The sequence below is a fragment of the Candidatus Arthromitus sp. SFB-mouse-NL genome, from assembly GCF_000709435.1.
Classification (GTDB): domain Bacteria; phylum Bacillota; class Clostridia; order Clostridiales; family Clostridiaceae; genus Dwaynesavagella.
On the sequence record NZ_CP008713.1, the window covers coordinates 1038086 to 1268771 of the forward strand.

214 protein-coding genes, 1 tRNA gene and 2 pseudogenes (2 of these 217 cut by a window edge) are annotated in these 230686 nt (G+C 28.5%); 38 read left to right on the forward strand and 179 right to left on the reverse strand.

All coding sequences use genetic code 11. The features are described from left to right. From fliG to SFBMNL_RS05055, 5 genes are all read right to left on the reverse strand, one after another. Nucleotides 1-771 carry the 5' portion of a flagellar motor switch protein FliG gene (gene fliG / locus SFBMNL_RS05035; RefSeq protein WP_042294724.1) on the reverse strand. It extends 243 nt beyond the left edge of the window, so the window shows 771 of its 1014 coding nt (coding positions 1-771); the start codon lies at nt 769-771; the stop codon falls past the left edge of the window. Between the two features lie 101 nt (nt 772-872). Beyond that, entirely contained in the window at nt 873-1295 is a 423-nt protein-coding gene (gene flgC / locus SFBMNL_RS05040) for a flagellar basal body rod protein FlgC (protein ID WP_005805921.1), read from the reverse strand. A gap of 20 nt (nt 1296-1315) precedes the next feature. Continuing rightward, on the reverse strand, nt 1316-1678 hold the full coding sequence (gene flgB, locus SFBMNL_RS05045; protein ID WP_005805919.1) for a flagellar basal body rod protein FlgB: 363 nt from the start codon (nt 1676-1678) through the stop codon (nt 1316-1318). Nucleotides 1679-1699: 21 nt separating this feature from the next. After that, nucleotides 1700-2539 (reverse strand): flagellin, encoded by an 840-nt coding sequence (locus SFBMNL_RS05050; RefSeq protein ID WP_042294725.1) that lies wholly within the window; start codon nt 2537-2539, stop codon nt 1700-1702. 25 nt (nt 2540-2564) lie between these two features. Beyond that, entirely contained in the window at nt 2565-2912 is a 348-nt protein-coding gene (locus tag SFBMNL_RS05055; RefSeq protein WP_042294726.1) for a hypothetical protein, read from the reverse strand. 318 nt (nt 2913-3230) lie between these two features. On the opposite strand from SFBMNL_RS05055, the gene SFBMNL_RS05060 reads away from it, so the two are divergent. Beyond that, nucleotides 3231-4499: a cation:dicarboxylate symporter family transporter gene (locus SFBMNL_RS05060; protein WP_242838799.1), complete on the forward strand. Its 1269-nt coding sequence runs from the start codon at nt 3231-3233 to the stop codon at nt 4497-4499. Nucleotides 4500-4528: 29 nt separating this feature from the next. Here the strand turns inward: SFBMNL_RS05060 and SFBMNL_RS05065 are convergent, their stop codons facing one another. The 21 genes from SFBMNL_RS05065 to SFBMNL_RS05165 all read right to left on the reverse strand — a co-directional run bounded on the left by SFBMNL_RS05065 (nt 4529) and on the right by SFBMNL_RS05165 (nt 17591). Continuing rightward, nucleotides 4529-5095, reverse strand: a complete 567-nt coding sequence (locus SFBMNL_RS05065; protein ID WP_042294728.1) for a DapH/DapD/GlmU-related protein — start codon at nt 5093-5095, stop codon at nt 4529-4531. 13 nt (nt 5096-5108) lie between these two features. Continuing rightward, complete coding sequence (locus tag SFBMNL_RS05070; protein WP_042294729.1) at nt 5109-5432, reverse strand: PTS lactose/cellobiose transporter subunit IIA; 324 nt, start codon at nt 5430-5432, stop codon at nt 5109-5111. A gap of 56 nt (nt 5433-5488) precedes the next feature. Further along, entirely contained in the window at nt 5489-5830 is a 342-nt protein-coding gene (locus tag SFBMNL_RS05075; RefSeq protein WP_042294730.1) for an Asp23/Gls24 family envelope stress response protein, read from the reverse strand. Between the two features lie 107 nt (nt 5831-5937). Next, nucleotides 5938-6453, reverse strand: a complete 516-nt coding sequence (locus SFBMNL_RS05080; RefSeq protein WP_005805903.1) for a SpoIIIAH-like family protein — start codon at nt 6451-6453, stop codon at nt 5938-5940. Between the two features lie 52 nt (nt 6454-6505). After that, a complete protein-coding gene (gene spoIIIAG, locus SFBMNL_RS05085; RefSeq protein WP_042294731.1) occupies nt 6506-7090 on the reverse strand; it encodes a stage III sporulation protein AG in 585 nt (194 codons plus the stop codon). A gap of 15 nt (nt 7091-7105) precedes the next feature. Beyond that, a complete protein-coding gene (spoIIIAF, locus tag SFBMNL_RS05090) occupies nt 7106-7693 on the reverse strand; it encodes a stage III sporulation protein AF (protein ID WP_042294732.1) in 588 nt (195 codons plus the stop codon). A 12-nt stretch (nt 7694-7705) separates the two neighbouring features. Next, nucleotides 7706-8902 carry a stage III sporulation protein AE gene (spoIIIAE, locus tag SFBMNL_RS05095; protein WP_005805898.1) on the reverse strand — a complete coding sequence of 399 codons (1197 nt, stop codon included), beginning with the start codon at nt 8900-8902 and terminating at the stop codon, nt 7706-7708. A gap of 10 nt (nt 8903-8912) precedes the next feature. Beyond that, entirely contained in the window at nt 8913-9296 is a 384-nt protein-coding gene (gene spoIIIAD / locus SFBMNL_RS05100) for a stage III sporulation protein AD (RefSeq protein ID WP_005805896.1), read from the reverse strand. Between the two features lie 8 nt (nt 9297-9304). Continuing rightward, a complete protein-coding gene (spoIIIAC, locus tag SFBMNL_RS05105; RefSeq protein WP_005805894.1) occupies nt 9305-9502 on the reverse strand; it encodes a stage III sporulation protein AC in 198 nt (65 codons plus the stop codon). Nucleotides 9503-9516: 14 nt separating this feature from the next. Then, nucleotides 9517-10029 (reverse strand): stage III sporulation protein AB, encoded by a 513-nt coding sequence (locus SFBMNL_RS05110; RefSeq protein WP_005805892.1) that lies wholly within the window; start codon nt 10027-10029, stop codon nt 9517-9519. 11 nt (nt 10030-10040) lie between these two features. Continuing rightward, nucleotides 10041-10901, reverse strand: a complete 861-nt coding sequence (gene spoIIIAA, locus SFBMNL_RS05115; protein WP_242821366.1) for a stage III sporulation protein AA — start codon at nt 10899-10901, stop codon at nt 10041-10043. Between the two features lie 140 nt (nt 10902-11041). After that, nucleotides 11042-11599: an elongation factor P gene (efp, locus tag SFBMNL_RS05120; RefSeq protein WP_042294733.1), complete on the reverse strand. Its 558-nt coding sequence runs from the start codon at nt 11597-11599 to the stop codon at nt 11042-11044. A gap of 79 nt (nt 11600-11678) precedes the next feature. Next, the gene (locus SFBMNL_RS05125) at nt 11679-12074 is read right to left on the reverse strand and encodes a hypothetical protein (RefSeq protein ID WP_005805887.1); all 396 of its coding nucleotides are present in this window, start codon (nt 12072-12074) and stop codon (nt 11679-11681) included. Nucleotides 12075-12081: 7 nt separating this feature from the next. Then, nucleotides 12082-12387 (reverse strand): hypothetical protein, encoded by a 306-nt coding sequence (locus SFBMNL_RS05130; protein WP_007439852.1) that lies wholly within the window; start codon nt 12385-12387, stop codon nt 12082-12084. A 61-nt stretch (nt 12388-12448) separates the two neighbouring features. Continuing rightward, nucleotides 12449-13228, reverse strand: coding sequence for a hypothetical protein (locus SFBMNL_RS05135; protein WP_042294734.1), 780 nt, complete (start codon nt 13226-13228; stop codon nt 12449-12451). Nucleotides 13229-13243: 15 nt separating this feature from the next. Then, nucleotides 13244-13648 carry a hypothetical protein gene (locus SFBMNL_RS05140; RefSeq protein ID WP_042294735.1) on the reverse strand — a complete coding sequence of 135 codons (405 nt, stop codon included), beginning with the start codon at nt 13646-13648 and terminating at the stop codon, nt 13244-13246. Between the two features lie 41 nt (nt 13649-13689). Further along, nucleotides 13690-14130: a hypothetical protein gene (locus SFBMNL_RS05145; RefSeq protein WP_005805878.1), complete on the reverse strand. Its 441-nt coding sequence runs from the start codon at nt 14128-14130 to the stop codon at nt 13690-13692. A gap of 46 nt (nt 14131-14176) precedes the next feature. Beyond that, entirely contained in the window at nt 14177-14572 is a 396-nt protein-coding gene (locus SFBMNL_RS05150) for a hypothetical protein (protein ID WP_005805877.1), read from the reverse strand. After that, nucleotides 14565-14999, reverse strand: coding sequence for a hypothetical protein (locus SFBMNL_RS05155; RefSeq protein WP_007439850.1), 435 nt, complete (start codon nt 14997-14999; stop codon nt 14565-14567). The genes SFBMNL_RS05150 and SFBMNL_RS05155 overlap by 8 nt, the downstream gene beginning before the upstream one ends. Before the next feature lies 1 nt (nt 15000). Continuing rightward, a complete protein-coding gene (locus SFBMNL_RS05160) occupies nt 15001-16191 on the reverse strand; it encodes a type II secretion system F family protein (protein ID WP_005805873.1) in 1191 nt (396 codons plus the stop codon). Beyond that, on the reverse strand, nt 16188-17591 hold the full coding sequence (locus SFBMNL_RS05165) for a GspE/PulE family protein (protein WP_005805871.1): 1404 nt from the start codon (nt 17589-17591) through the stop codon (nt 16188-16190). The genes SFBMNL_RS05160 and SFBMNL_RS05165 overlap by 4 nt, the downstream gene beginning before the upstream one ends. A 115-nt stretch (nt 17592-17706) precedes the next feature. Between SFBMNL_RS05165 and SFBMNL_RS05170 the strand changes: the two genes are divergently transcribed. Then, nucleotides 17707-19413: an Rqc2 family fibronectin-binding protein gene (locus SFBMNL_RS05170; protein ID WP_042294736.1), complete on the forward strand. Its 1707-nt coding sequence runs from the start codon at nt 17707-17709 to the stop codon at nt 19411-19413. A gap of 73 nt (nt 19414-19486) precedes the next feature. Further along, the gene (locus tag SFBMNL_RS08375; RefSeq protein WP_007439848.1) at nt 19487-19663 is read left to right on the forward strand and encodes a hypothetical protein; all 177 of its coding nucleotides are present in this window, start codon (nt 19487-19489) and stop codon (nt 19661-19663) included. A 37-nt stretch (nt 19664-19700) separates the two neighbouring features. Here the strand turns inward: SFBMNL_RS08375 and SFBMNL_RS05175 are convergent, their stop codons facing one another. From SFBMNL_RS05175 to SFBMNL_RS05225, 11 genes are all read right to left on the reverse strand, one after another. Beyond that, nucleotides 19701-20177 carry a HugZ family pyridoxamine 5'-phosphate oxidase gene (locus SFBMNL_RS05175; RefSeq protein ID WP_005805865.1) on the reverse strand — a complete coding sequence of 159 codons (477 nt, stop codon included), beginning with the start codon at nt 20175-20177 and terminating at the stop codon, nt 19701-19703. 19 nt (nt 20178-20196) lie between these two features. After that, entirely contained in the window at nt 20197-20973 is a 777-nt protein-coding gene (locus SFBMNL_RS05180; protein WP_042294737.1) for an ABC transporter ATP-binding protein, read from the reverse strand. Between the two features lie 6 nt (nt 20974-20979). After that, nucleotides 20980-21969, reverse strand: coding sequence for a FecCD family ABC transporter permease (locus SFBMNL_RS05185; RefSeq protein ID WP_042294738.1), 990 nt, complete (start codon nt 21967-21969; stop codon nt 20980-20982). Continuing rightward, nucleotides 21962-22879, reverse strand: coding sequence for an ABC transporter substrate-binding protein (locus SFBMNL_RS05190; RefSeq protein ID WP_042294739.1), 918 nt, complete (start codon nt 22877-22879; stop codon nt 21962-21964). Before SFBMNL_RS05190 ends, SFBMNL_RS05185 begins: the two co-directional genes overlap by 8 nt. A gap of 109 nt (nt 22880-22988) precedes the next feature. Continuing rightward, nucleotides 22989-23552, reverse strand: a complete 564-nt coding sequence (gene ahpC, locus SFBMNL_RS05195; protein WP_005805855.1) for an alkyl hydroperoxide reductase subunit C — start codon at nt 23550-23552, stop codon at nt 22989-22991. A gap of 107 nt (nt 23553-23659) precedes the next feature. Beyond that, complete coding sequence (locus tag SFBMNL_RS05200; RefSeq protein WP_042294740.1) at nt 23660-24520, reverse strand: EamA family transporter; 861 nt, start codon at nt 24518-24520, stop codon at nt 23660-23662. A gap of 65 nt (nt 24521-24585) precedes the next feature. Next, on the reverse strand, nt 24586-25032 hold the full coding sequence (locus tag SFBMNL_RS05205; RefSeq protein ID WP_014017981.1) for a DUF3284 domain-containing protein: 447 nt from the start codon (nt 25030-25032) through the stop codon (nt 24586-24588). Nucleotides 25033-25037: 5 nt separating this feature from the next. Then, nucleotides 25038-26414, reverse strand: coding sequence for a glycoside hydrolase family 1 protein (locus tag SFBMNL_RS05210; RefSeq protein WP_005805843.1), 1377 nt, complete (start codon nt 26412-26414; stop codon nt 25038-25040). After that, complete coding sequence (locus SFBMNL_RS05215) at nt 26411-26584, reverse strand: LPXTG cell wall anchor domain-containing protein (protein WP_005805841.1); 174 nt, start codon at nt 26582-26584, stop codon at nt 26411-26413. Before SFBMNL_RS05215 ends, SFBMNL_RS05210 begins: the two co-directional genes overlap by 4 nt. Nucleotides 26585-26641: 57 nt before the next feature. Next, nucleotides 26642-28036 carry a PTS sugar transporter subunit IIC gene (locus tag SFBMNL_RS05220; protein ID WP_005805839.1) on the reverse strand — a complete coding sequence of 465 codons (1395 nt, stop codon included), beginning with the start codon at nt 28034-28036 and terminating at the stop codon, nt 26642-26644. A gap of 46 nt (nt 28037-28082) precedes the next feature. Beyond that, on the reverse strand, nt 28083-28385 hold the full coding sequence (locus SFBMNL_RS05225; RefSeq protein ID WP_005805837.1) for a PTS sugar transporter subunit IIB: 303 nt from the start codon (nt 28383-28385) through the stop codon (nt 28083-28085). A 310-nt stretch (nt 28386-28695) separates the two neighbouring features. Between SFBMNL_RS05225 and SFBMNL_RS05230 the strand changes: the two genes are divergently transcribed. Then, nucleotides 28696-30027, forward strand: coding sequence for a 6-phospho-beta-glucosidase (locus tag SFBMNL_RS05230; RefSeq protein ID WP_042294741.1), 1332 nt, complete (start codon nt 28696-28698; stop codon nt 30025-30027). Between the two features lie 7 nt (nt 30028-30034). On the opposite strand, the gene SFBMNL_RS05235 is transcribed toward SFBMNL_RS05230, so the two are convergent. The 7 genes from SFBMNL_RS05235 to ulaG form a co-directional block, all read right to left on the reverse strand. Further along, entirely contained in the window at nt 30035-30883 is an 849-nt protein-coding gene (locus SFBMNL_RS05235) for an L-ribulose-5-phosphate 3-epimerase (RefSeq protein WP_007439843.1), read from the reverse strand. 7 nt (nt 30884-30890) lie between these two features. Then, nucleotides 30891-31589 carry an L-ribulose-5-phosphate 4-epimerase gene (locus SFBMNL_RS05240; RefSeq protein WP_042294742.1) on the reverse strand — a complete coding sequence of 233 codons (699 nt, stop codon included), beginning with the start codon at nt 31587-31589 and terminating at the stop codon, nt 30891-30893. 12 nt (nt 31590-31601) lie between these two features. Further along, entirely contained in the window at nt 31602-32636 is a 1035-nt protein-coding gene (locus SFBMNL_RS05245; RefSeq protein WP_042294743.1) for a hypothetical protein, read from the reverse strand. A 61-nt stretch (nt 32637-32697) separates the two neighbouring features. Then, entirely contained in the window at nt 32698-32997 is a 300-nt protein-coding gene (locus tag SFBMNL_RS05250) for a PTS sugar transporter subunit IIB (RefSeq protein WP_042294744.1), read from the reverse strand. A 14-nt stretch (nt 32998-33011) separates the two neighbouring features. Continuing rightward, complete coding sequence (locus tag SFBMNL_RS05255; RefSeq protein WP_042294745.1) at nt 33012-34469, reverse strand: PTS ascorbate transporter subunit IIC; 1458 nt, start codon at nt 34467-34469, stop codon at nt 33012-33014. Between the two features lie 14 nt (nt 34470-34483). Beyond that, a complete protein-coding gene (locus SFBMNL_RS05260; RefSeq protein ID WP_042294746.1) occupies nt 34484-34936 on the reverse strand; it encodes a PTS sugar transporter subunit IIA in 453 nt (150 codons plus the stop codon). A gap of 11 nt (nt 34937-34947) precedes the next feature. Next, complete coding sequence (gene ulaG / locus SFBMNL_RS05265; RefSeq protein WP_042294747.1) at nt 34948-36006, reverse strand: L-ascorbate 6-phosphate lactonase; 1059 nt, start codon at nt 36004-36006, stop codon at nt 34948-34950. A 222-nt stretch (nt 36007-36228) separates the two neighbouring features. Between ulaG and SFBMNL_RS05270 the strand changes: the two genes are divergently transcribed. Continuing rightward, on the forward strand, nt 36229-36975 hold the full coding sequence (locus SFBMNL_RS05270; protein WP_242838741.1) for a DeoR/GlpR family DNA-binding transcription regulator: 747 nt from the start codon (nt 36229-36231) through the stop codon (nt 36973-36975). A gap of 51 nt (nt 36976-37026) precedes the next feature. Here the strand turns inward: SFBMNL_RS05270 and SFBMNL_RS05275 are convergent, their stop codons facing one another. After that, the gene (locus tag SFBMNL_RS05275; RefSeq protein WP_042294748.1) at nt 37027-37287 is read right to left on the reverse strand and encodes a hypothetical protein; all 261 of its coding nucleotides are present in this window, start codon (nt 37285-37287) and stop codon (nt 37027-37029) included. Nucleotides 37288-37311: 24 nt separating this feature from the next. Continuing rightward, complete coding sequence (locus tag SFBMNL_RS05280; RefSeq protein ID WP_042294749.1) at nt 37312-38061, reverse strand: copper homeostasis protein CutC; 750 nt, start codon at nt 38059-38061, stop codon at nt 37312-37314. A gap of 171 nt (nt 38062-38232) precedes the next feature. Here SFBMNL_RS05280 and SFBMNL_RS05285 point away from each other — a divergent pair, with 171 nt between their 5' ends. From SFBMNL_RS05285 to SFBMNL_RS05300, 4 genes are all read left to right on the forward strand, one after another. Continuing rightward, nucleotides 38233-38529, forward strand: coding sequence for a YbaN family protein (locus tag SFBMNL_RS05285; RefSeq protein WP_242821486.1), 297 nt, complete (start codon nt 38233-38235; stop codon nt 38527-38529). 61 nt (nt 38530-38590) lie between these two features. Further along, complete coding sequence (locus SFBMNL_RS05290; RefSeq protein ID WP_007439838.1) at nt 38591-39025, forward strand: globin domain-containing protein; 435 nt, start codon at nt 38591-38593, stop codon at nt 39023-39025. Between the two features lie 150 nt (nt 39026-39175). Beyond that, entirely contained in the window at nt 39176-40225 is a 1050-nt protein-coding gene (locus SFBMNL_RS05295; RefSeq protein ID WP_005805807.1) for a globin domain-containing protein, read from the forward strand. A 21-nt stretch (nt 40226-40246) separates the two neighbouring features. Continuing rightward, on the forward strand, nt 40247-41542 hold the full coding sequence (locus SFBMNL_RS05300; RefSeq protein WP_005805805.1) for a PTS sugar transporter subunit IIC: 1296 nt from the start codon (nt 40247-40249) through the stop codon (nt 41540-41542). A gap of 42 nt (nt 41543-41584) precedes the next feature. Here the strand turns inward: SFBMNL_RS05300 and SFBMNL_RS05305 are convergent, their stop codons facing one another. Continuing rightward, entirely contained in the window at nt 41585-42580 is a 996-nt protein-coding gene (locus tag SFBMNL_RS05305) for a linear amide C-N hydrolase (RefSeq protein WP_042294750.1), read from the reverse strand. 161 nt (nt 42581-42741) lie between these two features. On the opposite strand from SFBMNL_RS05305, the gene SFBMNL_RS05310 reads away from it, so the two are divergent. Both SFBMNL_RS05310 and SFBMNL_RS05315 read left to right on the forward strand, forming a co-directional pair. Further along, nucleotides 42742-44352: an alkyl sulfatase C-terminal domain-containing protein gene (locus tag SFBMNL_RS05310; protein WP_007445197.1), complete on the forward strand. Its 1611-nt coding sequence runs from the start codon at nt 42742-42744 to the stop codon at nt 44350-44352. 190 nt (nt 44353-44542) lie between these two features. Next, the gene (locus SFBMNL_RS05315) at nt 44543-45934 is read left to right on the forward strand and encodes a cation:dicarboxylate symporter family transporter (protein ID WP_005805801.1); all 1392 of its coding nucleotides are present in this window, start codon (nt 44543-44545) and stop codon (nt 45932-45934) included. A 101-nt stretch (nt 45935-46035) separates the two neighbouring features. Here SFBMNL_RS05315 and sigF read toward each other — a convergent pair whose 3' ends face one another. The 13 genes from sigF to SFBMNL_RS05380 form a co-directional block, all read right to left on the reverse strand. Beyond that, nucleotides 46036-46797: an RNA polymerase sporulation sigma factor SigF gene (gene sigF / locus SFBMNL_RS05320; RefSeq protein ID WP_005805799.1), complete on the reverse strand. Its 762-nt coding sequence runs from the start codon at nt 46795-46797 to the stop codon at nt 46036-46038. 12 nt (nt 46798-46809) lie between these two features. Continuing rightward, entirely contained in the window at nt 46810-47256 is a 447-nt protein-coding gene (gene spoIIAB, locus SFBMNL_RS05325; protein ID WP_014017986.1) for an anti-sigma F factor, read from the reverse strand. Between the two features lie 10 nt (nt 47257-47266). Next, the gene (gene spoIIAA / locus SFBMNL_RS05330; protein ID WP_005805795.1) at nt 47267-47611 is read right to left on the reverse strand and encodes an anti-sigma F factor antagonist; all 345 of its coding nucleotides are present in this window, start codon (nt 47609-47611) and stop codon (nt 47267-47269) included. Nucleotides 47612-47758: 147 nt separating this feature from the next. After that, complete coding sequence (locus SFBMNL_RS05335; RefSeq protein WP_005805794.1) at nt 47759-48421, reverse strand: hypothetical protein; 663 nt, start codon at nt 48419-48421, stop codon at nt 47759-47761. Between the two features lie 122 nt (nt 48422-48543). Next, entirely contained in the window at nt 48544-49485 is a 942-nt protein-coding gene (locus SFBMNL_RS05340) for a M28 family metallopeptidase (RefSeq protein ID WP_005805792.1), read from the reverse strand. Nucleotides 49486-49507: 22 nt separating this feature from the next. After that, complete coding sequence (locus SFBMNL_RS05345) at nt 49508-51250, reverse strand: ABC transporter substrate-binding protein (protein ID WP_005805790.1); 1743 nt, start codon at nt 51248-51250, stop codon at nt 49508-49510. A 103-nt stretch (nt 51251-51353) separates the two neighbouring features. Then, the gene (locus SFBMNL_RS05350) at nt 51354-54872 is read right to left on the reverse strand and encodes a DUF4214 domain-containing protein (protein ID WP_042294751.1); all 3519 of its coding nucleotides are present in this window, start codon (nt 54870-54872) and stop codon (nt 51354-51356) included. A 121-nt stretch (nt 54873-54993) separates the two neighbouring features. Beyond that, a complete protein-coding gene (locus SFBMNL_RS05355) occupies nt 54994-55251 on the reverse strand; it encodes a hypothetical protein (RefSeq protein WP_042294752.1) in 258 nt (85 codons plus the stop codon). Between the two features lie 140 nt (nt 55252-55391). Beyond that, entirely contained in the window at nt 55392-58733 is a 3342-nt protein-coding gene (locus SFBMNL_RS05360) for a DUF4214 domain-containing protein (protein ID WP_042294753.1), read from the reverse strand. A 65-nt stretch (nt 58734-58798) separates the two neighbouring features. Further along, a complete protein-coding gene (locus SFBMNL_RS05365) occupies nt 58799-62086 on the reverse strand; it encodes a DUF4214 domain-containing protein (protein ID WP_042294754.1) in 3288 nt (1095 codons plus the stop codon). Nucleotides 62087-62139: 53 nt separating this feature from the next. Further along, complete coding sequence (locus SFBMNL_RS05370; protein WP_042294755.1) at nt 62140-65394, reverse strand: DUF4214 domain-containing protein; 3255 nt, start codon at nt 65392-65394, stop codon at nt 62140-62142. A 192-nt stretch (nt 65395-65586) separates the two neighbouring features. Next, entirely contained in the window at nt 65587-66420 is an 834-nt protein-coding gene (locus SFBMNL_RS05375) for a polysaccharide deacetylase family protein (protein ID WP_042294756.1), read from the reverse strand. A gap of 12 nt (nt 66421-66432) precedes the next feature. Then, nucleotides 66433-67401 carry a sodium:calcium antiporter gene (locus SFBMNL_RS05380; protein WP_042294757.1) on the reverse strand — a complete coding sequence of 323 codons (969 nt, stop codon included), beginning with the start codon at nt 67399-67401 and terminating at the stop codon, nt 66433-66435. Nucleotides 67402-67574: 173 nt separating this feature from the next. Between SFBMNL_RS05380 and SFBMNL_RS05385 the strand changes: the two genes are divergently transcribed. Beyond that, nucleotides 67575-68321, forward strand: coding sequence for a hypothetical protein (locus SFBMNL_RS05385; protein WP_005805779.1), 747 nt, complete (start codon nt 67575-67577; stop codon nt 68319-68321). A gap of 98 nt (nt 68322-68419) precedes the next feature. Here SFBMNL_RS05385 and SFBMNL_RS05390 read toward each other — a convergent pair whose 3' ends face one another. The 5 genes from SFBMNL_RS05390 to SFBMNL_RS05410 form a co-directional block, all read right to left on the reverse strand. Next, complete coding sequence (locus SFBMNL_RS05390) at nt 68420-69559, reverse strand: aminotransferase class I/II-fold pyridoxal phosphate-dependent enzyme (RefSeq protein ID WP_042294758.1); 1140 nt, start codon at nt 69557-69559, stop codon at nt 68420-68422. A gap of 25 nt (nt 69560-69584) precedes the next feature. Then, the gene (locus SFBMNL_RS05395; RefSeq protein WP_042294759.1) at nt 69585-71711 is read right to left on the reverse strand and encodes a methyl-accepting chemotaxis protein; all 2127 of its coding nucleotides are present in this window, start codon (nt 71709-71711) and stop codon (nt 69585-69587) included. Between the two features lie 144 nt (nt 71712-71855). Continuing rightward, the gene (gene radA, locus SFBMNL_RS05400) at nt 71856-73241 is read right to left on the reverse strand and encodes a DNA repair protein RadA (protein WP_042294760.1); all 1386 of its coding nucleotides are present in this window, start codon (nt 73239-73241) and stop codon (nt 71856-71858) included. A 46-nt stretch (nt 73242-73287) separates the two neighbouring features. Beyond that, on the reverse strand, nt 73288-73776 hold the full coding sequence (locus tag SFBMNL_RS05405; RefSeq protein ID WP_005805771.1) for a hypothetical protein: 489 nt from the start codon (nt 73774-73776) through the stop codon (nt 73288-73290). Nucleotides 73777-73880: 104 nt separating this feature from the next. After that, complete coding sequence (locus SFBMNL_RS05410; RefSeq protein WP_042294761.1) at nt 73881-77456, reverse strand: S8 family peptidase; 3576 nt, start codon at nt 77454-77456, stop codon at nt 73881-73883. A 119-nt stretch (nt 77457-77575) separates the two neighbouring features. Here SFBMNL_RS05410 and glmS point away from each other — a divergent pair, with 119 nt between their 5' ends. Beyond that, nucleotides 77576-79402, forward strand: coding sequence for a glutamine--fructose-6-phosphate transaminase (isomerizing) (glmS, locus tag SFBMNL_RS05415; RefSeq protein ID WP_014017994.1), 1827 nt, complete (start codon nt 77576-77578; stop codon nt 79400-79402). 17 nt (nt 79403-79419) lie between these two features. On the opposite strand, the gene SFBMNL_RS05420 is transcribed toward glmS, so the two are convergent. The 4 genes from SFBMNL_RS05420 to SFBMNL_RS05435 form a co-directional block, all read right to left on the reverse strand. After that, nucleotides 79420-81027 (reverse strand): DUF4214 domain-containing protein, encoded by a 1608-nt coding sequence (locus SFBMNL_RS05420; protein ID WP_042294762.1) that lies wholly within the window; start codon nt 81025-81027, stop codon nt 79420-79422. Between the two features lie 101 nt (nt 81028-81128). Continuing rightward, nucleotides 81129-82478, reverse strand: a complete 1350-nt coding sequence (locus SFBMNL_RS05425; protein WP_042294763.1) for a DUF4214 domain-containing protein — start codon at nt 82476-82478, stop codon at nt 81129-81131. Between the two features lie 40 nt (nt 82479-82518). Further along, entirely contained in the window at nt 82519-83103 is a 585-nt protein-coding gene (locus SFBMNL_RS05430; RefSeq protein ID WP_042294764.1) for a hypothetical protein, read from the reverse strand. Between the two features lie 194 nt (nt 83104-83297). Then, the gene (locus tag SFBMNL_RS05435; protein ID WP_007440166.1) at nt 83298-84254 is read right to left on the reverse strand and encodes a D-2-hydroxyacid dehydrogenase; all 957 of its coding nucleotides are present in this window, start codon (nt 84252-84254) and stop codon (nt 83298-83300) included. Between the two features lie 376 nt (nt 84255-84630). Between SFBMNL_RS05435 and SFBMNL_RS05440 the strand changes: the two genes are divergently transcribed. The 3 genes from SFBMNL_RS05440 (at nt 84631) to SFBMNL_RS05450 (ending at nt 86982) form a co-directional block, all read left to right on the forward strand. After that, a complete protein-coding gene (locus tag SFBMNL_RS05440) occupies nt 84631-85455 on the forward strand; it encodes a hypothetical protein (protein WP_042294765.1) in 825 nt (274 codons plus the stop codon). 126 nt (nt 85456-85581) lie between these two features. Further along, nucleotides 85582-86160, forward strand: a complete 579-nt coding sequence (locus tag SFBMNL_RS05445) for a hypothetical protein (RefSeq protein WP_042294766.1) — start codon at nt 85582-85584, stop codon at nt 86158-86160. 27 nt (nt 86161-86187) lie between these two features. Then, entirely contained in the window at nt 86188-86982 is a 795-nt protein-coding gene (locus SFBMNL_RS05450) for a hypothetical protein (protein WP_042294767.1), read from the forward strand. Between the two features lie 29 nt (nt 86983-87011). Here SFBMNL_RS05450 and SFBMNL_RS05455 read toward each other — a convergent pair whose 3' ends face one another. Then, complete coding sequence (locus SFBMNL_RS05455; RefSeq protein ID WP_007440167.1) at nt 87012-87668, reverse strand: DsbA family oxidoreductase; 657 nt, start codon at nt 87666-87668, stop codon at nt 87012-87014. Between the two features lie 76 nt (nt 87669-87744). Next, a complete protein-coding gene (locus tag SFBMNL_RS05460; RefSeq protein WP_042294768.1) occupies nt 87745-88293 on the reverse strand; it encodes a YdcF family protein in 549 nt (182 codons plus the stop codon). A 116-nt stretch (nt 88294-88409) separates the two neighbouring features. On the opposite strand from SFBMNL_RS05460, the gene SFBMNL_RS05465 reads away from it, so the two are divergent. Further along, complete coding sequence (locus tag SFBMNL_RS05465; protein WP_014017999.1) at nt 88410-88820, forward strand: hypothetical protein; 411 nt, start codon at nt 88410-88412, stop codon at nt 88818-88820. A gap of 93 nt (nt 88821-88913) precedes the next feature. On the opposite strand, the gene SFBMNL_RS05470 is transcribed toward SFBMNL_RS05465, so the two are convergent. The 8 genes from SFBMNL_RS05470 to SFBMNL_RS05495 all read right to left on the reverse strand — a co-directional run bounded on the left by SFBMNL_RS05470 (nt 88914) and on the right by SFBMNL_RS05495 (nt 97672). After that, the gene (locus SFBMNL_RS05470) at nt 88914-91544 is read right to left on the reverse strand and encodes a hypothetical protein (RefSeq protein WP_242838743.1); all 2631 of its coding nucleotides are present in this window, start codon (nt 91542-91544) and stop codon (nt 88914-88916) included. 423 nt (nt 91545-91967) lie between these two features. After that, nucleotides 91968-93488, reverse strand: a complete 1521-nt coding sequence (locus SFBMNL_RS05475) for a hypothetical protein (RefSeq protein WP_042294770.1) — start codon at nt 93486-93488, stop codon at nt 91968-91970. Nucleotides 93489-93680: 192 nt separating this feature from the next. Then, nucleotides 93681-94535: a hypothetical protein gene (locus SFBMNL_RS05480; RefSeq protein ID WP_042294771.1), complete on the reverse strand. Its 855-nt coding sequence runs from the start codon at nt 94533-94535 to the stop codon at nt 93681-93683. Between the two features lie 175 nt (nt 94536-94710). After that, complete coding sequence (locus SFBMNL_RS05485; RefSeq protein WP_042294772.1) at nt 94711-94926, reverse strand: hypothetical protein; 216 nt, start codon at nt 94924-94926, stop codon at nt 94711-94713. 358 nt (nt 94927-95284) lie between these two features. Beyond that, on the reverse strand, nt 95285-95455 hold the full coding sequence (locus SFBMNL_RS08320) for a hypothetical protein (protein ID WP_158336024.1): 171 nt from the start codon (nt 95453-95455) through the stop codon (nt 95285-95287). Between the two features lie 138 nt (nt 95456-95593). Then, a complete protein-coding gene (locus tag SFBMNL_RS08325; RefSeq protein ID WP_158336025.1) occupies nt 95594-95761 on the reverse strand; it encodes a hypothetical protein in 168 nt (55 codons plus the stop codon). Nucleotides 95762-95974: 213 nt separating this feature from the next. After that, nucleotides 95975-97114 carry a pyridoxal phosphate-dependent aminotransferase gene (locus SFBMNL_RS05490; protein ID WP_014018003.1) on the reverse strand — a complete coding sequence of 380 codons (1140 nt, stop codon included), beginning with the start codon at nt 97112-97114 and terminating at the stop codon, nt 95975-95977. A 24-nt stretch (nt 97115-97138) separates the two neighbouring features. Continuing rightward, nucleotides 97139-97672 carry a cob(I)yrinic acid a,c-diamide adenosyltransferase gene (locus tag SFBMNL_RS05495; protein ID WP_042294773.1) on the reverse strand — a complete coding sequence of 178 codons (534 nt, stop codon included), beginning with the start codon at nt 97670-97672 and terminating at the stop codon, nt 97139-97141. Nucleotides 97673-97817: 145 nt separating this feature from the next. Between SFBMNL_RS05495 and dapD the strand changes: the two genes are divergently transcribed. Then, a complete protein-coding gene (gene dapD / locus SFBMNL_RS05500) occupies nt 97818-98531 on the forward strand; it encodes a 2,3,4,5-tetrahydropyridine-2,6-dicarboxylate N-acetyltransferase (RefSeq protein WP_042294774.1) in 714 nt (237 codons plus the stop codon). A gap of 35 nt (nt 98532-98566) precedes the next feature. Here the strand turns inward: dapD and SFBMNL_RS05505 are convergent, their stop codons facing one another. Both SFBMNL_RS05505 and SFBMNL_RS05510 read right to left on the reverse strand, forming a co-directional pair. Beyond that, nucleotides 98567-99223: a single-stranded DNA-binding protein gene (locus SFBMNL_RS05505; protein ID WP_042294775.1), complete on the reverse strand. Its 657-nt coding sequence runs from the start codon at nt 99221-99223 to the stop codon at nt 98567-98569. Between the two features lie 132 nt (nt 99224-99355). Beyond that, a complete protein-coding gene (locus tag SFBMNL_RS05510) occupies nt 99356-100147 on the reverse strand; it encodes a polysaccharide deacetylase family protein (protein ID WP_005805722.1) in 792 nt (263 codons plus the stop codon). Nucleotides 100148-100297: 150 nt separating this feature from the next. On the opposite strand from SFBMNL_RS05510, the gene SFBMNL_RS05515 reads away from it, so the two are divergent. Next, nucleotides 100298-100813 (forward strand): DUF4364 family protein, encoded by a 516-nt coding sequence (locus SFBMNL_RS05515; RefSeq protein WP_005805720.1) that lies wholly within the window; start codon nt 100298-100300, stop codon nt 100811-100813. Nucleotides 100814-100859: 46 nt separating this feature from the next. On the opposite strand, the gene SFBMNL_RS05520 is transcribed toward SFBMNL_RS05515, so the two are convergent. From SFBMNL_RS05520 to SFBMNL_RS05530, 3 genes are all read right to left on the reverse strand, one after another. Then, nucleotides 100860-101738 carry a YncE family protein gene (locus tag SFBMNL_RS05520; RefSeq protein WP_042294776.1) on the reverse strand — a complete coding sequence of 293 codons (879 nt, stop codon included), beginning with the start codon at nt 101736-101738 and terminating at the stop codon, nt 100860-100862. 108 nt (nt 101739-101846) lie between these two features. Then, nucleotides 101847-103292, reverse strand: coding sequence for a serine hydrolase (locus SFBMNL_RS05525; RefSeq protein WP_042294777.1), 1446 nt, complete (start codon nt 103290-103292; stop codon nt 101847-101849). 142 nt (nt 103293-103434) lie between these two features. Next, complete coding sequence (locus SFBMNL_RS05530) at nt 103435-106092, reverse strand: valine--tRNA ligase (RefSeq protein WP_042294778.1); 2658 nt, start codon at nt 106090-106092, stop codon at nt 103435-103437. Nucleotides 106093-106254: 162 nt separating this feature from the next. Between SFBMNL_RS05530 and SFBMNL_RS05535 the strand changes: the two genes are divergently transcribed. Beyond that, nucleotides 106255-106617 (forward strand): tetratricopeptide repeat protein, encoded by a 363-nt coding sequence (locus SFBMNL_RS05535; RefSeq protein WP_005805712.1) that lies wholly within the window; start codon nt 106255-106257, stop codon nt 106615-106617. Nucleotides 106618-106669: 52 nt separating this feature from the next. On the opposite strand, the gene SFBMNL_RS05540 is transcribed toward SFBMNL_RS05535, so the two are convergent. From SFBMNL_RS05540 to SFBMNL_RS05555, 4 genes are all read right to left on the reverse strand, one after another. Next, on the reverse strand, nt 106670-107800 hold the full coding sequence (locus SFBMNL_RS05540; RefSeq protein ID WP_007439689.1) for a transglutaminase-like domain-containing protein: 1131 nt from the start codon (nt 107798-107800) through the stop codon (nt 106670-106672). Nucleotides 107801-107844: 44 nt separating this feature from the next. Then, nucleotides 107845-108309, reverse strand: coding sequence for a regulatory protein RecX (locus SFBMNL_RS05545; protein ID WP_042294779.1), 465 nt, complete (start codon nt 108307-108309; stop codon nt 107845-107847). Nucleotides 108310-108311: 2 nt separating this feature from the next. Further along, nucleotides 108312-109553 carry a M16 family metallopeptidase gene (locus SFBMNL_RS05550; RefSeq protein WP_042294780.1) on the reverse strand — a complete coding sequence of 414 codons (1242 nt, stop codon included), beginning with the start codon at nt 109551-109553 and terminating at the stop codon, nt 108312-108314. 153 nt (nt 109554-109706) lie between these two features. Further along, nucleotides 109707-110789: a DUF4214 domain-containing protein gene (locus tag SFBMNL_RS05555; RefSeq protein WP_042294781.1), complete on the reverse strand. Its 1083-nt coding sequence runs from the start codon at nt 110787-110789 to the stop codon at nt 109707-109709. Between the two features lie 237 nt (nt 110790-111026). Between SFBMNL_RS05555 and SFBMNL_RS05560 the strand changes: the two genes are divergently transcribed. The 5 genes from SFBMNL_RS05560 (at nt 111027) to SFBMNL_RS05580 (ending at nt 114484) form a co-directional block, all read left to right on the forward strand. Continuing rightward, nucleotides 111027-111569: an NADH peroxidase gene (locus tag SFBMNL_RS05560; protein ID WP_005805703.1), complete on the forward strand. Its 543-nt coding sequence runs from the start codon at nt 111027-111029 to the stop codon at nt 111567-111569. A 186-nt stretch (nt 111570-111755) separates the two neighbouring features. Next, nucleotides 111756-112685, forward strand: a complete 930-nt coding sequence (locus tag SFBMNL_RS05565) for a hypothetical protein (protein ID WP_042294782.1) — start codon at nt 111756-111758, stop codon at nt 112683-112685. 51 nt (nt 112686-112736) lie between these two features. Further along, nucleotides 112737-113117, forward strand: coding sequence for a hypothetical protein (locus tag SFBMNL_RS05570; protein ID WP_042294783.1), 381 nt, complete (start codon nt 112737-112739; stop codon nt 113115-113117). A 179-nt stretch (nt 113118-113296) separates the two neighbouring features. Further along, the gene (locus SFBMNL_RS05575) at nt 113297-113821 is read left to right on the forward strand and encodes a hypothetical protein (RefSeq protein WP_005805696.1); all 525 of its coding nucleotides are present in this window, start codon (nt 113297-113299) and stop codon (nt 113819-113821) included. Between the two features lie 81 nt (nt 113822-113902). After that, entirely contained in the window at nt 113903-114484 is a 582-nt protein-coding gene (locus SFBMNL_RS05580) for a hypothetical protein (protein ID WP_042294784.1), read from the forward strand. 89 nt (nt 114485-114573) lie between these two features. Here the strand turns inward: SFBMNL_RS05580 and SFBMNL_RS05585 are convergent, their stop codons facing one another. The 16 genes from SFBMNL_RS05585 to SFBMNL_RS05660 all read right to left on the reverse strand — a co-directional run bounded on the left by SFBMNL_RS05585 (nt 114574) and on the right by SFBMNL_RS05660 (nt 140644). Next, nucleotides 114574-118869: a DUF4214 domain-containing protein gene (locus tag SFBMNL_RS05585; RefSeq protein ID WP_042294785.1), complete on the reverse strand. Its 4296-nt coding sequence runs from the start codon at nt 118867-118869 to the stop codon at nt 114574-114576. Nucleotides 118870-118999: 130 nt separating this feature from the next. After that, a complete protein-coding gene (locus tag SFBMNL_RS05590; RefSeq protein ID WP_042294786.1) occupies nt 119000-120457 on the reverse strand; it encodes an ABC transporter substrate-binding protein in 1458 nt (485 codons plus the stop codon). Between the two features lie 53 nt (nt 120458-120510). Next, on the reverse strand, nt 120511-122490 hold the full coding sequence (gene ligA, locus SFBMNL_RS05595; RefSeq protein WP_042294787.1) for an NAD-dependent DNA ligase LigA: 1980 nt from the start codon (nt 122488-122490) through the stop codon (nt 120511-120513). Between the two features lie 17 nt (nt 122491-122507). Continuing rightward, on the reverse strand, nt 122508-124703 hold the full coding sequence (locus tag SFBMNL_RS05600; protein ID WP_042294788.1) for an ATP-dependent helicase: 2196 nt from the start codon (nt 124701-124703) through the stop codon (nt 122508-122510). 12 nt (nt 124704-124715) lie between these two features. Next, entirely contained in the window at nt 124716-125432 is a 717-nt protein-coding gene (locus SFBMNL_RS05605; RefSeq protein WP_005805684.1) for a pseudouridine synthase, read from the reverse strand. A 94-nt stretch (nt 125433-125526) separates the two neighbouring features. Continuing rightward, entirely contained in the window at nt 125527-126171 is a 645-nt protein-coding gene (locus tag SFBMNL_RS05610; protein ID WP_042294789.1) for a lytic transglycosylase domain-containing protein, read from the reverse strand. 68 nt (nt 126172-126239) lie between these two features. Further along, complete coding sequence (locus SFBMNL_RS05615; protein WP_042294790.1) at nt 126240-128270, reverse strand: triple tyrosine motif-containing protein; 2031 nt, start codon at nt 128268-128270, stop codon at nt 126240-126242. Between the two features lie 175 nt (nt 128271-128445). Further along, nucleotides 128446-131913: a BREX-1 system adenine-specific DNA-methyltransferase PglX gene (gene pglX / locus SFBMNL_RS05620; RefSeq protein WP_014018010.1), complete on the reverse strand. Its 3468-nt coding sequence runs from the start codon at nt 131911-131913 to the stop codon at nt 128446-128448. Further along, nucleotides 131906-135085, reverse strand: coding sequence for a BREX system P-loop protein BrxC (gene brxC, locus SFBMNL_RS05625; RefSeq protein WP_042294791.1), 3180 nt, complete (start codon nt 135083-135085; stop codon nt 131906-131908). Before brxC ends, pglX begins: the two co-directional genes overlap by 8 nt. A gap of 71 nt (nt 135086-135156) precedes the next feature. Further along, nucleotides 135157-136509 (reverse strand): glucose-6-phosphate isomerase, encoded by a 1353-nt coding sequence (locus SFBMNL_RS05630; protein WP_042294792.1) that lies wholly within the window; start codon nt 136507-136509, stop codon nt 135157-135159. A 54-nt stretch (nt 136510-136563) separates the two neighbouring features. Beyond that, nucleotides 136564-136752, reverse strand: coding sequence for a hypothetical protein (locus tag SFBMNL_RS05635; RefSeq protein ID WP_005805673.1), 189 nt, complete (start codon nt 136750-136752; stop codon nt 136564-136566). Nucleotides 136753-136861: 109 nt separating this feature from the next. Beyond that, on the reverse strand, nt 136862-137503 hold the full coding sequence (locus tag SFBMNL_RS05640) for a hypothetical protein (RefSeq protein WP_042294793.1): 642 nt from the start codon (nt 137501-137503) through the stop codon (nt 136862-136864). A gap of 29 nt (nt 137504-137532) precedes the next feature. Further along, complete coding sequence (locus SFBMNL_RS05645; protein ID WP_042294794.1) at nt 137533-138714, reverse strand: ABC transporter permease; 1182 nt, start codon at nt 138712-138714, stop codon at nt 137533-137535. Further along, nucleotides 138715-139605, reverse strand: coding sequence for an ABC transporter ATP-binding protein (locus tag SFBMNL_RS05650; RefSeq protein WP_042294795.1), 891 nt, complete (start codon nt 139603-139605; stop codon nt 138715-138717). 3 nt (nt 139606-139608) lie between these two features. Then, complete coding sequence (locus SFBMNL_RS05655; protein WP_042294796.1) at nt 139609-140163, reverse strand: hypothetical protein; 555 nt, start codon at nt 140161-140163, stop codon at nt 139609-139611. A 4-nt stretch (nt 140164-140167) separates the two neighbouring features. After that, entirely contained in the window at nt 140168-140644 is a 477-nt protein-coding gene (locus SFBMNL_RS05660) for a hypothetical protein (RefSeq protein WP_042294797.1), read from the reverse strand. 161 nt (nt 140645-140805) lie between these two features. On the opposite strand from SFBMNL_RS05660, the gene SFBMNL_RS05665 reads away from it, so the two are divergent. Next, nucleotides 140806-141606, forward strand: coding sequence for a hypothetical protein (locus SFBMNL_RS05665; RefSeq protein WP_005805665.1), 801 nt, complete (start codon nt 140806-140808; stop codon nt 141604-141606). 63 nt (nt 141607-141669) lie between these two features. On the opposite strand, the gene SFBMNL_RS05670 is transcribed toward SFBMNL_RS05665, so the two are convergent. The 30 genes and pseudogenes from SFBMNL_RS05670 to SFBMNL_RS05815 form a co-directional block, all read right to left on the reverse strand. Further along, on the reverse strand, nt 141670-141906 hold the full coding sequence (locus SFBMNL_RS05670) for a hypothetical protein (protein WP_042294798.1): 237 nt from the start codon (nt 141904-141906) through the stop codon (nt 141670-141672). A gap of 115 nt (nt 141907-142021) precedes the next feature. Next, nucleotides 142022-142567 (reverse strand): DJ-1 family glyoxalase III, encoded by a 546-nt coding sequence (locus SFBMNL_RS05675; RefSeq protein WP_005805661.1) that lies wholly within the window; start codon nt 142565-142567, stop codon nt 142022-142024. Between the two features lie 157 nt (nt 142568-142724). Then, nucleotides 142725-143162, reverse strand: a complete 438-nt coding sequence (gene dut / locus SFBMNL_RS05680) for a dUTP diphosphatase (protein WP_005805659.1) — start codon at nt 143160-143162, stop codon at nt 142725-142727. A gap of 78 nt (nt 143163-143240) precedes the next feature. After that, complete coding sequence (locus SFBMNL_RS05685; protein WP_005805658.1) at nt 143241-144143, reverse strand: hypothetical protein; 903 nt, start codon at nt 144141-144143, stop codon at nt 143241-143243. Between the two features lie 91 nt (nt 144144-144234). Further along, the gene (locus SFBMNL_RS05690; protein ID WP_042294799.1) at nt 144235-147117 is read right to left on the reverse strand and encodes a hypothetical protein; all 2883 of its coding nucleotides are present in this window, start codon (nt 147115-147117) and stop codon (nt 144235-144237) included. A gap of 139 nt (nt 147118-147256) precedes the next feature. Next, a complete protein-coding gene (locus SFBMNL_RS05695) occupies nt 147257-147934 on the reverse strand; it encodes a peptidoglycan recognition protein family protein (protein WP_005805655.1) in 678 nt (225 codons plus the stop codon). Nucleotides 147935-148007: 73 nt separating this feature from the next. After that, on the reverse strand, nt 148008-149312 hold the full coding sequence (locus tag SFBMNL_RS05700; RefSeq protein ID WP_005805653.1) for an MATE family efflux transporter: 1305 nt from the start codon (nt 149310-149312) through the stop codon (nt 148008-148010). Nucleotides 149313-149417: 105 nt separating this feature from the next. Then, entirely contained in the window at nt 149418-151454 is a 2037-nt protein-coding gene (locus tag SFBMNL_RS05705; RefSeq protein WP_042294800.1) for an ABC transporter permease, read from the reverse strand. Continuing rightward, complete coding sequence (locus tag SFBMNL_RS05710; RefSeq protein WP_005805649.1) at nt 151451-152215, reverse strand: ABC transporter ATP-binding protein; 765 nt, start codon at nt 152213-152215, stop codon at nt 151451-151453. Before SFBMNL_RS05710 ends, SFBMNL_RS05705 begins: the two co-directional genes overlap by 4 nt. A 112-nt stretch (nt 152216-152327) precedes the next feature. Continuing rightward, nucleotides 152328-153314, reverse strand: coding sequence for a sensor histidine kinase (locus tag SFBMNL_RS05715; RefSeq protein WP_042294801.1), 987 nt, complete (start codon nt 153312-153314; stop codon nt 152328-152330). A gap of 55 nt (nt 153315-153369) precedes the next feature. Continuing rightward, nucleotides 153370-154040 (reverse strand): annotated as a pseudogene (locus tag SFBMNL_RS05720) (response regulator transcription factor). Nucleotides 154041-154146: 106 nt separating this feature from the next. Beyond that, nucleotides 154147-154223 (reverse strand) — tRNA-Arg (locus SFBMNL_RS05725). Nucleotides 154224-154291: 68 nt separating this feature from the next. Continuing rightward, a complete protein-coding gene (locus tag SFBMNL_RS05730; RefSeq protein ID WP_042294802.1) occupies nt 154292-154624 on the reverse strand; it encodes a cytochrome c biogenesis protein in 333 nt (110 codons plus the stop codon). A gap of 66 nt (nt 154625-154690) precedes the next feature. Further along, entirely contained in the window at nt 154691-155449 is a 759-nt protein-coding gene (locus SFBMNL_RS05735; RefSeq protein WP_007440219.1) for a flagellar hook-basal body complex protein, read from the reverse strand. Nucleotides 155450-155481: 32 nt separating this feature from the next. Further along, entirely contained in the window at nt 155482-156243 is a 762-nt protein-coding gene (locus SFBMNL_RS05740; protein ID WP_007441066.1) for a flagellar hook-basal body complex protein, read from the reverse strand. 12 nt (nt 156244-156255) lie between these two features. Next, nucleotides 156256-156501 (reverse strand): hypothetical protein, encoded by a 246-nt coding sequence (locus SFBMNL_RS05745; RefSeq protein ID WP_014018014.1) that lies wholly within the window; start codon nt 156499-156501, stop codon nt 156256-156258. Nucleotides 156502-156550: 49 nt separating this feature from the next. Further along, nucleotides 156551-157339, reverse strand: coding sequence for a FliA/WhiG family RNA polymerase sigma factor (locus SFBMNL_RS05750; protein ID WP_005805639.1), 789 nt, complete (start codon nt 157337-157339; stop codon nt 156551-156553). Nucleotides 157340-157387: 48 nt separating this feature from the next. Further along, a complete protein-coding gene (locus tag SFBMNL_RS05755; RefSeq protein WP_042294803.1) occupies nt 157388-158122 on the reverse strand; it encodes a hypothetical protein in 735 nt (244 codons plus the stop codon). Between the two features lie 7 nt (nt 158123-158129). Beyond that, nucleotides 158130-159668: a flagellar biosynthesis protein FlhF gene (gene flhF / locus SFBMNL_RS05760; protein ID WP_042294804.1), complete on the reverse strand. Its 1539-nt coding sequence runs from the start codon at nt 159666-159668 to the stop codon at nt 158130-158132. Beyond that, entirely contained in the window at nt 159658-161748 is a 2091-nt protein-coding gene (gene flhA, locus SFBMNL_RS05765; RefSeq protein ID WP_042294805.1) for a flagellar biosynthesis protein FlhA, read from the reverse strand. The genes flhF and flhA overlap by 11 nt, the downstream gene beginning before the upstream one ends. A 21-nt stretch (nt 161749-161769) precedes the next feature. Further along, nucleotides 161770-163614: an EscU/YscU/HrcU family type III secretion system export apparatus switch protein gene (locus SFBMNL_RS05770; protein WP_242838744.1), complete on the reverse strand. Its 1845-nt coding sequence runs from the start codon at nt 163612-163614 to the stop codon at nt 161770-161772. After that, nucleotides 163615-163887 carry a flagellar biosynthetic protein FliQ gene (locus SFBMNL_RS05775; RefSeq protein WP_005805629.1) on the reverse strand — a complete coding sequence of 91 codons (273 nt, stop codon included), beginning with the start codon at nt 163885-163887 and terminating at the stop codon, nt 163615-163617. Next, complete coding sequence (fliP, locus tag SFBMNL_RS05780; RefSeq protein WP_042295299.1) at nt 163887-164624, reverse strand: flagellar type III secretion system pore protein FliP; 738 nt, start codon at nt 164622-164624, stop codon at nt 163887-163889. Before fliP ends, SFBMNL_RS05775 begins: the two co-directional genes overlap by 1 nt. A 6-nt stretch (nt 164625-164630) precedes the next feature. Further along, nucleotides 164631-164918: a flagellar biosynthetic protein FliO gene (locus tag SFBMNL_RS05785; RefSeq protein ID WP_005805625.1), complete on the reverse strand. Its 288-nt coding sequence runs from the start codon at nt 164916-164918 to the stop codon at nt 164631-164633. An 8-nt stretch (nt 164919-164926) separates the two neighbouring features. Further along, a complete protein-coding gene (locus SFBMNL_RS05790) occupies nt 164927-165376 on the reverse strand; it encodes a flagellar basal body-associated FliL family protein (RefSeq protein WP_005805624.1) in 450 nt (149 codons plus the stop codon). A gap of 4 nt (nt 165377-165380) precedes the next feature. Continuing rightward, nucleotides 165381-166091, reverse strand: coding sequence for an OmpA/MotB family protein (locus tag SFBMNL_RS05795; protein WP_005805622.1), 711 nt, complete (start codon nt 166089-166091; stop codon nt 165381-165383). 25 nt (nt 166092-166116) lie between these two features. Further along, nucleotides 166117-166908 (reverse strand): motility protein A, encoded by a 792-nt coding sequence (locus tag SFBMNL_RS05800; protein ID WP_042294807.1) that lies wholly within the window; start codon nt 166906-166908, stop codon nt 166117-166119. 166 nt (nt 166909-167074) lie between these two features. After that, on the reverse strand, nt 167075-167491 hold the full coding sequence (locus SFBMNL_RS05805; RefSeq protein ID WP_005805618.1) for an acyl-CoA thioesterase: 417 nt from the start codon (nt 167489-167491) through the stop codon (nt 167075-167077). Nucleotides 167492-167510: 19 nt separating this feature from the next. Beyond that, nucleotides 167511-168809: an adenylosuccinate lyase gene (gene purB, locus SFBMNL_RS05810; protein WP_042294808.1), complete on the reverse strand. Its 1299-nt coding sequence runs from the start codon at nt 168807-168809 to the stop codon at nt 167511-167513. Next, on the reverse strand, nt 168806-169864 hold the full coding sequence (locus SFBMNL_RS05815) for a Gfo/Idh/MocA family oxidoreductase (RefSeq protein ID WP_042294809.1): 1059 nt from the start codon (nt 169862-169864) through the stop codon (nt 168806-168808). Before SFBMNL_RS05815 ends, purB begins: the two co-directional genes overlap by 4 nt. Nucleotides 169865-169999: 135 nt before the next feature. Between SFBMNL_RS05815 and SFBMNL_RS05820 the strand changes: the two genes are divergently transcribed. Together SFBMNL_RS05820 and SFBMNL_RS05825 are read left to right on the forward strand one after the other, a co-directional pair. Next, nucleotides 170000-171268, forward strand: coding sequence for an adenylosuccinate synthase (locus SFBMNL_RS05820; protein WP_042294810.1), 1269 nt, complete (start codon nt 170000-170002; stop codon nt 171266-171268). A gap of 31 nt (nt 171269-171299) precedes the next feature. Continuing rightward, nucleotides 171300-171578: a glutaredoxin domain-containing protein gene (locus tag SFBMNL_RS05825; protein WP_005805610.1), complete on the forward strand. Its 279-nt coding sequence runs from the start codon at nt 171300-171302 to the stop codon at nt 171576-171578. A 315-nt stretch (nt 171579-171893) separates the two neighbouring features. Here the strand turns inward: SFBMNL_RS05825 and scpB are convergent, their stop codons facing one another. The 9 genes from scpB to SFBMNL_RS05870 all read right to left on the reverse strand — a co-directional run bounded on the left by scpB (nt 171894) and on the right by SFBMNL_RS05870 (nt 180512). After that, nucleotides 171894-172445: an SMC-Scp complex subunit ScpB gene (scpB, locus tag SFBMNL_RS05830; RefSeq protein WP_042294811.1), complete on the reverse strand. Its 552-nt coding sequence runs from the start codon at nt 172443-172445 to the stop codon at nt 171894-171896. After that, the gene (locus tag SFBMNL_RS05835; RefSeq protein WP_042294812.1) at nt 172438-173199 is read right to left on the reverse strand and encodes a segregation and condensation protein A; all 762 of its coding nucleotides are present in this window, start codon (nt 173197-173199) and stop codon (nt 172438-172440) included. Before SFBMNL_RS05835 ends, scpB begins: the two co-directional genes overlap by 8 nt. 153 nt (nt 173200-173352) lie before the next feature. Continuing rightward, nucleotides 173353-174102, reverse strand: coding sequence for a hypothetical protein (locus tag SFBMNL_RS05840; protein ID WP_042294813.1), 750 nt, complete (start codon nt 174100-174102; stop codon nt 173353-173355). 18 nt (nt 174103-174120) lie between these two features. Next, the gene (locus SFBMNL_RS05845; protein ID WP_042294814.1) at nt 174121-175332 is read right to left on the reverse strand and encodes a restriction endonuclease subunit S; all 1212 of its coding nucleotides are present in this window, start codon (nt 175330-175332) and stop codon (nt 174121-174123) included. 136 nt (nt 175333-175468) lie between these two features. Beyond that, a complete protein-coding gene (locus SFBMNL_RS05850) occupies nt 175469-176680 on the reverse strand; it encodes a D-alanyl-D-alanine carboxypeptidase family protein (protein WP_042294815.1) in 1212 nt (403 codons plus the stop codon). 90 nt (nt 176681-176770) lie between these two features. Then, nucleotides 176771-178075, reverse strand: coding sequence for a pyrimidine-nucleoside phosphorylase (locus tag SFBMNL_RS05855; protein WP_042294816.1), 1305 nt, complete (start codon nt 178073-178075; stop codon nt 176771-176773). 8 nt (nt 178076-178083) lie between these two features. Further along, nucleotides 178084-179256 carry a phosphopentomutase gene (locus SFBMNL_RS05860; RefSeq protein WP_042294817.1) on the reverse strand — a complete coding sequence of 391 codons (1173 nt, stop codon included), beginning with the start codon at nt 179254-179256 and terminating at the stop codon, nt 178084-178086. Between the two features lie 21 nt (nt 179257-179277). Further along, nucleotides 179278-179895 carry a stage II sporulation protein M gene (locus SFBMNL_RS05865; RefSeq protein ID WP_042294818.1) on the reverse strand — a complete coding sequence of 206 codons (618 nt, stop codon included), beginning with the start codon at nt 179893-179895 and terminating at the stop codon, nt 179278-179280. An 83-nt stretch (nt 179896-179978) separates the two neighbouring features. Next, the gene (locus SFBMNL_RS05870; RefSeq protein ID WP_005805594.1) at nt 179979-180512 is read right to left on the reverse strand and encodes an NUDIX hydrolase; all 534 of its coding nucleotides are present in this window, start codon (nt 180510-180512) and stop codon (nt 179979-179981) included. 302 nt (nt 180513-180814) lie between these two features. On the opposite strand from SFBMNL_RS05870, the gene SFBMNL_RS05875 reads away from it, so the two are divergent. Together SFBMNL_RS05875 and SFBMNL_RS05880 are read left to right on the forward strand one after the other, a co-directional pair. Further along, nucleotides 180815-181114 (forward strand): hypothetical protein, encoded by a 300-nt coding sequence (locus tag SFBMNL_RS05875; protein ID WP_005805592.1) that lies wholly within the window; start codon nt 180815-180817, stop codon nt 181112-181114. Between the two features lie 166 nt (nt 181115-181280). After that, the gene (locus SFBMNL_RS05880; protein WP_042294819.1) at nt 181281-182084 is read left to right on the forward strand and encodes a hypothetical protein; all 804 of its coding nucleotides are present in this window, start codon (nt 181281-181283) and stop codon (nt 182082-182084) included. Nucleotides 182085-182425: 341 nt separating this feature from the next. Here the strand turns inward: SFBMNL_RS05880 and SFBMNL_RS05885 are convergent, their stop codons facing one another. The 13 genes from SFBMNL_RS05885 to SFBMNL_RS05945 form a co-directional block, all read right to left on the reverse strand. After that, on the reverse strand, nt 182426-185506 hold the full coding sequence (locus SFBMNL_RS05885; protein ID WP_042294820.1) for an AAA family ATPase: 3081 nt from the start codon (nt 185504-185506) through the stop codon (nt 182426-182428). A gap of 16 nt (nt 185507-185522) precedes the next feature. Next, nucleotides 185523-186683 (reverse strand): exonuclease SbcCD subunit D, encoded by a 1161-nt coding sequence (locus tag SFBMNL_RS05890; protein WP_005805585.1) that lies wholly within the window; start codon nt 186681-186683, stop codon nt 185523-185525. Nucleotides 186684-186693: 10 nt separating this feature from the next. Beyond that, a complete protein-coding gene (locus SFBMNL_RS05895) occupies nt 186694-187938 on the reverse strand; it encodes a competence/damage-inducible protein A (RefSeq protein ID WP_052341898.1) in 1245 nt (414 codons plus the stop codon). An 83-nt stretch (nt 187939-188021) separates the two neighbouring features. Beyond that, the gene (locus tag SFBMNL_RS05900; RefSeq protein ID WP_005805581.1) at nt 188022-189380 is read right to left on the reverse strand and encodes a sensor histidine kinase; all 1359 of its coding nucleotides are present in this window, start codon (nt 189378-189380) and stop codon (nt 188022-188024) included. A gap of 1 nt (nt 189381) precedes the next feature. Beyond that, complete coding sequence (locus SFBMNL_RS05905) at nt 189382-190044, reverse strand: response regulator transcription factor (protein WP_042294821.1); 663 nt, start codon at nt 190042-190044, stop codon at nt 189382-189384. A 152-nt stretch (nt 190045-190196) separates the two neighbouring features. Further along, nucleotides 190197-191081: a PepSY domain-containing protein gene (locus SFBMNL_RS05910; protein ID WP_007439718.1), complete on the reverse strand. Its 885-nt coding sequence runs from the start codon at nt 191079-191081 to the stop codon at nt 190197-190199. 148 nt (nt 191082-191229) lie between these two features. Beyond that, nucleotides 191230-192429, reverse strand: coding sequence for a glucoamylase family protein (locus SFBMNL_RS05915; protein WP_005805576.1), 1200 nt, complete (start codon nt 192427-192429; stop codon nt 191230-191232). 103 nt (nt 192430-192532) lie between these two features. Further along, a complete protein-coding gene (locus SFBMNL_RS05920) occupies nt 192533-195859 on the reverse strand; it encodes a GH36-type glycosyl hydrolase domain-containing protein (RefSeq protein WP_042294822.1) in 3327 nt (1108 codons plus the stop codon). Nucleotides 195860-195969: 110 nt separating this feature from the next. Then, nucleotides 195970-197676, reverse strand: a complete 1707-nt coding sequence (locus SFBMNL_RS05925; RefSeq protein WP_042294823.1) for an ABC transporter ATP-binding protein — start codon at nt 197674-197676, stop codon at nt 195970-195972. A gap of 121 nt (nt 197677-197797) precedes the next feature. Then, nucleotides 197798-198766, reverse strand: a complete 969-nt coding sequence (locus SFBMNL_RS05930; protein ID WP_081832589.1) for a siderophore ABC transporter substrate-binding protein — start codon at nt 198764-198766, stop codon at nt 197798-197800. 22 nt (nt 198767-198788) lie between these two features. Then, the gene (locus SFBMNL_RS05935) at nt 198789-199544 is read right to left on the reverse strand and encodes an iron ABC transporter ATP-binding protein (RefSeq protein ID WP_005805569.1); all 756 of its coding nucleotides are present in this window, start codon (nt 199542-199544) and stop codon (nt 198789-198791) included. Next, entirely contained in the window at nt 199538-200518 is a 981-nt protein-coding gene (locus tag SFBMNL_RS05940) for an iron chelate uptake ABC transporter family permease subunit (protein WP_042294825.1), read from the reverse strand. Before SFBMNL_RS05940 ends, SFBMNL_RS05935 begins: the two co-directional genes overlap by 7 nt. Beyond that, nucleotides 200508-201467, reverse strand: coding sequence for an ABC transporter permease (locus SFBMNL_RS05945; protein ID WP_005805565.1), 960 nt, complete (start codon nt 201465-201467; stop codon nt 200508-200510). Before SFBMNL_RS05945 ends, SFBMNL_RS05940 begins: the two co-directional genes overlap by 11 nt. 163 nt (nt 201468-201630) lie before the next feature. Between SFBMNL_RS05945 and SFBMNL_RS05950 the strand changes: the two genes are divergently transcribed. The 5 genes from SFBMNL_RS05950 to SFBMNL_RS05970 are packed head-to-tail and all read left to right on the forward strand — an operon-like array spanning nt 201631 to nt 206597. Then, a complete protein-coding gene (locus SFBMNL_RS05950; RefSeq protein ID WP_042294826.1) occupies nt 201631-202590 on the forward strand; it encodes an ABC transporter substrate-binding protein in 960 nt (319 codons plus the stop codon). Between the two features lie 2 nt (nt 202591-202592). Beyond that, on the forward strand, nt 202593-203576 hold the full coding sequence (locus SFBMNL_RS05955; protein WP_005805561.1) for a FecCD family ABC transporter permease: 984 nt from the start codon (nt 202593-202595) through the stop codon (nt 203574-203576). Further along, nucleotides 203577-204587, forward strand: a complete 1011-nt coding sequence (locus tag SFBMNL_RS05960) for a FecCD family ABC transporter permease (RefSeq protein WP_042294827.1) — start codon at nt 203577-203579, stop codon at nt 204585-204587. It abuts the gene before it with no gap. Further along, nucleotides 204587-205375 (forward strand): ABC transporter ATP-binding protein, encoded by a 789-nt coding sequence (locus tag SFBMNL_RS05965; protein ID WP_005805558.1) that lies wholly within the window; start codon nt 204587-204589, stop codon nt 205373-205375. The genes SFBMNL_RS05960 and SFBMNL_RS05965 overlap by 1 nt, the downstream gene beginning before the upstream one ends. After that, on the forward strand, nt 205365-206597 hold the full coding sequence (locus SFBMNL_RS05970) for an MFS transporter (RefSeq protein WP_042294828.1): 1233 nt from the start codon (nt 205365-205367) through the stop codon (nt 206595-206597). The genes SFBMNL_RS05965 and SFBMNL_RS05970 overlap by 11 nt, the downstream gene beginning before the upstream one ends. A gap of 14 nt (nt 206598-206611) precedes the next feature. Here SFBMNL_RS05970 and SFBMNL_RS05975 read toward each other — a convergent pair whose 3' ends face one another. The 6 genes from SFBMNL_RS05975 to SFBMNL_RS08340 all read right to left on the reverse strand — a co-directional run bounded on the left by SFBMNL_RS05975 (nt 206612) and on the right by SFBMNL_RS08340 (nt 211609). Next, nucleotides 206612-207313: a queuosine precursor transporter gene (locus SFBMNL_RS05975; protein WP_005805555.1), complete on the reverse strand. Its 702-nt coding sequence runs from the start codon at nt 207311-207313 to the stop codon at nt 206612-206614. Nucleotide 207314: 1 nt separating this feature from the next. Continuing rightward, entirely contained in the window at nt 207315-208010 is a 696-nt protein-coding gene (locus SFBMNL_RS05980) for a hypothetical protein (protein WP_005805552.1), read from the reverse strand. Between the two features lie 115 nt (nt 208011-208125). Further along, nucleotides 208126-210201, reverse strand: a complete 2076-nt coding sequence (locus SFBMNL_RS05985; protein ID WP_042294830.1) for a DUF262 domain-containing protein — start codon at nt 210199-210201, stop codon at nt 208126-208128. Nucleotides 210202-210316: 115 nt separating this feature from the next. Beyond that, nucleotides 210317-210706 (reverse strand): cupin domain-containing protein, encoded by a 390-nt coding sequence (locus tag SFBMNL_RS05990; protein ID WP_005805548.1) that lies wholly within the window; start codon nt 210704-210706, stop codon nt 210317-210319. Between the two features lie 173 nt (nt 210707-210879). After that, on the reverse strand, nt 210880-211329 hold the full coding sequence (locus SFBMNL_RS05995) for an ADP-ribosyltransferase (protein ID WP_242838746.1): 450 nt from the start codon (nt 211327-211329) through the stop codon (nt 210880-210882). 127 nt (nt 211330-211456) lie between these two features. After that, complete coding sequence (locus SFBMNL_RS08340; protein ID WP_005805544.1) at nt 211457-211609, reverse strand: hypothetical protein; 153 nt, start codon at nt 211607-211609, stop codon at nt 211457-211459. 154 nt (nt 211610-211763) lie between these two features. Here SFBMNL_RS08340 and SFBMNL_RS06000 point away from each other — a divergent pair, with 154 nt between their 5' ends. After that, on the forward strand, nt 211764-212432 hold the full coding sequence (locus SFBMNL_RS06000) for a manganese catalase family protein (RefSeq protein ID WP_005805543.1): 669 nt from the start codon (nt 211764-211766) through the stop codon (nt 212430-212432). A gap of 59 nt (nt 212433-212491) precedes the next feature. Here SFBMNL_RS06000 and rbr read toward each other — a convergent pair whose 3' ends face one another. The 16 genes and pseudogenes from rbr to ppaX form a co-directional block, all read right to left on the reverse strand. Continuing rightward, nucleotides 212492-213148, reverse strand: coding sequence for a rubrerythrin (rbr, locus tag SFBMNL_RS08560; RefSeq protein WP_438825413.1), 657 nt, complete (start codon nt 213146-213148; stop codon nt 212492-212494). 120 nt (nt 213149-213268) lie between these two features. Further along, a pseudogene (locus tag SFBMNL_RS08565) lies at nt 213269-213670 on the reverse strand (flavin reductase family protein); the annotation flags it as partial. 290 nt (nt 213671-213960) lie between these two features. Next, nucleotides 213961-215295: an MATE family efflux transporter gene (locus tag SFBMNL_RS06010; RefSeq protein ID WP_042294833.1), complete on the reverse strand. Its 1335-nt coding sequence runs from the start codon at nt 215293-215295 to the stop codon at nt 213961-213963. A gap of 1 nt (nt 215296) precedes the next feature. Continuing rightward, entirely contained in the window at nt 215297-215728 is a 432-nt protein-coding gene (locus SFBMNL_RS06015) for a MarR family winged helix-turn-helix transcriptional regulator (protein ID WP_007440908.1), read from the reverse strand. A gap of 314 nt (nt 215729-216042) precedes the next feature. Beyond that, nucleotides 216043-217509, reverse strand: a complete 1467-nt coding sequence (locus tag SFBMNL_RS06020) for a catalase (protein ID WP_005805537.1) — start codon at nt 217507-217509, stop codon at nt 216043-216045. Nucleotides 217510-217586: 77 nt separating this feature from the next. Then, nucleotides 217587-218015, reverse strand: coding sequence for a Fur family transcriptional regulator (locus SFBMNL_RS06025; RefSeq protein ID WP_005805536.1), 429 nt, complete (start codon nt 218013-218015; stop codon nt 217587-217589). Nucleotides 218016-218511: 496 nt separating this feature from the next. Further along, nucleotides 218512-219045, reverse strand: a complete 534-nt coding sequence (locus tag SFBMNL_RS06030; RefSeq protein ID WP_005805534.1) for a biotin transporter BioY — start codon at nt 219043-219045, stop codon at nt 218512-218514. Nucleotides 219046-219553: 508 nt separating this feature from the next. Further along, nucleotides 219554-219766, reverse strand: coding sequence for a hypothetical protein (locus SFBMNL_RS06035; RefSeq protein WP_042294836.1), 213 nt, complete (start codon nt 219764-219766; stop codon nt 219554-219556). 288 nt (nt 219767-220054) lie between these two features. Then, a complete protein-coding gene (locus SFBMNL_RS06040; protein ID WP_042294838.1) occupies nt 220055-220363 on the reverse strand; it encodes an alpha/beta hydrolase in 309 nt (102 codons plus the stop codon). A gap of 165 nt (nt 220364-220528) precedes the next feature. Further along, complete coding sequence (locus tag SFBMNL_RS08495) at nt 220529-220720, reverse strand: hypothetical protein (protein ID WP_242838747.1); 192 nt, start codon at nt 220718-220720, stop codon at nt 220529-220531. A 119-nt stretch (nt 220721-220839) separates the two neighbouring features. Further along, on the reverse strand, nt 220840-220980 hold the full coding sequence (locus SFBMNL_RS08500) for a hypothetical protein (RefSeq protein ID WP_242838748.1): 141 nt from the start codon (nt 220978-220980) through the stop codon (nt 220840-220842). Nucleotides 220981-221253: 273 nt separating this feature from the next. Then, complete coding sequence (locus SFBMNL_RS06050) at nt 221254-221820, reverse strand: DNA-3-methyladenine glycosylase I (protein WP_005805527.1); 567 nt, start codon at nt 221818-221820, stop codon at nt 221254-221256. A gap of 213 nt (nt 221821-222033) precedes the next feature. Continuing rightward, nucleotides 222034-222927: an NAD(P)/FAD-dependent oxidoreductase gene (locus SFBMNL_RS06055; RefSeq protein WP_042294840.1), complete on the reverse strand. Its 894-nt coding sequence runs from the start codon at nt 222925-222927 to the stop codon at nt 222034-222036. Between the two features lie 301 nt (nt 222928-223228). Continuing rightward, entirely contained in the window at nt 223229-224569 is a 1341-nt protein-coding gene (rlmD, locus tag SFBMNL_RS06060) for a 23S rRNA (uracil(1939)-C(5))-methyltransferase RlmD (protein ID WP_042294842.1), read from the reverse strand. Between the two features lie 48 nt (nt 224570-224617). Continuing rightward, nucleotides 224618-225769: an iron-containing alcohol dehydrogenase gene (locus SFBMNL_RS06065; protein WP_042294843.1), complete on the reverse strand. Its 1152-nt coding sequence runs from the start codon at nt 225767-225769 to the stop codon at nt 224618-224620. An 86-nt stretch (nt 225770-225855) separates the two neighbouring features. Then, on the reverse strand, nt 225856-226479 hold the full coding sequence (ppaX, locus tag SFBMNL_RS06070) for a pyrophosphatase PpaX (RefSeq protein ID WP_007441912.1): 624 nt from the start codon (nt 226477-226479) through the stop codon (nt 225856-225858). A gap of 263 nt (nt 226480-226742) precedes the next feature. Here ppaX and SFBMNL_RS06075 point away from each other — a divergent pair, with 263 nt between their 5' ends. Beyond that, nucleotides 226743-228401 (forward strand): methyl-accepting chemotaxis protein, encoded by a 1659-nt coding sequence (locus SFBMNL_RS06075; protein ID WP_242838749.1) that lies wholly within the window; start codon nt 226743-226745, stop codon nt 228399-228401. Between the two features lie 23 nt (nt 228402-228424). Continuing rightward, nucleotides 228425-230209 (forward strand): methyl-accepting chemotaxis protein, encoded by a 1785-nt coding sequence (locus SFBMNL_RS06080; RefSeq protein WP_042294847.1) that lies wholly within the window; start codon nt 228425-228427, stop codon nt 230207-230209. Between the two features lie 24 nt (nt 230210-230233). On the opposite strand, the gene SFBMNL_RS06085 is transcribed toward SFBMNL_RS06080, so the two are convergent. Then, on the reverse strand, nt 230234-230686 hold the 3' end of the coding sequence (locus tag SFBMNL_RS06085; RefSeq protein ID WP_005805516.1) for a sodium ion-translocating decarboxylase subunit beta. The gene runs 687 nt beyond the window's last position; 453 of the gene's 1140 nt are visible here — the last part of the coding sequence; its start codon lies off the right edge, out of view; it ends in the stop codon at nt 230234-230236.

Here is a 230686-nt window from a genome sequence, read left to right on the forward strand (position 1 = left end):
ACTCCTTAAAACTTTTTGTATATCTTCAGATCCCAAAGTCACAATATCTTCAAACACAAACATAGATGCTCTTAATTTTTCAGCAAGCTCTTTATCATGATTTTCAAGTCCAGATGTAATATTTCTTTCTGTGTTTCTATCAACTCTGTTGAGCATATCAACAAGCGACTCAATTCCACCAATAACTGTCGCTTCAGGTTTCACAAAATTTGATAACTTATATTCCAAAACCCTCTCAACTTCCTTAACAGCATATGGAGAAGTATTTCTAATTGTAGCAACTCTGTATGCCACATCATTTTGCAGATTATCAGGCAAACAACTCAAAATTTGTGCTGCTTTTTCAGGTTGAATATAACATAAGACTAAAGCAATCGTCTGTGGATGTTCATCAATTATAATATTTAATAATTGATTTGGATCAGCTTTCCGTGCAATAGTAAAAGGTCTATATATATCTGTTGCTTCCTTTATCTTATCTAAAATTTCAATAGCCTTATCTGACCCAAGAGCCTTACTCAAAATATTCTTAGCATAATGAAATCCACCTTCAAGTAAAAACTCTTTTGCCTTATTCATTTCTATAAATTCATGTAAGATATCTTTTCTTTCTTCAATTGTTACCGAATTTATAGTTGCTATTTCAAAAGAAATCTTATTTATTTCATCCTCATTTAAAAACTTCATTATTTCTGAGGCTACTTCTGAACCCAAGGTTATCAGTAAAATTGCTGTTTTTTGAACTCCCGAAATTTTCTTTTTCAAAAGCATCCCCTCCCATTATATTATCTTGTGTAAAATTTATATTTTTAAGCATAGTTTAAACAAATAAAAAACTTCTATCACATTATTTCGTGATAGAAGCTATAGATTTACTTCCCTATTTCCAGTGCTTTCATAAATATTTGTTTATTGGCATTAAAGTTATCAGCATTAGATTCATAAGACCTTGTTGCCAAAATCATTTCAGCCATCTCATTTAATATATTAACATTACTTCCTTCAACAAATCCTTCTTCATTTGCATAGGGATGTGTAGGATCCAAAATCATCTTAGATGGTGCATTGTCCTCCATTATTTTTGAAACTTTAACACCTCTAAATTTATCCAAACCAAACATTGAGCTTTCTAAATGCTCTTGAAACACTGCAATTTTACGTTTATATGCCTCCGTTTTATCTGTTTTGATGGAATTATAATTTGCAATATTTGACGAAATTAAATCCATTCTCATTCTTTCAGCAGCAAGTCCACTTGCACTAATCCTCATAGCTCTAAAAGCATTATTAAGCATAAGTCATCTCCTTTCATACTTTATCTTCCACCTATAATTGTTGAAAGACTTTGATATTTACCGTTTATAGCTGAAACTAAAGTATTATACATCAATGTATTTGCAGCTTGATTAGCCTTTTCTATGTCCAAATCAACATTATTACCATCATTTCTCATAATTGTTGAAGTATCTTGTACAATATCATAATGTTCATTCCCAATCTTCATATGTTTATCATTAGTTGTCTTAAATCCAACTCTCGGTATTTCAAAATTCAAATATTTTTCAAACACAACATCAGAACGTTTAAAATCTTTAGTATTAACATTAACTAAATTATTAGATATAACATCCTTCCTTACAGAAGAAACATCTAAAGCAGTTCTTAACAACTGATACATATTAGACTCCCCCAAGCTATTTTATTTATATAATTTACCCAAAACACCTATTAAATCATTAGGTAAATAAATTGTCTTACTCATATTTTTAATATTAGCTTCAGTCAACATTAACGTCCTAGAAAATTCAAGCATCTCTAAAGCAACATCAGCATCTTCTATTTTACTTTTAGCTCCCGTAACAACTTCTTCTATTGATTCTGATTGCTCAATTTTATCTTCAAAAGTTGCACTTATAGCTCCGAGTTTAGTTCTTGCATTAATAATTTGAGATGTAGCATTGTCTATTTTCTCCAAATTTAAACCAATATCATCTTGAACATTCATACCATTGAGCCCCAAATTTTCAATAGATAAATTAAATGATGGTATTTCAGCAAACTCCCCAGAATTTCCAGTTGTTAATACACTTATTAATTCTGGATTACTGTTATCAGTAACATCCTTATTACCTAAAATATTTATTTCATTAAATGAAAAATGTTCAATATCATAACTCATACCCTCAAGAATACTATTAACCTCATTCTGAATAATATCCTTTTCATCACCCTGTATGCTCCCATTTCCTAAACTAATAGTTATCTCCTTGAGTCTTGTAACTCTATCATTAAGAGAACCCATAACACTATCTGCAGACTGAATCATACTTACAGTATCTTGTATATTTCTTCTTGAACTTTGATAACCTCTAATTTCCTTTTCAAAATTTGCAAGCTTAGAAATTCTACTGGGATTATCTTTTGCAGAATTAATTTGTTTCCCAGTTGATATATTTTTTATACTTTTTGAATGATCCGAAATAGTTTTTTTATAAGTCATAAATGTTTTCATAGCATTAGAATTAAAAGTCAACTTCATATTAAAACTCCTCATCTACCAAAAATTAAACACTTCTTAATTTTGATTGCCATTTAAACAAAATATATTTCAGTTCATACTTAAGTATTTGGCTACAAAGCTCGTAATCATCATTACTAAAAGCATCCCCAAAACTCTCAAGTGCAAACCTCAAATCAGTTTCTTCTGAAAATATTCTTAAATTCAATTGTTCATTTTCTTTTATAAATTTAACCAACAATTCTAATTGCTCTCCAAATTCAGCAACATAAGTCTTTGTAATTTCAATATTTTCATTCTTAACAAGAATATCATATACCTGATCCAAAAAATAAGACAATTGAAGTAAATAATTATTACATTCTTCAATAATATCATTATTTAAATTTACCATAATAATTGTTCTCCCATTAATAATATGTTCATTTTTTCGTTAATTATTTCGTGTATCTACGAAAAAAAATAATATATATACTTTTTTAATAACATAGATAACAAATATTTAATATTTGTTATATCAATTTAAACAAAATTATATTAATAGTAATATTGATTAATTTTAATAAGGAGTTTTTTATAAATGGAAAATGGTTTTTTAAAAGAGTTTATAATGATATCCTCTTTTAACACACTTGCATGGTTAATAGTACTAATATTACTTTTTACACTCATGCTTTTTCTTAAAAAGAAACCTATAAACTTCTCAAACAGAATGTTTATAGGTACAGGTTTAGGAATAATTTTAGGATTCGCAATTCAATTTGCAGCTAAATTCCCTAAAAACCCACTTGAAATAACATGGATAAATGAATCCACTAAATGGTTTTCTTTATTTGGGAATGGTTTTATAGATCTAATTAGAATGATTGTAATCCCACTGATTATAATCTCAATCATTCATATAATAATCAGCATGAAAAAAGATGCAAAAATAAAACAACTGACAATTTATACATTAGTAACTCTACTTTCAACTGTTGCTATCTCTGCAGTTGTAGGATTCATAATTTCATACGTATTTAAAATAGGATTAAACTCAACTATAGCTTCTGGATCATCTGATATAAAAGAAGTGCAATCATTAATTGACATATTTAGAAACTTGATTCCAAAAAATCCAATAGAATCCATGGCTAGCTCGAATGTTATTGCTGTTGTTATATTTTCAATTTTTATAGGCACAGCTGCAAAAAAAATGGGAAAAATATATGCAAAAACAATGGAAACATTTAACAAACTGATCGAGGCTTCTCACAAAATAATAGTTAGCATAACAATGAGCATAATAAATTTAATGCCTTATGCTATAATTCCATTATTAGCTAATACAATTGCCCAACGTGGAATTAAATCAATTTTAGATGTTATACTATTTATAGTTGCTTTATATATAGCAGTAATTATAATGTTCTTAGTTCATATGATTCTATTGTCTGTATTTGGATTCAATCCCATTACTTATATCAAAAAAGCCATTCCTGTACTTATACTAGCATTCACATCTAGATCAAGTCTTGGATGCTTACCTGTAACTATTGAAACACTTGAATCTATGGGATGCAATTCATCAACTTCAACTTTTGTTTCTAGTCTAGGTTCAACAACAGGAATGAATGGATGTGCTGGTATTTTCCCTGCAATGCTTATAATAATGATATCAAATATCACTGATTATCCAATAAACTTAGGATTTATGATAATGGCTTTACTCGTTGTAACAATTAGTTCCATTGGTATAGCTGGCGTTCCTGGTACAGCAACAACAAGTGCATCAATAAATCTTTCAGCTGTTGGACTAGGCCAATATTTTGACTTAACAAGTCCTATACTTGCTGTTGATCCAATCTTAGACATGGCTAGGACGATGCTAAACATAAATGGTGTTTTAACAACTTCTCTAATTGTAGATAAAAATTTAAAACAAATAGATATGAATAAATTCAAAGATATGAATGCTAAAATAGATGGTTCATTTATGTAAAATAAAAAGACAGGAATATATTCCTGTCTTTATTTATCTATGTATTTAATAACTTTAGCTGGAATTCCAGCAACAATAGAATTACTTGGCACATCTTTATTAACAACAGATCCTGCTGCTACAATAGATCCATCATTAACTTTAACGCCAGGTAATATTGTTGACCTAGAACCAATCCAAACGTTCTTACCTATCTTAATCGGAGCTGAATGAAGTATTTCCCTCCTATTTGGATCAAAATCGTGATTCAATGTAGCTAAAATTACATTATGACCAACTAAAACACCATCATCTATATAAATTCCACCCTGATCCTGAAAACAACAACACGAGTTTATAAAAACATTTCTACCAATATTTATATTCTTACCAAAATCAGTATAAAATGGTGGAAATAACATAAAAGTATCATCAACTTTTTTTCCAATTAATCTCGAAAACAATTCAATAATTTCTTCTTTAGTATGATAAGTATAATTAAGATCACTCATTATCTTCCTAGAATGATCATTTACTTCCATCATTAAATTATACATTTCCATCCCACGTATATTATCACCATTTTTGACTTTTTTAAAAAACTCATCTAACTCCATTTTATAAATTCTTCTATTTTAAATCGTTTTCTTTCATCCTTTTATAAACATCTATAAACTCATTAGCAATAATTTTAAATCCTTCAGCACTCATCAATTGATCCTCAGCATGCATCAAAATCAAACTAAAAGGAAATTCTTCATGATTAGCTTCCATTTGTATTAATCCAGCATGTGCCTTATGTCCTGAATTAAATGCCTCTATACCATCATTTATTAAATTTTCGGCCATTTTAAAATCGAACTTTTTTGCATAAGAAATAGCCTCAATATAGCACGATCTAGCAGTTCCCACATTAGATATTATTTCAAAACTCTTCAATTCTAAATCTTTCATTGTGGTTAATCCTCCATTTTTTATAAACAAAACTTACAACAAATATCAAATCAATCCTATTCAGATTTATTTAAAACTCTCTGAACAAATACATTTATTTCTTCCATTTTAACACCTGTAAATGTTTCTACTTGCGTTTTAACATTTTCTTGAAGTTCTCTAATAACACTTGGAATCTTTATACCATATTCAACAGCAACACTTATATCTATACTTGTTTTATTGTCACTCAAATTCACTTTAATTCCTTTGGAAATATTCTTCTTATTAAAAGAATTATTACCATTACTGTTATTATTAAATAGCGGATATACTCCCTTAATTTCGCTCGCGGCTATACCTGCTATAACAGTTATAACATCATCAGATATTTTAACAACTCCAATACTATTATTCACTTACCCAACCCCTCTACTTAATTACAAAATAATTATATCAAATGACAATTTTAAATACCATATATAAAACAAAAAAACTACTGATAACATATCAGTAGTTTTTTATCTTACTTCTTTAATTCTATCTCTACATTTTTAATTTTAGCTACACTCATAACCACTTCTTGAATTTGCTTTCTTTGACTTTCTGTAAGTTCAGAAGCATTCTTAACAAATATTCTAGCTTTATCATTCTCAATTAAACATAATATTTCTTCAAATCCTTTACCTTTAAGAGCAAGTTCAATTTTAGTTTCATTTTCTTGATCCATAACTAAAGCCATCTTCTGTTTAGCCGCCGTATCTCTATCCATTTGTGATACATTTTCACTATCTATTATTTCTGCTAAATACTCAAGAGTTTCAGCTGATTTCTTATCCCTAACAGATTTTGCTTCGTAGAAGAAGTCATACCCTATTTCATCTTGTTTGGAATTATTTATATTTGCAGCATCATCACCACTATCAGTTATAGATACTGTTCCTAAATCCTGCATTGAACTGTTAACCTTTGCTGCTAATACGCCAGCACATACAATTAATGCTAATAACGCAAGTATAACTCCAGCTTGTTTTTTATTCATAATCAAAATCCCCCTAAATTTTTCAAATTAGTTTTCCATTTTTTAATAATAGTCACTCTTTCATAGGTATGACATTAACCTTACTTTCACTTATATCATAAAGAGAAGACACCATTTTAGTTAATTTATATGAAAGTTTGTTATCATCTGCCCCTTCAGCAACTATAAGTATCCCAACTATCTTAGGATTATATGTTTTCAAAATTAATGGTTCAGTACTATTCCCCTGATTTGACATTACAACCTTAGTGCCATCTTTATTGTTATTATTAACTCTATTTCCTCCATTACTATCGCGTTCTTCTATTACTGTATTCGATTTCTCACTATCAAGTGCTGGAATTCTTTCTTCTCCGCCTTCAAAATGTATAACAACATCAACTTCCCCTACTCCTCTTACTTTAGATAAAATATTTTTTAATTCTAATTTAACTTTATCCTCATAGGAAAATTGAGTATAATCAACCCCATATTTATTTTGCTGCGATACTTCTCCACTTGAAACATCTAGCAATGCTGGTATTGAATTATTAAAATAACTAACTGCAAAAATCATAATTCCAGCTATAATAATTAATATAATCATATAAGTAAATTTATTACTTTTTTTTATAATTTTTTGTTTTATCTTTTCCATCTGCTACTGGACCCCTTAATTTAAATATACCTTTATAATATTTTCTGAAATATTTAACTCATTAGATAAAAATTTTCTTATTTCTTTAGCTTTTGCTCCCTCTTTACTTATAAATTTATTATCTTGTTTATCATCTATAATAACTTCTTCAATCGTTTCTATCTTCTTAACACCATGCTCATCTACTCTTACAATAACTTCCAATATTTTAAAATCTCCATCCTGATAAACACAAGATGCTTCAACATCAAATTTATTTTTTTTAAACTTATTTTCCAATATTATTTTACAATTTCTAGAAATATTTTCTTCAAAACTTTCTAAAGTTGTTTTCTTAGCTCTCTCACTATACTCCTCAAAATTATTTTTTAGATAATCATCAAATTTATCAATATAATTTTCATTTACAGCTATGTCCTTATACAAATTATTATCTTGGTTAACAAAATTAATAATTGGATTTATAACAACAACTATAAAAATAAGTCCTAAGACAAATTTTGCATATCTTTTAATACTATTCTCAGGTAAAACAAGTTCTATCGCTGTCATAAACAAGATAGTTACACAAATATCACTTACCCAATCTTTTAAAATTTCCATTTATAATAACTCCTAAACACCTATTATTAATTTCCCTGCAGATGCAATTATAGAAATCATTACAAAAAACAATATAGATACTACTATCACACACGACATTATAAGAATTAATGAATCACCTACAGAACTGATAGCAGAAACTATTCTATTATCAGAAATAGGTTCAATAATGGCTGCAGTTAATCTATATAATGTAGCCATTATAAAAATCTTAATTATTGGAACTAATACAATAGCTATAACAATTATAAGCCCTAAGGAACTAACGGCATTTTTCAAAAGTATAGAGTAACCTGCAACAGTAGCAATTGCATCAGAAATTGCCTTTCCTACTATTGGAACAAAATTATCTACAGCAAATTTAGCTGTTTTAGCTGTTACAATATCTAAAGATTCTGCTGTAAATCCTCTTATTGTAAGCATACTTATAAAAAACGTTATAAAAATTCCCTGAGCCCAAAGTACAATCTGATTGGTATGCTTTATTAAATTTGATATTTTAAAATTATTTGATATATTATTAGCAAACTGTAACATAAATCCTAAAAGTATAATTGGAATCAAAATATTCAAATAAAACGTAGGACCTATGTTCGTAAGCAAAATTATTATTGGATCAAGTGTTGCAACCTGACTAATTCCACCAGCAGATAAAAGTAATGTGCTAAGTACAGGTATCAATACTAATAAAAAATTATTTAACTCTTTTATAGTTTCCTTAGCTATATCAATTCCTATAAGAAAAGTTTTGGAAAGTATTATTATAAGCAGAGCATAGCACGCATAAAAAGCAACATTTGACAATGTTTGATTAGAAAAAGCATTTTGAAGATTCTGTATAAGTGAACAAATAACAGCTATTATTATTACGGTAGAAACTCCCTTTAAGACTAGAATAACTTCCTTTATAATGAATGATGTTATGTTTTTAAATATAGTTTTACCAATACTCATTTTCTCATTTCCATGACTCATAAGTGACTTTACATATTCCTTAGGATCCAAATCTTTCAATATTTCTATATCATCTTTCATGTTAATTATGTAATCATAAAGATTTGATATTTCCTTTTCATTTTCCTTAATTATTTCCTGCATATTATCGTTATTAAATACATTCTCATTATTGCTAATAGTTGCACTAACACTTAAATTCGGTAAAAAAAACAAAGTTAATAAAAAAATTAATAAAAATATTTTCTTTATCATAAATACCTTCCTACATAATGTTTAAAATTGATTGCAAAACAGCCATTAATATGGGAACTGCTAAAAACAATATTAAAATTTTCCCACCGAATTCAACTTTTGAGGCAATATTATTAGATCCTGCATCCTTACATATTTCACTACAAAAAGACGCTATGTAACTTATGGCCAATATTTTTAAAACAATATTTAAATAAACTGTATTTATATTTGCCTTTAATGCCATATCTTGAAGAAATAATATAATCGCATTAAATTTACCAAATATAAACACAAAAATAGAAACACCTACAAATAAGGAAATTATCACGGCCAGATCTTTTCTACTCTGTTGCACAATTATTATAAAAAATAATGCTATTAGTGCAAAAAACGCTATTTTTATAATCTCCATTTAATCACCTACAATTGAAACATTGTCTTAATAGTATTAAATAGATCACCTATAAGTTGTATAACCATAAATAAGATTAAAACTATACCTAAAATATTAGATAATGTTGCGTACTCTTCTCTACCAATACTTTTTAAAACCTTATCAAGAATTGCAATAAGGATTCCAACTCCACCAATTTTAAATATCATAGAAAAATCTAACATTTTACACACTCTCCCTATATGAGAAAAATAACAATCATAGCTCCTACTCCGATTCCTAAAGTACTATAAACTTTTTTATTTTTATTTCTAAATTCTATTGCTTCTATCAATTGATCTTCTATACGTTTTGTAAAAATACAAAATACATTTTCAAATGAATTAAGATTACTGTTTTCAATGTTATTAAAAAAATCATATATCATATCTAAATCAGATTGATTAAGATATAATTTAAGCTTATTCTTTTCAAAAACTCTTCTAACACAATCAACCAAATTATAAAAATCTCCATTTTCAATTTCATCTGCAATCTTATGTAAATTTATACTAAGTTCAGATTTTTGGGGACAGGACTCTCTCAATGCATAAGCTATCGGAGTTCGCATGAATGTTATGTTATTTTTTAACGAATAAAATACTGCTTCAAATTCTTGAAGTTCTTTTACCCTAAATTTGTAACCATTTCCTAATATTATTCCTATAAGAGAAATACACACAAAAATAATTAATAAAGCTATAAATTTCATAGTGATCCTCTCTAAACTATTTTTACTCTTTCTAAAGTTCCAATTCCATTCTTATTACTAAGTATCAAAATACATTTAAATATTTTCTCCATACTAGTATTTAAATTGCTCATACGTAACTTATTATAAAAATCTTCTTCACTGCTACCATGTATTGTTGAAATTATAGATACTCCCGAATTGTAAGCGATCAGCACACTTTCAAAATCCTCTCTTGTTCCAATTTCATCACAAATTATAACTTCAGGAGCCATAGATCTTATAGCAAGAATTATTCCTTTACTTTTTAGGCAATTATCATATACATCAGTTCTGATTCCCACATCTAACTGAGGAATTCCTCTAAAACTAGCTGCTATTTCACTTCTTTCATCTATAACAGATACTTTAAATCCTCTATTAAGAGGACTATCACCATTTGAAATAATCTTAGACAAATCTCTCAATAGAGTTGTTTTTCCACATTTAGGTGGAGAAATTATAAGAGTGTTCAAAATCTCACCACCCTTATATATATAATTAATAAATTTTCTTCCAAATCCCATAACTTCTTTGCATATCCTAATATTTAATGATGAGATATTTTTTAAATATTTTACTTGTCCATTCTCAAAAATCCATTCACCAGTTATTCCAACCCTATGTCCACCTTGTATCGTTATAAACCCCTGTTTTACATCTTCCTCAAAAGCAAAAATAGAATACTTACTAATCTTATTTATGGTAGCTCTAATATCTTCAGCAGAGGTCCTTACAGTTAATACGATTTCTTTATCTGAAAAAATTAATATAACAGGCTTATTAACCTTCAACCTAATCTCTTGCAAATTATTTAGAGATCCACTTTTTTCTAATTGGTACCTTAAATTTATAGAAAATAAATTTATTAACTCATATAAATTACTAATAATACTTAACCTCCTTCCAATAAATTATATTTTTTTATTCTTTTTTTAGTACAAAAACATAAAAAAGTTATTAGTGATATCACTAATAACTTTTTAAATTTATACTATGCCCTTTCCATATATTCTCCGGTTCTAGTATCTATTCTTATTTTATCACCCTCATTTATAAATAAAGGAACTTGGATTACAGTGCCTGTCTCAATTTTAGCTGGTTTTAAAGTATTTGTTGCTGTATTACCTTTAAATCCCGGATCTGTTTCAATAACCTCTAATTCAACAAAATTAGGTGCCTCAACAGAAAAAGCTTCTCCTCTATAAAATTTTATAACAGCATTCATATTTTCTTTTAAATATTTTATTGCATCCTCTACTTTTTCATAATTAAGTGGAATTTGTTCATATGTTTCCAAATCCATAAAATAATATAATGATTCATCATTGTATAGATACTCCATCTCTTTTCTCTCAATAACAGCCTCTTGAAATTTTTCTGATGGATTAAATGTTCTCTCAATAACCCCTCCAGCTATTACATTTCTTAATTTAGTCCTAACAAATGCAGCACCCTTACCTGGTTTTACATGTAAAAAATCTATAACTATGTACACTTGACCATCATATTCAAAAGTAATCCCTTTTCTTAAATCTCCCGCCGTTAACATAACGATAATTAAACCTCCACATCTATTTATTTCGCACATTCATTCTAACAAATTAAATTAATGTATTCAATATATCCAATTACATTTCAGCCGATATGTTCAAGTTGTAATCCAACTTATTTTTTATAATATTTATCCTATTTATTCTTAAATGTGGTATATTGCTCAAAAATTCTAAAAAATTATATGCATCGTTAATATACATATTTTGATTTATATCAAATCTAACCATATCACTATCTAAATACTCAATATTATCTAATATAACATTATTATTTAATAAATCATTCTTAAATTTTAAAAATTCATTTTCTTTAGCCTGTTTAAATTCAATTTCAGATGAAACAATATTGTCTTGTATTAATCTAAATTTATCTACTTTAATTTTAGTCACCATATTTATACATATCATAATAAATAGGAAAAAAATTAAAATTCCCAATACAAATTTATATCTCCTAATTACCTTATTCATCTTTTCTTTATACCCCTATATCTATTTTATATAAGTATAAACCGTCATTTTCTGACATATATTCATAAGACTTAATATATAAATTAGCTTGTATTAAATTATCCACTATGCTATATATATATTTTTTATCTGCAATTCTAACATTAATACTTATATTATCTAAAGTATATTCTATATTTTCTATAAACAATTTCATACTATCAAGTAATAATAAAATAATATCAACACTGTTTTTATGTTCAACCTGTAGATCACTTATAATTTTAGATTGTTTTGAATTCAATAAATTACTATATGTTTTTCTATTTATCAAAATATTTCCGGATACTCCTCCTATTAATATTAAAACTATACAAATATAGGATAAATATTTTTTATGCGTTCTTTTTAAAATTCTCTCTCTTTTTCCAAAACTTAAAAAATTTACTCCTGATATAGTCATGTTCCCTTAATATTTCCTCCACAGTATGATTTGAAAATATACATTTAAATTTGTAATTACATGATATATTTTCTTGATCACAATTCAAAAAATATATATCATTATTAATTGAAACATTAAATTCTTTCTTAACATATTGCATGCTATCGATTATATAAATATCCAAATTATCAAAAGTATCTGCATTTATATAATCATTTAATAATATTAACGAATTTCTAAACATAATAATATTATAATTTGAACTATCTATCTTATTTATTAAAATTCCATTTTTTGTATTAAACTTATTCGATATATATTCAACTATTATAAATTGTAAAGGTCTAACCACCAAATAAGACTTATCTATATATTTTAAAATTTCTTGTACATCCTTTTTTATCTTCATAGCATACAATAATATGCGTACTTGCCCATTATTAATGTCCGAATCCAAAAGAAAATAATCATATAATACGTCATCATTAAAACTATTAAAATAAAATTTTAATGAATTCAGAATTCTATCACCTATATAATTATCTAAAGGCATAAACAAAGACTTAATTAAAAAATCTCTAACTTCGAATATAATAATAGAATTTTTTATATTAAATTTGTTTATATCTTTAATATAAACATCCGAGATATTAGATTTTTCATATTTATTTGTTATTTTTTTAAAATATATATCAAATTTATCCTTATTATAATATATTAAATTCTTCATAATCCCTCCAAAATACTAAATTCTAAAAATACGAGCAAGATCTAAATTAATATCTCTCCCATTTTCTTTGGCATAAAAATAGTATCCTTTTTTATCCTCATTACTATAATACAGTAGAATTTTATCTCCATTTGGATTAATGATATTTCCTAAACTAAAGCTCAATATATATAAATTTCCCTTAAACAATTTAATATTATTATTCTTGATGTAATCTAAAAACGTAACCCCTTCAACTATTAAAGATTCATCAACAGCCCTATAATAATCATCCTTATAAATTTTAAGTTTAGATATAAAATTATTAATTGGATCTATCATGCCTACTTCAGAAATATTTTCATAATCCAAATAAGTAGAAATATTTTTGCTCATATAATTTGAATTCATTATTAAACTGAAAATTAATGTTAATACCATCAAAAATGGTATATAAACTACCCCTCTTTTTTTCAATTCAATCAGATATTATAAGACATAAGTGAAATTGGTTTTATTAACTCTATATCCCCCAATAAGATCTTAATAAAAACTAAATTTCCATTCTTATAAATTCTAAAATCATCTACATTCTTAAGTAAATTAGTTACATTTCTATCATCATATTTTAAAGTTATCGTTCCATTTCCAAAAGTTATATCCCGTTTTTTTACTTCACATTGTGAAGTACTTATAGGAATAATTTTTTTATAGGATATCTTCTTATCACTATTAACTTTAAAATCAAATGCATATTCATTAAGTTCACTATTTAAAAATACTTCTAACTCTCTAATTTTTAAAACATTCGTAGATATATTAATATTGGAAATAAGATATTTAACACTACTTATAATATAATTATTCATAGATACAGCAATAACAACGAATATCGATAGACTTATAATCGATTCTAAAAGCATATGCCCTCTCTTTTTATGCCTTATAATATTAAATACACCTCCAATACTAAATTTCTAATTTATCCTTAAATATCATTTGGTCGTCTTTAATGTACTCTATAGTAATATCATTCATATATTCATCAAAATACAAACGAAAGTATTCAGAATTATCGCATTTGTAATTTTCGAAATATTGATTAAGTTCTTTATATTTATCAAGTTTTATATTATTTGCATTTATGTAAGTATCTCCTTTAATATGAATATATTGGTTATTAAAAAACAATTCATATTTTATGATATCAATCTTGTTTATAATATCTTTCGTCAATAATATAGATCGCATAGCCTTAACATTTATATTTATAACCCTAGAAATTGAAATATAAAGCATCGTTATTAATAATATTGAAAATAAATTTTTGAATAAAATAGATCCTCTCTTTTTATACTTATGCATAATTAACTTTTCCTGTTATAGTTGAAATTGTTATTTTGTTTAACTTATCGCAAAAATAATATGAAAATGTTGCTCCTCTAGTTATTACACCGTTATCTTCTATAATTAATCTCGAATTATAAATTCCATTGAAACTTGCCATCCTTATCTGCTTTGGAAAATCAAATCTATCTACAACTTCATTACGATTATTTGCTAATAACATTCTTTTCTCATAAAATCTCAAAATATAAACACTAGAATCATTAACTGCAGAATATTTACCTCTATTAACAAAATCTATAAATTCCAATTTAAATTTTGTATGCATATAATTATTGTACATTTTCTTAAACATACCTACGTTAAGTGCTAATCCACCCACTATAACCATCAATATCATCAACGAAGTTAAATTTTCTATCAATATCATTCCTCTCTTTTTCATATCATCCACCCCACAAAGAGTTAAAATTTTCATATGATATCAAAGGAATAATAAATATTGAAATAAAAATTAAAACAATAAGGCCACAAATAACTATAAATATTGGTTCTATTAATTTTGTATATCTTTCCATACTCTCATAATGCTTTTTAGAGTAAGTTGTCCAAATATTTTTTAATGCTAAAACTAATTTTGAACTCTTTTCACCAATACTTATTATAGAGATAATTTCTGGATCAAAAATCTTACTATTTGTTAATGACTCACAAAAATCAAATCCTTGATTAATTTCCCCATAAATATAACTTGCATATTTGCTACAATCATCATTATCTAAATTACTAATTATCTTTAGTGCTGTAGCTAAATCTATCCCACTATCTATTATGTAATACAACATTTGAATAAATTTTAATTGACACTTCTTAAAATGAATCTTCCTAATTATAGAAATCTTAAATATTAACTTTGTAAAATATACTTTACTCTTAAATAATGTAATTAATAAAATTACGCCAGATATCACTAATATACAAAATAAAAAATAATTATCTTTAATAAATAAACACACATCTATAAAAATCCGGCTCATATTTGGTAAATTGGAAATTTGTGATTGAAATGAATTAAAATAACTAGGTATAAAAACTAAAATACATAGATTAAACATAATTATTAAAAATGTAGATAATAAAATAGGATATGACATAGAGGATTTAATTTTACTTGATATATTAATCTTATCTTCATAGTATTTACTTAAATTATTAAGCACATCTGCTAACTTACCTGTCTCTTCACTAACTGATATCAAAGATAGAAATATATTATCCAATTTATAATTTGTCTTATTAAGAGCATCATATAATAAGTTTCCATTTAATAACTTATTATATAATGAATCATAAAACTTAGTATAAGATTTCAATTTTGTATTGTTTGAATTATTCCTAAAAATTAAAATCGATTCTGTTAACGATATACCACTTTTTACTAAAAAGTATAGATCTTCACAAAATCTTTTGTACCAAATAGTTTTTAATTTTTTCTTAAGAACAAATATTTTCGGAATCTTAATCTTTAAATAAATTTTTGACTTGCATTCATTCAAAAAATCCCTAAAATTACCCCCATAAATTTTAAATTTAAATTCTCTCCCTTCCTTAACCAAAACAATATAATTATCCATCATCTCAAAATCTCCAAATCTTTTATATAAACTTCTCCACTATTAATAAGAGTTTCAACATTTTGGCTAAAAGAGTATTCAAAATATTTCGTATTGATATATTCCCTTATATATGCCATTGGTTTCTTTTTCAAAAGCATTTCCTTTATTATATCATCTATTATCAAAATCTCACTTAATAAAATTCTTCCACTATAACCTGTAAATTTACATTTTTCACATCCATGTGGTGAATAATATTTTGCTTTTTCGTACTTCTTGTTAAATACAATCATCTCATCAATACTTTTTTTCTTTTTACAATTACATAACTTTTTTACAAGTCTTTGAGATATAACTAAATCCAATGCATCTATAGCTAAAAATTCATTAACTCCTAAATCAATTAATCTTGTTATTACAGACAATGAATCCTTAGCATGTATTGTTGAAAAAACTTTATGTCCAACTACAGAAGACGACACAGCAACTTTCGCGGTTTCTTCATCGCGAATTTCTCCAATCATCAATACATCTGGATCATGCCTTAATATGTTTCTTGATATTTCATTAAATGTTAAACCTGCTTTCTCATTAATAGAACTTTGATTTATTCCCTCAATTTCATATTCAACTGGGTCTTCTATGGTATAAATACTTATCCTCTCACTATTTATACTTTCTATAAATTTATATAAGGTCGTTGACTTACCACTACCAGTAGGACCCGATAATATAATCATTCCATTCTTTTTCGAAAGATATCTTTCTATAATTTTAATTTGCTCTTCACCAAATCCAAGATCACTTATATCCTCATATTCATTCTTGTTATTATGAATCCTAATAGAAATCTTCTCTCCTTTAGATGTAAGAAGTGTTGCAACCCTCAAATTATATTTAAAATCATTGTATTTATATGTAATTTTACCATCTTGAGATATCCTCTTTTCCGTTATATCTAAATTGCTCATAACTTTTATCTTCGTTGATATGAATTTATATACCCGAGGTGAAACGCATTTAAATAATTCAAGCTCACCATTACGTCTAAAACGAATATTAGCTCCAGATTTATTTGGCTCAATATGTATATCACTTACTTTCATGTCTATTGCCAATCTAAGAGTATCGTCATACACATCCTCTAAGTTGTCCTCTGATAAGTTTTGTCGTGATTTAAAAATTTCATAATAATGACATATATTTTCTGCCACAGTCTCCTTAGTGTGAATGTACGGAACAATGTTATCATTAAACATAATTTTTAAATCATTAATAACTTTATCTATAATTTCCGAACAAATTATTATAACTCCATTATTGTATCTCCTAATTGGAAGAACATTAAATTTTGTCGCAAAATCATAATTAACATAATTTAATAAATCTAATTCAATATCTTCTAAAACCAAAATAATCACCTCGACAATTAAATGTATTTTGATTATTTCATTAATTTTTAAAAATATACAAGCTTGTCTGAAAGAATAAAATTTTTCATATGTTTGTGTTATAATCTAGAATGAGGTGATATTTATGCCATTAGACGGAATTTTCTTACATTCATTAATTGATGAAATAAGACCTAAGATAATAAATGGTAAGATTAGAAAGATTAATCAATTTGATAAATATAGTTTTATTTTAAATATTAGGTGTAATGGTGAAAATCAAAATTTATTAATAAGTTCGAATTCTAAATATAATTCAATAAACCTAACTAATCAAAAATATGAAACACCTAAATCTAACCTTATGTTTTCAATAATTTTAAAAAAGTACATATTAAATGGAACAATCAATAATATTTCTCAAGTGGAAAATGATCGAATTTTAAAATTAGATATAGAAAATAGGAATGAACTTGGGGATGTAAATAAATTTGAATTAATAATTGAACTTATGGGAAAACATAGCAATGTTTCACTCATAGAAAAAGATACCCAAAAAGTATTAGATTCTATAAAACATCTTTCTTTAAATAATAATTCTTATAGGACTCTTATGCCAAATTCAATTTATAAGTACCCTCCAAAAGACAACTTGAAATTAAATCCAATGGATTTTACAATACAAAACTTTAAAAAGATATCAAACATCATAGAAAACAATCCATTAATGTATTCAAAAATATTTCAGGGTGTTTCTCCTCAACTATCAAAGTTTATATTTGAGTTAATCTCCAATGAATCATTTGATAAAAAATTTGAAGTTCTCAGTGAAATATTCAAAAATATTAAGATTCAGCCCACCCTATATAAAATTAATAATACTTATAAAGATTTTTATAGTTTTGACATTAATATAAGTGATGATAAAACTATAAAACAAGACTTAAACAGTTTGATAGATGATTTTATTATAAATAAAAATTCATCTGATGATATGAATGGAAAAGTCACAAATATACGAAAAATTATAAACTCTGTCATACAAAAATCTTCTAAAAAAATCTCAATTTTTAAGTCTGCAATTAAAGATAGTGAAAATAAAGATAAATTTAAACTCTATGGTGATTTAATCTCCTCAAATATATACATGCTAAAGGGTGGAGAAGATCATATAATAGCTCAAAATTATTTTAGTAAAGAATTAGAAGAAATCAAAATCCCATTAAATCCTAAAATTAACGCTTCTCAAAATATAGAATATTATTATAAGAAATTCAAAAAACTTAAAAAATCCGAAGAAATAAATCTAAATAATATTTTAGCATGTGAAAAAGAAATTGATTATTTAAATTCTGTTTTACTCAATCTAGACAATATACAAAATAACAATGATATTGATGATATAAGAATGGAACTTGGTCAAAGCGGATACTTGAAAGTTATAAAAACAAAGAACAAAGATAATATAATAAAATCATCACCACATCATTATATAACATCAAATGGCATTTCAATTTTTGTTGGAAAAAATAATATACAAAACGAGTCATTAACTTTCAAATTTTCAAAAAAAGACTATATTTGGTTTCACGTTAAAAATATCGCTGGTAGCCATGTTATCCTTGCACATAATAATCCAAATGATAAATTAATAGAAATAGCGTCAATGTTAGCAGCATTTTATAGCAAGGCATCATCATCTTCAAATGTTCCTATTGATTATACTAAAGTAAAAAACGTCAAAAAAATGCCACATGCAAAACCAGGAATGGTTATTTACACATCATATAATACGGCTTATGTTACTCCTCCTAAGGACATAAATGAACTCAATCTGACAATAAAATCCTGATTATTTTGATACATAAATCATAATTAAAGGTTAAATAATATAAGTGTATTCTAAAATAAAAGGTGGTTATATTATGGGAAGAAATGTTCAAGATCATGTTGATTCAAGTATAAGTTCAATGCAAAATGTAATAAGTGCTTTGCAAAAAGCTGAATGTAACTGTGAAAAAGAATCTAATAAGAAAGTTATAAGATCAGCAATAGAATCTATAAATTGTGCTTGTGATCATCTTTGTGAATACTGCGATTAAAACAAAAAATCCTATGAAAATTATCATAGGATTTTTATTATTTATTGTGTGCTGGAACATTCTTATCTACAACTACTTGTTTCTCTACCCAAGTATTATTTTCATATGTTAAATCAAAAGCCTTACCAAAACCTTTAACTAATCTTCCACTCAAGATATCTATTTCGAAAAAATCGAAATCCATTCCATATAATACTTCCATCATTCTCTTTCCATGTATTTCTTCAAACTTTTCCTTAATACAGTCTGAAATTTCATCAAGTTTCTTTGCATTACCCTTGAAGCTTACTCTTTCCCTTGCAAATAAGTTTTGAGATTTAGACTCATCACTTATAACCATTAAACTTACGTTACCATTTTTCTGTATATTGCTATGATGATCTGCAATTCTACTTATATAAATATAAATTTTATTATCTACCATTACATATGGCGAATAACTTATTTGTGGAAATCCATCACCATTAATAGATGAAATCATTATAGTTTTTTGTGAATTTAAAATTTCTTTCATTTAATTTCCCTCCAATATTTTAAGATTTATAATTACTAATTGGTATTATTATTGATTTATTTTTGTACTCACATATATGACAATTTATATCATATACCTCTCTTAAATTTTCGCAATTTATAACTTCTTTAGGTTTACCATAATCAAAAACTCTGCCACCCTTCATTAATATAATCTTATCACTATATTGAATAGCTTGATTCAAATCATGTAAAACCATAACTATAGTTATACTTTTGCTACTATTTATATCTTTAATAAGTTCCATAAGTTCCAATTGATGTGATATATCCAAATATGTTGTCGGTTCATCTAATAGCAGTAAATTCGGAGTTTGCGCAAGAGCCATAGATATCCAAACCCTCTGTCTTTCCCCACCAGATAAACTATTAATATTCGTATTCCTATATTTAAAAACTTTTGTGTATTTCATAGCTTGCTCTACTATTTCACAATCTATATTACTTTTCTTCTCATACCATCTCTTATGTGGAGATCTACCATAGTAAACTAATTGTTCTACTGTTATATCTCCTATCAACTCATTATGTTGCGATAAAATAGCCACTTGTTTTGAAAAATCTTTTAAAGATTTAGAATAAATATTTTTATCTTCAAAATAAATATCTCCAGATAAAGGTTTAAGATATCGAGTTAAACAATTAAGAAGAGTAGATTTACCTGAACCATTAGGTCCTAAAATTGTTACAATTTCTCCTCTTTGTATCTCAATAGATAATTTTTCTATTATAACCTTATCCTCATATCCAACTTTTAAATCTTTTACACTTAACAAAGATTCCTACTCTCCTTTCTTTTTTCTTAACAAATATAGGAAAAACGGTGCTCCTAACAATGACATTATTATACCAACAGGTAATTCTACACTTCCACCTATCACTCTAGATAATGTATCAGCTAAAAGTACAATTATCCCTCCAAAAGAGATAGCCAGCGGTAAAGAATATTTATAATCATATCCAACTATCATTCTACAAATATGTGGTATTACAAGTCCAACAAATCCTATAATACCAACAATTGATGTACATACCGCTGCCAAAAATACCCCAACTATTGATACAAACAATCTCAAATGTGTAATATTAAAACCTAAATTCAAAATTGTTTTCTCTCCAAGAGCCAATATATTAGCTGGCCTTATACAAAATAAAGCTAGCAACAATCCAATAATAACATAAACACTTAAAACTTTAAAATCAGCCCATGTTTTCTGTGACAAACTCCCATTCAACCAAAGCAAAGTACTTTGTATCCTATCACTATAAAAAATCGTAAATATTGATATCACACTTCCAAATACAGAATTAATAGCAACACCAGATAGTATTATTCTACTTGGAGAAATTCCGCCATCTTTCCATGCTAATAAAAACACTAATGCACATGCTATAAGTCCACCTAAAAAAGATGCTATAGGTAATCCATAAGAAAATGATGGCAACGCTAAAAGTATTATAATCGCTACAACACTAGCTCCTGAAGACACTCCAGTTATACCTGGATCTGCTAATGGGTTTTTCATAACAGACTGTAAAAGCATACCCGATACAGATAAACTAGCACCAACTAAAACAGCAATGAGATTCCTTGGCAATCTAATCTCATAAATTATCACATTTAATAAGTCATTTCCATTTCCAAAAAGCGATAATAAAATCTCTTTTAATCCGAACTTTACACTACCAAAAGCACACAATACAAATGTCAAAATTAATAACACTATATATGAAATTATTATAATCGTTATAGATTTTTTTCTATTAACCATTAAATATTTCTCCAAGTTTAGTCAATGCTTGATCAATGTAAATATTTGCTGATGTTCCAAATAAGTTAGAGTCTAAATTATAAATCTTATTATTCTTTATAGCATCTAAATTTCTCCATGCTGGATTCTCTTCAAATAATTTTTCAAGCGACTTATTGGCTTCTTCTATATTTCCATGTCCAAAAGTCAGTATTACATCTGGCTGATTTACAAGTAATTGTTCCAAATTTAAGTTAACATAATTATTCACTGCCTGTATGTCTGAATTACTTTCCATTATCTCATTCGCTATATTTTTTAATCCTAAAGCCTTGACCAAACTTCCCACATAAGAATCTTCAGTTGCAAGCATATTACTCTCAGAAGTACCGAATATTATAGCAACCTTCAAATCTTTACTTACTCCACTTAAATTATTTATCGGCTCTCTAAACTTTTGTACTAACTTATTTGCCTGTTCTTCCTTGTTTATCTTTTTCCCCAATTCTTCTATATCATGTAAAAATTTGTCATAAGTAGAAGTATCAATATAAAACGTATCAATTCCATATTGTTTTGCTGAATCTTCAATTTTATCTTTAAACAAATAATCACCAATCAAAAGTTCTGTTCCAACAGAGAGTACCTTTTCAAAATCTGGAGAAAAAGAACTTCCTATCTCAGGAATATCAACATATTCATTTGGTAATTCTAATTTAGTTGTCGGTCTACCAACTATTTTTTGATTCATTTCAGATAAAACATGAGAAATTGAAACACTAGCTACAGATATTTTAATTTCATTCTGTTCCTCATTAACTCCAACATTACTACTAGTTGTAACATTATCTTTATATGTTTGTTCAGTGGAACTACATCCAACAAGTAAAAAAACAGTTAAAATAATACTCGATACTTTTTTAAAACTCATAAAACATACTCCAATATTTACTAATATTATTAATACTGATAATCAAAATCATTTATTTTATCGTTAATTTTAGGAGCAATATCAACTATTGCTCCTTTCAATTCTTATATTAAAGTTTTCCAACTAAGTCAATTCCTGGTTTTAAAGTTTCACTTCCAGGTTTCCATTTAGCTGGGCAAACTTGATCTCCATATTGAGCTACAAATTGGCTAGCTTGTAACTTACGAAGTAATTCTGATGCATTTCTTCCAACGTTACCCGCGTTAACTTCATAACATACTATCTTACCTTCTGGGTTAACGATGAAAGATCCACGCTCAGCTAATCCATTTTCATCTATGTATACTTCAAAGTCTTTTGAAAGTACATGAGTTGGGTCAGCAAGCATAACATATTTGATCTTTTTAATGCTATCAGATGCATCATGCCAAGCCTTATGAACAAAGTGTGTATCTGTAGAAACTGAATAAACTTCGCAGTTATTATTCTTAAATTCTTCGTAAAGATCTGACAAGTCTTCTAACTCTGTAGGACATACAAATGTAAAATCTGCTGGATAAAAGAAAAATACACTCCATTTTCCTAAAACATCATTCTTAGTTACTGTTTTAAATTCACCATTGCAAAGTGATTGTACGCTAAAATCAGAAATTTCTTTGTTTATTAATGACATAATAGTAACTCCTTTTTATATTTTATTTGATAGTCACATTATAACAAATAAAAAACTAATTGTAAATAATAATAATTAATATCAATTAGTTATTTAATTAACATTAATTAAAATGTCATTATGATTGTCCCAAATACAATAAATATTAAACCTATAAATGATATTTTACTTAATTTCTCATTAAAAAATATATATGAAAATGCTACAACAACAACTATACTCAATTTATCTATTGGAATAACTAAACTTACAATTCCATTTTTTATTGCATAATAGTAGCATAACCATGAAGCTCCAGTAGAAATACCTGAAAGTGAAATAAAAATTAATTCCCGTCTATCAATCTTAAAAATACTTTTATATTCTTTTGTTACAATAATAATTATCCAAGAAATTATAAGTATAACAAACGTTCTTATTAAAGTAGCTAGATTTGAATCAATGTTATCAATTCCAATTTTACCAAGGATTGAAGTTAATGCTGCAAAAATTGCTGAAAGTATTGCATAAACAATGTAAATATTATTCTTTATATCTTTATATCTTTGTTTCCTTTCAAGCATAAAGATTGTTCCAATTAAAATAAGAACAATGCCGATTAATTTAATTAATAGTTTATCTGTTTCTTTGAATAAAACTATAGCAAACAATATGCTAAGTACTACGCTTGACTTATCTATTGCGGCAACTTTGTTTAAGTCGCCAATAGAAACAGCCTTGAAGTAAAATAGCCAAGAAACTCCTGTTACAACTCCAGATAATAAAAGAAATATTAATGATTTTGGTGTAATGTTATGAATCAAATTAAAAGATCCACTTATAAAGACTATCAGCAACGAGAAAATCAAAATTATAATCGTTCTTATTGCCATAGCAACATTTGATCCTATTTTCCTTATACCACACTTTGCAAGTATTGATGTTATTCCTGCAAAAAATGCAGACATTAAAGACATAATGATCCACATTTTAAATCCTCCTAAAAATATTTTTTATAAACAATAAACAAAAAGAGTAATAAACAAACTGTTCATTACTCTTTATTAGATTTTATATATGTTTCGATGGACTTTATAAGTCTTATTGCTCTTTTCTTTGATCTTTTCTTGTAGAAAAAATTCATAATCTTAAAGTTTAAATCCATACTGTTTGTTTTACCTATAAACTCTTCTTTATATATAACATCAATGTTCTCATCATCAACTTCCTCGATATTATAATATATAGTATTAATTCCCATTGCAGATTTAAAATTTGCACCATATAACTTCGGAGAAACAAAATGCGTTATAATAACGTCAACCTCTCCCCTTCTACCGAGTTTATTTTTAAGATTCTTTGTATATTTAAATCCATTGTATATATCCCTTGGAACTAGTTTCTTCCCAGTTGATTTCTCAATATCATATATTACAGATTCTTCTATCTTACTAAAAAAATCCTTCGCACTTACATTAAGTCTCTCTTTTACTTCAATCATTCCTATTAAAACCCATTATTATCATGTAATTCTTTAAACCAATAACCAGACTTTTTAATTATTCTTTCTTGAGTATCAATATTGAGTTCTATTAATCCATATCTATTTTTGTATGCGTTTATCCAACTCCAACAATCTATAAATGTCCAAACCTGATACCCAATACAATTACTTCCTTCACTAATTCCTTTGTGTAACCAACTTAAATGTTCTTTATAAAAATCTATTCTATAATCATCCTCAATGCGTCCATCTTTTTTGAAACGTTCCTCACCTTCAACTCCCATTCCATTTTCAGTTACCATCCATTCAATATTCCCATAATTATCTTTTATATTTATAGCAATATCATACAATCCTTTAGGATAAATTTCCCAACCCCTATGTGGATTAATTTTTCTTCCTGGCATTATATAATCATCAAAATAATACTGTGGAAAGAAAGGAGCATCTGGGTTTGGCATATTTGCTTTTGCACAAACTCTAACCGGATGATAATAATTAACTCCTAAAAAGTCTACCGTGTTTTCTTTTATAGTTTTTAGATCTTCTTCTGTATATGTTGGCATCAAATCGTGTTTTTTGATTATATTAAATAACTCTTTGCTATACTCCCCTTTAACTGCTGGATCTAAAAAACTCTTATTTGCAAATAGCTCAGCAATTCTTGAAGCATCAACATCTTTTGGGTTATCACTTCTTGGATATGCTGGGGTAAGATTAAGTACTATTCCAATTTTCCCACCTTGATTTAGTGTGTGATACTCCTTTATTGCAGATGCACTTGCAAGTGCTGTATGATACGCAACTTGAACCGCAGCTTTTGGATCAACCTTGCATGGATAATGATAACAAAGTAAATACCCACATTCAACATGTACAATTGGTTCATTAAATGTAAACCAATGTTTAACTATATCTCCATAAAGTTCGAAACATTTCTTTGCATAATCTCTGTAATAATCTACAACTTTTCTATTTTCCCATCCTCCAATTTTTTGGAGTTCATATGGCATATCAAAATGAAACAAGCATACAAAAGGTTCTATTCCTTCATTTTTCAGTTCCTCAAATACATTGCGATAAAATTTTACGGCATCTTGATTTAATTTACCATATCCATTTGGAAACAATCTTGACCAACTTATAGATGTTCTAAAGGAATTATGGCCTGTCTGCTTTAGTAATTTTATATCAGATTTATAATTTTTATAAAAAGTTGATGTATCTTTTGGTCCAACACCACCAAAAAATTTATATGGCTCTTCCTCATACCAAATATCCCATATATCTTGTCCCTTTAAACCATCGTCATGAGATCCTTCGCTCTGAGTTGCACTAGTAGCACTACCATAATAAAAATTATTTGGAAACTTAATCATCCCTTTTTACCTCCAGATTTATTTTTTTTAAGCAAAATAATCCCCAATAAAATAATCACCAATCCTCCTACAATCATTATCATAGGATTAGGAGTTCTGGGTGACAACATAATACACAATAATCCAATTGATATTAAAAACAAAATCCAAGCTGATTTTTCATCTTTCATAATTAACTACCCTATTCCTAAAAATTAAGAGTAGGGAGATAACCCTACTCATTAATTTTATTTATCTTTAACTCTGTTTGCCAACAGAATAAAAGGAGTCCATATACAAGTAGATATGACAACGTTCAGTAATGCGACTCCTGCCGCTAAAATGCTACCACCTGTAGAGAAAAATGCGTAAAGCCCAACAGGCATTACCCAAGGTACTTGAATATATACAGGCGGAATGACTCCAATAGCTGTAAAGAAATATGCAACCATTCCACAAATCGGAGGAACAATTAACCAAGGTATCAAGTAAACTGGGTTTAAAACTATCGGCATACCAAATATTACAGGTTCATTTATATTAAATACTCCCATCGGCGCTGAAAGTTTCGCAACCGCCTTAGCATCATCACGTTTTGAGAAAATAAAGATGGCAATTATTAATCCTAGTGTTATACCTGATCCACCCATCTGCGCAAAAGCATCGATTGATCCTCTAGTCCACAAATAAGGCATTCCTTGTGTTGTTCCATTCTGTGTGAAATACTCCAAGTTTTTAAGAAGTGCTGGTGTATAAACTCCTTCAATTATTGGAGCCATAACATTTGATCCGTGCAATCCGAAGAACCACAATAGTTGCACTAGGAACAATACTATTATAACACTAAAGAAACCTTGTGACAAAGATAAAAGTGGCTCTTGTACCCATTTTATTATTAAATCATTTGGATATAGTCCTGTTAATGAGATACAGATCTGTGTTACTATTCCAAACGTATATATCGCAATAACTCCCGGTATAATAGCAGCAAATGCATTACTTACCGCTGGTGGCACTGATTCTGGAAGCTTAATTGTAACTTTTTTTACCATCAATTTTATATAAATCATTGATGATAAGAATCCTACAATTAGACAAGTAAAAAGTCCAGAGGCACTAGTATACCCCTGACTCATATACCCCCAAGAACTAACGCCTTGAAGTACAACATTATTATCATTATTTAGAGCCACATTGAGTCCCAAGTTTTTAAGGGTCTCAAATGCAGACGAATCTACATTTGGTAATATAAAATCAAAAATAGCACTTTGATTCATACAAGTAACAACTGCAGCAAAAGATACAATACCTCCTGCAATTGGGTTTACGTTATAAGCTCTAGCTAGATTATAACCAAACGCAAATGTAAACACAATTCCCAAAATTACAATTGAACCAAAATAAACATTACCATTAATATTAATAATTTGAGTCATTGACTCTACAAATTTATTTCCAACACCAAACCAAGTATTTGGAAGATCTCTTAAGAAAACATTAAGAAGTACAGCAATACTTCCAACCATTGTAATTGGCATTATTGCAACAAATCCATCACGAATAGCAACTAAATGCTTCTGACTTCCGATTTTAGAAGCAACAGGCATGAAGTACTTTTCCATCCATTTTAAAAATGCGTTCATTTATATCTCTCCCTAGATAATGATATAATCAAATACTCCTATGCCCTTAGTTACCAAGTAAATTTAAAGCTTGTTCTAAGACCTTTTCTCCATTCATAGTACCATAAGCTTGCATATCTATAACAGCAACAGGTTTATCTCCTGCAAGACCTTTCATTTTGGACTCTAAAAATCTAACTTGTGGTCCAAGAAGTAAAACATCAGCATTTGGCAAATTATCTATTGCCTCAGACTCAGAAACAGCCCAAATTTCAGCTTCTATTCCTTTTGCTTTTGCTGAATCCTTCATTTTTGTAACCATCAAGCTTGTTGACATACCTGCAGAACATACAAGTAGAACTTTAACCATAATAAAACCTCCTAATGATTTTGAAAAAAATAAATAATATATCAAAACGATATCACGTTTAAAATATTTAAGCAATCGTTTAGTTGAATTTTATCTTAAATTTTGGAAACGTTTAACATTAATTTAATCACATTTATATAGACATGTCAATTTAAACTGTGTTATAAAGTTACTATATTTTATTTGAAAAGTAGGTTAATTCAACATTTTATAAAATTTCAGATTTATGTTTCATTTAACTAGATAATTTTTAAGAAGTTAAAAATTAACAATACGAATCCAAAAAATTCTTAAAATAGGAGGGCGTTTCATGGATATGAAACCAATCAAAATTGTCACAATAGGTGGTGGTAGTAGTTATACACCAGAATTAGTTGAAGGTTTTATAAAAAGATATAACACTCTACCCGTAAAAGAATTATGGCTAGTTGATATTGAAGAAGGTAGAGAAAAATTAGAAATCGTTGGCAATCTAGCAAAGCGTATGGTTAAAAAAGCAGGCGTGCCAATGAAAATAATTCTTAGTTTGAATAGACATGAAGCTTTAAAAGGTGCTGACTTTGTTACAACTCAAATTCGTGTTGGAAGACTACCTGCTCGTATACTGGATGAAAAAATTCCTTTAAGTCACGGAATGATTGGACAAGAAACAAACGGTGTTGGTGGAATGTTCAAAGCATTCAGGACAATCCCAGTTATACTCGAGATCATTAAGGATATAGAAGAAATTTGTCCTAATGCTTGGCTTATAAATTTCACAAACCCAACCGGAATAATAACAGAAGCAATTTTAAAATATACAAACTTCAGGAAAGCAATAGGTCTATGCAACGTTCCTGTAAACATGATTGACGGTTTTGCAAAAATACTCGAAGTTAGTGAAAAAGACGTAACTATGGAAATACAAGGTACAAATCATTTCATATTTGCGACAGACATATTTGTAAATGGTAAATCAAGATTTGAGGAAGTTCTAGATAAATACGCATACTTATCAAAGGAAGATTCAATACAAATGAAAAACTTTATTTCTCTTCCTTACTCTCCATCATTTATAAAAGGTCTAAATGCAATACCTTGTCCATATCACAACTATTACTTCTTCACAAAAGAACAACTTGAAGAGGAACTCGAACAATTTAAAAAAGGAGAAGTTCGTGGTGAAGTTGTATATAAAACTGAAGAAGAATTATTCGCACTATATAATAAGGAAAATTTGCAAGAAAAACCTGAACAACTATCTATGCGTGGTGGTGCTAAATATTCTGATGCTGCCTGTAATTTGATTCAAAGCATTTACAATAACACAGGTGATATACAATATGTAAACGTAAAAAATAACGGTGCTATATCTGATATGCCAAATGATTGTGCTGTAGAAATCGCTTGTAGAATTACTTCAGATGGTCCAAAACCAATTGCAACTGGTAATCTAAAACTTCAAATAAGTGGATATATCCAAATGATAAAAGCATTTGAAAGAATGGTTGCTGATTGTGCTATTAGTGGAAATAGAAATCTTGCTGTAACTGCTCTAAACATGAATCCACTTTGTCCTAGTGATGCAATAGCAAATGTCGTTATTGATGAACTTATTGAAGCACACAAAGAATATTTGCCACAATTCAAAAAAAAGATGTAGCTTAACACTACATCTTAAACACATCATCCAAAATATTTCTCAGAAATTTTACAGCATCAACACAAACTTCTCTCCAATCATCATTTCCAACATACCAAAACTCGCCATTAAACATTCTAACTCCCATTTCTTTAAGAAGAGTAACATTTTCTTTAAATTCAGTATGCCCACGCCCAAATTCTATTTCTCTATAATGATTCGGTATTGTTTCTTTTAGATGTGCTGCAAATATATGACCTTCTCCACTCTTTATATCATCATTAACACTGTGATTATATATAAGGCTGGCATTCTTAAGATTTCCGATATCTGGATAAACTCCAAGATATGGACTATTAATTATATTCACATAATGCATTGCCTTCTTAACTGTGTCCATAAAACTCGTTTCCATAGTTTCAAACCCAAGCATAACACCCTTAGTTGATGCAAGCTCTACACATTTGTATAAATTCTCTTCAAATATCTTCGCAGTTTCATTTGTTGACTCTTCATAGTAAACATCATATCCAGCAAGCTGTATTATTCGGACTCCAAGATCACTTGCAAGATTAATAGCCTTCTCCATTATATCTAGAGATCTATTTTGCATATCCTTATCCAAATGCCCTAAAGGAAATTTTCTATGTGCACTTAAACATATAGAATTTATTTTCTGCTTGCTCTCAAAAATATCATCTCTAAGAGCCTTAACTTCATGTGAAGTCCATTCAAGTCTCTTAAGTTTTTCATCAGTTTCATCAATGCTCATCTCTAAATAATCAAATCCAAACTCACGACTCAAAGTAAGTTTATCAATCCAACTCAAATTTGATGGCATACTCTTCTCATACTGACCTAGTAAATAGGATTTCATTTAAAAATCACCCCTGACCATAATACGAATTTGGACCATGTTTTCTCTTAAAATGCTTATTCAATAATACAGGATCCATATGTTCTAATTTATTTCCAGTTAATTGATTGCTCAAATATGCCATATTAGCACACTCTTCAAGAACAACGGCATTATGCACTGCATCAAAAGCATCTTTACCCCAAGAAAAAGGTCCATGACTTTTAACAAGCACAGAAGGAATATGGTTCGCATCTATATTTCTTGTATTAAAAGTTTCAACTATAACTTTTCCAGTTTCAGCTTCATACTCTCCATTTATCTCTTTTTCATTCATATCTCTTGTGCAAGGAATATTTCCATAAAAATAATCTGCATGAGTAGTTCCCAAAGCTGTTATATCTCTTCCAGATTGTGCCCAAGCTGTAGCGTATCTTGAATGAGTATGAACAACCCCTCCCACATCTTTAAAATTCTTATAAATTTCAATATGCGTCATAAGATCAGAACTAGGTTTTAAATTTCCTTCAATAACTTTCCCATCTAAATCACAAACAACTATATCGCTTTCCTTCATAATTTCATAATCAACACCACTGGGCTTTATCAAAACTAATCCACTTTTCCTATCAATTGCAGAAACATTTCCCCAAGTCATAATTACAAGATTATACTTAGGCAATAGTAAATTTGCCTCAAATACATCTTTCTTCAAATTTTCTAACACAATAACTCCTCCTTAATCCTCAACAATATAAACAACTGCCTCATTAGCGGTATGATTTGCACTCAAAATCAAATCTCTATTTCCCTCATTTATCAAATGTAAATTTGCAGGTCCCACACCTTTATCTATAACCTTTGTTGCAAACTTTCCATCAATATATTGAACATAAAATAACTCAGCATCTAAACGCCTAACTCCAGCAATAAACGTCGGAACACCTCTCAAATTTCCAGACACAAGTGAGTGTGCAAAATCAATTTCATTTTCATAAGTATAAACTTTCCTATACTCTCCATCTATCATCTTATGGATATGAATTTTATTTCCATGAAAAGCCTCTATCGTCATAATTTCTTTAATTCCATCATTATCTATGTCAATAAGAGAAACTTCACCGATCATTCCATTCATTACCTTCTTTATACTCCACTCATCTCCTAAATCTATAGGTGGTTTAACCTTATAAAGCCCATCATCACAACCAAAATATCCACAAACACTACCATCTTCGTCATAATCTCTTGAATATCCATGATTTCTAAACATTCCATCTTTCAAAACTTGAACCTTCAATTCTCCTTCAGGAGTTTCTGGAAGTACCCCTACATAAATTTTCCCTGCACGGCTCCAATCTTCTTTACTATCTTTTAACTCAGCTATAGTTGCAACTATGAAATAATTAACATTCCCAACTCTATAAATATCAAATCTATGAATATATGGAATCTGTAATATATCTTTATACTCCCATTTTCCATTAATGACTTTACCCCAAACAACCTTAGCAAGAGATGGAGAAACCTTCATATAAAATTCTTGAATTGCAAGAAACTCCTTTTCCTTATTTGGTATAGGAATAAGTGACATACATCCTCCAGCCTTCTTCCAAAGTTCACAATCAAATTCAAAATCTTCTCCCTTAAAGCTCTCACAAATAACATCAGGGTCTTCACTCGCAAAAATATAGTGATTAACATCGTCATAATACATGCTACTGACTGCGTAACACCTTTTTATATCATCTAACTTTTTCTTAGTAATTTTCATCTTTTAATACTCCTTTACAAATTCTAAATATGAAAAAAGCTACCTCTTATGGTAGCCTTAATTACTTTATACCAGCACCAAGTAAAGACTCTTCAATTTCCTTTACTGAAATGACATTCTTTAATCCAATAACTTTTGTTCCTTTTTTCTCAGCTTCTTGAAACATTGGAACAAAATTCTTAGAGCATAATACGACGTCATATTGCGATGCTAATGATTTTCCTTCTGATATTGCACAGTGATAAATTGATTGAACATCTAAACCAATTTTTTTAATAACCTTTTCAACATTTAACTTTATCATCATGCTAGTTCCTGCACCATTACCACAACAAACTAACAATTTTAATTTTCCTGCCATAATATACACCTCAATTATTTATTATTAGTCTTTTCTTTGTAAGCATCCCAGTCTTCAACGATTAAAAAGTAAGTATCAGGTCTTTTACGATATTGAAGCTGTGGAATAGCAATTAAAATTAAAATAACTATGGCAATTCCTGCATAACCTGTAAACCTCATAATAACTGTAAATATTGGCCATACAGTAGCCCAGTCAAACATTCCTATATATCCTCCAAATCCTGCAAGTCCTACCCAACCTGCAATAAGAGCTGATCCAAACACTTGTATAAGTCCAGATATAAATGGGAATAACATCGCTGCTCTTATTCCTCCACGATTATCTGCATAAACAGCTATTACTGCATTATCAAAGAACAAAGGAACAAATCCTGCAATAATAAGTGTTGGAGATTTAATAATTAAAAGAATTAATATAGCTAAAAATTGTCCTAATGCTCCCATAATAAATCCAACAGTTACAGCATTAGAAGAACCAAATCCAAATACTGCAGCACAATCTATTCCTGGAACAGATCCTGGTAAGAATGAATTTGAAATTCCTTGAAAGGATTGAGTAAGTTCTGTTACAAATGTCCTAACCCCTAACTGTAATATGGATAAATAAACTGCAAAATTTAATGAAGTCGTTAATATATAAAAGAAAAAGTTATCATTTGCAGTAAGGAATTGTGATTGAATCAAATAATCTTTTCCTAAAACTGCAAGTATAATTCCAAAGAATATGAACATTAAACATGAAGTCGCAACTATATTTTCATTAAATATTGATAAGAATCCCGGGAATTTTATATCATCCAATTTCTTACCATCAGCTCTCTTAAGTTTTTCTGCAAGTTTTGAGAAAAGAGCTATACCAAACATTTGTTGATGAGCAATACAAAATCCTCCGCCATCAGTTAATTCTTGAGTAATCTCAACCGTTAAATTTGAACCAACAGCCCAATAAAGTCCCAATATAATTCCCATTATTACAAGTATCGAAACATCATTTAAAAATGGGAAACAGAATAATATAAGCCAAAAAGCAGTTGATGCCTGTTGTACTTGAACGTGACCAGTTGTAAAAACAGCTCTCATCTTTGTATACTTTTTAAACTTAACTAACAAAAGATTCATTACAAAGGCAATAAGTAATAATATCAAAACATTAGAAAAAGTTTTACCAAAAGCCGAAGACAAAGCCTCATTTACAGCATTTTGTCCAAAATAAGGATCAATAACAGCCGCACTTAAATTAAACCTCTCTTTAAGTCCAACAAGTATCGGCCTAAAGTTATTTACAAGTCCTGATGATCCAACCGATAAAATCATATATCCAACGGTTGCTTTTATGAAACCAGAAAATGCATCATATATAGGTTTTTTCAACAACAAATAACCAATTAACACCACAAAACCTATAAGGTAAGCTGGCTTAGTTAAAATATTGTTTGCAAAAAATTCCCAAATACCAATTAAAAATTCCATAATCATACTCCTATTTATTTGTATTTATCTACAATCTTTCGGAACATATGTTCATTATCAGCCTCCAAAAGCTCAAATATTAATTCCTCATTCTCCAATATCTCCATTAAATCCTGCAAATTCTTGACATGTTCATCATTATCTTGTATGGAGAGTGAAAAGAATAAACGAGCTTGCTTTTCATTATCATTAGGATCAAATATTACTGGTTTTTTTACTTTCATGAAAGCTATAGTTGTTTCTTTGCACCAATCCTCATTCACATTTGAATGTGGCATAGCTACATCCTTCATAAGAACAATATAAGGTCCATATTCCTCTACACTTCTAATCACAGCATCTACATAACAATCGTTTACAATCCCATTTTCAAGAAGCGGAATATAACTACTCTTAATTGCATCTCTCCAATCATCGAAACTTTCATGAAAAGAATAATAAGATTTATCTAATATTTTTTTTAGCACAAAATCATCTCCTATAAAATTGAACGGAACGGAACATTAGGTTCATCTGTGAAACAATCCTCAAAACCTCTTCTATAGTGATATTGACGTTTATCTTTGTCATTTGGATAAATGAATTTTCCTCCAACATCCCATATAAACGGCTTAAACTTATATTGAAGTACATCTTTCTTATACTCATACAACATATTAACTTCTTGAGGATCAGCTTTAAAATTAGTCCAAACATCATAATGGAAAGGAATTACAACTTTACATTGAAGTGCCTCAGCCATACGTAATATATCAATTGATGTCATCTTATCCTGATTTCCAATAGGATTCTCACCAAAAGATCCAAGAGCAACATCTATTTCATGGTCTTTACCATGTTTTGCATAATAAACAGAATAATGAGAATCTCCACTATGGTATATGCTCCCAGCATCAGTCTTTATTAAGTAGTTAACAGCTTTCTCATCCATATCAGTTGGACAAACTCCTCTAATATCTTCATCAGCTGTAACCAAACAAGTTCTATCAAAACTATCCAAAACTACAATTTCAACTTCATTTACCTTTACTACATCACCAGGCTTAACTTCAACGCATCTTTCAGCAGGTACCCCATAAGAAATCCATTTTTCTATACATTTCTTTGGTCCAATAAAAGGTACTTCTTTATCAACATTTTTCATAACTGCAGCTGCATAAAAAGGATCTATATGATCGTTATGGTAATGTGTGGATAAAACTGCATCAACATTTTTAACCGCAAATGGATCAAAAACTATTGGAGCTGCCCTTAAATTTGGTTGAGTTGCTCTTCCCCCTGTCATATTTCTCATTTGATGGTACTTATCCATCTCCTTAACTTTTTTAGTTCTCTTTCCATTTCCAAACCATAAGTCGATTGAAATATTAGTATTTTGGTGCGTTTTAATCCAAACACCAGTACATCCAATCCACCACATTGCAAATGTTCCTTTTTCTACTACCTCATCATCTATCTCTTCATTGAGCCAAGTTCCCCACTCAGGAAATGCTCCAAGTATCCAAGACTCTCTAGTTATTTCATCTATCTTATTCAATTTAAACAACTCCTAAAATTAAATTAAAATATGTTTTTAATTTACTACTGTACAATAAATCGTTTCAATAACTTTTAGGAGCATTTTAATTTTTTATATGATCATTTTAAGTTAATCAATTAATAACAAATGGTGTATAATATTTAATAAACAATAATTATAATCTAGTTATAATAAAATTAATTCTTCAATTTATATTTAATTTTAAAAGTGGTGAGTATTTTGAAAATATCCAAGAAAATAATCAATACTCGTAGATGCAAAATACTAATGGAAATCCAAACTTGCGACAAAGTATTTGTGAATAATCTTTCTGAAAAGCTCAAGGTATCCCCCCTAACAATTAGGAGAGACCTACAAGTGCTTGAAGACAATGGCTTTGTTGAAAGATTTTATGGAGGTGCAAAATTCAAAGAAGAAAAATTATGTCTCAGAGGAAAGGAGGATTATATAGATTCAATTGCAAAAATAGCTTCAAGGTATATTGAAGATAATGATGTTATTTTTGTAAACTCTAGCAAAATAACTTTAAAAATGCTCGAGTATATCCATAGCAAAAACGTAAATGTAATAACTAATAATGCAAATGCAGTACTTATAAACAACCCAAACATATCAGTTATTTTAACTGGCGGTGAATTAAACATAAACAAAAAATCCCTAACAGGTGAATTTGCAATTAAAACATTAAATAATATTGTTGCCACTAAATGCTTTCTTGGATGCAGTGGAATCACTACAAATGGATTTACTTCAATTATTCCACAAGAAGCATATATTAATGAATGTATGCTTAAAAGATGTGTTGGTAATGCATTTATTTTAGCCGAAACTTCAAAGATTGGGCGTGAATATAACTTTTTAAGTGCTCCAATCAATATGATAAACACTTTAATAACTGACGCATCTCCATCTGATGAGCTTATAAATATTCAGAAAAAAGGAATCAAAATAATTTATTCACATTAAAACATTAATAAAGAGTATTTGAAAATCAAATACTCTTTTTGTTTTGAAATTTTATTTACCCCATCTCTTAACTTTAACTTTTCTGGTTTTATAACTTTCAAATTTTTGAGCAAACTTCTTAAATCCACCTAAAAAGTTTTTAGCAAACTTCTTATTCCTATCATCCATAATAAAAGATTTTGTTTTTCTAAAAATCTCTTGAGGGGAAAACTTATTATATCCTATAGTATGAACAACATTTCTCCTTGGTTTCCTCTTACTCCTACTTTCAATCATTTGTCTTAAACTAGCTATATCAAATTTAAAATTCATGAACATATTCTCCCTTTATAAATTCTAGAAATTATTTAAAATATCCTTAACTTTCCTTATCTCTTCTTCGTTAGTTCTCCATATTTCATACTCACTTAAACTCGGTATACCCATATTAACATTCTCATTTCTAAATTCCATTTTACTATTTAAAACTTGTTTAGCTGACATATGAAATGCCTTTATTTTAGTTTTTAATAAGAACTCCTTTATAATATTTGAATTCATACCTGAGCCTGCCATTATAGAAATTTTACTTTGAGATTTTTCATGCAACTTACTTATTAACTCCATTCCCTTTAAACAATTGTTCTGTTGTCCAGAAGTTAATATTGTATGAAGTCCAATCTCTATCGATTGGTTCAACACTTCAAAAGGATCACGACAAACATCAAAAGCTCTATGAAGCACAACATTCATATCTCCAGAAATTTCCTTAATCTCTTTCATAAAATCATAATCAAGTTCCCCATCTTTTTTTAATGCTCCAATAACAATTCCTTCAGCTCCAGCATCACGAAAAAGTTCAACTTCACACTTAATAATATTTTTTTCATAATCTGTGTATAAAAAATCTCCAAATCTTGGTCTCAAAAGAACATGCATAGGTATACTGGATATCTTTCTGATTTCTTTAAATAGAAATATGCTAGGACTAGTTCCTCCAATTGATAAGTTTGCACAAAGCTCTAATCTATTTGCTCCACCATTACTTGCATTTATAGCTGATTCAACACTATCAACACAACACTCTAAAGTAAACTTATTCTCCATAAAGCACCTCTCCTAATTAAAAGATATCATTAATAAGATACTTTAAAATGATGATATTTTAAAGTATAATTTAAATAATAATTAGATTTAGATAATTTTGAGGTTTAATCAATGAAATATATTTTCATACTTTTAGGTGTTTTTTGTTTCATAATTGGAGTTATTGGGATAATTCTTCCCCTAATACCAACAACTCCTCTATTTCTACTCACTCTAATTTGTTTTGCTAAATCCTCTCCCAAACTTGAAAAGAGGTTCATTTCATCTAAATTTTACAAAAAATATTTGGAAGACTTCATGAAAAATAAAAGACTTCCTCTTAAACGTAAAATATTTTTAGTATGCTTAGCTACAACAATGATGTCTTTTCCTCTAATAATACTCGATAATATAATAATAAAAATATTAGTGGTAATGCTACTTGCATATCTTTATTACTACTTCTTCTTTAAAATTAAAAACTATTAGCTTGCATTCCATTTATAATTATTGTATAACTATAAGGTAATAAATTTTAAGGAGGTCTGTGATGTTAGATTACAAAGTTAAATGTATAATAAAGGATTGTGTTCCAGTATTAAGAGACCGTGGAGTTGAATTAACAGAAAATTTCTATAATTTAATGTTTACAAATAATCCAGAGGTTAGATCTCTTTTTGATGATGATAGACAGAAAAGTGGGGAACAAGCCAAAGCTCTAGCATCTTCGCTTCTTGCAGTTGCTCAGAATATAGATAATTTAGAAAAAATTCTCCCAACTGTTAAAAAAATTGGCATGTCTCACGTTAAAGCAAATGTTAAACCTGAACATTATCCAATAGTTGGAAAAAATCTTTTGCTAGCAATTAAAGAAACTTTAGGTGATACGGCTACTGATGAGCTTATTAATGCGTTTTCAGAAGTTTACAAATATATTTCAAAGATATTTATAGATATAGAAAAAGAACTATATAATACTATTTAAACGCTCAAAAGGAACAATAAACTGCTATTTTATTGTTCCTTTTGATATTTTTTAAGATAATCAGAGTTGTATTATAAATCTTTTTGTTATAAAATCCAAAGTAAAAGTAAACAATTTATTTAAATATATTTCTAAAACCTGAGGGGGATAATGATGAATCAAAACGCTAAAAAAATTATCGAAAACCATATTCCAATTTTTAAAAATAAAGGAATGGAATTCTCAAATAATTTCTATAAAATTTTATTTGAATATAATAATAACGCTAAATTACTTTTTAAAGAAAATAGCTTAAAAAATGATGAGCAAATAAAAGATACGTCGTTTCTTTTTGTATCCATCTTTGAAAACGTAAACAACATTGATAAAATTATTCCTATTATAAAAGAATTTGTAAATAAACATATGAACATAAATTCTAATATTAAAATAGACTCTTGTCAGATTATTAAAGAAGCTTTCTTATCATCTTTTAAGAAAACATTTAACGAAATTGCTACAAATGAACTTATAACTGCATATTCCGATATATATGACCTAATTTCTAGAGAATTATGTGATAAGAAAAATAATTCGGGATACAAAAATGAACATGAATTCATTCAAGACCCTTGGGCAAGAATTACTACAAGAAATGGACTTGCTGGAGATGAGGTTATATCTTCACTTCAAAAGTGTATAAGACGTGGTCTTGTTGAAGATGCTTGTAAATTTGCATATGAAATGTACATCACATCCCCACAAATGGAAGATAAACTTTGGAGAAGACTTGTTACTATAACTGTTGAAGATATTGGTATGGGTGATGTTAATGCCCCAATATTAATAAACACATTAAACGAAATGAGAAAAAATTACGCATATGCTGACGGAGACAGACCAATATTTTTCATACATGCAATAAGATATTTATGTGCTTGTCAGAAAGATCGTTCAAGTGATCTACTTAAAAATATAGTTATAAAAAGTTTTGCTATGGGATTTATTCCTGAGATTCCAGACTTTGCTTTAGATAAACACACTATAAGAGGTGCAAAAATGGGACGTGATTCATTCCACTTCTTAAACGAAGCAAGTAAAGTAATTCCCCAACTTCCAATAGACAATGACTATAAACAACGTTATGAAGAAATACTAAAGACCTATAATCCTGATAATGTTTGTAAATCAGCATTTAAATACAATCCTTGGCAAGAATAATAGAACGAGAGGTTATAAAAAATGAAATCAAGTTCAATGTTTGAAAAATTAGATAAAGCACTATCTCCTATAAGTACAAAAATAGCTAATCAACGTCATTTAAGAGCCGTTTCAACGGGTATGATGTTAACATTACCTTTAATTGTAATTGGTTCACTGTTTCTTATAATAGCGAATCCTCCGGTAAACCCTGATATAATTGATCCTAATACTACAAATATATTTTTAAAATTCCTTCTTTTATGGAAATCATTTGCTGTACAAAATTATTCTCTAATCACTACGCCATACGATATGACAATGGGACTTTTAGGACTTGCATCAGCATTCACAATTTCATACGCTTTGGCTAATGAATACAAAATGAAAAGCATAATGTCTGGTCTTATATCAATGTGTGTGTACTTTATGGTATCTGCAACAGTAATTGACGGAAATATATCAACAGCATTTTTAGGATCTGATGGATTATTTGTAGCCATAATTATTAGTCTTTTATCAGTCGAAATAACTAGATTAATAGAAAGAAAAGGATTCCAGATTAAAATGCCAGATAGCGTTCCCCCTGCAGTAACATCATTTATAAATTCAATGTTCCCACTACTCGCAAACATTTTAATAATCTATGGCATAAATGTAATAATAAAAGTAAATTTTGATATGTCAATACCTCAAGCCATAATGTCTATATTAAACCCTGCTCTTTCTGTTGTTGACAATTTATGGGGATTCCTATTAATTATGACATTTGGTAATTTATTATGGATTATTGGCGTTAACGGTACATCAATAATATTCCCAATCGTATTCACTCTTGGGATAACTAATACTGGATTAAATGCCGATTTAATTGCATCTGGTCAAGCTCCAAATTTTTTAATGAACTTACAAATGTTTAGGGTCACAGTACTTGGTGGAGCTGGGAATACATTAGGACTTGTAATTTTAATGTTATGGAGTAAATCTGTTCATTTAAAATCCCTAGGTAAACTCTCTATTATTCCAGGAATATGCGGAATCAATGAACCTATAATTTTTGGTGGACCAATCGTATTTAATGCAATATTAGCAATACCATTTTTATTAACTCCAATAATAACGGTAAGTATGACATATTTTGCACAGAAAATTGGATTAATAGGACTTGGATATTTAGTTGATCCATCATTTACTCCTTTCTTTGCTCAAGCTTATTTATCATCATTAGACTTTAGAAATGTTATATTTTCATTCTTTTTAGTTCTTGTAAGTCTTGTTATATATTATCCTTTTTTCAAAGTTTACGAGAAAAACACACTAATCAAGGAAGCTAAATAAAAACAATTAAAGGTATAGCAGTTTTAGCTATACCTTTAATAATTAATTTATGAAACTAACATCTTGATCTTTTGGAATCTCTATATATTTAATTTTTGTATTATTAAGTTCTTTTTTAAGATCAATACAAGAAATTCTTCTATTAGTTGTTAAAGAGAAATAATATTTCAGGCTTTCAGAGCACATTATATCTATACTTTGTGTGAACTCAAAATCTGATCCCTTATCTGTTTGAAGCCCAACTATTCCTTCTGCCATATAAACTGTTGAAAACATATTAAACATTCTTGTTACTCCATCAAGCTCATCATTCCCCTTAGGAGAAAAATTTTTAGTAAGAGCAACTCTTATAAAACGATCAGTTGAAGCATATCCTCCTGGGAATCTTAACCCCCACACACCAAAAGCCTTAAACTCTTTTCCACATATAGTATCTTGTTTTACTCCAAGTGGTGATTGCCCCAAATAATTCCTAATATTTTGTTCATGCCATTCATAGTTAGGACTATTTGTCATAACACCTATAGTATTTCTATGTACAGTAACTCCTCCTTCATTAGGTTCAACAATTATCGCCTCACCTGTAGAATCAAAAAATATAAAATGAACTCTTATTTCATTCCCAAATACCTTCTCACTACTAAAGTTTATTGCTTTAGCCTCTCTCTCTACCTCATCTAAAGTTTTACAAGTAGACAACATATAGGTAACTATAAATGACGGATTAACACTAACACTATAATTATCATTTGTATCATAACAAGCAAAACCTGGATAATTTAGAAGTGCACCCATAAGTCCATGTTCATTGATTCCATCAACAAGAAATGGTGTATCTAGACCGTTTATATTCATTCCTGTTACTACATATTCTGATTTCACCATACTCTTAGTTTCAATAAGTGTACTAAACTCATAATTCCTTGGAATAACAACGAATGAATTACTATCTAAATTCCCAAAATAATCATAAGTTCTTCCGAGCAAATGTTTCCCGTCAATTGTCTGCCATGAAAAACTACTACAACCAATATTCATATCGATTACCAACCTTCAAATTTTATAATAATTTATTATACTCTTAATTTTAAGAATTAGCCAAAACACTCAAAAATTTTTTAGAGTATTTAATTCAAATATTGCAAACAATAATTATGTTTAATGATTTTTTACATTGCAAATTATCAGGAGTGAAATTAATGAAAAATATAGAAAATAATAATTTATTTCCAATAAGTTTATTAATAGATCGAATCATTTCTAAATTTAACCCCACAAATTGCAACAACTTACATATAGTTTATTCTCTTGTATTTGATAATCAAGATCCTATTTATTTGGAAGTTAAAGATGGATTTTGTAAACTTTTAGATCATATCCCTTCACACATAAATACGACAATCAAAACAACTCACGCAATTTGGCAAAAAATTTGCTTAAATGAAGCATCACTACAACACGCATTAGAAGAAAATCTAGTTAAATGTGATGGAGAAATCAAAAATTATATGTTGCTATGCAACTTACTCAATAAAGATTTACCTGATGATATCAAAAACTCTAATGCATTCTCAATTACTAAAACAACAACTGAAGAAATCAGTACAGAAAATAAAGAATTGCTACCACACCCAAATACCATAACGAAAATTGAAACTCCTTCAAATATCATAACTATAACAGAAACTCAAAATCCTGAAGTCAAAATAAATGGATCTACCCCTATAGATAACACAGCAATAGCAAACTTAGATAATTTAAAAAATAAGAACGTGGAAATACAAGATAAGAAAGTTCACAAACGTCAAAAAAAGAAGAAAGAAGAAAAGAAATGCAAGAAAATTATTGTCAAAGAAAATAAAAAACCTCAAAAAATAAAAGCTCCTAAACCACCAAAAGTTAAAAATAAATATAAAAATTTTATTTCAGCTAATTCCCTATTAAGTGTAATGGTAGCCAACTTCAACCCTACACAATCAAATAATCTAAATCTATCATATAAATTTATATTTGAAAATTCAAAACCAATTTATCTTGAAATTAAAAATAAAACCGCAAAATTACGTCATCGATTTAATGAGGAAGTAAACACTACAATAACATCAACTTATAAAACATGGTATGAAATTATTTTTAAGGATTTAAAAATTGAAACTGCATTATTAGATGGAAAAATTAAATGCGATGGGGAAGTCAAAAATTTAAAAATTTTACGTGAATTATTTAAAACTAATAGTGAAAACAAACAACTAAAAACAACAAATTTAAATCTCAATCCTATTATTTGGTTTGTACTCGCTATAATACCATGGTTATTTTACTGGATAGGTATAGATACTTTTAATTCACTAATTACTTCTACATTTGCAATACTATACACTACAATTTTTGTAACATTTATAAAACCCTCAAAGTTTAGAAAAATTACAAAACTTGAAGCATTAACATTAATTGTCTTTCCATTTTACAATCTATTTAATGTATTAAATCCAGTAGTATTTAATGAAATAGTCTCATCTTTTTTTCTTAACATAATACTAATTTTGATGTTCTTTATGAGTTCAGGATGTGAAATATCAGCTATGTCAGAATATTCTGAAATTTCATACAATTCTACAATTTCTGAAACACTGTTATTTAAGATTATAAATAAAAATTTAACAATATTATGGTCAATTATATTTACAATTAGATTTATTTTATCCTTGATTTTAGAAACACCTCTATATAATGTATCTTATATATTTATTATATTAGGAATAATTATTTCATGGATATATTTAAAATTAAAACTTAATATTAAGGACTAAAATATATTAATATTTTAGTCCTTTTTTATTTACATTTAGTTTTATTTTTTAATATTGACGTAATGTTAATTATTTTTTATACTATTCCTGCAGTCACATTTTTGCATAAAACCAAAAAGTATTACAAAAAAAATATCACATAGTAATAAAAAAATATTAAATTTTTCTAAAAGGTTGGTGATTTATTTCAATGGAAAATTCATTTCTGAGTGGATTTTTAATGGTAAGCAATCCTTTAACGCTTACATTTTTAGTTTCATTAATACTATTGTTTGGCATCATGGTATTCTTGAAGAAAAAACATATAAGCTTTTCAATCAGAACAATAATAGGGACAATTATCGGTATTTTATTGGGTGTGGTAATCCAGTTAGTATCTAGAACTCCTGAGAATCCACTAGATATTACTTGGATTAATGAAACAACAAAATGGTATTCACTATTTGGTAATGGATTTATCGATTTGATAAGAATGATTGTTATTCCTCTAATTGTTATATCAATTATTCATGTTATTATTTCAATTAAAAATTCATCAAATATAAAAAACCTCACATCAAAAACCATTTTCGGATTTATTGTAAATGTTCTTATAGCATCCATTATAGGTATAGTAGTTGCCCAATTGTTCAAATTAGGAATATCAGGAAATGTAGTTTCTTCATCTGTAAAGATAAAAGAAGTTAAAAATTTCGTTGATATACTAAGAAATTTAATTCCAAAAAATCCAATTGAAGCAATGGTTAATACAAATATAATTGCTGTTGTAATTTTTTCTGCATTTGTTGGGATTGCAACCAAAAAGATGGCTTCAATTTATAAAACTCAAATCAGTACTTTTGTTAATTTAATTGATGCTCTTCATAAAATAATAGTTAGTATTGCAATGTCAATAATAAGTCTAATACCTTACGCAGTTATTCCACTAATGGCGAATTCAATTGCACAACGAGGTTTAAAATCAATTTTAGAAGTTTTGACATTTATAGTAGCTATGTATGTTGCAATGGCCATAATGTTTGTGGTTCATTTGATAGCCTTATCGATATTTGGATTAAATCCGATTATCTATTTAAAAAAATCTATCGCTCCTCTGTTCCTTGCATTCACTTCAAGATCTAGCCTAGGAACGCTACCTGTTGCCGTTGAATCTTTAACAGATTCTATGGGTGCTACTGACTCAACTTCCGCCTTTGTTATGGGGCTTGGTTCTACAGCAGGACAGGCTGGTTGTGCCGGAGTGTTTGGTGCAATGGTTATCATTACTATAGCAAATATGAGTTCTACACCAATGACATTTTCATTTTATTTAATGTCGGTTTTAGTTGTAACTATAAGCTCATTTGGTATTGCAGGTATCCCTGGTGGTGGACATACTGTTGCCTCATCAGTTTTATCTGGTACGGGATTAGCTCCATATTTTGAACTTGTTGGACCAATATTAGCTGTTGATCCTATAATAGATATGGGGAGAACACTTTTAAATATAAACGGTGCTATGACCATATCACTAATTGTTGATAAATCATTAAATCAACTAGATATAGAAAAGTTTAACAATGAGAGTCTAAAAATAAATTAAACACTTTGTAAAAATAAAACATAAAACAATCCAAAAATGACAGGTATAGATTTTTATCTATACCCGCTTTGAAAATATAAAAATCTTCTAACATTCAAAAATTAATACTCTTTCAAAATTCCTTTTAGCTTTGCTAATACCCTTTTTTCAATACGAGAAACCTGTACCTGACTAATTCCAAGTACAGATGCTACTTGAATTTGTGTCTTATCTTTAAAATATCTAAGCATTATAATTTGCCTACTTTTTTCATCAAGTTTACTTATCATTTCTTTTAACACGAGCCTATTTAAAATAATTGAATCATCAGAAACTTTTTCTTCAATTTTATCGATCAAAAGAATTGGTGATCCGTCGTCTTGATGTACAGTATCGTATAAATACTGCGTACTTGAACAAGAATCTATAGCCAAAATTATATCATCAACACTTAATTTAGTATATTCAGCCAATTCATAAACCGTTGGTTCTCTATTCAATTCTTTTGTAAGCTCATCACGCTTAAACATTATTTTTCTTGATATCCCTTTTACATTTCTACTAATTTTAACGATTCCATCATCTCTCAAAAACCTTTTTATTTCACCCAAAATCATAGGAACCGCATAAGTAGAGAATTTAACATTATAATCGCTATTAAAATTTTTAATAGCTTTAATAAGTCCAAGTGCTCCAACTTGGTAAATATCATCATAATCATATCCCCTACCTAAAAATTTTTTACTTAGTGATGCAACTAATGGTAAATTAATTTCCAAGAGCAAATCTTCAGCTTTTTTATCTCCATCTTTAACTCTCTTTAAGAGCTCATCATTTTCATAATGACGTAAAGTATTACTGGAGACTGCATTTTCATGTGCCATTATACACTCACCTTACTTTTTTATATACTTTACCATTCTAATATGAGTTCCTTTATCCTTGCCACTCTCCACATATAATTCATCCATAAAGCTTTCCATCACAGAAAATCCCATACCTGAACGCTCAAGATCAGGTCTTGATGTATACAAAGGCTCTCTTGCCTGAACAATATCATCAATTCCACATCCATGGTCTATAACACTTATTATAACTTTGTATTTGTCATTTTCATTTTCTTCTTCATCTTCGATACTAACATTAATAATCACATTAGTACTTTTATCTTCATTATAGCCATGTATTATAGCATTAGTAACAGCTTCTGATACTGCAGTTTTAACATCACTAATCTCTTCGAGCGTTGGGTCCAATTGAGCAATAAACGCAGCAACAGCAACCCTAGCAAAACTTTCATTGCTAGATCTACTGCTTAAAGTTAAACTCATAGTATTTTGCATACAAATCCCCCTAAGCATTATTCATAACCTCTGTCAAATCACTATGTATTTTCACAATCTTACTAATACCCGACAATTCAATAACTTTTTTGATCGTTTTATTCAAATTAATTAAAAACACTTGTCCATTCTTAGCTGTTATTTTCTTATGTCTTCCGATTATTATTCCAATACCTGAACTATCCATAAACGAAACGTTTTTAAAATCAAAAACTAAATTTTTAGAAGTGGACGTATCTATGTAGTAATCTATTTTTATCCTTATGTATTCAGCCGAATGATGATCTAATTCTCCATTAAGATAAGCTACAATGGTATTATTTTGTTCTTCACAAAAAACTTCCAAAAAAAACATCCTTTCTAAAAAACGAATTTGGGATATCTTGAATATGTAAAAATTTTACAATATTATAATAATAAATTCAACATAAAAATATAAATATTTTCTATATTATAATAAAAAAATTTCAGTACACAAAATTTTATGTACTGAAAACTTCTACTACTTTGTTAATTGTATAATCTTAACAATATCATTTATTTTATATATCAAATGATCACTATTTTTCATAACAAGAGATATATTTTCATCTTCATAAAGTTTCTTGAATAGTTTCAATTTGTGTTCAACATCTAGTAAAAATTTTTCATTTACTGCTTGTACCGATACGTCATTCTTATATGTAACTGAATCATTTATTTTTCCTAATATAAAAGATAAAACACTGTCTAAATCTTCATTTAATAAATACAAATAAATTTCAACAATACATAAAAGATCAATTTCTTCCAAAAGGTCAACAAGCTTTACACACAAATTGATATCAAACTTATTTTTTAATGTCATCCCTCTTAATATAGAACTTATATGAAATAAAATATTTTTTACATCATCGTTACTAAAAATCCCATTACAAATATTTTTGATATGTCCAACATTGATAGATCTATTTCTAATGTGAGCATTTAAGTTTAGTTGATTAATATAGCTTCTTACGATTTCAAAAATTCTCCCCGAAAAATCGCTAAATAATTTATAGAAAGTATTTCGAAATTCGTTTAATACTTTTGAATAATCAAAGGAATCCTCTAAGTCATTTAATAATTCTATAGCATTATGACCTTCATTAAATAAGAAAAAATATCTTTCATTGCAGTATTTCATCTGATTTTTACTCCTTATTTATTACCAAATTATTAACTAATTATTATTATTTTAACATATTATTTACTTTTTCTTCAATATATTTTGATCTAAAAAACAAAAAAAACCTCCTTCAGGAGGTTTTAAATACCAGTCAATATAAATTCTTTAATTAAACTTATATATCCTACTAAATGTTCTCTTATTCTTTCATCAAAAAAGTTCTCTAAAAAATTCATGTTATCCATTGGAGTGTGAATTATTCTTCCGAACATTTCAGTTTGTGTACGTCCATCATTCTCCCCAACGTTCCAATTTGTAGATTCAAAATACAGAACAGGTATTCCAACTTCAAAAAACGGATAATAATCACTTTTAGTATTTGTAAAGCTTAACTCTTCCCCATCTCTAGGATTAATCATTATATCTATCTCCATATTTTGAGCTACTTCTATCAGCTTTTGCAAAAATATATTGTCTATTTCATCAATTTTTTCATCTTTATAAACATTATAAACATACATATTATCACCAGATAGTAATGTATCTAAATTAATCATATACTTTATTTTTTCCTTATCAGAATCACTTAATGATTCAACATAATTATATGATCCATGAAGTCCTCGTCCTAATAAATTTATCTCTTCAGCTCCAAAAAATATAAATTTCAAATCATAATGGGTTTGTGTATTTCGGAATATTTCGCAAAGTTCTAAAAGCGTAGCAATTCCAGAAGCATTATCATCGAATGCATTACCTTCAATACGTCCGTCATAGTGTGCACCTAAAATTATAACTTTTGAAGAATCAAGACCTTTTTTATTTACCTCAATGTTTGCAGTTTCATATCCATCAACATCAAATTTATGAATATCTACTTCATATCCTAAATCTTTCAGGGTCTTTTCTATATAATTTCTAGAATTTATTTCACTTTGTGTAACTAATGCTCTACTTCCTATTAATGAAAATTTCAATAAATGTCTATATGCAATATCTCCATTAATTGCCATAACATTAAGTAAATCAAAATTACAAATCAATATTATAAAAACTACAACTATTTGTATATATTTTTTCAATCATACACACCCCTTCCGAGAATCATTTTCTCAAAATTATTTCATCATAATAAAATGTTTTAAATACATTAGTCGAATTTATTCCAAAAATTCTTCCATTATAAGCATCAAACTTTTTACGTTGAAATAATGGAATTACTGGCAAATCTTCTCTAAGAATTTCATAAGCTTCAAGATAAAAATTTCTATTTGCTTCTATATCAAAATTTGTATCTATATTCGTTAATAATTCATCTAAGCTTTGATTGGAGTAAGAAAAATAATTGTTTACTCCCGATGTATAAAAACTCTTGTACCAATTGCTGCCATAAGTAAACTCATCATCAACCAAAAACAAATCATAATTATGTTTTCTTGCACTCACATCTGAAAAATCATTAATATTGACATATTCTTTAATCAATGAAATTCCAATATTTTTAAGATTATTTTCTATTATCGGAAAAATATCTTGACATATGGAACTATTTTCCTGAACCAAAATATTAAATTGCAGAGCCTTACCATCTTTTTCTAAAATTCCAGATTTATTTTTAACCCATCCATGTTCATTTAAAATTCTGACTGCTTCGTTCTTGTTAAAATCATTTTTCATATTATCTTTATCATAAAAAAATTTTTGAAATGCTCCATCAATTGGAGCATCTATAATATTAAAATTTTTATCCGATATATTCTTTACAATTTGGTTTTTATCTATACATACATTAATTGCTTTCCTGATAGAAATATCTTTCAATAATTCATTTGAATGATTTATTCCGATAGAACCATAATCATATGTATCAAACATATATCCATTTAAAAATTGAGCATTTGATGCCTCTTCAATATTTTCATTATTTGGCAAAATATCATATGCTATATCAATATTTCCAGATATCAAATTATTTATATACGATTTTTCATCAACCTTTTTAAAAGTTAATGTTGAAATATCACTTTTATCCTTGTAATAATAATCATTAGTTTTAAGAATCAAATAATCATCTTCATAAGCAAAAAATTTAAATACTCCATTACCAAAAGGTTTTAAATTTTTTTCAACAATATCATTTGCTTTCCCTTGATAATAATATTGACCATAATATATGTAAGAAAGAGGATAAATATTTAAAAGTCCAATTGTTTGAATACTTGGATTTTCCACATTGACTCTAAAATTATAATCATCTATAATTTCAATTCCTTCAATTGTGTTACTTGTTCCACTGTTATAATCTCTCCAATTTTTTAAGTTCAATGTTTCTCGATCAAAACTTCCTCTATAATCTCCATCCATTAAAAATTTATATGTAAAATCAATGTCTTTTGTCGTCAACTTTGTTCCATCTTCCCATAATAAATTCTCTTTCAATGAAAACAAATAAGTTTTCTTATCTTCCGAAACTGTAGGAAGTTGTTTTAAAATATTTGGATAAAACTCACCATCATATCCTACCTTCATTAAAGGTTCCCAGATAGCATCAATCACATAATAATCAGATTTAGACTCAACGAAATATGGATTAAAATTAAACTTGCCTAAAAACTTCACACCAACATTTAATATATCTTGCTTTGCCATAGCGTTATTAACATAAGTATTAAAATTACTAGCACTTATATATAAAGTATCCTTATCAAATTTACCCGATCCTCTATGTATGTTATCAACTTGTATTTTGTTTCCATTTTCCCCTTTCTTTCCTATACAAGATGAAAGTGAATAGAAAATTATCATAATAGATAAAATTAAATTAATTTGTTTTATATATTTTTTCATTTATATAAATGCCTCCACAATTTGTATTAAATATATTATTTACAGTAAAATTGGAATTTATTTAAAAAATAAAAAAAGGAAAGGAAAATCCTCTCCTTTTTTATTAATATCTTAGTCCCATAGAAGTAATATATTGTTTGAATTCTGATTCATTCATCATTTCACTAGCTATTCTTATTCTTAATTCTGCCAATGACTCTACTTGTAATTTATATTCATCATATTTTCCTTCCCAATACTTCTGTCCTTCTTCTTCAGGATCTCTTCCAACAACTATTTTATACATCATTTTTACGAATTCTTCTTTACTAAGATATCTGCTTATAAATTCATCTTGTTTCATCAAACCATAAATAAATTGAGTCACTGGTAATTCCTTAGATTCCAATTTTTGAACCCAAAATTTCCAACCCTCAACTTCTGGATCACGTCCAAGTGAAACAGAATAAATTTTTGATACAAAGTCTGCAACTTTTCCAGTAGGTGGTTGTAATTCTTGTTTTGTCGTAAAAGAATCAATTTTATATCTAGTTATTAAACCATTCTCAAGTTTAAAAGTTATCTCTAAATCTCTGTAAGTCGTCATTGGTTTCAAGTCGCTTAATCTTAAAATTAATGAATTTGTATCCCAAGTAAATTTAATTTTTTCATCATTCAAAGCTACACTAGATATTTTTGATTTTGGAGATGCGAATAATTCAAATACAATTTCCGCACTCTTATCAGTAGTAGTTATTTTCGTTGATTTTACATCAACAGATGGAGATTGAGGTGTGGATATTTTTGCATATTTTGATAATGTTTGTTCTTTATTATCCTTATCTTTCCAAATAAAATCAAGTTTATATACTGATTCAGTCTTTGGCTCTAGATTTGTGAATTTTAAGAGTCCTCCCTCTAACTTAAGCTCAACATTATGATTATTGCTTGGCTTTTGGAAGTCAATTCTTAAAAATCTTTCATTTAAATCATCAATTAATACTGGTATTTCAGCTTTTCTAGCCTCTAAAGTTTTGGCCTCAAATAAAGTTACATTAAATGAATCTGTTACACTCAACTCTGGTCCTGTCTGGTTATCAAGCGTTACATCTGGAACTTGGTGTATACCTGTAGTCGTAAAAACTGCACTTGGAGATGTAGGCGCACTAGGTATACTAACATTAGTTATTTTATTAATATCATTCAATACTTGTCTTGTAATAAGTTCTCTCTTATCGATGTCTATATAGCTAAGTTCAAGAATCAAAAATCCATAATCTCTCTTCTCTGACAAATTATACAAAGTTAAAATAAAATAAATTTTCTCTTTCCCTTCAATTTTTTCAACTTTGTATTTCTCTTCACCTTTAAGTCCATTAACAGTTAAATTCTTAATAGTTACATCACTATTATCAACTTCTATTACATATCTTAGAGATGTTTTATCATTCTTAACAGCAGGTATTATTGTTTTATTTGGAAGTTCAACATTTAATTTTGGAAAAAATACTTCAACTGTATCAGTGGAAGAAGCTGCTGACGAAAAAATTCCTTGTTTTATATCAACATATTTTTTTTCTGGATCAAGTTCTATATAGAGCTTAGGCTCTGTAAAGTTTGAAGTTCTAATTGATAAATTATGCGTACTTACTGTTGTTACAGTTGTTACAGTTGAACTACCACTAGTAGTAGCAGATGTCATTATTTGTGAAAAGTAAAAAGTTTTTGTTATATCTTTGTCTTCTGGCTTCGCTGTCACATATAATTTTCTAAATGTATATGGAGTCGATCTCTGTAATCCTGTTATATTAAGATATCCACCTTTTTCTGGTTTATCTGTATTAATTAAAGAAACAGATGCTGAATATTTGTTAAGTCTATCATCTTCTACTTCCATCTTTGTTATTGTACTATCTTTATCAAATATCTTGAAAGTATTAAATCTTATGCTATTACCATTAGTTCTCAAGGCTATATTTGAAGCTGTAGTTGATATCATTTGTTCATAATCCAAATAAGTTGTATCATCTATAGAATTAAAATCAATATTCATTTTTGAACCTACATTACTATTAGGTAATGTATATATCATATTTGAAACTTCAAGTGATGAATTTGATGATGATACTAAATAAGTTTCAAAAAGTGGTAATTGTTTACCAGTCTTGAAGTTTGTCATGCCGAATCCTTCAAGATAGTTAACAACTGATAGATTATTAAGATCAGGATAAAAAGTAATATTCTTGTTTAACGCAATAAACTGGTAATTTGTGTTAGTCTTCAAAAATTCGTATGGTTGAAAATCAGATCCATTCTTTATATCAAATTTTATAGCCATTCCATCAGCATTCAAATTCAAATTAGATGCTTTAACATTACTAGTCACAGAATTATTGATTAATGAATCTTCTGCTATGATACTTCTTAAATAATCCATGCTTGTTGGAAATATAGTTTCTCCATCATAAATTACTGAAACTTGTTTAGGAGAAATATCATCAATATCTTTAAAACCAAATATTAATGGTAACGTATCATGATCATAATCAACATCATTAGACTGAAATACTTTTCTTAAAGCTAATGCCAAATGAGCTCTGTTTGTTATATTAGGTATTCCTGCAGGAGCACTAGGCGATGTCATCCCAGCTGGAGTTCTAACTCCATTAATATCATCAATCATCTCATTTGCAGCTTTGATCATAAAGTCTCTTAAACTAGCTGTTACAGTTGTCGGTGTACCAGAAATACTAGAATCCATAAATACAACATCGTTTAAATTAAAAGATGAAACTAATGATACTGTTGCAATAACATCCAAAATTTTTCCAGTCAATACGAAATTTGACTTAGCCTTACCTTGGAAAGTATACATTCCACTCTCAACTGTAGTCTCTGTAGTAGATATTATTAAATCTACTCCTCCAATTGTACTCTTAAACTGCGAAATTGTTCCTGTTGGCTTAGTTACATTACTTGGAATTCTTGTATCTTCTACTGCTCTTGTCGCACCATAAACAGACATATTATCTAAATTATCTATTATTTCTTGATTAATTTTGGATTCATCTTGTAAATCACTTATAATTTCTGAACTATCATTCGAAACTACTTGATCAATACTTAAATCTGGAATGATACTATCTTGGACTCCATCCACCTGTTCTACTTCCGTGTTTCCTTGATTATATTCTCCTGATCCGGACACGGTAACTCCATTCTCTTGAGCATCCGTTTGATCTTGTGAATCGTTTGTATTGTCCTCACTGTTATTTTCACTTTGTAGTGCATTTTCTTGACTGTTTGTTTCGTCATTTTCAATAATTTGTTCAGAATCTTCTTTCTTTTCAAATTCCATTTGAACAACATCTCCTTCCTCCACTAATATTGTTTCCTCTTCTTTAGTGGATTCCTGAAAATCTTGTAATGGTTGTTCATTTTCACTCACGACCGTCTCCATATGTTCTAATTTTTCTACCTCATCTACGCTTTCAGCTGTATTTTTACTAATCCCACTATTAGCTTGCTCCATAATTTTATTATAAATTTCATTGAAATTTAATGAGTTATTATCATTTTGGTCTTTCATGAATTTTTTGATTCCTTTAAAATTAATTGATTCAATATCATTATTAGTTACCATTTTAATGTTTTATGACAAATTTAATGAACTTTATTTCATAAAAATAAATTAAAAAAATAAAGAACTCATAATAATGAGTTCTCTTTATACAAAATAACTGCTATTAAATAATCTACCTATATTAATCTGTTACACCATCTTCTATTAAGTTAGTAGTAACAAGCTTAACATCATATCTTGTGTGATCAACTAGTTCTGCTACAGCTCTCGCTGCTGCACTCAAAATATCATTTGTCAATCCTGACTTTATGTCTGCAATTGTTCTTGTAAATTTTCTCACAGTTCCATCAAAATTATCAGCATAAAAAGTTATTACAAGGCTAGTAGCTAGCGTTGTAGATGTTATTACTTGAGTGTTAAATAGATTGCTTACTCCCATGTCTACACATTCTCCACAGCTATTATTATTTCAAAATAGTAGATGAACTCGGTATAAGGGGCTTTTCTGGATAATTGGTGAATTCAAGTTCATCTACTTTAATATAATATTATCTGTTATAACAATTTATTCCAAAAATTTTAATACCTAAGTCCTATTCTAGTTACTAACTCTTTAAATTCTGGTTGATCCATCATTTCTCTTGCAATCTTAATTCTAAGTTGCTCAATAGTTGAAACCTGGTCCCTGTATTCGACATATTTACTTTCCCAGTATTTTTGACCTTCCTCTTCTGACTCCCTATCTACTATTAAAGTATACATCGTTGAAACAAACTTAGATTTAGTTAGCTCTCTATCAACAAATTCTGGTTGAGTCATTAGATTCTCAGCTATAAATTCTGTAGCACTAAGTTCTTTACTTTGTAATTTCTCTATCCAAAAATTCCATCCTTCATTTTCTGGTTCACGTCCAAGTGCAATCTTATAAACTCTCCTCACAAATTCAGCCACATCACCTTTTGGTCTATTCTCATCAATAACTGTCTTAAAAGTTCCAAGTGGATATTCAACACTCTTGCCATTTTCTAAAATTAATCTTATAATAACATTTGTGTAGGTGTAGTCTGGTTTAAGTCCTTCTAATTTTATAGTGCTTATATCTTTATCCCATGTTGCCTTAAGAGCATTGTTTAAATCATCAAGAACTGTAACTGACTTCACCTCCGATTTTGGATTGTTATAAATGTTTAATTTAATATTTACTTTAGTTAGGTCTACAACCTCAATATCCGTGGACTTAATATCATAATCTGGTGTTTCTGTAGTACTCAACTGAACATATTTTTTTATCTGTTTTGTTTCTCTAGAAACACCATTATCTTCGCAATTAAATATTATAGTAAACATCCCACTCGTTTCTGGTTTCAAATCGCTAAATTCCAATATAAAGTTATCATAACTTACTCTAGCATTTGGATTATCTACAGGATTTTTAACATCAATTGAAGTTACTCTATTTTCTAGGTCATCAATTAAAATCGGAACTCTTGCCACTCTTGCATATGATGATGTAAAACTATCACTCAATGAAATCTGCACGGCCTCTTCAATCGGTAAAGACTCGGCCTCAGTCATGTTGTCATATTTTGTATTTTCACCTTTTGTCGAATTTAATGTAGATAAACTCTTCCTAGAAGTTTGAACATTACCACTATCATCTAAATAATTTAATTCCAAAATTACAAATCCATAATCTTTATTCTTCTCTAAATTGTTTAAAGTTACTATATAGTAGTTTTGTTTCTGAACCCTATCTACTATCTTCTCAACTTGATATGATTCCGAACCCGTAAGACTTATAACTTTAAGATCTAAAATATTTCCTTGCTTATTATCAACTTTAAAAACATATCTTAGAGCTGTATCAGAATTTTTAACGGTATTCATTTCAATACCATTTGGAAGTTTAACTGTCGAAGAATTTGTAGCTGCCAATTGAATTTTTGGTTCAGGTTGCTTAATAGTCCTTATAGGTATATAATTCTGTTTCACACTTCCATTATCATAACAACCCAAATCCAATTCTTGGCTTGTCATTCTTCCATCCGTATTTGATGTAATAAATAATTTTGTAAAAATATAAGACGTATCGCTTTCAAGACCATTAACTTCAATCGAAAAAGTATCTGTATATTCTGAAATTAAACTACAACTATATCTATAACCTCGATCATCCTGAATTTCAACCCTTGATATACTCCTATCAGGATCACGGAAAGTTATATTTTTAAATTTAATAGAATTTTCTGCGATAGAAATATCTGATTCACTTGTCCCATATGATCCCATATCCAAATAAACACCATTTTTAAATTGTGTAACATACATATCATTTTTTGATGTACCTTGTAAGTTTTGAGAATTTGTTTCATATAAATTAGGTTTCGCTGCATTTTTAGATATAAACAATGCTGGTGCTTTACCTGTTTTACAATTACTTAATCCAGTTAAAGTCAACTTAACATCATCGCCGACAGTTATATCTCGATTTGTTTGTGACTCCTCTAGAGCACCAAGACTATAAACTGTATTAGTTAGAAGTTTATCACCAACATTTTCATTTCTAACTACAATTCTCAAAGCAATATTACTTGGATCAATTCCATTATCTAATTTCGTATTACCTAGATCAATGATGCTTTTTATATAATCATCAGTATTAGGTACAAAATCTGAACTCATTTTAATCTTCTTCACACCATGTGTACTTTCAAATGATAATTGTGCATTCATATCATCTAATATCTTAGAAAGGGCATCACGAAGTTTCTTTCTCTCTGTTACAGTTTCAGAACTACGGTCACCTTTTGCCTCTTGATATGCTCTCTTAATTAAATCTCCAAGAGTTCCAGTTTCAAAATTTTTAACTCCATAAGTTGAAGGCTCTTCTTCAGTATCTTCTACATCATCTGTAATGTCACTATCCTCAGAGTCTGTTGGAGGTTTTGTTGGTTCACTCGGTGATTCTTGTGATGGTGGTAAGCTTGATGATCCTTCCATATTACCTTCATCATCACTGGGTTGATCTGTACTTCCTCCATCAACTTCTGGTTTTTCTTCTTCACCAACATCTGGAGTCCCATTTACACCATTATCTGGAATTCCTTCTCCCTCATCTGGTTTATTACCACCATCTTCTGTTGGTGGTTTTTGTTCTCCATCTCCATTACTCGGTTTATCACTATCTTCTCCTGATGAATCTCCTGAACCATCATCAGTACCTCCCTCTGAAGGCTTGTTCTCATCTTCTCCATTATCTATATCACCTCCACCAGTTCCATCATCTGGTTGTTCTGGAGTTACTGGTATATCAATCTTTGACTCTAATATTTTTCCTGATAATTTCAAACTCAACTCTATTGTTCCATAAGGTGTATATGATTCTCCCGCTCCAACTAGCTCAGAACTTCCTGTACTTTTTACAATCTGAACTTGACTTTGATTTGTTACTGTTGGCTCTGAAGGTTGTTGATCTCCTCCACTTTCTGGTGGTGTTTGAGAAGTATCTCCATCACTACCAGTTGGTGGTGTTGTATCTCCTTCAATTGTTGGCGGTATTGCAACTTCATCGTTTGATGGAGGTTTACTTGAACCCCCTTCATCCACTGATGGTCCCTCTGAATCTTCACCTTCACCACCTTCAGAACCATCTCCTGAACTATCATCACTTGGTGGTATAGTTCCCTCTACTTGTTCTGTATCGTCAGGATTCTCACTTTCTTCACTAGATTCTCGAGTAATCGTAGTATTTAAATATGCGTACAATGAATCACTATCTTGACTTACCTCAGCTCTTGCGTAATTCAAAGCTGTTGCAACTTCCCTATTATATTGTGTACTATAAGGCACAAAGCATCCTGAAAAAATACTTGATGTAACAAACATCGTAATTAACATAAAACTAACTTTTCTCTTATTCATTTCAAACCCTCCCTGTTTTTAAAAAAAAAGATGGCTAGATAAGCCATCTTTCTTTTTTGAAATGATTAATATATCAATTGAAGTTTAGTCACTAACTCTTTAAACTCTGGTTGATCCATCATTTCTTTTGCAATTTTAATTCTTAACTCAGCTATAGACTTAACTTGATCCTTGTATTCATCATATTTTCTTTCCCAATAGTTTTGGCCATCACTATCTGGCTCCCTATTAACTATTAATGAATACATTGTCGTAACAAACCTCGATTTACTTAACTCCCTATCCACAAATTCTGGTTGAGTCATTAAGTTTTCTGCAATAAATTCTGTAGCTGAAATCTCTTTTGATGTTAATTTTCCAATCCAAAAATTCCATCCTTCAACTTCTGGCTCACGTCCAAGAGCTATTGTATAAACTCTTGCAACAAAATCTGCAACTGCTCCAGTTGGTTTAATAATTTCTTCGCTAGTTGTAAATGGAGTCAACTCATATTTACTTGTCAATTTATTTTCGAGAGTAAATGTTACTACAAGCTCACTATACTCTTTGTTTGATTCAAGATTATACAATGTTATAGTATTAGTTGTTTTATCCCAAGAACTTCTTATTACCTTAGAGTTTTTATCTTTAATTTCTATTGCCTTAATAGGTGATTTTGGATTTTCATAATACTCAAGTTTTATAGTCACTTCATTTCCTTTAACAGTTGCTGTATCGCTCTTAATATCTACTTCTGGCACAGCTGGAGTCATAACTTTTAAATATTTTGTTAATACTTTATCATTACCACTTGCATCTTTGTAATTAAATTCTAAAGTTATTGTTGTAGTTGCATTAGGTTTTAATCCTGTAACATCTAAATAAGAATCCTTATACTCAACTTTAACATCTGAATTATTTGTTACAGGTTTAAAAGTCATACCAGATACTCTTCCATAAATATCATCAACAAAAACTGGAACTCTTGCTTTTCTTGCATATTCACTCTTAAACTCATCATTCATTATTACGTTAACATCATTTAATCCTGTTAAAGCTTCCTTCTCTGTTCTATTATCCATTGTTGGATTTTTATCATCAGTCTTATAAATATTTCCTATAGATTGTCTTGTAGTTTTATCATTACCACTTGCATCCTTATAACCAAGCTCAAAAATCACATGACTATAATCAGTATTAGGTGTAAGACCTGTTAAAGTTACTATATAATAGTTAGTTTTTGTCTTACTATCTTCAATCTTTTTAACATCTGCTTTCTCATTTGAAGTTAAAGAAAGTACTTGTAAATCTCCAATATTTCCTTCATTATTATCAACTTTAACTATATATCTAAGTGCTGTAGAATCATTCTTAACTGGTTTTACTTTTAATCCATTAGGTAAAGTAACATCTTCAGTTACCTTTGCAGAACCTAATTCTATTTTTGGCTCAGAAACTTGAGTTGTTCTAACAGATAATTGGTTAGCTGTAACATTATTACTAGCATCCACGTTAGCTAAATCGATTGTAACCGTTTTATCTTTTACCCCAGTGTTTGAAGTTACAAGCAATTTTGTAAACGTGTATGACATATCCCTCTCAAGGTTATTTACTTGAACATAATATCCATTATCTTTATTTGAAAGATCAACTGGAACTAGACTACACGTATATTTTGTACCTCTAGCATCCTGCATTTCAATTTTCACAATAGTACTATCTGGATCGTTTAAAACTATATTTTTATATTTAATTGATGTTCCACTAGCTACTATTCCTTCTTTAACATTTTCGTGATAATCTGTCATGTTTAAATAAATTCCTGGTTTAATCATCGTTGTTATATATTTATCTTTTAAAGTACCCTTATCAGTACCTGATGAAGTCTGATATATAACACTTGTAGTTTTATCTTCCTTCTGAGCTGTTAAAATTGAAGGTGATTTACCCGTTCTACATTCTGGTACTGTAAAGCCTGATATGAATTGATTATCATTTGCATCTACCTTAATATTATTTCCATCACTGTTAGTTCCACCTATACCAACAAATGTATAGTCAGTGTTGGTTTTTAATATTGAGTTATCATTATTTGATGCAGAACTATTTCTTATCATCATTCTTAATACAACATCTTTAGAATCCGTAGATCTTGCAGTTCTCATAGTTCTTCCTGTAGTCCTCATACTGTTTAAATCTATAATACCTCTTACATAATCCTTGTTACTAGTTTTATCTGGGAATATATCGCTAATTGGAACATTTACAAGGGTACCTTTTGGATCTCTAAACATTAACGTTTTTCCTGTATTATTATCACAAATCACTTTTTTAAGAGCAGCTTGCAAAGCTTCTCTAGCTGTTGTTGTACCTTCTCCTGACCATCCACTGTTAGAATCTTTAATTGCTTCATCAAAGGCACCTGAAATTAATCCACTTAGATTTTCTTTATTTAATACTTCTCCTGATAACTTAAAGCTCAAATAAATAACACCTTGAATATTACCATCATCACCTGTACCTATTACTTCGCTTGATCCAACACTCTTTAATGGTACGAATTCTCCTATCGTTGTTCTTTCTGTGCTAGCTTGTGGAGAAATAGCAGATTGTGAATTAGACTGTGGAAGATTTGGATCATTTTGAGCATTATTATTAATAGTTACTCCACTAGTTGATGGTGTTGTTCCTTCGCTAACTCCATTATTTGGAGATATAATATTCCCTTGTCCTGAATTATCTACTACACCTGTACCTTGTGAAATGCCTGAATTATCTACTATATCTGTACCTTGTGAAGAATTTGAACCTGTTAAATCATTTGTATCAGTCAATGAAGAAATATCATCTTCTACAACAGCTCCCCCAAATCCTGTCATAGTATTACCGTTACTAAATGAATTAATATTATCATTTGATATTATTTCATCAGATGGAGACATTTCATATGGTGTCATTTCATAATCTGTTCCCATTTGATCAAATAAATTTGTATCATTTGACCTTGCACCCATTTTTATATCATTTGTTGTTTCACCATTTTGAATTCCATTGTCATATACATTTGTGTCACCACTAAAAATATTTTGATCATCCATTAATGCTCCATCTGTAATTTCATCACCATAGGCAACATTTGGATAATTTCCAGGATTATAATCTGGCGCTGTATTATCTGTATATGGGTTATTTACTCCATATCCATCTCCTGTATATTCTGTAACAGTTCTATCTGTTGCTCTTCTAAATGCATCCTCTCCTTGTGCTACATTCGCACCATTATCTGCACTCTTATTATTTGATGTGCATCCTGTTAACATACTTGAGGCAACAACTAATCCAGTTAATAGAAGTGTAATTTTTTTTCTATTCATAACCTTCTTAAAACCTCCTAATTTATAAAATAACCTTCGTAATTTTATCTAAATTAATATTTTAATCCTAATGAAGTTACTAACTCCTTGAACTCCTTCTCATTCATCATTTCTCTTGCTATTTTAATTCTCAAGGTTGCAACTGAACTTGTTTGTTCTCTGTATTCGTTATATTTTTTCTCCCAATAACTTTGTCCATCTTCATCTGGAGTTCTATTAACTATCAATGAGTACATAGTTGTAACGAATTGTTGTTTATTTAACTCTCTTTCAATAAACTCTGGTTGAGTCATTAAATTTTCAGCTATAAACTCTGTAGCTGAAAGCTCTTTAGACGTTAATTTATTAACCCAGAAATTCCATCCTTCAGCCTCTGGCTGACGTCCAAGTGCTATTGTATAGACTCTTGATACAAAGTTCGCAACATCACCTGTTGGTTTTGGAGTAACTGTACCAGTTTTAAATGAAGTTAATGGATACTCTATAACTTCTGTATTTTCTAAAGTAAACTTAGCAATCAATCCTTTAAACTCCGTATTTGCATCCAATCCTTGTATAAAAATTGAATTTGTTGATGAATCCCAATTAGAAGTATATTTTTTACCTGTTGAATCCTCAATTGATATAGATTTAATAGGAGATTTTGGTGTTGAATAATACTCAAGTTTAACTATAGCCTCATTTTCCTTAATAATCACTGTATCTGATTTAATATCTAAATCTCCTGTAACTGGTGTCTTTATAGTTACATACTTTCTCATACTTTTCTCTATACCAGCATCAGTTTTATAAACAAATTCTAAAGTAATAGTAGTGCTTGAATTTGGAGTTAAACCTGTTACATTTACATAAGAACCATCATACTCAACTTTAACATCTAAATTTGATTCTAATGGAATGTAATTCATCCTAACAAATCTTCCATTCATATCATCAATGAATAATGGAACTCGCGTACTCCTTGCATAATCAGCTTTATGATTTGTTTCAATATCTACTGTAAAAGTGCCTTGTCCTGTAATAGGAGTATTCTCTGTTACGTTATCAACTGTTTTATCATCTCTCTTAGTATTAATTTGAGCTAATGTTGTTCTAAGAACCCCATCTTTTCCATCATAATCTTTATAATCTAATTCTAAATTAACAAAATTATAATCTGTTCCTGGAGATAGACTACTTAAAGTTACTACATAATAATTAGTTTTACTTTTCTTATCTACAATCTTTTGAATCTTAGACTCTTCTCCAGGTCTTAAACTCGTTACTCTTAACTCCCCAATATTATCTTCGGAATTATCAACTTTTAAAACATATCTAAGAGAAGTTGCATCATTCTTAACAGCTTGTACCTTTAATCCACCAGGAAGTGTAACAGTTTGTTTTGGTCCATCTGCTCCTAACTCTAACTTTGGCTCACTAAAGTTAGTTGTTTTAATTGCTGTAGTATTAACTGTAGCCCCCGCAGTATCTTTTTTCATCAATTGAAGTACGTTTAATTGATCCTTACCTTCAGTATTTGTAGTTATATCAATTTCTGTAAAGATGTAACTACTATCAGTTCTTAATCCACTAATTTGCAAATATTTACCAGCTTTTTTGTTATCAGGATCTACTTGAATTAATGTTCCAGGATAAGTTTTGCCCTCTGAATCTTTCATTTCAATCTTAACTATACTATCATCAGAATCAACAAACTTAATTCCTTTAAATCTTATAGTTGTACCCCTAGCCTCTACTTTATCAGGACTATTTAAATCGAAATCTTCTACGTTTAGATAATTTTTCTTATTAAGTTTTGTTACATATACCGTTCCAGTAGTTACAGTTCCTGCTGAACCATTACTAAGATTTTCATATATAGCACTAGTTGAACTGTCTTTCATTATTTGTATAGTAGAAGGAGCTTTAGCTGTTGTTGCTTGAGGAATTCTTAATCCTGTAAGAACTTTATCATCTTTTATTGGTAACTCATTATTCTTAACTGTGCTACCAGTTAAACCTACAAATGTATAACTTGTATTTGTAGCTAACTCATCATTACCTTGTCCATCTGCACTTTGAAATCTCATAATAAGTGTAATTGGAATATCTTGTGAAGTAGCTCTTACTGATCTTTGTCCACCATCTCTGTACATACCATCAATGTCAATTATTCTTCTTACATACTGTGAATTTTTATTCTTATCAGGACAAATATTAGCAGCTGTATATGGTATGTTAATTATTTGACCCTTACTGTCCTGAAATGTAAAATTATTACCAGTATCTGTTGGATTAAATATCTCAGCTAATCCTTTTTGTAAAGCTTCTCTTGCTGTAGTATTTTGTGCAGCTCCTTCAAAGTTTGTATTCGCATCTTGTAAAGTTTCTTCATAAGCCTTTTGTATTAAATCAGCTAAAGTACTTTGAGTACTGCCATTGGTAACTTGTGTAGAAAGTACATCTCCTGTTAACTTGAAACTAAATCTAATAGTTCCTTGTGGTTTTTTACTTCCTTGAGCACCGGTTAATTCTACACCACCAATACTTCTTACAGGTACTATATTACCAGCTACAGTACTTTGAGTATTTCTACCCTCTTGTATTGTTTGTGGAGTATCCATGACTTGTCCATTAATATCTGAACTCATATTTGTATTTGGAGTCATTCCATTCTGAGTATTATTATTTACATCCATATCATTTTTAGTTGTGTCAGAATTATTAGATATATTTGGATTTTCAGTTGTATTTAGATTGCTATCAACTCCATTTATCCCAGACACATCTTGTCTACTTGAATTTGTTGACCCATCTGATAAATCACTTCCATTTGTTCTATCTGGTAATCTTCCAAAACCATTCAATGGCTCCATGATAGACGCATTGTTTTGGAATTCATTTATATTATCTTTTCCTGACACATCCTCTGATGAAATCAAATTATTTCCCGTTCCATTTTCATTTATTGACTCATCAGATGTTATATCTCTAGAATATCTATTTAAATTCTCATCTACTGAGTTATTAAATCCATTATCAGTTCCATTATCAAACTCATTAACTGTATCCATTCCCGTTATATCATCAGCATAAGCAACATCTGGATATCCTCCAGATTGATATTGATTATTAGAATTGTATGGATATTGCGCTTCTTCTTTAAACTCTGTTACAATTCTCTCTGTTGCTCTCTGCAATCCATTCTCATCATATTGAGAAACTTTATTGTTATCTTGAGTTTTGTTACCTGATGATGCACATCCTGTAAATATACTTGAGGCGATCGCTAATCCAGTTAATAGAAGTGTAATTTTTTTTCTATTCATAACCTTCTTAAACCTCCTAAATTTTTAAAATAGCACTTAATAAAAATAAATAACTCGAACCTTTTAAAAAATAAAAATATTTAATAAATCAGCAATTTCTTAACTACTGATAAAACTATTATGAACAATTTATTTTTTTATATTCATATTTTAAAATAAAAAAAATGACTACTCTAAGAATAGCCATTTTAATTAATAACCATATTCAGCCAATTTTTGTTTAAAAATGTCAATATCACTTCCACCTGGTATACTAACTCTCTCCATAGTCATATAATGATCAAAAAATTCCCCTGGCTCAGTCGACAAAGCCCATTCATATCCTACATCTTGAGCAACTCTTATAACCTCAGAGTTAAATGAAGAATTTGGATAAACTAAAAATAAAACAGGTTTATTTAATGTTTCCTCCAATATCTTCTTACTTATATACATTGACTTATGTACTTGAGCAAGCGATGTATTAATAAAGTCTTCGTTGTTATGTCCTTGACTTTCTATGTCTTGACCAGCTTCGTGCATCTCTACAAGATTATCCTTCGTAACATATCCTCTCTCTCCAAGTTGCCTTGTTGTAACAAAAAAGCTCGCCTTTAAATTCCTTTTTTGAAGTTCAGGGAACACCGTATCATATGAGCTTTTATCTCCATCATCAAAAGTTAAAACTAATGTTTTCTCTGGAATCTCCTCACAAGATTTACGTAATCTATAAAGTTCTTCTAATGTTATAACATTGTATCCATTTCCAACTATATAATCTAATTGTTTTCTAAAATCATCAATATGTACGTATAAATCATCTTCCTGACTAGCTTTCTTACTATTTGTTACATTATGATAAAGCAAAATTAACGCTTCATTCTTTTCTTTCCTACTTAACATTTCTTCATTTGTAAGTGATGGCTTTACTTCATCATATATTTTTTTAGCATCATAATAAGATTTTGCAACCTGACTTCCTATGGATAAAAAACTAACTAAAATTAATAACGGAAACAAAACTTTATAAACTTTTTTTCCTCTCAAGTTAACACATCCTTATAAAGATAATATTAAATACGCAATATATATTAATATAATTGCCAAACTTAAGACTAAATAAACAATCTTCAATTTTTTATTGCTATTTTTAATGATAAGTAAGATTGCAATTAATACTGTTGCTATAAATCCAAATAATAATAATATTTTTGTTTGAGAATGATTTGTAAGATAAAGTGATGCACTGACATATAAAAGATCTATTATCGAAATTATAAATAAGTTAAAAATATTACTCCCAATAATATTTCCCACTACTAAATTAAATTTTGCTTTTTTCGCAAGTGCAACACATGACGTAACTTCTGGAAGTGATGTTGCTATTCCTAAAAATAACGCTCCACTTAAACTTGCAGCTAGATTCAATTTTACAGAAATTATATCAGTTACATACGTTATAAAAACACTCGCAATAACTAATCCTATACTAACTAATATAAATCTCGTAAAAATTTGTTTAAGGGTAAGTTTACATTCCCCTTTGTCTTCCTCATCTGCATCTATGTCATTTGTCGCCATAAATTTAAGAGAAGTAAAATATAATACCAAAATCAAAATTGAAACAATACTCACATTAAAAATGTTAAAATCCTTTGAAAAATAAACTGGTATGAATAAAATTATGTTTATTATTATAACAAATAAAATCGTTTTAGTATGACTCTTGCTTATTTGACTTTGTACAAACCCTTTAATAAATAAAATAACAATAGCAGACAATGTAGCTAAATTAAAAATATTACTTCCTAAAATATTTCCTAAAACAAGCTCAGGATTATTTAAAATAAGTGCCCCAGAAATACTCGTAAATAATTCTGGAAGAGATGTTACTGCCGCAAGCATAACTCCTCCTATAAAAGCTCCAGATACATTTGTCTTTTTATCGATTAAATCAACATAATCAGCAGCTTTTATCGAAAATAATATTACAGTTATTGCCAATATGACATAAAGCAAATATATCAACAACATTTCCTCCTTTAAAAATTTTTTTGAAAATTATATGTAAAAACTATGTTTTATTATAATAGTTAATCTCTTTTTATACAATATGTATTAAATATCTAGTCGTCACTACGATTAATTATATTGAGGCTTGTTTACAAGGACGTATATTTTCGATCAAGGAGGATCTAACTATGAGAATAAATAAAAATTCTAATATCACAAAAGCCTTAAGTGTTTTTAAAATTGGAAAAGTAAATAATAATTTATCAAAAAATAATTCAAATTCAGACAATATTCAAATTAATTATCTTATGGATGAGCTTACAGAATCCCAATATATAACACGCAATTACCAAATAGGTATAACTTATGTACAAATAGCCAAATCCACTTTGAGTGAAGTAAAGAAAACTATTTTAGATATGAAAGAAATTTTTGATAAATGTAAAAATGAAGATAATACTTCTTTTGGTCGTGAATCACTAAATTTTAAATTCGAAGAATTGTGCCAAAAATTCAATAAAGAATCGAACAAATTAACTATAGATATAAGAGAAAATTTATTTTATAATAGCAATAACGAACTTGTATTTAAAGTATTCGATTCAAAGTCTCTAGAAAATTGTATTCTTATTCCTAAACTCGACGCAAACAAATTAAATCTTAGAAATATAAATATAAAAAACGAAATCAACGCTAATGAGGCATATAATAAAATGAATCAAGCTCTTGACTATATCCTTTTGTCAGAGAAAGCAATAAAAGATTCTGAAGAAAAACTTCTGCGAGTTAATCTAACAGATATTATGTCTGCAAATCTCATGGCGTTAAGTAGCAATGAAAACAAAGAATCTATTGAAAAATTATTAGAGCTAACAAGAAGAGGCTTGCTCAAAGAAGGCAACACCTATTTGAAAGAAATAAACAAAGATAAATAATCTAAAAAATAGAAAGTATCTTAGAGTCTAAGATACTTTTTGTATTATATACAAAAAACAAACTAAATGAAATTAGTTTGTTTATAACGAGCGATATCTTATTTCAGTGATTTCCTTATTCTAGTGAAACATTCCTTAAGCATCTCTCTTGGATAAGCCATATTAATTGCAATCTTACCTTGAAGATTTCCTTCAATTTCTTCTCCAAACTTAAGTGTAAGTTTTCCATTTCGTAAAATTCTATACTCAAGTTCTTCGGGCATATATCCATATTTTGATAAGTCGATAAATGCCAATGTTCCGCTCTCAGGTCTCTCAAATTTCATTGTTCCAAATATATCTTTAAGATAAGCATCAAATAAATCAAAATTTTTATTAACATATTCTCTAAGTTTTCTTAACCAAATATCTATTCTACTATAAAAAATATTAAATATTTCAACATCTATTGCGTTAATTGCAAACCTACTATTATCACTCAATTGCATTTTCATAAAATCCCTAAACTTTTTGTTATTTATAACTAAATTCCCCATGGTACTATCCATAAGATTTAATGTCTTACATGGACTTAGATATGTTATAACGTTACTACTATTATTAAGTGCCTTTGACAATGGAATATATTTAATTCCATCTCTTGTTAACTCATATCCCTCTTCAATACTTAAAATCCATAAATTATTTTTTCGTGCAATGTCTCCAAGTTTTTTTAATTCATCTTCACCAAAACACCTTCCAGATGGATAATGTGGATTGCTTATAACCATAACCTTAGCATCTTTAGAATATTTTTCTAAAAGTTCAAAGTCAAGCTCGGGTTTTTCTCCTTCATAAATAAGTGGTATTGATATAAGATTCCTACTTGATGCTAAAATCTTATATCTAAGTATTTTTTCTAAGGGTGAGAGTACAACCACATTATCATTCACTTGAGTTAAAGATTCAAATATCAAAGTATACGCCATTTCATCACTTGGTATATATTGTATATTCTGTATATCAATCTCCCACTCATATTCTTTCATAAAATAGGCACTCATGAGCATCTTATACGATTCTTTATCATAATAACCTTGACTTACTTGTTTCTCAAAAAGATTATAATTTTGTATTACAAACATTACAGGCTTAGGACTTAAAAAATACATTTTCTCAGTTTCATGCATTATTAAATCAAAATCATTCGTATCCAAATTTGAATATTGATAATTATTTTTACTCTTAGTTGCTTCCATACTTCTCCCCCTCAATCTAAAACTTCTACTTTACATCATTAATTTCATTCTTGTTATCATTTCCATTATTATCTCCAAAATTATCTTGATTCATAGAATAATCTTGATTCCTATCTACTATTTGTAAGTGGATATCTTCCGTAATTTTAAATTTATTTACAATATTGTTTAACTGAGATGTTGTAATTTTATTATCTTTAATAAATTGTTTCAAGCTATTTATCTTCTCAACAATTTGAAAATTCTTATCAGAAATATTTGATAATCCAATTGTTCCACTATTAACAGTCGTTGAAATTTCAGTTATTGATCCAACTATTATTTCAACCGCATCGCTTACCTTTTTAGATATATCTAAGAAATTTTTCATAAAATCATTAATTTTAAATGTGTCACTCCTATACTCCTCACTACTATCTATAAAACTATCGTAATCGAGTATAATTTTATTATCTATAAAATCTAGAATCTGTCTTGAACTTATAATCAAACTTTCAATAGACGTATTTACATTTTGAGCTATGCTCTTAATATTATTTGCGGTAACTGAACTTTCTTCTGCAAGAGTTCTAATTTCCTCTGCAACAACAGCAAACCCTTTTCCAGCTTCTCCAGCCCTTGCAGCTTCAATTGCTGCATTCAATGCAAGCAAATTTGTTTGACTTGCAATACTCAAAATAGATTCTGTAAGAGTATTAATTTCATCAACTTCCTTTGATTTAGAAATTGCTGTCTCTAAATCACTCTTAACATTCTCGTAAATCTGTATAGCCTTATCTTTAGACTCTGTAATATTACTCTTTATCAAGTTAGTTCGCTTAGAAATATCTTGGGTGCTATCATAACCTTTTTCAGCATTCATTTTTATATTAAACATCTCATCACTTATAAGTTTTGATGATGCTGTTATTTCTTGAAGAGTCGCATTTGTTTGTTCCATACCAGCATACAAATTATCAGTTTCAGAAGATGTAATCGTAGTAGAATCTTTTAACTCTTTTGTCAATAATTCAATCTCACTATACTTAGAATTTAAATCAACTATCTTAATCTTAATAATTTTTATCACTTTACCAATATTCAATCTCATCCTAATTAAGCCATTATAAGTATTAGTAAGCTCATCTTTAGAATTATTTTGAATCTTATAATTATCTATGAGTTCAAAATTAGCTGTCTTGTCAATTATCTTATCATTATCCTCTAATTTTGATAAAATAAGAATCTTAAGTGTAATCAATGATATACCAAAAAGTAGAATTGCAAATCCTGCTAATAATATAAATGACATAATTTGACTCTTTGTATATGATTCCAACATAGATGACACCGGTAGAAAATAAGAAATTTTCCATCTAAGATCTGAAATATAATAAGTCAACATCTTATAATTCTTTTTAGCAATTGTTATATCCCCTGAATACAAAACATTTCCAGAATCAGCTTTTGATATATTTGTGAGCATATTTTCATCAGTAAGATATTGCCCAACAATATTTTTAAAATCAGAATAAATTACACGCTTATCATGAGCATAAATTTCAACATTATTATTGTACATTATATCTAATTTCATATCAGAAACAATATCTTTAATTAAATTTGATGATAAAGTAGCACATAAATAGCTAAATACAGATCCTCTAGAATTTAAAATTCTCAACACTAAAACAATATTGGCTTCTCCTCCATCAGAATCAAAGTCCAAATAAATCATATAATCATCGTTAAATTTATCATATTTTGCATTATTAGCTAACTCACTTACTATATCCCCTTCTATACTTTTACTTGTAGATAATTCAACCGTACCATCATGACTGATAAATGTAATATCTTTCACAAAATCACTATTTAGATTTTCATACTCTTTAATAATAGAATAAACTCTATCTTTATTTACTTGATTATCCCCAAATATGTACTCAGAATCATCACTTTTCAACAATAAGCCAAGGAATTTAAAATCTAAAATATAATTCTTTAATCGATGTTCAATTTCTAATGATGTGATTTGCGACTTTCCTCTTATAACATCAATCTTTTGCTCTAAAAAATCATTCCTAATTATAGAAAGTCCAAATACAGAAACTAAAATACTAAAAATAGATATAATCAAACAGAATATCATTATCTTAAATTTAAGAGACATATAAAAATTCCCTCTTTCCTAAAAACACAATAAGCAATAATATATAAAGTATTATTTGTTATTTTTCTGTATTTAAAACATAATTTATTAAGATTTTTAGAGGTAAAAAAAACAAGGGATTACATATAAATGAAATCCCTTGCTTTAAAATAAATCATAAATAACCTCATGTATATATTTAAAGGCTCTTATCTCTATATTTTTAAAACTACCTACCTTATAATTTTCACCATAAGGAACATAAACCCTTTTAAATCCTAATCTATCAACTTCCTTAAGCCTAAGTTCCATAGATGGCACTCTCTTTATTTCTCCTGTAAGTCCAACATCACCAATAAATACATATCCATTATTTACTGCCTTATTTTTTAAAGAAGAAACTATACTAATAATAACCGACAAGTTAACACACTGCTCCCTAAGTCTAATTCCGCCAGTAGATTTAATTACGATATTTTTATCAAATAATTTAATTCGACCTCGTTCTTCCAAAATTGAAATAAGAGTATTTAATTGATCCCTTTTTAAACAATCAGAAATTCTTGAAGGATATGGAGTTATCGAATTTGAAACAAGACTTTCAATTTCAACAACAATACATCTATTACCTTCTTTCACGACACTTAGACAACTTCCAAAAACCTCATTACTATCATCTCTCTGTGTCATAAAAAACTGTGATGGATTATCAATAGAAACCATTCCTTGCTCTGTCATGGAAAAAAAACCAACTTCTCCAGTACTGCCAAATCTATTTTTCGTACAAATAAGAGATCTTAATTCTTCAAGATTATCTCCTTCAATCATAAGCACACAATCAACTAAATGCTCTAATGCTCTGACACCAGCTAGCTCATCCTCTTTTGTCATTTGTCCAACTATCATAACAGCTCTAGGTCTATTTGCATTTTTTGCAATTCTCAAAAGTTCATTTGCACATTCCATAGTTTGAGTAGGCGACCCTGGTCTTGATAAATATTCTTCCAATATAAATGTCTGTATACTATCAATTATTATAAAATCTGGATCAATCTCATTTATTACGCTAACTACATTGTTTAACGAGATATCAGAATATATCCATATACTTTCATCTGATAATTCAGAAATTATTCTATCTGTTCTCTTTCTAATTTGACTCTCACTCTCTTCACCAGATGCGTATAAAACCCTAAATCCTTTTTTTGAAATATCATAAGCAACCTGAAGTAATAATGTTGATTTTCCAGCTCCTGGCTTTGCAGCAAGTATATTTATAGAATCTCGTACAATCCCACCACCAACAACCCTATTAAACTCATTAATATCAGTTACTATCCTATCGCTATTAAACACTTTTACTTCTGAAAGTCTTTGAGCCTTTTTTGTTACAGTTCCACTCTTTATGTATGTATTAACCTTAACATTTCCCTTCTTTAATATCTCAGATTCTTCAAAGGAATTCCAAGTATTACAATTTGGACATCTACCAGACCATTTGACTTGTTCAAACTTACAGTTTGAACATATATAGACTATTTTACTTTTCAAATTTACCTCCAACAAATTTAAATAAAGGTAAATCAATTATATCATATCAAATATCAGCAGCTATCTTATTGTTTAATATTTTATGTTTCATATAAAAAGCAGTAGGAACTGAAATATCCAAATTCTTTGCTGCTGTTCTTATAGTATTCTCATTCGTTACCTCTTTTACACACATCTGAATTTTTTCAAATGGTAACTTCGCATTATGAAATATTGTATTAGTCGTATCAGAAAATGTTTTTCTACACTCCTTACATCTAAATCTTTCTTTCGTAACTCCATCTTTATATTTTGTATATTTCTGATGCCTTGATATAGAAATACTATTACAATAAGGACATCTTCTATTGCTTTTATCATTTATAATTTTTAACAAATATATAATTTCTTTTCTGCTTAAAATAATTTTATCATTTGCCTTAAAAATATTTATGAGTGCATTGTAATCAATCCTATCTGTACTTTTCAGATAATTAATTATATCTTCCTTACTTTTAATTTTTATATTTATATCTGTAACTTTAATATTATCCATATTAAATAACCCCCGAAGTCATATTTATTGTCATTATTTCAAGCTGAAAAATTTTTATACAAAAAAAGACTTACCAAAAAAATTTTTTAGTAAGCCTTAAAATATTATCTTAAAATATCAAACACATTTCTTATATTTAAAATTCCATATCCCCAATATCTATTAGGATATTCATACCCTTTTGGAGTAATAGCTGAGCTCACAAATAGCCACATTATAATAGTAGAATTCAAATTTGGCTTATTCTTTTTTACAATTCCCCATTCCAAAATTAGTGCAATTCCTCCAGCAGAAACAGCCGCAGCGACAGAACTACCACTCATTAAAATTTCTCTTCCACCTTTTCCTATAGTCAAAATATCTATGCCACCTGCTGCAAGTAATGGTACAACTCTATTATCCAAAGTAAATCCTTGTCCTGACTTTGTAACAATCGAAGTTAAATTTTGATTGTAATAGGCCATGGCAATAGCAAGATGTGCTGAACTTGGTTGAGTAATTGTACTGATTGAGGTTGAATTCAAAAATCTAGTATCTGGCTTCAAAAGTTCCTTAATAGGCAAATAAGCATCATACTTTACTGGAAAATTATCTTTAGACATAATAATTATTTGCCAAATTCCAGATTTCAAATTATTAAACAAAATCTCAATATCTTGTATAATTGAAACAGATGTTTGCCTAATTTCACAAAATATTTTCATCTCTGTCTGCTCTAATAAAAATTTAAAACTATAATTGTTATAAATAACCCCTTTAACATCAAACTCTCTCGTTCTTTCACCTGAAGGAGAAATTACATAAAACGATACTTTTGAATAATTTTCTATAAATATATCAATTGTTAAACGTGTTTGACCCTTGTCTGCAAAAAATTCTATAACTCCCTCCTGATTTTCCTTATAAATTTGACCTTCAACATGAATTTGTTTATTTGCCTGATCTCCACAAGGAACCGAAATAACAAATCCTGAATTTTGGGAATATTCTGTAATTTGTTTTGATACAAAAGACTCTCCAGAATGATATCCAGCATTAGTCTGGAGTGGCAACACAATAGAAACTGGCTTATTATATTTAAATCTAATCGATCTTAAATATCTAAGTGCTAAGTACAACACAACCTCATTATATATTGGTATATCTTTTGGAAAATCTAATACCTCTCTCAAATTATTAGACAACTCTCTCAATTTCACAACCACTATATTGCTCTCAGGTGCTGCCCCCCTAACTAAACCAACTCCAGAAGAACTCGTAATGCCTGCCATTGATGTTCCATGTCCATTTGTATCCCTAGATGGAACAATTGTATACGGATCTCCTCCATTCCTTTTGAGTCTAATTGCAGAATCTATATCTTCCTTTGTATATATTTTACCAAAAAGAACATTAGGTTGATGTGTATCTTCATCAATTGTTTGATCCCAAATTTCTAAAATCCTAGTTTGATTAAACTCGTCCATAAAATTCTCATTTAAATAATCAATTCCTGTGTCTACTATAGCAACTATAACATTTCTTCCTGTCAAATCTAAATATTCATTACTTTGCGTTTGATAAATACCTGAATCTGACAATGGAGATATACTCTCACTACATAGTGTGTAATAATACGAAGTTTGAATATCTACTGACCCATCCGGAAAATATCTTTCATATAACACATCTAATTTATCTATAGGAACTGATAATATTGATAAATAGACTTCTTCACTCTCTTCTTTTAAAGGATAAATACAATAATCTCCATCAATAAACTTCATATTATTTTGAACAGTCATCAAAAATTCAACCCTGCTATCATCACTAAGACTATTAAGTGGGCACAAATTAATATTCATATCGTCATATTTTAAAACATTTATATTATCTAACGGGTCATAAGTCTGTATAGGATTTATAATTTCTTTATCTTCTTCCCTATTCGCTTGAATTTGAGTCATCCTTATATCATACAAAATATTATTAATACTTTCTTCAACATCTATAAAAGCTTTAGACCCACATACAAATCCATATCCATAAGAATTATTAGGATAAGATATATTTTTAACTCTATTTGCTCCTCTAATTAAAAAATATTTTATAACCTCTCCATATAAATTAGGTTTATTTTTATTAATAATTCCCCACTCCATCAAAAGTGCACATATCCCAGAAACTATTGGAGCAGAAAAACTTGTACCCGAAACCACATATTCCTTCCCTCCAATTCCTATTACTCTAACATCCTCTCCTGGAGCTAATATATCAGGCTTTAAATTATCCTTATTATTAATTGAACCTCTACCGGAAAAAATAGAAACACTTTCACGTCTATAATTATAACTTCCAACAGAAATTACATTATATACAGTTGCAGGCGAACCTAAAGTATCATTATTATCAGGTTTTAAAAATCTCGTACCCTTACCTACAGACTCATTTGTTGGTAGCCACATATTATAAGTACTCTCAAACTCATTACATAACTTAATGTTTATACTCCAGACCCCCTCCTCAATAGTTGAATTTCTATATGATTCAATGGTAATTAAACATTCACCAAAAACATTATACCTTGTAGGACCAGTATATAAAACATTAACGAGATCTCCTCCAACTCTCACACGTTGATTACCTTCAGTTAATCTTATAAGTTGACTTACTCCCGTAGATGGAGAACTTATTGTAATCACTACATCAGACAATATTCCTTTATAAAGCGAGACTATAATGACTTCATGATTACCTGAAATTTCAATTTCTACATTCTCACCTTCTGAAACTATATTCCCACTTTTGTGATGTGCTGCACCTCCTTCATTTCCAGCCGAAACCACCACAGTAGTATTTTCTCTAGCGGCAAAATTACTTACATATTCTGCAAGCAAAGTTGTGCCTGTGTGAGCTCCATAATTAGTACTAAAACTCAAATTTACTACTAGTGGAAATCCTTCCTCATCTTGTTTTTCTGCTAAAAAATCAAGTCCCATCATAATAGTGTGAAAAAGTACAATAGTTGAATCAATATTTGTTGTACTATTTACACTAATTATAGATGCACGAGGTGCTACTCCATACAAATTACTATTTATATTCCCACCTGCACAAGCAATTGAAGCGACCTCTGTCCCATGACCCTTATAGTCACCTTCATTAATAACACTAAAAGGATTCTCATTTCTTAATGCCTCATTTATTTGCTCAGAATTATAAAGAGTTCCAGTAGAAGGATTGTACATATATTTAATTCTTGTTGTTCCATCACTATTTCTAAATGCATTGATCGTATAATCAATTCCCGAATCTATAAATGCAATAACAACACCCGAGCCATATAACTTTTGAGAATTATTAAGATCAAAAACACAAGAATTAAAATTAGAACTCGAATCATCTAGTATAATCGGATATGAAAAATCAAAATAAATTTCCTTATCTAAAGCATTTGAAATATCATTTATCGTGTCCAAATTTCCAATATCTAAATGAATAATCCCAAAATCACCTCTTAATGGACGATGTTCAACATTTAGATCTCCCAAAAAACTTTTAACGCCTTCTACATTTCTAGAGCGGTAAATTATAGGTACTTTGTCATTTAGCGTAAACTTATCATGCACAAATGCCTTATAAAGCTTAGACCTCCTATAAATAGATCTCTCTTCCAAAATCAATTTTAAAATTTCACTCATTTACCACCTATTTTAAAAATTATTCTATAATAAACTATATTTTCAAATACTAATAGTTGATTGTTATTAAAAATATTTTTTGTTAAAATTGAATTAATAATAATTTTATGGAGGTTCTTATGTGCGGTATAGTTGGATATGCAGGATCGAAGAATGCTTTACCTATATTAATTCATGGACTAAAAAAGCTTGAATACAGGGGTTACGATTCATCAGGGATTGCTGTATTATCTCAAGGATCCATATTTATAGAAAAATCAAAAGGTAACATTTCAAATTTAGAAAGTAAATTATCTCATCTAAAAATAACGAGCAATATTGGAATAGGTCATACAAGATGGGCAACTCATGGTGAGCCTTCAGATATAAATTCTCATCCACATACAAATTCAATAAACACAATTGCTATAGTACACAATGGAATAATAGAAAACTATATTGAGCTTAAACACTTGTTACAAAACAATCTTAATATCAAATTAAAATCAGAAACTGATACGGAAGTTATAGCACACTTAATAGATCATCTATGGAATGGAAATTTATTGAGTACACTCTATAAAGTTGTTCAAAAATTAACTGGATCATACGCTATAAGTGTAATCGCAAAAGATGATCCTGACAAAATAATAGCCGTAAGAAAGGATAGTCCCCTTATAATTGGAATTGGTGAAAATGAGAACTTTATAGCATCAGACATACCAGCAATTTTAAAATACACAAGAAAAGTATTATTAATCGAAAATAATGAATTTGTTGAAATTACAAAAGACTCTATCAAGATATACGATGAATTTGAAAATCCTATTGAAAGAAAAGAAATTGAAATTACATGGCAAATTGAAGAGGCTGAGAAAGAAAATTTTGATCATTTCACATTAAAAGAAATTCATGAACAGCCAAGAGCTTTAAAAAACACTTTAAATAACAATATAAATGGAAATAAATTAAATATCCAAGATCTAAATATAACAGAAGAAGAACTAAGAACCTTCAATAAATTTTACATTGTAGGATGTGGGACAGCCTATAATGCAGGATTAATTGGAAAATATATTTTTAGAAAATTTGCACATATAGATATTAACTGCGAAATAGCATCAGAATTTAGATATAACGATCCAATAATTGATGATAAAACCTTAGTCATTTGTATTTCACAGTCTGGTGAAACCCTAGATACTATTCAAAGTTTAAGACTTGCAAAGGAGAAAGGTGCAAAAATATTAAGCATAGTTAATATTGTTGGCTCTTCAATAACTCGTGAATCAGATTATATATTCTACACAATTGGAGGTCCTGAAATAGGAGTTGCATCAACAAAAATTTTCACATGCCAATTACTTGCTCTGAATCTTATTGCTTTAAAATTTGGAAAATTATTAAATATTTTAGATGACAAACAAGTCGAAGAGCTTTTAAAAGAACTTAAAACAATTCCAGAAAAAGCTCAAACGATATTAGACGACAAACAAAAAATTAAAGATATTGCACAAAAGCAATTCAAAAATGAAAACATATTTTATATGGGACGTAATATAGACATGGATATTTCATTTGAGTCTAGCCTTAAACTCAAAGAAATCTCATATATAAATTCTTTTGCAATAGGTGCTGGAGAATTAAAACATGGAACGATTGCACTTGTTGACGATAAAACTTTTGTTGTTGCTCTCTCAACTCAAGAAAAATTAATAGAAAAGATGATAGCTAATATAAAAGAAGTAAAAGCACGTGGTGCAAAAGTACTAACCGTTACAAAAGAAACTACAAAATTTTTAAATGATTGTTGTGACGAAATAATATTAATTCCTGAAACATTAGATATCTTCACTCCTCTATTATCTATAATTCCAATGCAACTTCTTGCTTATTATATTTCTACACTCAGAGGTAACAACGTTGACAAACCTCGTAATCTCGCAAAATCTGTAACAGTTGAATAAAAAAATATAAAAGGCTACTAGTTAACTAGTGGCCTTTTATTTATATTATTTTCCTTTATAAGCTCAATCATTACCTGCTCATTAAATCTACTGTAAAATTCATCACTGTTAGATATATCAATAAATATTTTTTTGATACTCTCCTTAGCACCTAAAATCCCTTTTAGATTATCAAATTCAGAAGACCAAAACTCAATTCCAGAATCATCTGGGTACCTGTCAAAAATAACATCATATATATTATTTATTACCCAAGTAGTTTCAACATTGTCTCCTTGACTTTCAATATAAGATTTAAAATTTGAAAACTTATGTTTATTAGAAACAAATAAAATTTTAAGATCATCGAGCTCATCTTCCAAAACATCTATATTAAATCTTTCTTTATAATAAATCTTAATAAACTCATCCATAGAATAATTTAGGTCATCAAGCATCATATATTTCAAATTCACAACATTATAAGAACCCAAATAATATATAGTCTTCCTAGTCTTAATCTTATCTATAAAAATCGTCTTCGTTTTTCCATTGAGCGTATATTTTATAACTACATCTTCATAAATTGTTGATGGTTCAAGATTTTCAATATAAAATTTTCCATTTTTATAGACCACTTCCGCATTATCAATAGAAATATAAAATTTAGTATAGGAATTCGGATAATTTTTAAATTCATCACTCAAAAATAATTCTACAGAATCAGTACTACCCTTACTTCTATTAAGTTCATAATAATCCATAACATAAAAATCTTCATGTTGGTTCCCATACCTAAAATCCATTTTATTATCAGAAAATTCCATATAAGTTGTAACTTCTGGAATTTCTCTCTCATCCATTTTAAGATCACTTAATATCGTCCTAAAATCTTCTGTATCCATCATATTTTTAACAATACGCATATACGCATCATTATCTTTCAAATAATAATTAGTTTTATATTGATAATGTATACTTTTCCAATGCTCCAATTCTTCCGCTGTTATATATTGAGCAAATACAGCTGAAAATATTCTACCTATAGTCTCATCTATTGAATTCACATTATATAAAACATATGGATCCTGAAGTATATCTAAAATAAATTCTTCTGGAGTAATTTCCCTCATCAAAATTTTATGTTCCCAAATATGATAATCAATATATTTAACTGATGATCTAAGAGTATATTGCAATCTTTTTGATATAAATTGCTTCAACGGATCATTAGACTTAGTTGTCTTAAAATTTTTAATCTCAATCACATATCTATCTTTCCCACGAAAAGCTTCAACAAATACTGAATCATAAAAAAAATCTGGTATGAGATTAGATACTACTATATCCCCGTTATCATATTCAACTTTATAATTTTTATTATTAATTATGCAATCTGCCGCATTCAAAAACTCTTTGTTCAAATGTTCTGAAGTTATTCTTATAGATGAATCTGTAATTTTTGATGAGTTAATTTCATGAGAAGTAAAGGAGTAATCAATGCAACTCTCAACATAATTCCTGAAACTTACAGTTTTTGCATTATAAGAATTAATTGCTAAAACATTTTTTTCAAATAAAACAAAAGTGGATATGAAAATTAAACAAAAAACTACAAATATATATCTAATTTCCCTTAAAAACATTCAACATTGATAACCTCCTTATATATATATACTTAATTTATCGTTAATCTTCTAATACAAATTTACAAATAAATCAATACTTATTTGAAAAAAATACCTAATTAAGCAATTTTCTTTAATGATCTTTTTAAACCATTTACTATATTTCTAAATTCATTTTCATTAATCATAGTTTCAACAACAACACCCAAAGCAAATTCCTTAGAACATCCTTTAGATATAAGCATATCATACTTACCAATCCAATATCTTAACCCCTCATCATCGGATTCTCTATTAACGATAACCTTATAAAGTCCCTCAATCTTCGACTCAGTTGTTGGTCTTAATGTTAAAAATTCTTCTTCAGATAACAAGTTTCTCACAAAGTTTTCAAAACTAACTTGTTCATTAGATAAACTATCAACCCAAAATCTAAATCCTTTTTCATCTGGATTTCTATTGAAAGCATTAAAATAAACACTCTTAACAAAATCATTTATCTCACTTGTTTCTTGAAGAGTTTTAAATGGTGCAATATTTAATACAATTCTATTTCCACGTTTTGAATCAAAATATATTTTTAAGTCAGAATAATGTTTTGACGGAATCAAATTATTAATAGTTAATTTACCATTCACAAATTTTATATCCAATCCTTCTATATTGCTTTTGAACTCTTTAACTCCTATAGCAAAATTTTGAATAATATCATTTAAAAATAAATCAATTTTAGTATCTTCAATATTAGACTTATTTATATCATCATTTGTCAATGTATAATATAAAATTTCTGAATTTATTGATCCTTGATTTTCATTTTTATCAGATTGAAATGTTTTAAACATACCATTATCTACAACCTTCTCAATATTTTCACCTTTAGTTACGATCTCATAAGTATAACTTAAATTTTCTCTTAATCCTGTAAGATTTAAAATTAAATTGTCTTTCTTAGGTAATTCAGCACTCTTAAATACTTGTCCATTAAGTTTTAAAACCAAATAAAGAGGATAATATTCATCTGGTAAATTGTTTTCTACAATTTTAATTTTTACATTATTGGTACCTTCGAACTCAATTTGTGTTTTAATTCTAAGAGTACTCACCTCAATTGATGAAGAAAATATTACATTCTTAGAATCACCTTCACCGTATGAATATGAAACATAAACACGATAATTAGTTGATTGCTCTAAGTTTTTAATTTCTGTATTAAATTGTCCTCTCCTATTTAAAACTAACTTCTCGCTCTCATAAACTTTATTGTTGTTTTCATCCAAAGCCACAACACGTAAATCTCCATTACTGAATTTTGGATCAACGTTTCCTCTAAATGAAATTGAATTTCTATGGCTTACCATATTTACATTTTGAACAACCATTGTTTGTGATGCATTTACAGAAGTTGCAACCGTTCCGCACACGAAGATAGGAAGTGATGAAAGTAACACAGATAATTTTTTACACATAAACTTTCTCCTTAGATTACAATTCACTTAAATCTTTATCTTAATAATATTTTAACAATAATGTAACACTGGATATAGTAGCTTCCTCACCACAATCTATAACTGGTTTAGTATTGGCAGCATCTCTTGTTATTGTAAGTTTACTAGCTCCATCTAACTTAAGTCCAGCTGTTTTCATTAAGAATGAACCATTTTTAAAGTTTATAGTTAATGGTCCAGATTTTAGTCTATTAGATAACTTAGTAATTATATCTGTATCTAAATTTATATCTAAAGTTATATCGATATTAATTGTTGTAACAGTTGTATCATCTAGAGCATTTTTCAATTGATCAATTTCAGACGTAGTATTAGTACCTGTAGGACTAGTTATATCAACTGTTTTTCTGCTTGATCTAAGTCTTTCATCTTCTACAGCTTGTCCTAATTCATCTGCAACAGTTTTTATAGGCATCATTGCTAATTTATCTTCAACAATTTCAAATTCACCTTCCATAGTAGCAGAAACTTGAATTTCTGGAGTAACTTGACTTGCTAAAGCTTGCTGATAACCTAACACTGATCCTGAACTAACTCCAACTATCGCTATACTTAATAAAAATTTAGCTAACTTCTTTCTTAACATTTTAAATTTCTCCTTATTTTTCTTAAACTTAATCGACTATTCTCAAAAATTGTTCATAATATTTTTTAATATTGATGCTAAATCTTTTTTGTCATCTTTTTTACAATTTTATTAAATTTTGTAATATTTTTTTAATTTTATTGTAAATTTATTCAAAAAAAATGAGAGACCACTTAAGTGATCCCTCACAATTTCTAACTAACTCCATTTATTATATTTCCATTCAAAAACTCTTGTAAATTGATCTTCAATTGATTGAACAACCTCTCTCTTGCCTCAAATGGACACCATCCATAATGTGGTGTAATCACACAATTCTGAACTCCTAACAATACATTGCTTTCAAACATTGGCTCAACTTCAACGACATCTAGAAAAGCAATTCCTACTTTACCACTCTGAAGAGAATCCTTTAGATCCTGTTCGCTTATAAGCTGTCCTCTTGCGGTATTAATAATAATTACTCCATCCTTCATTATTGAAAGTGTTTCTTTGTTTATAATATGTCTTGTATCATTTGTCAATGGGCAATGTAAAGATATTATGTCACTATTCTTAAATAACTCTTCTTTTGATACAAATTTTATATTATCTGTATCTTCTCTTTTTGTAGTTGTATGGACTAATACCTTCATTCCAAATACTATTGCTATCTCTGATACTTTTCTTCCAATATTCCCATATCCAAAAATTCCAAGTGTCTTTCCAGCAATCTCAGATACTCTTCTATCATAAAAGCAAAAATCTTTTGACTTTACCCATTCACCGCTATGAACTCGCCTATTGTGTAAAGAAACTTTTCTGAAATATTCAAACATATATGCAAATACTAACTCAGATACTGCATTGGTAGAATAATTTGGAACGTTTGTAACCACTATATTATTTCTAGAACAAAATTCAACGTCTATATGATTAACTCCTGTTGCCATCGATCCAATATATTTAAGATTGCTACACTTCTCAAGAAGCTCACTTCTCAAAGGCACTTTGCAAGTAAAAACATAAGTTGCATCTTTGATTCTCTCAAAAATTTCATCTTCACTTGTTCTGTCATACCTTTCAACTTCATCGACACAATCTAAGAATATATTCCAATCAAATTCTCCAGGATTAACCGAATGTGCATCTAAAACAACAACTTTTTTCATTAGATCTATAACCCCATTCAAATTTAAATTCTTTATGATAGTAACACATAAATCAATACTGTTCAAATTTATTTATGAACTGAAGGTATAGTATCTTGGAAACTCTGTCCACAAACCTATATATCGTCCCAAATAATATAAACTTTACAAAGAAGTGGAAAAAATTTTTTAATTAATTTCCATAAAGTTAAATATTATTCCAGTGCTTACGATAATTTTAAAAAACTACAAATCAAGTGAGTAAGCCTTGATTAATATAGAATTTTGATTTATATTAATATTAACATTAAATTAATTATGTAAACTTTATATTAAAATATTAAACACTAATTTGTTTGATTAATTAAAAATTCAATAATTAAGGAGATTGATTATTATGAAAAAACGTACAAAAATAATTTGTTCTGCAATCATATTATCAACAGCTTGCATAGCATCATCTGCTCAAGCTGCAAAAGCTGCAGGTATATCATCTTTATTTTCTGGAGCTAGAGGTGTTGGAAATAGAATTTCAACTGGAGTAAGAGGTGCTTTGGGTAGATTTGAAGGAGCTGTAAGAGGTCTTTGGGGTGACATGACTAGCTGTGGAAGAAGAGGCAATGCTGTAATTACAAAACCTAAAGGAGAAAGCCAACAAGAAGTAGTATATGCCTCACTTAAAATATCTGGTGGACCTACTAGCAATCTTCCTGAAAATTCCATTCTTCCTACCCCCAAAGATGACACAGTAATATATACTACTGTAAAAAATCCTACAAATAGCACGAGTGGTAGAAGTAGTCTATCAAGTTTTAGTAGTACTTCTAGCGAATCACCATATGCTACTTCAAATTCTATGTCACCAAACAACAATAGTAAAAGCCCAGTTCATACTCAAGAACCACTATATCAAAATTCAGGATATACTGGACATGATTCTGCTAAAAATGGAATTTATTCTGATGTAACTAAATTACCTAGTTCATCTTCCAAAATTAATGTAAAAGCTCAGGTTCATAACCCTGAAAATACTACAAACTTATCATCTTCTAACACTACTACAACTAAAAAGACACCACCACCAGTTGCGAAAAAACCTCAAAAACCAACACCTCCTCCAAGAACTACCTCATTAAATTCTGAAAACATACTAAAAACTACTTCTTCTTCTGAAAATACTAAACCTACACCAGCACCTAGAACTCTAAACACTAAATTTTAATTTTAATAGAAGTGATATCGCTTTAAGGTGTCACTTCTTTTTTTGTAAATTTTTTTAGATTCAAAACGATAATATTCATAAATCTAAAATTCGTTAAATTTTTAAGGATATGCGAGGTTTTAAATTATGAATAAAAAGTTAAAATCTTTATTGGCAGGGAGTGCCCTAATTGTTCCAATTATTACTCTATTTAGCTCACAAAAAGATGCCAATGCATTTAAAATAAATATGCTGAAATTACCTACTAGAACAACAAACCCAACTGTTAAACTTCAAACTCCAAAAATTACTCCAATAAAAGTTGGAAGTACTGTTAAAAAACATATACAAACATCTCCTAAAAAGACTCTTGAAAATATTCACAAAACAGATCCACAACTTGCTAAAAGCTTAGATAAACTTGGAGAAATAATAAAAACTAACAAACTTACAATAGTTAAAAACACTGATACCTCAAATAAACCCCCTACAGTACCTCCACGAAATGATCAAACATATGCAAGTGTAGGTGAATCTCCATATGAAAAACCTACTGATAGCCACATTTATGAAAATGTTCTCACTCTAAGAAATAATACTAATACTAATTCCACTGGATTAAAGAAAAGACCTGCTTATAATCCAAATAAAGGTAAAGCACCTCAACCACCATCTGTGAAATCTTCAAGCTTAGCTAACGATCCTATATACGAAGAAATAGATTAGTATAGTGGTTAAAAAGGGGTGAAGATAATGAAGAGTAACAGAAGTAAAATATTATTAGCTGCATTAATCGTAGGAATACCAGCTGTTACAACGCTAATCAAATCTCAACAATCAAACGCAATATTAAGACCAGCTACAAATTCTGTCAAGAATATGGCATCAATGATTAATAAAACAGCCCTTACTAAACCAACGGTAGCTCCTAAACCATCCGGTGTTAAAATAGCTAACAAAAATTTAATATCAAATAGAGTATCAATATTTAATAACACTAACAACCAAACTAAAACAACATGCACAGTAAAGCGTAACCAGTCAGTTGGAAAATTAGATCTTAACACAAATTTTGCTAGTAACTTAAATAGTCTTTTAGGCATTAACAATAATAATAAAGTTGGATTTAAAAAATCTGAAAGCGTATCTGTCAATAAATTAGATTCTAGCAAACAAAACAAACTTAGTGGACTTCTAGGTAGTTCGTCACAATTTAAGAGTAGCAGTCTAGACCTTAGCAAACTTCCTAAAACTCCTCCACCACCACCTACTCAAGGTCAAGGAACATCTCAGCAAACTTCATCATCACAACTAACAACCACTACAACAACACCATCAGTTGTTCCAGATGCTCCTCCTCTACCACCAATGAGTACTAACACTAGTACTTCATTCACAGGTGGGAGCTTAAAGAATCAACTTTCAAATAAACTAGATAGTGGACTTAAGAAAACTGAAACATCTAAACCTACACTTAAACCTACAACTCCTCAAGATAACATGTTAAGCGAACTAAAATTAAAACTTCAATCAAGACCAAAAAGTTAAAGTGTCTGTAAAAAATTTTACAGACACTTTTATTTTGCACTTACTGCATTAAGATCAAAACGTTTCCTTGATAAATCATTTAATTCATTCACTTCATCTAAACAACTAATAATTTTTTGAACATATATCTTCTCTTCTCTTAATCCATGTATTTTTATATCATTATTAATTATAACAAAAGGAACTCCTGTAAGACCAACATCTATAGCATGAGATGCATCATTTGAATATTCAACATAACACTTTTTCAATTCTTCATCTGTGAGATTTGTTGGTATGCCAAGGTTTTCAAATACTTGCTGTATTTTATCAAGATCACTTATATTATCAAGACTTTCAAACATCATTTTATAAATAATATTTATATACTCAGACTCTTTGTTGTATTTTTTAGCAAACTTTGAAAGTATTAATGCCGTTTTAGTATTGTATTTAATTTTAACATCATTAATTTTAATACCGTATTGTATCCCTATATTGCCCAATATTTTCAAAATAGAAGAATAATTAGGCAATGCTCCTAACAATTCAGAAGTCTCAATACCATTTTCTGAAATATCAACATGTAATTCTTTAGCATAATACTCAACATTTATTGGATATTCTTTCTCTAATTTATCAAACATTGCTTTACAAACATAACTAAATGGGCAAATAAAATCATAAAACAACTTTACATTAATCAATATTAATCCTCCTACAAATCAGTGCGAATTTATAGGCTTATTATTTGTTTAAATAAAATTTATATTCACTTAATAGCTACCAATCTATAAAAAAAGACTTTGCTATTGCAAAAATTTCCCTTAAAATATCTACTTTCCAAAATCTACTTCGATTTTTACTTCCTATTAAATTAACTTTTTTAAATCCAACTCTAAAAGCGAGCATCTTAGCTCTAAATAAATGATATCTACTCGAAATAATCATAATCTCTTCTGTATCTTTTATAAATTTTTTTGAATTATTTAAATTTTCAAAAGTACTCGTAGATTTATCTTCAACTAAAATTCTATCTGAATTAATACCATGCTCAACCAAATATTTTTTCATTACACTCGCTTCAGATACAACTTCATCCAAACCTTGTCCACCTGTAACTATAACCTTTGATTCAGAAAATTTATTCAAATATTCAATAGCAAGCATAAGACGGCATTCTAATGTCTTACATGGAGTGTTTTCATCCAAAATTCTAGCACCAAGAACTATAACGTAATCACAAAACTTATTAGAATTAATCATATTAATTTTCAAAACCAAACACAAAAATACTAACATCAAAATTAAAAATATTATAAGTACAACCATGCTGAACCCACCTCTTAAATTTCAATATCTATTTTTGGAAAATTTAAGAATAATTTTTATCATTTATTTAAAAACTATAGATATAATAAATTTTTTGATATATTAAGGAGAACATTATGTCATTAATACAAATTTATCTAGATAAATCAGATGATTCTTCAAAAAAGTATATAGACTTATTAAAAAGTAAAGATATTGATTTCTTACAAACAAATATTGAAAATGAACCAGATATTTTAAAAAGGTACAAACTAAGCAGTCTCCCTGCTATAAGATTTCAAAATAGTTTAGTTTACGACATAACAGAAAAATCAATAAACAAAATTGTTAAAAAATTCAATCAATACATCTATAATCTAATAGATCTAAATACGAATCACGGCGCAATAAACAAGTTCAAAAAATCTCTAAATCATACAAAATCCCAAAAAACTAAACTTAAAAAAACCAATGCAAATAAAATAAAGATTGAAAATAATCAAAACTTTTTAAAACTAACTAATACCCTCCTAAAATCCAAAAAATAAAATTCCCTTACTCCATATAATAAGTAACTTTTAAAATTAGGTTCTAATTTTCAAAAATAAAAACACCTTAAAAGGTGTTTTTATTCCAACTATTTATTGATAGTTTCTCTGAGCTTCTTGAAACCTTTTCTGATATCCATCAGCCAATTGCTTATTTAATTGATCAGCAAAGTTTTGATCTACTTTAAGTTTTGAAATATCCTCATCAGTTAGATTAGTTTCTACAGTCTTAGATAAAACTTGTAATTTACCATCTTGTTTTCCAACACTATAATGTATATTCCCATTCATATTAGAAGCTTTTGGCTTTTTATCCTCTTCAGATGCTGTTTCAAAATAAGTAGAAAGGGCTTGTACTTTACCTGGTTTTGCTACACTTGATGTAGTATCTGATACAGTCACTGTTCTCTGCAAATGAGTCGTATCTCCTCTTTCTGGACTTTTAGTCTTAACCAAAGCACTTGAAGAAGTTCCAGTAGATGAACTATCTATATTTTTTTTTTGACCGGAACTAATACTTTGAGCAGTTCCAGTTAGTAAAGTTTGATCTGATTTTTTCACGCTGTCTTTATTACTAGATCCTCCCCTTGTAGGAGCAGATGGCGTAATAGTAATCGAAGAAGTAAATCTAGTAGGCGTAACTGTTGTTGATGATGATGTTTGTCCATCCTTACTTCCAGTACTAGTTGAAGTTGGCGTTGATGGTGTCACTTGTCCACCTTGACCCCCTGTAGATGGCGTTGTAGTTGAAGTTGATGATGTTTCAGTTTTCACGCCACTAGCAGTAGATCCCCCTCTTGTAGGAGCAGATGGCGTAATAGTAACCGAAGAAGTAAATCTAGGAGGCGTACTTGTTGTTGATGTTTGTCCAGTTTGAGTAGTTCCTGAAGTTTCATTAGAACTTGAATCCGTTTCTTTCACTTTTAACTTGTTTGCTAAACCCTGAGCTGCACCAATTACACCTGTATTACCAAGCTTTACTACTCCACTACTAGAAGTTGTTGTATTTCCTTGATCAGTAGGTTTTGTTTCAGGACTTGTTTTAAGTCTGCTAGAAATTAATTTAATTTGCTCTTCATAAACTGGATTTTTAAACGAAACTTTACCTGTAGGGGTTTGTTGTGTACTACCTTTATCAGTTTCAGTTACATTGGTTACATCTCCTTGTGTACCTGAAGTCTGTGGAATTTTTAAAGTAACGTTTTTCACTGATTCTGTATATACCGGCTTAGAATCTTTTCCTCCAATTTGTATCCTTAATTCAGTACGATATCTAACTCTAGAAGTTCCTTGAGTTGAATGTTGTCCATCTTCACTTCCAGAACTAGTCGGACTTGTCATTGTTGATGTTACCTGTTTGCTAGAAGAAGTTGAAGTTGATGGAGTCGTCACTTGTCCAGTTTGAGAAGTTCCTGAAGTTCCAGTAGAACTTGAACTTGTATCCTTCACTTTTAACTTGCTTGCTAAATTTCTAGCTGGATCCATAACACTTGGATTATTAACTTTAACTGTACCTACAGCACTACCCGATGTTCCTGATTGTGAACTTTGACTATCAGTTTGTGAAGAAGTATTAGTAACTTGTACTGTAGGTGTTTGAGTAGCTTTATCTGGACTTCCTGTAGATGTATCATTTGTTCCACTACTTACTTTTAATTTCGATGCAATTTGTTTTGCTACATCCATAATACCTGGATTATTAACTTTAACTGTACCTACAGCACTACCCGATGTTCCTGATTGTGAACTTTGACTATCAGTTTGTGAAGAAGTATTATTAACTTGTACTATAGGTGTCTGAGTAGATTTATCTGGATTCCTTAAAACAACATTTTTTCTTTCATTTACTTTTAATCCATCAGCTATTTTTTGAGCTGTAGCAATAAGTTCTGGATTATTAACTTTAACCGTTCCAACACTGCCTTTATCTTCTACAAAACTTACACCACCATCAGGATTTTTAACCATATTTAAATTCAAACTAGAAGTTACCCTATTACTTGCTACATTACTTGCACTACTATTTGCACTTACACTTGATACTGAACTCACAGCAGAGTTAACACTATTAATAGATCCTGTTTCTTCAAGTTTAGCTTGTTGTGCTTGAATTATATCTGAACCAATTATCCATTTTGGTTTAGAACGATATATGTAACTTGTCACTCTTCCAGTAGTAGTATCTACATATTTATCTCTTCCAATTTCTCCTTTTAAGAACAATTCAAATCTAGTTGCCATATTTCTCTCATATGTCCTTAATTCACCACTTGAAGTAACATATTGAACATACCTTTTATTTAGATCAATAGGTCCTACAGGTACAAATTCATCTACATTAACTCCAAACTTATGCGTAACTTTATGTGTTGGAAATTGACCTTGTCCTGACGTTGGAATATTAGTTTCTACTGTTGTCGCTAATCTCAGACCACTATCAGCTGGATTAGTCAAAGCTCTTCCACTCGAACCAGTATTAGAACCCAAACCACTTCCAGTTCTAGTTACTACACTTCCAGTTCTGCCAATCAAACTACTCGTAACTCTGCTAACTACAGAACCTACTCTACTTCCAACTGTGGCATTTGCTTTCTCAGCATCACTAAAATATAAAGACATGGTCGCAACCACTGATAATACATAAAGACTTCCGCTATACAGTCCGATATTTTTTTTATTTTTAACAGCCATGTATTCTCCTCCATCTTTAATAATTAAAATCAAAAAACAACTTAATCCTTCTTGCTTAATTCATTTTTTTGTAATAATTATAACATTATTTTTGACAAAGTTCACTATTTTTTAATTTTTTATATAAATTTAATTCATATTTGCTAAAAAACTTAAAAAAAGAGATCATATGATCTCTTTCAAATTTTTATAAATTTACTTTCTCAAAGAGAGATCCTAAGATCTCTCAATAAATTCAATTTATTATGACGTTATTACAATTGTCCTGAACCAGTTGAAGTTGTTGAACTACTAGTTGTTCCAGTCGATTTGTAGTTCTACTAACAGATTCTAAAAATTGCTAAGTAAATAGATTCTTAAGACCTCTATATGAACCTTTCAAATCCTCCGTCAGAAGAAGTAGTAGTTACTTTTATCTCTGAACTAGTAGCTGGTAATGAAATCGTACTTGTGCCATTAAGTTGACGTTTCTTTTAATTTAATCACACTCCTACTATTTGGAGTTGGTTGTGGTGATGACAATTTAACCCCACTTAATGTACTTGTGCTTGATGTTGCTTTATTCGTGCTTGAAGCACTACTACTAGTTGTAGTAGTGGTTACTGAGGTAGTACTTGTACCTGTGCTACCAGTTGTTCCAGTTAATGAAGAAGGACTAACAGTTGGAGTTGGAATAGTTCCAGTGCTAGTTACTACTGTTGTTTGTGCTCCTGAAGCAGATGTTTGAATATTACTTGTACTGCTACTAGAAACAGGCGTCACAGTTGTAGTTGTGCTTGCACCTACACCAGTACTTGATGTCTTCGTACTTGAACTGCTACTAGTTGCAGTAGTAGTTACTGGAGTAGTGTTTGTACTTGTGCTACTAGTTGAAGATCCTTTTAATTTAATCACATTCCTACCAACTATAGATGGTTGTGGTGATGACAATCTAATCCCACTTAATGTACTTTTAGTAGTAGGTGCTGGAGTCATACTTGTACTTGATGTTGGTGTCTTCGTACTTGAACCGCTACTAGTTGCAGTAGTAGTGCCTGTACTTATACTACTAGTTGTCCCAGTTGATAAAGAAGGACTGACAGTCGAAGTCGGAGTAGTTCCAGTGCTAGTTACTACTATTGTTTGTGCTCTTGAACTAGGTGTTTGTACAGGAGCTGTACCTATCCCAGTAGTTTGCGTAGAAGTTGTAACTGTAGTTGTCGTAGGAGTCTGTGTTGAAGTTGATACACTTGTACCACCACTGGAAACAGGCGTTGTACTTGTACCTGTGTTACCATCTCTAAACCTATTATAAATATTTAGAGATTGTTCTAAAAAGCTAGGATTCCTAACCGTAACTTTATCTTTCTCTACAAACTTAACCTTATCTCCTTCTTTAATCACATATAAATTTAACCTAGATGTAAATTTCCCACTTCCTGTTCCAGTACCTCCTGAAGATGTAGATTGTCCTCCACTTTGAGTTGAAGAACCTGTAGATTGTCCCGCACCAGAAACAGATGAAGAAGAGACGCTACTTGTTGAAGCTACAGGCATAGTTGAAGAAGATACAGTACTAGTTGGAGCTGTAGACGTAGTTGAAGAACTAGTTTTATACATAAATCTACGCTGTCGCCCATCACTCCCCGTATATTTCTGTACACCGTATGTACCTTTTTCCCACAACAATTTTTCTTTAGGTGCTGGACCCTGTCCAGGATATAACTTTGTTGTATTATTTTCATAGTCAAAAAGTGCAACAAGTTTCTTTACTGGTGATGTAGGATCATCGGAAACTCTAAGACCAGTTATTTTACCTGAAGTAGAAAGAATATTCCTAGTTAAACCTGATGCTGAAGAAGTAAGCTTAGCCATCATGTTTCTGACCATAGCACTAGCATCTTCACCTTTAGATAAATATACAGAAACAGCGCTAATCACTGATAATGCCCAAAGACTTCCACCATAAACTCTAATTTTCTTTTTGTTGACATCCATGTATTATTCTCCTTTATCAATCAAATTTTAAATAATGATTAATTTTTATTTAATTTATTGTTTCGAAATAATTATACCACTTTTCTCATAAAATTTAATTTTTTTAAATTTTATTTTAATTTGATTCACACTTATAAAATTTTATTTAAAAAAGAGATCCGAAGATCTCTTAAAATTCTACTTAACTACTTCCTATTCTAAACTTGATTCCTCTATTATAGAAAGATTTGGAATATAACCTCCTAAACCAGGTCTATGTTTTCTACCTCCACCAGATCTTGAATATCCATCTGTCTTATCACCTGATAGAGAAAGTAAACTTTGATCTACACTAGGAGTAAGGCCTCTAGAAGAACTTGTACTACTAGATGTTGTAGAAGTAACTGAGCTAGATGACATAGAAGAAGAACTTGATGTAACACTAGATCTACTACTTGTACTAGATGTACCAGTCGTAGTACTGCTAGTGCTTGTAGAAGCACCTGAACTAGAACTCTTAGTAGAAGGACTACCAGTACTAGTCAACTTAATTTTAGTTACAGTTCTAGTTGTTGGTGTAGGAGTTTGTGGCGTTGACAATTTAAGACCAGATAATTTTCCTGATTCACTTTGTGGGTTAGATCTGTAAATAAATCCATGCTCACTTCCATCGCTTCCCACATATTTTTGTACACCAAATTTTTGAGTTCCTAACCATAACAATTTCTCTTTAGGATTCAAAGGCTGATTAGGATATACCTTTCTTGTACCATCTGGGCTAACTAATGAAACAATCTTATATCCTGAACCAGAAGCAGATGATCTAACAGAAAGACCCCTATTTTTTAAACCACTACTTGTTTTACTACTAATAATTTTCTTTACACCAACAACTCCTGAATTAAGACTATCACCAATGCCTCTAAACATTCTTGTCAATGAAAAAAGAGCACCACCACCAACTGTAGCATTGGCATCTTTAGATCCAACTACACATAAAGAAACAGCAGTAGCCATTGACAATATACAAAGACGCCCACTATATTTCACAACTTTTCTTTTATTCATTCATCAATTCTCCTTTCCAAATAACTTAAAATTAATCAATATCATAAACCAACCATTAAGTTCATTTTTCTGTAACAATTATAATATTTTTTTTACAAAATTGCACTATTTTTTCAATTTTTATCTAAAATTTTTAAAAAAGAGACCTTACGGCCTCTAAATAAAATACAAGAGATTAGTTATTCCTTGTAGTTGAGTTCTTAGGTCTTGCACCTAGCCTAGTAGAATCAATACCATTACCACCATTAATTCCAGATACTACAGTAGGAAACATACCTTGTGGTCCCGATTCTACATTATTTGTTGGAACACTCAAAGATCCAGCTCCACTGCTACCACTAAACCCACTATCAGCTAAAGGCCTTGGGCTATCAGTACCCGAATCATACAAATTAGGATAAGTTACTTTACTACCATAGTTTCTTTAATTCCAGCTGAACACAAGGAAGCAACAGTAACCATTGACAACATACAAAGACGTCCACCATACTTTATAGCTCTTTTCTTATTTTTTACATTCATTTACATATTTCTCCTTTTTTATACTTTAAAGTTAATCGGACTTCTAATCTCAATTGTCTAATTTATTCTCATTAACAATTATATCATCTTCTTTAATAAATTCATCATTTTTTAACTTTTTTGTTAAATTTAGTTCATATTTTGATAAATATTCTAAGATTCAAATAATAAAAAAGGGAAATATCAACTTAATATTTCCCAATAAATTCAAATTCTAAATACATATTTTAATTTTGTCCCCCACTAGATGTATACACTAATGATTTGGTAGAAGTTGGAGTCCCTAATCCACTACTACTGGTTCTAAATGGTAAACCATCAGTTGTTTGTAAAATAATTTTTTTAGTTGAACCATCCCTACCTACATAATCCTGTGTCTTAACTTCAGAATTCCCCAATAACAATACTTTTGACTTAGGTGTATTTTGTCCTAAATATATGTGTAAATTACCTGCTGGATTCTTTAAACCAAGTATATGTTTTGATGGATTTTCAGGATCAGGACAAACTTTAAGACCACCTACTCCAGTAGTAAGTTAGCTCGCAACTTTTTGAATAGCGGCGCTAGTTTTTGGTCCGATGCCAGGCAAAATTGCATTAGCTTGCTTACTCCCATTTGCATATAAAGAAACAGCAGTGATCATTGATAACATGCAAAAACTACCACTATAAATTCCAATACTTCTCTTACGTTTAAAATTCATTTTATTAATTCTCCCTTTAAAATAAATATGTAAATAATTAGTTAATTTATTAAAGTTTCTGTGATAATTATATCATTATTTTTTACAACATTTAGCTTTTTTATAATTTTTTTCGCAATATTTTCGATAATTATAAAATTGTTTGCCTTTAAATCTTCTTAGAAATAAATTGATATCAACAAAAAAAGAGGTTGAAAAACCTCTTAACAAAATTTATCTATTTATATAATTTTCAATTCTAACTAGTCCTCTTTCAAGTTCATCAATAGAATTACAATAACTAAGTCGCATATATCCCTCACCCATTTCACCAAAAGCACTACCAGGAACACAAGCAACTCCCGCATTCTTTAACAAATCAACACAAAAATCATAACTTTTCTCATTAGTTATACCATCAAGAGATGGAAAAATATAAAACGCTCCCATCGGCTTTTCAACTCTAAATCCCATTTTAATTAATCTATCATATATAAAATCTCTTCTCACCCTAAACTCTTCTCTCATTATTTCAACATCTCTAAGAGCCTCATCAAAACCATACAAAGTACCATATTGAACAATAGATACAGCAGAAGATGTCGCATATAAATGAACTTTATTAAGCTCCTCTATATACGGACTCTTTGCACAAATAAATCCAAGCCTTAATCCTGTCATAGAAAACATCTTGGAAAATCCAGAAACCAAAATTATTCTATCCAATAAATCCTCATATTCACAAATAGTTTCAAATTTATCATAAATGATAGTACTATACATTTCATCACTTATTATTTTACAATATGGATACTTAGATAAAATACTATAAAACTTCTTCTTATCGTCTTCAGTCAGAGCAATTCCCGTTGGATTGTTCGGAAAACACATTACGATTCCTTTAATATCTTTACTCTTAAACTCGCTTTCTATCCTATCAAAATCAATTTTACCATCCTTATTCACACTATAAAAAACAGGATTAGCTCCTACAAATTTAAGAGTATTTTCATATGCAGGATAACCTGGACTCGGAGTTAAAACGTTATCTCCTTCATTAAAAATTGTATTGAAAGTTACAAAAAGTGCCTCACTTCCACCAACGGTTAAAATCATTTCATCTTTAGAAAACTTTATAGAATACTCATCATCCAAATATTTAGATATCCTCTCTCTAAGCTCAGGTATTCCTTGATTCATAGTATAATAAGTTTTTCCCTCATCTAAAGCTCTCAAAATTCCTTTCTTAAGAGACTTTGGAAGTTTAAAATCAGGTTGTCCTACTGTTAAAGAAACGGCATCTGGGTAATTCCTAACCTCATTAAAAAATTTTCTTATACCAGAATACTGAACATTTTTCATATGTCTATTCATAACAAATAATCCTCCTAAAAACTTTTAATATTCTATGCCGACTCTAGCTAAAATGCCATCATCATAATAATGTTTAACTTTATCAATCTTACTAACCAAATCAGCATTGTCTATTAAAGTTTGAGATGCATTTCTACCTGTCAAAACTAATTCAAGACTCTTCGGCTTATTCCTCATAATTTCAATTATTTCGGCTTCATCTATAAATCCTCCTTGAATTGCACCAAGAACCTCATCTAAAATTATCAAATCGTATTTTCCTGAATTTATAAATTCCTTAGCTTTATTCAATTCAACTTTAATTTCTTCTCTAAGCAAATTAAGCTGTTCTTCGTTGAGATTGTAAGTAAAACTCTTTTTGCTCTCAATCCTATAAATTTCAAATCTATCACCCAAAAGTTTAATGCTATCCAATTCAGACGTGTGCCAATTCTTAAGAAATTGAACCATCATAACTCTAAACCCCGCTCCAATACTCCTAAATGCAAGTCCTAAAGCACATGTAGTTTTCCCCTTACCGTCTCCCATATAAATATGTATATATCCATTCTTTTCCAAGCCTTTCCCTCCTCTAACATAAATTTTACATTACACTTTTATATTAATCCATTACTATTTAATTATTTTTTATCCTACCATCCAAAATCATCAATATATAATGTATAATACTTATGAATTAACAAAAAGGAAGGAATAATATTAAATGAATTACGATATGAAAAATCCTTATGATATCGCAAGATACATAAAAGATGCTAAAAAATCAACTCCTTTAAAAGTCTACTTAAAGGGAAATTTAACAGACGAAGATTTTAATAATTTAGAATTTTACGGATCAAACGGAAATTACACTCTATTTGGTGAAAAAGAAGACATTATTTCATTTCTATCCAAAAATCAATCTAAAATAAACAGACATAGAATTGAAAATTCAAAGAGAAACTCTGCAATCCCAATGCTGAATCTAATAGATATAGAGGCAAGAATTGAGCCTGGTGCAATAATTCGAGATATGGTAACAATAGAAAAGAATTGTATAATCATGATGGGAGCAGTTATAAATATAGGTGCTGAAATTGGAGAAGGTAGTATGGTTGATATGAATGCCGTTGTTGGTGCTCGTGGAAAACTCGGCAAAAATGTACACCTAGGAGCAGGTGCTGTTGTAGCAGGAGTTCTTGAACCACCATCAAAAGAACCATGTGTAATAGAAAATAATGTTCTTATAGGCGCTAACGCTGTAATACTTGAAGGTGTACGTGTTGGTGAAAATTCTGTAGTTGGAGCAGGTGCTATCGTAACAAAAGATGTACCTCCAAATACAGTTGTAACTGGTTCTCCTGCAAGAATTATTAAAGAAATAGATCAAGCGGTAAAAGATAGAACTAAAATCTTAGAAGATCTAAGAAGTCTCTAAAAAACAGAAGAAGACCATCATAAGATGGCCTTCTTCTATCCAACATCCTCAGACGAATCAACAACTCTATTATCTTTATCTACTTTTTCCATTTTAGAGACTGACACCTCATATGCTACCTTTGTTACTTTCTCAGTTTCAGAAATCTTCTTTTGATATTCTCGACTTTGCAGTCGTCCCCAAACTCTTATATTATCTCCAACTTGTAAATTCTTACAAAATCTAGAATTCCTTCCCCATGCTATAGTAGGTATGTAATCAGATTTATTGTAAGCTCTATTAACCGCTAAAAGTACATCAGCAATTTCTCTACCAAAAGGAGTTGTCCTATAGAGTGGTTGTTTGCAAATATAACCGTCTAAATAAATTTCATTTGGATTCTTACTTCTTTCTGTACAAGGAGTAACATTACGAGCAAAAACAGTTAATATTAATTTATTTTTCCCATCCACAATTTTATTATAAGATCTCAATTGACCTTCCAACATTATCTCTGTTCCAATAGAAAAATCTATTCCAACCATTATTCTTTCTGATATAGTTACACTCAAAACATCTTTCGAATCACTTAAACGCATAACCTCTATGTCAAAATTATAAAATCCTTCTCCAAACATTTCGTGACTAAATTTAGGTTCATCTACTCCCTTTCCTTCGAGCCATATCCTATTATTAACTAGGTTTATATCCATAATACACCTCTCCACATTAGTTTTTGTTCTCTAATATGTATATTAGATAGGATTTTTTTTATTACCTTGATTGTATACAATACATTATAAAATTCATTAACATATCTTTCAATATTTTAATTTTATTAACATTTAAGTAATATTTTTCAATTGTTTCTGGACACCCATATTATCTATCTCATAATTTTCTCTATATAAAAGTTCAGATAATGTAACAAATTCATATCCCTGATCTTTAAACTCCTTTAATATCCGCTCTAAATTCTCTGGTGTATTTTTAGCATTAGTATGAAACAGTGCAATTGATCCAGCTTGGAGTTTATTTTTTACACGTTGATATTCACTCTCCAATCCATCTTCTTTCCAATCAATAGAATCAACATCCCATTGAATTGGAATATATCCTAAACTCTTAACTATCTCAACAGAATTTTGATTATACTCTCCCTTAGGAAATCTAAATAATTTGCTTCTCTTGTTTGTAATTTCATAAATTTTACTATCAGTTATCTCAAGTTCTCTAACTATTCTATCTCTATCTATGTTTGTAAAATCTGGATGTATATTACTATGATTTGCTACCTCATGCCCTCTCTTATTCATCTCTTTAACAAGATCAACATTCTCTTTGCTATAATCAATCCATTTTCCAATCAAGAAAAACGATGCCTTAGAATCATATTTATCTAATATATCTAATATTTGCATCGTATAATCCTTCCCCCAATTCACATCAAAAGTTATAGCAACTTTCTTTTCCTCCGTATCAACCCTATATATTGGTAATGATTTTTGACTGCTAAATGTAAGTACCGTTGGATTATAAAAATACACATATGTAACTATTACTGATAAGAATAACATAAAAGCTGTTCCAATAAATGAATATTTAACCTTCTTTTTATTTTTAATTTTATTACCCAATTTTTTCCTCCTAATTAATTATTTTATGTAAAATATATGCTAATTTAGTTTTTAATATTAAAAATTTAAAAAAACAAAAATATTTTTATTTGTATTATTTAGCTTTTAAGATTAGAATAACTATATATGATTAATGAGGTGAATTGATTTATGCTGAAAGATATCATAGAACTTGCAGATAATAAACTTTTGATTTTATATATAATAAAAAAATTAAAACACCCTTGCTCAAATGACTGTATAACAGATATCATACTGAGTAATAATTTTTTAAATTATTTTTTGCTCCAGCAATATTTAATTGAATTAGTCGAAAATGAATATTTAATAATTATACATTCAAAAAATGAAGAACTATATAAAATCGCACCCCTTGGAAGAAAAATACTCGAAATGTTTCAAAATAGAATATCTAAGTTTAAAATCGATTGTTTCAAAAATTATATGTCAGCAATCGAAAAGAAAAATCAAATCATTTCATCAGAGGTAAATATCAAATCCAATAACCTGGAAGTCACATTTTTAAAAAATAATAAACCTATATTAAATTTAATTATACCTAATCAATCCAAAGATCAAATTCAACTAATAACCAAAAATTGCAAAGATAATTCTGATCATATTTATAATTTAATTTTATCTGCCATAACTAAACAAAAAAAATGATACTTAGTTAAGCTACAAAGATTCGCTTATTCTAAGTATCATTTTTTTAATACCCATATATTCTAGATGGATCTTCACCAATCCTTATAGTTTCCTTCTTACGGGTATACAAATCATATTTAATTAAAAGTTCTTTATCTCCTAACACAACATATAAAAATCTCCCATTCTTATAAATTCCTCTCGGATTTCCATTTACATATATCCTACCGATCTCTCGCAATTCTAACAAATCTATTATGCTTACACAATTTCCTAAATAATTTGATACAAAAACGGATTTCGATTCATAATCAATATACATATCTACAGGTGTATTTAATTTTATACTCTTATAATTTTGACCTGTATCAAAATCATAAATACTAAAAGTTCCATTAATTTCATCACCAAAGTTACTCTCACACACAAAGATATATTTACTATCCTTATAAAATTTTGAATTCATTGGAAAGTTTCCCGTCCTAATATTTTTTATAACATCGTTAATCTTATAATCAATCATATTTATTTGATCACTCTTGGAACTTGTAACACAGATCACTTCATATTTATTGTTTATCTCCATACTTTGTGGATAATTTCCACATTCAATCTGATAACACAAGCATTTGTTTGTCATATCATAGACCACAAGACAATTTGTATCACTACATATTAAATAAATAAAATCATCTATAATCTTTAAGTCATTCGTAAACATTCCAATTTCCCAAGATTTAATTCTCCATGTATTTATGTTAATCTCATAAAAATTGTAACTATTATTCCCTGCAATATAAATTTTATCATCTAAAAAATCAATTCCATGTATTCCTATAATTTTATTTTCATCTTCTAAATGTATTTTTTGATGAATACTATCCGTTAAATTAATCTTTGAAATATAATTTGATAATCCATTACAAATATACAAATCATTCATAGATTCCCCTTTCCAATAGTTGCTCAACAATTCATGATATTCAAGAAACAATTTATTTCCAAATGTTTTTTTATTTAATTACATAAAAAATAGGTAAGGCTAAATGCCTTACCTTTCATATACAATCTTTGAAATATCCGCTATTACTTTTTCTGCATTACTTAAATCCTTAGTATAAATTACCAAAATAAATGGTCTATCTCCAAAAACAATTCCTATATCATGATAATTCCCTTGAAATGATCCATACTTATTTGCAACAATCCCCTCAGGTATATATCTTCCCATTCTAACACCTGTTGAACTATCTTTTAAATATTGAATAATATTTTTATAATAAGGATTATTATCCTTGTTTTCGTATAACTTAAGTAAAAATTTTCTCATCTCATTTGTTGAAAAAAGATTGCCTGTCCTATTTAATGGTTCTTCCAAAATTTTTCCATATTCTCTATAAAGACTTGTAACCTGATTAATTCCAGTTATTAACATATTAGCTGCAATATTATCTGAATTTAGGAGAGATCTTTTAGATAATTCAGCAAAAGTCTGTGGAGGTAAATATTCTCCCACTAGATAACCTTGTAAAACTCCTGAACCACCTTCATAATGTTGTGAATGAACATATTCAACTTTGCTATTTAAATTTATTTTACCAGATTGTACAAGATCATATAAAACAATATTAAGTGGTACTTTGTGAGTACTTCCCGCCTTAAATAATACGTCCCCATTTATGTCAAATGATTCTTTTGTTGTAACGTCATAAAACGAAACAGCAACATTATTAACCATATCTCCTAAATAAGTCAAAATTTTATTTTTCAACCTAGATGAACCTACTCTATTGATTAAATCTTGCTCAAGTCTTAGTGCCTCTTGTTTTCTCTTTTCAATCTCATCAGTATAATCCACAAGTTTTATATCATTCTCTAATAAATTATATATACTTAAAGCATCAGTCCTATTTACCGGTATATTAACATTATTCTTGTCTAACTTTATGTTCATAAGAGATATCCTTACAGCAAATTCATCACTAAAGATTAATTTGTTCATAACATCACTAATCACTTTAGGTGAATCATTTATATTCCACCTTAAAATAAGAATCTCACTATTTTTATATGTTGAAGGGTACTCACTTCTATAGTAATATAAAATCCTTCCATCTATATAATCTAACCAATATTGTTTACCCTGCTTGTCCGTATCTCTTCCAAATATAAATCTATAAATCTTACTTATAAATTCTTCCTTAAGTTTAACTGAATCTAAAAATTCCTTAGACTCCAATACAAACTTCTCTATAAATGTTCTCGCAGATACTTTACCAGTACTAAGCATATTATACCAATATCTAAATCCATCTAAATCAGCCTCACGTCCATAAAAAATATTGTAAGCTGACCCAATAAAATTTCCTAATAGCTTGTCTGAGGTTTGAGTTATAATCATATTTGCCTTAGAAGATACTTCCACAGTTTTATACGTAGATAAACACATACTTAAAATTAGAAACAACGCTAAAAAACATTTGGAAATTCTTTTCATTACTCTCTCCTTATTTTATAAAATTATTAAATATATATATATATACTTATTCTATAAATAAAATAATCTTCCTTGAATTTTAAATCCAAGAAAGATTATTTGCACATAATGTCAAATTTATTCAGATGTAACTTTATTTCTATTAAAACTTAGACTTAAAATTTGCAATACTTTTATCTACTTCCTCAACCATAGATTCATATTTTCTAAGCTTATCTTTCTCTTCTTTTATAACTTTTTCTGGAGCCTTACTCACAAATCCTTGATTTGATAATTTCTTATTCAAACGCTCAATTTCTTTATCCAATTTATCCTTCTCTTTAGATAAACGATCAAGCTCCTTATTAATATCAACTAAATCTAACAACGGAACATACATATTTGAAGATGATGAAACAACCGTCACTACTTTATTAGAATTTACAAGTTCTTCATCAATCTTCGAAACAATTTCTATATCTTTTGATAAACCCAACTTTTCTATATAAATCAAAGACTCTACATAAATATCTCTAAAATTACCCTTAGGAACAATATAAAGTTTTGCCTTCTTTGACGGTGGTATATTCATTTGTGATCTTAGATTTCTTATAGCTCTAATTGATTCTATAACATAATTCATATTATCTTCAAATTCGTTAAAATTTAAATTATTGTCAAATACAGGAAAATTAGACGTAGTTATAAATTCATTATCAAAATCTTTTAAATTTACATACAATTTTTCTGTTATAAAAGGCATCACTGGATGCAATAATTTCAATGAATCTATCAAAACTCTCCTTAATACTCTCAGAGTAACTCCTTTTTGCTTCTCACTTTCACCATGTAAAATAATCTTTGATAACTCTATATACCAATCACAAAACTCGGTCCATATAAAATCATAAATCTTAGATAATCCAACACCAAGTTCAAACTTTTCAAAATTATTTGTAACTTCATCTACTAATGTATTTAATTTATTCAAAATCCATTTATCAGCTAAACTATATTCATTGCAATCCTTATACTTCTCAATTAATTCTTCATCCAAATTCATCATGACAAACTTAGAAGCATTCCATATCTTATTTGCAAAATTAGATGCAGATTCAACCTTTTCTTTGATATATCTAATATCATTTCCTGGTGAAATTCCATTTATAAGCATAAATCTTAAGGCATCTGCACCATATTTTTCAATTACATCCATAGGATCGACTCCATTATCGAGAGACTTCGACATCTTTCTTCCTTGAGAATCTCTTATAATTCCATGTATAAATACTTTTCTAAAAGGAACTTCTCCCATATTATGTAATCCTGAAAAAATCATCCTAGCAACCCAGAAAAATATAATATCGTATCCTGTTACTAAAGTTTCATTTGGATAAAAATACTTAAGATCTTCTGTTTCGTTCGGCCAACCCAAAATAGAAAATGGCCACAAAGCTGAACTAAACCAAGTATCTAGTACATCTTCATCTTGATAAATTTCTGTTGATGAACACTTATCACATTTATCCAAATCATCAGAAGAAACCATAACGTTATCACAATCTTTACAATAAAAAACAGGAATTCTATGTCCCCACCAAAGCTGTCTAGAAATACACCAATCTTTAATATTTTCCATCCAATTAAAATATATCTTTTCGAATCTCTCTGGTATAAAAGAAATTTCCTTATTTTTAACACATTCTATTGCCGGCTTCGCAAGTTCCTCCATCTTAAGATACCATTGAGTAGAAATAATAGGCTCAATAATTGTCCCACACCTATCATGACAACTCACATTATGATCATGATCTCTTATGGATAATAATAATCCTTTCTTCTGCAAATCCTCAACTATTCTCTCACGGGCATCATATCTATACAAACCTTCATACTCAAAACCATTTTCATTTACACAGGCCTTTTCATCTAGCACTCTAATTTGTGGTAAATTATGTCTTAGACCAACTTCATAATCATTCGGATCATGAGCTGGAGTTACTTTAACAACCCCTGTACCAAATTCCATATCTACATATGAATCTGCTATAACAGGAATTTTTCTACCAACAAGAGGTAGAATAACATTCATTCCTATATACTTTTTATATCTAACATCATCTGGATGAACCATAACAGCAACATCTCCGAGAAGAGTTTCTGGTCTAGTAGTAGCAATTTCTAAATATCCATCCCCGATCTCTAATGGATACTTAATATGCCAAAACTTACCTTTCATTTCTTTATATTCAATTTCTGCATCAGAAAGGGCTGTTGTACACTTTGGACACCAGTTTGTAATTCTATTCCCTTGATATATGTATCCTTGATTATATAACTTTACAAAAACCTCTCTAACAGCTTTGCTCAAGTTATTATCCATTGTAAAAGCTTCTCTTGAGAAATCACAAGACGTCCCTATCGTTTCAATTTGCTTACGTATTTTTGCCCTATATTCATCTGTCCATTCCCAAACTCTATCTAAAAACTTTTCACGTCCCAAATCATATTTCTTTATTCCATTCTTTAAAAGTTCATTATCAACTCTTACTTCAGTTGCAATGCTCGCATGGTCTTCTCCTGGAACCCATAAAGCCTCAAAGCCTTGCATCCTTTTAAAACGTATCAAAATATCTTGCAACGTTAAATCCAAAGCATGACCCAAGTGCAACTTGCCTGTTATATTTGGAGGAGGCATTGATATAACATAAGGCCTTTTATCTTCATTAACCCTAGCCCTAAACAAATCATTTTTCTGCCAAGTATCAAAAATATCTTTTTCAAACTCTACGGGACTATACTTACCTAATTCTTCTCTCATTTAACCCTCCGTAAACTTCATAATTATCACTAATTTTTTTCTTCTACATTATCAATATTTTATCACATAGTATATCATTGTCAAAAATATTTATATGTTAAACTGAATAATCAAGGTAATTTTTGGAATAATAATATTAAGTTTAACAAGAGGTGATTAATTTTGGATTTTTACTTTAAAAAGGCGAATGATTATTACAATAAAAAAGATTACAAGAAGGCAATCTCATTATATAAAAAATCTATTCAACACCAAGGAAGTGAAGCATGCTCACTTTATAATTCTGCAGTTTGCTACATAAAATTAAAAGAATATGATGAGGCAATTAATTTATTAAAACAGGCTCTTGAAATAAAACTTGACCATAAGTACCTATTTAATTTGGCTTATTGTTACTCACTACTTGGTGATAATGCAAAAGCTCTTACATATTTTAATTGGTCATGGGCTATTAATAATGATGACTATGAATGCAAAAAAGCAATATCTATGATTTTAGATTCATTCGATAAAACTAAAAAATAAAAATAAAAGGGTAGTCTTAATCCCCCAATTAAAACTACCCTATAATTATATTTTAAACTGAAAATTCCCATATAACTCTTTCCCTTATGTGATCTTGTTCAAAATTATTAATATCAAAATAGTTGCCTGTCTCACCAAATGTAGTATCAACTTCAATCCAAGAATCTGATTCATCAATGTAAACCTCATTCCAAGCATGGTTTATCCAACTAGTTCCATTGTATCCTTTACCAACCACAATACGAGTTGGCAACTGTATACTTTCTGCAAGTACAGAATAAAGGCTCGCATAGTCAAAACAAATTCCCAATTTGCTTTCAAATGCAGAAATAGCTCCAGATAAATTACTGAAATCTTCATTTAATATATCATTTGATTTTTCCTCATCATATTCAAGCATATTTATCACATCATCATATAATTTTCTCGCCTTATCATAAGAGTTAACTAGTCCTTTCGTACTTTGTACAGCAAATTCTACAATTTCATCAGTACTTCTTGTTGCCTCATCTATCGTAACTCCATTATACAAATACTTTATGTTATTTGACCTAATATCATTAAATGTATCTAAAATAGGATTAAAAATATTAAGCATGATCTCATTTAAATCATACTTAAATGGAACTATAATTCTATTAGATATACTTTTATATAAGTTAGATGAATTTATAAGTTTATTAATCTTATTATTCTCTGTCAAAAACATGGAAAATGTATTAAGAGCGAAAATAAAAATTAATACAATAAGAATTGCTTTTGGAGCTTTTATAATTCCAAATACTACATATCTAAATATATTTGGAAGTTGAAATAAAAACTTATGAGATTTAATAACCATGTTTTTAAACAATATAATATGAATACACCTACATATTAAATTATAAATCATAAATACTAAAACGAATAATCCTACCTTCAATATAAATCCAATCAATGTATTATCTGCACGATTTATATTAAAAACATTCAAAACCAAATAATATAATTCATAAGCAATAATATCATAAGATAAATAAACAAGATAAATAGAAATTACATTTATATAAAATCCAATATCACGAAAAATATATTGTAACTTATTATACTTAACAATTCCTCTAAACAAAGTAAAAATAAACAATACCACAATAAAAATAGATATAATACCATTGTCTAAGGTATCTATTAATAAATTAAACAACCCGTAATCCCCTTTAAAGTAGACATCCAATGTAACAAAATCATCTAATTTTTCAAATAAACTTGATCTATTATTTTAGTCGCTAAGTCATAATCATATCCTTTTCCAATTAGGTGACAAAATAGCTTGTGTCTAATTTTAAATACCTCAAATTTATCTTTAATTACATCATACTTCTTTTGACATATCTTAACGCCTATTTCTATCTTTTGTTCATCAGATATTTTTGAAAATTCCGCCTTTAAAAATTCATTATCTAATCCCTTAAGAATTAAATCAAAAAATATTTTCTTTTCACCATACTTTAATAAGTTCTTATTTATGTAATTTTTAGCATATCTGTAATCATTTATAAAGTTGTACTCCAACAAGTATTTGATTACATCATCTGCTACATTTGGATCAACACATTTATCCAAAAGATACTTTTTCATTTCTTTTTGCGTTTTGTCATACCGATTTAATAACTTTAATGCTAAGTTTTTCGCAATTATAAATTCTCTACTCATAACTATTTTCCTTTAAGAATATGAACTGTTGGATTATTAAAATACTTTTTGCAAACTTCCATTATTTGTCGCTTATTAATATTCCCTATTTTTTCCAAATCTTCCATATATGATTCAATATTTTTATCATAAAGTAGTTTATCTATTAAATACAATCCAAGTTTTCTATTATCTTCAAGAATTGAATATATAGCTATCAATTGTAGCTTTTTCATCAAATTCAAATTATAATAATCAAAATTATAACTGCAATTCTTTATTTCTAATATACATTCATCTATAATTTTCCTAGCTCTATCTATGTTCTCCTTACCAGTCGTACAAAAAATATACATCCCCTTAAATTCGTCACTAATTTCTAATTGTGTATAAATATCATAAGCCAGCCCTTCTTCATCTCTTACTTTCTTAAATAATATAGAATTTGAGCCTCCTCCAAGTTTATACTCTGCTAATTTTAAAAGTATTTTCTCGCCTTGTTGTAAATCTTTAAACACAAACAAATATGTAACAGTACTTATTTCTAAATCGCTCTTTTCACTAACTATAGTCTTGGAAATATTTACCTCTTCAATCAATTTTTTATGTGAAATATGTTTTCTTTGCCAGGAGTTAAAATATTTTTTTAATAAACTAACTATGTACTCTTCACTGTATGAGCTAATAACAACCGCATACGCATTATTCGGAACATAATATTTATTATAAAATTTAATTAAATCATCAGTAGTTACACTTTCCAATAATTTTCTATCACCTGCTATGTCATACCTTATATGAGATTTTTCAAAAGCTTGTTCATTTAGCTTTAAAAAACTAAACTCCTCATAATTTGCATAACATGAATCTAATTCCGAAATTATTATATCTCTCTCAATGTCCATCTCTTCACTATCAAATTTAGGACTCATAACCATGGATGAAATTAATTCTATACATTTTTCTAAATCATCATCCAATCCATTTATAGATAATACAGTTGAACCATAATCAGTAAATGCATCATAATCCCCACCCAAAAATTCAATAATATTGTTTACTTCATAGTCTTTAAATTTACAATTTGATCTAAATAACATATGTTCAATAAAATGACTAAATCCTCTTTCATTGTCCGTTTCATATGCACTTCCAATTTTAATTCCAAGATTAAAATTAAAAAATTTACATTGCTTATTTAAAACAAGAATTTTAAATCCATTATCTAAAATAAATTCTTTAAAATTAATTTTTAAATTTTCCATACTTTCTCCTAACATTAGATAATAATACAATGTTTTGTAAAAATTTTCCAGTTCATAGGCTATAAATTTATAACTTTTTAATATGTGAATTTTTATTTAACTTTACGATATAAAAAAACTATGATCTAAAATTAATTAAATCATAGTCAAATTCTAAACTTTCAAACCTATTTCTTGCATCAATCTTAAGTATTCATCACATGTTAACATTTGTTTCAAAACAGCATCACGTGACGTTTTTTTAACTTCACCAACCCAATAATTTTTTCCATCATCATCAGGATCACGATCCAATATAACCTTATAAACCCTAGTAACAAAATCTTGATCAGATATTTGTTTGTTTTGGAACTCATTACTATGTATGATTTTTATGATCAAAGTGCTAACTGATAATGTTTTATCTATTAATTCCTGAGTATTATTTTTAAGTTCTGCACTTGACGGCTTTCTTCCTAATAAAGTTGTATAAATATTTTGTACAAGATTCTCTACAATATTTTTCTTCTGAAAATTATGTAAAAATATTTTAGTTACTTTATTAATAGATCCATCATTTAAACTCTTCTGGAATAACAAATTCGAAGTAATTTTAAGTGGATTATTTGATGGAAATCCTTCAAGATATATGTATGCATATTGTTTAAGCTCTCCAGATACTAAAATATATTTCACTTCAAAGGTAGTATTGAAATTACTCCTTAATTCTGGATACACAAGCATAGCTTGTACACTTTTAAGCATATCCCAAGGATCATCTATTTCAACTGCCAAAACTATTTGATTTTGGTTGTAATACAAAAGTCTTGGATCTCCAACCACTTTTGCAGCTCTAAATTTCTCATTCTTAGCAGTTAAACTTGCTATTCCCTTTATACTTTCCTGAGATCTATTCACAATAACATTTACACCCAATTTTACATTATTTATATTATAAGATTTTGTATTTTGGTTAACAATTATAATGTATTTGTTTTCAGAAATCTGATATGTACTTATAGGCACAATCTTATTATCAATTTCAATGAAGAACTCTTTAATAACTCCATTGATATTCTTTTCAACATCCACACTAAATATAAATCTATTCTTACCAGATAATTCTCCCAAAAATTTAGTCTTAACGGTAATACTGTTACTATCAATGGTGTTCGCATTTGGTCTTACGGTGAAAATAGATAGTACTAAAAACATAGCAATAAATAAGGTAAATACTTTATGTTTACATTTAGACAACAAATTCCCTCCATTTACTCATTGTTTGATTACAATTATATAACATTCGTGACAATTTTTCTATAAATACTTTACAAATTAAGTATTGCTCATAAAACTTATAATTACTTTAAAATTAATTTATTATTTTAAAATATTATCTTGAAATTCAATAATCTTTCCGATATAATAATAATTGTTAATTGATAATTGAGTTGTTAATTGATAATTAATTTTTACATTTTGGAGGGTTTTATAATGAAGAAATTTGTTTGTACTGTTTGTGGATATATAGCTGAGGGGTCTGTTCCTGAAGTTTGTCCTATATGTAAAGCACCAGCTGATAAATTTAACGAACAAACTGGTGATATGAATTGGGCTGATGATCATGTAATTGGTGTTGCTAAAGGTGTTGATCCTAGAATTGTTGAAGGATTAAAAATGAATTTTGAAGCTGAGTGTACAGAAGTTGGTATGTACTTAGCAATGTCAAGACAAGCTGATAGAGAAGGTTATCCAGAAGTTGCTGAAGCTTATAAAAGAATAGCTATTGAAGAAGCTGAGCACGCTTCTAAATTTGCTGAACTTTTAGGAGAAGTTGTTGATAACTCTACTAAGATTAACTTAGAGAAAAGGGTTGCTGCTGAGTATGGAGCTTGTCAAGGTAAGAAAGATTTAGCTACATTAGCTAAACAATTAAATTTAGATGCTATTCATGATACAGTTCATGAAATGTGTAAAGATGAAGCTAGACACGGAAGGGCATTTAAAGGGCTTCTTGAAAGATATTTTAAAGCATAGTTTTATTTGAGAACTCATTGATTAAATCAATGGGTTTTTTTATTTTTTTGGTATCTTCCATTTAATACTTCATTTATAAATTTTATGAAATCTGTATATTAAGTTTTAAAATTCTATTTCGATATAAATCCATATATCTCGAGTTTAAATTATTTGGAATTCACTACTTTTATGGGAGAAATCAATATGAAAAATTCAAAAAATAATAATGATAAAAAACAAAAAAATTATAGAGACAAATCTTATAAAGCAATATCACTTGCTTCTTTATCTACTATAGCGTTAACTTTAGGATTAAGTAACTTTAAAGAAGTTAAATCTCTAATGACTAAAGGAGGAACTATTAGATGGTTTGGATCATCTGTTCAAAAAGTTATACAGCCTGGAAATATGGGGTCTACTGGAAATACAGGAGCTAAAGTTGTAGCTGCAAAGAGTGGTGCTGTTGCTAACGCTACTACAAAAGTTACTGGTGGTATTAATACTACTAGCCGTGGATTTGCAAAATTCAATAAACAATGGCCTAATCCATTTGCTAAACCTTATTTAGATTCTCTTAAAAATCCTTCAATAGGAAGTACATCTTCAGTTAAAAAACCTACTAGTGGTACAACTTCATCCAGTACAAAAAATAATTCTAATAGCTCGACAGGAGCTACTGGTAGTTTAAAATTACCTGCTACTAATGGATCAACATCAGGATCCCTAAAATTACCAAATAATAACACTACAGAAACACCAAATAGTGGTAACACTACACTGGTAAAAAGACCTTCATCTAGTAGTACTTCTAGTAATACTTCTTCTAATGGTGCTGTTAAATTACCTATTGGAGAATACGAAGATGTAACACAAAATCAAAACACAAATAATCCAAATACAGGAATGTCAACTGCTAAAAAAGTAGGAATCGGTGTAGCTGCTGTAGCTGGAGCTGGAGCAATCGCTGGTATTATCGCAGGTATAATTAGTGCTACAAACAGTGCTGGAGGACAATCCTCAGGATCTAACGGTACTAAAGGTCCTACTGTTGTACCAACACCACAGACTCCAACAAATACAAATAAAGTAGTTAGCTCTGGATTAGGAAATCAATATACAGATACAAAAGCATAATAAAATCTAGTTTAATAATTCTCCTTCAATACGAAAAGAGGTGTAATTGTTATGAATAATTCTAAAAAAAATGATCACAAAGAACTTACTAAAAAAGCTGTAGCTATTGGTACTGCACTCGGAGTAGTCGCAACAATCGGAACAAATTTAAATATTAAAGAAGCTGAAGCTAGAAATCGTAATACTAAATCAAATAAAGAATCTAGAATAAATTCAGATAAAAAATTCTCGCACACTAAGAGACCTTATACAAATGTAGATAAAGCAAATCTTGATGAATATAAAGACCAACATATTACAAAGGATTTTATTCCTGAAAATACAGTCACTAAAGATACAAAAGATAATGGATTAGAAAATAAAAGTTCAAATAGAACTTCAAATAGAACTCCAAAAGTTATTCCTGTTAGTGTTTCAACTGCTAGAAAATAGTTTTATATAAGGGGATACCTCTCTAAGGTCTCCCCTATCTTATTTTTTGTCAATACCTTTTAAAATTTTTTGTTAATAAAATATAAATCTTCCCACATTTTCAACGAAATATATGATTGTAAAGCTTACAACTTAAAATTTTTATAGGATGTTTTCTAAAAACAAGGAGGTATTTTCAAATGAGTAATTCAAACAAAAAAAATAATAAAAAAGAGGTTGCTAAAAAAGCTGTAGCTCTTGGTGCTGCTCTTGGTGTTGTTGCTGGTATCGGTGCTACTATGGCTGGAGGGGCTGAAGAGGCTCACGCTGCTAGAAGACCTTCTCAATCAACTTCTTCTACAACTAATGCTGAGCAAAACACAACTACTTCAACTAAAAGACCAGCTTCTAATGCTTCTTCTACAACTTCATCAGGTACTTCTAGAAGTGCTAGAAGTGCTGGAAACAGAAAAGTTTCTGGTAAGGTAGCTGATGCTAAAACTACAGTAAATGAAAATGAAACTAATACAAGTGGCGGTAGAACTTCTGGAAGAAATACAACAACTAACAAAAAAGAGGAAACTAAAAAGACTACATCTCACTCATCTGTAAGTGCTAAAAAATCTAAATCTAAAGCTCAACAAAATAAAGATATGGCGTCAAGGTCTTCAGGCACTGAAAAAACAAATAAAGTTGTTGTTAGTGTTTCAACTGCTAGAAAATAATTTTAATATAACAAGGACACTGCGAAGTGTCCTTTTAACATAATTAAATGGAATTTTGGAATTAACATGGAGGTGTACTAAATGTCTAAGCAGAAAAACAAAAAAGATATTGCTAAAAAAGCTGTAGCTCTTGGTGCTGCTCTTGGTGTTGTTGCTGGTATCGGTGCTAATATGGCTGGAGGAGCTGAAGAAGCTCACGCGACTACTAGAAGACCTTCTCAAACTAGATCAACTAAAAGTCAATCTAGCTCAACTTCTACATCTAAAAGACCAACTTCAAATGCTAAAACTACTGTAAAACAAGAGAATAGTGGAACAAATGAAAATACAAGAAACTCAAGAACAAACTCATCAGAAGAAAAACAAGAATCTACAAGAACAACAAGAAGAGGTAGGGGAGATAGCTCTACTGAAAGAAGAAAGAGCCAAGCTAAAGTTATGTCAAATTCTAATGTTGAAAGCGAAGAAGTAGACATAGATAATGAAGAAACAACTGAAGAGACTACAACATCTAAAAGACCAACTACAAACACAAGTAAATCATATAGAAGTATAAATGAGAAAAAACAAAAATCAAGAGCACTCGTTGAACAAAATAGATCTACTACATCAACAGATAGTACTTCACAAAATAAAATTGTTGTTAGAGTATCTACAAAATAATAACTCTTTAGAAACAGCAAGATTTTAACTTGCTGTTTATTTTTTTGCAAAAAAATAAAATGGAGAGGAAATTAACCCTCTCCAAAAAATTAATATTTTAATCCCATTCCAACTACCATCTTCATAAACTCTTCTTCATTAATCATTCTATCTACAATATATTTCTTTGCATTAAATACATCACCATTTGCATTATTAAGTGCCTCATTGTTGTAGAAGTTTATCCAGAAATTTAATCCTTCTGCATCTGGATCTCTATCCACAACTATAGAATAAAGTATCTCAATTAATTTTTCTGTTGTATATTCAAGTTCTGAAAACTCCTTTTCAGCAAATAGTAAATTAATTAGAAAATCCCTTGCCCCAATATCATGGGTATTTAATCGATTAATCCAATAATCATAACCAACCTCGTCTGGATCTCTTAAAAATGCTCTTCCATAAACATTATATAAGAATGCTTGCCTAGGATTTTCTGCCTCTAAAGTTATATTTTGTATATTAAATGTAATTTCTTTTCCGGTTTCTATTATAATCTTAATTTCTATTGAAGGATATTCTTTCCCTGGTACAAGTCCCATAACTCCAATATTTCCATTATCATCAATTTGAGCAGATATTCCTTCGATATCACATGATATATTCATCTCTTTTGTCAAACTAATATCCCCCAAATCTGGAACAGAAAATGCGAATTGATTGCCTTTACCATTAAACTCTTCAATTTCAACAGGATGTTCAAAGATAGTTTCTTCTACTGGTTTGGTATGAACAATTTTATCTACAGAGAATTTTGTCTTTCCTCCTCCTATTGTAAATTTCTCACTAACAGGCTCTATCATAACGCTATAATCCATATTTTCACTTACAAAATTATCTAAATTAAAACTTGTAACCGATATTATATCCGTTTCAATAGTATGAATTTTTACATACTCGCTACTAGTTGTAGTATTAGATTCTTTTTTCTTATCTGTTTCCTCTATATTATCCTCACTATCTTCTGGCTTTTTAGTTCCTTTTAAATAAATATTTAATTTATCGCCTTCTGAAAATTTCGTGTCTAATCCATAAGACCATTTAAGATCAAATGTACTCTTTTTTACCCCTTCTTCTTCTTTTTCACCCTCCTCAACGGTAGCTTTAATACCTCGATACTCTAATTCAAAATCTATAAAATAAACTTCATTAAAATATCCATGAGGATTATAAGAAATCAACAAGTCGTAATCTTCTGTATAATCTGGAATTTTACATTCAAAATCAAAAATATCATAGCTAGAAGCACTTGCAATAATTTTATCACTATATTGTTTGTGTTCTGGAAGTTTATAAAACACATCTACATATGTTTCTAAATACTTAATTACTTCCATATCATTAACAAGATCACTCTTTATTCTTAAAGTATTTCCATTCCTAGAATCTATCCTACAATTCTTAATTTCCAATTTTTTTGATCTAAAATCTATAGTTGTATCTGCAATATCATTCGCTTTCGTCTTATAAGTAAGAAGAACATCATACTCTATATCCGGTAAAATCGGAAGTATATTAAATTTAGTCAGGTCTTCTAATTTATTCCCTCCATCATGATATGTTATTATATTAGGCTCTTTAGGATAATTTTTTTCACTTTTAGGTTTAGTATATATTTCCAATGAATCCCCATCAGAAAATATATAATCTTTTGGATGATGAATATCTACAATAGCATAATACTCAGTTACATCACCTATATTTAGAGACGAATTTGCAGAAATTGTTTTAAACTCCAAAGTCTTTTCAAATTTTACATTACTTATTGTATAAACAAGTTTAGCTGTATAATCCATATCCATATAAGTTACAATTCCTTCACCTTTCAACACACCACTAACTTCAGATCCAATTTTTGAAAAAGAAGACCCAGCAGGATATCCATTGATAATTTTTCTCTTAATATAAATCTCAACTTTATCTTTTTCATCAAAGTTTATAAATTCTTCAGATACTTTCCATTCAAAACTAGCACTATTAGGTCTAATCGCTGTTGTTTTAAATTCATCTATAGTAAATTGGTTAGTCTTTTGATTTTCAAATTTCTTTTCCAAAGTTTTTATTCCATCTCCATTTGTAGAACTCTCTCTCGTCTTAATATTCCTTGTAACTAAATTTTGTGTTTCTTCTGTTCCTTCTTCTTCCTCAGATGAATCTCCACTATCTACATCTTCTGATGTCTCACCATCTCCGCTACCTTCAACAGTTTCATCAGATCCATTACCACTACCTGATTCACCATTATCTTCTCCTCCAGATGAATTTGAATCATCTCCACCTCCTGATCCTTCCTCAGTATCATTATCTTCTTCTGATCCATCACTATCTTCAGAACCACTTTCAGGTATAGTATCTTTATCTTTTAGTTCATTCTTTGTCTTAAACTCAATTTTAAAATCATATTCTTTATCTGGAACCAAGTACCCAATACTTACCTCGTTTAAACTCAACAAATTAACTGGATTATCTCCACTATTACTATGAATATATTCTTTATCTGGATCAGTAGAAAAAGTCTTACTAGTTCCATTCCTAAGTTTCTTAAATAACCTTATACTGTCTCCTTCTTCAAACTTAAAATTTTCTGAATATTCCAATTGAAATATAACTTCATTTACTTTCTTATCTTTAATTGAAATTTTCACTGTATCACTAGTGCTAGTATTTGATCCACTGCCTTCTCCACCCTCTGAATCTGTTGAATCTTCTTGCGAATTATCACTTGCACTATCTGATTCACCTTCTTTAATCAATTGGTATCTAACAAATGAATTATTAGTCAAATCACTATAACTTACATATTCTCTGCCATCAATGTAATAAACAAATTTAAAATCATATTCCTTACTTATATCTCTTCCTAAAGTCAAAATACATGATCTTAACTTATTTAAATCTCTATTCGCATAAAATTGTGGCTCATTTGGATATTCTGAACTCTCTTTTTCCTTGATAAAAATCTTAAAAGAATCATCATTTCTGAAATTAAAATTAGGTGCTATCAATTCCCATGTAAATTTCACATTTACATTATTATCACTATCCACTATAGGTTCAACATAAATATCCTTTATACTAAATGGAAGAGTCATAAAACTTTCACTTTTAATCGCCAAAGATCTCCCATCTGAATATTCAATTTCATAATCAATATTGTATTTTGTATTTGCTTTCAAATCTTTGTACTCAAACACATATTTATCTATTTTTGAAAAATTCATTAAATCCTTAGAAAAAACTTTTTTCCTAGACAATTTATCATTCTGCTCTTCAATATAAATATTTAGCTTATCTTCAAATTTAAAATTTACATCATTTATAAAACTAAATTGGATCAATAAATCTTTCAAATTAATTACGCTTACATCTGTATATAAAGTAAAAAAATCATTAATCTGTCTTATTTCTCTCTCAATTGTTCTTCCTCCGAACATATACAAGAGCTTTATATCGTACAACTCGGATAATTCTTTCAATTCGACCAAACTTAATTTAGCTTCCTCATCAGTTATCTTAACATCGGGGATAATCGAATAATTTATATCATTTTTTCCCTTAATATAAATATTAATTGAATCATTATCAATAAATTTAAACTCATTTGATGTAGTATCCCATTTTACTTCAATCAAATTGTTGTTAATCATCATTGAACTCATATTTGAGATATCAAAATCTTTGGTCCTTATAACCTTATCAAATACTAAACTAACATTATCCTTTAAATTAATGACATATCTAACATCGTATGTGGTAGCTGGGTGTAATGAAATATCTTTGAATTTAAAAATATTTCGAAGATTGTTTATTTCCTTATTTGATTTCTTAATATGAAAATCAAATTTTCCTTTCTCATCATTTTCCAATCTTTTACCATAAATTTCAATTCCATCTATAAAAATTAAATTCTTTCTATCATACCTAAATATAACATCGCAAGAATTAATTCCAATATCATGAACTCCAAAACTATTTTCCAAATATTTAAACTTCGATATTTGACTAGTTATTTCATGTGATGATATATCAATTAGTGAAACTTTTAATTCGTACCCAACATTATTTTGCAATTCATCATATATAAAAAATTGTTTATCAATTTTATTAATTTTAACCTCATCTCCAGAGATCAAATTTTTCAAACTCACATTATCTATTTCATATCTATCATTACCCGATACAATTTGCAAAAAATTTCCACCATTAACTATGTAAATAGGAACACCTATATTATCTGATGCATAACTCAGTTTAACACTTAAATTAAAACAGGACATCATAAATAAAAAAACGAACAATCCAAAATATATCATAAATTTCATTGTTGTCTTAAATAAATTATTCACCCAAATTAACCCCCCACCGAATTTATTAAAACCATAGATATTAGTTTTAAAAATTTTTTAATAATTTATTCATATTAACAAAAAAGAGATCCTTAAACCAAATGGCTAAAGATCCCTGTCAATATTAATTTTATGTTATATTATTTATTACAATTGTTCCATTACCATCAATGTTATCGCTCAAAGTTATATTTGATAATATCAAATTCGGCTTATCAAAATTTATACTCTTTACATCTGATACGACATCTTCCTTAGAAATTAAAATATCATAGCTATCTTCAGTTAAATTATTTTTTATATATTCATCATCAAATGCAATAACATTGCTTGACAAATTAAACTCCTCATACAAAAAGTTTTTCAAACTCCTAGCAAGCTCTATATAATTATCATCAGAATACGTAACTATTTTTAAAGTCGTCTTCTCTTCAAAATTATATTTCTCAAGTTCCTTCCTCAAATACTCAACATTAAATTTATATTTATTTAAACTATCTCCATTAATTCCATTTATGTGTCTTATATCCTTAACATCAACTATAAAATTCAAGAAATTTCCTTTTTCAATCTTCTCTTCCTCATTTTTAATTACATTGCCATCTTCATCTTTTTGCTCATCTTCAATATTTTTTGATACCTCTGCTATACTTTCATCACTTATATATTTATCCAAATCAAAAATCATTTTAGAATCCTCATTATGTACATAATAAATTTGGTCAGAATCAAAATAATCAGAAATAGAATTGTACGCCGTATCAAGTACAAAATTCAGTTTACCAGATTTATAAGATTCAAGTGCAAACTCTCGAGTTGGAAACGCTTCAATTACTACATCTTTATCTCTTGAAATAGAATACAATTTTCCATCCGATGTCTTGTAATTATTTAAATAATAATATTCATTCGGACTTAAGACTATTTTTAAATTCCCATTATGATCATTCTTAACAGAGGATATCTTATACGCACCTGAATAAGATATGTACTCATAGAAATCTTTATAATTATACAAATATTTAAAATTTTCCCTCAAAGAAAATTTATCCTTTGTTAAATTTTTCAAAAATAATTCATCCATCTGTTTAAGCTTAATAACAAGAACATTATCTTTTAAAGACTCAATTCCAACATGCTCAAAAAGTATTTCACCTTTATAGTATTCATCCACGCCAACAATAAATTTTAATTCATCATAATAAAATTTATCTTTATCCTTATCTAAAATATCCTTAAAGAAATTCAAAAAATCCTGTGATGTTATTTGCTTACCCGTACTCATATAAGCATCATTTCTTATATAAAATCTATACTCAAGTCCATCACTAGAAATTGTATATCTCTCTGCAAGTCCAGATGAAATATCCCCATCGGGTGTAAGATTCACAAGCCCCTCAAATAAATTCCCAAGCATAACATTACTCACATAATTATTATCAGATAGATATACTAAATTTTCAGGAAGATTAACAACTCCAATAGATAAACTTGTCTTATCTAATATTAAATCTTTCTTCTGAAAAACATTAAACGCTAAATTAAAAATCAAAAAAACTATTAACAAAATTACTTTTATTATCCTCATAAAACACCCACTAAAACTTTAAGATATATAAGGATAATTCCATATTTCAAATTTTATATTCCTATTTTTTCAATGATCTCATTAAATTCATCTTCAGAAATCATATTTAAATTTAATGATTTTGCTTTAGATAATTTACTTCCCGCATTCTCACCAAAAATTACATAATCAGTTTTCTTACTAACAGATTCTGAAATTCTCGCACCTAATTTCTCCAAAAGTTCTTTAATATCTTTTCTAGATAAATTTTTAATCGTTCCTGTAACAACAACTATTTTCCCATTAAATAAATTATCTTGAACTTCAACTTCTTCCTCATATTTAAATTTAACTCCAAGCTCAATTAGCCTTCTAATTTCTTCTCTAACTCCCTCATTATTTAAAAATTTAAATATGTCATCCAAAATAACATCACCAATTCCATATATTTTATCTAGCTCTTCTCTTGTTACACTCATTATTCTATCAAGTGTCTTATATTCCTTAACTATATCTTTTGAAGTTTTAAGCCCAACATTTTTAATCCCAAGTGCATAAATAAAATTATATAAATTACATTCCTTACTCTTCTCAATCGATCTTAAAATATTATTTGCTTTCTTCTCTTTAACTTTATCAAGAGTCAATAGATCATCAAATGTTATTTCATAAAGATTTGAAATTCTTTTAACACACAATTTCTCATAAAATTGATCAGCAAGTTTCTCACTAAATCCTTCAATATTCATTGCATCTCTTGAGGCAAAATGAACAATAGATTTAACAATTTGAGGTCTACAAGAAATAGTATTCGTACAATAAAGATGAACTCCATCACGACTAAGGGGAGATTTACAAGATGGACAAATCGTTGGTATTTCTATTTCCTCCAAACCTTCTCTACCTAATCCTTTAATAATCTCTGGAATAACATCATTTGATCTTCTTATTAATACATCACAATTAAGTTTTACATTTTTCCTTACAATATCATCTATATTATTCAAGGTTGCACGCTTTATTGTGATTCCAGAAACATCAGTAGGCTCAAGTATGGCAGTGGGCGAAACCCTCCCACTACGTCCAACATTCCATTCAACTCCAATAAGCTTAGTCATAACCTCTTCAGCCTCAAACTTGTACGCTATAGAAAATTTCGGATGCTTAACTGTATATCCAAGTATACTTCGAAGATCCAATTCATTTACGGAAACTACAACACCATCAATATCATAATTTAGATTATCCTTCAAAGACTCAATCCTTTTTATTTCTTCCTTTACCTCATCAAGAGTCTTACATAATTTAAATTCAGGATGCTTAAACTTATTGTCCTTTAAAAAGTTTAGTATCTCAAAATATGTAGAAAATTTCCCCTCATCATAATAAGCAACATCATAAATAAATGTATCTAATTTCCTTTTCTTTGTTTCATTAACGTCTAAATTCCTCAAAGCTCCTGATGCACCATTTCTTAAATTCTTAAGAGGTATATTAGCAACCCTATTGTATTTTTCAAACTCTTCTTTTGTCATAATAACTTCTCCACGAATCTCAAAAGACCCCATATCATTTATTGATAATGGAATACTTTTTATAGTTTTCGCTTGTTCAGTTACATTTTCTCCGATTTCACCATTTCCTCTCGTAGACGCCTTTATAAATTCTCCATTTTCATAAATAAGATTTATACTTACCCCATCAAATTTTTGTACAACTATATAAGAAGGACTCCCCAAATTATTTTCATTTGATGCCTTAAGGTTCTTATTGTGCCAAAGCTCCAAACTTTCAAATGATGTAACCTTATCAAGACTCCACATTCTTGCTTTATGTACTGACTTTTCAAATTTATCTAGAACAACATCTCCTACTCTTTGCGTGGGAGAATTTTTTAAAATATACTTAGTTTCATTTTCAAGTTCTCTGAGTTCATCATAGAGCTTATCATATTCACTATCCTCAATTTTAGGATCATCAAGCACATAGTACGCATAGGAACTTTCATTTAAATATAAAACAAGTTCATGTATCCTCTCTATTTTATCTTTCAAAATCTCCTCTCCCAATCCTAAACAAATTCAATCGGTGCATTATTTAATGCAAGTTTCTTAATTCCATTATTATCGAAAGCAACTATAACTTTTGGACTTTCTGGATCATCTTCAACCTTGACAACCATACCCAATCCAAAATTTTTATGTTTAATTTTCATCCCTATCTTAACATCATCTTTTGAGACATCATTACATTTTTTTGAAATATCATTATCAAGTGGATTATAACTAAATTTCCCAAAACTTCTTGATGACATAGACTGAGAAAGAGTAATCTCTTCACCTTTAAAATTAATATTCAACATCAAATCACTCGGAACTTCTCCTAAAAATTTAGATTTAGTTCTAAATCCAGTTTCACCATAAACCATTCTCATATTCGCATATGTAAAATAAAGTATATCTTTAGCTCTCGTTATACCAACATAACAGAGTCTTCTTGATTCCTCCATCTCATCAATTTCATCAAAACACTTATTACTTGGAAAAATTCCATTTTCCATACCAACCATAAACACAACGGGAAACTCTAATCCTTTTGATGAGTGAATCGTCATAAGCGTAATTGAAGAGGATTTTTCATCATATTTATCGGTTTCACTAACAAGTGAAATATTCTCAAGAAAATCTTCAATATTACTTCCAATATTCAATTGTTCAAAATTTACAGAAGCATTTATAAACTCCTGAATATTTTCAAAACGAGTATCTATATCAGAATCTTTCGACTTCTTCAAAGCATCAATGTAACCAATTTTATCAAGCATTAAACGAATAAATTCCGACGGATTTAAATCAATATATTTTCTAATTTCTTCAATAGATTTAGCAAAATTCTTTATAATATCTTGTGTTCTAAGGCTAATAGTTTCAATATCAGCACATGCAACCATTGAATCAAACAAACTAATACCATTTCTCTCAGCATATTCTAATAATTTGGACAAAGTTGTATCACCAATACCTCTTTTCGGTTCATTTATAATTCTCCTAAGACTTATCTCATCACTAGGATTAACTATTGTTTTTATGTACGCAATTACATCTTTAATTTCTTTTCTTTCATAAAAACGCATAACTCCTACAAGCTTATAGGGTATTTGATTCTTAACACATATTTCTTCAAACATTCTTGATTGTGAATTTGTTCTATACAAAATTCCAAAATCACGATATTCATATTCTCTTGAATTAATAATCCTAAAAATTTCATTAATAACAAATAAAGCTTCTTCTTCTGCACTACTTGCTTTAAATAATTTAATCTTCTCTCCCTCGTTATTTGTCGCCTTTAAAATTTTCTTCTTCCTTTTAATATTATTTAAAATTACTTTATTCGCAGCATCTAATATATTTGACTTCGATCTATAGTTTTTTTCAAGCTTAATTATCTTAGTATTCTTGTAATCTTTTTCAAAATCCAAGATATTATTTATATCTGCACCCCTCCACTGATAAATACATTGATCATCATCCCCAACAACACAAATATTCTTATTCATATCTGCAAGCATCTTAACTAAATAATATTGAGCATAATTTGTATCCTGATACTCGTCAACCATAATATATTTAAATTTGGACTGATAAAAACTCAGAATTTCGGGAAACCTTTCAAATAATTCAATCGTTTTAAAAATCAAATTATCAAAATCTAATGAATTATTTTCGAATAATTTTTTCTCATAAATTTCATAAATTTGTGCAATTAATTTCTCTCTGTAATTATCTGTATTAGAAATAGCTTCAATTGGTTTTATAAATTGATTTTTGTAATTAGAAATCCTTCTCAAAACTTCTGATGGTTCAATATTCTCCTGATTAATCTTAAGAATATCCATACACTGTTTAACAAGAGTTTTTTGATCTGAAAAATCATAAATAGTAAATGAACTTGTATAACCAAGCTTATCAATTTCTCTTCTTAAAATACGAACACACAAAGAATGAAAAGTTGATATCCACATATTATCAGAAATTTCACCAATCAATGATCTAACTCTGTCCTTCATTTCCTTTGCTGCCTTATTTGTAAAAGTGATAGCAAGTATTTGATAACTATTAATTCCTAAATTTTTTACCATATGAGCAATTCTATATGTAATTGTTCTAGTCTTACCTGAACCTGCACCGGCTAAAATAAGTAATGGCCCATCTATAGTTGTAACAGCACTATATTGCTCCTCATTTAATAACTCCCTTAACTCCATAACTCTACTCTCCTAAACCATTTTTAATAGATTAATCTCTTCAATCGTTAAATGCCTATACTCTCCTTCTTTTAAATTTTCATCAAGCCTTATTCCACCAAACTCTATTCTCTTCAAATATGTAACCATGAATCCAAAAACTCCAAACATCCTCTTAATTTGATGAAACTTACCCTCAATCAAAATAAGTTCACACTCTGACTCACCCTCATAAACTTTAAGTATTTTTAACTTCGATGATTTACACTTTATACCATCTTCTAAAACTATACCATCACTAAATATTCCAACAAATGAATCGTTTAAACATCCATTTACCCTTACAAAATATTTCTTTTCAACATGACGTTTAGGAGATAAAACCCTATGACACATATCTCCATCATTTGAAATAATTAAAAGTCCAACTGTATCCTTATCGAGTCTTCCTATTGGATAAGGATCTAGAATCTTATCTCTTTCATCTATAATTTCCAAAACTGTCCTATCAAATTTATCGTAAACTGCTGAAACAAATCCAGAAGGTTTATTCATCATCAAATAAACAAACTCTTTATACAAAACCTCTTCACCCAGCACACAAACCTTATCATTATCTACATCAATATGTACAGATGGCTTATTTACAATTTCTCCATTAACACTAACACTATTTTGATGTATCAACTTTTTAACTTCTTTCCTACTGCCATAACCATTATTAACAAGAAAATTATCTAATCTCTTCATAAATCCATTACTCCTATTTATTTCTAGAGAATATTTTACTACAACATAAGTAAATTTTTAATAAAAAATTAAAAGTAGCCTTTATAAGGCTACTTTAAAAACCATTATTATAATAGTGAATAATATTTGTAACATGTATACGAGTTTCCTTAGGAAGCATAGAAACATCTTCCAAAGACCTAAATCCACTTTTATCTAGAGCATTTCCACCACAATTATAGGCTGCAACTGCTCTAACTATATCCCCACTATACCTCTCTATCATTCCTTTTAAATGCTTAGTACCTGCATCAATATTCTCATAAATATCATACGGATCTTGAACATTAAATTTTTTTATAGTATTTGGCATAATTTGCATAAGTCCGATAGCCCCAGCATGTGAAACGCATCTGGGATTAAAATTTGATTCTTGCTTAATAAGAGATCTTATAAGTTTATCATCAACACCATATTTCTTAGAAGCTATCATTATCGCACTATCTACCTCATTATATATCGTGTTTTTATCATTCTCCTGATATGAATCACAATCAATCTCAACACATTCAAAATTCTTAGTTATATTAACCCTATAAAATTTTTTTGATAAATAAGATTGGCTCACCTCATCATTTGCCTCAACTACAACACTATTATAAGTCATACCTGATGCTGAAGTATTATGTACATTATTAAAAGCCACTTGTGATATTAAAAGTCCCACGGCACAAGCTACTTCAATGCTCTTCGCACCCATATATAGAAAATTCCTCCTAAATAATTTATATTAGTTTAGTCATTTAGGAAGAATTTATTCATTTATTTTTAAGTTACATTAAATTCATATATATCATAATCTTCATAGTTGCAATTCTTATACTCACTCTTTGTGAGAACAAGTAACTTATATTGACCTTCTTTAAACGGAATAAAACTATAAGTATTCTTCCTACTATAGGCCTGTACTCTCCTCCACATGCCTTGTTCCATTAAATAAAATTCATATCCAATATCACGTCCACCCTTTGTATTTACAACAAAGAATATAGAATTATTGACAAGTAAATAATCATCTTTGGCCTCACAAATAATTTTTGTATTAGTAATTGGAAATGAATCCTGAACATATATACGAACTTCTTTTAATGTATCGTACTCTAACTTTGAACTTTTATTTTTAGCCATAACAGAAAGCGTATACTTTCCTTTAACTGTAGGAACATAATCAAAAGATATATCATCTTTAAATTGAGTTTCAACTATTACTTGATCATCAATAGACAAAACATATTTAAATAAAGTTTGTTTAGTATTCTGAGCGATTACATTAAATATTATCGGTTCTCCTACAACGTAGCACTCCTGATTTTTATAGAGAATATAATCTATCTTCGCAGGATAATAATCCCATACCTTAAAGTGAAGTATTGTAGATACATCATACTCCTGAACTGAGAACATATCCTTAACCCTTATTTCAAGCTCATAATACCCTTGCTCTTGGGGCATAAAAGTCAAAAAGTTTTTATCACTATACTCTATATATCCAACTTCTCTATTCTCTTTTGTAATTATAAAACTATATTGTAATTTCAACCCGCCCTCAGCTTTAACAATAATACCTATAGGTTTATTCTTCACGTGCTTATTATACGAATCTATTTGTACATCCAAAATTTTCACTACTTGAGAAATGTATGGCAATACCTCAAAATTCATTTCAGTATACACATCATAACCTTGTGGTGTACTTTCATCTCTTACATAAACCTTAACATTGTAATTACCCGAAATTTTTGGTACCCATTGATAAAAATTTTCTCTTAAATAACCACTTTCTTCAATAAAAGGTTCATCATCACTGCTTGGCCCATTTATTACATACTTGTACAATAAATTCTTTCCACCTTCAACCTGAATATTAAAAGTTATAGGATGCCCTGTATAGTGTGGAGAACTTAAATTAGCAGATAGTTCTATTATTTTTATCTCATTATAGGGTTTAACATCATATATAATAATTGCCCTATCATCGTAATTATTTATAGAGTAAAGATCCTTTACAAGCACAAGCAATCTAAACTTACCGTACCCATTTTCAATAAATGAAACTATACTTTTAGTGGAATAATCCTGTACTACTTCTGCTTTACCTTCTTCATTAACCACTAAAAATTTGTATAAAACAGTTTTATTCTCTTCATTACTTACATCACACTGAAATATTAGTTCTTCACCCGAAATAAGTTCCTTGCTTAAACTTTTCAAAGACTGTATCTCAATCTTACCGACATCATTAACATAAAACTTTACAGTTGCAAAATCATCAAAATTATTTTCAGAATCCTGCTTCCTACACTGCACAAGTATCTCTTTTTCTCCTACCTCATTCAGAGTCAAAATAAGCTTATCATCATGTGTATATTCTTTTAATAATTCCCATCCATATTGACCATTTATCCAAAATTTATAAAGACTTGGTGAGTATGACGAGTCAACACTCAAAACTAATTGTTCACCAACTGAATAAATATCTTTATCCAAATGTAGTGATTTTATTATTTTTTTATCTTCAAAATCTTTACCAATTATATAATTTTCTCTAGCTATATAATCAAATGCTTTCTTACTTGAAATATTTTTAGCCTGAACCATAACTATATAATTTCCATACTCTGAAGGAATCCACACGGCCTCTTGTTTCGTAGAAAAATCCTGTATAGTATACCAAACACCATTAATTCCCACACAAAACCTGTATACTAATTCCTCATCTAATCCCGAAACCTTTATATTTATTGACACATTCTTATCTTGTGGAGACGCTAAGCTAAAATCTATCAATAATTCATTCACAGTTTATCCCCCTTGCAGCACGTAAGCATAAATATAACCATCATATATTTCGTATTTCTTAAAATTTTCAAATTTATTTTACTAAAACTATAATATATTTAAGTCAATTATACTTTATTTAATATTATGTATTCAACTAAAAACATAGTAAATTTACCAAAATTTAGCATTATAATTATTTAAATATATTTTGATTATAAAAATCACCCTCCTTTTGTAATTTTTCGTAAATATTTGAGATCCCATCCTCCAAATTTATCTCTATAAATTTTTCACTTATACATTTAATTATTTGATTATATTTCTTACATTCTTCAAGTTTTAAAATTAAAGTTTCTTTATATTTCTTAGATTTCAAAAATTTCTCATTTTCATATATATTTTCAAATCTTAATATTTCCTCTTCATACTTATGTTCTATAATATCTAAGTAATTTATCTTAAATTTTAGAAAATCTTCGCTCGAAAACCTATGAATATAAGTTAAAGCATTAATACCATTATTTTTACCTGAACAAAATTCAAAATAAATCGGACATTTGTTATAAATCTTTGAATGATTTTTAAAAAAATCCTTTAAGAAATACTGAACAATATTTTCTCTATAACTTCCACCCTTAAATCCAAGAGAGCTACAAACAAATCTTAAATTCTCATCAATAAACTCCTTATCAAATACAATTTCTAAAAACTTCAAAAATAAATTGTAAATATCATTTTTAAAATATTCCTCTGTAGAAATTATTAAAATATTATCTTTTTCTGGGTAAAATTTTTCATAATCCCTTTTAAAAATATTATCTACATTATCTATAACCTTCTCATAATCAAGCGAATATCTTCCAAACACACATCCAACAAAATAACTCAAGAAACTCTCAACAAATTTTTTCTCATCAATCTTTCTTATAGATACATTTCCATCTTCAACTTCGTAAGAAACCTCATCTGAAAATCCATAAATTTCTTTGAAAATAAAATTTATTCTCTCCTCATTTCTCTTAACCTCTTCGAACATGGTTTCAACTTCTCTATAAAAATTATCATAAGAATCTTTAAGTCTTCCACTTATCTTAAATTCAATTGATGGATGAACTTTAAAATCCCAAGATGTTTCATAAAAATCCCATTCTTTTTTGCACAAATAAATATTTCTATTAGCAAGCTTTGTTATATCATCTAAATATGAATCATCCATTATAATCGGAAGATCTCCAATATTACCTATTTGAAAATTAACTGTCGGTGCTATAGAAGATAATAGATAAAAACAAACATTTGAACACAAAAAAGCTAAAATATATTTTTCATACTTTTTATCTGGAAAAAGAGAAGATCCAGAAACATCAAAAATAAATCCATAATCTTTATACCTAACACCAAAATTTTTAAAACCAAATAAAGACCATGTAATTCCTTTTTTGAAATAATACTTTCTATTTTTAATCACAAACTCTGGATCAGTTATTCGAGGATATTTCGCCTTCACAAAATTTATAAGATTTTCTCCAGAATTCTCATATTTAATTATGTACTCATTATTTCCATACCATTTCCTATAGTCCCCACCTTTGTTATATGGAAACCATTTCTTATCTATATTCTTCACATCATTATGATTTTTAGAGCAAAATTCTATATCACTTTTGTTAAGTTCATACCAATATCTAACAAAAGTTTTATTATCAGTTGTTGCCATACCTTGTTTTGGCTCAAAATATTCTTTAAGAGGTTTAAACTCTCTAAAAATTTCTCTTGCCCTCTCACTTATCCAATAATTTATTGGAGATCCTGGAACATCATCAAATGATTTCAATTTTATCCTTGAGTTCCTATTATGCGATATTGGAAAATTAGTAGGCTCACCACTTGCATTAATATCTTCATATTTAACATAGTTGTATATTCCTTCATAATCTTCAATCGATTTCTTCTTAAATATGGTAGCACTCGTTCCAAAAGCAATTGACATTACATTATTGTCCATATGTAAAAGTGAAACTATCGTATTACTTTCTGATATAGATTTTCTAAGTTTCTCAAATTTATAAAGAAACATCCAAGATTGCATAGTGAGCATTACATTAAATCCATTATCATGTGTTAACTCAAATCCCCTCTCAATAAATACGGAAAATAAATCCATTTTACTATTTGGATAATTCTCTTTTAAATAAAGTGCAAGTTTTTCCCCCATTCCACGACTACTCATGTATGGAGGATTTGTTACAACAATGTGATACTTACTACTCAAAAGTCTTGAGAGATTAATTAAGTTTTTCATACAATAAAGCTCTTCTTCATTTAAATAAGGATATATAGCATCTTCTATTGAATCAAAATCAAGTTTCTTCACAGATAAAAGAGAACCATATTCCTTTGAATCTCTAAATGAATCCAATATATATTTAACATCATAAAATTTATCATGCTCAAGAATACTTGCCTTCGCAAGTACACTATCATATATTTCATTACTCTCAATAATCGGATAAAGATTGAACTTAATATTATTATTCCTTAAAAATTTCCTAAATCTACTTCTACCTTTCATCATAAGAGCAAAGTATGCAAGTTCATACGCCCTATCATCAATATCAATTCCAAACAAATTATTTTCAAATATTAAATACGGAATCTCACTCTCTAAATATCCGTACTCCTTATAGATCTCAAAAAGAAGATCGAATGCATAAACCAAAATATGGCCACTACCCATACATGGATCAATTATTTTTATATCTTCTGGTGAAATATTTTTAAAGTCAGGTTCCCCAATCTCTGCATCAACAAAATATTTAAGTTTTACTGGAAATTCACTTTCTCCACTATTTTCTATGTAGAATCTCCCAAGAGAATTTTCGACCATATACTTAACAATCCATTTAGGTGTAAAAATTTGAGTTACAGAAGGTATATTTTCTTTAGATATCTTTATATTTTGCTTAAGTCTCCTAAAAATTTCATCCTTCTTTTCTGTTATGTAGTATTGATAAAGCCAACCAATAATTTCAACGTTATTGAAAAAATATTTTTCATCAATTTCCTCTATAATTTTTCTAATAAAACTATTCTCATTAGAAAGATTAACTGGAAAAAGTAAATTTCTATAATCATTTGTCTTTTTAAAAATTCCAGGAAGAATTTCATTTAAAGCATTGCATTGCTCAATAAACAAATACTTAAATAATTCATCAATTTTATTCTCGCTTTTAAGCTTAAGAATATATTCTCTATCGACATAAAAATCCAAATCATCAAAATATGTAACTATATCAGGATCAATCTTATTCTTATTTAAAGACGACAAAACCCTAATACCAGATGGAAGATAATTATTAATTTCCATAAATCTTATAGCAATTACACGATTGAACCAAGTATAAGCAGCTTCCTCAACAATAGAATCAAATCCTCTTTCACTAATTTTCTTAACTAAAATTTCTCTTTTCTCTATATCTTGTCCAAAAATTCTATATACCCTATCTGCTCCTATTTTATACTCCTCATACTCATTCCCATCTCTTACACCTTCTTGTACATGATCTTTCGTAATACCAAGTAAAAGAAGCTTATCAGTTACTTCCTTTATTAAACTTTTCCTCGCCCAAACAGCAAAATTTTTAATTACATTCTTATTCATCAATAATCCCTCTATCTTTTAAAAATATGCCCTCCATTTTAATTCCATAAATATCAAACAAACTAGAACAACCATTAAGCTTATCTTTCAACTCATACAATAAATCTTCACATATAAAATCAGCAATCTCTTTATCCAAAAATTCATCAACATACTTAATATTTTGATCCAAATATAAACTATGTATCTCAAAAAAAGAATTAACATATCCTTTTAATTTTGAAATACTACGATATGGATCATCACTATGTAAAACTTCTTTAATTTTTAATGCACACTCATATACACCATTTTTATCAGGAATAAAATTCTTATCTTTATTAAAAATTTCTATAGAAACAATAGCCCTCTTAAATATTTCAAACTGAACACTCGTATAAAAATTATGAACAAGTTCAAATTTTTCAAATTTTGATAATATTAGATTTTCATCTAAATCACATAAATTAGCATCCTTAAACTCGAATATAAAATTCTCAAATTCATTTACAAAATCAATATTCAAATAAACATTATTACTTTTTGAAATACTTTTAATCAAATTAATACGCTCTAAAATCTCATTAAAATCATCAGATGAAGTTACCTTAAGTTCATCAATACTATTAACAAAATATTTCTTACCAAATATCTCTTCAAATAATTTTTTATAAATATTGAATTTATGTTTTCCTCCATTATCCAAAAATTCAACGTAAATTTTATTTAAACTTCCTTTAACCTCTACAAACTCCTTAAGCTTATCAAAACTATAATCACAAAATAATTTTCCTTCTTTTACAAAACACAAAATCCCAAATAAAACATCATGTCTATTAAATCCATAAGGTATTTGTTTAAAATGAGAAATGATGTCAGAAATTTTTATCTTCCCAACATTGCTCAAAAAATTAAAAAGTTCTTTCATAAATAAAGAATTACAAATCAATATTTCATTTAACATTTTATCATCATTCAAAGCTACAAGCATATCTTTTGTGGAATCCAAAACCTTTTCAATATAAAAAAACTTATTAAATCTACATGAAATAATATCATTTAAAGCTATTCTAAAAATCTCCCCTACACTTGAAAATTTTTTACATAAAATTTCTCCATTTACAAATATCTTTGCACTCTTAATATTATCAAGTATTAAAACCTTAACTCTCTCTAAACGATTATTATGTTCAACTTCCTTTTGCTTAATAATTTCATAGAATAAATCCTTATAAGAATCCTTATTATACTTTAAAAATTTATCTAACTTTAGATATAAATTTATCTCCTCGACTAAACTTTTATCATTATCCAAATAAACGATAACATTGTTCTCTATACTAGATATAACCCTTATCAAATCCAAATTAAAATTCTCATCGTAATTGGTCATAAGAACTTTAATTCCAATAAGATTTGCCTTTGAAACCCTATATTCTCCGTTATCAAAAAATTGGTTAATACCGAAGTAACCCTTTCCTTGATACTTAAACTTGACAATCCCTATAACTTCATCAAATATTTCCCTGCATAACAAGTTATTTATATCATGTGAATTAACATTACTCCTAATTATTTTATAATTTATATCTCTCTCATTCTTTGACAAAAAATAAAATTTATCGCCATCTCTACTAACAAATCCTTCGTTAATAAGCTTAGATAAAGAATTCTTAATTTTATTTATTATATTACTCTCTAAACTAATATTGGAAATAATTAATGATAATATAGTATCCATGTTCCCAACCATATTCGGAACATACTTAATCAAAAATAATACCTTCAATATGTTAATATCAAATTCATCAAGCATCGTATAATCTTTTAAAATCAAAAATATGTACTGATGATTATAATCAATAAAATCACTAATCGCATCATAGAACATATAAAACGGAACAATACAGTTAATATCATAATCCTTAAAATTAATTAAAACCTTTTGAAAACAATTAATAATACTTCTTTCACCTTTTGATATATCCCTACTTATAACATTGTTCTTAATCATATAAAATATAATTTCCCTTAAAAGCTCAAGCTGATAAGGAAGAAAAGGATAATAATTTACAAATTGATCTCTATTTATACTATTTTGATGATTACTTATAACTAGATCTGATCCAAACTTCGTCTTTATAAAAAACTTTTTCTCATCATAAAACTCTCCTATCAGATCTATGAACTCATCCTTTTTAAGTAACAATCTCCTATTCAAAACTTCTCCAATATTAATGCTCGATAAATGAAACTTATTTTTAAATCTACTTTGAATTTTTGAAAAATCATAGCTTTTATCATTTACCATATTTAAAATATCAACATGACTTGTAACAATAACAAACACCCTTCCTAAACATTTAATAGAAAGTTCCTCAACAATCGTCTGAAGATTTAAAATCTTATTCACATCATCAGCTATAAATTGAGAAACTTCATCTATCATAAACACAATACTATGGTCCTTACCTTTTTTCTCTATATACTCGTTAACTTTACGAGCAAAAATATCAACATTCATTTTATAATTCTTTTCAATATTAACAAAATAATCTTGTGCTACATCTAAACTAAAATTCTTACACACACTCAACGCCTTAATTAAATGCTCTTTATAAAAATAAAACTTCTCTCTTCCTTCTTCCCAACTAATATTAGAAATATCTAAAAACTCTCGTCTAAAATCATCAAAAATATTTTCATCAGATAGTTGTTCCTCAAGTTCACATACAAATCCATGACAAGATGAAAATCCCCTCATAGAATTAAACTCATTAACAAATACATCAAGCATTAATTCTTCTTTAATATTTTTCGAATCTATATTAAAGATGATAACATCCTTGGAGATACCTGCTACAAATTCAAGATCGTTTTTAATTTTAAGCAGACAATCATTATTTTTAATTAATAAATCCAAATTAATTTGCCTAAGTATGTAATATAAAATCTTAAGAAAATGCGATTTACCACTACCAAAAAAACCTGAAATCCAAAATCCGATTTCATCATTTCTAGTAACAAAAGTATTTTTATACGCTTCAATAAATTTACTTATGTAATTAAAAATCTCATGAGTAATAACATACTCGTCTATCTCAACTATCTCTCTCCCCATATTTTCTGAAACTTTAACTACACTTTGTATATCTCTCTCAACATCTTTTAAAAAAATATCTTTGATAAACATATTACACCTCAAAAAATAACAACTTATAATTCAAAAAACCAAATTATAAGTTGCTATAAAATCATTTTAAATTATAATCTTTTTTCAAGTTCATTCTTCAAACTTTCAAATCCTTTTTTACCAAGAAGTGCAAACATATTTCTCTTATAATTTTCAACACCCTCCTGATTGAATGGATTCACAGCAGCCAAGTGACCACTTATACCACAAGCTTTTTCAAAGAAATAGATCATATATCCAATATGATAAGCATCAATCTTAGGTATAGTAACAACCATATTAGGAACTCCGCCATCTAAATGAGCAAGAAGCGTCCCTGCAAAAGCTTTTTTATTAACAAAATCAACTGTCTTACCATTTAAATAATTAAGACCATCAATATCTCCATCCATGTTCTTAATTGTAAGATCTTTTAATGGATTTTCTACATTTATAACAGTCTCCATAATATTTCTCATTCCATCTTGTATATACTGACCAAGTGAATGCAAATCTGTAGACAAATTAACAGAAGACGGATAAATTCCTTTTTTATCCTTTCCTTCACTTTCTCCATATAATTGTTTCCACCATTCAGCAAAGAAAGTAAGTGATGGCTCATATGATGCTAAAATTTCTGTACTATAACCCTTTCTATAAAGAATATTTCTTGTTGCAGCATATCTGTAACAAGCATTTTCATCTAAATTGTCGCTTCCAAAATCTTTTATAGCATCTCTAGCACCCTGCATGAGAGCATCAATATCTGCACCAGAAACAGCTATAGGTAAAAGTCCAACTGGAGTTAATACAGAAAATCTTCCTCCAACGTCATCTGGTATTACAAAAGTTTCATATCCCTCACTATCAGCAAGACCTTTCAATGCCCCTCTTGCCTTATCAGTTGTGGCTATTATTCTATCCCTCGCACCATCTTTTCCATATTTTTCTTCCAAAAAACTTTTGAAAAATCTAAATGCAAGAGCTGGTTCTGTAGTAGTTCCAGATTTGGATATAACATTCACATAAACACTTTTATCTTTAATTAACTCTAATAAATCAATTAAATAAGTAGAGCTTATACTATTTCCTGCAAAAAATATCTGAGGGGCTTTTCTATCTTCTGGACTTAAATAATTAAAGAAAGTACTATTTAAAGATTCGATACAAGCTTTAGCTCCTAAATATGAACCTCCTATACCTATAACTATTAAAACATCCGCATTATCCCTTATTTTCTGTGCTGTAATCTTAATTCTATTATACTCTTCTCTATCATAATCATTTGGCAGGTTTATCCAACCCAAAAAGTCACTTCCAGCTCCCGTCTTACTTTTAAGTAATTCATGAGCAAGCTTAACCTGAGGTGTTATCAAAGCCAACTCTTCACTATTTATATAATTTCCTAATTTTGAATCATCAAATTTCAACTTACATGTAGACATTAAATACCCTCCTTGAGATTTTTTAAATTTATGAAAAAACAAATCTCTATAAAATTATTTTAAAATAACTTTAGTTAAAAATAAAGTAAATAAAAAATAAACCAAAATTATAATAAATACAAAAGGCAAAATAGCCTTATATGCACTCTTAACTAATAACCAAAAATCTTGCTTGTCTATTTCTATCTTTTTATTAATTTCATCTTTACCATCATCTTTTTTATTATTCCTATTAAACAACATATTTCAACTTTATCCTTCTAACATAACTGATACCTTAATTATAAATTTTGAGCATAAAAAAAACAATAAAAAGCGTTAACAAATTCGCTTATTTATTGTTTCCTAAAAATTATATAATATCTATAACACTTAAAATATTTTTACATGTAATATTAATAGTCTTATATACTCCATCTACTCTCCTTATATATCTACCATTTAATATTACATTCCAAGATAAATCAGTATTTAAAACAATTTCACTCATATAGGAACTAATATTACAATCAACAATTTGATTATGCATAGTATCTGCATTAGAAAAATCTAAATTAAGATTAGATACAACCGCAACTACATTTACATTTAAAAGATTCTGTGAAACACCATTAATATGCAATGTAGAAAATACTTCTTTCACATAAACTTGATCTCTACTATCCTTAAATACTCCCTTTTTATTAGTAAATATCTGTGACTTTACACAAAGTAAATAAGCCCCATAAATTAAAAATACTAATGCTAATGTAAACTCCAAGCTAATTCCAGAAAATATAATAATTAAAGCTACGCCAACTATAATAAATATCTTACCCGCAGTCTTTGTATACCTATCCTTTAACAACGTAATACCATTATAAATAAGTAAGACAGATATGATATAAATCAAAACTCTAAAACTATTAAATATATTTACTCCTCCAATAAGGAAAATTAGTCCAAGAACTAAAAAGAGTAATCCCTTTAAAAAATTATGATTTTTTGTAAACATACAACACCCCCATAACTGTATAATCAAAATCACTTATTCTTCCTTAAATTTTTTCCTTTAAATTTAATCATTTGTCTACTAAACTTAATATTTATATACACCAATATTACCATCGTAACCATCATTATTAAAAAAGCAACAATATCTTTATATATAACAAAATTATTATCAGTAATCACTATAAACGGAGTAAAAAATGGAATACATACTAATAAATTTTTCAAATAATTAGCTGGAAACTGTAAATTAACCATTGAGAAAAAATATCCTATAGAAATCAAAAATACAATTGGAATTAATCCTATTGATAATTCCTCAATCTTATCAATCACACTCCCTATCAAAGTAAATAATAAACCATATATTATAAACCCTAATATAAAATACAGTACATATTTTAACATAAATACAGTGTCAAACACTATAATTTCTTTAATTATCGGAAAATACTTATCACTCATCAAACCCGTTATTAAAAACAAAATTCCTATGAAATATAACAACTGCATTAATGCAACCAATAAATAACCAAATAATTTCCCCAATATAATTACAGGTAATCTAACTTTAGTTATAAATATATCAATTATTTTTGAGCTCTTCTCTATATTTACATTCATAGCTATAAATTGTCCATATAATACAAAAATTGTATAGATGAATAGAAGCAACAAAAACGGATATGTATAATTTTTGATAACACCTATAACTTTATTTTTAGATAAACTCAATGATTCAAAATTGTAATTAGGATAACTTACACCATCTTCAAATTTCTTGCTTAAAATATATCTATCCAATATAAATTTGATTTCAGGATAATTCTCCCTTGTAAAGATATTAATCGTATTTTTAGAAATTACATTTATGTATCCATCGATATCCCCATTGTTTAATTTATCCATTAATTTATCTTCCGTAATTTCTCTTTCAACTAATTTAAAATAATACTTATTATCTAAATTATCTTCTATATTCCTTAAATATAAATTCAGCTCCAAATCATCATCAAATATATAATTCTTACCATCAGAGATATAAATCAAATATTCACTACTATCTCCTGATACGAAATTTAACTTCACAATTAAATCTGGTAAGATCAATATAACCATAATTAAAAGAGATATTACCAAAGTAGATATCTTAAAAAAATTTCTACTAATAATATCTCTGAAGTTATACGCAGCTATTATAAAAAATTTGTTCACCTATAAATCACCAGCCGTATTCAAAAAAATTTCATGTAATGATTTATATTTTAAACCAAAGTTAAAAATCTTAATCCTATTATTGTACAAAATATTTAATATATCACCTGCAACATTTTCATTTAATATCTCTATCTCATAAGTATTCTTATTTTTTACTATTCCTTTAACACCATATATTTTTAAATTCGGCAAATTCCCGTCTATCTCAAGAATTAATTTATTTCTGCCATAGGACTTTTTAATATTAAATAAATTTCCTTCAATGGTCTGAATTCCATTTTTAAAAATAGATATCTTATCACAAAATTCCTCTATATAATGCGTTTGATGAGTACAGAATATAATGTATTTACCACTATTAACAAGTTCAATTACTATATTTCTTAATATTTCAGAATTTACTGGATCCAATCCACTAAATGGCTCATCAAATATTAAAATATCTGGATCATGAATTATAGTTGAAATTATTTGTACTTTCTGTTGATTACCCTTAGATAAGGTTTCTATTGGCTTATTGATATACTCTTCTAATTGAAACTTTTCTACCCAATAATTAATTTTAGTTTTTGACTCCTTAACATCAAGTCCAGATATTCTTGAAAAATAAAACAAATGATTCCATACCGTGCTCTTATAATAAAGGCTCTTTTCTTCTGGCAAATATCCTATTTTTTCACCAATAACATTTAACTCTTTATTTTTAAATAAAACCTGACCACTATCTTTACTTATTATATCCAAAATCATTTTAATGGTAGTAGTCTTACCTGCCCCATTTCTACCCAATATCCCATATGCTTTACCTGATTCAACTTCAAAATTAACTCTATTTACGACTTTTTTATCACCATACGTCTTATTTAAGTTTACAATCTTCAAACTCATAATCTAATTTTTCTGAGTAATATCAATTCCATAATTTTCTTTATAATAATTAATTATGTAATCTTCCGCCTCTGGAATTTCAACATTTTGGAAATGATCTCTCTTTTCAGTTAAATCCTTCTGAACTTGCTCACTTTCATAAGCTTGTTCGTTTACCATTTCTCTAAATTTAGCTTGCTGTACAATACCTCCCACTACTCCTGCTACAAGCATAGCTCCAGATACTACTCCACTAGCTGCAACTACTTTATTAAATGGATGGTTTGCCCTTTGTTGTTCGATAGTCCTTTGAGTTTCTATTTCAGTTAACCTTTGATTCAAAGTATTAATAGTGGAAGTTGGATTAAGCCGAGAAGATGTAGATAAAGATGATGAGACTCTCCTAACGTTCTGAGATCTATTCATAGCACTCGCTATAGAACTAACTACACTAGGTGCTCTTCTAATAATTGACGCATTTGCACTAACTAAACTTCCACTTAAAACGCAAAAATTAACTAAAGCAAATGTTACCATTGACTTGTTCTTATTCAATTTAAATTTACATACATTACCCATATCTTTATCCCTCAGTTCCTATACTAAATCCAGGTTTTACCTCTGGAGTACTCTCTGGTTTAGCTATTGGATTCTTATATTTTTCAGGCATTGCTACTCCCCAACTATTAAAAAGATTTTGCATATATTTTTCACGTTCTTCGTAATACGCATCATACGTATTTTCAATTATGTTTTTCTGTACTTTTTCAGATTGATGGTATTGAGATTGAGTTAATCCTAATCCAACGGCTGTACCTACAGCACCAACTATTGAAACACTTAATCCAATACCTCCTAACGTCTTTTCTTGAGGGGTCAACCTATATCTAACATTTGTGACTAATGGTCTTTGTACTGTTCTTGATACTACACTCGCTGTTCCCCTAATAGATGCATTAGCTTTTTCACTCTGAGTCGCCAAAATATTAAATGCTATAGGCCCAGCAACCAATGTGCTAAGCATGCATTTTATCGCATTCACCTTCTTTTTATGTAACATATTCTCCTCCTAAATTACCATGTGCCATAACATATTTACAACAAAACAAATATGGCAAAAAAATTTCAATACATTTTGCTAAAAATATTTAAAATTAAGTATTACCCAACAATTATAAAAATAATATAAAGTGTTAACATTTTTAAAAGAGGTTTAATCTAATGGACACTTTAACAAATACTATTAACTCAAAAGTAAATTGTTTAAATCTAGATATTGAGGAATTGCTATATACGGAACTTTCATTTATAACAAATCAAATAAAATACGATTTTAGACAAAATTCTCTAAATAACCTTTCAAAATATATTGAAAAATTAGATGAAATCAAAACGCTTAAACACGGCATAACATCATATATAAATTCCTACGATTTTTCTGCAAATCTCGATTTTACAGAAACATCAAATGATATAGAAAATGCAATAGCTACATCTGGAAATGTGTATATAAAACCAAATATTCAGAAAATAAGCAATAGCCCAACATCATACTCAAATATTCCAGATAATAATTACTATTTTTATAATTTTAATGCTGACTACGGGGAAACGGATAAAAGTCTAAATCTTGTCTATAAATTAATAAAGATTGAAGACTTCGACTTGTTTCCATTAAAAATAAGTGGATTAAAATTATTTGATAATATTTTTCTTGGACAAACCTTTAGAGATTCAATGAAAAAATTGTTCTCTTTTTTATTCATGCTAAATGAATTACCAATCATAGAAATTTGTAATAAACAATCAGAATATTTTTCAAACTCTGCTGCTAATATGAATAAGCCTATTATGCTCAAAGAAAATGAATGTTATTTCGAGTCAAATGTAGATGAAGATGAGGCTATAGAAATGATAAAAACATTTTTAAATCATATAGACATTGATTTATCAGCTTGCAAAGTTTTAATGAATTGTTCTATTGACAAGGAAAATGAACATTATATAACAATTGTTTTATAAAATAAAGGCAACATATACGTATATGTTGCCTTTAACTTTAAAGCTTATTATTTAATTACAAGCTTAATATTCAATATCTAATATACATATAGCATTGTCTTCCAAAAAGTAATAAACAAACTCAACCATGTATTCATTCTCTAAACGAATTCTTATTTTGTAATATATATTCCCTAAAAAGTCAAACACATCTCTATATATATATTCAATAATATCATAATTTAAAATATCCTGAACCTTCTCTAAAAATATATCTTCATCTTTAAACTTCTTACATAAAAGAGTGTCCAATACCTCCACTAAAACTTCCCCCTTATATCGATAATAATACAAGTCTAATTGCTAAATATGTAAATTTTAAATTATTATTAATAATAATTTCATTATAACATAATATTTAAAAATTTTCCATGTATTAGAATAAAATCATTTTATTTCTAACTTCCTCACTAACCTTATCGCCTCGCAACAATGACAATAACTTAAATCCAAAATCAAATATAGATCCAGCACAATTAGATGTTATTATCTTATTATTTATTACAACCTTCTCTTTCAAATATATACCATTCTTTACAAACTGCTCAAATCCTTCATAACAAGTAAATTTATTATTCTCAAGTAAACCAGCATCACCTAAAATTACAGGAGCTGCACAAATAGCTGATAAATATTTATTATTTGAATACATATATTCAATCAATTCGTATATTGGTTTAAATTTCCTTATTTCCTCAACTCCACCGACTCCGCCTGGAAATATTGCCATCTCATAATCTGCAAAATTAATATCAAAAAACAGCTTATCACATATAATTTTTATGTCATGTGCACCAAATACTTCTAAAGAATCCGTTATAGATACCATGTGCACATCAACATTTCCTCTCCTTAAAATATCTACAACACTAATAGACTCGAGTTCCTCAAATCCCTTTGCAATAAAAATACAAACCTTCATTAGTTAATCACCACTTTTAAATAAATTTTAATATATAAATAATTGCTTAACTATGATATAATTAAGTAAGTTACAAGTTATGTTTTAGGTAGCTTCCATATATTATTAATTAAAACATATTCTTCTCCTACTTTAACCTAAAACATATCGTGTAACTTTAATTTATTCCACTTGATCCAAATCCATTAGATCCTCTGTCAGTATCATTATTTATATAATCTACTTTACATATTTTAACATTATATGTAGGTTTTAATACTAGTTGTGCAACCTTCATTCCTTCTTTAATCATAAAATCTTGTTTCCCATGATTTATAATTACTATTTTAACCTCTCCTCTATATCCTTCATCTATAGTTCCCGGAGCATTTAATACAGTTATCTGATTATTTAGTGCAAGCCCACTCTTAGGTCTAACTTGAATTTCCGTGTTTTTAGGCAATTCTAATACTAGTCCAATAGATATCAATTCACTTTCTCCACTTTTAATCAATTTATCTTCTACAGAAAACACATCCATTCCAGCATCACCAGGATTTGCGAATTCTGGTAATTTAGAGTTTGGATATAATAGTTTAACTTTTAATTCATACATGTTCATCTACCTAACCTATGTTCTTTTTACTATATAGTAATCCTTAATCTTGTTTAAAACTACCCTTAATTAATAAATTTATTTTAAAAATACATTACTCCCACCTGATGATAATTTTCTCATATCCAAATTAAAATTGTTAATCCTAATCTCTATACAATCATCAATAAACCTGACGTTATTAATATCTAAATCTAAATCCAAATTTCCAAATGCTTTCAATAAATCCTTAACAAATATTTTTATAGGAACATGCTCTATATTAATCCCTGGAAAAACACAATTTATTATCTTTACTTGTATATATAATAAATTCTCTCTTAAGTCCTTTATATTTAAAGAAACATCCCCTAACTCAAATGAACCAATTATTATTCCTTTTAAATAAATAGCTTGACTCACATCTATGCCAGAAATCATAAAATTCCCGCTTTTTACAAAATCTCTTACAAAAGACATTATATCATCACCTGAAAGTCTCAATATCGTCTGCGTAAGCTTCAAAAATATCCCTCCATTTTTATTTAAATTCTTATTTTTAGAATTAATATTTATATTAATATCTTTTGAAATAATATGAATAAACCCTTTTTTAACAACTATATTTTTAAGATTAAACCTTAAATTTGAATTCTTCATCAAATTATTTAAATCTATAACAAAAGTATGTTTATCTAATTTATTTTCATCTATGAGGTCTGTATGGAAAAACCTTATAAAAATATCAACTATAGATTTTGGAATATATATACCCTTAAAACTTATTTTTGTTATTCTAATTTGAATTTTATTATTATAAACTCCATGTATTTTCAAATGTACACTTAAATTTCTAAATATTTTATAACTAATATTTTTTATTTGTATTTCATCAGTAATCTTAATTTCTTTTATAGAAATATTTTTATTTGCTATGAACCTCATTAAAATATCTGTTAAATCTCTTTCACTGACTAAAATAGAAATATCAGTTAATTTCATTGATCATCTCCTGAGTCAAAAAATAAAAAGCACATACCTTATATATTTAGATATATGCTTATCTTCTATATTCTTATTCTCTATATTAAAACTATTTTTCTTTTACTTCTCCCTTTAACTGTTTCTCTAAAGATTTAAACTTAACGTTTGTAAACATCTTTTCAATTATAATTCTTATAGATTTACTCATATCTTCTGTTTTTAAAATCTTATTAAAATCACTCAACCACAAATTAAGACTTTGGTCACTTGGACTATTTCCAAAAACTATATTATATATAATTTTTATTCTTTCTGGATTATCTATGTATTTCTTATCAAATTCTTCATCTTTAATTATGGTAAAAATAAAATTTCTAAGATCAACTTCTTCATTTTTTAATTTGTTATACCAAAGCCAAAACTCATCCTCACTTGGAAACTCAATACTGTTCTCATTCTTGTCTACTCCATTTTTTATATTTATGTAACTATATGAAATAAAATTTTTGATATCATCTTCAGATTTTTTACACTTAAATTCTGGTAAATTTATTTTAACACATTCATCTTTGTCATTTTTAAGTTCTATCTTTAAATCTTTGTAAGTCTTAAGCGGAACTAATTTATTAATCAAAATATGATCGCCTTCAACTTTAACTTCGAGTTTTGAAATTGCACACAATACTTGATTAATTTTAAAAGAATCATCGATATTATACTTAAACTTTATATTTCCATCTCCAAATTCAATAGAATTTATATCTACAAAACTACCTTCTTCCTCATCATCCTTAATCTCTTCTTTATTTATAATCTTCTCAGCAATATCATATTGATTATCTTTATTTTCATTTTCTTTAATATTATTAAATTCTAATACAAGAGATTCCCGTGTTCCATCTTTTAAGTAATAATTTAAATATATAAAATATGAGTTATTTGGTTCAAAAGCTATTTGATCTGAAATAATTATTTCACCATTTTCATTTTTTACAATATTTAAAATTGGTTTGTTTAACAATTGATTTCCTGTCAATTTATTTTTTATTCCAACAATATCTATATTTCCATCAATATTTAAATGCTTAGAATCAAGAACTAAATTATTTTCATTTGTAAAATGTCCAGTAACAAATTTTATATCATTATTTTCTTCAACTAGTATTGGTATAATTTCATCAAACTTCACTCCGTTTATCTTAACTTTAATTCCATATTTATATTCGCTAACTATTGCACCCTTTAATTTTATAATTCCTTTTTTGGAATTTAATTTTGTTCCTTTATCCTTATCTATCAAATTAAAATTAATGTCATCTAAATTAAAAACACTATCTATCTCTATTAAATCATGATTACTAATGCAATCTATGTTTTTAAAACAAACTTCTACTTCATGACTTGTATTTTTACTTTTAGCAATTGCACCCTTAAAAGATATATTGTTGTTAACAGTTACTTTCAAAACATTATCAAGCTCGATATCATTAATTTTAAATCTCACAAAATAATTATTTTTTGTATCTAACGTTTGATTTATAAATATGCTCCCATTTAACCTTTCTATTGCAGTATTGTAATTAGACTTTAAAAGATTTTTTGCATCTCCTCCATCTCTAAAAACTCCAATTACCTTGACAATATCAGTTATTTTTAATCCCTTAGCATGATCTAAAGATATAAAAATTTTATTGCTTATAACATCTGTTAGTGCACTTGCATTTGATAAATCCACAGGAATAACTTCAACACCAAATCCATTCATAACAAATCCATTTATTTTAAGTATAAGTTCATATGCATTTCCTGCTTCAATTCTTCCAAGTATATCAATCGTATTAACTTTATTTGTTAATTTACATGGAGAAATCAAATTTTTCTCTTTATCTTTAATATCATGTAAAGATACAACTTCTATAACATCATCTTTACTTAAATTATTAATTCCACTTAAATCAACTCTTAAATCTTTTCCTATTTTCTCAATTGCAGTTGCCTTAATTTTTGAAGCATCAATATCCCTGATATTTACATCACAAGCATCATGCTGATCCAAATCAATACCATTAACTCTTAATCTTGCTTTATATTTTTTACCTTGACATAAAGTAGTTTTTAATATTATCTCTCCCTGAAGATTTTTAATTTGATTTTGAGTATAATCAAGATTTAACAACATATTTTCACTAGGATTTGATTCATCATAAACACTCACAACATAAACGTTATCATTTATACCAATTCCGCTATTTTTATCTATACATAAATTTAACTTGTTAGACACTTGAGAAATTATACTTAACTTTACATTATCCTTAACACTTATTTCTCTATATATTGGATTAATATGAAATGAATCTATTCCAACTATTTCAGAACCCTTTTTTAACAATACAGTATATGTAGATGTAGTTAAATCATTTATATCATTTACTTGTATACTTGCCTTACCTTCCCCATCCAATTTAGAATTACCAATCTTTGAATCATTTCTAAAAACACTTACTTCTGAACCAGATAAAGAATTGGTTGTATCCTGAACCTCTAAGACATTTTTTGAATCATTATATGTAACCTTAATATCTAAAACTCTGTAACCATAATCAGTTTTATTTACAACTTTATACACCTGCCCAAGCTCTTTCGTATTTAAAATAATCGTATATGTATCATCATTTAAATTAGAAACAGGAACACCTGATGAATCCAAAAGAATTCTTCCATCATTTGAGAAGGTATACGAAATTGATTTATTAATAAGTTTAATATCTAAAATATTTATATTGCTTGGAATATTAATCAATTTGTATACAGTTCCACCATTTGATTGACTTTCATCTCTAACTATGCTGAGTCCTAAAGCACTAGTGATTTCTAATTTGCTTACTATTTTTGAAATTGAACTTGCATTTAATTTGTTACCTATTAACATCATGAAAACCATCATACAAAAAACAAATGAATTAATTATATGTCGATATTTTATCTTCATTTAAACTACTCCTTTAAAATGTGGTTTGTTTTAGTATTATAATTTTATTAGATTATAATGAGTTAAAATTTTTTCCATATATAGAAACAAAAAGGCAAGTTGTTAAAATAATTAAACAACTTGCCTTAAATTATTAATTCTATTCTTCTTTATTTTCAACAACAGTTCTTAAGGATTCTTCAAAATCATTCTCTCCAGATGAAATTGAATCATCAATATAAAAACTATTTAAATAAGTTTCTATAAATTTTTCACAATTATCACGGATTTGCATTTCTATATCTAAAATATCTCCTCCACCTTGTAACACATTAAAAATAAAACTCGTCAAATCATAAAATCCATTCCAAAGTTTCCAATCGTCTGAACTCATAAACTCAGGACAAACTTTTCTGCTTGCATCATAATGCCTAACAAGCTTATCCATTGTCAAATCATGCTTAATTAAAAGTTCAGCAGCTAATCTAGCCATACCCAAAATATTATTTTTATGATCAGAATCCTTATTAACACACATTCCTATTCCAATGCTGTTATCATTTGTTATTCCATATTTTCCTCGGCCATCACCACAATGCCAAGATCTATATTCTTCACCTACAAGATTATAAATTTTATATTCATTATCTTCGTTTCCAACTAAATAATGATAACTCGCATTATCAGATACATTTTCAAAAAAATTATAATGCCTATCTAATCCAGCACCTTCGTCCCAATTACCTGTATCATGAACTACTATATATTCAATCTTCTTATTTTCTCTGTTTGAAAAATTATTAGATATTAATTTTTCCTTCAATAAATATTGTTTCATAATTCACCCTAAAAAATTATTATTGTATATCATTAATATTTATAAAATATTTTTGATATTCATTTAATCTCCGTTAATTAAAAATTAGTTTCTCAGTAATCCTCTTCACCCTCACAACAAAATTTATAAATAATAGAGATAACCCTTCAGAAAATATTAAACTCATCCATATTCCAGTTAATCCAAATAATCTTGATAAAATTAACAGACTTATAGGGAGAAATATGAAAGATCTAAATATACAAATTACATTTGAATATCTCGGGATTTCCATCGCTTGATAATAAATACTTGTAGTCAAATTTATCCCTAAAATAAAAAATGCTAAATTTGACACATTAAGTCCAAAATACGCAATCCTTATAATTTCTAAATCAGATGTGAATATTTTAATTAAGTTATTTCCCCATATTAAACATATTAAGACATAAATAAAAGTCAACGAAAATCCAAATCTTTTTGAAAATCCATAAAACTTAAGCATATCCTTTCCATTCTTTTCACCAAAAGAATAACTTATAAGAGGTTGAACTCCAAAATTCATACCAAGAAGTACCATATAAATATTTGAATTTATATAATTTATAACACTAAAAGCCGTTAATGCCTTGCTACCAACAAAAAATATAAGAGCAATATTATAGAAAAATATAATCATAGAAAATGTTATTTCAGCAAGGAAAGATGGAAAACCAATCATTACTATGCTTTTTAAAACATCTGAGTTAAATGAAGCTCTTTTAAATCTCAATGCTCCCTTCTTAAAAATAAAATGGTTCATCAAAATTATTATAGTCATGATTTGTCCAATTCCAGTTGCTAAAGCTGCACCTTGTATTCCCCATTTGAATTTAAAAATAAAAATATAATCGAGCACTATATTTGTTATTGCTCCAAATATATTTGCAATCATTCCAAGTTTTGGATTACCATCATTCCTAACAAAACTATTTATAACAATCCCTATTAGATTAAAACTACAAAACAAAGAATAATATTTCAAATACTCTGATGAATAATATAAAATTTCATCTCGTGCCCCAACTAAATACATTATTTTATGACACCCAAATAAAGCAATTACACTTAAAAATAAACTTAACAGCACAATAAGTCTTATAGTTTGTCCAAAAATATTTTGTGCCTTAATCTCATTATTTTCCCCAAAACTTTTAGAAACAAGAGAACCTCCTCCAACTGCTATCATGGTAGCCAATCCAAAATACATTATAGTAATTGGCAAAACCATATTTACAGCAGCAAGTCCAGTATCTCCTATTCCTCTTCCAACAAAAATACCATCCATTATCGTATAAAGAGATGTCACTAACATAGCTATCATAGATGAAATTGAATATTTGAAAAATATTTTTACCATAATCTATCTCCAAATAAATAAATTTAAAACATCAATTTTCAAAGATAGTTTGTACAAATCATAAAATAAAATCCACTAAATTTTAAATAATTTAGTGGATTGAATCTACTTTGTTGTTTCACTTACTATTCTGTAATACGAATTTGATGTAATTTTGTATATAATCATATAAAATACAGCAAATACAATAAAACTACTTACTGTTGTTATAGCAAATAGTACCACATTATTAATACTAACTGTTAAAAGTAATCTACAAATAATTGGAAAAGCAAATACCAAATGTATAAATGCAATAATTAGTGGAAGAAAAAATACGGTTAAAAGTTGCGAATTAATACTCTTTCTAATTTCTTTCTTGGTCATACCAACTTTTTGCATAATTTCAAAGCGTGATTGATCCTCATATCCTTCTGAAATTTGCTTATAATAAATAATTAATACTGCTGCTGTGATAAATACAATACTTAAAATAATTCCTATATAAAATACTGCTCCAAAAAGACTATTAAAACTTTCACGTTCAAATTCCTGACTTACTAAATAAACAGTTTTATATCTAAAATTTTCCTTAATTGATTCATCTGTAAAAATATTTAAAAAACTATTGTAAACTTCTATCTGTTTATTAACTTCTATTCCAGTATCAAAATTGTAAATAAAACTCATCCTAGCTAATTTTTCTCCATAAAAATCTGATAAATTATCAAAACTTTTAATAACACTTTCTATATCTGGCACAATTAATATTATATTGAATAACATATCAATTGCACTATCGCCAGTTTTAACAAAATTATCAATGTTCCTTTTAATATTAAATGTTTTCCCATTATTAAAAGAAATTTTATCATTCTTATAGCTATTTCTATACGAGTATAATAAAGCTTCTCCATCATTCAATGTTTCGTTTGTATTCATAACCTCATTGTAATCATCAAGTGAGACAAAGTTGATTGAATATGTACTTATCCCATCTGATAAATTATAATTTGTTAAAGTCGTTTCAACATCACTACCATTAACTATTCCATAGATAGCAACATTGCGATAAAAATATCTATTTTCTGGTATAATATTACGCTCTCTTAACTCAGTTGATAATTTATCTTTTAATTTCTTAATATTTTCATCTGAAAAACTATCTAATTCATCAAAACTAAACTCTAAATTAATGTCACGTGGATATCTTGTATTTATTGCATCTTCTTTTCCAAAATAAAGACAAGCTGTAGAAGCCATCATAACCAGAACCATTGTAGCTAAAATACAAATAGACGCAAGACCTGCTCCATTTCTTTTCATACGATAAATCATTGAAGAAACAGATATAAAATGATTTGTCTTATAATAGTACCTCCTTCTCTTTTTCAAAATACGCAAAAATACAACAGATCCTGAAATCATCGTAAAATATGTACCTATAATTACCATGATTACAGCAATGGAAAATATAAGAATTGCTTGAATAGGCTCTTGAATCGTAACTGATATATAATAAGCAACCACCAAAATTAAAATTCCCATGATACCAATGAACCAATTACCTTTTGGAGGTTTTTCTCCAACATTCTCACTTCGCATAAGATTAATTGCACTCGAAAATTGCACTTGACGGATTGAATTAATCAAAATCAAAATAAATATAATTCCAAAAACTTGAATAGTTCTTTCAATTGAAATAATTGAGATTGAAAAAGTATAATTTACAATACTACCCATAAGATTAACAAGTACAAGCTCAGCTAACTTCGAAAATATAATTCCTGCCAAAAGTCCAATACCAATTGATATAATTCCAATAATCAAAGTTTCCCAAAATAATATAATCCCTATATTTCCTTTTCCCATCCCAAGAATGTTATAAAGACCAAACTCCTTTTTTCTACGTCGTGCTAAAAAAGAATTTGTATAAAATAAAAAAATTCCAGAAAAAACTGCAATAACTTGACTGCCAAGGGAAAGAACTATTCTAATTGTTTCCCCACCTCTTAAATTATTCAGTATATCGCTCACTCCTAAAAACATAACAATATAAAACATCATTATCATGCCAATACAAGTAAAAATATATGGAACAAACATCCTCTTATTTTTTAGAATACTGCTTACAGCAAGTTTAGGGTAAAAACTCATTTTCATTTTCTTGTTCCTCCTGTTATGAGTAAAGTCAATGTATCTGAAATTTTTTGGTAAAATTGATCATCTGTATCATTCCCACGATAAATCTGGTGAAATACTTCTCCATCTTTAATAAATAAAACACGATTTGCTACACTTGCAGCTCTAACTGAATGTGTTACCATTAGAATTGTTTGACCTATCTTGTTAACTTCTACAAAAAGACGAAGCAACTCATCGGTAGCTCTGGAATCTAATGCACCTGTCGGTTCATCAGCAAGAATTATTTTAGGATTGTTTATCATTGCTCGTGCAACAGCAGCTCTTTGCTTTTGACCTCCAGATACTTCATAGGGATACTTTTTAAGAAGATTATAAATTCCAAGTCGTTCTGAAATTGGTAACAAACGATCATGCATTTCCATGTAAGATTTCCCTGCAAGTACAAGAGGTAAATAAATATTATCCTCTAAAGTAAAAGTATCCAGCAAATTAAAATCCTGAAATACGAATCCAAGATTATCTCTCCGAAAATTTGCAATTAATGATTCTTTGATTTTAGAGATATCATTACCATCTAAAATAACATTTCCACTTGTTGGCTTATCAATTGCTGCCATAATATTCAAAAGAGTAGTCTTACCTGATCCAGATTCACCCATAATAGAAACAAACTCACCCTTCTCCACACTGAAATTTACATTTTTTAACACCTCAATTTTATTCCCTCCAAAACGAGTACTGTATACCTTTTTTAAACTATTTACTTCCAAAATACTCATAGATGTTGTTCCTCCACTCAATTTTATGATGTTATTTTAACAAAAAAGGGAAATGACTCACCATCGATTTGGCTTACATTTCCCAAGTTAAGTCTTACATTCTTGTAAGATGCTAATCATTTTTTAAATTATTCTGTTCTAGATTAATATGTACTGTTGTCCCTCTATAAAGTTCAGATGTAACATAGATATCAATCTCAAGATTATTACAAATTCGCTTACAAAGGTAAAGTCCAATCCCACTAGCCTTTTTATAAATCCTACCATTATATCCTGTATATCCTTTCTCAAAAATACGAGATAAGTCTTCTGATGCTATACCAATCCCAGTATCCTCAATACAAAGTATTGTATCTTTCATATAAATTTTAATACTCCCCTTATGAGTATACTTCAAAGCATTAGATAAGAGCTGATCAATTACAAAAGAAAACCATTTCTCATCTGTTACAATAATCTTTTCTATAGGTTCATATTCAATCCCAATCTTCCGATCAATAAACTCAGAAGCAAATCTCGTAATTGAATTCTTTATAATATTACCAACATCATGTTTCTTAAAAACATAGTCACTATAATCTGATTCAAGTCTCATAAATGCTAAAACCATTTCAACATATTGACTTATTTGTGATAAATCTGAGGATAATTTCCTAAAAATTGGAGTATCTTCATTTTGTAAAGTAAGTTGCATCGAAGTAATAGGTATCTTGATTTGATGTACCCATAAAGTATAATACTCCATAAGATTTTTGTAACGTTCAGTTGTAGATGCACTTAAATTCAAAACTTCATCTTTCAAAGATTCTATAACTTCTTGGTAATCATTATCTTCAATACATTCAATAGGTGGCATATAAGAAATCATATCAGCTGTTATTTTTTTCATTGTGACAATCTGATTATGTTTACGCACTTTATTTAAAAACCCTATACAAATAAATATAACACCAAAAATTAAACATATTAATGCTGGATATATAACAGCCTTAAGTGGAAGACGATATAAAATAAAACTAATAATGAACAATAAACAAAATAAAATCCAAATAAATATTCCTTTTTTATGTTGCTTTATGTATAGCAAAAATAATTTCATTGAAACCTCTCTCATTTTAATATCTTAATTATTTGTTTTGATAATTTTCCCAATTTCACTCAACAATATATCCAACACCAACTTTAGTAGTAATAAAATTTTCAAGTCCTGAAGAATCTAATTTCTTTCGTAATCTATTAACATTAACTGTTAATGTATTTTCATCAATAAAAGATTCTGTTTTCCATAACCTTTCCATAAGTTTTTCCCTACTCACAACCTTGCCTTTATTCTCCATAAGACATAAAAGGATTCGATATTCATTTTTGTAAGAGTTATCGTGTTATTATTAATCATAAGCGTATTATCCTCCATATTTAAAAATGCACCCCTATGTTCTAACATTAAAATATTCGATGTAAAATCATAAGCTCTACGTAACATAGCTTGCACCTTTGCCACCAACACATTCATATCAAAAGGTTTAGCAATAAAATCATCTGCTCCCATATTCATTGCCATTACAATATTCATGTTATCAGATGCAGAAGATATAAATATAATCGGAACCTTTGAAATTTTTCGAATTTCCCCGCACCAATGATATCCATCAAAAAATGGAAGAGAAATATCAAGCAAAACAATATGTGGATTATAAAATTTAAAATCATTAAGAACAGTCCTAAAATCTTCTACAATATGTAAATCTAAATCCCACATCTTCATTTTATCTTTAATTGCATCAGCAATCCTAAAATCATCTTCAACAATTAATATCCTATACATTTTTTGAATACCATCTCCCACCAGAAATTTTCCCAAAAACATAATAAATTTAAGTTTAAAAATAAAAATACCGCAACTGACACATCACATCAATTACGGTATATTATGGCGCACCTAGCAGGGTTCGAACCTGCGACCTTTGGATTCGAAGTCCAACACTCTATCCAGCTGAGCTATAGATGCAAAGTATAAGTAATTATACTAAAATTTCATTATTAAATTCAATACATTACAATCATAAAAATTTAATTTTACAATTCTTCCAAATCTATAAGTGGTATTATATTAATTAGTGGTTCATCATATGGATGAATATTTTTTATTTGCTCAATCACCATCTTTAAATCTTCTTTATTACAAATAGCTTCAACCTTATTTTCAAGTACTTCACACAACTTATTCTCGAGTCCTAAATATGGATTTGATCCCTCAAGAGGCCTAAATACACCTTTAACTCCAGACACACAAACGCAATTATCATAGTTCCCTACTTTACCAACTCCTGTAGAATTTAAAAGTTCACGTATCTTATCTGTGAAATTATATGGTATATATACCTCAATTTTAAATCTGTTAAAATGCATAAAAAACTCCTTAAAATATTTAAGAAAACTCGTATAAAAACAGCTTTCTCTGATTTATATTTATTTTTATCTAACATTATTAAGCATTGACCACATTTCATCCGCCGTACTTATTCCTTTTGTTGCCATTTGGTATGCTCTTTGTGCAAGGATCATCTCCGTCATCTCTTGTGCAATATCAACATTTGACATTTCAAGATGACCTTGATAAAAATCTGATTGCACTTGAAACATTATAACATTTTCTCCCGAAGGAACAAAGCTATTCTCACCTTTAGATATAAGCGTACCATTTCCAACTGTATCATAAAGATTTATTTTGCAAATCCATTGACCATCAGATGTAGACACTAGTCCGTTCCTATCTATAATCATGTTGCTTGCTGTAAGTCCTGTATTCATTAAATCTACTCCATCAAAATAAGAAACTTCAACTAAGTTTCCATTCTTATCAGTAATTCTCCCGAATGTATCAACATTCATGGCTCCACTTCTCGTATAAAATACTTGTCCGTTTCCATCAGTTATTTTAAAAAGTCCATTGCCATCTATAGCAATATCAGTATTTATTCCTGTTGGTTGAAGTGATCCTTGAGATTTATTTTTACCAATACCTGTTAATTTAACTCCATTTCCAACTGATGAATTAAAATCACTGGTCGGCACTCCCTTTATATTTAAATCTTTGTGAAATAAACTAGCAAATGAGCTATCAATCTTCTTATATCCATGGGTATTTACGTTCACCATGTTATTAGAAATTATATCCAACTTTTGTTGCTGTGCTATCATTCCACTTTTACTATTATTAAGGATATAAAACATACTTTTACACCTCTTACTCTAATAATTTTTTATTAAACTTTACCAATATCATTTGCAGAAATACGTAAGCTTTCATCTAGATACCCAAGTACCTTCATTGTGCTTTCGAAACTCCTAAGAGTATTTGTTAAATTCACCATCTCAATTGCTGGATCAACCTCAGAAACCTCAATGCTATTATTACGAACTCTTGAAGTTAATATCTCTGTAGCACCTTCTCCTCTATACAGATTGTTCCCAACCTTTTCTATAACCTGCTTATCTTGAAAATTTGAGATTCTAATTCTATAATACGACTGTCCATCCACAATTAAATTGTTATATCCTTCTACAGAAATATTTGTTGCAAGTCCAACATTAATTGGTTCATAATTTCCGTCTCTTAAATTTATTCCCATAACTGAAGCTCCTGTTGATGTCTTTAAATTTCCAGCTTCATCGAGGACAAAAGCACCATCTCTTGTATAATACTCTTGCCCTCCTTGAGTAACTGTAAAAAATCCATCTCCTATGAGAGCAAAATCTGTAAATTTATCTGTTTGCTTTAAACTACCTTGATCAAACTTTATCCTAGTAGAATCTATTTTTGATCCAATAGACATTCCTCCTAAAGTTTTGAAACTACTAAATCCATTATCTTTATTAGCCATCATAACTTTATCAAACTGAGAAATAATTAAATCATCAGGCTTAAATCCAGGCGTGCTTATATTAGTTAAATTATTAGTTATAACAGCTTGCTTAGCTTCAAGAGTTATAAGTCCAGAAATTGCTGTATACATACCCCTAATCATAGATTCACCTCATCAACTGCTATTATTTTGTTTACGCAAACTTTCCAAAGATGTCTTAATCTGCTCAATCTCTTTTTGAATTTCAAAAATTGTTTCTCCCATTTCATGCCTAAATGAAACTAAATCAGACTTTGTGACATCATCTCCAAAATCTGATTTATTCATAAGATTATCAAATTTATTTTTATTCTTAACACAGGCAATTCTTTCTATAACAAAGAAACATACTATTAATCCAAAACATAAAAATATCAACACTAGGTCTTTCCCCTCCTCATAAGCTGACTAATTGTAAATAATACTTGTATCAATAATATTTTTCCATAATAGTCTTCAAATTTTTAAGAGCCCTATTATGGATTTGGCAAACTCTAGACTCAGATACTTTTAATATTTTTCCAATTTCTTTAAGAGTCATACCTTTTACATAATAATAATAAATAACTTTTCTGTCTTTCTCTCTTAAACTATCTATAGCACGTTCCAAATATTCTATAAGCTCCTTATCCTCAAGAGCACTCTCAGGATTTGGACTATTACTATCCTTTATTGTATTTATTAAAGAAATACTATCGTCCTCCGAAAATATCATGCTCTCTAAAGATACCTTTGAAACATAATTAACATAGTTTTCAATAGTTCCTATCTCATCGACAGACAATTCAAGATAGTTTGCTATATCTAGTACCCCCGGTTCTCTCATTAAAGTGTTTCTCAAAATTTCTACCGCTTTGTTATACCTATTAAGCTTGTCCGCAACTCCCTTAGAGACAGGACTATTTTTTCGTATTTCATCAATCATAGCTCCTTTAATTCTAATAGAAGCATAAGTTGAAAACTTCATTCCCTTACTCTTATCAAACTTGCTAATAGCATCCATAAGTCCTATCATACCATATCCTACAAGGTCATCAAACTCCATATATTTCGATTTACCCGTTATAACTTTTGATGCTATATACATAACAATGGGAATATAATTTTCAACAATTATTTCTCCATTATCTATTTTTTCAGTGCTTGTACTACTTTCCGAGTCATCATTATAGTCATTTCCTTTTTTACTGTCATCTACTTTAGTTACATCTGCTATCATAATAATTTCCTCCTAAGTTCTCCAATCATTCCCCCATTTTGAAAATTTTTAATCTAAAACATTAATAATAAAATCTAAAAAATTAGAATTTTTGCTCCCATCGCCTCTAACTGTATTTAAATAAATTTTTTCAGCTATTTTATATAGCTCTATATTTAAAAATTCCTTATTTATCAAATCTAGTATCTTAAAATTTACACCGCATTTCTCTGAAATAATCTTTATAAAGTCCTCAAAATAATTTTGCCAATCCAAATCATGTCCATCATTTACCAAAATAATTTGGACTTCTTGTCCACTCAATTTCCCATAACCAATTTTTTCGATAATTTCATTTAAGCTGTCTTGGGTAGTATTTGCTAAAATCAAAATATTATCACTAATTTTTGAAATTTTAGAATGAACCTCTTGAAATATATCTGTAGCATCTATAAGAATAAGATCTAAATTTTTAAATTGTTGTTCATTCATCAATCCACTAATTTTTAAAATTTCTTGATTATATTTACTTTTAAAAATATCATCCAAAAAAATGTTTCTACAAATCAATTTTTTAACATCTTTTTCAATAAATTTAATAGACTTCCCTTCATAACTATCATCACGCAAATCCTTAAATATCACAGTTTCCCTGCTCTGTAAAAGACTCCTATTAATTACATCTAAAACAGTTTCGTTATCATTATCTGAACAATTTATAAACCCTATAACTCGTAAAGTCTTTTGAAGAGCACTAAGGCTCCTTAAAAGACTAACAAGTGAGTTTGCTTGATCTCCAATCATAACTTTATTATTCTCCTAAAATCATATTTAAAATTTCCTCTTTATCCGCTTGCTTTATATCTAATGGAACATCTTGACCAACCGTAACAAAACTTATAGGTAAAGAAGTTTTGTAACAAATATTTACAAACATCCCAAAACTATTTGTCTCATCTAATTTTGTAACAATAACATTTTTGAATTTGATTCCTTTAAATGAATTTATAAATCCATTTAGATCTTGTTGTTTCATTCCCGCACTAACAACCAGTGTCACTTCATCTGATTGAATGGATTGAACGAACATATTAAGTTCGTTTAAATGTATAATATTTTTATTGCTTCTGCCTATTGTATCTACCAAAATAACTTCACATGATTTCATATAATCAAATACAGTTCTTATATCATCCAAAGTCGTAACATATTTATACGGTACATTCATAATATCTGCATACATTTTAAGCTGTTCAACTGCTCCAACTCTAAAAGTATCTATCGTAACCAAACCTACACTTTTATTTAAATTTAGAGAAAGCATCCCTGCAAGTTTTGCAATCGTTGTTGTCTTACCAGAACCCGTTGGTCCAACTACTACTATTTTGTTTGAAATATTGGAATCATAAATCTTAATTATGTTTGAAAAAACTCCTCTTAAATATTTCTTAACGATCGTTTTATTCATAAGCTCATCTTTTGTTAATGTACAATTAGCTTTAATTTCATCGCAAAGTTCCCTGCATATATCCTGACTGTACAAAATTTCATCCAAATAACTTGATGATGGCTTAAAAGTCGCAATCTCTCCCACAATACTCTTAATTTCATGTATCTCTTTTTTTAGTTCATCAAGTGTAGAATTTTTATTCTCCCCAATATTGTTCTGTTTTATTAAATCAGCGTAGCTATTTATTATTTCATTTTGATTTTCATTGATTCGATCTGAAATTGCATTATTATTAAGATTTCCCGATTCATAATTTGAATCCACATTTAAATCCATAATAGATGAGGTTGGTTTCATATTGTAATTCTCTAACCTATTCTTACTTTCCATATTAAATGAAGTTAAATTATTGTTTTGATTTAACTGATATGAGCCATCTTTCATTTGATTTGAAAATATGTTTTCTGAATAACCATTAAGTTCTTTATGTTTCTCCTCGAACAATTTATTGTAATAACTCATAGATTGAGTTTGTTCTTGGGATTTGTACTTATTAGGCTGAAAAGAATTTGCTAAAGATGAATTTGGATTTAAATTTTTCAAATTCGATAAATTATTTAAACTATTTACATCAATCTGCGATTGTGTTTGAGTAACAGGTATTGAACTAAAGTTAACATTCTTATCTAATTCATCTCCAGTTAATAATTTATTTTCATTGGCATTCCCTGGATTTACAACTCCTACTGTAACTTCCAACTTTTTATTTGTAAAAAGCCCTTTTATTCCTGGTTGTCTAACTTGTTTCTTACTTATGATATAAGCTTCATCTCCAAGCTCATGTTTAATACAAAATAAAGCCTCATTTATGTCATCTACTAGATACTTTCTAATTATCATCTATCTCTACCATCCTACTATTTATTATTTGTACATCGGGTACAATCTCATTTAAGGAAATAATAAACAAATCCCCAAACACCAGTTCCGTAAATCTCTTAAATGCTGGTCTAATTCGTGGTGAAACAAGAATAACAGGCTGACTATAATTAAATTGAACTCTCTTAATTGCATGACTTATTGCCTCAAATACCTTCCTTGATAAATTTGGTTCTAAAGCAATAAAGCTTCCTTGTGTTGACTTTTGTATACTTTTTGTTAAAAGTTCTTCAAGTTTTGGACTCAAAGTAACAACAACAATTTTTTTATCTTCATCAACAAACATGTTAGAAATAACTCTACTGAGAGCAAATCTCACATGTTCTGTTAAAACTTCAATATCTTTTATAGTTCTTGAATTATCAGCCAAGCTCTCAAAAATTGTTACAAGATCCTTAATAGGAATTCTCTCTTTAAGAAGATTTTGTAAAACTTTTTGGATATCTCCAATATTCATAAGATCAGGCACAAGTTCTTCCACAACAGTTGGATACTTTTCTTTTATTGTATCTACAATCTCTTTTGTTTCTTGTCGTCCAATCAATTCAAATGCCTTAACCTTTATCATCTCAGTTATATGTGTAACAATTATTGTTGTTGGATCAACAACCGTAAATCCTAAAAGCTCAGCCTCTTCTCTTTGAGATTTTTCTATCCACTTAGCATCAAGACCAAAGGTTGGATCTTTTGTCATAAATCCTTGTATACCATCAAGCTCTTCATTAGATGTCGAAATAGCCATTAACATATTGGGAATAACTTCTACTTTAACCACTATTGTTCCCCAAATTTTTAACACATATTCATTACTCTTAAGTTGCAAATTATCTCTGATCCTTATCGGTTTTAAAATGAGTCCAAGTTCTAATGCAATTTGTCTTCGTATTGATGCAATTCTACTTAAAAGATCTCCTCCACTTTTCTCATCAGCTAAAGGAATAAGTCCATATCCAATTTCAAGTTCAATCGGCTCAATTAATATAAGTTTGTTTACATTTTCAGGCTCAGTCTTAACTTCTTCTCTAGAATCATGATCTTGTTGTAAATTTTCTTCTGTTGAAACTTCCTTAACCTTATCTTGATTTTTCAAAATCAAAAATCCTCCCACACCTGTAGTAACTGCTAAAAGTAAAAATGGAACTGTTGGAAGTCCTGGGATTATTGCAAGAAATCCAAGTATTCCTGCAGATGTCAAAAGTACAATTGGAAACGATGAAAATTGTTCTGAAATTGCACGACTTAAATTTCTTCCATCTCCTGATCTAGTTACAATTACACCAGAAGCAGTTGATATTAAAAGAGCAGGTATTTGTGAAACCAATCCATCCCCAACGGTTAACCTAACATATGTAGATGCTGCCTCTCCTACTTCCATTCCCATCATCATCGTACCTATAATTATCCCTGCAACAATATTAATCATAGTAACAATTATCCCTGCTATGGCATCACCTTTAACAAACTTTGATGCACCATCCATTGATCCATAAAAATCTGCCTCAAGTTGGAGATTCCTTCTTCTCTTTTTTGCTTCTTCCTCAGATATAATTCCGGAATTTAAATCAGCATCAATACTCATTTGCTTACCTGGCATAGCATCAAGTGTAAATCTCGCTGAAACTTCTGATACACGTCCAGAACCATTTGTTATGACAAGAAACTGAATTATAACAATGATTAAAAAGATAATTACTCCTACTACATAATTTCCTCCTATAACAAACTCTCCAAAAGCTTTTATAATACTTCCACCATCAGCTTTGGAAAGAATAAGTCTTGTTGAAGATACATTTAATGCAAGCCTAAAAAGAGTTGTAATAAGTAGAATACTCGGAAATATTGAAAACTGTAAAACCTCTGTAGAAAATATAGTAATCAGAAGTATCATTACTGAAATCGTTATATTAACAGCAATGAGTATATCCAAAATAAAAGGTGGCATTGGAATAATAATCATAAGTACAATACAAATTATCCCAGCTGCCACTCCAATATCTATTAAATCTTTTTTACTTAATCCTAGGGCTTTTGTGTTTTCCAACCAAACAACACCCCTCTCTCACTAATACTTTTTACTTTTGTTATTAAGTTTAAATATGTACGTTAAAATATCAGCCACTGCCTTATATATATCTTGTGGTATCTCTTGCTCTAATTCCACATTATTATAAATAAATCTAGCAAGTTGTTTATCTTCAACAATAGGCACATTATTTTCTTGAGCAATTTCTTTTATCCTATATGCAACATGATTTATACCCTTTGCCATTAGTTTAGGAGCCATATCCTCCCCCTGCTTATATCGAAGTGCAACTGCTATATGTGTTGGATTCGTTATAATAACAGATGAGTCTTTAACGTTAGACATCATGTTCTGCATAATTATCTGTTTACCTTTTTGCCTAATTTGAGATTTAACTTGTTGATCTCCTTCCATTTGTTTGAATTCTTCTTTAACCTCTTGCTTCGTCATTCTAAGTTTTTTCTTGTAGCGAAACTTCTCAATCGTAAAATCAACAACTCCTATTACTCCAACTACAACAAAAATTTTAATAAAAATGGATATAAAAAGTGGTACAATAAATGAAAAAGATTGACTCACTTTAAAATTACCTATCCTTAAAAAAGTTTCCACATTATCAATGATAAATTGATACGATAAATAACAAAGAACCACAACAATAATAAGATCCCTAAACAAATCAAATAATGATTTAATGCTAAAAATACTTTTGATTGTATTCAATGGATTTAAATCTTTAAAATTCGGTTTTAAAAGTTTTGAAGTAACTAAAAAACCCGTTTGAATTATATTTGATACAATAGAAAGTCCTATAAAAATAACTCCAGGTATAAGTATCATAATTAAAATCTTTGGTAATACAAGTTTAAAAATATAAACGACATCATATCCACCATAATTGTAAGCAATCCCATCACCAAGAAAATATGCCATTATTTTTTTGAGTTCCCTTAAAATAAATTTCCCAAGTATAATCACTCCGACAACTCCAAGAATAGAAATCGCTGAAACTAGAAATGTAGATTTAGCAACATTCCCTTCCTCTTTTGCCTTCTTTTTCTTATGGGGTGTTGCCTCCTCTGTCTTATCATCAGAAAATACAAAAAGCACTGGTGAAAAAGAAAATACTTTGAAAATTAAATTATTAAAATCTACATAGATGTCTGTAAACCTTGTAAATATAATTTTTATCGATATAATTAAAAGAGATATAGTTACAGCTATCTTAAATGGAAAACTCACAAGTATCATATTTATCTTCGGGATTATTTTTGATATTATTCCTAAGATAATATCAACAAATATCAAAATTATAACGATAGGAATTATTATCATAAATGATGTTTTAAGGATCGTAAGCATTGAAAAAATAAAACTATTTAAAAAGTCCGAAGAAATATTCAGGTTACCAATCCCTATCTTTTCATAGCTAAATATAAATGCCCGTATAAAATAATGGTGACCATTTAAAATTATAAATACGCTAAGTGAAATCCAATAAAAAATCTTCTCTATTACACTCGAATTATTATTAGTCATAGGGTCAAATACCTGTACAGATGAAAATCCACCCTGAGAATCTAAAATAGATCCAATTCCACTAAAAAGTTGAAAAAGTAAATTAACAAAAATCCCAATCAACAACCCTATTAATGTTTCCGATAGAATTAAAAATATGTACTGTTCATCTCCACGAAGATTAATCTCAATATTCTGATAAATGATTGGAAACAGCATAAATGCAAATATAACTGAAAACATAATCTTAAAAACATTGCTAATACCTCTTGGAAAAAATACTTGAGATACAACAATAAATGAACTGACCCTTATAATTATCAAGAAAAGAATCTTATAATCGATTTCAAAATTCAATGTAATCACCTAACCAGTTGTAATTTTTTGAACTATATTAAACATTTCATTTGTAAACTTAACCATCTGCTTAATAACAAAAGGTGCCATCATAAGTCCCATCAATGATAATATTAAAACCTTAGGAACAAAAGTTAAGCTCTGATCATTTAAATGCGTAATAGCTTGAACTATACTTATAACTATTCCAATAATCATTGTAATCAATAAGAATGGAATTGATATTTTAAATCCAGTAAACAAAGCCTTTCTTATTATCGCAATCGCTAAATTTTGACTCATCAAACACCTCCAAAACTTATAAATAATGATTTAATTACAAGTCTCCAACCATCCACGAGTACAATAAGAAGTATCTTAAACGGGAGCGATATTATAGCAGGTGAAACCATCATCATTCCCATGGCCATTAATATACTCGCAACAACCATATCAATTATCAAAAATGGAATAAATATCAAAAATCCAATCTGAAATGATGTCTTAAGTTCACTAAGTGCAAAAGATGACATAAGAGTTGTAATTGGAATATTCTCTGATGTTACTTCCCCTTCATATTTTGAGAGCTCTAGAAATAATTCCAAATCATCTTGCCTCGTCTGATTAAACATAAATTCTTTGAGAGGTAGAAGTCCCCTATCATAAGCTTCCTTCCCACTGATATCTTTATTCATATATGGAATAATCGCATCATTGTTAATCCTTTCACCAATCGGCATCATTATAAAAAAAGTCAGTATTATTGAAAGTCCAACCAAAACTATACTAGGTATTGCATTTTGGAGCCCTGAGGCATTTTTTAAAAAAGCAAATGTAATAACTATTCTTGTAAAACTCGTCGTCATTATTATTAACATAGGTAAAAAAGTAAGAAGCGTAAAAAATATAAACAGCTCAATATTCTTACTAATAAATCCTTCATTACTATCTGAAAAAATGCCTAATGCACTCACCCTACACTCAATAAGTACAACCGCTAAAGTAACTAACATACATAACCTACAGAAAGCCTTCTTCATAAACAATTACCTTCCCTCTGAAAATGTACTCTTCCTATTATTCATACACTCCAAAACCTTGCTCTCATCTAAATGCTCAATAACATTAATTCCTCTCTGAGTTGAGGAACATAAATAATACTTGTCAATAACCCTTATAATCAAAATGTAATTGTCCTTTGAAATAGCCACTCTCGAAATTACCTTTATAAATAAATTCTGACTTTGAATACCTTTAAAATTTAATTTCACATAAATTAACATAAGGATTACTAAAATTAAAATTAATGAAAACACATTCATAACATTACTCATCTTAATCTTCAATTCACTAATAAATTTGTAAAGTAAATAGACAAAACCATTTCGCTTTCAAGAATCGAATTAATTGTATTTTTAATCTCAAGCTTAACCGATTCAATTCCCTCACTACTTTCAAGTTCATTAACTGATTTATCTTTAAATATCGTTATAATCGCATCCTTTATTTTATAAATATTTAAATTGATACTCTCAAGTGCTTTTTTATTCTTTGAATCATAGGTCATTGCCAGTGAAACCTTTACGTATTTTTTATTAGAAGGATCTTTTATATTAACTACAATATCATCTAATTGAATCACTTCTTCAACTATCTTCTTTGGTTGATCACTATTATTCATCTTCGAAATTATAAAAAATCCTCCAACTGCACCCAAAATAATCACCAAAAGTAAAATCACTACAACTATAATAATCCCCTTACCTGACTTCTTTTTTTCATCACTTGCCATAAAATCACCCTTCTACTTTATTCAAAATCAAAATATTAACCCTTCTATTTTTCGCCTTATTCTCAGCATTATCATTCAATGCAATCGGTCTAAACTCACCATAACCTTGAGCAGATATACGCGTAGGATTAACCTCTGCAGATTCAACTAAAAACCTAGTAACAACAACTGCTCTTGCGGTTGATAATTCCCAATTACTTGCAAACATATATGTGTTGATTGGAACATTGTCTGTATGTCCCTCAATAATTATCTGGTTATCAATTTCATTCAAAACTCCAGCAATATCTTTAAGAATATGTTTACTTTCTCCTTTCAAATCAGCTCTTCCTGATTGAAAAAGTAATGAATCAACAACCACAACAGAAACTCCTCTTTCAACTATTTCAACTGAAATAAAATCCTTAAGTCCTTTCTCAATAATCAACTCATTTAATATGTTTACTAAAGAATCCTGATGTTCCTCAATTTCCTCTTCCATACTTCCGTTATTTAAAGTTTCATCACCAACTCCTTCATCAACAATAGGATTGTTGCCTCCACCATTAAATATATTATTAAACGCCATACTAAGCTGAGCTTCCTTCTTTGCATCTATAGTTGACATTGAAAATAGTAGTATAAAAAACACCATAAGCAGAGTCATCGCATCAGAAAATGTAACCATCCACTCAGGAGCTCCACCGCCTTGTTCCTCATCTTTTTTCTTTCCCATAAACTTCTCACTCCAAACAAATTAATTATTTATTAGCCTTTATACTCTCTTCAAGTTTAACCTTTTCACTTTCTTCTAAATATGTACTTAAAATTTCTTGTATCATCTTTGGAGTATATCCAGACCTTATACACCTTATTGCCTTATACTCAAGCATAATAAAATCCATAACTTTACCAGAATTAAGTGATATTTTATCTGCAAGAGGTAACATGATTAAATTTGCCGCAATAGCCCCATAAAGTGTAGTTATAAGTGCAGTAGCCATACCTGAAACAAGCTTATTAATATCTTCCATATTACCGAGGAGCTGAATAAGTCCAATAAGAGTTCCTATCATTCCAAAAGCTGGTGCATATGCTCCCCACTGTTTAAAAAACTTGACTCCTCGCTTCATTCTTTCCTCGTAATTTTCCATTTCACTCTCTAAAATATTAACTATAGCATCTTCCTCAACGCCATCAACAATTAACTTAATACCTTGCTTTAAAAAAGCATCATCCATATTCTCAATCTCAGCTTCTAAAGATAACATTCCCTCTTTTCTAGCTTTCTTAGAAAGATTTATTATTTGTGTAATAAAGGCAATCTTATCTCTATTAGTATCCCTAAGTACAACATTCATGTAAGACCCAACAGACTTTATTTCATTCATTGAAAAACTAACTAATAAGGCAACAAACGAACCAACTATAACAATTACAAACGACTTAATGTCTACAAATGCCATGAGCGAGGTTCCTGGTCCTAACATCCCATAGAGTAGCATGACAATACCAACTACAATCCCAATAATGCTTAAATTATCTTTTTTCACTGTGTTCACTTCCTCAAAAATCTAATTATTTGTATCTTTTATTATTCTTCTAACTGCTCATTATAATTCAATCTACAACAATGGAATTATTTCCAATATTATTAAAAAAAAAAGTACATACGAAACGTATGCACTTCAAATTAAATTTTAAATATATTATAAAGCCTCAGCTTTCTAAAAACTTCAAGCACCTATCATAAAATTCTTTTAACTCCCTATCAAATCTTGTAATCTTAAAATCATCTTTGGTTACACAAACAATAGTAACAAATGCTCTAGTCTTTTCTTCATTTTTATCATTTAAAATTCTTTGCTCATATACCATCTTAACTCTTGATAATTTATGTATGGATGTTTCTACATAAATTTTTTCATCATAACGAGTGGGACTTATAAACTTTATATCCATTTCGTAAACAGGAAATAAAAATCCATCTCTTTCAAAATCTACCATATTAAATCCAATATCTTTTATAAAATTTGTTCTCCCAATCTCCATCCAAACCAAATAATTAGAATGATAAACAACACCCATTTGATCTGTTTCAGAATATCTAACCTCTATATCCCTTATTGATTTCAAATTATTTCCTCCTTAAAAATTATTTCAAAATGCCAACTCTCCTTAAAATCACATCAACATTTTTCATATAATAATCAATTGTAAAACATTGCTCAATTTCATTTGGAGTTAAATGTTTCAAAATTGAAGAATCATTAAGCAACATTTCTTTGAAATCCAAATTATTTATGAAACAATGCATCGCTAAAGTTTGAATAATATCATAGGAATCTTCTCTGGATAATCCCTTATTTATCAAACTGTTCATAACTCTTTGAGAAAAAATAATACCATATGTCCTATTTATATTCTCAAGCATATTATCTTTAAATATAACTAGATTATCCAAAATATTCTTCATCCTATTTAGCATATAATCAACTAAAATTGTAGCATCAGGAAGTATTATTCTTTCCGCACTCGAATGTGAAATATCTCTCTCATGCCAGAGCTGAATATTTTCAAAAGATGTAATCATATAACCTCTCAAAACACGAGCACAGCCCGATATATTTTCACTAGAAATTGGATTCCTTTTATGTGGCATAGCACTTGATCCTTTTTGTCCATTTGAAAATCTTTCCTCAACTTCTCGGACTTCTGTCCTCTGGAGATGCCTTATCTCTATTCCAATTTTTTCAAGCGTCGAACCAATTAAAGATATTGTCGAAATATAAAATGCATGTCTATCTCGTTGAAGTGTTTGAGTTGATATATTCGATGAATTAATTCCAAGCTTATCACACACATAATCTTGTATAAATGGATCAATGTTTGCATAATTTCCAACAGCACCACTTATCTTACCAATCTCAACACCCTGTGAAGACATCTTAAACCTCTCTAAATTTCTCCTCATTTCATCATACCATAGGGCAAATTTAAGACCAAATGAAGTTATGTCTGCGTGTACACCGTGGGTTCTTCCTATACAAGGAACCCCCTTGTACTCAATAGCCCTCCTGCTTAAAACTTCCAATATCTCCTCTATATCTCTAATTATAATTTCATTTGCTTGTTTCAAAATGTATCCATATGCTGTATCAACAACATCTGTACTTGTAAGACCATAATGAACCCACTTCTTCTCTTCTCCTAAATATTCACTAAGTGCCCTCGTAAACGCAACAACGTCATGTTTCATTTCCTTCTCAAGCTCAAGCATCCTATTAACATCAATTCTACAATTCTCCCAAAGTTTCTTGATATCATCTTTAGGTATAACTCCAAGTTTACTAAAAGCTTCACTAGATAATAATTCAACTTTCATCCAAGCATTAAATTTATTTTCATTAGACCACACATCTAACATTTCTTTACGTGAATATCTTTCAATCATAATACCCTAATCCTTCGTTTTTCGATACTGCTATTTTGTGCAGTTTCAATAATTCGCATGACATCAACAGCCTCTTCTGGTTTTATAAATAAATCATCACCATTATTTATAACACGATAAATATTATCATAATATCTCCCATAATCACCTAACTCTGTTACTATCTTCTCTTCTAAAAATCCATGATCAGTAATCCTACAAAGTGTTCCAAAATATTTTTCTTCATCACGACCTAAATCTGATTTATTAGGACGCATTCCAGAAATTAATCTACTCTCCTGTAAATCATTCCCATATTTTATAAAGCTTCCCTTAGATCCATGAATCATAAAATGAGGACCAGACATAGCAACAACTTCTCCAGCTGATAACGTAATTTTCTTATCTTTATAGTACAAATACACTTGAAAATTATCAATTCCAGAAGATTCGTCACGCTGTTTTCTTAAATCTGCATACACTTCATCTGGCATTCCAAAAATACTATAAGCCTGATCAATCAAATGAACCCCAATATCATATAAGAGATCTATTCCTTTTCCACCATCAGCCTTCCATTGTTTTTTACTCTTTCCAGTTACAAATCGATCAAAATGACATTCATAGTCCAAAATTTCACCAATCAAATTTTCATCTATTATTTTCTTAACAGTTAAAAAATCTCCATCAAACCTTCTATTTTGGTAAACAGAAAGTAAAACCTTCTCATTCTTTGCAATTTCGCATAACTCTCTCGCTTCTTTGCTCGTTGATGCAATAGGTTTCTCTACAACAACATGCTTTCCAGCCTTCATAGCTTGAGATGCCATAGAAACATGATAAGGATTTGGAGTTGAAATTACAACGAGATCAATATCAGTCGTCAATAACTCTTCAAAACTCCTTACAATTTCAACTTCTGGATACTCTTGTTTTGAATTATTTGAAGTCCTTTCATAGACTTTTTTAAGATTAAATCTAGTATCTGAATGAAGAAATGGAGCCTGAAAAAACCTCCCCGATAATCCAAATCCCGCAAGACCTACACATATCCTATCATTATTAATTTTTTCCATACTACCCTCCTTAATGAACATAGATAATATTTCCTTAACTCTACGATAATTTTAACAAAAAACAAACTTAAATTCTATAATTTCTGATATACTTAACTTGAAACTAATCTTTATTTTGTGTTAGGAGTTGTTTACATGAATTCATTAGTTGTTGTTGGAACAGGATGGGGAGATGAAGGTAAAGGTAAAATTACTGATTATCTCTCAAATAAGTTTGATGTTTGTGTTAGATACCAAGGTGGAAATAATGCAGGACATACAATAAAATTCGATAATAAACATTTTGCTCTTAATTTAATACCATCTGGCATTTTTAATCCAAAAACTATTAACATATTATCAAATGGAATGGTTATAGATCTCAGCGTTCTTGTGAAAGAAATAAATTCTCTAATAGATCAAGGTATAAATTGTCAAAATCTCTACATATCAAATCGAGCACACATACTATTTCCATATCACATTGAACTTGATGAAGCATTTGAAAACTTAAAGGGAGATAACAGGGTTGGAACAACAAAGAGAGGAATCGGGCCATGCTATATTGATAAATATATGAGAATAGGTATTAGATTCGGAGATTTATTAAACAAAGACTCCTTCTACGAAAAACTTTCTTTAAACGTTGATTATGCAAACAAAATACTATCTCTATTTGGAAATAAAATTTTTGATAAAGATAAAATTTTTAATAAATACACATCTTATATAGATACAATAAAATCAAAAATAATAGATACCTCTGTATTTATAACAAACTCTTTAAATGAAAATAAAAATGTCATATTCGAAGGTGCCCAAGGTATAATGCTGTGCCTAGACCATGGAACTTATCCATACGTTACAAGCTCATCACCTTCAGCATCATCTGTTGCTCTCAACTGTGGAATCTCCCCACAATATATTCAAAAAGTTTTAGGTATAACAAAAGCATACTCAACTCGTGTTGGTGAAGGAGCATTCCCAACAGAAATATTCTGTGAAACTTCAAAAAAAATACGTAAGATTGGAAATGAATATGGAACAACAACTGGACGTGAAAGAAGAATTGGATGGCTGGATACTGTGATCTTAAAACACGGGAAAAGAGTTTCCGGAATTACAAATTTAGCAGTAACACTACTAGATGTTTTAACAGGATTTGATAAATTAAAAATCTGTGTAGCATACAACCTAGACGGTAAAAAAATAGAATTTATTCCATCAACAATAGAGGAGTTTTCTAGATGTGAGCCCATCTACATTGAATTAGACGGATGGATGGAGGATATAACACAAATAAAATCATTTGATGATTTACCAGATAACGCTAAGAAATATATAAAAACAATTGAGCTCACTACAGGAATTAAAATTTCGATAATATCTGTTGGACCAAACAGAAATCAGACTATAGAAATATAGTTTTAGATATAAACATTAGGAGGATGATTTTATGAAAAATATAAAAGTATATGGAAATGAACAATGCCCAGATTGCTCAGCATTGAAAAAAGAACTCTCAGATAAGGAAATCAAATTTGAATTTATAAACATAATAGAAAGTCTTGAAAACCTCAAAAAATTTCTACACTTTCGTGATAACTATGAAGACATATTTAATGATTGTAAATTAAATGGTAAACTAGGTATACCTTTAATTGTACTAGAAATTGATAATAAAATAAAATTATTTACTAAAAATACTAAAGAAGACTTTCTAAATCAACTCTAGCACACATTTTATTGAATAAGTTTTAAATATAAAGGACAATATAACAACAGGGCCATTTAAGATTATAAGAATTAAGTTTTATATAATGTTATACAACATTTTATAAATATAAAATTTAAGCACGTTGATTATATATTTAAACTGCAACTTATATCTTAAATGGCCATGTTAATTTTTTATTGACTTCAATACTAAATTAGTATAATAATATCTCCATAAGGAGGAGATTATTATGTCAAAATCTAACGTATTTTTTATTAGAAGATTATTATTCGCAATCATTTTCTTTTTACTTGGTTGCCTTATAGGATTTATTTAATCATCAATTTGTACATCTTCAAGAGCTGGAAGTTCTTCTAATCTTTCAATCCCAAATTGCTTTAAAAAATTATCGGTTGTTCCATATAAAATAGGACGACCTATAACTTCGAGTCTTCCAGATTCTTTTATAAGATCTTTATCTAATAAGGTTTGTATTGCCTTATCACTTCTTACACCTCTTATTTCTTCAATCTCAACTCGTGTTACAGGTTGTTTGTATGAAATTATTGACAATGTTTCTATCGCTGCCTGAGATAAAGATTGACGCTGATTAGTTTTGAGCAATTTAACTATATATTTCTCATTTTCAGGTTTTGTTCCAAACTGATATTTATCATCTATCTTAAATAATTTTAATCCCCTATTAGAATTTTCATATAACAATTCAAATTCATCCATAAGAAGTCTTACAAAGTCGATTTCCTCCCCAAGTACAACACTTATATCTTTTAAAGAAATTGGATCTCCATGTACAAATAACAATGATTCTATAGCAGAGAAAAATTTATCTTTAATCGCTTTATTCAAAATAAACCTGTCATTCATCTTCATATTCTCCATATTCCATACTATTTTTTTCCAATATGATATCAGTAAATTTACCAACTTGTATAATTTTAAAATAATTTTGTTTAACTAGTTCCAGTATTGCAATGAAAATAATAATTATCTCCACTTTATCGATACATGGCTTAATTATTTCATTAAACCTTAAAACAACCCCAGAAGTGTTTTTCAAATCCCGTATTTTATCCTCAACTCTAAACTTATCCAAATAAATATTATTTTGTATAGGATTAATATTGTTTTGCTTCTCTATATAAGAGTTAATCAGTTTCTTATACTTCTCATAAAAATACAATATATCTATATCTTTAAATATTTGATTTAAATCAACGACTTCATCTTTTGGCTGATCGATTATTTCAGGCTTTTTAAAATATGCATTTCCCTGATCCTGATATCTAGATAGCAACATCTCCGATACCCTTTTAAATTTTTTATATTCTATGAGCCTATCAAATAATAAATCTGTTGATACTTCCTCTTTCTCTTCTTCATTCACTTTGTTTAACTTTTGTGGAACAAGATGACGAGACTTCATTTCAATAAGTGTTGCGGCCATAACAATAAACTCTGATGCAATATCAAGATCAAGTTCCTTCATTTCATTTATGTAATCTATGTACTGGATGGTTATATCATAGATATTTATATTATAAATACTCATCTTATTTTTTTTTATAAGATGTAACAACAGGTCAAATGGACCTTCAAAGTTTTCAATTTTTATATCCATTACTTAATACCCAATATTTTTTAAATTTTACTTAATTAAATACTATCACATATCCTCATATCGAGTAAATTCTTCAAAAGATAAACTAACTCTTTTTAAGTTCTTCAAAATTCAAAAGCTTGTCCTTAAAATGGTGAGATTTAAATTTTAAAGTTATAATCCTCTCAAGTATCCTTCCTTATAATAATCTTTTTCAAGTGTACCCACATAATTGGAATGTATATTTTTCTTTTCTCGTTCCCAACTATATCGATAATTAGAATATCCATCAATATAATTCAAATATTCATCCACTTTCCCTAAAGCATTTGAAACTTTATTAAGCTGATTAAATAATACTGTTTTAACCGGCTCATCTATAGAAGTAATCATTTTATTTTCATTAAACCCATTCTGCAAATTAACTATTTTCGCATCTAAAATTGCATTATTCAACATAAGGTTCCCCACCGTAACCTTAATAATATCTGGTCCTATTTTCATACAAAACCTTTGATGCATTTTTTTAAACATATTTTTCTTAATAAATGGTGTATAATCAACACTCTTTAATACATTAACCTGACATCGAATATTTTCTGATCTTTGATCTAATAAATTAGCAGGAATAGAGACTCTCGTGTTTTTTTGATACTCGATTATGTTTTGTTCCATTAAAAATAATTCCATATATAAATAAACTGTTTGATAAAAAATATATCCCTCAACGCTCTTCTTTCCCGTAATGTATTTTTGTATCTCAGACATTAAAACAACAAGAACACTTGTAAATATTCCTATAGATATTGTAAAAATAAAATCATTTATAAAATTTATTGGAATTAAATAAGATACAATGCTTGCCATCAAGGATATAATTGAAACAACTATAGTAAATTTTATTAATTTAACAGTTCCTTCCACTCGTATCACCCTTTCTGTTTATTTCTCAAGTTCTTTAAAAGTCAAAAGCTTGTCCCTATAATACTCATATTGTTTCTTCCTCTCATCAATCTCTGCTGGAAGTCCTTCAGATATATCATTACACAATTTATCAAACTTATCGAGTATTGAAACTATTCTTTCTTGTTCTGGAAGTGGTGGAAGAGGTATTAATATATTTCCTATTGATTCAGCATTTGTGTGAACTACTTTACTTTTAACTTTGCCTTTCATTTTTTGTTTTTTTGCATCTTCAGTTGAAAGAAAATACGATAAATATTTTGGATTTTGATTATGTTTCAAAATCAAAATATCCCCACCAGCTAATACTTTTTCATTTCCAATATAAGCAGTAGACTTTCCAATCTCTTCAACACTTTCACCTGTAATAGCAAATAATATATCTCCATATTCTATATATTTTTTATTTTTTACTTGATTTTCATTAGTAAAAGATTTACATTTTTCAAAATGTATACCATACTCTGTATAAATTTCACCATATCTTACACACGGTGTTCCATCATTTGTTAAATCATCTCTTTTTATTCCGTTACCTCTAAATAATTTAATAGCAACATCTTTCAATTTTACTCTTTCAACCTCATCACCAAAAGTAAGCAAACTATCTCTATAGAATTCATATTGTTTTTTTCTTGCTGTAAGCTCTGCTGTAAGCTCTGTAAACGAATCTAAAATATGTACAATCTCTTCTTGTATTTCTAATGGTGGGATTGGAATTTTAAATTTTGTAAACTCTTCTTTAGTAATTGTTTTCAATGTACTTCCCCTAGCAGTTTTCTTTTCATAATCAAACTTTTGTTTTAATTGATAAGCAAAATATTTCTTATTTATATCTATTTTATAATCTTGGAACAATGCTAGCGTCCTATCTATATAACAATCATATTGAGTTATAGCAACTCTTCCAATCGTTCCTTGCAAAGTAACTATAACTGTTCCCCTTTTAACAAAAACACTTTTTTCTATTGCAATAGTTGATATTTTATGTCTTGTATTTGCTACTAAATTAAAATTATCATCTACATCTGCTACTTGTACAAATGGCATAGAATTTTCCCCTCCATACCATTTAGCATTTCCATAAGGTTGCGGAAATGCACCTCTCCTAAAATTTGCAACTTCTCCCAACTCTTTCCACTCAACACCATCAGGACAAAGTCTTTCTATTAACTCTTCAATTTTACTCATCATTTTTTACCCCTCATACAATTAAGTACATTACATTATAACTATAAACTATAAAAGATGTAAAATTAATAACTAAATTATAAAAAGGGATAGCTTAATTAGCTATCCCTTTTTTACTTAACTTTACTCTAAGGTCTTATTTATTATTTTCTTCCTGCTTACTTGAATTTTCCTCAACGTTTGAATTATCTTCTACCTTATCGCCCTTCTTAAAGATTGAAAATAATTTATCGAATACACTACTATTTTTCATATCACGATCACTATATACTTCCACTCTTCCAGCTTCTTTCCCATCAATTAAGAATATAGCTGTTCCCATAATATCTCCCTGCTTAATGTTCTTTTTACTCTTATCCACTTCAAGCTTAGTTGTTATTTTAAGCTCATTTGCTTTTTCTACAACCAGACTCAATGGTTGAGCTGCTTTTAAAATTATAAAATTATCTTTATTATTTCCTAATTGAAGTTTAGAAATTTCAGAATCTTGTTGTATTACTTCTTTTCTTTCAAACAATGAAAATCCATAATTTAAAAGCATACTTGCATCTCTATTTCTTATTTTATAAGTTGGAGCTCCCATTATTATACATAACATTCTAACACCATTTCTTTGTGCTGTAGCAGAAATACAATACTTAGCTTCATTAGTAAATCCAGTTTTTAACCCATCACATCCATTAAAAAATCTAACGAGTTTATTATGATTAACAAGCTCTATTGGAGTTTTTCTATTTGTAGAAATTGTTTCCATATATGTACCACTATACTTCAATATAGTTTCATGCTTTAATAACTCTCTAGACATAATTGAAATATCGTAAGCTGTTGTCAAATGATTCTCTGTAGGCAGTCCTGTAGGGTTTTGAAATGTTGTATCTTTCATTCCAAGCTCTCTTGCCCTATCATTCATCTTCTTAACAAAATTTTCAACCGATCCACCTAGATATTCAGCAAGTGCAACAGCTGCATCATTACCAGATGCTATTGCAACACCTTTCAATAAATCTTCAACAGTTCTCAACTCACCTGCCTCTAATAGCATAGTGCTTCCACCCATCTTCTGGGCATTTTCTGTAACTGTCACGACATCATCCAATTTTATTTTTCCACTATCAACAGCCTCCATTGTTAAAAGCATTGTCATTACTTTTGTAACTGAAGCTGGGGCAAACTTTTCTTTTGAATTTTTATCAAATACAATCTTTCCCGTTTCAACTTCCATTAATATAGCCGAACGTGCTTCTACATCCGTTCCATTACTTGTATCATTTATAGCATGAACTGGCAAACAACCAACTATAAAGGAAAATAACACACCAAATAAAACCGATTTAAATATTCTCATGAATATCCTCCCTTTGATATAAAAAAATAACCATACAAATATAATCACCAATTTTTGTGAAAATATTTAATATGGTTATAATGTTAAATATTATTTTATAATTTTATATATTAATTCACTCTTCGTTTGTTTTTGTTCAGAAATATTAATATTTTTATTAAGATGCTCCATTATCATGTCAATATTTCCATAATTATTATGATGAATTTGGCATATTACATCTCCAGCTCTAACATAATCAGAAACCTTTTTCTCAAAAATCAATCCAACAGATGGATCAATAATACTTTCCTTAGTTTCTCTTCCAGCACCTAAAAGCATTGCGACTTTTCCTATTTCCTGTGCATTTATTGAACTTATATATCCTTCCTCTTTCGCAACAAATATATCAATATTGCTCGCTTTTCTATATTCAGAAATATTATCTATTACTGATAATTTCCCTTTTTGACACTCTATCCACTCTCTAAACTTTTTATAGGCACTTCCATCATTTATACTTTTTAAAACAATCTCTCTCGCCTCTTCTATTGAATTCGACTTCTTACCCAAATAAACCATAATAGAAGATATAGTTAAACAAACCTCTACTAAATCCTTTGGTCCATTTCCCTTTAATACTTCGATGGCTTCTCTAACCTCAATAATATTTCCAATTCCAAATCCGAGTGGCTCATCCATACTAGAAATTATACAAATCGTTGTCCTATTTAAACTATTTCCAATACTAACCATAGTTTTCGCAAGAATTTCAGCATCTTCAATAGTTTTCATAAAAGCTCCACTTCCAACTTTTATATCGAGAACTATCGCATCAGCACCCGATGCTATTTTCTTACTCATTATACTGGCTGCAATTAGAGAGATATCATCAACAGTTGATGTTACATCTCGAAGAGCATATATTTTTTTATCTGCTGGAGCTAATTCATCCGTTTGCCCAGATATAACAATTCCATGCTTTTTAACATAAGATTTAAACTCATCAATTGTCATATCAGTCTTAAATCCTTCAATAGATTCGAGCTTATCAATTGTTCCTCCTGTAAAACCAAGTCCCCTTCCACTCATCTTGGCAACTGGTATACCACAAGATGCAACTATAGGAGCAACAACTAAAGAAACTTTATCTCCAACTCCACCAGTTGAATGCTTATCAACTTTCACTCCTTCTATATCGCTCAAATCTAAAGTTTGACCAGAATATGCCATAGCAAGAGTTAAATTAGCAGTTTCATTAGGCGTCATCTTGTTTATGAACATTGCCATAAGAAGTGCAGATGCCTGATAGTCTGGAATATTACCATTTGTGTATTCATTTACAAAATAATGTATTTCTTCTTTTGATAGCTCTAATCCTTTCTTCTTCTTATCAATAATATCTATAATTTTCATACTGTCACCTAACAATCACTTATAATATCACATTTAAAACTCTTACCATGTAGATCATTACCTATCCCAAACACATCTAAAATTGTCTTCCCTATATCAGAAAAGCTTTCTCTTAAACCAAGATTTGAAACTTTTATATTTTTACCATAAACAATTAATGGAATTTGCTCTCTTGTATGATCAGTCCCAGGTGTTGTTGGATCACATCCATGATCTGCTGTTAATATTAACAAATCTTCTTCTTTCATATTATCTATTATTTCTGGCAATTTTGAATCAAATTCTGATATAGCATTTGCATATCCCTCAACATCATTCCTGTGACCATACATCATATCAAAATCAACCAAATTCGTAAATATCAGACCATTAAAATCCTTCCTCATTAACTCAATTGTTTTATTGATGCCATCAAGATTATTCACAGTTTTAAATTTATCAGTAATACCAGATCCATTAAATATATCATATATCTTACCAATGCTTATAACATCTTTTCCATTCTCTTTCATATAATCAAGCATTGTCTTCCCTGGGGGATCTATAGCATAATCATGCCTGTTAGCAGTTCTCTTAAATGCACCAACTTCTCCAATAAAAGGTCTAGCTATTACCCTTCCTACCAAATTATCTCCAACGAGCATATCTCTCGCAATTTCACACATTTTATAAAGTTCATCTACAGATATAATTTCTTCATGAGCTGCAATTTGAAAAACAGAATCTGCAGAAGTATACAAAATAGGACTTCCTGTTTTCATATGCTCTTCTCCAAGTCTTTCTATAATTTCAGTGCCTGAAGCAACACAATTACCTATAACTTTTCTCCCTATTTTACTCTCAAATTCATCTATAATTTCTTTAGGAAATCCATTTGGAAAAGTCCTAAGAGGAGTTATTGTTAAAACACCTGCTATTTCTAAATGTCCTGTAATAGTATCTTTACCTCGTGATAATTCATTACATACACCGACAGATGCAATTTGTCCACCTTCGCTGCTCAAATTTAAAGATCCTATCCTACCCAAACCTAATTTCTTAAAATTTTCTATAGATATGTTACTAGCTTTTTCTATTATGTGTCGAAATGTATTACATCCTTTATCTCCGTATTCATGAGAATCATGCATTTCTCCAACGCCTAAACTATCTAAAATTATTAAAATAACCCTTTTGATCACAAATTTTCACCTCGTATTCGTTTAAAATATCAATTTTATTATAAATGGTGTTAATAAACATTTAAACAACAAAGCAATTAAAACACTAAATATTATGAACAAAATCAGAAATCTTAATGTAATTGAGTTATCATTTGAAGAAAATCTTCCCTTAAATCTAGTTCTCGATATTCCCCTCGATATACTCTTAACACACAACAATATGTAAAGAAAAATAATCAACACATTAGGCACTATTATCGTAAAAATCGTTAACAATATACCTTTAAACTCAAAATTTGTTAATAAAAACGTAGTCGTAAATCCTAAAGTAAATCCTTTTAAAGACAAAGTAACTAAACTTATTGGTGAAAACATAATGCTCGTACTAAATAACACAAAAATAGCTATAGGCACAATAAGCACAAGCGAGCTAAATCTAAGATTATTTAAAAAACTAAATTCTCCTTCTTTAACCACTTTCATATACTCTATAAAATCATTTCTAATATACGAAACAAGTTCGGAATCTAAATAGGTAAATAAATAAACTCCAATCAAAAATCCACATAGTAAAAATAATAAAACCATCATATAAATAATAAAATTTTTACTATAATTCTCCTTTAATCCAACTGTCAGTGTTCTACTTTTTACCATATCTTCTCATCCCCCTTTGTTAAATAAGTATGAGAAAAATATTTTTTATATTCTAAATAAAAAAATAAATTTTTGATTGTTTTTTATTTTTTCATAATTTCAAATAATTTTATTCCACTTATAGTTTTACTATCTAATATTTCACCTCTTGATATCATAAGATTTACTTCATCAAGTGTAAACTCACAGACATTTATAAATTCATCTTCATCTCCACCCTTCACTCCAACATTTAAATTTTTCGCAAAATAGAAATGCATAACTTCATCACAAAATCCTGGAGTCATAGCAACCTTCCCTAAAAACTCAACATCACTTGATGTATATCCCGTTTCTTCTTCAAGTTCTCTAATCGCACATCTTAAAGGATCTTCATTTAGCTCAAGTTTCCCTGCAGGAATTTCAAGCAAAACTTTATCAACTGGTTTTCTAAATTGTTCAACAAATAGTATTTTTTCATCTTGCGTAACTGCAATAATTGCTACAGCCCCACAATGCCTTACAATATCTCTTGTCGATGTATTTCCATCTGGAAGTAATACGCTCAGCTTTTCAACTGTAAAAAAATTCCCATTATATATTTCTTTCTTAAATAGAGTTTTTTCAAATAAATCCATAACCTTTCCTCCTTACAAATTTTATTAAATAAAAATGGCATAGTCAAAAACTACACCATAGTCAAAACACAATTATAAAATTAAAATGCTTAAAAAATTCAAATATTTAAACCTATATTATTTCTAACAAAAGCTACACCATTTAATTAAAAATTAAAACCCTATCGTCACAGTAACATTCCTAATAATTATTTGTCAATATCTAAATTTATTATTTTATTAATTATAAATAATCTAATTGAATAGTATTCATCTATATAATATAATTTGTTAACATTTATTTTTAAATTTAGTAGTAGATAATGTTGAAAATATTTTTAAAAAATTTTTTAAAATACCTTTCATTTTCACTACTAATAATATTTGTATTATCAGGATGTGCTAGCAATAATTCCCAAAATAATAATAGCGCCGTATCTAATAACACTGAACAACAAAACAAACAATCTGAATCTGCAATTATAAATATCGATGAAACATTAAATAAATTTCTTAATGGACTTGAAGAAAAGATAGTGAAAAATTGGCCTAAAATGAATGAAATTTGGCCAGGATTAGATTATACTAAAAATAATGCTATTAATAATGCTATCAGTAAATAAAAATAGTCTAAAGGATACGAATGGTACTCATAAATTCATAAATGATACTTATGGACTCATAACTCACGAATTAGTTCATTTTTACTATCAAAATGATTTAAGTGTAAAAGAAGGATCCCGTAATCAGTAATATCCTTTAAAATATGAACCAAGACTTTATAAAACCATGATATATAGAAACTTGGCAAATGCTATTATATCAAATGATGATGCAACTTCTCAAAATTACATACAAAAGGCAGCTTACTGGTACAATAAATGGAAAAATGAATACGAAGATGAATTCAATTATATTAGAAGTACAGATATTATTGAAGGACATGCAGAATATATTGGCGTCCTTAGTAATTTTATAGGTGATGGTATTACTAAAGATGATATTATCAAAACAGTATATCCAGATGCTATTTTAAAAACTTTAGGAACAGATAGCTATAGCTTAAGTTTTATTTCTCTTACATTATTAGATAAATATAACCCTAACTTCAAAAATACTTTCTTTGAAACTAAAAAATCTCCTATAGAATTATTATTAGATGGCGTTACTGAAATTGAAGATACTATAGATAATAAATTAGTAGATGAATTAAAAAAACAACTTGATTCATTAAATGATCAGGTTAAAATACAAATTGAAAATATTATTACCTCATTAGATGATAAAAATATACCTTATTTAAAAATTGATCCAGAATACATAGTAGGTAGTATTGCTTTAAGTGGATTTTTCTTATATAATAAAAATGATATTTACGCTGAATTTTCTGCAAATTATGAGCAAGACTCATCCAATACCTTAAATGTTGATAATCTTAGCATTTTAAGTAAAGATGGTTTTGATATTATTCCTCTAACTGAAGAATTTGAAATAAAAGATGACATAATAATTCTAAAAAGTGATAAGTTAAAAGGAACCTTAAAAATAACTACTTCCACTGAAGATGGAAGGACGGTTTATACCTCTAAATAATTTTGACTATTTACCAAATTATTTGGTAAATAGTCATTTTTTCTATATTTAAAAATTTAATTAACTATAACCTAACTGTTATTTTTAATATACAATAAATATCATTTAAAAAAACTTCAAATACAAATAAAAAAATATAATAATTCCCTAAGAAATTATTATATTTTTTACAAATGCTATCTTAAGTTTATCATTAAAAATGGTGCTATTAATTAATAAAATAAACCCTTAAAATTAAGAGGATAAGAAAATTAATTAATATATTTTTTAAAAGGAGTTCATTATTATTATTACACATTTTAAGTAATTTATACATATTAATTTGAACTTTCCTATTCCCCCTATAAATCCGTTTTTATTCTACTACCATTACTTGAATCTATCACTTCTATTTTAGATCTTATAAAATCTTTTAGTTCCTGAACGTGTGAAATTATTCCAATAAGTTTTGACTCATCATTAGCTTCGATTAAACACTCAAGAGCATTTTGTAGTGAATCAGAATCTAAAGATCCAAATCCCTCATCAATAAATAAAGTATCTATTGAAACTCCTCCCGAATATCTTTGTATAACATCTGATAATCCTAAAGCCAAAGCAAGTGATGCTTGAAAACTTTCTCCCCCAGAAATTGCATTAACTTTCCTCTCTTGAGATGTCCTATTATCAAATACACTTATCTCTAAACCCTGTTGAGATCTCATATCTGTATTCTCTTTTAAATGTCTAAATAAAAATCTTCCATTTGTTAATTTTAAAAGTCTAATATTAGCGGTATATATTATCTCTTTGAAATAAATACCCAGTATGTATCTCTCAAAACTAATTTTATATTTATTAATTCCATTTGCAATTTTGTTTAACTCGTTTAAATTTATCCTTAAATTTTCAAAATTTGATATATCTTTATTTATCGATAAAATGCTTCCATATACATTTTCAAGTAAAGATTTATTCTGACAATATTTTATCTCCAATTCCTCAACTTCTTTTAATTTATCATTCAAATCTTTTAAATGTATTGATAACTCTTCTTTAGTTTTATATGGTGAAGATGATATGTCTTTCTCTAGTTGTATTATTTTTAAATTAATATTTCTAAATTCTTCTCTTTTATCTTCTATAAATTTAGTTCTCTCATTAAATTCACTCTCTGATATCTTAAATTTTTTATATTCATCTATATCCTTAAATCCATTTTCTTTAAGTGACTCCATAAATATTTCATAACTTGTCTTAATTCTAAAATTTAAATCTTCTATGTCTCTGTTCTTTATATCAAATTTAGATTGAAATTTTAATATCTCATTATTACATTTAGTTATATTTGAATTTATGACTTCCCTCTTGTTTATTAAACTTTTCAAATAGTTGTTTGTTTGTTCTAATGTATCTAGATAATCATTTATTGATGAAATATTATACTTCAATAATCTTGATGTTTTATCATTTAAAATTATTTTTAGTGCTGATATATTACTCTGCTTTTGTATATAATCTTTTTCAATCTGATCAAAATTTAATTTTCCCTCTTTGATTTTACTTTCTATATTTGTAATTTCTTCTTGAAGTTCAACTAACTTATTATTTATATCTCTACTATTATTCAGTGAATTTCTCAATGAAAGCACTTTTAACTTAACTCTTGATATAGTATCCTCACATAATTCAAACTCTTTGAAACTTATAAACTCATCAGTTTTATCCTTCTTTAAAACGTCCTCATATATTTCTCTTATCCTATCTTCTTTAGATTTAACATCCTTGTTTAAGTTGATTTTTAGAGTTACTGTCTCCTCAAGTTCTTTTTTTATCATTAAAATTTCATTCCTTAATTCTTTCAATGATTCTTCATTTACGCTGACATCAACGAGATTTGCTTTATTAGGATGAATCGTTGATCCACAAACAATACAAGGACATCCATCTTCAAGTTTATTTGCAAGGAATCCAGCCTGATTTCTAAAATAAATATCTTCGCTTAATGAAAGTTCTCTTGTCTTATTTTCATATAAGTCAAAAATCTTATTATACTTACTTTCACATTTTTCACATTCAATATTCAATTTTTCATAAATCTTAAGTTCACTCTCATACTTAAGAAGTCCTTCTTTAATTCCTTCTAAATTTAATAAATCACTTTCTATGTATAAAATTTTCTCTTTTATATCCTTATGCTCTATACTAAAACTTAAAATTTGATTATACCTACGATCAAATATTTCTAATTCTTTTTTTATAGATTCCTTGTTATCATCAAAATCTAACAATTCTTTCTCTAAATCTTTAATTTTAAATTCATGTTTTTGTTTCTCTTCTACAGTATTCTTTAAAGATTCAAGATCTATTATTTTACTTTTAAGATTTTCAATCTCAATATCATAAGATTTAGTTTCTTCAAACTCTTTATTTAAAACATCTAGATTATTTTTATGGAAATTGAGATCAAAAATTATTTTCTCAATCTCTTTTTCATATCCGTCTCGTGTATCTTTAAAATTTTCTAAAACTTTCTCTTTATCTCTTATTAAAAATGTTTTTTTAACCTTATCTAAAAAATTTCCCTCATCCTTTAATGAACTAATATCAAATGATGATAACTCATTTTTTCTAGCTATCAAAGAATTAAAACTATCAAAAAAATTATTATTACGTAAAATTTCATTTTTGTAATATTCTTTCTTAGGTTTTAATTCCTTTAATTTATTGTCATAAATTTCTACTTCTTTACTTAAAACGTCTAATACCTGATTTATTGTTAAATCTTCATAAGATATTAATTTTATAGAATTGATTGAATCCAAAAGTCCTCTTATCCTTTGATCAAAATTATCAAACTTTTTTTCATATTCAGATGCTCTCTCTTTTAAAGTATTTTGAATATTTTCAAACTCCATCGTATTAAATATCTTTCTGTATATACTTTCCCTATTCCTCGAATCTGCAGATACAAGGTCTCTAAATTCACCTTGAGCAATCATAACAATTTGTTTAAATTGTGAATGATCAATACCTAAAATATTTTTGATTTCTTGATTAACATTCTTAATCCCACTTACTACTTCATTACCTATTAAAATTTCTGCCTTAGCTCTTTGTAAAATCTCTTTTCCTCGTGAAATTTTAAATTGTTCAGGTGATCTCGTTATTATATAATCTTTATTTCTATGAGAAAATTCAAACTTAACATATGTAATATCCTCTCTACTCGCAAATTGGCTTCTTAGTGTATCAATCTCTCTATATTGACCACTTACATCTCCGAATAAAGCATAGCATATTGCATCAAATATCATAGTTTTCCCACTACCTGTATTCCCAGTAATCAAAAATAACCTATTATCAAAAAATTTCCTAAAATCTATTGTTTCTTTTCCTTTATATGGTCCAAATGCTTGTACAGTTAACTTTATTGGAATCATAAAAATTCCCTCCTAGTTATTCATCTAAGATATTTACTTTCTTTATAACATCTTTCAAAATATCTCTTTGAACATGATTGAGTTCCTTATCTGTCATGCTCTTATAAAACATTTCGAATAATTCAAAAGGAGATTTTAATATAATATCTGAATTACTTATCTCCTCATCATTCCCATCACCAAAACTACTATCTCTAAATTTAATCTCCATAAAATTTTTATAAATCTTTCTAATTCTAGTTGCGGGATCTCTAACCCCAATAGAATCATGAAGAATTATTCTAAAGTAATCATCAAGATTATAATTCTTATAAAATTCTTCACTCGTTATAGTATCAATATATCCTTCTATTTCTCTCATGTCATGTTTAAGTCTAAGTTCAACTTGATTTATTCTAACATCACCTTTATCTCCCAAGTCAACAATTGTTACACTCTTTTTATGATTCATCTCTGAAAATGAATACTTCACTATAGAACCTGAATACCTTATATGATCCAAAATAACTTTTTGATTTGCATGAAGATGTCCAAGTGCTACATAATCAAAATTTTTAAGTATAGATGCATCCATAACATCTTGTCCACCTATCGATAATCTTCTTTCGGAATCACTTTCAATCATCTTATCTCCATCTTTATTAGAAAAATATCCATGAGCTATAAATATATTCCTCTTGCTGTAATCAACATCCATACCTTCTATTATCCTAATTAAAGCATCATTAGATGTCTTAATTGAAGAATCATTAAATAAGTGCTTTATATGAACCTCATCAAAATATGAAATAGGATAAAAGTTAACATCTCCAAACACATCCTTTAAAGATATTTTGCTAACCTTACCCTCAAATTTTCCTTCTATATAAATTCCTGAATTAACTAAAAATTCCTTAACAAAAGATATTCTATCTGCACTATCATGATTTCCCGCTATCAAAATCACTTTAGCTCCACATTCATTCACTATTTTAACCAATACATCATTTAAAAGTTTTATAGCATGTGTATCTACAATGGCTTTATCATACAAATCTCCTGCAATAATTACAACATCAATTTTTTCTCTCTTTATAATGTTACAAATTTGATCTAAAACATATCTTTGGTCATCAAGCATATTAAAATCATTGACCTTTTTCCCAATATGCCAATCTGAAGTATGTAATATCTTCATAGTTTCCTCCTTAAAGTTCCATATTTTTCAAGATATCATATGCAAAAACAAGTGCATCAAAAGTCGTTCTCTCACGAATTCTCATTCTATCTCCTATAATATTAAGCTCCTTTACATACACTTCTCCGAGAACACAAACAGCTATATAAACAAGTCCTGGCTTTTTTCCTTCACTTTCGCTTGGCCCTGCAACTCCTGTCGTTGAAATACTAACATGACATCCCGTCTTATTTAAAACTCCAAGAGCCATCTCTCTTGCAGTATTACTACTCACTGCTCCAAATTTCTCAAGAGTTTCATATTTTACAAAAAGATTCTTCATTTTAGACTCATTAGAATAAGTAACAAAAGATTCTCCAAAAAACTCAGATGCTCCACTCAAATTTGCAAATCTTGAAGATAGCATTCCCCCTGTTAAGGATTCTCCAAATGAAATCCTAAAATTTCTTTTTTTAAGTTCTGAGCAAAGAAGCTCTTCTATATTAGATTCTCCCTCTGCATATATAAATTGCCCAACTCTTTTATAAATCTCATCTTTTAATTCAGATATAAGCCTTCTTCCTTCATCATCATCTTTACACTTAGTTGTAATTCTCAAAACTAAATCGTCTTCTTTAACATAAGGAGCAAGTGTTTGATCACTTCTATTAAATAAATCACTTAAAATTCCATTTATATCTCCTTCATTTACCCCATACAATCTTAAAAATTCTGAATAATACTTATATCCTGACTTTTTTTCCAAATATGGTTTAACCGAATCATTAAACATCTCATAAAGTTCACTAGGAGGCCCTGGAAGGTTAATTATAATTTTATCTTCATTCTCTATTATGATTCCAGGAGCTGTGCCTTTTGAATTTTTCATAACTATCGATTCTTCTGGAACATAGCTCTGCTTTAAGTTTGCTTCTGTGAGATTCTCCCTAGAAGACTTAACAAATTTTTCAATATTTTTCAAACTCTCCTCATGGGATACAAGTTTACGGTTAAAATACTCAGATGTACATTCCTTTGTAATATCATCATCTGTAGGTCCAAGCCCACCAGATGTTATTATCAAATTCATTCCCCTATTAAAAGAGTTCTCCATAGCAAGAGTAAGTCTTTCAAAATTATCTCCTACAACTGTATGATAATAAACATCAATTCCAATTTCTGCTAAAGACTTGGTGATAAAATGAGAATTAGTATTTACAATATCACCAAGTAAAAGTTCAGTACCAACGCAAATAATTTCACATTTCAAATCCATAATATACCCCCGAGATAAAATTTAATTTTATTATATCATCAATTTATAACAAAAAAATAATGGTCTATAAAACATAGACCATTTTATTTCTTAAACGAAACTATAACCTCTGTAAAAAGGCCAAACTCGCTTATTATTTTTAACTTACCTTTATAAAGTCTAACTAATTGAGTCGCTATAGATAATCCAATTCCAAAACTATTGTTATATTTTCTAGATTCATCAACTCTATAAAACTTATCAGTAACTTTAAGTATATGCTCTTTCTTTATTCCAATACCGTTGTCTCTTATAGATATATAAACATTATCCTGATCTTCATACGATCTTATATTAATAAACTTTTTCTCTTTATCACAATACTTTATCGCATTATCCACAAAAATTATCAGCAATTGTTTCAAATGCTCCCTCAATATTTTTAAATAAATATTATTTGACTTATCAAAATTAAACTCTATATCTTCAGATAAAATATCAAATCCATATATAACTTCTTCTATTATCTGATTAACATCAATGTATTCATCAACCTTAAATGAAGAATATGTTTCCATTTTATTTAAATTAAGAAGATCATTTACAAGTTTTATTAATCTCTCTAATTCTTCGGAAGCAATCTTAAGTGATTTATCTAAAGTTTCTGGATCATTTTTACCCCATCTATTTAACATCTGAAGATGTCCTTTTAATATCGTTAAAGGAGTTCTAAGTTCATGAGACGCATCTTGAACAAATTGTTTCTGTTGATTAAACAATTTTTCAAGTTCATCCATCATTGAATTAAATACAATACCTATCTTATAAAACTCATCATTTCGATTTAATATCTCAACACGATTAGATATTCCCTTCTCTTTAACATTCTCCATTGTAACTTTTAAAAATTTGAGTCTATTTACAAATTTCCTCGATATAAACATACCAGCAATCAAACTTATTATCACTATTATAATAATAGATAGTATAACTATAGGTACTAAACTATCTATAAAATCTTCGAATATTTCAATTTCTTTCTCTATATAAACATAAAATGTTTTGCCATTTAAATAGATAGGACTATTTAATACTATCTTATCTTCCCCATCTACTCGATTCAAATAAATAATCTTTTTTGATGGAAAATTGCTATATGAAATTTTATTCGGAACATCATCTGTTGCCAAATAAATATTCTTCTCTGCATCATATATCCAAAAATCAACATCCTCAAACTCAAAAAATTTAAGATGTGTTGCCTTTTCAACACTATGATAATCAAAAAACGATTCTATTTGTTTAAATGTATTTTTAATACTATCTTTCTCATAATCAATTATCCATATCCTAATTATAAAAAACTGAAATATATAACTAATAGATACAATAACTATCATAACGGAAAATATCATTATAGACATTTGCCAAAAAGTTGATAATCTACCCAAGATTTTTTTCATATCACCTTACCACATACCCAACACCACGAACAGTTTGAATATAATCATTGTTATTTAATTTTGACCTTAAATGTCTTATATATACATCAACAACATTATTTTCTCCATCATAATCATATCCCCAAATATGCTCTATTAAGAAGTCCCTCGATAGAACTTTATTTTTATTTTTTATAAGATACACAAGTAACTCATACTCTTTTGTAGTTAAATTTATTTCTTCTCCTGCACATTCAACAGTTCGAGATTCTATATTAATTACAATATCTTTGAACTCAATAATATTTAATACTTCTGTAGAATTCTGTACACGTCTTAAAAGTGCTTCAATCCTTGCAAGAAGTTCCTCTATGGCAAATGGTTTTACTAAATAATCATCGGCTCCCATTTGAAATCCAGAAACCTTATCCATAACGCTATCTCTTGCAGTTAACATTATTATAGGAGTTTTCTTGCTCTTTCGAATTCTTCTACAAACCTCTAGTCCATTTAAATATGGTATCATAAGATCCAAAATTATCAAATTAAATTCAGCACTTAATGCCTTCTCTAATCCTTCCTTACCATCATAAGAATTTTCAACTTCATACCCTTCATATTCCAATTCCATTTTTAAAAAAGAAGCTATATTCTTTTCATCCTCTATAACAAGAATCCTAACCATTTACTGCACTCTCCTAAACTTTTACTCCACTGTATTATAACACACATAAACGCTTTCTTTTATAAAAAAAGAGGCTAGCATAAAACTAACCCCTTCATAATCTCTCTGTCTAATTAATCTTCGTAGAAAATTCCGTTAACGTATTTTCCCTCCTAGTCTATATCTTTTATCCAATTATTAACAACTTCTACATCATAAACAATTCCATCTTTTGTCTTAATTGTAAATTCATATTCCATAACTCCGTCATCCCAGTCTTGCTTAATTTTCAAGAAAGTTGCTCCAGGAAATTTCTTTAAAACTACATTTTTTGCTGTTTCTAATCCATTGTTAGTTGATGCTACTTGTTGAACTTGTGGAGTTTGAACTGGTTGCTGTACTGTAGTTTGTTGAGTAGATGATACTTGAGTATATTTATAAAAATCAAAATCATCTTCTAATTCTACTTTTGTAACTGTTCCATTTTCAGTCTCAACATCTACTTCATAAAAAAGTCCATTAGATCCCTTAACTATAAACTCATAAATAAATTTTCCTTTATCAGCATCTTGCTTATGAGCTATAACTTGTCCTCCTTGTATTTGTGCAGCAGCAACTTGTTGACACTGTTCAAATGTTTTATTTACAGTAAAAAGACTTTGATTTATAAATCTATTCCCATTTGCATCAATATCATAATCTATATCCCAAACTCTTCCATTTGAAGTTACTAGATCTAAATCTCTTTTTCTTCCATTATTATCTCTAATTTCAAATTCTACTATTTGTACACCATCTTCATAATCATATTCATACTTAACTACAGTTCCTGGAATTATGCTTAATGCCTTTTGTTTTAATTGATCAAAACTTAATCTAGCTGTTGTAGATGTATTAACAACATTAACCTGATTTGTAACTGGTATGCTAGCAACTGATGCTTCAGTAACTGCATTCACCTCAGTTACATCACTCCTTTGACTAATCACAGAACCTGCTGCTACTAATAAAGCTGCAGAAAAGATACTTGCTACTATTTTCATTCTATTTTTCTTCACTTTAAACCACCCTCCAAAATAAATAAAAAACCATACCATAATAATACGATTCTTATTCTAACTAACATTACATTTAGATTATAATCTAGTAACAATAAGATAAACTTAAATATAAATTAATCTTACATAAATTATTAATTAAAATTTTTTAATAATTCGAGAACTCAAGTATCTCAAATGCTCTCTTTATATATTTATTTCTATTTACAAGATCCCATATAAGGCCTGTCCTATAATTCTCAATCATGATCATAGTTATTCCCTTATCGATACCTATTTCATAATCACAATACCAATTCTCATCTAAATTATAAGAATCTTTAAACCCATATTTACCCCACACACCATCCTTCAAATTATTATACATATATTCTATAGCCCCAATGCTCTCGTCTGGAGTAAATACCAAAGATGAAATCGCTCCATATATAGCTATTGTTCCATCGTTCGTTGAAAGATTAAGACATGGTTTCGTTCCAAGCGTTCCTACATATCCTCTTGGAGTTTCACATGGAGTTATTCCCCAAGAATTTTCCCCATAAGATTTAAATTTTTCAGAATTATCAATACAATGCTTTCTATTTAAAATAGTTGCTATCTTAGAATTCAAAAAGAAATCCATTCCCTCCCTATCCTTTTTACCTCTAAAATCAATAAATCCATGAGAAAATTGATGGGTAAATAATGAACCAAATGGTGAAAACATAAATTCATCACCACTGACATGCACCTTGTGTCTATCAAAATCATAAAACATTTCCTTATTTATACTATAAAAGGGAGAGGATACCCCTAAAAAATACATAATAAGTTGCTCAGCATAGCTATCCCATTCACCAAAATGAGTATTTGTTCTGTCATCATAACCCATATAAAATCTATTGCTCCCTTTATTTCTAAAAAACCCCCAGTCAATCCTACTGTAAATTTTTTCAAAATACTCACTAACTTCAAGACCAAAATATTCAGAAGATACCAATGCTCCCATAACAAATAATGCTGTATCTATAATAGAAACTTCAGAATTCCAAGCTGTCTTACCCGTTTCCATATTCAAGAAATGATTAAAAAATCCTTTTGTATTAGATGCATTAAAATAAACACTCTTAAGCGTATTTAGACTTCTTTCATATGCAGACTTGTAATCAATATATCCTCTAAATGCACCTATAACTATTGCACATAGCCCAAACCCCGTTGAAGATATTGAAGAAACATTTTTGTGACTATCAAATTTGGCTGTGGAATCTTTAACAAGTCCATATCCATCACCAGTTTTACTTACTTCATTCCAAAAAAAGTCAAAGCATCCTCTATTCTCGAGTTCCAAAATACGATCAATACTCAATTATCAATCCCTCATTTCATAACTCTCATTAATATAATTTTCGTAATTCTTATTCAATACTTCATAAAAAATAATAAAACCTTATAGAAAATTTCTATAAGGCTTACGGTATAAACACTTCAATTATATTTTTATCATGTCTAAGTCTCTCATTTAAAATTTGTTTTTGAATAGACATAAATTCTCTTCCATAAATATTCTTTTCACGTACAAACTCTATATCTTCTCCATTTAATTTTATATTTAACTCATTATCTCTTATATATAAAATCTCACTACCATTTCCTAAAATTTTATAACTACACTTTAATTCTTCAAATGTTCTTGATATTATAGGATCGAAAATAATTCTATCTTTAACTTCCCGTATTCCTATAATATTTGAAATGAGTTGATTTATATATATCCCTGGTCCACTTGAATATATTCTCCATCCCCCTTTAACTTCCACATTTCCATGCTTTAATTCATTAAATCTATCTTGAAAATCATAACGATTATTAAATGCCCCATCAGAACTTGAAAAATATACATTACTTTGCCTAAAATTTGCATTTTCTACATAATCATTAAGTTTTATTGGAATTATTTTGTATAAGGACTCCCAAACTTTCTCTTCACGTCCAAGCTTGCACATACTCTCAATAAATCTAATATGTGCATGAACATATTGAAGGGATATCTCCCTTCCAACATTTGATGCTTGCTCTGCACGCTTAAATATCTTAGGAATTCCCCCGTTATATCTAGGAGTATTATTCATAAGCCGTACTCCATCATTAAAAGTCAAATGATCATCTATTATTTTTTCATTGATCATTGCTTGCTCTAAATCAATTATTTCTGAAATTATACTCCTCGTAAGTGGGAGAAGTCTATAATTTATCCCCGTTATTTTATCAAAAGGATGAAGAAGATATTCTATTTCATCATCTTCATTGAAATATAAAAATCCACTTACTACATCATCTTTTATTGCGTATTTCAAAAAACATTCTCTAATTCCTATATACATCTTACGTATATTTTCTTTAAAATCATTGTCAGGTATAACATTATATAAATCCTTTAAGGTTTCATAAGAAAGTGCCATAGTCCAGGTTGAAACTAATCTCTCTTTAAAATTTTCATTAATTGGTTGGAGTGTATCATCCCAGTCTCCACCAGCATAACTTATCAAATAACTATCTTTTATAAATCTACCTTCAATTGAACGCACTGCTCTCTTAACATGATTCAATATACTCTCTTTATGAGTTATATCACATGATGGAAAACTTCTATATACAATTTCCTCACTAAAAATAGAATCATCGCCAGTATTCAAAACATATTCACTAAGAGCCTTAAGTGGCCAAAATATGATATCACCATGTGAATCATCTTGTTGCATATTATATTTATCAAACATAAACCACTGAGGGAATTCGCCATTTTCTATAAATTGATGGGAAAATAATTCAAGAAGTACCTCTTTAATTATTTTATAATTATTAGTACAAGTGAAAAATTCAATAGGTCCCTGACAAACATCTCGAGTACCCCAAGCAGCACCTGAAGATTGCTCTAAACCATGAGGAGAAGAAAAATGTATTAATGCATCATGAGTATAGAAATATATTATTTCATTGAGCTTATCAACATCATATTTGGAACTTTTTCCTTCAAGTTTAAACCCATTTAATAATTCTAAATAAAATTCATTAAATTTTTCTCTCTCATGATCAAGAGAACTTAAATCAGAAAATGAAATATTTTCTTCAAATGATCCATCTATTGAAATAGAAAATTCTTTACTCTTTTCAATTTTAAAAGTTATTATACTTTTATCTCTTCCTAAATTATCTTTAAAAAAAATTCCATCATCACCTAAATTAAATTTACAATTAAAAAAATTAATTTGATAATTTATATTCTTATATGTATTACTTAGAAAAGATCCTTCAAGAGGCTTAATCATAACTCTATCTAATTCCCTATTTAAATAAAATCCATTACTATACTCTCTATCACCCATAACAATTTGATTTGTAATAATAAACTCATACTCGATCTTTTTCTGAGATCTTACATTTAAAACAATCTTTGTTTGATCCCTCAAAACATAATTTTCAATTATAATAACATCATCATTAAATTTATAATACCATCTAGAGAAGTTCGTACCAATCTCATAAATACCTGAAAGTGTAAGCATCCTAAATTTATCATTTATTTTTATATAAATCCTTTGACCTGAATTTTTGATAACATTTAAAAGACCTCTATTACACGACATCATTTTATTTAAACTAGTATTCCCAAGAGCAATCTGTGAATTAAAAAGTCCAAACATATAATTTGTAGAAGTTATAATATTTGTATTTATCTTCTCATTATCAATTTTATTTATAATAATATTACCATGTGGCCGCTCACATAAAATTTCCTTATCTTGAAGAACAACATGAGTATGATAATTTGTAAAAAACGAAAGTAATTCATTATCCTTATACTCTTCAAACTTCCTCTCGTTATATATAGAACATATTTCATTATGCGTAAACTTTTTAGAAGAAATTTCTGCTCCAAATTCTTCCTTCATCTGAACTCTTTTAAGTTTTTCGAAATTGTTTCTAAGCCTTAAAACTTTTAAATACTCAATAACAACATCCTCTTCATATTTAAGAGTTTCAATTGAAGTTTTATAATCTTCTCTGAAAAGTCCATAAAAGCAAATATTTTTATTATCATCCACTCTCATTTTCTCAGTTTGAAGAACAATATATGCGAGCTCAAATTGATAGTTTTCCTTAGGAAGATCTTTGTCAATAAGATATGGTACACCACTTTTTTTATACTCTAATGAAAAAAATTGTGTTTGATCAGTTGAATAAGAAATAATATTCCCATTTATACATCCGTGCTCAACATATGGGAATTTCCCTCCTTGATCTTGATTCTGTCTTGAACAAACAACAAATCCATTTGAAGATTTTATAGCTTTATGGTCTATATATTGACTCGTATAAAGTTCATTATTTAAACAAGCATTCTTATTTGAAATTGAAATATCTTGGCAATACAAAAGATCAACCTCAAAATTTTTCCCATTTAAATAAACTTCATAAAACCAAATAAGATGATTCGAAAGAGTAAACCTCACACGATATGAAATTCCAAAAGCATCGCCTTCAAACATCATAGAATTTGAATCAAAATAAATTTCTCCATTCGACTTTCCTCCTATAAGTGGAACAACTTTAACTCCATCATGCTCATATATTCTCAAATAAATATTGTTGAGTGACCCATCTCTAAACGTCCCGTTAAACATATTAATCATAATGTCTTTATGTAAAATTTCAAAAATATCTCCACTTTTTAAAAATTTAAAAACCATATCCTCCTTCTCAAAAGTTAAGAATTCAAAATCTGGTTTAACTATCATCAAAAGTCCCCCTACAACACAAAATCTTTAAAATTATTTTCTCTCACTTAAATAATAAATATGTAAATAAAAAGGTGGATCTAACAAGATCCACCTAATACTTAAACCTTTTAAACTGTACTATACAAACTTTTATAAACTCCACCCTTATCTATTAATTCATTATGAGTTCCTCTCTCAACAATTCCACTCTTACCTATTAATAATATCTCATCAGCATTTTGAATTGTTGAAAGTCTATGAGCAACAATTATATTTGTTCTACCTTTTGATAGCTCTTCTAAAGATTCTTGAATCTCACGTTCTGTTATATTATCAAGAGCTGATGTTGCTTCATCCAATATCATAATTTTGGGATCCTTCAAAAAAACTCTCGCAATAGATATCCTTTGCTTCTGTCCACCTGAAAGCTTAAGACCTCTTTCCCCAACAAAAGTATCATATCCATCCTTAAGACTCATTATAAAATCATGAATTCTTGCCTTAATACATGCATCCATAACTTCCTCATCAGTCGCATCAGGTTTACCTATGATTATATTATCCCTTATACTCCCCGTAAACAAAAAAACTTCTTGAGAAACAATCCCAATATTTCTTCTCAAAGAATCCAAAGTAACCTCTCTTATATCAATCCCATCAATCTTTATACTTCCATCACACACATCATAAAACCTTGGGATCAAACTACATATAGTTGTCTTCCCTCCCCCTGATGGGCCAACAAGAGCAACAGTTTTGCCCGCATCTATCTTAAGATTAAATCCATTAAACACTTCCTCATTGTTGCTTTCATATCTAAATGTCACATTATCTATAATAATTTCTCCATTAACATTTTTAAGTTCCTTCGCATCTTTTGACTCTTTCTCTGTTTCAACTTTCAAAAGCTCCTCAAATCTTTGAAAACCACTCATACCATTTTGAAATTGATCGGAGAAATTTATAAGTTTCCTTATTGGTTGAATAAACATCTTAACATATAGTACATAAGCAACAAAATCACCTATAGTAATATATCCATTAAATGTAAAGACAGCAGATGCTATAAGTGCAATAAGTTCAAGCATATCAACTAAGAAAAAAGTTCCTGAAAAAAACTCTCCCATTTTCTTATACGCATATTCTCTTGCTTCTCTAAACATATCATTTGAATTATCAAACTTATTAAGTTCACTCTTCTCATTTACAAATGACCTCGTAACTCTGATTCCTGAAATAGAATTTTCAATAACAGCATTTACATCTCCTGTCTTAATTCTAGTTTCCCTAAACGCACTACTCATTTTTCTACGCTTAATTATTGAAAATACAACTATCACGGGAACAAAGGCAAATATAATAATAGCAAGAAGTACATTTATTCTACAAAGCAAAGTAAATGAACCAACAAACATTACAAGAGAAACAAACACATCTTCTGGACCATGATGTGCAAGCTCAGATATTTCCATAAGATCATTTACAATTCTAGACATAATAGCACCAGTTTTATTATTGCTAAAATATTCATTAGGCAATTTTTGAAGATGTTTAAATACCTTTCTTCTCATATCACCTTGCATTCTAACTCCTACAACATGTCCATAATACTGAATAAAATAATTGAGTCCAGCCTTAATAGTAAAAATAACAAGTAAAATTATACAAAACACAAATATCATTCTTATATTTCTATTTGGAACAGCATCATTTATTATATTGCGTGTTATCATTGGATAAACAAGATCTATTATAGCCACCATAAACGCTGCCAACATATCCATAAAAAACAATTTTTTATATGGAGCATAGTAACTTATAAAACTCTTTAACATATCTAAATCCTTTCTTAAAATATCAATTTAATTATCAAATAAAAAAACTACATCATAATGACGCAGTTTTTTTATTTCATTCTAATTATACAATTAGTTACAAATATTTTTATATCATTCACTAGAATTTACTCATAAAATTTTCAATTTCAGCTATCATACTATTTGTTGAATTAAATCCACCAGAAACCAAATACCAAACTTGAGCATCTAAATACACAATATTTTCATTTTTATATGAATCTGTTGATTTTATAAGATCATTATCTAAAACTGTCTCAGCAGCTCCTTCCCCAGAAGTAGCCACTCCTCTATCTATAACAAACAATACGTTTGGATTCTTATCTACTACATATTCAAAAGATACTTGCTGTCCATGTGTTGAATCCTGAAGAGTCTCATCAACATTCTTGAAACCAAAACTATTATATAAAATACCGAATCTTGACTTATCACCATAAGCACTTAAATTTCCTTCACTAACTAATAATGTTAATGCATTTAAGTTCTTTGAAGTTACTAAAGTATTTAATTCACTTATCTTAGATTGAATTTCGTTTAATTTTGTTGCAACAATATCCTCTTTGCCAAATATACTTCCCAAAACATTTGCATTATTAGTTAAGTCTTCCATATATTTTGAACCATCTATACTCAAAAGTATAGTTGGAGCTATTTGAGAAAATTTATCATACATATCAGATTGTCTACCGCTTATTATTATAAGTTCTGGATTAAGTGCATTGATTGCTTCAAAATCTGGTTCTTTTAATCCACCTAAATTTTCATATTTACTATCTTTATATTTTTCAAACATCTTTGGTAAAGTTTCTTTTGGAAGTCCCAGCACATCAATTCCCAAATTTTCTAAAATATCTAATGATCCATAATCAAATGTAACAACTCTTTGAGGATTTTTATTTACCTCTGTTTCACCTTTTGTATGTTTAACCATAATAGTTTCAATATTAACTCCTTGATATGCATTTTGATTATCGGTTTTATTTGTAGTATTTTCACCTACACAAGAAACTAAAAATCCAATAAGCAACATTGAACATGTTATAGATAATTTTTTAATAAACTTCATAATCTTAATTTTCCCTTTCTTATTAATAGTAAATACTGATCTTATTTCCATTTATGTTTTGGACATCAAATTTAATTTGATAGATCTCTTCTAAAACATTCTCATCTATTATATCACTTGTTTTTCCCTGCTTGTATATGACTCCATCTTTAAAAGCAACAACATAATCTGAATAACAAGAAGCAAAATTTATATCATGCATAACAATCACTATTGTTTTTCCTAAATCATCACAAAGTCTTCTTAAAACTTTCATCATTTGAACTGAATTGCTCATATCCAAATTATTCAAAGGCTCATCAAGAAAAATATATTCTGTCCCTTGAGCAATAACCATAGCAATAAAAGCCCTTTGCTTTTGTCCTCCACTTATTTCATCTAAAAATTTATCTTGTATATCACAAAGTTTCATATACTCAAGAGCTTCATCAACAAATATTTTATCTTCATTAGTTAATCTACCTTTAGAATATGGAAACCTTCCAAAACTAACTAAATCACGTATGGTCAATCTAATATTTAAATTATTTGATTGTCTAAGAATAGATATCTTTTTAGATAACTCATCTTTTTTATAGCTACTAATATCCCTGCCATCTAAATAAATTTCTCCGCTCTCTTTTTCAAGTAATCCAACTATTATTGATAAAAGAGTACTTTTACCCGCACCATTAGGTCCAACAAAGGAGGTAAGCTTCCCCTTTTTTATATCAAGAGATATATTGTTAACTACACGATTACTACCATAAGACTTAGAAACATCTTTAATCTTTAACATACCTTACTCTCCCTTAATAGCAAATACATAAAATAAATACCCCCAATTAAATTTATAACTACACTCACAGGAGTCGATATTTTCAAAACCCTCTCAAGCAATAACTGTCCAAATAACAATACAAATACCGATAATAAACTCCCTATAGTAACTATATTAGAATGTTTATAACTTTTCACAATTTGCTTAGTAGCATTAACAACCAGTAGTCCCAAAAATGTAATCGGTCCAACCAAAGCTGTAGATATAGATATTAAAATAGAAACTATAATGAATAATTTTTTAGTTAACCTATCATAATCCACTCCTAAACTTATCGCATGATCCCTACCCAAACTCATAACATCTAAATATTTGAAATCCTTTAACACAAATATCAATGTAATGACTATCATTATCACTGATATAAACAAAATATCTTCATTTATATTGTTAAAGCTTGCAAAAAGTTTATTTTGAAGCATTAAATACTCATTGGGATCAATCATTATTTGCATAAATTTTGAAAGACTACTGAAGAGAGTTCCCAATATAACACCAACTAGTACAATTAAAATAATATTAGCTCTATTCTTTTTCATCAAAGACGAATAAAGAAATGTAGATATAACAACCATCAACACTATACAAATCAAAAAATTAATTCTCTTATCACTAGTAAATATGTGTATTGATCCAAACACATAAACAATCACAGTTTGAATCAAAACATAAAACGAATCAAGTCCCATTACATTTGGAGTCAAAAGACGATTATTTGTAATAGTTTGAAATAATATTGTAGAAAAAGATATTAATGATCCCGTTAATACGATTGCAATTAATTTAGGTATACGCTGTGAAAGTGAGTACTCTAAGTTCCCTTTCCTAATACTCATGAACAAATAAAATAGAGAAACTATTACTATTAGGATCGCAAGAAACATCGTAATTTTTTCAAAAGACCTATCTTTATTAACACGTTTACTTCCCACGATTATTCCTCCTTAATACTATAAAAAGAAACAATATACTTCCAATTACTCCTACAGTAACTCCTATTGGAAATTCATATGGATAAATAACAACTCGTCCAATTATATCACAAATAAGTATAAACACAGAACCAACAAGCGCAATATCAAAAATACTTTTATTTACATTATCCCCTTTATACATAGCAACTAAATTAGGAACTATAAGTCCAATAAAAGGTATACTTCCAACTGTTACAACCACTATAACAGTTGCTAATGCAACTATAGAAACTCCAATATTAACCACTCTATCATAATTAAGTCCCAAATTTGTAGCAAAATCTTTTCCCATTCCAGCAACAGTAAACATATTTGCATAAACTATAGTAATTATAACAAGAGGAATGCTCAAATATAAAAGCTCATAATTTCCCTTCAGAATCATTGAAAAATTACCCTGCATCCACGAACTAACACTCTGCAATAAATCAAACTTATATCCCAAGAAAGTCGTTATGGATCCAATAATATTACCAAAAATAATTCCAACTAATGGTACAAATACCACGTTCTTTATCTTGAGATTTCTCAAAAATATTATAAAAATAAATGTACCAATCAATGCAAACACAAAAGATATAATTGTTTTTTGCATTATACTTGCACTAGGAAATATAATCATAGCTACCATTATTCCAAGCTGTGCTGAATCAATAGTTGCTCCAGTTGTTGGCGATACAAATTTATTTTGACTAATCTGTTGCATTATAAGTCCACATATACTCATAACAACTCCCGCAATCAAGATGCTTATGAGTCTCGGTAATCTACTCACCAAAAAAATCCTAATACTGTCAATATCTCCATTTAAGATTTCCCATATCGTTATATTTTTAGCTCCTAAAAATAGTGAAATCAAAGATAAAACAACTAAAAGTAGTATTAAGATTAAATACCTCTTCTTCATTTAATTTCCCCACACCTAACTAACTTGACTTACTTTATAAATATGAGTAAAATGATACTTATTATCATTAATGATATCACCATTATAATATCTAAAATTAAACTTGTCTATCATTAAATGATAATTAATATTACTTTTTATTTTATAAAGGAGATATTTATAAATGAAACTATTGTCAATTTTAAAAACTACATTTATATGTTTTTTTGCTGTACTTATTGTTGGATGCACATCTTCAAACAATAATTCTAATGATAATAATTCTACAAATAATACATCTCTCGAAATGATAACTGTTAAAGACTCAATTGAGGATGTTCAAATACCTAAAAATCCTAAGCGTATCGTAGACCTAAGTGGTAATAGCGATATACTTAGCATTCTTGGATATTCTGTTGTAGGTACAGCAAACTCTGATGCTTACGACTACACTAAATTCCCTTCTTATCTAGAAGAAACTTTAAAAGATGCTAAAATTTTAGGTTACAGTATGCAAGATACTGTAGATATTGAAGGTGTATTAAATCTTAATCCTGATTTAATTATAATTTCAAAAACACAAGAGAAAATGTACGAACAATTAAAAAGCATAGCACCAACAATAATGATAGAACTTGAACAAATAGATTGGAAAAAAGATATACTTAAAGTTGCCTCTATATTAAATAAAGAAGATGCTGCAAACAAATGGCTTGAAAATTATGAATCAAATGCTAAACAAAAAGGAAATGAAATTAAAGAAAAATATGGTAATGAAACAACCTATCTTTCAATACTTGCAAGTGGTGGACAAATATTTGTATTTGACTCTGCTGGGGTTGGTGGAATATTGTACGAAGATATGGGGCTAAACAAACCTGCTAAACTCCCTGTACAGGATACTATAAGTCTTCCTGTCGTAAGTTACGAAGGATTATTAGAAATAGATTCAGATTATATGATTCTAATAGGAACTGATGAAGATATAAATGCTTTGAAACAAAGTCCTATTTATAATAACTTAAATGCAGTTAAAAATAATAATGTTATCGAATTACCATCAAGTCCATACTTCAATATGGTCTATAGTTCCATTGGAAGAGATATATTTGTAAATCAATTTGTTGATTTAATGGGGAATTAGTTATGAAGATAAGTAAAAGATTAATCTCAATTACTGGATTTATTTTACTTCTTATAGGGATCTTAGCCTCAATTAACATTGGGGCTAAAGATATTCCTCTAAAAAATGTGTTTAATTCCATATTTTTTTATGATGGATCTGTGGAAGCACAGCTTATAAGAGATGTGAGACTCCCTCGAGTTATTTCTGCTCTATTAAATGGAGGCATTCTTTCTATATGTGGAGCAATGATTCAAGGAGTTATGCGTAATCCTTTAGCTGATCCATCTATAATCGGTATAACCCAAGGAGCTACTTTAGCTATAGCGCTATCTACAATTTTTCCTATAGGTCTTGGAATCTATGGAAATTTTTTTATGGCTCTTATAGGTTCTGCATTTAGTGGTATAATAGTTTTGATAATTATGAAAAATTCTTCACTAAACCATAACATATCTAAACTACTCCTTGCAAGCACTGCGATGAGTACACTTTTCATATCTATTGCATCGATGATTGCTCTAATTAAAAATAAATCTCAAGAATTAGCATTTTGGATTTCTGGAAGTTTAAATCAGAATGGATGGTTACAAGTTATTTCATTAATAATCATAGGTTCTATATTCTGTTTTCTATCTATCTTGATGATTAATGATCTTAATATTTTAAATCTCGGAGATGAAAATGCAATAGGTCTTGGAGTATCTCCATCTAAAGTGCGTTTAAAAATTATTTCCATAATAATCCCTCTTTGCTCTATTTGTGTCGCAACATCTGGTAATATTAGCTTTATTGGACTTCTTGTACCACATATAATAAAGAAATTAGTCGGAACTAATTATAAAGATGTATTGCCTCTATCTTTCTTATTTGGAAGTGCTCTACTTATCTTCAGTGATATAATTGCTAGAACAATTCTATCTCCATATGAACTTCCTATAGGAATATTTACATCATTTATTGGAATTCCTATATTTCTATTATTAATTAGAAAGGAGAATATATAAATGAAAAAAGCTTCATTAGTTTTTTTAATATCATCAATAATACTTGTCTTGTCTGTTCTCCTCTATTTAAATCTCGGTAGTTACAAAATGAGTATAGCCGATATATTTAAAACATTTTTAGGTAATGGAACAAATCCTCAAAATTTTGCTATATTTGAGTTAAGATTACCAAGAGTTATATTAGCTATTATTGTAGCTTTTGCTTTAAGCATATCTGGAGTGATATTCCAAACAATAACAAAAAATCCTTTATCAGAACCAGGCATAATCGGAATAAATTCTGGGGCAGCATTATTTGTTATTCTATTAATTTCATCTAACACAAGTACATATTATTCCAAACTTCCAATATCAACTGTCTTACTCATGCCAATCGTTGCAATAATAGGTGCAATGTTTTCAATAATTTTGATTTATTTATTTGCATACAAAAAAAGATTTAAGCCAATAAAATTTATTTTAACTGGTATTGCTATAAATACAGGATTTTCTGCTATAATTTCATTTTATCAACTTAGCGTTTCTAAAGGCGATTATAATCAAGTTTTAACATGGACTAGTGGAAGCCTTTGGGGTAGCAACTGGAATTATATACTACTAACTCTTCCATTCATATTAATTTTAATAATTGTTACCCTAATTAAAAGTAAAACACTAGATATACTCACTCTTGGTGATGAATTGTCTTATGGAATTGGTGTAAATGTACAGAAAGAGTCAGTATTATTTATATTTATAGCATCATTCCTAGCTGCTATTGCCACATCAGTTGCTGGAAATATTGCTTTCTTAGGATTTATATCACCTCAAATATCAAAAAGTATAATTGGGTACTCTCACTGCAAAATAATTGTGTTATCTGGAATCATAGGTTCTATAATTTTAGTATTATCTGATGCTATAGCAAAAAACTTATTTTCTCCAATTGAAATTCCTGTTGGAATAATTGTATCAATCTTAGCTGTACCATATTTTATATTCTTAATTATAAGAGATAGGAGGTTTAAATAATGAGAATAAGAACTCAAAATCTTCAAGTTAATTATGATGAAAAAATTATAATTCCTTCTCTAAATCTTGAAATACCTGAAAATAAAGTAACCATATTAATTGGTCCAAACGGATGTGGTAAATCCACACTCTTAAAATCAATTATGAGAATTATACCAATAAAAAGTGGAAAAATTTTTCTGGACGATAAAGACATGAAATCCCTATCTCAAAGGGAAATTGCTAATAAAATATCGATATTACCTCAAACTCCAATTGTTCCTGAAGGCATAGACGTTAAAAATTTAATTTCATATGGTCGATTTCCTCATAAAAAATCACTTTCTGGTTTAAACAAGGAAGATTACGAGATAATTAACTGGGCAATGGAAAAAACAGGTATACTAGATATAAAAGATAGGATTGTATCAAACTTATCAGGCGGACAACGTCAACGTGTTTGGATATCATTAGCACTTGCCCAAAAAACGAATACAATAATATTAGATGAACCAACAACATACTTAGATATGGCACATCAACTTGAAGTATTAGAGTTACTTCAAAAACTAAATAGAAATAATAAAACAACCATAATAATGGTAATTCATGAATTAAACCACGCAACAAAATTTGCTGATAATATTATTGGAATGAAAAATGGAAATGTACTTTTTCAAGGTGATCCTTCAAACGTGATAACTAAAGAAAATTTAAAATTACTTTATGAGATAGATGCTACCCTAGTAAAAAATGAAGAGAAAGGATATCCAATTTGCATGGATTACTCAATAATTAATGAAAACTAATAAAAATTTTAAATTAATTCTATTAGGTCAAATTATAAGTTTATTTGGAAACACAATACAAAGATTTGCATTATCTCTTTATATATTAGACATAACTGGTAATCCTGCTATATATGCTAATATTCTAGCATTATCAATCATTCCATACATAATTCTAGCACCAATTGCAGGTAATATAGCAGACAATTATAATAAAAAATATATGATGATATTTCTCGATATCATATCAGGAATTCTTATGGTAATTTGCTTTATATTTTTTATATTTAAAATGGAATCTATATTCCTCATAGGTCTTGTTATGATTTTATTATCTGCTATATCTGCATGCTATGGCCCCGTCGTAACAGCATCTATACCTCAAACTGTTAAAAATAATTATCTTCAAAGAGCAAATAGTTATATAAGTCAAGTAGGATCATTATCAAATATTCTAGGTCCAATACTTGGAGGTATACTCTATGGATTTTTAGGTATTAACATTATACTCATATTAAATGGATTAAGCTTTATTATATCTGCCATATTAGAATGCTTTATAATACTTCCAAAACAACAAAACACAATACATAAATCTTTAAACCTATTTATCTCATTTGCTCATATTACAAAAACATTTAAAATACTATCCAAAAATTATAAAACAATCTTGGGTATAATTTTATCATACGGATTATATAACATTTCAATAGTACCAATAAACTCTGTACTACTACCAACAATAATAAACTTAGATTTTAACTTACCATCTCAAATGTATGGAATAATAGAAAGTATAATAGCTAGTGGTTTACTCATAAGTGGGATTTTAATAAATTTAAAACCTAATTTATTTAAATTTAGTACCCACTATAAACTGAATTATTTAATGCCATTATCAATGTTACTTGTAGGCACACTATTAATAATAACAAATAATATAAACATAGGTGTACTTGGAATAACATTGGGAGGATTTATTATTATGTTTTGCCTCGGCATAGGAAATATTGTAACTCTTACATATATACAAACTTCTGTACCCCAAAATATATTAGGTAGTGTAAGTGCATTATCTACTGCAATTGCAACTGGATCAATCCCAATTGGACAGATATCTTTTGGCTACTTACTTCAAGGACGATTAAATAATGGATCCATTTTATTAATATCTGGTATAATAGCTATTTTGGTTTGCAATTTTGTCAGATCAAATATCAAAAATAATTTAATAAAAATATAAAAGGAAAGAGCACTCTAAACTTGAGCACTCTTTCCTTTTTTAATATTCTTTGCAATATAGACAAATGGTGTATCCATTATTGAAGTAACCACAAAAATTATATAACTTGATACAATCATAGAAATAAGTGTATTTACATCATATTCACCAACAAAAGCAAACAATGTAAAAAGTACTGTATTAAAAATTTGACTTATAAGCGTTGACCCATTATTCCTAATCCATAATAGCTTATCTTTACTTCCAAATTTCTTTGAAGTAAAATTCCACCATTTATGATAGAGCCAAACATCTAAAAACTGACTTATAGCATAAACACCTAATGATGAAAAAATCATTCTAGGAATATTTGTAAAAATATTCCTAATAGAATCCATCTTAACATCATTAATACTCGGAATATATCGTATCCAGCTTTGAGATAGAACTAAGAAAAATATCATCATAAGTATACTAATAAATACAGCCTTGTTAGCACTACTTTTACCTTCACATTCGGATAAAATATCTGTTATTAAAAATGTTGACGCAAACAGTATATTACCAAGAGTTTGTTCCATCCCGAAAGCATCTACAAGAAGTACAACTTCAATATTTGCAAGAATAGTCACAACTCCAATCATCGCATAAAGTCCACTTTTCCCATAATACCTATAAGTAATAAGTATCATTCCATATATAAAAAATAATGATAAAATAAGAAGTATCTCATTCATTCTAAGCACCTACCCCAAAATCAGTATTATTAATTAAAATGTCTACTCTATAATCATCTTTATATTTTGGGTATATACTCCTCATGAATTCATTTATAACATTTTTATCTGGAATCATTTCCGTACTATTCTCACACATTATATTTACACAAATTCTATCAAAGTTCTTAAGTCCTAATTTTATATCAGTTTCTATACTTTCTATAGTTTGTCCACTTATTCCAAAAAGAAAATTTGCTTCATCAAAATACTCTGATATAATCTCAGGATCCTTATCATGTATCCCTTTATTAAAAATACCTTCCCTAAGATCATAGTCAAATGTTTCAAGTCCAAGTTTCATTTTTATATCAAAATCAGAAAACTCTTCCTTAAGTTCAGGAATTCGTTTCTTATAAAGGTAATGACTTTCAAAATGAATAATTGAAATACCTTTTTCTTTACATACACTCTTAATAAGATCTATCGTTGTCTTATCAAGTTCAAACACCGATCCAGAATTAATAACTTCTAAAGTTCCATGTTCTCCAGTAATATTATCAATTACAGATTTGTTTAATAAATAATTTTCATAAGAGTCCTTAGACATATCCAAATAATAATCACAAAATGTACATTTTTTATAAATACATCCAGACCCTCGAAGAAGAACTATCTCCCTCTTGTTCTTCTCATTAATGACACTGTATCTTTTCATAATTTCATTGTAAAGGCGAACACCCTTTACTACCTCCTAGTTTTGATTTAGATAAAACTTTTTATCCGAGCAGGATGATTTCGAACTGCTCTTTTGAAAATATATACAAATTAATTTATTTTTCTTTATTAGTATAGAAAATTAAGTCGTTAAAATAAACATCATATGCTTTAAATATATTTCTTAATATAAATAATTTTCTCTCTGTACTTGTACATAAATTTACATGTATCCCATCATAAATCTCAACACTATTAATAAAGTCAGATTTATTAAAACTAAAATAAGATGCAATACCAAAATATGAAGATGTTGCAAATTTTGTTATAACACTCCTATCTTCAATATAAAGTATTTGCAATACTTTTTGAAACATTTCTATCCATGATGTTACTGCATACTCTGCATTCCTAAAACTAAAACACTTGATTTTCTTCCCACTAAAATCAATATCTTCATCAATAAGCGAATAAACATCTACTTGCTTCTTCTCAGGTTCAAACCCACTTGATGGTAACATCCATATTTTAATAGCTTGGTTAATAAGATATTTACTACGCTCTTCAATTTCTGTACTTGTCCACTTTTCATTTTTTGCAATATAATTATTCATACGAATACCACTATCTTCAAAACCATTTTCCATAGTTTTCTTTTCTTTAAAAGTCTTATTACTATATCTTGAATTATAAGCAGTTAATGTAAGATTCCCAATTCTATGTAACCACGTTTCATGAATTTCTCTATAATTATCTCCTAAATCTTTTATCCATGCTGGTGTTAACTCTCTAGGCATAATATGTTCAATTGAATAAATTCCTTTATCATATTTTTCATATACATCCTTACATTCTTTTGTTTTATAATTTTCAAAACGCTCTAGAATATAGATTTTATTTTTAGGAGTCATATTATAAACTTGTTTTTCCATAAATTTTTTCTTAAATTCTCGGTTACTTGGAAAAGATGCCCTTCCATTTTTAGATAAAAGTACATATTTAAATTTCTCGAGATAATTTTCACAAGAACTATCATTATATCTCATAATTTCACGATGAAGATTTGAAAACATTCCATTTAAAACATTGGTTTGCATATCACAAATTATCCTTCTAAACAAGTAACTCTCAGTAATCAAAAATATATCTGTTACTTGAGAAATACTTAATTCTCCCTCATCATATAAACGCAATACTTCAAGAAAAAATGGTCTAGTAACACTCTTCTCCAATCTATTTAATCTATCAATACAACTGTATAAACTATCATTTTTATTATCTCCATTTAAAAGTACACCATATCTCTTTGCATAGTCTAATAAATCTTTAAATAAATCCTCAACAGTCAAAGATAAATCTTCAACATATTGTTTAAAATTAGTATAAATTTTTTTACTACTACACACTTCCCCATTTTTAATAGTAAGATAATCTCTTAAAAATGAAGTTACATCGTAGTTTGTAAATTTTTCTATTCTATTCCAATATTTTGTATAATAATCATCTTGTAAATCTGCAGGTAGTCCCATAAGAATAAAATTTCTTATCTTATCTCCTTCACTTAAAGCAAGTCCAGTTGAGTTAAGACTCTCAAAAATAAGTTGTGGATTATCTTCTCCACTTAAAGTAATGTTAATTATTTCAAGTCTACATATAGCATCATATAATTCATCAATTGTAATTTCATTTTTCTGAATTCTATTATAAAAATATTGATAATTTATCGTTAAATTAGATTCTCTAACATACTCATATACATCACCATCAAAAAGTTTTTCAAATGCTACACGATCATCTTTAACAGGTCTTAACTTTATACGTTCAGCATCTGTTTGATATTTATCAACAAGAAACTCTTCATAAATTTGAATCCCGAGGGAACCATCTATAGGTTTAATAATTCCTTTAAAAATCAAATTATACATAGCTAAAAAAAGTAATGAAATAGTAGTTACCCTCTGTTGACCATCTATTATAACGTATTCTGTATTTCTTCCAGAACCTTCGTGAACAGATACAATACTCCCAAAAAAGTGACTCCTTCTTTTACCTCTTACAATTTTTATAAGATCATCAAAAAGCTGTTCACAATTCTTTTCTTTCCAATCATAATTACGTTGATAAACTGGAATAATAAATCGTGTTTTAGAACCTTCTATATATTTTATTAATTTACCTTCTCGTCCCTCCATTGCTTCCTCCAAAAATTACAATATAATTAACAACATATCTTGATTTAAATATATCAAAATTACTATAAATAAAACACATATTTAATCTCTAATATTATGACTCTACTTAAAAAAACTACTTGTGAATTATCCCATCCTCCATAGTATATCCCTCTAAAGAATTTTCTTTAACCTGGATACAAATAAATTTCATTGCCTCATCTTCTGATGCAAAAAATTGACGTTGCCCCTTTGGAGCGACACGAATCCAATCTCCAGCTGAAAGATCTATATTTTCTCCATCTATAATCGCTCTACCTTTCCCCGATAAAATTGCAAAAATTTCTTCATTTTGTTTATGTGAATGAACAAACGGTATACAAACACCTGATGGAATAATATTTATACTTACTTCAGCTCCTGTCAAAGAAAGTACATCATGAAGTTCTGCCCTTTTTATAGGAAGTTCATTGCTAAACTCTTTTAAATCTTCATTTGTTAAATGTGTTTTGCTATAATTTTTCATATTTATTATATAACTCCTTTTTAAACTTTCATTATAATCCTAAATATCACACTAAAATTATATACATCCCATATTTTAATGTCAATTCATCTACCTAAAAACAAAAAACCCTAGATTTAAACTAGGGATATAATTTTTTATTAAGTATCATTAATTTTCCATTGTAAATTAAATTAATTATCATTAATAACTTCTAATTCCAATTTATCTCCATTAAAACTTAAAACCTTATATTTAGTAGTTCTATCTAATATTATTTCCTTATGGTTTAACCATCCTGAATCTTCTCCAACATAAACAGCCTTACTTACACTTGGAACTTTAATCTCTATCATTAAAGAATCCTCTTTATTCCTTTTATTTTGCGCAAAACTCTCAGCCACATTTTTATCAACAGAAGTGCTAAAATAATAATTTGGTTTAAAAATTTGACCAACTTTTAAATCCTTAAAATATCGTCTATTTGCACCCTTAAAAACCAAGATATCATCCTCTAATTTGAATTTAAGCAATACTCCATCTAAATTCTTAACCACATCATCAATATTTTCATAAAAAACTTGCTTAATATGATCTTCACCTGACAACTTTCTATTTATATCGCGACTCCTATATGTATACATCAATAAAGATTGTTGTTCATCAAAATTAAGATTATTAAAAAAAGTCTTACCAAGTAAATTATATTTTTTAACTTGAATTTGAGATAAAGCCTTATATTTTATACTAGAATTTTTAGTAATTAAAGAGCTACCCCCCCCCCATCAATTTAGCATTATTCACAGAAACTACTCCATTTGATGGCAAACTAATACGAAAAAATGATTGAACATCTACTATACTACAAAAACTTAAATAATAAGTTGTAACTATTGATGTAAACAGTACTATGTTTTTTATCATAATAACTCCTTAAAAACACAAACATACTCTAATTATTCGGTTAATCAGATGATATATTTATATACTTTTTAATATAAATGCTGTCTTAATTGTTATTAGTATTTTTTTAACTATTTTAGATAAAGCTAATATAAAAACTTAGAGGAGTGTTTATATGTTCAAACATGAAAAACAACTGTTATGTAATGTTGAAGTAGAAAAACCAAATCCACATTATGCAGCTCTTTTACAAGAACAATTAGGTGGTGCAAATGGTGAATTAAAAGCAGCACTACAATATATGTCACAAAGCTTCAGAATAAAAGATCAAGAGATAAAGGACTTATTTCTTGATATAGCAGCAGAAGAATTAGGACATTTAGAAATCATATCTCAAACTATAATGTTACTAAATGGTCATGATGTAAATGCAGAGTCAACTCAAAGTGGTGAAATCCAATCTCAAGTATTATTTGGACTAAACCCTGGCTTAGTCAATTCATCTGGATATTCTTGGACTGGTGACTACGTTTCAGTTACTGGTGATTTATGTGCCGATCTATTATCAAACATAGCTTCAGAACAGCGTGCAAAAGTTGTATATGAATATCTATATAGACAAATCCATGATAAAAAAGTTAAACAAACGATTGACTTCTTATTAAATCGAGAAGAAGCTCATAATGCTATGTTTAGAAAAGCATTCAATAAAATACAAGAAAGCGGATCAAATAAAGATTTTGGAACAACTCCTGATGCTCAAATGTATCTCAATTTATCATCACCTTCACCATCTGACAATAAATTCTCTAATATAAATATTGACCCACCTTCATTTAAATAATAAAAGTCCCTCACCAATAATGATGAGGGACTTTTACTTCATTATAAAAAATTATTTTACTAATAATTTTCAGCGTGAATCTCAAAATAACTCTTAGGATGTGCACATACAAGACATACCTCTGGTGCTTTTGTTCCAACTACAATATGACCACAGTTACGACACTCCCAAACCTTTACACTACTTTTTTCAAATACTTGTGCTGTTTCAATATTTTGAAGAAGCTTACGATATCTTTCCTCGTGATGTTTTTCAATCTTACCAACTTCTCTAAATTTTACAGCAAGATCGTGGAATCCTTCTTCTTCTGCAGTCTTTGCAAATTCTTCATACATGTCGGTCCACTCATAATTTTCTCCATCTGCAGCAGCCTTAAGGTTTTGTTTTGTATCTCCAATTCCTCCCAATTCCTTAAACCATAACTTCGCATGTTCTCTCTCATTCTCAGCAGTCTTCATAAATAATTCAGCCATTTGCTGATATCCTTCTTTCCTAGCTACAGATGCAAAGTAGGTATATTTATTTCTTGCCTGAGATTCCCCAGCAAAAGCTTCCATGAGATTTTTCTCTGTTTTTGTTCCTGCGTACTTATTTATTATAGTTTTTTTATCTGATTGATTAGATACTTTTTCAAAATCTGATGCAGGATGTTTACATATAGGACAGATAAAATCATGCGGTAATTCTTCGCCAACATATTCATATCCACAAATCATACAACGCCATATAGTTTGTCCATCTTTAGTTAACCCAACAGCTTCAGGTTTTGGTTTAATATTATTAAAATAATATTCATATGTTAATGACGGTGCAGAACTTAAAACTTCCATATCAGTAACCTCACCGATAAACATAGTATGAGTTCCTAAATCTTGAGTTTTAGTTACTTTTACTGATATATAAGCATTAGTCCCCTCTGTGATGTAATAAATACCATTAGAACCTCTTGTACAATTTTTATAATCTTCAAATTTATTAACTGTTTTTCCTGTTTGGAATCCAAAATGTTTAATTAAACTAAATTTTGCATCTTGACTCAAAACTGACACTGTAAATTCTCCAGTTCTTTCAATCATGCCATGAGTATAATTCAATTTATTTAAACAAATACTTATCTGTTTTGGCGAATCAGTAACTTGAATAGCTGTATTTAAAATACACCCATTATCCTTATCTGCTTCTCTTGCAGTTAAAACAAATAATCCATAACTTAATTTAAATATTGCTCTTTGATCCATACTTATTAACCCTCCTACTACAATAATTTAAACAATCGTCTCTAAAAATACTCCATAATAAAACAAGCAGAAGGGCAAAATTCTTCGAAAAAATTAGATTTCTCGCAAAATTTAAAGTAGCGTAACTACAAACCCTTCTGCTATCCTCACAATAGTATTTATATCGTTAATTCTATTTATTTAATAATACCATAAATTAAATTATTCGTAAATTAAATAATTTGCTTATTTTCAAAGTATCTATTAAGATCTCAATCCTCTAGATTTAAAACTTGCCTTCCACTACATTTTTATAAATACCTATACTTGCTCCTCTTTCCAATAATAAATAAAACTGTTATCAATACAGCAACAATCTCAGCAGCTATAACTGAAAACCATATACCATCAATTCCAAAAATTAATGGTAGAACAATAACTGCTACAATTTGAAATACCAAACTACGTAAAAACGAAATTAATGCAGAAGTCACACCATCATTTAGTGCGGTGAAAAAGGAGGAACCATAAATAGCAAATCCTGAAAACAAGAATGAAATAGAGTAAATCTTAAATGCCCTCTCTGTCATACCCATAAGCTCCATATCATACCCTACAAAAATACTTGCCAACGTTCCTGCTAAACTTTCTGCTAATCCAAACATAATAAGTGCAAAAATACAAATAATAATACAACTCTTTCTCAATAATCCTTTTAACTCTGAATAATTCTTTGCTCCATAATGATATCCAATTACTGGAGCTACCCCTGTAGAATATCCAATAAAAATGGAAAGAAAAATCATATTAACATACATAAGTACCCCATAAACAGCAATTCCATTTTCTCCTGCATATTTCATAAGCTGAAAATTATATAACATACTTACAATTGATAAAGAAATGTTACTCATAAGTTCAGAAGAACCATTTGTGCACGTCTTTAACAAAGCCTTTACATTCATTTTTGTCTTTGTTAATCTTAATACACCAGCATTTGGCCTACAAAAATACAAAACTGAAATTGTAGCCCCAAGTATTTGACTTATTGTTGTAGCAACAGCTGCACCAACAATTCCCCATGGAAAAACTGCCATAAACAATGCATCTAAAATCATATTTGTAACTCCACATACTACTGTAGTAATAAGAACCATATGTGGTTTGCCAGCTGTAATAAAAAAGCTTTGAAACTCAAACTGAATCATATAAAAAGGCAACGCTACCAATATAATTTTACCATAAATAATACAATTCTCTAACATTTCTCCATCTGCACCCATAAAAGATACAATAGGCTCAATAAAAATAAAACTTACAATAAAAATAATAATTCCACAAATAATCGTACTATATACAATCAAAGAAAAAAGGCGTCTTGCCTTATCCTGATCGCCTTCCCCCAAAATCTTAGAAACAAGAGCACTACCACCTGAACCAAACATAAAACCAATAGATGCCAAAATAATAAGTACTGGCATAATAAAATTAACAGCAGCAAATGGAACCTTCCCAACAAAATTAGAAACAAAGAATCCATCTACCACCATATAGAGAGAAGTAAATACCATCATAATCATAGATGGAAATGTAAATCTTAATAACTTTTTATAATTAAATTTATCCGAAAGTTGTATAGTACCCATATTAAAACTCCTTTACCTTTTTCTTAAAATCTCTCAAATATCGCTGTGTTAATCCTATGTAAATTTTCCTTTCTTCATCAGACCATGATGAAAATATATCATTCTCTACTTTAATTACACGAAGAACTGTATCTTTTACAAATTCCTTTCCTTTTTCAGTGAGATATACTTTCTTTTTTCTACCATTAAAAGTTTCTAAATATATTATCTTATCTGCTTCCAGTTTGCGAAGTGCCGAATTAATAGTCTGCTTACTAGCCCCAGATATAATATCTCCAAGCATACACTCTCCATTATTAGAACAAAGTGCATAAAGAATTAGCATAGAACTATCAGTAATACCCAGTCTAAGTGCTACTTCATGATAAACTACATCTATTTTTGACATTAAAAAATTAAATGATCCTATTTCTTCATTAAAACAAAATTCCATACCCACTCCTTATTGTACGATTTCGTACATACACAACGACCAGTATACTGTGATTTCACATTTTTGTCAAATAATCTTTATTATCTAAATTCTTAAACATAAGATACTCAAATAAAAAACACTACTAACTCTTATAGCAGTGCTCAAATTTTTGATTACGATTTAAAACATATATAAGATTATCTATATTTCATTAAATAATTAAAAATTTATGAATTACTGATAAATCCAAATAAATATATTCATAATTGTCTAAATATCATACAAAAAAATAAATGGACAATGAAATCTCATTATCCATTTAAAAAATTATATTATTTTATTTCATCCATAGAAATTCCTAAAACATTAGCAAGACCTTGTCCATATTCTGGATCTGCTTTATAACAATTTGATATATGTCTTATCTTAATCTCTTTTGGAATATCTCCCATGGAACGAGCAGTGTTTTCAAATAAAACTTTTCTCTGCTCTGGCGACATCAATCTAAAAAGCTTTCCTGGTTGTGTATAGTAATCATTATCATCTTCCCTAAAATTCCAGTGATCAGCGCTACCACTTAGTGATAATGATGGTTCCCTGTATTCTGGCTGCTCTTGCCATTTACCATAACTATTAGGCTCATAACCTAAAGTACTTCCCGAGTTACCATCTACTCTCATTTTACCATCTCTATGATAACTATTAATTGGGCATTTTGGCGCATTAACAGGAATCTGATTAATATTTACACCCAATCTATAACGTTGAGCATCACCATAAGCAAATAATCTTCCTTGAAGCATTTTATCAGGTGAAAAACTTATTCCAGGTACCACACTCGCTGGATTAAATGCTGCTTGTTCTACTTCTGCAAAATAATTGTCTGGATTACGATTAAGTTCTAAATATCCAACTTCAATCAACGGAAACTCATCTTTATACCAAACTTTTGTTAAATCAAAAGGATTATACGGCATCTTTGATGCTTGTTCTTCAGTCATTACCTGAATATACATCTTCCAACGTGGATAATCTCCTTTTTCAATACTTTCATATAAATCACGTTGATGTGCCTCACGATCTTTCCCTGTTATTATTTCAGCTTCCTCATCTGTTAAATTCTTAATTCCTTGTTGAGTAATAAAATGAAATTTAACCCAAACACGTTCATTTTTATCATTTATCATACTAAAAGTATGACTACCAAATCCATGCATATGTCTATATGATAATGGTATACCTCTATCACTCATTGTAATTGTAACTTGATGGAGTGCTTCTGGAAGTGATGTCCAAAAATCCCAGTTATTTTTTGCACTTCTCATATTTGTTCTTGGATCTCTTTTAACAGCATGGTTTAAGTCTGGAAATTTTAGTGGATCCCTAAGAAAAAATACTGGAGTATTATTCCCAGCTAAATCCCAGTTTCCCTCTTCTGTATAAAACTTTATAGCAAATCCCCTAATATCACGTTCCACATCTGCAGCACCACGTTCACCTGCAACTGTTGAAAATCTTAAAAATAAATCTGTCTTCTTACCAATTTCTGAAAATATTTTAGCCTTAGTATATTTTGTAATATCATGAGTAACAACAAAAGTTCCATATGCCCCAGAACCCTTTGCATGCATTCTTCTCTCTGGAATTACTTCCCTATCAAAATGTGCAAGTTTTTCTAAGAACCATACATCTTGCAATAACATAGGTCCTCTTGGCCCAGCTGTCATAGCATTTTGATTATCTGATACTGGAGCTCCAAAAGCAGTTGTGAGCTTTTTCTTATTATCTTCTGAATTCATTTACACTACCTCCTTCAATTATCAATATTCAAAAATTTTTTAATGATTTATGATAATTAAATGAAATTACATGATTCTCACACGCTATCTAATACCTGAATACATTCTGAACATAAACCCTTAAAATATACATCTTTTTCCTGAATTTGGAATTGATTTAAAGAATCATTATAAATTTTATCAACATCAATTTCAAAATCATATATCCTATCACACTGTTTGCACTTAAAGTGACCATGGCTAAATGTCATAGCATCATATCTTAACTCATTTTCTTCAATGTAAACACCCTTTAATATATTTGCTTCAATAAAAACATTAATTGTATTATATACGGTAGACTTTGACAAAGTTGGAATCTCCTCCAAAACCTTATTATAAACTTCATCTGCCGTTGGATGATCATTATACTTTATTAAACTTTCAAGTATCTTTATCCGTTGAAAAGATGGCTTTATATTATGTTTAACTAAATACTCAGTCAAATTTTCAATTTTATCAATCACGAGAAATCACTCTTTCTTAATAATAATTATCATTTTATATTTATTATGATTTAATTATAATTATATTTTGATAATATGTCAATAAAAAAACAATGTCGTAATAACAATAAACCACTTATATGTTAAACCACAAAATTAATATTATCTACCTTATCTTAAAATCTAAAAATACAAACCACTTCTTTCCCCAATCTAACAACATAAACTACATAAATAAATAATATAAATGTGTGATTATTAGGTACTAATAATAAAATCGTAAGTTATTATTATACATTTAGTTAAATTAATTTCTTTCTATCTAACCACTCTTCGGTTTTAAAACATATTAACCTGGAAATCATTGTTATCAGTACAAAATAAAATTATTCATAGAATACATTTAAATCATAAATATGTCCATTTTATTTATACTAGTAGAACAATATCAGAAATTAACATTGCTAAAAAGAATCTTCTGTAAAAGGAGATGCTAAAATTATATTAGTAAATTATTTTAAACATTTGGAATCACTCTACGTATCCTATTACACACTATAAAAGCTAATGCAAGCTTTAACAAATCTGGAACTATGTATGGAAATACACACATTGACAATATTTTTATAACTGAATGTTCTAATCCTTGAACTTCATATATTATCTGAAACCATAGAGTACCCACCACATAACATAAAAATAATCCAATCAAGAGAACAAATGCTTTAATTCTTGGATGCTTTAAAATCAACGACTCAAATAAACAATAACAAAGTGCAGTAAATATAAATCCTATAATATACCCCCCTGTAGGTCCTATAATATGACCAACACCCCCCTTAAAACCAGCAAATACAGGCAATCCTATACATCCTATAAAAATATATAAAAAAATCGCCAAAAGACCATCTTGTCCACCCAACAATAATAATGCACAAAAAACTGCAAAAGTTTGCATGGTAAAAGGTAGTGCAGAAGGTATATTGATCCATGAACAAATTGATATAAGACATGTCATCATAGCTATTAAAATAATTCTTTTTGTAGGCATTATCCTTCCTCCTCAAATTAACATTTATCTTTATAAAATTATTTTTATAAATAGCATACTCCTTTACATAAAAATATCATCAACCAAACTAATTAATATTTTTCTCCATCAAATAATTTATTAATGTAATTCCCTCCCTCGCTTACTTAATCACTTTATATCCCCTTTCCTAAAAAAGATTTTGAAATAATGAGTATATGTACCGTTATCATATCAACATTAATTTCACATTCCAATTTATTATAAATAACAGTGGCAATTCCTCTATTCTGATAATCATGACGAATAATTAACTAATCAATCAGTATCTCCGAATCCAACAATAATTCCATTATAAACTGCAACCAAACTATAATTTTCTTTTAAATACTCATCCCATTTTCTAAAATCTATTTGTTCTATCTCTCAAACATATAATTGATCTTTTAAATAAACTTCTACGTTTATTGTATAAACTGTATTATAAAAAAGTCTGACAATTTAATTACAATAATATGGTGTATATTTTCTAACAATCATAATCAGAAATCTTATTAATAGTAAGAGAAAGAATAGTCTGAAAATAAACATTATCCCCTTTATTACTCCCATACATAAAAACTTTTAATGTCTTACTTATATATCTCAAACAATCTTCATAATTTAGCACAATATTATTACATCTTATCTCATACTGTACTGTTGCAATAAAATCCAAATCAGATTGAATATCTCTAATCAATAATTCATAACTACTGACAACTGCAACTTATGTATTATTTTCCTTAATAACTTACATCTTCACTATCCAACACCTCTTTTTTATATAAATACCAAAAAATACACAAATTCAGAGACCTAAATTTTTATTCAAGCCTCCGAATTTTATATTATTTTGAATCCAATTTTCAATATCATTTGCAATTACATCATTATTAAGATCCTGAAACATCATATGGTCGTTACCGTATATTCCCTTATATGGTAAATTTATAATTTCATAAACCCCTCCATCACCTTTATACGCTTGCTAAAAATCGTAAGCCATAGATCTCATCATTGCCCACATTTCAGAAACAGGTACATCACTAAATTCTTCTCCTATATAATCACCATAGTAAAATACCACAGGAATATTATTTTGAAGCATTGCTTGATAATCCTCGCTTCCTACAACTGGTGCCGCTCCTGATTCAATAGCTACAATAGCTGCAATATTATCTGTATATTTTACTGTTTCCCATCCAGGATTACCTCCTTGAGAGTGTGTAACAAGAATAAATTTCTTACCAGTTTTTTGATATGCTTCATCAATAGTAGCTGCAACAGCTTTAGCCACAACAGTTACATCAATACTTTAATCGCCATTCGCAGAATCCATTGCAGTATCTAGTGTCATTTGACGGAAAAATTGATCTAATAATTCTTCTCCTTTTGGAAATTGTGAATTATTATTATAGGTAAAAGCATTATCTATATACGTTCCTATACGAAACTGTGTATATCATGTTTGATCGGAAGGCTCTGTACTTATTGTTCCAGCTACTGAAGTTTGTCCAGCTTCTCCTCGTCTTGGTTGATCAATTAAAAATACACTATGTTCCTTTTTTAAAAACATATCATAGCAACCTTCCCTTCCATCTGGTGTGGTCATAAATCCTACTCTAGATTGTCCATATCCATGCAAAAACACCATAGGAAGTCCAATTTCTTCTAACGGTATTTGATAAAATACATTAGCATGATCGACATGAGATGTAGATCCATCTCTCGATATATAATAATTTGAAATATCAAATGTCCCTTCAGATAAAGTTACTGTACCCTCCCCGCCGAAAAAACTCCCTGTTCTTTGATCGATAATACACTGTCATTCTTACTTAACACTTCATTTTCTGCTACTCTATTTATACTAACTGTGTTATCCCCACAAGAAACAAACGTCATTAATACCATAAGACACTGCACCTATAAAATCACCTATTTTTTTATTCATTATTGTACTATTCCCCCTAAATTGCAAAATCAAAAATATCCGTCCGTCGTTATATCATAAAACAAATAAAATATCAACTTTGAAATATACCTACCAACAAATTCATATTCAGGAAACTATAGGCACTAAAAAATATATCTTACTTTCAAATATTCTATAAGTAACTCAATATATATGTAAAAAATTATCTTCTTAATTGTCTCTATGTATTTGTTATACCTTTCATATAAACATCATTCTATATGTTCCAAGAAACAATCTTTCTCATGGGAATAAATTACTCCTACTGCCTGCATATAAGAATAGATAATAATAGTACCTACAAATTTCATTCCACGCTTTTTTAAATCTTTCGATACAGAATCCGAAATTGGGGAACTAATCACATCATTTTCATAAATCACTCTTTCTCCCGTCCAATTCCAAAGATAATTTGAAAAATTGCCATATTCTCTACATATTTCCTGAAACACATTAGCATTATTTACAGCAGCTTTTATTTTTAGACGATTTCTTATAATCTCTTTATTCTCACACAATTCTTCTATCTTTTTATCACCATATGCACAAACTTTCTCCAACTCAAATTCATCAAATGCTACACGAAATGCTTCCCGTTTATTCAATATACATTCCCAGCTTAGTCCTGCTTGAAAACATTCTAAAATCAACATTTCAAATAATTTATGGTCATCATAAATAGGAATTCCCCACTCTTCATCATGATAACGCAAATAAATATCATTGCTTGGATTTGCCCATTTACACCTTATCCTTCCATCTTTCCACTTTATTTCCATAACTTCTCCTAAAAATTTCCTTGTGACTTTTTAACATTATCATTAATTAGATTCCATTTATGTAAATAATGTCACTGAAAAATTTCAAAAAAATAAAACTTTCTACATGGTTCTGATTATACATTTTAACATTAACCATCGAGAAAGTCTTATACATTCAGTTATATATTTTTAAATAAACATTTATAATTTTTTACAGTAACTGCATATAAATTAGCACATAGATGCTGCCTGAATCCCTGCAATTGCCCCATCAGCAACAGCTGTAGCTACCTGTCTTATATTTTTTACACAAATATCTCCCGCTGCAAAAACACCAGAAATTTCTGTACGCATCGCATTATCTACCGGAATATATCCACCATCTAGCTTTAATTCCCCATACATCTGTGTATTTGGAACAATACCAGCATAAACAAATACACCACACGTTTTATCCTTTACAATATGCTTTTCACCCGTTTTGTTGTCAGTAAATTCTAATTCCTCAATTGATTCATTTCCATATACTGCAGTAAGACTAGAATGAGGAATGATTTCAATATTATTACAAGTATTTATCTTATCCTTAAATTCCTGTATACACGACAACGCATCTTCCACACATACAATAACAACTTTAGATGCAGTTTTAGCAAGATAAAGAGCTTCTTTAATCGCTCCATCTGCTCCTCCTATAACATAGACTGTTTTCCCATGATAATTTGGACCATCCTTTGGTGCATTTAAGCGAACACCATTCAAATTTTCACCTGGTATACCAAGCATACGTCCTGATCCGCCATTTGCCAAAATCATAGTTTTAGTTTCATAAGATCCTTTATCTGTTACAACCTTTTTAATTTCACTTCTAAGTGTAACATCAGTTACAGTTTCATATCGAATTTCCACACCTATATTAAATACCTGTTCTTCCATACGTTTAGCAAAAGTTTTTCCAGTCTCTTCCTTAACGATTGCAGTATAGTGCGTGACAGTAGACACGCTTCTAATCAAACCACCAACCCTGTTTTTCTCCAAAACTAAAACACTTTTTCCTCTGCTTTTACCGTAAATCGCCGCACTAATACCTGCAGGTCCCGCTCCAATAATAATGATATCATACATCTATATTTCCTCCTTTACATAATTACACATATTACGCCTAACATACACTACTCCTAGTCTTGTAATTCTATCAAAAGACTAAAACAAACAAAATTACTTTGAGATGACAAAATTAAATGAATAAATATCTTAATACAAAAACTCAATATACAATTACTACCATTTAACATTTACTAATTTTGATGTTTTCATCTATAATTATAACATATTGTAAATTGAATAATTACATCATAATTTTCTTTCACTTCATCTATTATTTAGTAATCTATCAAAATTCTTTTATATTAATCACTATTACACTTTATTTTTCAGATTTTGACATCAATACTATGCACTCAACGTGATAAGTATTAGGAAACATATCCACACCTTGAATATTTTTAACCTTATATCCATTATTTATAAACTCTTTTAAATCTTCACATAAAGTTTGAGGATTACATGAAACATAAACTATGTTTTGGACACCGAATTTACAAATATTTTTCACACTTTTTAACCCAATTCCAGCTCTAGGTGGATCAACAACAATAAATGAAATTTTATCTTTTATATCTTTAACAACCTGCGAAACATCTCCACATATAAACTCACAATTTAAATTGTTTAACTTTGCATTTTCCTTTGCCATTTTTACAGCATCTTCAACAATTTCTATCCCTATAACTCTATTATTTTTACTTAAAACTTGTCCAATAGTTCCGACTCCAGAATATAAATCAAGAATAGTACCTTCAGGATTTCCTACTCTATTTTTCACTTCATTGTATAAAATCTTAACGCCTTCTGTATTTGTTTGAAAAAACGAAAAAATACTCACTTTAAATTTAAGACCAAATATTTCCTCATATATAAAGTCATTACCATAAATTATTTCTATTTTACTTGGTTTTATTGCGTCACTTAATGAATCAGATACAATATGTACAATTCCTCCAATAGATTTTTGTAATTTTAAGCTTAATATCCTCTCCTTAAAATCTCCAAAATCCATATTATTTTGACTTGAAGTAATAATAGCCAGAAGTACTTCCTCTTTTCCTTCTCTTAAAATAAGATTCCTTAAATATCCCGTATGAGTTTTAAGCTTATATACCTCTGCTCTAATTTCTCTAAAATAATCAATCGTTGAGTTCATTATTTTTCTGAAATCTTCACTTATTAATTTACAATTATATGTTGGAACAATTCCAAACGGATTTCCTTTTTTATGAAGACCAAGTTCAAGCGGACCACACTTAAATTCATCTCCAAAAGAAAATTCCATTTTATTTCTATACTCAAATTCTTTCGGAGATTTTAATATACCAAGAAACTCCTCATACGGAATTTCTTTTAAAATATCTTTTAAAGCTTTTTCCTTGAATCTTATTTGATCCTCATAAGAAACATTTAAATATGTACAACCCCCACAATCTCCAAATTTATCGCAAGAAGAGGCTATCTCTATTTCAGAGTTACACAGAACTTCAATAAGCTTACAAATCTTTCTACCTCCTTTTGATTTAATAAACCTCACCTTCAATTTCTCATAAGGTATAGCTCCCTTAACAAAATATCTTTCTCCATCAATCTCTCCATATCCTTCCCCTTTAAAATTAAATCCAATTATATCCAGTTCAAATATTTCTCCCTTTTTCAACTCTTATACCTCACAATAAAAAAATGATATAGAAAAACTATATCATTTTTAATTAAAATTTACACCATTTAAATAGTATTCAAATAACTCTTCATTCATCTTTCCATTAAAATTTAAGGATACATATTTATCAATTATTTTATTTGAATAAAGAAAATTAAGTGCAAGATTCTTAACTTTATCAAACATATCTAAATCTAATTTATATTCATTAAGATTATTCATTGCACCATATTGATTTTTATACTTGAGAAATAGTTTTAAATCTATATTAATGTAAGAATACAAATGCATAATAGAATATCTCTTTCTTATTTCATTTATAAAAAATTCAATACCCAAAGCATCTATACTATGTCTTGGAATTGAAAACACACTCTCAATTAAATTTCCATATAAATATAATATACCATATCCAAATCTATCTACAAGTTTTGATGATTCAGCACTACACCTTAATACAGTTTCACGAAATAATAAGCTTCCACCAAACCTATCCCCATTTTCTAAAATCATTTCTGCATCTTTTAAAACATTGCTAGCAAACTCTTTATTTTCTTTATCAACATTGTCACTTAAAATAGTATCGATTAAATTTACAATAACTGAAAACATATAGTACATTGTGTAATCTAAAGATGAACTCTTTGCAATATTTGCATCCAAAACTATTTTATCTATCTTACACATTGGATCTCCAAATATTGTAACTTGAGAAGAATCACTATCTATTAATTTAAAATATCTATGACACTCACTTCCTCCACCTGTTGTTGGAACAAAAATAGTTTCTCTTAACTTTCCATATCTCAAAAACATTTTATTTTCTTCAAGTTTATGCAGACTATCTATATTTTTATTGTTATAAAAAACTGTGATTCCCTTTATAAGATCTGCTAAAAAATCTTCACCAATGCCAATTATAGTATCGATATCATATTTCTCCATAAACTCAATAATATTAAATATTCCCTTTATAGATTGATTCGATTGATTCCCACCTTCAACCTTAAAATTATGTATCCTCGCATTGGACGATTTAAGCTTAATTATTAAGTCATTCAATACAGAATCTCTTTCATCAAAATCATATGTCATAATCATAACAATTCTATCTGACATATCTATACTCTCTAAAAAATTTTTATAGCTATTAAATATTTCTTGATTTTTTATAGGCTTATCTAAAACTAAATTCATAAACTCACTCCTATCTTAATTTAATATTCTCAAATAGGGCAAGTTTTATAATAAAAATGCTATCTTAAAATTTTAAGATAGCATTTTTATATAATGTCCAAAATTTCCATTAAACCCTCTATGTAATAATCCGCATCCATCTTTAGGATTTCATCCTTCATGAAACTATATAAAACACCACAAGTCTTACTACCAGCATCACGTCCACTTATAATATCATAAATTGAATCTCCAACCATAAGTGCTTCATTAGGAGATATAGATAAAAGATCACATGCACTTAAAACCGGCTCCTTGTGAGGTTTATGATTTTGAACATCATCACTTGTAACTATTACATCAAAATAATCTTTAATTCCTAAAAGTTCTAGAGCCCTTATAGCAGTACTTTTATTCTTAGAAGTTACAATAGCAACTTTATATCCTTTTTTATTTAATGCATTAAGCACCTCTTTTGTGTTGTCATATAGAGAAATTCTTTCATCATGATACTTAAGATTAAATTCTCTATACACATCAATAGCTTCATCAACATCATCAAAGAATTTACCCATAGTTACAAACAGAGGCTCTCCAAACCATGAAATAATTTCATCTCTATTAGGATATTCATTTTTCAAAATCTCAAAAGTATGTTCAAATGACTCTATTATTAACTCATTTGTATTAATTAATGTTCCATCTAAATCAAATAAAACTGCTTTTATCATAAAAATCCCCCTTACGATTCTAATATAACTAAATTTTAACATTTTATATTTATAAAAGACAACAAAAGTTTAAATTTTTTAATACTAACCATCTTTTCTGTGCATAATAACAGAAAAGATTTTTTAATGTTATTTGTTAATTTCATCACTTTTTAAAAAACAAAAACCAATATAAGGAGGTTATTACTATAAAAAAGATATTTTTAAATAGTTTAAAAGGAAAATCATTAATTAGAAAAATGCTCCTCCAAAATTTTGGAATAATGTTGATCGTAATTATATGTTCAATATTCATATACTTCAGAATCATTATAGGAACATCAGATAAAATATTTATAAATTATTACAAAAATATCCTCCAGTCACTTAGCTATGATTTGGATTCAAATACATACAAAAATTTTATAGAAAATCCTATTAAAACATCAGAAAGCTACAAAGGGCTCTTTCAATATTTAAACACCTACTCAACCAATTTAAACATAAAAAATATTTATATATCAAAAATAGATGAAAAAACAGGTAAAGAGCTTCTTCTTATACATGGATCAGATGAATCTTTACCAATTGGTGACCCCATAATTACAAAATTAGGAACTAAATCTTTTAGATTAAAAAGAGTCGTATGTGAAAAGGTTATACATAATAATCAAAATACCTATAGTTTCTACTCACCTATATTAGATAGCACAGGGAAATCTATAGGACTGCTTGCTTTTAAAATACCCACACATACCTTAAGTTACCGTAACGGATTTAAAATTTTAAGTAATATCTTTTTTATAATTTTATGTAGTGTGTTTTTCATAGCTCTCTACATTTATATATCAACTGTAGCACTTTGGAATATATTAAAACCTATTTATATTATCAAAAATCAGGTAGTGGCCTTATCAAATAAAATTCTATCAATAAACAAAAATATCTCATTCTCAGGATATGAATTTAACTGCATACAACAATTACTTGTCAAAAGTATTGACATTATCAAAAAATTCATACTGAATCTCATAATTTATCTTGAATATATAAAATTTTCTATTGCCAAGACAAAAGTAAATTCTATTGAAATTATACACAAAATCAAATCAACAAACTCAACTATAACAAATGTTTCTAAATCAACTGAAGACGTAAATTTAAAAGTCCATATTTTAAAAGATGAAATTAAAAATTTTGCTGATAACATTCTTGAAATTAGAAATGAAATTAAAGAAACCCTAAACTCAAACATATTAGCAACAAACATATGCCAAAATAATAATAACCTACTTAATATATTCCTTATGGAAATTTCAACCCTCATTAAAAAATTTAAAATAGAACAAATTGAGTGTAAGAAACTAAAATTCTTATCAGATAAAATAAACAAAATACTATCTGATATCTTAAACATAACTAATGAAACAAAATTACTCTCTTTAAATGCATCAATTGTTGCAATCTCTGCAGGAGAGCATGGTAAAAGTTTTGGTGTAATCGCGAAAGAAATCGGAGAACTATCCCAAAATATCATAAAATCAACTAGTTATATACAACAAACACTAGTAAAGATTAGTGATACTATAAATTCACTAAATAAAGAATCAATAGAAATTTTTGAAACATTCAAAGTTCATTCTGAAAATTCAAAAATTTTTATATCAAATTTATCTGAAATGTACACATCAGTAAAAGATATCACTAACTTCTTAAAAAACATTTCTTTCTTTACAGATAAAATTAGCAACAAAAACAACACACTCATTGACAGTATAACAAGCTTAAGTTCAAGCTCATCATATAATCTAAATTCTATAAAACAAATAGAAAATTTAATTACAAAAATAAATGATAATGCACTAACTTTTAAAAATAGCTTTGAATCTTTAAATAATACTATAAGTCAAATAAAATCTGATCTCAATGAATTTAAATTATAATTTTAAAAATTGGAGTAAAACTCATGAAGCAATCAATATCAAAAAACAATTTTTCATTTAAAAACCCAATACTAAAACTTAATTCTATAAAAATCAAAATCTTACTTGTAAATTTATTATCAGCTCTTGCATTGTTTCTGTTTTTTACAAATTCTTCTCTATATCTTGTAAAAGCATCATCAAATAAATCTATGGAAACATTTGGAGAAACACTGTTAAGAAATTACATTGAATCATTTAACATAAATTACTATATTGAATTTCTAAAAAACCCTGTTACAACAAATCCTAATTATGATAAATGTCTACAATCAATAACTAACTTTAAAAATATGGTGGGTGCTCTCTTTGTTCATATAGTCGCATTAGACAATTCAAATAGAGAAATCATGCTTATTGACTCAAGCGAAGGAGAGCTTTATTTGCCTCCTGGATATGTTCTTAGAGATAAACCATATGAAATTGTTTATAACACCTACAAACGCGGAAAATTTATTCGTGCTCAATATATAAATAACTCTTGGGGAGAATATTTATCATTTTATTATCCACTAAAAAATGATACTGGTAAAACTATTGGAGTTATAGGAATGGATTTAGATATCAACTCCTTAAATTCAATTCAAATGACAACTAAAAATGAAATTATATCTTTTATATCTAGATTTTTAATATTGTTATACTCATTGGCATTATTTATATTATTGATTTTTATCATAAAACTATCAATCCCTATAAGAAATATTGAAATATTCTTAGATAAAATATCTCAAGGTAATCTATCTGAAAATTTCAATTACTCAAGTAAATCAGATGAATTTTCATCAATACAAAATATTTTTATAAACATGATTGAAAATACTAAAAATATACTAAAATCCATAATATCAACATCTAAACAAATTGATTCAACCTTTATAAATGTTGAAACAAAAAAAACGGATATTATATCCAAAATTTCAAATATCAATGACCTAACTTATACGATTTCTAAATCAAATGAAAAGATACTTTTAAATACAAACAATGTTAAAAATGAAATTTTCTCTTTCAACTTATTAATAACTAAAATGACAAAGGAGATATTTGATACAAAAGAAATCAGCAAAAATACACAAAATATTTGTATAAACAATACCGAAAAAATTAAATCGTTTATACTAGAGATCGAACCTCTTATTGGTAAGTTTGAGAGCTTTAGATCAAAAACTACAATTTTAAATGAACTTTCAAGTGAAATAAAACAAATACTAAAAGAAATTCATGATATTGCAAACCAAACTAAACTCCTCTCACTAAACGCATCAATTGTTGCTGCATCAGCAGGAGAGCATGGAGATGGATTTGCTGTAGTATCTCAAGAAATTGGAGAACTATCTTATAAAAGCAGTCAATCAGTATCAACCATACAAGACACTTTAGCTACTATAATTAAAACAATATCATTTATAAACACAGATACAATAGCAACATCATCAATACTTAAAGAGCAGGCTCTAAAATCTTCAATATTCTCTAAGAATCTTTCATCAATAAATGAGATTATCGGAAAAATGTCATCATCATTTGAAAGTATCTCTGAAAGATCTAGCGAATTATCAAAGAAAAATGATCTAATGCTATCATCGATAAAATATATAACTGATGAATCAAAATCCAATAACTATTCATTAAAATCAATATCAAAGTCAACTAAACAACTTTCTGATACATCAGAATACTTCAAAATAGAACTTAAAAAGATCAATAGATATATAAAAAATATCAAAAACTCATACAAAGTATTTAAAATCAAAAAAGAAGAGTAGTCCAAATACTACTCTTCTTTTTATTTAACCAAATATAGATAGCAATACTCCAGCTGCCACAGCTGAACCTATAACACCAGCAACATTGGGACCCATTGCATGCATAAGTAAAAAATTTGATGGATCTTCTTCCAATCCCATTTTATGAACAACTCTTGCTGCCATTGGAACAGCACTAACTCCAGCAGCTCCAATCATAGGATTAACCTTACCTTTAGTTATAACACACATTATTTTACCAAATATAACACCAAAAGCCGTACCAAATATAAACGCTATAAGTCCCAAAACTATTATCTTAATAGTACTAAATTGCAAAAAACTTTGAGCTGTTGCAGTAGCTCCAACAGTTATTCCTATAAAAACTGTAACTATATACAACAAAGCATTCTTAACATTCTCAACCAATTGAGGAACAACTCCACTTTCTTTTATTAGATTACCAAACATAAGCATACCGATCAATGTTATAGAACT

What these genes read in the sequence shown, in the direction of transcription:
- SFBMNL_RS05215 (WP_005805841.1), bottom strand. Translation starts at nt 26,584, where the DNA reads ATGAAAGATGAAAAATCAGCTTGGATTTTGTTTTTAATATCAATTGGA.
- SFBMNL_RS06080 (WP_042294847.1), top strand. Translation starts at nt 228,425, where the DNA reads ATGAAGCAATCAATATCAAAAAACAATTTTTCATTTAAAAACCCAATA.
- SFBMNL_RS05945 (WP_005805565.1), bottom strand. Translation starts at nt 201,467, where the DNA reads ATGAAGAAGAGGTATTTAATCTTAATACTACTTTTAGTTGTTTTATCT.
- SFBMNL_RS05515 (WP_005805720.1), top strand. Translation starts at nt 100,298, where the DNA reads ATGCTGAAAGATATCATAGAACTTGCAGATAATAAACTTTTGATTTTA.
- SFBMNL_RS08340 (WP_005805544.1), bottom strand. Translation starts at nt 211,609, where the DNA reads ATGATAAAAAACATAGTACTGTTTACATCAATAGTTACAACTTATTAT.
- SFBMNL_RS05730 (WP_042294802.1), bottom strand. Translation starts at nt 154,624, where the DNA reads ATGCATTTTAACAGATTTAAAATTGAGGTATATATACCATATAATTTC.
- SFBMNL_RS05950 (WP_042294826.1), top strand. Translation starts at nt 201,631, where the DNA reads ATGAAACTATTGTCAATTTTAAAAACTACATTTATATGTTTTTTTGCT.
- SFBMNL_RS05060 (WP_242838799.1), top strand. Translation starts at nt 3,231, where the DNA reads ATGTTTATAGGTACAGGTTTAGGAATAATTTTAGGATTCGCAATTCAA.
- SFBMNL_RS05545 (WP_042294779.1), bottom strand. Translation starts at nt 108,309, where the DNA reads ATGAGTAGAGAATTTATAATTGCGAAAAACTTAGCATTAAAGTTATTA.
- rbr (WP_438825413.1), bottom strand. Translation starts at nt 213,148, where the DNA reads ATGATTTGTGGATATGAATATGTTGGCGAAGAATTACCGCATGATTTT.
- SFBMNL_RS05675 (WP_005805661.1), bottom strand. Translation starts at nt 142,567, where the DNA reads ATGAAGGTTTGTATTTTTATTGCAAAGGGATTTGAGGAACTCGAGTCT.
- SFBMNL_RS05070 (WP_042294729.1), bottom strand. Translation starts at nt 5,432, where the DNA reads ATGAAAGATTTAGAATTGAAGAGTTTTGAAATAATATCTAATGTGGGA.
- SFBMNL_RS05190 (WP_042294739.1), bottom strand. Translation starts at nt 22,879, where the DNA reads ATGAGTTTTAAAAAAGTATCGAGTATTATTTTAACTGTTTTTTTACTT.
- SFBMNL_RS05305 (WP_042294750.1), bottom strand. Translation starts at nt 42,580, where the DNA reads ATGAATATTGGTTGTAGTAGTTTTTCATGGCAGACAATTGACGGGAAA.
- SFBMNL_RS05160 (WP_005805873.1), bottom strand. Translation starts at nt 16,191, where the DNA reads ATGATGGATAATTATATTGTTTTGGTTAAGGAAGGGAGAGAATTTAAA.
- SFBMNL_RS05660 (WP_042294797.1), bottom strand. Translation starts at nt 140,644, where the DNA reads ATGTTACATAAAAAGAAGGTGAATGCGATAAAATGCATGCTTAGCACA.
- SFBMNL_RS05975 (WP_005805555.1), bottom strand. Translation starts at nt 207,313, where the DNA reads ATGAATGAGATACTTCTTATTTTATCATTATTTTTTATATATGGAATG.
- SFBMNL_RS05575 (WP_005805696.1), top strand. Translation starts at nt 113,297, where the DNA reads ATGAGTAATTCAAACAAAAAAAATAATAAAAAAGAGGTTGCTAAAAAA.
- SFBMNL_RS05110 (WP_005805892.1), bottom strand. Translation starts at nt 10,029, where the DNA reads ATGAAATTTATAGCTTTATTAATTATTTTTGTGTGTATTTCTCTTATA.
- SFBMNL_RS05290 (WP_007439838.1), top strand. Translation starts at nt 38,591, where the DNA reads ATGTTAGATTACAAAGTTAAATGTATAATAAAGGATTGTGTTCCAGTA.
- SFBMNL_RS05395 (WP_042294759.1), bottom strand. Translation starts at nt 71,711, where the DNA reads ATGTCTCTTAAATTTAAGATAATGATATTCTGTTTGATTATATCTATT.
- SFBMNL_RS05275 (WP_042294748.1), bottom strand. Translation starts at nt 37,287, where the DNA reads ATGAATTTTAAATTTGATATAGCTAGTTTAAGACAAATGATTGAAAGT.
- SFBMNL_RS05055 (WP_042294726.1), bottom strand. Translation starts at nt 2,912, where the DNA reads ATGGTAAATTTAAATAATGATATTATTGAAGAATGTAATAATTATTTA.
- dut (WP_005805659.1), bottom strand. Translation starts at nt 143,162, where the DNA reads ATGTATGAATTAAAAGTTAAACTATTATATCCAAACTCTAAATTACCA.
- SFBMNL_RS05230 (WP_042294741.1), top strand. Translation starts at nt 28,696, where the DNA reads ATGGATATGAAACCAATCAAAATTGTCACAATAGGTGGTGGTAGTAGT.
- SFBMNL_RS05580 (WP_042294784.1), top strand. Translation starts at nt 113,903, where the DNA reads ATGTCTAAGCAGAAAAACAAAAAAGATATTGCTAAAAAAGCTGTAGCT.
- SFBMNL_RS05150 (WP_005805877.1), bottom strand. Translation starts at nt 14,572, where the DNA reads ATGCATAAGTATAAAAAGAGAGGATCTATTTTATTCAAAAATTTATTT.
- SFBMNL_RS05755 (WP_042294803.1), bottom strand. Translation starts at nt 158,122, where the DNA reads ATGATTGGAGATCAAGCAAACTCACTTGTTAGTCTTTTAAGGAGCCTT.
- spoIIIAF (WP_042294732.1), bottom strand. Translation starts at nt 7,693, where the DNA reads ATGGAAATTTTAAAAGATTGGGTAAGTGATATTTGTGTAACTATCTTG.
- SFBMNL_RS06020 (WP_005805537.1), bottom strand. Translation starts at nt 217,509, where the DNA reads ATGAATTCAGAAGATAATAAGAAAAAGCTCACAACTGCTTTTGGAGCT.
- spoIIIAG (WP_042294731.1), bottom strand. Translation starts at nt 7,090, where the DNA reads ATGGAAAAGATAAAACAAAAAATTATAAAAAAAAGTAATAAATTTACT.
- SFBMNL_RS05225 (WP_005805837.1), bottom strand. Translation starts at nt 28,385, where the DNA reads ATGGTTAAAGTTCTACTTGTATGTTCTGCAGGTATGTCAACAAGCTTG.
- pglX (WP_014018010.1), bottom strand. Translation starts at nt 131,913, where the DNA reads ATGAATAAGAATGTAATTAAAAATTTTGCTGTTTGGGCGAGGAAAAGT.
- SFBMNL_RS05790 (WP_005805624.1), bottom strand. Translation starts at nt 165,376, where the DNA reads ATGGCAAGTGATGAAAAAAAGAAGTCAGGTAAGGGGATTATTATAGTT.
- SFBMNL_RS05300 (WP_005805805.1), top strand. Translation starts at nt 40,247, where the DNA reads ATGAAATCAAGTTCAATGTTTGAAAAATTAGATAAAGCACTATCTCCT.
- SFBMNL_RS05980 (WP_005805552.1), bottom strand. Translation starts at nt 208,010, where the DNA reads ATGAAAAGATACAGTGTCATTAATGAGAAGAACAAGAGGGAGATAGTT.
- SFBMNL_RS05705 (WP_042294800.1), bottom strand. Translation starts at nt 151,454, where the DNA reads ATGAAAATGAGTTTTTACCCTAAACTTGCTGTAAGCAGTATTCTAAAA.
- flgC (WP_005805921.1), bottom strand. Translation starts at nt 1,295, where the DNA reads ATGCTTAATAATGCTTTTAGAGCTATGAGGATTAGTGCAAGTGGACTT.
- SFBMNL_RS05295 (WP_005805807.1), top strand. Translation starts at nt 39,176, where the DNA reads ATGATGAATCAAAACGCTAAAAAAATTATCGAAAACCATATTCCAATT.
- SFBMNL_RS05310 (WP_007445197.1), top strand. Translation starts at nt 42,742, where the DNA reads ATGAAAAATATAGAAAATAATAATTTATTTCCAATAAGTTTATTAATA.
- SFBMNL_RS05220 (WP_005805839.1), bottom strand. Translation starts at nt 28,036, where the DNA reads ATGAACGCATTTTTAAAATGGATGGAAAAGTACTTCATGCCTGTTGCT.
- SFBMNL_RS05440 (WP_042294765.1), top strand. Translation starts at nt 84,631, where the DNA reads ATGAAAAAACGTACAAAAATAATTTGTTCTGCAATCATATTATCAACA.
- SFBMNL_RS05880 (WP_042294819.1), top strand. Translation starts at nt 181,281, where the DNA reads ATGATATATAGAAACTTGGCAAATGCTATTATATCAAATGATGATGCA.
- SFBMNL_RS05855 (WP_042294816.1), bottom strand. Translation starts at nt 178,075, where the DNA reads ATGAAAATTATAGATATTATTGATAAGAAGAAGAAAGGATTAGAGCTA.
- SFBMNL_RS05895 (WP_052341898.1), bottom strand. Translation starts at nt 187,938, where the DNA reads ATGGATTTGAAATGTGAAATTATTTGCGTTGGTACTGAACTTTTACTT.
- SFBMNL_RS05970 (WP_042294828.1), top strand. Translation starts at nt 205,365, where the DNA reads ATGAAAACTAATAAAAATTTTAAATTAATTCTATTAGGTCAAATTATA.
- SFBMNL_RS06075 (WP_242838749.1), top strand. Translation starts at nt 226,743, where the DNA reads ATGTTGATCGTAATTATATGTTCAATATTCATATACTTCAGAATCATT.
- SFBMNL_RS05520 (WP_042294776.1), bottom strand. Translation starts at nt 101,738, where the DNA reads ATGAATGATTTGTATATTTGTAATGGATTATCAAATTATATTTCAAAG.
- SFBMNL_RS05170 (WP_042294736.1), top strand. Translation starts at nt 17,707, where the DNA reads ATGCCATTAGACGGAATTTTCTTACATTCATTAATTGATGAAATAAGA.
- spoIIAA (WP_005805795.1), bottom strand. Translation starts at nt 47,611, where the DNA reads ATGTTTTTTTTGGAAGTTTTTTGTGAAGAACAAAATAATACCATTGTA.
- SFBMNL_RS06015 (WP_007440908.1), bottom strand. Translation starts at nt 215,728, where the DNA reads ATGGAATTTTGTTTTAATGAAGAAATAGGATCATTTAATTTTTTAATG.
- SFBMNL_RS05235 (WP_007439843.1), bottom strand. Translation starts at nt 30,883, where the DNA reads ATGAAATCCTATTTACTAGGTCAGTATGAGAAGAGTATGCCATCAAAT.
- SFBMNL_RS05445 (WP_042294766.1), top strand. Translation starts at nt 85,582, where the DNA reads ATGAATAAAAAGTTAAAATCTTTATTGGCAGGGAGTGCCCTAATTGTT.
- SFBMNL_RS05435 (WP_007440166.1), bottom strand. Translation starts at nt 84,254, where the DNA reads ATGAAAAAAGTTGTTGTTTTAGATGCACATTCGGTTAATCCTGGAGAA.
- SFBMNL_RS06055 (WP_042294840.1), bottom strand. Translation starts at nt 222,927, where the DNA reads ATGTATGATATCATTATTATTGGAGCGGGACCTGCAGGTATTAGTGCG.
- SFBMNL_RS05600 (WP_042294788.1), bottom strand. Translation starts at nt 124,703, where the DNA reads ATGGAGTTAAGGGAGTTATTAAATGAGGAGCAATATAGTGCTGTTACA.
- SFBMNL_RS05565 (WP_042294782.1), top strand. Translation starts at nt 111,756, where the DNA reads ATGAAAAATTCAAAAAATAATAATGATAAAAAACAAAAAAATTATAGA.
- SFBMNL_RS05145 (WP_005805878.1), bottom strand. Translation starts at nt 14,130, where the DNA reads ATGCTTTTAGAATCGATTATAAGTCTATCGATATTCGTTGTTATTGCT.
- SFBMNL_RS05715 (WP_042294801.1), bottom strand. Translation starts at nt 153,314, where the DNA reads ATGAAATTATTTTTGCTATACATAAAGCAACATAAAAAAGGAATATTT.
- SFBMNL_RS06065 (WP_042294843.1), bottom strand. Translation starts at nt 225,769, where the DNA reads ATGAATTTAGTTTTAGATAAGCCTATAAAAAATCAAGAAATATTTAAT.
- SFBMNL_RS05700 (WP_005805653.1), bottom strand. Translation starts at nt 149,312, where the DNA reads ATGGTAAAAATATTTTTCAAATATTCAATTTCATCTATGATAGCTATG.
- fliP (WP_042295299.1), bottom strand. Translation starts at nt 164,624, where the DNA reads ATGAAGAAGGCTTTCTGTAGGTTATGTATGTTAGTTACTTTAGCGGTT.
- SFBMNL_RS05480 (WP_042294771.1), bottom strand. Translation starts at nt 94,535, where the DNA reads ATGAATAAAAGAAAAGTTGTGAAATATAGTGGGCGTCTTTGTATATTG.
- SFBMNL_RS05665 (WP_005805665.1), top strand. Translation starts at nt 140,806, where the DNA reads ATGGACACTTTAACAAATACTATTAACTCAAAAGTAAATTGTTTAAAT.
- SFBMNL_RS05525 (WP_042294777.1), bottom strand. Translation starts at nt 103,292, where the DNA reads ATGAAAAGAATTTCCAAATGTTTTTTAGCGTTGTTTCTAATTTTAAGT.
- SFBMNL_RS05135 (WP_042294734.1), bottom strand. Translation starts at nt 13,228, where the DNA reads ATGAAGAATTTAATATATTATAATAAGGATAAATTTGATATATATTTT.
- SFBMNL_RS05065 (WP_042294728.1), bottom strand. Translation starts at nt 5,095, where the DNA reads ATGGAGTTAGATGAGTTTTTTAAAAAAGTCAAAAATGGTGATAATATA.
- SFBMNL_RS05385 (WP_005805779.1), top strand. Translation starts at nt 67,575, where the DNA reads ATGAGAATAAATAAAAATTCTAATATCACAAAAGCCTTAAGTGTTTTT.
- SFBMNL_RS05560 (WP_005805703.1), top strand. Translation starts at nt 111,027, where the DNA reads ATGAAGAAATTTGTTTGTACTGTTTGTGGATATATAGCTGAGGGGTCT.
- SFBMNL_RS05710 (WP_005805649.1), bottom strand. Translation starts at nt 152,215, where the DNA reads ATGAGTATTTTGGAAGTAAATAGTTTAAAAAAGGTATACAGTACTCGT.
- SFBMNL_RS05865 (WP_042294818.1), bottom strand. Translation starts at nt 179,895, where the DNA reads ATGGTAAAAAGTAGAACACTGACAGTTGGATTAAAGGAGAATTATAGT.
- SFBMNL_RS05175 (WP_005805865.1), bottom strand. Translation starts at nt 20,177, where the DNA reads ATGAAAGAAATTTTAAATTCACAAAAAACTATAATGATTTCATCTATT.
- SFBMNL_RS05425 (WP_042294763.1), bottom strand. Translation starts at nt 82,478, where the DNA reads ATGTGTAAAAAATTATCTGTGTTACTTTCATCACTTCCTATCTTCGTG.
- SFBMNL_RS05550 (WP_042294780.1), bottom strand. Translation starts at nt 109,553, where the DNA reads ATGGAAAATTTAAAAATTAATTTTAAAGAATTTATTTTAGATAATGGA.
- glmS (WP_014017994.1), top strand. Translation starts at nt 77,576, where the DNA reads ATGTGCGGTATAGTTGGATATGCAGGATCGAAGAATGCTTTACCTATA.
- SFBMNL_RS05355 (WP_042294752.1), bottom strand. Translation starts at nt 55,251, where the DNA reads ATGGGAGTAAGCAATCTATTTAACACTCAAGTAATAACATCTACAACG.
- SFBMNL_RS05570 (WP_042294783.1), top strand. Translation starts at nt 112,737, where the DNA reads ATGAATAATTCTAAAAAAAATGATCACAAAGAACTTACTAAAAAAGCT.
- SFBMNL_RS05985 (WP_042294830.1), bottom strand. Translation starts at nt 210,201, where the DNA reads ATGGAGGGACGAGAAGGTAAATTAATAAAATATATAGAAGGTTCTAAA.
- SFBMNL_RS05360 (WP_042294753.1), bottom strand. Translation starts at nt 58,733, where the DNA reads ATGAATAAGAGAAAAGTTAGTTTTATGTTAATTACGATGTTTGTTACA.
- SFBMNL_RS06010 (WP_042294833.1), bottom strand. Translation starts at nt 215,295, where the DNA reads ATGGGTACTATACAACTTTCGGATAAATTTAATTATAAAAAGTTATTA.
- SFBMNL_RS05640 (WP_042294793.1), bottom strand. Translation starts at nt 137,503, where the DNA reads ATGTTTACAAAAAATCATAATTTTTTAAAGGGATTACTCTTTTTAGTT.
- SFBMNL_RS05900 (WP_005805581.1), bottom strand. Translation starts at nt 189,380, where the DNA reads ATGAAAAAAATCTTGGGTAGATTATCAACTTTTTGGCAAATGTCTATA.
- SFBMNL_RS06050 (WP_005805527.1), bottom strand. Translation starts at nt 221,820, where the DNA reads ATGGAAATAAAGTGGAAAGATGGAAGGATAAGGTGTAAATGGGCAAAT.
- SFBMNL_RS05635 (WP_005805673.1), bottom strand. Translation starts at nt 136,752, where the DNA reads ATGTTGTTTAATAGGAATAATAAAAAAGATGATGGTAAAGATGAAATT.
- SFBMNL_RS05825 (WP_005805610.1), top strand. Translation starts at nt 171,300, where the DNA reads ATGAAAAATATAAAAGTATATGGAAATGAACAATGCCCAGATTGCTCA.
- SFBMNL_RS05420 (WP_042294762.1), bottom strand. Translation starts at nt 81,027, where the DNA reads ATGTTTTTAAGGGAAATTAGATATATATTTGTAGTTTTTTGTTTAATT.
- SFBMNL_RS05885 (WP_042294820.1), bottom strand. Translation starts at nt 185,506, where the DNA reads ATGATTCCAATAAAGTTAACTGTACAAGCATTTGGACCATATAAAGGA.
- SFBMNL_RS05465 (WP_014017999.1), top strand. Translation starts at nt 88,410, where the DNA reads ATGTCATTAATACAAATTTATCTAGATAAATCAGATGATTCTTCAAAA.
- SFBMNL_RS05365 (WP_042294754.1), bottom strand. Translation starts at nt 62,086, where the DNA reads ATGAATAGAAAAAAAATTACACTTCTATTAACTGGATTAGTTGTTGCC.
- SFBMNL_RS05200 (WP_042294740.1), bottom strand. Translation starts at nt 24,520, where the DNA reads ATGTGGATCATTATGTCTTTAATGTCTGCATTTTTTGCAGGAATAACA.
- brxC (WP_042294791.1), bottom strand. Translation starts at nt 135,085, where the DNA reads ATGTTTATCAAAGATATTTTTTTAAAAGATGTTGAGAGAGATATACAA.
- SFBMNL_RS05875 (WP_005805592.1), top strand. Translation starts at nt 180,815, where the DNA reads ATGTTGAAAATATTTTTAAAAAATTTTTTAAAATACCTTTCATTTTCA.
- SFBMNL_RS05890 (WP_005805585.1), bottom strand. Translation starts at nt 186,683, where the DNA reads ATGAAGATATTACATACTTCAGATTGGCATATTGGGAAAAAGGTCAAT.
- SFBMNL_RS05990 (WP_005805548.1), bottom strand. Translation starts at nt 210,706, where the DNA reads ATGAAAAATTATAGCAAAACACATTTAACAAATGAAGATTTAAAAGAG.
- SFBMNL_RS05245 (WP_042294743.1), bottom strand. Translation starts at nt 32,636, where the DNA reads ATGAAAATTACTAAGAAAAAGTTAGATGATATAAAAAGGTGTTACGCA.
- SFBMNL_RS05410 (WP_042294761.1), bottom strand. Translation starts at nt 77,456, where the DNA reads ATGAGTGAAATTTTAAAATTGATTTTGGAAGAGAGATCTATTTATAGG.
- SFBMNL_RS05605 (WP_005805684.1), bottom strand. Translation starts at nt 125,432, where the DNA reads ATGAAGAGATTAGATAATTTTCTTGTTAATAATGGTTATGGCAGTAGG.
- SFBMNL_RS05935 (WP_005805569.1), bottom strand. Translation starts at nt 199,544, where the DNA reads ATGTTAAAGATTAAAGATGTTTCTAAGTCTTATGGTAGTAATCGTGTA.
- SFBMNL_RS05345 (WP_005805790.1), bottom strand. Translation starts at nt 51,250, where the DNA reads ATGAAAAAATATATAAAACAAATTAATTTAATTTTATCTATTATGATA.
- purB (WP_042294808.1), bottom strand. Translation starts at nt 168,809, where the DNA reads ATGATTGAAAGATATTCACGTAAAGAAATGTTAGATGTGTGGTCTAAT.
- efp (WP_042294733.1), bottom strand. Translation starts at nt 11,599, where the DNA reads ATGTTAACGGCGGGAGATTTAAGAAAAGGGATTACTTTTGAATATGAT.
- SFBMNL_RS05655 (WP_042294796.1), bottom strand. Translation starts at nt 140,163, where the DNA reads ATGGGTAATGTATGTAAATTTAAATTGAATAAGAACAAGTCAATGGTA.
- SFBMNL_RS05530 (WP_042294778.1), bottom strand. Translation starts at nt 106,092, where the DNA reads ATGAGAGAAGAATTAGGTAAGTATAGTCCCGTAGAGTTTGAAAAAGAT.
- SFBMNL_RS05955 (WP_005805561.1), top strand. Translation starts at nt 202,593, where the DNA reads ATGAAGATAAGTAAAAGATTAATCTCAATTACTGGATTTATTTTACTT.
- spoIIIAC (WP_005805894.1), bottom strand. Translation starts at nt 9,502, where the DNA reads ATGTTAGATTTTTCTATGATATTTAAAATTGGTGGAGTTGGAATCCTT.
- SFBMNL_RS05185 (WP_042294738.1), bottom strand. Translation starts at nt 21,969, where the DNA reads ATGGTTAATAGAAAAAAATCTATAACGATTATAATAATTTCATATATA.
- SFBMNL_RS05405 (WP_005805771.1), bottom strand. Translation starts at nt 73,776, where the DNA reads ATGGATAATATTAAAGTTACAGATATAAATATAAAAATTAAAAGTAAG.
- SFBMNL_RS08375 (WP_007439848.1), top strand. Translation starts at nt 19,487, where the DNA reads ATGGGAAGAAATGTTCAAGATCATGTTGATTCAAGTATAAGTTCAATG.
- SFBMNL_RS05210 (WP_005805843.1), bottom strand. Translation starts at nt 26,414, where the DNA reads ATGATTAAGTTTCCAAATAATTTTTATTATGGTAGTGCTACTAGTGCA.
- SFBMNL_RS05315 (WP_005805801.1), top strand. Translation starts at nt 44,543, where the DNA reads ATGGAAAATTCATTTCTGAGTGGATTTTTAATGGTAAGCAATCCTTTA.
- SFBMNL_RS05930 (WP_081832589.1), bottom strand. Translation starts at nt 198,766, where the DNA reads ATGAAGTTTATTAAAAAATTATCTATAACATGTTCAATGTTGCTTATT.
- SFBMNL_RS05925 (WP_042294823.1), bottom strand. Translation starts at nt 197,676, where the DNA reads ATGTTAAAGAGTTTTATAAGTTACTATGCTCCATATAAAAAATTGTTT.
- SFBMNL_RS05905 (WP_042294821.1), bottom strand. Translation starts at nt 190,044, where the DNA reads ATGGTTAGGATTCTTGTTATAGAGGATGAAAAGAATATAGCTTCTTTT.
- sigF (WP_005805799.1), bottom strand. Translation starts at nt 46,797, where the DNA reads ATGGCACATGAAAATGCAGTCTCCAGTAATACTTTACGTCATTATGAA.
- SFBMNL_RS05205 (WP_014017981.1), bottom strand. Translation starts at nt 25,032, where the DNA reads ATGATTGAAGTAAAAGAGAGACTTAATGTAAGTGCGAAGGATTTTTTT.
- SFBMNL_RS05735 (WP_007440219.1), bottom strand. Translation starts at nt 155,449, where the DNA reads ATGTTTTATATCCTTAATAATAGTAAAAGTGGAATGATAGCACAGCAA.
- SFBMNL_RS05695 (WP_005805655.1), bottom strand. Translation starts at nt 147,934, where the DNA reads ATGAAACAATATTTATTGAAGGAAAAATTAATATCTAATAATTTTTCA.
- SFBMNL_RS06000 (WP_005805543.1), top strand. Translation starts at nt 211,764, where the DNA reads ATGTTCAAACATGAAAAACAACTGTTATGTAATGTTGAAGTAGAAAAA.
- SFBMNL_RS05255 (WP_042294745.1), bottom strand. Translation starts at nt 34,469, where the DNA reads ATGGAATTTTTAATTGGTATTTGGGAATTTTTTGCAAACAATATTTTA.
- SFBMNL_RS05995 (WP_242838746.1), bottom strand. Translation starts at nt 211,329, where the DNA reads ATGTATACATATAGGAGTCGCGATATAAATAGAAAGTTGTCAGGTGAA.
- SFBMNL_RS05785 (WP_005805625.1), bottom strand. Translation starts at nt 164,918, where the DNA reads ATGAGTAATGTTATGAATGTGTTTTCATTAATTTTAATTTTAGTAATC.
- SFBMNL_RS05920 (WP_042294822.1), bottom strand. Translation starts at nt 195,859, where the DNA reads ATGATAGTTAAACCAGATTTTGAATTCTTAACTTTTGAGAAGGAGGAT.
- flgB (WP_005805919.1), bottom strand. Translation starts at nt 1,678, where the DNA reads ATGTATCAGTTGTTAAGAACTGCTTTAGATGTTTCTTCTGTAAGGAAG.
- SFBMNL_RS05775 (WP_005805629.1), bottom strand. Translation starts at nt 163,887, where the DNA reads ATGAGTCAAAATTTAGCGATTGCGATAATAAGAAAGGCTTTGTTTACT.
- SFBMNL_RS05870 (WP_005805594.1), bottom strand. Translation starts at nt 180,512, where the DNA reads ATGGATTTATTTGAAAAAACTCTATTTAAGAAAGAAATATATAATGGG.
- flhF (WP_042294804.1), bottom strand. Translation starts at nt 159,668, where the DNA reads ATGATAATTAGAAAGTATCTAGTAGATGACATAAATGAGGCTTTATTT.
- SFBMNL_RS05685 (WP_005805658.1), bottom strand. Translation starts at nt 144,143, where the DNA reads ATGAAATTAACTGATATTTCTATTTTAGTCAGTGAAAGAGATTTAACA.
- SFBMNL_RS05795 (WP_005805622.1), bottom strand. Translation starts at nt 166,091, where the DNA reads ATGGGAAAGAAAAAAGATGAGGAACAAGGCGGTGGAGCTCCTGAGTGG.
- SFBMNL_RS05450 (WP_042294767.1), top strand. Translation starts at nt 86,188, where the DNA reads ATGAAGAGTAACAGAAGTAAAATATTATTAGCTGCATTAATCGTAGGA.
- SFBMNL_RS05850 (WP_042294815.1), bottom strand. Translation starts at nt 176,680, where the DNA reads ATGAGAATATTTAAATCGGTTTTATTTGGTGTGTTATTTTCCTTTATA.
- spoIIAB (WP_014017986.1), bottom strand. Translation starts at nt 47,256, where the DNA reads ATGCAAAATACTATGAGTTTAACTTTAAGCAGTAGATCTAGCAATGAA.
- dapD (WP_042294774.1), top strand. Translation starts at nt 97,818, where the DNA reads ATGAATTACGATATGAAAAATCCTTATGATATCGCAAGATACATAAAA.
- SFBMNL_RS05280 (WP_042294749.1), bottom strand. Translation starts at nt 38,061, where the DNA reads ATGGAGAATAAGTTTACTTTAGAGTGTTGTGTTGATAGTGTTGAATCA.
- SFBMNL_RS05505 (WP_042294775.1), bottom strand. Translation starts at nt 99,223, where the DNA reads ATGGATATAAACCTAGTTAATAATAGGATATGGCTCGAAGGAAAGGGA.
- SFBMNL_RS05960 (WP_042294827.1), top strand. Translation starts at nt 203,577, where the DNA reads ATGAAAAAAGCTTCATTAGTTTTTTTAATATCATCAATAATACTTGTC.
- SFBMNL_RS05590 (WP_042294786.1), bottom strand. Translation starts at nt 120,457, where the DNA reads ATGAGGATAATAAAAGTAATTTTGTTAATAGTTTTTTTGATTTTTAAT.
- SFBMNL_RS08500 (WP_242838748.1), bottom strand. Translation starts at nt 220,980, where the DNA reads ATGGTATTAATGACGTTTGTTTCTTGTGGGGATAACACAGTTAGTATA.
- SFBMNL_RS05965 (WP_005805558.1), top strand. Translation starts at nt 204,587, where the DNA reads ATGAGAATAAGAACTCAAAATCTTCAAGTTAATTATGATGAAAAAATT.
- SFBMNL_RS05820 (WP_042294810.1), top strand. Translation starts at nt 170,000, where the DNA reads ATGAATTCATTAGTTGTTGTTGGAACAGGATGGGGAGATGAAGGTAAA.
- SFBMNL_RS05835 (WP_042294812.1), bottom strand. Translation starts at nt 173,199, where the DNA reads ATGGATATAAAAATTGAAAACTTTGAAGGTCCATTTGACCTGTTGTTA.
- ppaX (WP_007441912.1), bottom strand. Translation starts at nt 226,479, where the DNA reads ATGATAAAAGCAGTTTTATTTGATTTAGATGGAACATTAATTAATACA.
- SFBMNL_RS08495 (WP_242838747.1), bottom strand. Translation starts at nt 220,720, where the DNA reads ATGGTGTTTTTGCATGGATATGGACAATCTAGAGTAGGATTTATGACC.
- scpB (WP_042294811.1), bottom strand. Translation starts at nt 172,445, where the DNA reads ATGAATGACAGGTTTATTTTGAATAAAGCGATTAAAGATAAATTTTTC.
- SFBMNL_RS05740 (WP_007441066.1), bottom strand. Translation starts at nt 156,243, where the DNA reads ATGATTAGGGGTATGTATACAGCAATTTCTGGACTTATAACTCTTGAA.
- SFBMNL_RS05335 (WP_005805794.1), bottom strand. Translation starts at nt 48,421, where the DNA reads ATGAAATACTGCAATGAAAGATATTTTTTCTTATTTAATGAAGGTCAT.
- SFBMNL_RS05140 (WP_042294735.1), bottom strand. Translation starts at nt 13,648, where the DNA reads ATGGTATTAACATTAATTTTCAGTTTAATAATGAATTCAAATTATATG.
- SFBMNL_RS05650 (WP_042294795.1), bottom strand. Translation starts at nt 139,605, where the DNA reads ATGAGTTTGAAGATTGTAAACTTAAATAAGACGTATGGTGATAAAAAA.
- SFBMNL_RS05460 (WP_042294768.1), bottom strand. Translation starts at nt 88,293, where the DNA reads ATGGTTGTACTTATAATATTTTTAATTTTGATGTTAGTATTTTTGTGT.
- SFBMNL_RS08325 (WP_158336025.1), bottom strand. Translation starts at nt 95,761, where the DNA reads ATGAATTTTAAACGTAAGAGAAGTATTGGAATTTATAGTGGTAGTTTT.
- SFBMNL_RS05350 (WP_042294751.1), bottom strand. Translation starts at nt 54,872, where the DNA reads ATGGTAACTAATAATGATATTGAATCAATTAATTTTAAAGGAATCAAA.
- SFBMNL_RS06030 (WP_005805534.1), bottom strand. Translation starts at nt 219,045, where the DNA reads ATGCCTACAAAAAGAATTATTTTAATAGCTATGATGACATGTCTTATA.
- SFBMNL_RS05610 (WP_042294789.1), bottom strand. Translation starts at nt 126,171, where the DNA reads ATGGGTGCGAAGAGCATTGAAGTAGCTTGTGCCGTGGGACTTTTAATA.
- SFBMNL_RS05490 (WP_014018003.1), bottom strand. Translation starts at nt 97,114, where the DNA reads ATGAATAGACATATGAAAAATGTTCAGTATTCTGGTATAAGAAAATTT.
- SFBMNL_RS05080 (WP_005805903.1), bottom strand. Translation starts at nt 6,453, where the DNA reads ATGAATAAAAAACAAGCTGGAGTTATACTTGCGTTATTAGCATTAATT.
- spoIIIAE (WP_005805898.1), bottom strand. Translation starts at nt 8,902, where the DNA reads ATGATAAAGAAAATATTTTTATTAATTTTTTTATTAACTTTGTTTTTT.
- SFBMNL_RS05430 (WP_042294764.1), bottom strand. Translation starts at nt 83,103, where the DNA reads ATGTTAAGAAAGAAGTTAGCTAAATTTTTATTAAGTATAGCGATAGTT.
- SFBMNL_RS05050 (WP_042294725.1), bottom strand. Translation starts at nt 2,539, where the DNA reads ATGAAGTTGACTTTTAATTCTAATGCTATGAAAACATTTATGACTTAT.
- SFBMNL_RS05845 (WP_042294814.1), bottom strand. Translation starts at nt 175,332, where the DNA reads ATGAGTAAAATTGAAGAGTTAATAGAAAGACTTTGTCCTGATGGTGTT.
- SFBMNL_RS05815 (WP_042294809.1), bottom strand. Translation starts at nt 169,864, where the DNA reads ATGGAAAAAATTAATAATGATAGGATATGTGTAGGTCTTGCGGGATTT.
- SFBMNL_RS05630 (WP_042294792.1), bottom strand. Translation starts at nt 136,509, where the DNA reads ATGTCTACATGTAAGTTGAAATTTGATGATTCAAAATTAGGAAATTAT.
- SFBMNL_RS05750 (WP_005805639.1), bottom strand. Translation starts at nt 157,339, where the DNA reads ATGATAGCAGATGTAACTAAAGTAGATGACAGTAAAAAAGGAAATGAC.
- SFBMNL_RS05250 (WP_042294744.1), bottom strand. Translation starts at nt 32,997, where the DNA reads ATGGCAGGAAAATTAAAATTGTTAGTTTGTTGTGGTAATGGTGCAGGA.
- SFBMNL_RS05475 (WP_042294770.1), bottom strand. Translation starts at nt 93,488, where the DNA reads ATGGATGTCAACAAAAAGAAAATTAGAGTTTATGGTGGAAGTCTTTGG.
- SFBMNL_RS05155 (WP_007439850.1), bottom strand. Translation starts at nt 14,999, where the DNA reads ATGAAAAAGAGAGGAATGATATTGATAGAAAATTTAACTTCGTTGATG.
- SFBMNL_RS05690 (WP_042294799.1), bottom strand. Translation starts at nt 147,117, where the DNA reads ATGAAGATAAAATATCGACATATAATTAATTCATTTGTTTTTTGTATG.
- SFBMNL_RS05370 (WP_042294755.1), bottom strand. Translation starts at nt 65,394, where the DNA reads ATGAATAGAAAAAAAATTACACTTCTATTAACTGGATTAGCGATCGCC.
- SFBMNL_RS05125 (WP_005805887.1), bottom strand. Translation starts at nt 12,074, where the DNA reads ATGAATAAGGTAATTAGGAGATATAAATTTGTATTGGGAATTTTAATT.
- SFBMNL_RS05390 (WP_042294758.1), bottom strand. Translation starts at nt 69,559, where the DNA reads ATGGAAGCAACTAAGAGTAAAAATAATTATCAATATTCAAATTTGGAT.
- spoIIIAD (WP_005805896.1), bottom strand. Translation starts at nt 9,296, where the DNA reads ATGGAGATTATAAAAATAGCGTTTTTTGCACTAATAGCATTATTTTTT.
- ahpC (WP_005805855.1), bottom strand. Translation starts at nt 23,552, where the DNA reads ATGTCATTAATAAACAAAGAAATTTCTGATTTTAGCGTACAATCACTT.